Genomic DNA, 185598 nt, shown 5'->3' with positions numbered 1-185598 from the left:
TCGAGAGGCACCGAGGGATGACGGGCTACATGCTGCGGCCAACCCCGAACCCTGACAGGTCCGGGCGTGACGGCACTGCCGAACACGCACTTCAAAGATACAAGGGAGTTCCGATGATCGTTACCGCACGGCATGGCGGCCCTCGGGGCGCCGCCGCCACCTCGCCCCGCCTTCAGGATCCGCCGCGGCGAGCCGAGCGCGACGTCCCGCTGGCGGCCTACACACCGGCCCCGGCCGAGACAAAGAGCCTGTGGCGCCGCTTGCTGGATTCGAGCGCCTGGCGGCAGGCGTTGCTGCTGGTGTTGCTGGCCGGCTTGTGGGAAGTCGCCGCCCGTCTGGCCGACAACGAGCTGCTGCTGCCGACGTTCACCGCCGCGTCGCGCGCGCTGTGGGAAGGCCTCGTGAACGGCGAGTTGCTGCTGCGCGCAGCGCTGTCGCTGAAGTTGCTGCTGCAGGGGTATGCGCTCGGCGTCGTGCTGGCGCTGGGCCTGACCGCGCTGGCCACGTCGTCACGCTGGGGCCGCGACCTGCTGTCGAGCCTGACGGCGATGTTCAATCCGCTGCCCGCGATCGCGTTGCTGCCGCTCGCGCTGCTGTGGTTCGGGCTGGGCGCGACGAGCCTGATCTTCGTGCTCGTGCATGCGGTGTTGTGGCCGTTGGCGCTGGCGGCTTCCGCGGGCTTCGCCTCGGTGCCGGAGACGCTGCGCATGGCGGGCCGCAACTACGGCCTCACGGGACCGCGTTATGTGTGGCAGATCCTGCTGCCGGCGGCCTTGCCGGCCATCCTCTCCGGCCTGCGCGTGGGATGGGCCTTCGCGTGGCGCACCTTGATCGCGGCCGAGCTGTTCTTCGGTGCCTCGTCGGGCCAGGGCGGGCTGGGCTGGTACATCTTCCAGAACCGCAACGAGCTGATGACCGATCGGGTCTTCGCCGGCCTGGCGTTGGTGATCCTGATCGGGTGGCTGGTCGAGCGGCTGGTGTTCAGCACGGTGGAGCGGGTGACGGTCAGGCGATGGGGGATGCAGCGGTGACCTCGGGGGCCGTCCGCTGACTCATCGCTGGCGGCAGCTCGGCGTGAGCGACGCCGAGCCGTTTCGCCAGTGCCTGCAGCCGCCTGTCGAAGGCCCATAGTCGTGCGCCCGGGGTCTTGAGCGTCGACATCAGCAGCGAGAGGTCGACCAGCCCACACCCCTTGCCGAAGATCTGCTCCTCCTCGATCAGGCTGATGACTTCATCAATGCTGACGGGCGCGCTGTATTCCAACTCATCCAGCGCGCGGAGCGCCTTTGCACGTGGCGCAGGCAACGTGCCACAGCGCAACTCGCCAAGGATCATGGGATGGGCGAGGACCACTTTCGTCTCGAGCAGATCGAGGAGGGTGGGGTTGTGCCGACGGAAGTGGTCGATCCAGACCGAGGTGTCCACGACGACTTTCATGCTTGAAGGTCCTCCAGATCCTCCGGGTCCGCCGGCTCCTGGCGACGACGCGGAATGTCCGGGAGGTCGGGCGCGATGCCTCCCATTTCGGCCAGCCGGAGCTGCGCTTGTCGAGCGATGAATGCGCGGAGCGCGGTGTTGATGAGGTTCTTCTCGTCCATTGGCTCGTCGGCCACCGCCAAGGCGCGTTGGAAGAGGGCTGGGTCGATCATGACTGTCCTTTGCGGCAATCGCTCCGAAGCGTCGCCACCGAAACCAGATCGGTGACTCGACACACGCATCGGATCGCGAAGCCGCAAGATTGATCCGCTTCCCCTGCGCCGTCACCGGCACGTTTCAGTTCATCTTCCAGTCATCCCCACCGAGTTCCGTAGTCCGCCTCGCAGATACGCGTGGACGCGCTCGCGTCGGGCGCCAGCGCAGGGCCTGGCGGAACACTGGCGAAGGACAGGTGGGCGATGCGGCCGGCATGCCGGCGAAAGGTCGACCCCAGATGTAGGAACGCCCCGGCCGAAGCCGGGGCGTGCTCGCATCGGATGACAAGGTGATCATTGCTGGGTCGTCTTCAGCCCTCCATAGGATATGGGTGTCAGCTTAGGCGTCGAGCCCCGTCGACGGAACGAAGGGATGGGCATATGCATGCGCGGGAATCGCGCGTCCCCATCGCCGCCGAAGGGGCGATGCCCGTCCCCCGTGGCCGCATGGACGATCCGCGGATAAGCTGCCGCGAAGACCGCGCTTGGAGCCATCCGCTCCCGGCGATACGCTGCGCGGTTTGCTCGCGTCCGGCCTACCCCGCCGGCCGCGACGCCCCGACCCCCGTCCCACCAGGATCAAAGGAGCGCGCATGAGTGCCACGGAGACGACTTCCACCGCCCACCCCGCCGTCGACGCGGCCACCAACCCGGCCGCCCGGCGGCTCGACCGGCCGGCGGTGCTGGACCTGATCGGCAACACGCCGCTGGTGCCCGTCAACCGGCTCGACACCGGCCCCTGCCAGCTGTTCCTCAAGCTGGAGTCGCAGAACCCTGGAGGCTCGATCAAGGACCGCATCGGCCTGTCCATGATCGAGGCCGCCGAGCGCGACGGCCTGCTCCCGCCCGGCGGCACCGTCGTCGAGGCGACCGCGGGCAACACCGGGCTCGGTCTGGCGCTGGTCGCGCGGGCCAAGGGCTATCGCGTCGCGCTGGTCGTGCCGGACAAGATGTCCGCGGAGAAAGTGCTGCAGCTCAAGGCGCTCGGCGCCGAGGTCCACATCACGCGCTCCGACGTCGGCAAGGGCCATCCCGACTACTACCAGGACCGCGCCGCGCGGCTGGTCGCCGACATTCCCGGCGCCTGGTACGCCGACCAGTTCAACAACCCCAACAACCCGCTCGCGCACGAGACCACCACCGGCCCGGAGATCTGGCAGCAGGTCGGCCACCGCATCGATGCGCTGGTGTGCGGCGTCGGCTCCGGCGGCACGCTGACCGGCCTGTCGCGTTTTTTCGCGAAGGTGCGTCCGGGCCTGGAGGTCGTGCTGGCCGATCCGGCCGGCTCCATCCTCAAGGACTATGTCGAGACCGGCAGCTACGGCGAGGCCGGCTCCTGGGCCGTCGAGGGCATCGGCGAGGACTTCGTGCCGCCGATCGCGGACCTCGGCGGCGTGAGGCAGGCCTATGCGATCACCGACCAGGAGAGCTTCGCCACCGCCCGCGACCTGTACAAGGCCGAGGGCATCCTGGCCGGCTCCTCGACCGGCACGCTGCTGGCCGCGGCGCTGAAGTACTGCCGCGCGCAGACCACGCCCAAACGCGTCGTCACCTTCGTTTGCGACACCGGCACCCGGTATCTCTCGAAGGTCTACAACGACCCGTGGATGTTCGACCAGGGCCTGCTCCAGCGCGCCACCAAGGGCGACCTGCGCGACCTGATCGCGCGCCGCGCCGAGGACGGCGCCGTCGTCAGCGTCAGCCCGGAGGACACGCTGGCCACCGCCTTCTCGCGCATGCGGCAGGCGGAGGTCTCGCAGCTGCCGGTGCTGCGGGGCGGCCGGCTGGTCGGGCTGCTGGACGAGTCCGACCTGCTGGCGCAGATGCACATGGATGCGCGCCACTTCAAGGACAGCGTCGACAGCGCGATGAGCCATGATGTGCAGACCTTGCCGCCGAACGCGCCGCTGTCCGACCTGATCGCGCAACTGCGCAAGGGCCTGGTCGCCGTGATCGCCGACGACCGCGGCTTCTACGGCCTGGTGACCCGATTCGACCTGTTGAACCACCTGCGAAAGGGCTTGTCATGAGCCAGTCCCCCAAGAACGACACCTCCCACGGCCAGGATCTCGGCCACGACGACGCGTCGCTGCGCTTCGACACGCGAGCGATCCACGGCGGCCAACATCCCGATCCGCTGACCGGCGCCGTGATGCCGCCGATCTACGCGACGTCCACCTACCGCCAGCAGAGCCCCGGCGTGCACCAGGGCTACGAGTACGGCCGCACCCACAACCCGACCCGCCAGGCCTATGAGCGGGCGGTCGCGAGCCTGGAGGGCGGCGTGCAGGGCTACGCCTTCTCGTCCGGGCTGGCGGCGATGGCGACGGTGCTGGACACGCTGGACGCCGGCGCGCACATCGTCGCCGGGGACGATCTCTACGGCGGCAGCTACCGGTTGTTCGAGCGCGTGCGCAAGCGCAGCGCCGGACTGCAGGTCACCTACGTCGACAGCAGCGATCCGGAGCAGGTGCGCGCGGCGCTGCGTCCCGAGACGAAGATGATCTGGATCGAGACGCCCAGCAATCCGTTGCTGAAGCTGACCGATCTGGCCGCCGTCGCGCAGATCGCGCGGGCGCATGGCGCGCTCGCCGTCGCGGACAACACCTTCGCCAGCCCGTGGGCGCAGCGGCCGCTGGAACTGGGTTTCGACGCGGTGATGCATTCGGCGACCAAGTACCTGAACGGCCACAGCGACGTGATCTCCGGCGTGGTCGTCGTCGGCGGCGAGCAGCGCCAGGCCGCGCTGCGCGAGCAACTGGAGTTCCTGCACAACGCGGTCGGCTCGATCGCCGGTCCGTTCGACAGCTTCCTCGCGCTGCGCGGGCTCAAGACGCTGGCGCTGCGCATGGCGCGCCACAACGAGAGCGCGCTGGATCTCGCGCGCTGGCTGGAGGGGCAGCCCAAGGTGCGCCGCGTCCATTACCCGGGCCTGGAAAGCCATCCGCAACAGGCGCTCGCCCGGCGCCAGATGCGCGGCGGCGGCGGGATGATCAGTGTCCAGCTGGACACCGACCTGGCCGGCGCCCGGCGCTTCCTGGAGCGGGTGCGCATCTTCTCGCTGGCCGAAAGCCTGGGCGGCGTCGAGAGCCTGATCTCCCTGCCGGCCCTGATGACGCACGCGTCCATTCCGGTGGCCACGCGCGAGCGGCTGGGCATCACCGATTCGCTGGTGCGGATCTCCGCGGGCATCGAGGACGTCGAGGACCTGCGCAACGACTTGCAGGCGGGCCTGGACGCGATCTGATCGCGACCGGGTTTTTCCTGCTGATTTCCCGCTGATGCGCGCGCCGGGGCCGGGAGGCTGCCGGCGCGTGCCGATTCCGAGGCATTCCCGGCGCCGGTCGGACGGACGTCTGGGCGCCCGGGCGAGCCGGCACCGATCAGCGCGCCGGACGCCAGCCCAGCACCCGCGCCGGCAGGAACAGGATCGCCTTGAGCAGCGCGAACACCGCCTCGACGCTCAGCCCGATCAGCCGGAACGGCAAGGTCAGCAGCCAGACCAGCGGCCACATCAGCAGCGCCATCAGCGCCAGCGGCCAGCACAGCACGAACAGGATCAACCAGAACATCAGGCCGATGAAGCCCATGACGCACTCCTTCGCGGAAATCCAGGGATGAGCGCACTGTAGACAGCGGCAGGATGTCACGCATCGATCTCGCGATGAACCGAACCGATGAGCTCACAGACTGCACGCGGGTCCGACCACCAGACACCCGCGGAGCCATTTCAGGGGGAGGCCGACGCAATCACGCCATCCCTTCAATGTGCACGGAAAAACCTTAAACTAGCTCGTCTTAACTTCCGTTTAAGCGAAGTTGGTTATCATCCAGGTTCGTTATTTACAGAGGCCCTGCCATGTCCGTCCTCAACTATCGTCATCTGCACTACTTCTGGGTCGTCGCCAAGGAGGGCGGCTTCGCCCGCGCGGCCGATCGCCTCGGCATGGCGGTGCAGACGATCAGCGCGCAGGTCCGCGAGCTGGAGCGCTCCCTGGGGCATCAATTGCTCAAGCCCGAGGGCCGCGGCCTGGTGCTGACGGAGGCCGGGCAGGCCGCCTTCGCGCGGGCCGAAGAGATCTTCCAGATCGGCCAGATGGTGCCCAACGAGGTGCACGAGGCCGCCACGCAACGCGTGCAGCGGTTGTCGGTGGGACTGTCGGACGGGCTCTCCAAACTGGCCGCCCACGCCCTGCTGGCACCGGTGCTGGACACCCCGCAGCTGCGGTTGATCTGCCATGAAGGAGAGGTCGACCAACTGCTCGGCGAGCTCGCCCTCCATCATCTGGATTTAGTGCTCACTGACCAACCAGCCCCCGTCAATCCGACACTTCGCATCACCAGCCAGTTGCTGGCGAGCACGCCGGTGGACTGGTATGGCACGGCCGATCTGGTCGAGCGCGCCCGTCGCGCGCCCAACAAGGGCTTCCCCTACAACCTCGAGTCGCTGCCGGTGCTGCTGCCCACCCGCCACGCGTCGCTGCGCTCGGGGATCGAGCGCTGGTTCGAACAGCACCACATCCGTCCGCAGATCGTCGGCGAGTTCGAGGACAGCGCCCTGATGAGCGTCTTCGCCGCCCGCGGCCTGGGTGTGTTCCCGGTCAGCCGCCTGGGCGGCGACGACCTGTCGATGACCGGTCTGCACTTGCTCGGCCAGACCGAGGTGATGGAGGACGTCCATGCGATCTATTCGCGTCGCGGCCAGAACCATCCGCTGGTCGCCAAGCTGCTCGGGCAGCGTCGCGCACCCCACGACATCGAAGTGCGGACTGAATCGGAAATTACTTCAAATAATTAAGTAAATAGCAGGTTTTTAGGATTGGCTGGCGGCGCTAAGGTCCGCCCTTCATGCGCGCGTCAAGCGCGCTCCTGTCCAACGGCTCAAGGAGTACCCGTCATGAGCGACTTCCAACGACAACCGGCGTCCCCCTCGGCCTGGACGCCCGCGTCCGCCTCCGACGGCCAGGCCGTCTTCTCCCAGCGCGCCGACGTCGCGCGCGTGCTGCGCAACACGTACGCGCTGCTGTCGATGACGCTGCTGTTCAGCGGCGCCGTCGCGGCGGCGGCGGTGGCCTTCCGGCTGCCCGCGGCCGGCATGATCCTGACGCTGGTGGGCTACTTCGGTCTGCTGTTCGCGATCCACAAGACGCAGAACAGCGCCGCGTCCGTGCCGCTGGTGTTCGTGCTGACCGGCTTCATGGGCTACACGCTCGGCCCGATGCTGAGCGCGATCCTGAACCTGCCCGGCGGCGCGACCACGATCGCGATGGCCCTGGGCACCACCGGCGCCACCTTCCTGGTCCTGTCCGCCTACGTGCTGGCCACCAAGAAGGACTTCAGCTTCATGGGCGGCTTCCTGTTCGCCGGCATGATCATCGCGATCCTGGCGTCGCTGGCCAATCTGTTCTTCCAGATGCCGCTGCTGTCCATGGTGGTGTCGGGCGTGGTGGCGCTGCTGTCGGTGGGCATGATCCTGTTCCACACCAGCATGATCGTGAACGGCGGCGAGCGGAACTACGTGATGGCCACGGTCAGCCTGTTCGTCTCGCTGTTCAACCTGTTCACCAGCCTGCTGAGCATCTTCGGCTTCGCCGGCGGCAACAGCGACGACTGATCGCCCGGACCGAATCGATGAAAACTTTCCTGTGGTCCGTCGCCGGCCTGTTCGCGCTCCTGTGGAGCGGGCTGGCCTGGGCCGCGGCGTCCCTGGTGCGCTGGACGGTGGAGGCTCTTTCCACCGGCCAGGCCGTCGAACTGGGCAAGGCCGCGACCGAGTTCAAGTTCCCCGCCTGGGTCGAGCCCTTCCTGGACACCGGCCTGCTGACGATGCTGCAAGGCTTCGTCCAGTGGCTGCTGGAGATCGCCGGCAACGGCGCCCCGATGGCGGGCGCGGCGGTCGGCTGGCTGGTGCCGGTGGTCTGGATCGTGTGGGCGGTGGGGCTGACGGTGCTGCTGGGCATCGCCGTCGTGCTGCACTACCTGGTCAAGTCACTGCCTCGCACCGAAGCGCGCCTCGCCTGAACGGGCGCTTGTCTCGCCGTCCCTTGAGCCGGATTCAGCCGCCCACCGGCTGAACGGTGCCGTCGCCGTGAGGCGCGGCACCGAACTCCGGCAATTGCTCGACCGCGGTCGCGTAGGTGATCAGCGTCTGCAGCTGATCCGCCGGCGGCAGCAGCTCCGGCACCATCTGCCGAACGAATTCCCAGGCCACGCCGACGCTGATGCCCGCCAGGCCGATCGTGTCGCGCTCGGTCGACAGTGGCGCCCGCTGCAACTCCTTCTCCAGCTCGATCAACGCCGCGCCCAACTGTCCCGTCACGCGGGTCAGCCACGGTGCGTGCTGCTTGTCGTCCGGGCGCAATTGCTGCTCGTAGACGGCCTGCACGCTCTTGTCGCAGACGGCCATCGCCAGGCCGACGATGCGCAGCGCGCGCCGCAGGGCGGGGTCGCTCGGCGGCAGCAGCGGGCGGCCTGGCGACAGCGACTGCGCGTACTGCAGGATCAGCGTCGAATCCATCAGCACCATGCCGTCGTCGCAGACAAAGGTCGGTGCCTTGACGACCGGGTTGATGCGGCTGAACTCGTCGAAGGTCCGGAACACCGAGAGCGACCGATGCTCAAAGCGCAGGCCGAGCAGCAGCATCGCGATCGCGGTGCGGCGGACGTAGGGGGAGTCGAGCATGCCGATGAGCTGCATGGCGGATCCTCTGCGGTGAGCGGTGAAGGAGCGTCGAACGGCAAGGATACCGAGATCAAACCGGCGACACGCCGACGATGAATCGGTACAGGCAGCACTCGTCCCCGTGCAGCGTCCTCACCTCGCGGGCGATGTCGCCGACGGCGTGCGCGCGGATGACGCCGGGCCAGAATTGCGCGGCCGGTGTGTTGGCCATCAGGTGATAGACCTCCCAGCGGCCGGGGAAGCGGCTCAGCACCTCGCCCGCCGCGCGCGCCGCGAGGCCGTGACCGCGATAGCCGCGCGCCAGGAAGAAGTAGCCCATGTTGTGGTCCGCGTCGGTCGACTCGCACTCGTCATCCACGACCGCGAAGCCGGCCAGCTCGTCGCCGACCCAGATCAGGAACGGATGCACGCCCGGCTGTGCCCAGTACGGCGCCTTCGGTCGCAGCTGGTAGCGCCCTTCCGGCGCGAACGCGACCGGCGTCCACTCGCTCAGGTCGTAGTTGTAGAACTGCATCAGGTTCTCGATGCGCGGCAGATCGTCGGGCGCGGCGCGGACGAGCGTCAGCGTGGGGGTCTCGGGCAGGTTGTCCATCGTCGTTCTCTTCTTGTCTTGATCGATAGGGGATCACGGCGCCATGTCTCGCGGCGCCGCCCGGTCAATCGGCGGGGCGATGACCGGGAAGGGGACTGGGGAAATCGTCGTCGAACGGGTACTTCACGCCGGCCAGCGCGCGGATGCGGTCCATCCAGCCCAGCACCGCCAATGTCTCCGCGTGCGAGACCACCGGGCTCTCGATCTCACCGGCGCGCGTGCAGCGCATCGCCTCGCGGATCTCGTTCTCGAAGCCGTTGATCTCGAAAGGACGCTCGATCGTCTCGGGCGTGCCGCGGGCCGGCAGCAGTTGCGCGCGGGTGGCTTCCCAGAAGGTCTCGGGGAGGATGATCGCGCCGTGCTCGCCGACGATGTGCATCGCGTTGAGCGCGTAGCCGTCGATGCCACACACGAACTGCGACACCAGTCCATCGCCGAAGTCCAGCGTCACCGCCAGCCGCGCGTCCACGCCGGTCGGCGCCAGCTTCGCATGGACCTGCAGGTCCCGCAGCGGCGGCACCTCGCCCACCGCATGCTGCAGCACCCAGCGCGTGGCGGTCAGGTTGTAGATGCCTACGTCGAGCAGCGCGCCGCCCGCCAGCGCGGGGCTGAAGATGCGGCTGTCGGGGTCGTAGGGCGCGGGGAAGCAGAACGTCGACTGCATGCCGCGCAGCGCGCCGACGCGCCCCTCGCGCAACCAGGCGCCCAGGTCCTGGTACAGCGGCAGGAACCGCGTCCAGACCGCCTCCATCAGGAACACACGATGCGCGCGTGCGGCCTCCACCAGGCGCTGTCCCATCGCGAGATTCGGCACCAGCGACTTCTCGCATAGCACCGCCTTGCCGGCGCGCAGCGCGGCCAGGGCGAAGTCGAAATGCTGGCCGTGCGGCGTCGCGATGTACACGCCGTCGACGGCGGGGTCGCTCATGACCGCCGCGGGATCGGTGTGGGCCAGCACGGCGGCGTCGCCGGGCCGCGACCAGCGGTCGGCGAACTGCCGGGTGCGATGCGCGTCGCGGCCGCAGACCGCGTGCAGACGGCAGCCGTCGAGCCGGGCGACCGCGTCGGCGAAGCGATGCGCGATGCTGCCGGGCCCGATCAGGGCCCATTGGAAAGTGGAGTCGGACATGGGGACGCGGGAACGGGACAGGACGGCGAGCGCGACCAGTGGCGCGTGAAGCGTCGTCGATGCTAATCGCCAACGCGCGCGCTGGCGGCCTTGGCGGGTGGCCTCAGGGTTGACCCGGAGGCTCGTCCGGGCGGGGGCGGTCGGCGCCCATGCCGTTCGGAGTTCGCCGTCGCATCGGCTAACGTGGCGGCCTTGCAAAACACGAACGCCCGTCGAGGCGGACCGCATCCCATGAGGATTCCCTTCGTCCTGGCCGCCACCCTGGCCATCGCAGCACCGGTGCTGGCGCAGACCGTCGTCCCCGCCACGCCCCGCACCAATGTCGCCGTGCCCACCGACGCGACCCTGGACACGCCCAGCGCCGTCAACCTGCTGCTGACGCCGAGCACCTTGCCGCTGCAGTACCCGCCGTTCGACAAGATCCGCGATGCCGACATCGGTCCCGCGCTCGACCAGGGCATGGCCGAACAGCTGGCGGAAGTCGCTGTCATCGTCGACAACACCGCGGCGCCGACCTTCGACAACACCATCGTCGCGCTCGAACGCGGCGGCCGCACCCTGGCGCGTGCCAACACACTGCTGTCCAGCCTGACCGGCGCCGACGCCAACCCGGCCCGCCTCAAGCTGCAGGCCGATTACGCGACCCGGCTGGCCGCGCACCGCGACGCGATCGCGCTCAATCCGAAGCTGTTCGCGCGGGTCGAGGCGCTCTACAAGCAGCGCGCGACGCTGGGCCTGGGCGCGCAGGAGCAGCGCCTGGTCGAGCGCCACTACAACCAGCTGCTGCGCGCCGGCGCCAAGCTGGACGAGGCCGGCAAGGCACGCATGAAGGCGATCAACGGCGAGCTGGCGCAGCTCGGCGCGCGCTTCAACCAGAACGTGCTGGCTGAGGTGAACGAGTCCGCGGTGATCGTCGATCGCGCCGAGGATCTGGCCGGCCTGGGCGACGAGCAGATTTCCGCCGCCGCGTCCGCCGCCAAGGCCCGTGGCCTGGACGGCAAGTACCTCGTCGCGCTGCTGAACACGACTGGCCAGCCGGTGCTGTCGCAACTGGAGAACCGCGCGCTGCGTGAGCGCATCTACGAGGCGTCGGTGGCGCGCGGCTCGCGTGGCAATGCCTACGACAACACCGCGCTGGTGTCGCGCGTCGTCACGCTGCGCGCTGAACGCGCCCGGCTGCTGGGCTTCGCCACGCACGCCGACTTCGTCCTGAAGGACGAGACCGCGCAAGGCCAACAGGCCGTCAACGCGATGCTGCGCCAGCTCGCGCCGGCGGCGGTCGGCGCCGCGCGTCGCGAGGGCGGCGAGCTGCAGGCCATGATCGACCGCGAGCAGAAGGCCAAGGGGCAGCCGTCGTTCAAGCTGGCGGCCTGGGACTGGAGCTTCTACAGCGAGAAGGTCCGGGCCGCGAAGTACGGCTTCGACGAGTCGCAACTCAAGCCCTACCTCGAGATGAAGAACGTGCTGGAGAACGGCGTGTTCTACGCGGCCGGCCAGCTCTACGGCCTGAAGTTCAAGCAGCGCAACGACCTGCCGGTCTACCACCCGGACGTGCTGGTCTACGACGTGTTCAACGCGGACGGCTCGCCGCTGGCGATTTTCCTGGCCGACATGTACGCGCGCCCGTCCAAGCGCGGGGGGGCGTGGATGAACGCCTACGTCGACCAGAGCGGTCTGCTGAACCAGAAGCCGGTGGTCGCCAATCACCTCAACATTCCCAAGCCCGCGGACGGCAAGCCGACGCTGCTGACCTGGGACGAGGTGAACACGATGTTCCACGAGTTCGGCCATGCGCTGCACGGCATGTTCTCGAACGTGAAGTACCCGAGCATGGCCGGCACGCGGGTGCCGCGCGATTTCGTCGAGTACCCGTCGCAGGTCAATGAGATGTGGGCCGACTGGCCGAGCGTGCTGGCCAACTACGCCAGGCACTACAAGACCGGCGAGCCGATGCCGCGCGCGCTGCTCGACAAGGTGCTGGCGGCCAAGCAGTTCAACCAGGGCTTCGCCACGACCGAGTACCTGAGCGCCGCGATGCTGGATCAGCGCTGGCATCAGCTGCCGCTGGAGCAGATCCCCGCGGCCGACGGCGTGATGGCTTTCGAAGCCAAGGCGCTGCGCGAAGAGGGCTACGACTACGACCCGGTGCCGCCGCGTTACCGCACGCCTTACTTCAGCCACATCATGGGCGGCTATGCGGCGGGCTACTACGCGTACGTGTGGTCCGAGGTGCTGGATGCCAACACGGTGCAATGGTTCAAGGCCAACGGCGGGCTGAAGCGCGAATTGGGCGATGCCTTCCGCGCCAAGCTGCTGTCGCAAGGCGGCAGCCAGGACGCGCTGACGCTGTTCCGCGGCGTCGTCGGCCATGAGCCGCAGATCCAACCGCTGCTGGAGCGGCGCGGGCTGGTCATCGAGAAGTCTGAAAAGGCGAAGACGACAGCGACGAAGTGAGCCCGGAAGGGTTGCAGTTGTAGTTGGTCAAAGGACGTCCCTGTGGACGTCCTTTTTCGTTTTCGGGAGGAACTGGCTGGGCCAGACTGTCTGCCCTTTTGATTGCAATGGGCAGTACGAGATGGACGAAATCACGAAAGAATGGTTCGATGCTTCGACCGTGCGCGTCCACAGAACATCGGATTTGGCTGATTGGCACACGGATGAAGAACTGATCCGGCTATCAGGCGCTCCCAAGACGAGCAAGCTGCATGTGAGGCTGACCGACGATGGGAGGATTGAACTGGTGGTGACCAATCAGGATCTTCTTTGCGAGCCGATGGTCCGCTACATCAGCCAGGATGAGGGAGGGTATGTCTTCGAGATCCACAACGCCGGCTTCGTGTTGCGCCCTCAGTTTCGTCGCTTGGGTATCGGCGTCAGGAGCGTCGCCATGGAGTTGCATGAAGCCAGGCGTCTCGACTATTTCTCCAAGGCCACGGTCAATGCCGTTGGTGACTGGCACAACAAGGACGGATCGGAAGGTCTGAGCGGCTACTACGTCTGGGCGAGGATGGGGTTCAACGCACCATTGCCGCCGACAATGCGGGAGCACGTCAGGCTCCCGGCTCGGTGCAGACAATGTGCTGACATGGTGGAATTGCTCTCGACGGACCAAGGGCGGGATTTCTGGCTACGCTACGGCAGCACGATCGATCTGGAATTCTCGCTAAGAGAGCCTTCGACCAGTTGGGTCCAGTTCAAGCGCTACGCGCAGGAACGCAACATCAAGGTGACACCATGAATCCTCGCGACATCGCGAAGCGCCTGACAAGACCTATGTCGACGGAAGAGGCCACCCGGCTTGTTCTGGAAAGACAAGGCGCGCGTGAGGTGGCCGATATCGACCCCCAGATGGAAACCGAACTGCGCGAGATGAAAGAGCGGATTGAACTTGGCGAGCGGGCGCGGCAGACGAAAGGGAAGCCTTACTGAGCGCTGATCACTGCCCCGGTACCGCCCTGCTCCTTGATCAACCGCTGCATCAACCCGAAGAACCGATCGTAGAACTGCCCGGCCGGGATGGTTTCGGAGGCGACCTTCACGAGCGACTCCGACGTCGACGACAGCGGCACCGAGATCGATCCGATCGCGCTCACGCCCAGGCTGGTCGAGTTGGCGCTGCGCTTGACGTTGTAGCGGTCTTGCAGCGCCGAGACATAGGCCGTCGCGAGCTTGCCACTGCCGCCCTCGGGCACGCAGACGATGGTGAAGCTGATCTCGACGTGCACCTCGCCCTCGGGCTGGAAGCGTTTGCTGCCGGTGATCGAGTCCGGCGCCGCCGTGTTGATCACGTATCCCTGGCTCAGCAATGCACGCCTCGCGGCCTCGCAGGTCTCGTCGACGCTGGCGTCGAACAGCCGCGAGAAGGTCTCGTCCGACTGGAAACGTTCGTTCTGATAGACGGAGTTCTTGCGCGTGGCGCTCGCACCGTCGAAGGTGCCGCAGCCCGTCAACGCGACCGCGGCCGCGGCGCAGGCGAGGGTTTTCGCGGCGTGGCGGGAGAGCAGGCGGGCAGCGGGGGCAGGGCGTCGGATCATCGTCATCGGGCCGGTGGGCGGCCAGCGGCGGATTATCTCCGCCTCAACGGATGAGGCCCCGTCGTCACCGGTGCTGGGCGCACGCGGGAGCGTAAAGAAGCTTGCCGGCCCGTGTCAGGCCGGCGATGTCGAAGTTGACGTTGACGTTGACGCGCGCGTCACCGGCGCGTGCAGGGCAACGTCGATCAGTGACCGCGCTGCGCGGTCAGCAGCGTCTGCCATTCGCCGTCGAGGCAGGCCAGCAGCCGCCGCGCGCTGCCGGGGCAGCGGTGCCAGTGCTCCTGGGCGGCGGACAGCAGCGCCGGCCAGTAGGGCGCGTCGCCCTGGCAGCGGCTGCGCGGGATGACCAGCGCCAGATCCTTCTCGTCGGCATGGCCGGCCGTGTCCAGGAACTCCAGCCGCGCCCGCACGACGACCGTCAGCGGTGTCGACAACAGCAGCTCGGCGTTCACGCTGTGGGCGGGGCGGAAGTCGGGAAAAGCCGGCGGCGGCACGAAGGAGGCAGCCGGAGTGGAGGACATCATCGGGTTCATGTTCTGTTCGTCTCTATCTTGTTCGGGGGGAGCGGCCGGTCGAGGACCGGAGCCGCCGGGACGGGGTCTCCCAACGCGGGGCCGCCGTCTTGATCGCATGGCCGTCATCGTAGGGAGACGCGCCCGCCGAGCCTGTGAGGCCGGCCCGCGATCCGCTGTAGGACAAGGCCCCATTCCCGCGCCCGGCGTTGCATGGCCGCTTGTCCTACACAACATCGCGGATGCTGACTACAGGTCGCCATGTTCGGCATACGTAGAGTGACTTCAGCGCGCCAAAGGGGCGCCAAGGAGCCAAGAGATGGGTATCGCCGACCACAGTTCCCTCACCCTGTTCACCCGTGCCGCCGAGTGCGAGGTCCACTGGACCGCCGTCAGCGATCACGAGCCGGTACTGGGCCTGGAAGCGGCGTTGCCCTACCTGCTGGACCACGCCCCTGCGACGTTCGCCGAGCCGGCCCCTGCCGTCGTGTCGCCTCACCGCCACGCCGCGTGAGCCTGAGCCTGTCATCAATCCAAGGAGATCAACATGATGATTCGTGCCACCGTTCTCGCCCTGGCCACCGCTGTGGGCGCCCTCACCCTGCTGCCCGGTTGCGCCGTGACGCGCGGTCAATCCTCCGTCGGCGAATATGTCGACGACGCCGCCGTGACCACGGCGGTGAAGTCCAAGTTCGTCGAGGCCAAGACGGTCGACGCGTCCTCGATCCACGTCGAGACGCTGCAGGGCGAGGTGATGCTGTCCGGCTTCGCCAAGAACGCCACCGAGAAGGCTGACGCCGAGCGCCTGGCCCGCGAGGTCAAGGGCGTGAAGCGCGTCAAGAACGAGATCGCCATCCGCAGCTGACGCGGACCGACCCCTCGCCCGGAGGCGGCTCGTCCGCCCACCCGGGCGTCGGCGCGAACGTCTGGCGTGCCTCGCGCATGTCGGCGGTTCGCGCGCCGTTGTTTCCGATGTCCACCATGGACGCGACCATGGATGCCCAGCCCGCCGCCAGCGCCGCCCTGACCTGCTTTCTTGTCGAGGACAACGCCGTCATCCGGGAGAACCTGGTGGCGACGCTCGAGGAGATGGTCGACCTGCGCGTGCTCGGTCATGCGGTCGACGAGAACGGCGCTTTGCGTTGGTTGTCGCAGGACCATCCCGGTTGCGACCTGCTGATCATCGACATCTTCCTGGCACAGGGCACGGGCCTGAACGTGCTGCGGGCCGCCGGCGAGCAATTGCCCGGCGCGCAGCGCGTGGTGCTGAGCAACTATGCGACGCCGGACATGCGCCAGCGCTGCCTCGCGCTCGGCGCCCACAAGGTGTTCGACAAGTCGGCGGAGCTGGAGGACCTGCTCGCCTACTGCAGCGGATTGGCCGATGCGGCTACTCGATCAGCCCGTTCTTGAGGGCGTAATACGTCAGCTCGCTGTTGGTGCTGAGCGCCAGTTTCTCCAGCACCCGCGACCGGTAGGTGCTGACGGTCTTGACGCTCAGCGACATGCCGTCGGCGATGTGGCCGACGGTCTCGCCGCGCGCCAGGCGCAGGAAGACCTGCAGCTCGCGCTCGGACAGGGTGTCGTGCGGGGCCTGGTCGGGGGAGGCGCCCAGGCCTTCGGCCAGCAGCTCGGCGACGGCCGGCGTGATGTACTTGCGGCCCCGGAACACGGTGCGGATCGCGGTGGCGATTTCCTCGGGGTCGCATTCCTTGTTGAGGTAGCCGCTGGCGCCCTGGCGCAGCAGCGTCGTGGCGTAATGGGTCTCGGGGAAGCCGCTGAGAATCAACACCGGCAGTTCGGGCTTGCGGGCCTTGATGGCGGCCAGCGTCTCGACACCGCTCTGGTCCGGCAGGGACAGGTCCATCAGCATCACGTCGAGCTCGCCGGCGCGGACCAGGTCCAGCGCCTCGCGACCGGACCCCGCCTCGCCGGTGACGCGCAGGTCGACCTGCTCGGACAGGAATTGCCGCAATCCGGTGCGGACAATGGCGTGGTCATCAACGATGGCGATTCGGATCATGGTGGCGATGTTCAAGTGAGCGTATCGCTCGAGGGAGTGTAGAGGATGAGTCTGAAGGACACCGTCACGAATCTGGGCCGCAAGACCTGGGCCTTGCCGCTGGGCGTGTTCGTGGCTCTGCTCATGATCCTGATCAGCGAGCTGGCCTACTTCGGCGCCGTTTCGCAGATGGACCGCCTGGACACGCTGGGCCGCGCCCGCATGGAGCTGCTGCGGTTGATGGCCCGGGTGACCGACGCGGAGTCAGGGCAACGGGGATACCTGATCACCGGCCGGCCGGAGTATCTCGATCCCTATCGCTTCGCCGCCGAGGACGCGTCCCAGGGCCTGAGCGCCCTGCAGCGCATGTACGCCCAGGTCGGCGCCCGGGACGCCCAGCGGCGCAGCGACGAGATCGCCGCCGCCGTCGGCGCCAAGCTCAGCGAGCTGCAGGAGGTGCTGAAGCTCTATCAGAGCGGCCGCGCCGATGCCGGTCGCGAGCTCATGATGACCGACATCGGCCGCGACCAGATGGAGCAGATCCGCCGCCGGTCCGCCGAGTTGCTGGCCGACGAGAACCGCCGCATCGCGCTGGGCACCGGCCAGGTCTACGACACGCTGATGCTCAGCCGCATCGGCGTGACCGGCATGTCGCTGCTGAGCCTGATCGTGTTCGTGCTGTTCGTGCGCAAGAGCCGCGCGCTCGACGACCAGCGCGCCGCGCAGCAGGCGGAGGTCCGCGCCGAGCGCGACCGGCTGGAGGTTGAAGTCCGGCGTCGCACGGCGGAGCTGACCCAGCTCGCCCGCCACCTGCAGACCGCCCGCGAGGACGAGCGCGCCCGTCTCGCCCGCGACCTGCACGACGAACTGGGCGCGCTGCTGACCGCCGCCAAGCTGGACGTCGCCCGCATGCGTCCGAAGCTGCAGGTCGAGGCGCCGGACCTGATGCAGCGGCTCAATCACCTGACCGAGACGCTCAACAGCGGCATCGCGCTCAAGCGCCGCATCATCGAGGACCTGCGTCCGTCGACGCTGGACCAGCTCGGCCTGGTGCCGGCGCTGGAGATCCTGTGCCGCGAGACCTCCGAGCGGCTCGGTGTGCCAGTCGCCATGTCGCTCGACGCCGACGTGCAGTTGCCGCCCAGCGCGCAGCTCACCGCGTTCCGGCTGGTGCAGGAGGCGCTGACCAACATGGCCAAGTACGCCCACGCGACGCAGGCGACGGTCTCGCTCAAGCGCGAGTACGCGCAGGCGCTGATCACCGTCACCGACAACGGCCAGGGCTTCGATCCGGAGCGCCTGGCGCTGGGCTCCCACGGGCTGCTGGGCATGCGCTTCCGCGTCGAGGCCGAGCGCGGGCAGTTGCGCCTGCACAGCGCCCCCGGCCAGGGCACCGAGGTGCTCGCCTGGCTGCCGCTCAAGCGCGACGAGTCGGAGATCCCCCGCATCGATTTCCCCATCGGCGGGGCGTCGCCGTCGATCGATCTCAACGCCGGGGCCTCCACGGACGCCCATCCGAACCCGGGTTCGAAAGGCGATTCGGGCCCCGCGCCCGTCGGCGGCGGTCTGTAGGCCCGCTCCTACGCCCGGCCGGGACGCCGGGCGACCGGCGCTTCCGGCGCCTGCCGACCCGCCGCGGCGGGTCGAGTGTCTAGAGTGAACTCCATGGATCCGCGGTTGACCGCGGAGATCCAGCCACCCCGCGATACGTCGCGGAACGCTGCGAAACCCGCGCGATCGTCGTCGACGCTTCGTGCATCCGATCAAGGAGCCCCTCATGAAGCACACCACCCGTTCCCACAGCCTCGCCCTGCTGCTGCCCGCCGTGGTCGCGGCCGTCGCCCTGGCCGCCTGCGGCCGCGAGGACGACAGCCGGACCGCCGGCCAGCGCCTGGACGACGGCATCGCCAAGATGGAGCAGAAGTCCGAGGCCGCCAAGCAGGACACCCGCCAGGCCATGGACAACGTGGGCAACAAGATGGAACGCACCGCCGACAAGGTGGGCACCGCCGTCGACGATGCCCAGATCACGACGTCCATCAAGACCGCGCTGGCGGGCGATCCGAAGCTGAGCGCGCTGGACGTCAAGGTCGAGACCGAACACGGCCACGTGACGCTGGACGGCACGGCGCCCGACTTGGCCGCGCGCGACCGGGCCGGCTCGATGGCGCTGGCCGCCAAGGGCGTCCAGTCCGTCAACAACCGCATCAAGGTGAACGGCTGACCCTCCTCTGCGGCCGTTTCACCGGGGCCCCGGGCCGCGTCCGACAACGCGGTGCCGGGGCTTTCTCATGTGGAGTCGCGCCGGTGTTCCTGCCGCCGTTCTTGTCGTATTCGTGTCGATTCGTGAAGTTGCTTCACGGCCTTGTCATCGCGCCTGCATAGCGTGCCGCCGTGTCCCCACGTGGTCCGAGCCCAGGGCCCGAACGGGATCCTCCGAGACAAGAAAGCCCCTTCATGAAGCCCATGTCCGCTCCTCGCCTGAACCTGTCCCTGCTGGCCCTGGCCGCCGTCGCCGCGCTGAGCGCCTGCGGCGGCGATGACGACACGCCCGGCAAGGCGACCGTGCAGTCGCGCCTGGTCGACGCGCCGGTGGAGGGCGTTTCCTACGCCGCCAAGCCATCCGGCCAGAGCGGCAAGACCGGCGCCAACGGCGCGTTCTCCTGCACCGCGGACGACACGGTGACCTTCACCGTCGGCGGCGTGGCCGTCGGCACCGCCAAGTGCGTCGAGACCATCGCCGTGGCCGACCTGGCCGGCACCACCGCGCTGACCGACGCCGCGCTGCAGAACCGGCTGGTGTTCCTGCAGGCGCTGGACGAGGACGACGACCCCACCAACGGCATCAAGATCCCGGCCACCGTCCATGACGCGCTGGCCGGCAAGACGCTGGACTTCACCGCCGCCGCCGCGGCCTTCGACACGGCCTTCGCCGCGCTGCTGCCCGCCGGCCAGAACGACGCTTACGGCCAGCCCTACACCGCCCGCGCGATGAGCGACAGGCGCCGCGCCGCCGCCGTCGAGCATTACGAATCGACGATGGCCACGCTGCTCGGCAAGGCCGACACCAGCACGTCGACGCAGGACACCGCCGGCGGCGCCGTCGCGATCACCAAGTTCCAGATCCAGGCGGCCGACAGCCAGTACGTGCCTTACGAGGGCGGCAACGCCGACGCGAAGAAGGACTTCCCGAAGGGCTTCTACCCGGCCGTCGGCTCGGGCCTGGTCTACAAGGGCAAGAACGCCGACGGCGCGCTGGAGTTCTGGGGCATCACCGACCGCGGCCCCAACGGCGACAGCCCGAACGCGCCGCGTCCGGACAACGGCGCCATCGTCACGACCAAGATGTTCCCGGCGCCGGGCTTCGCGCCGTCCATCGGCGTGATCACGCTGGGCAAGGCGGGCGCGACGATCTCCAGCCTCAACCCGCTGAAGAATCCCGACGGCTCCAAGGTCAGCGGACGCCCGCTGCCGTTCGGCGCTGTCGGCAGCAGCGCGGAGGTGCCGTTGGCCGACACGATGAAGTACGACGCGACCAAGGGCGGCTTCGACGCCAATGGCCTGGACACCGAGACGCTGGTCTACGACGCCGCCAACAAGGTCTTCTGGACCTCCGACGAGTACGGCCCGTTCATCGTCAAGATCGACGCGACCACCTTCCAGATCCTCAAGCGCTACGCCCCCGGCACCACGGCCGGCAGCCTGCCCGAGGTGCTGAAGAACCGCCGCGCCAACCGCGGCATGGAAGGCCTGGCGCTGGACACCGGCAGCGGCAAGTTGCACGGCTTCCTGCAGAGCCCCATCGATCCGGTCGACACCGCCGGCAAGAGCATCGAAGTCGTCGACACCAGCGACATGGACCAGGACGGCAAGAACAACGACAAGGTGAAGGTGCGCGACTTCGCCCAGTTCGCCCGCTGGATCGAGTTCGACCCCAAGACCGAGACCTCGCGGCTCTACGCCTATCCGCTCAGCTACCCGCTCGCCGCCAAGGGCGGGAAGTGGGACCGCAACCGCACCGGCAGCGCCAAGCTGGGCGACCTGGTGTCGCTGGGCAACGGCAAGTTCATCGTCATCGAGCAGGGCGCCGATTCGAACGGCGCGGTGCGCAACTTCCTGATGCTGGTCGAGATCCCCGCCAACGCGACAGAGATCACCAACCTCGGCATCGAGCTCGAGAAGAACAGCATCGACGGCGTGACCGTGTCGGCGACGAGCTGGGCCAACGTCGTCAAGCTGAAGAAGACGGTGCTGCTGGACCTGAACGCCGCCGGCTGGAAGGCCGAGAAGGCCGAAGGTCTGGCGGTCGTCGACAACCAGACGCTGGCGCTCATCAACGACAACGACTTCGGTCTCAAGACCACGCTGGTCGATGCCAAGGGCAAGCCGATGGCGGGCGACCCGACCGAGTGCACGGTGGACGTCAATGGCGTCATCGTGAACGACGGAACGTGCACCGCTGGCGCGGTGGGATCGCGGGTGACGCGTGGCAACGAGGTCGATCGCCTCACGCGCCTGTGGATCTTCAAGTTCCCGAAGGCGCTCAGCACTTTCAGCGCGCAGTGATCGGCGCGGCCGGGGAATTGCTCCGGCGGGATGCTCACTGACAAGCGCGCGGGCCTGGCGGCTCGCGCGCTTTTCTTTGGTTCCCTGGAGGTCCCCGCATGACACACATCGCTTCCCATTCGATCTTCTACATCCCCACACCGGTATCGGCGCCGACGCACGACGCCGACGACGAGCGGATCTACGACTCCATCGACGACGAGCAGCCGGGGTATGCCCATCTGGATCGGGGCCGTGCAACGGCCAAGCCCCTGCATTACGACGGAGTGCCGCACGATGAGGCGACCGACCGGGGCGCGTCAAAGGCCGCCGAGCGCAAGGTCGGTCACTCCGATTACGAGGAGATCGGGCCTCGGCGGACGTCCGTCTTCGATCCCCACACCCATCCACCGGGCAAGCCGCCCCGCACCTTCGCCTACGCGCGGGAGTCCGACGCCGCGCGGATGAACGCTCGCCCGCCAACTCCCCCCAAACCTCAGAAAGCGGAGGTGGCCCCGGAGCGCATCTACTTCGAACTGGAGCCCCAGGTGCCCGAGAAGCGCATGCCGCCGGTCCCGCCCTTCCGTGAGCGAGCGGGCAGGCCCCAAGCGTCCAACGATTCGCAGACCGCCAGGCATGTCGACGCCCGGCAATTGCCGGCGTCCATCGCCGAGGCCGCCGCGGCCATGGCGCGTAGCCGTACACCTACTTGACCTCGATCAAGGGCGGCCGCCCGCGTGCCGCCCATGGTTGCGGCCCGGGCGCGCGCCAGACATGGCCGTGGGGCTAGCATCGAGCCATCCCGACTGATGGAGCGACCATGTACGCCAAGATCCTGGTTCCTGTCGACGGCAGCCCGACCTCCAACGCCGGACTGGCGGAGGCGATCCGGCTGGCCAAGCTCAGCGGCGGCGAGATCCAGCTGCTGCACGCGCTGGACCTGCAGGCCTTCGCGATGATGTCCAGCGCTGGCCTGGGCATCACGCCTGACAACTTCGAGCAGATCCGCGGCGCTGGCAGGAAGGTGCTGGACGACGCCGCCGCGCAAGTCACCGCCGCCGGCATCGCGGTGACGACGCAGCTCAGCGAAAGCCTGGCCTCCCGCGTCAGCGACCTGGTCACCGAGGCGTGCCGGGCCTGGGGCGGCGAGGTGATCGTGCTCGGCACGCACGGGCGCCGCGGGTTCTCGCGCGCGCTGCTGGGCAGCGATGCCGAGCTGATCGTCCGATACGCCGAGGTTCCGGTGCTGCTGGTCCGCGGGCCGAAGGTCGACTGAGCGGCCGGAGCACGCAGGTCGATGCCTGTGACGCGCGGCGCTCGCTCCACCGAGCGGCGTTGATCGGGAAGCCTGATCCCCCTGTCCGCTGGGTACCGCACTGAGAGACACGCGGCCAATGTCGGCCGCGTGTCTCTTTGTGATGAGGAACCACGCATGACCATCGGCAGCATCCCCCATTACCCGGCGCCGGACGGGTCCGTCTACACGGCGGTCCAGAAGCCTGGCCAGGACGAGCAGTACCACCATCTTCACGACAAGGCCGAATCGAGGGGCTCGGCCATCTACGGCCTCGCTTCCGCGAGCGGCGGACCCCCTCCCAAGTCGGCGTCTCCCTATGAGGACGTCAACGGCCAGACAGCGTCGACGGGGCGCGGCGACTACGAGCCTGTCGACTTCCCAGCGCGGCCGGTCAGCGCTCATGCCCAACAGGACAAGGCCGTCGCGGACTTTGAGGTATCGCCGGTGGTGCAGGCCTGGGTCAATCCGAACGACGGCAGGCGCGGCGTGCATCTGGAGCAGTTCACCAAGGATCTGATCAAGACCTTCTGCACGGCGTATCCCGCCGGCCCCGCCAGGATCCTGGCCCCGGCCTTCAGCTACGGGGCCGGCAAGGCATGCCATCTGGCGGCAGGGCTCGCGAACGGCACGCGGCATCGCGACATGTTCCGATCCCTGAGCGCCGACGCCGCCGAGGCGAACCGCACATCGGGTGTCGACAAAGCGGCCGCGCAGATGTCGGTGCTGAACCAGGCGCTCAAGAACGCCTTCGTCGATCTGCCCGAGGCGATGCAGGCCAAATGGCTCAAACGCGCGACGACCAAGAACGTCGCGGAGTGCAGCGCCAAGCTGCGCCTGGACGAGTACGGGATGAGCAATCCTGGCTACGCGACCTTGTCCGCGCTGCTGAGCGTCGCGAACGAGGTCCGACGCCAGTCGCTCCCGTCCTGAGCTGCACCCCTGCCCGCTCCGCCTCCTCGACTCTCCGAGAAGGGCGCGGGGAAAAGAGGGCACACCGTTGTTGAACGAAAAGGCGCTGGCCAGTCCCGCCCGTCCGGTTTGAGGATGGGCGGGTAGACGGGTCTTCCCGAGGTATCGTCCGGCACCCTGCGGTGCGCGGCGACTGGCGGAGAATGCCGGGCAACAAGAACTCAACGCCGTCGAGCATGATCCGTCACCTCCTCGCCCGCACCGCTGCGGCCGCGCTTGTCGCGGCCGTTTCCATGAGCGCCGCTTCCGTGGCCTGCGCACAAGCCGTCGTACCCACCACCGGCGCTGGTCCGACCTCCGGGGCCGCGCCGGAGCAGCCGCTGGATCGCCTGCCCTACACGCCCAGCCTGGACACGGCCGCGATGGATCGCTCGGTCGACCCCTGCGAGGACCTGTACCAATACGCCTGCGGCGGCTGGATGGCCGCCAATCCGATCCCGTCGGACCAGGCGCGCTGGTCGGTCTACGCCAAGATGGCCAACGAGAACCAGCGCTACCTGTGGGGCATCCTGGACAAGCTGTCCGCGGCCGATGCCTCGCGCAGCGCCAACCAGGCGCGCATGGGCGACTACTTCGCCGCCTGCATGGACGAGTCCGCCGCCAATCGCCACGCGCTCGCGCCGCTGCGGCCGCTGCTCTCGCGCATCGAGGCGCTCAAGGATCGGCGCGAGCTGCCCGCGCTGCTGGCGGCGCTGCACCTGGCGACCAACAACGAGCGCGTGTTCTTCCACTTCACCGCGGGCCAGGACATGGCGGACTCGACGCGGGTGATCGCCTTCGCCCATGGCGGCGGCCTGAGCCTGCCGGACCGGGAGTACTACTTCAAGACCGACGCGAAATCCCGCACCCTGCGCGACCAGTTCATCGCGCACGTGGCGCGCAGCTTCGAGCTGCTGGGCGACACGCCGGAAGCGGCGAGCGCGCAGGCCAGGCAGGTGATGGCGATGGAGACCGCGCTGGCGCGCGCGTCGCTGAGCCGTGTCGACAAGCGCGATCCATACAAGGGCTTCCACCCGATGACGGCGGCCCGCCTGCAGGCGCTGACGCCGGGCTTCGACTGGGCCGCCTACCAGCGTGCGCTGGGCCTGGATCCGGTGAAGTCCTACAACGTCACCGAGCCGGCCTTCTTCAAGGCCTTCGCGAAGGAGATCGGCCGCAAGGACCTCGCGCAGGTGCGCCACTACCTGCGCTGGCAATTGCTCGGCAGCCAGGCGGCGACCCTGTCGGCCGATGCCGTGCAAGCGGACTTCGACTTCTTCGGCCGGACGCTGCAGGGCGTGCCGCAGTTGAAGGCGCGCTGGAAGCGGTGCGTCGAGCTGGTCGACGCCCAGATGGGCGAGGCACTGGGTCAGGAGTTCGTGTCGCGCAACTTCAGCCCCGAATTGAAGGCCAGGACGCTGACGATGACCCAGCAGATCGAGGACGCGATGGCGGCGCGCATTCAATCCCTGACCTGGATGAGCGACACCACCCGGCAGCGCGCCACCGAGAAGCTGCATGCGATCGTCAACAAGGTCGGATATCCGGATCGCTGGCGCGACTACGGCGCGCTTTCGGTCGCTCGTGACGACTTCGCGGGCAATGTCATGCGCGGCAACGCATTCGAACTTCAGCGTCAGCTCGCCAAGATCGGCAAGCCGCTGGACCGCGGCGAATGGGGCATGACGCCGCAGACCGTCAACGCGTATTACGACGCGCAGATGAACGACATCAACTTCCCGGCCGGCGTGCTGCAGCCGCCGCTGTTCGATCCGAAGCTGGACGATGCGCCCAACTACGGCAACACCGGCGGCACGATCGGCCACGAGTTGATCCATGGCTTCGATGACGAGGGCCGTCAGTTCGATGCTCGCGGCAACCTGCGTGACTGGTGGACAAAGAAGGACGGCAAGGCGTTCGAGAAGCGCGCCGCGTGCGTGGCCGATCAATACGGCAAGTACGTCGTCGTCGACGACCTGCGCATCAACAGCAAGCTGACGCTGGGCGAGGACCTGGCCGATCTGGGCGGCCTCGTGCTGGCCTACGCGGCGTGGAAGGCGCAGGTGGCGGACCTGTCGCCACAATCGCGCGACGGGCTGACGCCCGAGCAGCGATTCTTCGTCGGCTTCGCGCAATGGGATTGCAGCCATGCCCGTCCCGAATACGCGCGCGTCCATGCGCTGACCGACCCGCATTCACCGGGTCGTTACCGCATCAACGGCGTCGCGATCAACATGCCGGAGTTCGAGCAGGCCTTCCGTTGCAAGCCGGGCCAAAAAATGGTCAAACCGGACGCGGAGCGCTGCAAGGTGTGGTGAGCGGCGACGGTCCTCCAGAGGAGGGCCGGGCGCGGGAACGTGGCGCGGGCCATGTCCAACTGACAGCGAGGCCGGGACGTCGACAGGCGCACCGGCCTTGTCTCATTTCATTGGATGGAGCCCTATGCCGCGTCTCTACAAAGCACCCTCATTCGCGCCCGCCGTTTCCCAGGCGCCTGAACAAGAAACATCGGACCAGAGCAGCGTTCGCGCCGAGACATCGCAGGGTGCCTGCGAGCCCGAACCCTATCGAGAGGGAGAACGCAAGCTGAACTACATCGAGGTGCAGGTCGCCCAAGGAAGAGGCTCGCACTTGAGACCGCGCCTTGTCGTGACGGGTGAGCCGACTGCGACAAAAGAGTCGGTCGACTACATGACGGTGGATTTCGCCAAGACCGCCTTGTTCCGCGGGACAAGCGTGCTGCGGGCGGCATTGGAGCCGGCAATTCTCGACTTCGTGAATTCCAACCCGGCCAATCCCGGTGGCCTCGGCCAGACCGGGTCCTTCCGCGACAGGGACGAGGCAATTCGTGGTCTGGCGGCGGCATTGAGTGGAGATACGTTTCGCAAGGCGGCCCGGACGTTGTACGACGCGTTCGCGCAGAAACCGACGACCGTCCAGTGCGAGAAGTTCGTGGCCGACGTGGTACGCGACGTTTTCAAGCGCCTCGACCCAGCCCAGAAAGCACGTCTTGCCGAGCTCACGGAGGACTTCGAAAGTCTGCAGAGGATCGTTCGGTCCGAGCGCATCGGCAATCTCGCGGGGCTGACGCGGCTGACCGTTCTAATGGGCCTGCGGGACTTGAGCGCCGCCGAGGTCAATCTGCGGCAAGCCATGAAGGACATGGGGGAGGTCGCCCACGCAGCGGTCCTGATGTTCCCGAGCCGACGCCCCGCGGGGCTTGGCAAGATATTCAAGTCGAACGACAGCTATGGCGCGGGCGCGGCCGTTCGCGAACTGTTGCGGCGACTCCACTGGCCGTCCTTCACGAGTTCCGCGACGCGGCTGACTCAATCGCTGTCCCTGCTCGGCGCTGATTCGAGAAGTGTGCAGTCCATGCTGCGTGACGACGTCGAAAGCGCCTTCAGGGGCCTGACATCGCAAGGCCAGGCGCTTTTCAAGAAGCACGCGGCGAAGCCGTACTTGAAGCAGGCGCTTCTGAATGAAGCCGCGAGGCGCGACAACTCGGGGGCATCCACCGTGCGGCACATGCTCCTGGAAGCGATCGTCCGCACGGCCAGCAACGCATCTCACGCCTGAATGCGCGGCGGCGGGGCCGCCGCATCTGGCGATCAATGGGGGATCAGCAGATCCTCGGCCGTCTTGCCGTTGGCCAGTGCGTCCTTGAACCACGTCGGGCGCTTGCCGACGCCGGTCCACGTGCGGCCCGTGCCGTCGTGGTACTTCGGAGCGCCGGCGCCGCGCGGCGCCTTGGCGGCGCGTTTGCCGGCGGACTTCGTCGCGCTTTTCATCGACGCGCGGCCACCACGCGCGGCCTTGACGCCGTCGCCGCCGAACAGCTCCTCCGCGGTCAGGCCGTAATGATCGATCGCCTCGCGGATTCGGGCCACGACACCCGAGATCTCTTTGCTGCGCAAGGCATCGGCTTCCTTTTGCAGCTTCTCGATCTGCGTCAGGACTTGTTTCAGGGATTTGGCCATCAAGCCGGCTCCAGTGGGGTTGGACATGGGCATTCGCCTCTGCGTCTCGGGATCTCCCGGACGCGACTGTAGCGCGTCGCGATTCACACGTGACAACTACCGGGCGATTGGGAACGAGGGTGCTATAGCGCCCCATTGCCCAAAGTCATTGGACGGCGCCATTGCGTTCAAGGGTCGCGCGAAGTTCAACCGATTTCAGCCCTGTTTGACGGCGGACAAGGAGCACGCGATTCGTCGCCTTGGCGCGTGCCCGTCGCGATGGCATGTCCTTAGAGTGACCGGCTCCCCGCCACCCCTGCCCCCAAAGGAGGCCGACCTCATGGAGAGCGCCAAATCCCTTGTCCCGCGCGATTCACCCGACGGTGTGATCGCGCCTTTACCCGGCGCGCCGAGCCGTCGCGCGATGGAGGACCTCGCCATCGCGCTGGGCGCGCCGATGCCCACGCAGTTGCCCCTCAACACGCCGACCTACATCCGATTGCGAGAGACGATTCGCGGCGAGATCGCCGCGGGCATCTTTCGACCTGGGCAACACCTGACCCTCGCGGAGCTGGCGTTGCGCTATGACACCAGCCATTCGCCGGTTCGCGAGGCGCTGCTGCAGCTGCTGTGCCAAGGGGTCGTCGACATGCCACCGAACAAGGGCGCGACGGTGATCGAGGTCGGCGCGAGTTACCTGAAACATTTCTTTGCAGTCCGAGGGGCGCTGCAGTCGATGCTGGCGACGCGCGCTTGCCAGCTGTGCGACAAACCCCGGCTCGCCACTCTGCGCGATCGGCTGAGCGCGCTCAGGCAGGTGGCGGCAGGTCAGGACGCCGCCGCGCTGCACGACGCGGATGCGGCATTCCATGAAGAGCTGAATCAACTCGGACAGAACCCGCACGCGATCGACATCCTGCGACCGCGCTCGGATCTGGTGACCGCCTTTCGCCGCTCACGCCGGTTGACGATGCCGGCCGAGCCGCACATCTGGGCGACGACCGCCGCCGACCTCGTGCGGGCGATCGAGCGTCGCGACGCGTCGACGGCCGCGCGTTGCGTGCAATCGCACATGAAGCACCTTGAACGGGCGCTGACAGATTTGCTGGCCGCGCCGCGTATTCGGGATCCGATGGACGATGCGGAAATGACACACGAGTCCTCCCTACCTCAGGGTCAAGTTGACCAATACCAGTCGGTCAACGCGCAATAGACATGAGCTTCTGGCGGTCGCGGACGGGGTGACGCAAGCATTCATTGCGCTTGAGCAAGAACGTCGGGTCTGACCTGGATGGACCAGCCTTCTTGCGGGGGTGTCTGTATAGAGTGAACGAATCATTCACCGGACGGGATCCAGCGATGGTTCGACCTCTTTACCCGATCAATGCGCCGACCTATCTGCGTCTGCGAGACCAGATCCGTGCCGACATAGAAGGCGGCTGCTGGCGTCTCGGTCAGCACCTGACGCTCAATGAGCTGAGCGCGCATTACAGCGTCAGCAACGTGCCGGTGCGCGAGGCCTTGCTGCAACTGCAGGGCGACGGCATGGTCGACATGCGGATGAATCGTGGCGCGGTCGTGCTGGACGTCAACGAGCGATTCATCGACGAGTACTTCGACATCCGCGAGGCGCTCCAGTCGATGCTGATGACGCGGGCCTGCCAGCGGCGCGGCGGTGGCGTGTTGATGCAGGCGAAGGTGCTGCTCGGCCGGGTCGACGAGGCGATGCGGGAAGGCAAGGTGCGGCAACTGCTGGAGGCGGACCATGCGCTTCAGGACGCCATCGGCCACATGGGCGACAACGAGCCCGCGATGGCGATGCTCGCCTCGCGCAGCCGCCTGCTCGAAGCCTTCCGGCGCGCGCGGCTCGATCTGCTGACGGCGGATCTGATGCAGTTGCCGGTCCAGGGACTGGCCATGTTGCTGGCGATCGAGCATGGGGACCCGGGTTCGGGTTGCGAAGCCGTGCGTCGACATGTGGCGGCGATGCGCGCCTACATGAAGAAGCTGCTGAAGATCCCCGAGGGCCGGTCTCGCGCCGACGCCAGCCTGGTCAATGTGCCCACCTTCACGCGGGCGCGGGAGAGCACCGCCGCCATGCCCGAAGCGTCGAGTACCGAGCCGGCATCCCCTGCGGTCGCTTCGCCCGGACCACCGACGGTGCTGCCGCTATCACTGCCGCCCGGGCGGCGTCTCGATCCCGAGGGCGACGGGTCCAACGACAACAGGTCCACGGATGACGGGCTCCACCCACCCAAGCGTTGAGTCTTGATACAGCGCATGTCGGCGAGTGCCGCCCTCGGACGGCTTGCCGAGCACCACGCATCGCTGGCAATGGCGGCCGGTCTTCTTCACAGCGGCAACGAGCTGGCCTTCAGACAGCGCAGCACGAAGCTGGACTTGCTGTGTCTCACGCCGGGAATCTTGTAGAGCTTCTCGCGCAGCAGGCGCTCATAGTCACGGGTGTCGCGGACGGAGAGGCGAAGCACGTAGTCGTAGTCGCCGGAGACGAGGTAGGCATCAATGACTTCGGGGATGGCCTGCAAGTGCCGTGCGAATTCCGCCATCGCGGCATCGGTGTGCTTGTTGAGCGTGAGCTGCACGATCAACTGCTCGGGCCGGCCGACCTTCTCGGCGTTGACCTTGACCGTGTAGCCCTCGATGACGCCGGAATCCTCCAGCCGCTTGATCCGCGTCCAGCACGGGGAGGTGGTCAGGCCGATCTCGTCGCTGATCTCCTGCAGGCTGGCCCGCGCGTTGCGTTGCAGCGCCCGCAAGATGGCGACGTCGAACTTGTCGAGCTTGATTTGCTGATCCATGCCGATATGGAAGGAAGATTTGCTGTGAAGTCTATTTCAAGAGGCAGAAACGGCAAGGTTTGCGGCGCCTCCGCGGGGACACTGTCCACATGAACGCTACCCTCCCGAGCGCCGCCGTGCGGAGCCTGGCCGACGCTCACCGCGCGGCCGCGCCTCGCAACGGCGCGCAAACGCTGCTGGACACGCTGGTCGCCTGCGGCGTCGACACCGTCTTCGGTTATCCCGGCGGCGCGGTGCTGCCGCTGTACGACGCGCTGCACGGCGAGCCGCGCCTGCGGCACATCCTCGTCCGCCACGAGCAGGCGGCGGTGCACGCCGCCGAGGGTTATGCCCGCAGCACGGGACGGTTGGGCGTGGTGCTGGTGACCTCGGGCCCGGGCATGAGCAACACGACGACCGGGCTGCTGGACGCCCTGTGCGATTCGATTCCCATCCTGTGCATCAGCGGGCAGGTGAACAGCGCGGCGATCGGCACCGACGCGTTCCAGGAATGCGATGCGTTGGGCATCTCCCGCCCGGTGACGAAATGGAACGCGCAACTGCGGCCCGGCGGCGATGTGGCGGAGATGGTGCGCAAGGCCGTCGGCATCGCCCGGGGCGGTCGCCCGGGACCGGTGTTGCTGGACGTGCCCAAGGACGTGCAGCTCGGGCCGAACGGTCCCCGGCGCGCCGACGGTCCGGCGCCCGCGCCCGCCCTGCCACCGGCCCATCCCCAGACGATGGCGAAGGCCGCTGACTGGTTGGCCCAGGCCCGGCGCCCGGTGCTTTACGGCGGTGGTGGACTGATCAATGCCGGCGAGGCAGCCTGCGCGGACTTCGCCGCGATCGTCGAGCTCACGCACGCGCCGTGCACGCTGACGCTGATGGGGTTGGGTGCGTGTCCCGCGTCGTCCCCAAGGTGGCTGGGCATGCTGGGCATGCACGGCACGCTGGAAGCCAACCTGGCGATGCACCATGCCGATCTGATCGTGTGCGTGGGGGCGCGTTTCGATGACCGGGTGACTGGCCGACTGGATTGCTTCGCACCTGGCGCTCGGGTGATTCATGTCGACATCGATCCGGCCTCGATCGACAAGGTCGTTCGGGCGGACCTCGGCCTGGTCGGCGATGCGGGGCGAGTGCTGGCCGATCTGCGCCGCGTGCTGGAGCGCCGCGCGATGTCGCCGCGGCGGCTGGACGACTGGTGGGCGCGCATCGACGGTTGGCGTGCGCAACGCTCGCTCGCGTTCGAGGACTCGCCGACCGTCATCGCGCCGCAGGCCCTGATGTCTCGCCTGGGCGTGCACCTGGCCGGCTACGACGCGATCGTGTCGACCGATGTCGGACAGCATCAGATGTGGGCGGCGCAGCACCTGTCGTTCGAGGGGCCCCGTCGCTGGTTGACGTCGGGCGGCGCCGGCACGATGGGTTACGGACTGCCGGCAGCCATCGGCGCCCAGATCGCGCATCCGGACCGCACCGTGGTGTGCGTCAGCGGCGACGCCTCGATCCTGATGAACCTGCAGGAGCTCGCGACGGCACGCCAGCATCGCGCGGCGGTGAAGGTGGTGCTGTGCAACAACGGCCACATGGGCATGGTGCGGCAGTGGCAGGAACTGCATCACGGCGAGCGCTACAGCCACAGCTACAACGCCTGCCTGCCGGACTTCGTCGCGGTGGCGAAGGGTTTCGGCTGGTCAGCCCGGCGGGTCGAGCGCCGCGACGAACTGGACGAGGCACTCGCCGAATGCCTGGCCAGCGACGAGCCGTTCTTCCTGGACGTCGCGGTCGCGCCGGCGGAAAACTGCTTTCCGATGATCCCGGCGGGGAAGGGGCATCAGGAGGTGATGCTGGGCGTGGGGCGATCGGCTCATTCCTGAGCTTGGGATGGCATGCGGCACGGGGGCGGCCATGCGGACGTCGATGGAACGGCGTCGCCGCGCTCGAACTTGCTCAACGCTTGCTTGCTGATGTCACCGACGGCTTGCGCCAGCGCGTCGAGGCTGAGGCCCTTCAGTACGCGGGCCCGCCGGAGTCGGTCGTGGATCATCGCGTGCGCCCAGGTTGACAAGAGTTCTATCAAGGACAGGTTTGTCAACCCAGGTGTCTCTTCGATCGACGCCGTCGCGGAGGGATGAGCGCTTCAGATCACTCCGACAACGCCCTCATCACCGCATACAGGTCCGACTTCCCTTCGAAGCCGATGCCGGGCAGGTCCGGCAGCGTGACGTAGCTGTTCTCGACCTTCACGCCGTCGGGGAAGCCGCCGAAGGGCTGGAACAGGTCCGGATAGGACTCGTTGCCGCCCAGCCCCAGGCCCGCGGCGATGTTCAGCGACATCTGATGGCCGCCGTGGGGGATGCAGCGGCTCGCGGACCAGCCGTGTTCCTTGAGCATGTCCAGCGTGCGCAGGTACTCGACCAGGCCATAGCTGAGCGCGCAGTCGAACTGCAGCCAGTCGCGGTCCGGACGCATGCCGCCATGGCGGATCAGGTTGCGCGCGTCCTGCATCGAGAACAGGTTCTCACCGGTCGCCATCGGGTTGGCGTAGTAGTTGCGCAGCGTGGCCTGCAACTCGAAGTCGAGCGGATCACCGGGCTCCTCGTACCAGAACAGGTCGTACTGCGACAGCGCCTTGGCGTACTGGATCGCGGTGTCGAGGTCGAAGCGGCCGTTGGCGTCGACGCACAGCTTCTGGCCGTCGCCGAGCACGCTCAGGATCGAGTCGATGCGGCGCAGGTCCTCGTCCAGCGAGGCGCCGCCGATCTTCTTCTTCACGACCGAGTAACCACGGTCGATGTAGCTGCGCATCTCGTCCTTGAGCTTGCCGTGGTCCTGGCCGGGGTAGTAGTAGCCACCGGCGGCATAGACGAAGACCTTGCGATCCGGCGTGCCGTTGCCGTGGCGCTCGGCGAGCAGTTGGAACAGCGGCTTGCCTTCGATCTTCGCCACCGCGTCCCACACCGCCATGTCGATGGTGCCGATGGCGACGGAGCGCTCGCCATGGCCGCCGGGCTTCTCGTTGGTGAACATCGCGTTCCACACCTTGTGGGCATCGAGGATGCCGCGGCTGTCGAGCAGCGAGTCGGGGTCGGCCTCCAGGATGCGGGGGATGAAGCGCTCGCGCATCAATGTGCCCTGGCCGTAGCGGCCATTCGAGTTGAAGCCGTAGCCGACCACCGGCTTGCCGTCGCGGATCACGTCGGTGATGACCGCCACGAGGCTGAGGGTCATCTTGCTAAAGTCGATGTAGGCATTCCGGATGGGGCTGCTGATCGGCAGGGTCTTCTCTCGAATCTCGACAATCTTCACGGGGCGCTCCAGGTCATGTGGGGGGACGGATGGCCCGAATGATGGGCGCGCCGCCCCGCGTCTGACCAATACTGTTTTCTTAGCCTTTGATGCTTTCACGGCACCGCGATGAGCTTGAACCTGTCCTGGATCGATGACTTCATGGTGCTGGCCAGCACCGGCCACTTCTCGCGCGCCGCGGAGGAGCGCCACATGACGCAGCCGGCCTTCAGCCGACGCATCCGCGCGCTGGAGGAGTGGCTCGGCGTCGAGCTGTTCGACCGCAGCTCGCAGCCCGCGCGGCTGACGGAAGCGGGCCTGTGGTTCCGCAAGGCCGCGCAGGATCTGCAGGCCCACGTCGCCCGCGTACCCGGCGAGGCGCGCGCGATCGCGGAGGCGAGCTCGCAGACGCTGCGTTTCGCGGCGACGCACGCGCTGTCCTTCACCTTCATGCCGCGCTGGCTGCGCGCGCTGGAGGTCCACACGAATGTCGGTCCGGTGAACCTGGTGTCCGACGTCCAGCAGAAATGCGAGGCGCTGCTGCAGCAGCACCAGGTGCAGTTCATGTTGTCGCACGGCCATCGGCAGGTGCAGGGTCCGCTGGACGAGGCGGCGTTTCCGAGCGTCGTCGTCGGCGCGGATCAGTTGCTGCCGGTCTGCGCCCCGCGGGCGGATGGCGCGCCCTCGCATCCACTGGTCTCGGCCCAGGGGACCGCGGTGCAACTGCTGGCCTACAGCGCCGAGTCCGGCCTTGGCCGCCTGCTGCGCGAGCTCAGGGGCGCAGCGCTGGAGCGGCTCGGCGTGCAGCCGGTGTTCACGGCGCACCTGGCCTCGGTGCTCAGGACGATGGCGCTGGACGGACGAGGGGTGGCCTGGCTGCCGCGGATGCTGGTCGGCGATGATCTGGCGTCGGGACGGCTGGTGGTGGCCGGGGAGCCGGATTGGCACCTCGACCTGGAGATCCGCCTGCATCGGGATCGCAACGCGCTGGGCGCGGCGGGGGAGGCGTTCTGGGCCGCCGCGAGCGCGGCCGCAGGGGCGGTCGGCAAGGCCTGACCCCATCGGCAACGCATCAGGCCTTCGGGTCACCCGAACGCCGTCAAAGCCTCCTAGAATTCGCGCGCATCGCCCCGCGCTCGCACCAGCTCCTCGACGAAGGAGCCGCCAGCGCGGCGACAGGGAGGACCCATGACACGCTTGAACCGAGGGCTGGTCGCGCTGGGCGCGGCCGTCTTGTTGACGTCCAGCGCCCTGGCCGGAACGGCCACGGGCCGCCTGAGCCAACCGAACTTCATGCCGAACGGCGTGGTGGTGATCTACTTCGAAGGGACGCGTGCCGGCGTACCGTCCTGCGCCACCGAGTACCGGCGTTTCGCCGTCAATGCGGCGACGCCGCAGGGCAAGGTTCAGTTGGCGGGTCTGCTGACCGCCTACACGCAGGGCAAGACCGTCAACATCTATGGAACCAACGCCTGCACGGCGTGGGGCGACACGGAGACGATCGATTTCTTCGCGATCGTGGATTGAGGCCGACGCCGGGCGATCTCTCGGAGTCCCGCCCAGGCATCGCTTCGATGGGACGCTGCCTCCCGGCCGGCGAGCGGCGCCTTACTTCACCACGAACTCCACCACGTGGCAGTACCCGCCGTCGCCCGTGTCGACAAAGATGTCGATGCTCTTCCCTTGCGCATAGGCGAGCAGCAGCGCCGCGATCTTTCCCTTGGCGCCGGAGTCCGTCTCGTTGATGTAAGCCCACGTCTGCGGGCAATTCGCCGTGGCGGGGACATTCGAGACGCGGAAGTGAAAGTTCACCCCACTCGAGACATACGGGCCGCCCGGCTTGAACTCCCCCGTCCAGCGGCCCTCCGCGTGAGCCGCCATCGGCAGCGCCAGTGCCGCGACCATCGCCGTCGCGGCGATGCCTTGCATCGTCTTGAGCATTTTTTGCCTCTCCCTGAACGAGCGGCGAATCTTAAAAGCGGTCGGCCTTTCCGCGCTCCATTCCGACGATTCCGTTCGCTCGTCGCCCGCCGGGGCGTCGCGTCTCCCCAAGATTGAGGACGAACCGCGGTCGGTCCCTCTTGTGTCCGCGCGATGCGCTGTCCAAATGCGGAGCCAACCCGGAGCCTGCCGCGCCCGCGATCTGATCGTCGCCGGCCCGCGGCACCGGCCCGGCCACAGGACGATGCGGGAGGGATCAGCGTGAGTTCAAATCTGGGAGTGGTGTTCGTCGCCACCGCCTGGGGCGTGGCGCATGGTGGCGTCAACGCCCTCAACTACGACGTGGCGCGGCATCTCGGGGAGCGCCGCGACCGCGCCGTTCGATTGATCTGTCTGGTGCCCGAGGCCTCGGGCGACGAGTTCGACGATGCCGCCAAGTCCACCGTGAACCTCGTCGTGGAGCCGGCCTTGCTGAAGGAGCCCGAGACCGCGCTCAGGCGGTTGATCGATTCGCGCGAGATCGAGGATCTGATGGAAAAGATGCCCGTCGTCGTCGTCGGCCATGACGCGATCACGGGGGACGTCGCCTGCAAGCTGGCGCGCGCCCTGCCGCGCGCGCGATCCTGCGTCTTCGTGCACATGGACTACGAGGCCTATCACGCCCTCAAGGGGCAGCCTCGCGCGGTTCCCATCGAGCACGCGAAGTCGGCCACTCAGCGCCTGGTCATCCAGTCCGCCGACCGGATCGTGGCCGTCGGTCCCAAGTTGCGTCAGACCGCGCTGCGCCTGGGCGCCACGTCGGAGCGACTGTACGAATTCGTGCCGGGGCTGTCGGACGATGCGCTGCCGCCCGGGCCGCCCAAGGACAAGGCTTTCTTCTCCTTTATCTCGGGGCGCCTGGATCCGGAGAACGACGTCATCAAGCAGGGGGTGCTGGCGGTGGCGGCGTTCGGGCGGGCGATCCATGGCGTGAGGTCCGCGCACCCGAGCCTGGGGGTTCACGATGCCGTGATGAGTGTCTTCGGCGTCGACGCGGACGCGGGGGCTCGCAACGATCAGGCGTTCATGCTGAAGTCCGTGGCGGATGCCTTCGCCCAGCGCGCCATCACTCTGAACGCGCACCCGTTCACGCGCGACCGTGACGCCATGCGGTCGCTGCTGGGGCAGCACCACGTGGCGCTGTTCACGTCCCTGCACGACGGCTTCGGGCTGTCGGGCTGGGATGCCATCGACCGTGGCATCCCGCTGGTGTTGACCGAGAACTGCGGTCTGGCCAGCCTGCTCGATGCCCGGCGGCTGGCGCATCGCGTACGCACCGTCACTGTCCAGCATGGGCTCGACTATCAGAAGCTCGCGGATCCGGAGGCCATCGGCACGCGCCCCCGCAAGACGGACAACGGCAAGGACCGCGTGGCCCGGCGGTATGTCGATGCGCTGCATCACGAGGACGTCGACGCCGTGGCGAGCGCCATCAAGGACGTGTGGTTCGACTATGCGCGCGCGAAGGAGGACGCGACCTCGCTGCGCGCCGACCTGCTGCGCGGTGGGCTGGGCTGGCCGGCGGTGTCGAAGGGGCTGCTCGACTGGCTGAGGCAGGCCCATGACGCCCCCCCGGTCCAACCGCGCGAGGCCGCCGAGGTCCTCGCGCAGGCGGGGCGGGCCGTGACGTCGACGCGCAACGGCGCCTCCTCGTCGATCCCCGGCGCCGCCGCGCCGCACGGTCCATCGCAGGCCCCGCCGCCAGCGGCGGTCTCGCGCCGGGACTTCGAGCAGGCCCTGGCCGACATGTCGAACGATTTCGTCCATGGGCACCTCGATCACGACGTCGTGACCGACCCGCAGGCGCTGGCTCAATTGGAGGCCTCGTTCCAGACCCTGGTGACGGTGAAGGGGCGGGTGATCGACGACCCCGCGCGGCATGTGGTGGACGCTTTGCTATCGCCGTCGCGCCGCGGCACCTGGCAGCTCGCCGCCCACTCGGGCAGCGGGCGCGAGCAGTTCGTCGCGCTGGTCTACCTGCGGCTCAAGGCCAGGATCGCGGAGACCGGCCGCGACATCGTGCCGGTGGTGATCGACCGGCACCTTGAAAGCCAGGTCGGCTGGCGGCCGGACCCGCGCGTCGCCGACTACCTCGCGCAGGGCGGCGGCGTGCCCGGCAAGCGTTATGCGGTGCTGCTGGTGGGCAACCAGGTGCCGGAACGCCCGGACACCGCGGCCGACGCGAACCGCGAGCTGGCCGCGCTGAAGCGGGAGCTCACGACCAACCAGCTCGGGGCGCTGCATGCCTTCCGCCACGCCGACAAACCGGAAGACGAGCATGCCCCCCCGTCGGCGCGCGACGGCGTGTACGAACTTCGCGAGCAGCCGCTCGACGACGAGTCCATCCGCCGCTACCTCAACATCGCCGCGGCCGCCGAGGGCATCGACCTCACGCCCGGCAACCGGCAGGTCGCGGGCGAGGCGATCCAGAAGCTGTGTCGGCGGCATCGCACCGCGCCCGATGTGTTCCTGGCCAGGCAGGTGCTGGTGTCGGTGAGCACGGGCGCCAACCTGCATCGCTCGCTCGGCACGCTGATCGCGGCCTATGTCGAGGAGTTCGTGCAGCAGCGTTTCGGACGCGCGCGCCGCGGCCACGGGCTGAACGGCTCCGCCGACGCCTGGATGCGGGAGAAGGTGCGGCATTACTCGGCGCTGCAGTACCGCGACTTCATGTCGCTGAGCGGAGCCGGCATGCGGCGCAAGGAGGGGCGGTCCCCGGCGGGCGCGGCGGAGCCGCCACCTGCCGTCGGCGAGAACAGCGGCTATCTGGAGCTGATCCGGACCCACCGCAGCATCCGCGACTGGCTGGTGGCCTCGGCGGTCTTCTGGGCGTTCGTGAAACAGGGCGACGCCGATCCGGACACCGGTCCGGCGGCGGACACCTTCGCGGCCAAGTTCAACCACGTGTTTCCGTCCCGCGTGACGGCCTACTTCCGGGACTATCTGGAGCATGCCTCAGCCGAGGACCAGCGCAGCGCCGTGCAGGCCGTGCGCGCCCACCTGCATCAGCTGGCGCAGGCCAGCGAGGCCAACCAGCGGTCCAAGAAGCAAGGCCTGGGCGTGCTGTATCGCCGCTTCACGACAACCTGCGCCTACATCGCCGGGCGCGTCCAGGGGATAGGCCTGCGCGACGAGATGCGCCAGCTGCTCCAGGCCGTGGGCAAGCAGGCTGAAAGCGATCTCAACGATTTCCGCCGCGTCAGCCAGCTCGTGAATCAAGCGGCGCAGGCGGACTCGCCCGGGATCCGCAAATGGGCGCGCACGCTGTTCGGCCTGCTGGGCGCGGACGTGCCCGACTCGCCGCACCTGATCCCCAAGCTGCTGCGGCGGCTGGAGCGGGAGATCCTGCTGCTGCAGCGCGGCATCTTCATCAGCCGCGCGATGCTGGGCGACGCCGCGGCGACCGATGCCTACCTCAAGGAGCTGATGCGCAACTATGCGAACGACGACCTCAATCGCGGCTTCCATTGCGAGTACTACGGCGACCTGATCTTTTCGCCGACCGATTCGCTGCTCAGCGACGACCAGTCGCTCGCGCCGTGCACCCGCACGCTGCGCGCGCTGATGGAGGAGCTGCCGACGCTGGCGCCCGATGCGCCGATGGCGAAGGTGCAGCTGTACACGATCGCCTCGCTGGTGCGGCCGCGCAACATCGCCGAGAAGATGTCCCCCGAGGAACTGGCGCGCATCGCGGCCTTCCTGGCGCGCGAGAACGGCCGGCAGACCGGCAAGTCCGACGCGCTCAGCGATTTCGTCGAGTCGACGATCGCCGAGCTCGGCTGTGGCCGCTTCGCGCTCGAGGCCTACATCGACGATTTGTACGAGCTCAAGTTCCAGCGCCGCACCGGCTGGATGCAGGCGACGCCGCCGGAGTCGGTGGCGGCCCACCTGTACATGGCCGAGCGCCTGGTCGAGCTGTTCGTGAGCGGCGCCGCGGACGCCGGCATCTCCAAGCGGCGCGTCGTGGAGCTGGTCCGCATGCACGACATCGGCGAAGCCATCACCTCGGACGTGCGTGACCAGGACAAGAAGCCCAACGAGCGGGAGCGCGAGTTCTCGGTGGTGCGACGCGTGGCGCGCATCGGCGCGCTCACCGAGTCGGACGAGTTCCTGCAGCTGGCGGACGACTTCGAGGACTTCGAGTACATGAAGATGCAGCGCCGAGCCGACGTCGAGGAGGAGACCGACGCGATGGTGGCCAACGACATCGACCGGCTGGACCTGCTGATCCAGTTCCACCGCTACAAGCGGGAGCACGACCATATCCACGACGAGCAGGAGTTCCTGAAGTCGCTCAAGCTGGACCGGTTCCGCACGCCGCGGATCCGGGCGCGCGCGGAGCGATTCATCGCCTACTTCCAGTCGTCGCTGGGCGCGCGCGCGCCGGGCCGACCCTTCGAGTACCGGTTGTGGCCGGAGGACGTGCCGATCAGCGCGCGGATCGGCACGGTCGAAGAGGATCAGGCGGACAGGGCCGAGAGCGCGTAAAGGGCGCGAGCGGGGCGCAAGGGACGCGCGCGTCCGCCGCCGCTTCAGTCGTGCACGAAGAAGACGTAGGACTTGAAGATCGGGTTCAGCCACCACGCCGAGCCGGCGGTGCCGTAGCGGAAGTTGGTCCGCCCCGCCTGACTCTGCAGCGGCAGGACGACATGCCCGTCGGCATCGCGCTGGGCGCGTTGGGCGGCGGTCTCCGGCACGACGACGGTGATGTGGCCGGGCAGCCCGGCCGCGTCGCGGTCCGCGCAGACCAGGCCGATGCCGCCTGCGTTGGCGGCCGTCTGCAACGCCGTCGCGTCGAACACGCGACGCCAGCCGAAGCTCGGACCGAAGTCCTTCAGCCAGGCGTGCAGGTCGTCGGCGCGCATCTCGCGGATGGTCGTGTCATAGATGGGAAGCAGCGTCTCGCCCCGGCCGATGCGGACCAGCGCGGAGTCCATCCACCACGTGCGCGGCAGATACACGCCCGCCAGATAGGCGAAGTCCGCCGCGTAGACGTTGCAGAAGGTGACGGCCTCCGGCAGGTAGCGTGCGCTGCCGGGTGAATCGAGCCAGTTCACGATGGCGCTGAGTTGCGCGACGCGGGTCTGCGCGTCGGCGCCGGGATCGCGCGTTGGCCGGCCTGGCTCCCCGATGGGCTGCGCGCGCTTGCCGGTGGAGGCGCGCTTCGCGGCGGGATCGTTTTCGCGGAAGAGGACGGCGGGAATGCCCAGGTTCGTCGCTGCCGTTGCCGTTGCCGTTGCCGGCGCTGGCGCAGGCGCAGGTGCAGGTGCAGGTGCAGGTGCAGGTGCCGCGAATGTCGGGCCGGCGACGGGCGCCGCGGCGATCGGCGCGACCGTGGGCGCGGCGGCGGTCACCGGCGCCAGGTACTTGGCGCTCACGTAGCCGATCACATCGCTGCCGCCGAGCGTCGCGCGCACGCGCACCCAGGGCGGCGTGGCATTGCCGAGCAGCCGGACCAGTTGCCCCTCAGGCAGCTGCGCGATCGGGATGTTCCCGTCTGCGGTCGGCACATGGCGCAGGTTCAACTGCGTGGCGGTGACGCGGCGCACCTCGCCGCTGTCCGCCGTCACGTCGAAGCCGATGGGCTGGAATTGGCCGAAGTTTCCTGGCGCCTCGCAGTGTTCCCAGGCCACGCCCAGCCCGCAGAGCGTCGTGCCGGTGTTGACGCGCTGGCGCACGTCCCAGGTGGCATAGGTGGATGAGCCGCGCCATCCGGTGGCCTCGGCGAGCCAGGAGAAACGCGCCAGCCCGCGCTCCTCCTTCAGCGTCTTGCAGGTGAGGCCCGAGCCGTAGACGCCGATCGTGTACGCCGACGCGCCGCCGGCGGCCTGGTCCATGCCGGCCTTCACGCCCTGGAAGTAGGGCACGACCCACTGGGCGATCTCGGCGGCGCTGAAGTCGGTGTCGACGGCGAAGTAGATGGCGCTGCCCGGGGGCTGGCCGATCTGGGCCGCCGCGGCCTGCGCCGAGGCGCCGTCGAGCTGGCCGCGCGCCCGGCCGAAGTCCTCGGGCTGACGGGCGCGATCCTGGTAGACGGTCGCGATCTGCAGCCCGGCGCGCGCGAGCGCCGCGGCCTCCTGGGGCGAGATCCGCTTCTCCGCCATCGCCGTGGTGCGCGAGTGATAGCGGAAAACGAAGCCGCGCCCGTTCTGGAGAAGGCAGTCGGCGGAGGCATCGCATCGCCGGTTGGTGGACAAGCCCTGCTGCATGGTCGCTCCCTGACGGACGTCCGGTCCGTTTTGGCTCAACCCATGACGCTAGACGAACCGCGCCGGCGGCGCGTCCTCACAATTGCGGAGGCGCGGGGGAGCGCGCCCCCCGCTCATCCACGCGATCCGTTCACCAGCGCAGCCAGTGCCGTCCCGCCCAGCCGCCGAGCGCGGCCGACAGTCCCATGCCGAGCACGTACCAGATCGCGACGAACGGCGCCGCCATCTCCGGGCAGTGCAGCGAATAAACGCAAGCCCCGACCGCGCCCGCCAGCCATCCCGCCGCCGCGCCGGTCAGGCCGGGGCGTGTCGGCGCCAATCCCTTGAGCGCCCAGAACAGCGCCGCGCCGATGGGCAGCGCGGTGGCCGTCACGTTGAACACGCAGGTGCGCCAGGTGACGCCGAGCAGCAACGCGCCGCGCGTGCCGGGCTCCGCCCACCACAGCACCATGGCCGCCCAGATCCAGAGCAGCGAGACCGGCAGCCACAGGCCCAACCCCCACCGCTTCACGCGGCTGCCGGGATGGCCGAGCCGGAAGACCACCACCAGCCCGCTGAGCGCCACCGCCAGCGGCATCGCCACCTTGAGCCAGAAGGCGGACCCCGTCATGACCGCGCCGAGGTCCGCGCGGATGCCGTAGGCCGTCCGCACCCAGGCCAGCGCCAGCAGCACGCCGATCGTCAGCGCGACGGCGAAGCGCCACTCGCCGGCGTGCCGAGGCACCGGCGCGGCACTGGCCGCCAGCAGGCCGATCAGGTCATCCGTCTTCATGCCATTCCTTTCCATTGCCGTGCCAGCGCCTTCAGGCCGCGATGCACGCCGACCTTCACGGCCGATTCGCTCATGCCGGTCAGCCGCGCCGTCTCCTGGACCGACAAGCCTTCCAGCTTCGTGTGCAGGATCGGCAAGCGCTGGTGATTGGGCAGTTGCCCCAACAGCCGATCCAGGTCGCGACGCGTGTCGCTGGCGTCGTGATCGGGTTGCGTGAACACGGCCAGGTCCTCGTCCAGCGGATCGTGCAGGGCCTCGTGGCGCTCGCGCCGCCGCCACAGGTCCACCAGCTTGTAGCGCGCGACCGCGTGCACCCAGGCCGTCAGCGGCTCGCCGCGCCGGTAGGTCTGCCGCTGCGCATGCACGGCCATCAGCGTTTCCTGCACCAAGTCCTCCACGTCGTCGGGCAGTTGCTGCAGGCGACGACGGAAATAGCCGCGCAGCAGCGCGCTCAAGCGCTGCAGGAAGCGGTGGTAGGCCGTCGCATCGCCGTCCAGTCCCGCCAGGAAAAGGTCGTGCAACTCGTGCTCGGTCGCGATCACGGGATCAATTCGCACCATGGTGGCGAAAGGTTACAGCGGGCCCGAAAAAAATAGTCGGGCGATTTGTCGGCGGCGCTGTAACCGGTCGCCGTCGCGCGGCGAATTACCCCTCGGAACGTCGCCGGATCGACCGGCGCGTCCGACCTTCAACCTTCGTCAACCCTGTCCTCTAGGAGTGTCCCCATGAAGTCGACCACCCTCACCGCCGCCCTCGCCACCCTGGCCGCGCTGTCCGCCGGCGCCGCGATCGCGCAGTCCCAGCCGCAGGACGCCAAGCCCGCCGCCGACAAGGAGCGTTGCTACGGCGTCGCCATGGCCGGCAAGAACGACTGCGCCGCGGGCCCCGGCACCACCTGCGCCGGCACCGCCAAGGTGGACTACCAGGCCAATTCCTGGAAGTACGTGCCCGCCGGCACCTGCACCACCATCAAGACGCCCAAGGGCATGGGCTCGCTGACGCCGATGAAGGGCTGATCCGCCATGCCCCGCACGCTGGGCGCCGGGCTGGGCTTCAAGCCCGAGCACGCCGAGGACGCGCTCGCCGCGCGTGCCGCGGAGCTCTGGTTCGAGGTCCACCCCGAGAACTACCTCGTCGAGGGCGGCCCGCGCCTGGCGTTGCTGGAGGCGTTGCGGGCGGAGCACCCCCTGTCCCTGCATGGCGTGTCGGCGTCGCTCGCAGGCCGCGAGGCGCCAGACGCGCGCCATCTGGAGCGGCTCGCCGCGCTGGTGCGGCGGGTGCAGCCGGCGTTGGTGTCCGAGCACCTGGCGTGGAGCCGCCTCGGCGCGGGTTATGCGCCGGACCTGCTGCCGGTACCGCGCTCGACCGAGACGCTGCGACGCTTGTGCGCGCACGTCTCGCTCCTGCAGGACCGCCTGCGCTGCCGCGTAGCGATCGAGAACCCGTCCCACTACCTCCGCCTGGAGGGCCACGAGTGGGACGAGGTCGACTTCCTCCACGAGCTGGTGCGACGCACGGGCTGCGGCCTGCTGGTCGACGTGAACAACGTGTTCGTGTCGGCCCGCAACGTCGGTATCGATGCCGGGCGCTGGATCGATGCGATCGATGGCGAGGCGGTGATGGAAATCCATGTCGCGGGGCATCGCGACGATCCCGCGCTGGGCACGGCGTTGTTGATCGACAGCCACGATGCGCCGATCGCCGCGCCGGTCTGGACGCTGCTGGAGCGATTGGTCGGCCGGATCGGCCCGCGCCCCACGCTGATCGAGCGCGATGGCAATCTGCCGGCATTCGCCGAGCTGATGGGCGAGCGGGACCATGCGCAGGGGCTGCTTCGCCAGGACGTGGAGACACCGGCATGACGCTCGACGAGTTCCAGCGGACGTTCTGGCGGGATCTGTGGGCCCAGGCGCCCAAGGCCGAATCCGAGACCCCGTCCGCCGGAGTCGCCGGGGCGCAGTTCGGCACGTCGGCGTGGGCGAATCAACCCGGTTTCGCCGTGTACCGCAACACGGTGCTCACGGGCTGCGTGGATGCGTTGCTGGCGCTCTATCCGGCGGTGCGTCGGCTGGTCGGTGACGACTGGCTGAAGGCGGTCGCGCTGGACTATGTCCGCACCCAGGCGCCAACCGATGGCGAGCTGCATCACTACGGCGCGTCCTTCCCGGAGGCGCTGCACGTGTTCCTGCCGGACGGCGAGTGGCCCTGGCTGCCGGAGGTCGCCCGGCTGGACCGCCTCTGGAGCGAAAGCCATGTGGCCGCCGATGCGCCGGTGCTGACCGCCGGGGACGTGGCGGGACTCGACATCGAACAGCTGGCGCACGCGCGGCTGAGGGTCCATCCCGCGACGCGGTGGCGCTGGTGCGCCGATTGGCCGGCCTTCAGCCTGTGGCTGGGCGCGCGCGAGGCGTGGCCCGACCCGAATCCCCCGCACTGGAACGGTCAAGGCGCCCTGCTGACGCGTCCGATCGGCGCGGTCGTGGTCACGGATCTGGCGGACGCGGACTGCGCGCTGCTGGAGGCGTGCGCCGACGGCCACGCCATCGCCACGGCGCTGACGCAAACGCAACTTCGTTATCCCGCTTCGGACCTCGGCGCCGCGCTGGGCCGATTGCTCACACAAGGCGCCTTCACGGCGATCTCCACATGAACACGATCACTGCCCTCACGCGTCGCCTGGAGCACGCGATCTCTCACGACCTCATCGCGTTGGCGAGCCGCTTCAGCATCGCGGGCGTGTTCTGGTTATCCGGCCGGACCAAGGTCGAAGGCTGGTTCACGCTGACCGACACGACCTTCCTGCTGTTCCGACAGGATTACGCGCTGCCGCTGCTTCCACCCGAATGGGCGGCATACATGGCGACGACGGCCGAGCACGTGCTGCCGATCCTGCTGGTGCTGGGGCTGTTCACGCGCTTCGCCGCCTTGGGCGTGCTCGGCATGACGGCGGTCATTCAGCTGTTCGTGTACCCGTCGGGGTGGCCGACGCACCTCACCTGGGCGGCACCGATGCTGTATCTGCTGGGGAGGGGGCCGGGGCGGTGGTCGCTGGACCGTCTGATCGTGTCGTCGGGTGTGGGGTCCGGCCGACCGGATCACGCCATGTGAGGAGCGAACGCGGCTGTGGCGCCGCGGCTTCGTTCATTCAGCGGGCGCCGAGAAACGGAAGCTGACCTTGAGGTCGTTCAGCCAGGTCATTTCGAGCCATCGTTCATGCTGCATGCGGCCCACGACGATGCCCGCGTGAACGCCGGCCTTTTCGGCGAACGCCTGCACCGCGGCGCGAGTGCGCGGCAGCGACGCCAGGTCTTGGGCCAGAGGCGGTGGAATCAGCCAATCGCGGGCCCATGCGTTCGCCTCCCGCTCTTCCTTTGAACCGGACCCTTCGCGGTTGGGGTCGTCCAAGAACACGGTGGCCTTCTGCTGAGCATGAAGCAGGATGTGGGCGGCTTCGTGAAAGAAGTTGAACCAGAACTTGTCGTTGGTCTTGCCGTATAGCGAGAGCTGAATCAACGGCCGTTGCGTATTGAGCCATCGCGCGACGCCCGAGACATGGCTGCGCGGCAAGGCAGGCACCAGCACGAATGCCACGCCCGCCTCCCGCAGCAGGCGGTGCAGTTGGGGTTCGAACGCGTCGGGCGGCAAGCGGGTCAACTGGCGGATTTGCGTCAGCGCGGCGCGGAACCTGGCCTCGTCATACCGAGGGCCGTCGATTCGTTCGGCAAGCCGCTCACCCATGCGGAGCCAGGCGGAGATCGCGGCGACATCGGCCTGATCTTCCCGGCTGCGACGGAAGGACACGGCCATTTCGCCGTACTGACCCTCCCACTGCGTCGGGCTGGCGACGCCGAAGAAGGTCAACAACTCACCCACCAACGCGGGCTTGGCCCTGGCGTCGAGTCGCTGCTTGGGCAAGATGCCCAGCGCCATCATTTCCTTGAGGGGAAAGCGTTCCAGCCACGGCACCATGGCGACTTGCCGCTCGGCGGCGCCTTGCAATGCCAGGCGCTCTCGGTACTGCGCTTCGCGGCTCAGCCAGAAGCCGACCGACGCTCCCAACACGGTCTGAAGTCGGACCGCCGCATCCTCGGACAGCGGCACCTTGCCCTTGATCAGCTGATTGACGTGCTTGAGGGAAAAGCCGAGCCGATCCGCGACCTGCTGCTGGGTCCAGCCGCGTTCCTCCAGCAGATCCAGGATGGTGTCACCGGGCGGCGATACCCAGTCCGGCGCGAAGGCAGCGCCAGGTTCAAGCGCTTCAGTCATGGTAGTCCCCAATAAACTCGATGCAGACGATAGTCACGGCGCACCACTCGATGGACGCGTCGTCTCGACGCGGAACGGGATCGTTGGCAGAAGTGAACACCAATCGCCAGCCGCCGTGCAGGTCCACCGCGAATTGGCCATCCCTGTCCCCTTTCAACGGATGAGGATTTCCTGCCGTCAGATCGCCCACGCGCGACGCCGCGCACAGGTCCGCCAGACGCGACTGCAACTTGCGAGCTCCGATGTCCCCCAGCGTCTTTCTGGCCACGGCGGCTTTTTCGCATGTCTCGCGCAGCCGCTTGTCCTTGAACAGGATCTCCAAGAACGTTCCTCGCGTCTCGTCTCCGGGTGGAAGACTTTACCAGATAGGTAAAAACCTAATCGACGCAGCGATGCAGCCGCTGGCGGCACCAGCCCCAGGTGGTTTGGAACGAACGCCTGGATTCCGCGTCCCGGCAGCCACGCAAGCGCAACTGGGTGCCGGAGTTGAACCAGTCAGGCTGGCCCTGCCGCGATGCGGAAAGAGAAACGCCCGACGGTGTCGGGCGTTCTCGTTGTCAAAGACGTCGCGGGCGTTTGTCGTTCCCTGGACCGTCCTGTTTTCTGGTGAGGGGCTCACGCATCGATATTCGCCGCCCGCAACGCGTTCTGTTCGATGAACTCGCGACGCGGCTCCACCTCGTCGCCCATCAGCATCGTGAAGACGCGATCGGCCTCGATGGCGTCCTCGATCTGCACACGCAGCAGACGGCGGACGTTCGGATCCATCGTCGTTTCCCACAGCTGCGCGGGGTTCATCTCGCCCAGACCCTTGTAGCGCTGGCGGCCGACGCTCGATTCGGCCTGCGTCATCAGCCAGGCCATCGCGGCGCGGAAGTCGCTGACCTTGCTCTCCTTGGCCTTCTCGCCTTCGCCCTTGCGGATCACGGCGTCCTCGGTCACCAGGCCCTTGAAGGCCCGGCCGGACTCCGCCAGCACTTCATAGTCCGCGCCGTGGACGAAGTCCGCGGTGATGATGCTCGAACGGACATTGCCATGGTGGCGACGGCTGATGCGCAGGAACAGCTTGTCGGTGCGGGGGTCGGTCTCGGCCGAGACCACCGCGTCGTGCAACGTCGTCTGCAGCGCCGTCGCGGCGATGTCGGCGGCTTCCTTCGTGTCCAGGCTGATCGACAGGCCCGACGCCAGCAGGTGCAGCGCCTCGCCATCCATCCAGGCGGACAGACGCTCGATGACGCTCTGCGCGGCGACGTATTGGCGTGCCTTGGTTTCCAGCTCCTCGCCCTTGAGCACGGGGCCGGTGCCCTGGCCGGCGACGTGCAGCTCGGCATCGGTCAGCGCGACCTTCAGCAGGAAGCCGTCCAGTTCCAGGCCGTCCTTCAGGTACTGCTCGTGCTTGCCGACCTTCACCTTGTACAGCGGCGGCTGAGCGATGTAGATGTGGCCGCGCTCGACCAGTTCCGGCATCTGCCGGTAGAAGAACGTCAGCAGCAGCGTGCGGATGTGCGCGCCGTCCACGTCCGCGTCGGTCATGATGATGATGCGGTGGTAGCGCAGCTTGTCCGGATTGAAGTCGTCACTGCCCGCGCCGCGGCCGATGCCGGTGCCCAGCGCCGTGATCAGCGTGATGATTTCATTGCTGGTCAGCAGCTTCTCGTAGCGCGCCTTCTCGACGTTCAGGATCTTGCCGCGCAGCGGCAGGATCGCCTGGAACTTGCGGTCGCGGCCCTGCTTGGCGGAGCCGCCGGCGGAGTCGCCCTCCACGATGTAGATCTCGCACAGCGCGGGATCCTTCTCCTGGCAGTCGGCCAGCTTGCCCGGCAGGCCCATGCCGTCCAGCACGCCCTTGCGGCGCGTCATCTCGCGCGCCTTGCGCGCCGCCTCGCGCGCCCGCGCGGCGTCGATGATCTTGCCGCAGACGATCTTCGCGTCGATCGGGTTCTCCAGCAGCCAGTCCGTCAGCTTGCTGGCGACCACGTCTTCCACCGGGCCGCGCACTTCGCTCGACACCAGCTTGTCCTTGGTCTGCGAGCTGAACTTGGGCTCCGGCACCTTCACGCTGATCACGCAGGCCAGGCCTTCGCGCATGTCGTCGCCGGCGATGTCGACCTTGGCCTTCTTGGCCAGCTCGTTGTCCTCGATGTACTTGTTGATCACCCGCGTCATCGCCGCGCGCAGACCCGTCAAATGGGTGCCGCCGTCACGCTGCGGAATGTTGTTGGTGAAGCACAGGACGTTCTCGTTGAAGCCGTCGTTCCACTGCATCGAGACCTCGACACCGATGTTGGTGTTCTGGTCCGACAGCTTGTCGCCCTGGGCGTGGAAGATGTTCGGGTGCAGCGCCGTCTTGCCCTTGTTGATGAACTCGACGAAGCCGCGTACGCCGCCCGCGAAGGCGAAGTTGTCTTCCTTGTTGTTGCGCTCGTCGACCAGGCGGATCTTCACGCCGTTGTTCAGGAACGAGAGCTCGCGCAGGCGCTTGGCCAGGATGTCGTAATGGAACTCGCTGTTCTGCGTGAAGATCTCGGTGTCGGGCAGGAAGTGGACTTCCGTGCCGCGCTTGTCGGTCTCGCCGACGATCTTCATCGGGCTGGTCTCGACACCGTCGCGGACTTCGATGACGCGATCCTGCGGGATGCCCTTCTTGAACTCGAGCTGATGGATCTTGCCCTCGCGACGCACCGTCAGGCGCAGCGTCTTGGACAGCGCGTTCACGCAGGACACGCCCACGCCATGCAGGCCGCCCGACACCTTGTAGCTGTTCTGGTTGAACTTGCCGCCGGCGTGCAGCTCGGTCAGCGCGATCTCGGAGGCCGAGCGCTTGGGCTCGTGCTTGTCGTCCATCTTGACGCCGGTGGGAATGCCGCGGCCGTTGTCGATGACGGAGATCGAGTTGTCGGTGTGGATGGTGATGACGATGTCGTCGCAGTACCCCGCCAGCGCCTCGTCGATCGAGTTGTCGACGACCTCGAACACCAGGTGATGCAGGCCGGTGCCGTCCGACGTGTCGCCGATGTACATGCCCGGTCGCTTGCGCACCGCTTCCAGGCCTTCCAGGATCTGGATGCTCGACTCGCCGTAGCCCGCGGCGCCGTCGCCTTGCTCCTTGGGGGTCGGGACTGGAGTGTTCTCAGAATTCGGAATATCGCTCATCGGGGGTACCAAGGCCGCTACGCGGCCGTTTGTCTGTCTGGCTGGAACCCCCGCTTGGCGGGGGCCGGGGGTGCGCCACGTTCCGCTCCATGCGGAGCGGAGGTCGCGCAGCGACCTTAGATCCGCATCGGCATGACGACGTACTTGAAGCCGGCGTGGTCCGGGATGCTCAGCAGCGCGCTCGACGAGCTGTCGTTCAGGTCGATGCGCACCATGTCCTGGCTCATGTTCGCCAGCACGTCCATCAGGTAGGTGACGTTGAAGCCGGTCTCGATCTGGTCGCCGCCGTAGTCGATCTCGATCTCTTCCTTGGCCTCTTCCTGCTCGGCGTTGCTCGACGCGATCGACAACAGCCCCGGGTCGAAGGCCAGGCGCACCGCCTTGAACTTCTCGCTGGTCAGGATCGCGGCGCGTTGCAGCGCTGCCAGCAGCGGCTGGCGGCCCAGGATCACGTGGAACTTGTGATTCTTAGGAATGACACGGTTGTAGTCGGGGAACTTGCCCTCGACCAGCTTGGTCACGAACTCCATGCCGCTGAAGCTGAACTTGGCCTGGTTGCCGGCGAAGCGCATCTCGATCGGCGCGTTCTCGTCGTCGCCCTTGCCGCCGTCCTTCAGCAGGCGCATCAGCTCCAGCACCGTCTTGCGCGGCAGGATCACTTCCTGCTTGGGCATCTCGGTGTCGGTCTCGGCCTGGGCCAGGCCCAGGCGGTGGCCGTCGGTGGCCACCAGCGTCAGCATCTTGCCCTCGGCGACGAACAGGATGCCGTTCAGGTAATAGCGGATGTCATGCACCGCCATCGCGAAGTGGACCTGGTTGATCAGGCCCTTGAGCGTCTTCTGCGGCACGCTGAACGCGGGACCGAAGTCGGCCGCTTCCTGCACCAGCGGGAAGTCGTCGGCCGGCAGCGTCTGCAGCGTGAAGCGGCTCTTGCCGCCCTGCAGCGTCATCTTGCTCTGGTTGGTCGACAGGCTGACGGTCTGGTCCGACGGCATCGAGCGCAGGATGTCGATCAGCTTGCGCGCGCCGATGGTCGTGGAAAAGTCGCCCTCGTCCCCGTCGAACTGGACGGTCGTGCGGACCTGGATCTCCAGATCGCTCGTGGTCAGCTCCACCTGCGAACCCTGCTTGCGCAGCAGCACATTCGCCAGGATGGGCAACGTATGGCGCCGTTCCACGATGCCGGACACCGCCTGCAGCGCGGCGAGCACTTTGTCCTGGCTGTCTTTCAACACGATCATGTCAACCTCTCTCCACTGTTGGCTGTTCGGGCGAACGCGGCATTTTCGCTGAAGGCGAAGGCTTTTTGCCTCATCCCTTCAGCGTTTGCTCCAGCACGTGCAACTGCTGGTTCAACTCTGTGTTCTTCTGGCGCTCGCCACCGATCTTGCGGACCGCGTGCAGCACCGTCGTATGGTCGCGGCCGCCGAACAGCTCGCCGATCTCCGGCAAGCTCTTCTGCGTCAGCTCCTTGGCCAGGTACATCGCGATCTGGCGCGGGCGGGCGATGCTCGCCGGACGCTTCTTCGAGTACATGTCCGCGACCTTGATCTTGTAGAAGTCGGCCACCGTCTTCTGGATGTTCTCGACGGAGATCTGCCGGTTCTGGATCGACAGCAGGTCCTTGAGGGCCTCGCGCGCCAGCTGGATGTTGATTTCCTTGTGCGAGAAGCGGCTGTAGGCCAGCACCTTGCGCAGCGCGCCTTCCAGCTCGCGCACGTTGGCGCGGACGTTCTTGGCGATGAAGAACGCGACGTCCTCGGGCATCGGCGCGCCCTCGGCGTCGGCCTTCTTGATCAGGATCGCGACGCGCATCTCGAGCTCCGGCGGCTCGATCGCCACCGTCAGGCCGGCGTCGAAGCGGCTGGTCAGGCGCTCGTCGATGTCCACCAACCCCTTCGGATAGGTGTCGCTGGTCATGATGATGTGGGCGCGCTTGGCCAGCAGGGCCTCGAAGGCGTTGAAGAACTCCTCTTGCGTGCGGTCCTTGCCGGCGAAGAACTGGACGTCGTCGATCAGCAGCAGGTCCAGCGAGTGGTACTTGGCCTTGAGCTCGTCGAAGGTCTTGCGCTGGTAGTTCTTGACGACGTCGGAGATGAACTGCTCGGCGTGCAGGTACAGCACGCGGGCGTCCGGACGGTCCTTCAGCAGCGCGTTGCCGACGGCGTGGATCAGGTGGGTCTTGCCCAGGCCGACGCCGCCGTAGATGAACAGCGGGTTGTACATCTGGCCGGGCGCGCCGGCCACGTGCAGCGCCGCGGTGCGCGCCATCTGGTTGGCGCGGCCGGGCACCAGCGTGTCGAACGTCAGGCTGGTGTTGATGCGGTGGCGGGTGGCGCTCGGCGGCACGTTGGGGGTGGCGCCGGGCTGGATCAGGCTGGCGGCCGTCGCCGGAGCGGGTTGGGCCGGGGCGGCCGGACGCGTCGCCGCCGGCGCGATGCCCGCGGCGGAGATCGGCGCCGCGCCGGGACCGCCGCGCAGCCCGTGCTGCTGCAGCACCTGGCCCATCGTCATGCCGGGCGCCGCATTGCGGGGCAGCGGCGCGATGGCTTCGCGAGGCGCGAGCGACAACTCCAGCCGCGCCGGCTTGCCGGCGAGTTCGGTGAGGATGGCCTCGATGCGGCCGGCGTACTGGCTGCGGATCCAGTCCAGTTTGAAACGATTCGGGACGCGCAGCGACACCAGGACGGCCTCGTGGCCGTTCTCTTCCTGCTGTGCCACCTCGGCCGGCGGCAACGGTCGGATCCAGGTGTTGAATTGCTGTTCAGGCAGTTCGGCCGCCAAACGTTCGCAGCCGCGCTGCCACAGGGCCGCCCCTGACAAGTCTGCGCTCATTGTGGAAAACTTATTCTTCGAGCGGCCCGATTGTACCGATTCGAGGCCGCGAAGCCAGGGTTATCCACAGATTTCTCGGGCCGGTCAAGTGCAGGTAATCCCCGTGGCGGGAAGCCTTCTCGTTGACCCTGGGCCAAAACTTTGCTGTAATCGCGGGTTTTCCGGACGCCCGGACGTACCTGCGTGGGCCTCCGATTTCCGAGCGGCTTCCGCACCGTTTCCTGCTCCCGAGAGGTTGTCGCACTGTCATAGGATGGCGCGCCTGGCTCGAAGGGATCAGTTGAAAACGCGATGAAGGGGACGTTCAGACGTCACCCCGATGTCGTCCAACCGCAGTCAGGCATGTCGCCTGAAGCGGGCGGAAGTTCCGAGAGTTCCGAAAGAGGTTCAGCATGAAACGCACTTATCAAGGTTCCAAGACCCGTCGCGCCCGTACCCATGGCTTCCTGGTCCGCATGAAGACCCGTGGCGGCCGCGCCGTCATCGCCGCTCGTCGCGCCAAGGGCCGCAAGCGCCTGGCCGTCTGAGCGTCAACCTGACGACCTGACTTCCGCAAGCGCCGTGATCGGCCGCATCGTGCGATCGGCCGATTTCGAGCGTGTGCTGGGAACCCCCAGCCGCGCGCGCAGCGCGCACTTCGCCGTGCATCACCTGGCCGCCAGCCCTTCGCTGCCGAAGCGCCGCCCGTCCACAGGACAAGGCGACTTGTCCACAGGTGATGCACCGATTCATCCCCAGGCTGTGGATGAATCACGCGATCCGACCGATGCCGCGGCCCCGTCCGCGGCGTCGTCCATTCCGGACGACCGGCCCATGTCGCCCGTGCGCCCACCCGACGATCCGCTTCCAGCCGCGCCGCAAGGCGCCTGGCTGGGCTACGTCGTGCCCAAGCGGCACGCGAAGCGCGCGGTCACGCGGGTGCTGCTCAAGCGCCAGATCCGCGCGGTGTTCGGCGACCTGCCGGAACTGCCGCCCGGCCTCTGGGTCGTGCGGCTGCGGATGCCCTTCGACCGCAAGCAGTTCCCGAGCGCCTCGTCCGACGCGCTCCGGGAGGCCGCGCGCGCCGAACTCCTGCACCTGACCCGCAAGCTGGCGCGCGCGCCGGCCGCGAGTTGACGCGTCAGGATCCGACCATGGATGCCCGTCCCGGCCTGCCGACGCGTTTGCTGATGGGGCTGGTGCGCGGCTACCAGCTGCTGTTCAGCGCCTGGTTGCGGGCGGGCTGCCGCTACAGCCCGAGCTGCTCGAACTACGCCATGCAGGCGCTGCGCCAGCACGGCGCGTGCGCCGGCACCTACCTGGCCGCCGCGCGTATCCTGCGCTGCAATCCGCTGTGCCTGGGCGGGCATGATCCCGTGCCTGACAATCCGCCCCGCCTGTTCACCCGCCTCACCGGATGCCGGCCGGGTCGGACCCAATCAACCGCCAAAACAAAAGCTTCCCCATGACTGATATTCGCCGCACCATCCTGTGGGTGGTGTTCACGATGTCGCTGGTCCTTCTGTGGGACGGCTGGCAGCGGCACAACGGCCAGCCGTCGCTGTTCCATCCGGCGCCCGCGAAGACCGCCAGCGCACCCGCCGGCCCGGCGTCCGCCGCCTCGGCCGTGACCGCCGCGCTGCCCGCCGCCGCCGGTGCTTCCGCCGCCGCGGGCGTGCCCGCCGCGCCAGCGGTCCAGAGCCAGTTCGTCACCATCACGACCGATGTCGTGAAGGCCACCATCGACACGCGTGGCGGCAGCCTGGTGCGCGTCGAGTTGCTCAAGCACGCCGACGACACCAATCCGAGCGGCCATGTCGTGGTGCTCGACCCGATCCGCCAATACAGCGCCCGCTCGGGTCTGCTGAACGTGCCGGGCGCGCCGAGCGACCAGACGGTGCTGTCGCTGGTCGATGGCCCGCGCGATCTGAAGGACGGCCAGGATGCGCTGACCGTGCGCATGGAAGGCGAGCAGGGCGGCGTCAAGCTGGTCAAGACCTATACCTTCAAGCGCGGTGACTACGCCATCGGCGTCCAGCACGAGGTCACCAACACTGGCGCCGCCGCGGTGACGCCGCAGCTGTACGTGCAACTGGTGCGCGACGGCCACGTCGACCACACCGGCCCGTCGTTCGCGCCGACCTCGTTCTCGGGCCCCGCGCTGTACACGGACAAGGCGAAGTACCACAAGCTTTCGTTCGACGATCTGAAGAAGGGCAAGGCCGAGTACGACAAGAACGCCGACGACGGCTGGGTCGCGATGGTCCAGCATTACTTCGTCAGCGCCTGGCTGCGCAACGAGGCTGGCCCGCGCGAGTTCAACGTGCGTCCGCTCAACGAGAACCTCTACACCGTCGGCATGGTGACGAACTTCGCCACCGTCGCTCCTGGCGCGTCGGCCAAGCTGGACAACCAGCTGTACGTCGGTCCGCAGGAGGAGAAGAAGCTCGAAGTGCTGGCCCCGGGCTTGGAGCTGGTGAAGGACTATGGCATCTTCAAGGTGCTGTCCAAGCCGCTGTTCTGGCTGCTGGACCTGCTGCACAAGTTCCTGGGCAACTGGGGCTGGTCGATCATCCTGCTGGTGGTGCTGTTGAAGGTCGCGTTCTACGGCCTGAACGCCAGCGCGTACCGCAGCATGGCCAAGATGAAAGCGGTGAACCCGCGCATCCAGGAGATGCGCGAGCGCATGAAGGACAAGCCGCAGCAGATGCAGCAGGAGATGATGCGCATCTACAAGGAAGAGAAGATCAATCCGCTGGGCAGCTGCCTGCCGATCTTCCTGCAGATGCCGTTCTTCATCGCGCTGTACTGGGTGCTGCTGTCGAGCGTCGAGATGCGCGGCGCGCCGTGGATCCTGTGGATCCATGACCTGTCCAAGCCCGACAGCCTGTTCGGACACATCCTGAGCGCGCCGATCGGCCCGCTGCCGCTGCTGATGACGGCGTCCAGCCTGCTGCAGGTCTGGCTGAACCCGCAACCGGCCGATCCGGTGCAGGCCAAGATGATGTGGATCATGCCGCTGGCCTTCAGCGTGATGTTCTTCTTCTTCCCGTCCGGCCTGGTGCTGTACTGGCTGGTGAACAACATCCTGTCGATCGCCCAGCAATGGATGATCAACAAGCAGATCGGCGCGACGATGAAGAAGTGATCCCGCGTCGAGGGACTGCAGGAACCCCTCGCGGGACGGCAATTCCTCACGCGGCGACAGGAAGCCCCCGTGCCCCGGGGGCTTTTCTTCATCCGCTTTCGAGCGCTTAATGCGGCTCATGCGGGGTTCGCTTTCCAGGTCACTGGGAATCGGAGGCGCACAGCGCAGGTTCACGAGAACCGGCGTCATGGCCTGCCCCGCGCCATCTTCTGAACGGCGATGCGAACTGGATTCGCATCGCCGTTTTTCCTTTCGGGACCACGCGGTCAGCGGCCCGCCGCGACGCGCATCGCGGGGCCTGCGAGACAATCGCGCCCATGCTGTCCCGACACCAGGATCCCATCGCCGCCATCGCCACCGCGCCCGGACGCGGCGCGGTGGGCATCGTGCGCGTGTCCGCGCCGCAAGACCTGACCCCGCTGGTGATGGCGATCTGCGGCCGCGCGCTGAAGCCGCGCGAAGCCACCTACCTGCCCTTGCGCAGCGCGCAGGGTGAGGCGATCGATCACGGTCTGGCGCTGTTCTTCCCCGCGCCGCATTCCTACACCGGCGAACATGTCCTGGAACTGCAGGCCCACGGCGGACCGGTGGTGCTGCAGCTGCTGCTCGCGCGCTGCCTGGAGGCGGATCCCGCGCTGCGCATGCGCCTGGCCGAGCCCGGTGAGTTCACGCGCCGTGCGTTCCTCAACGGCAAGCTCGACCTGGCGCAGGCCGAGGCGGTGGCCGACCTGATCGACGCCAGCACCGAGGCCGCCGCCCGCAGCGCCGGTCGTGCGCTGGCCGGCGCCTTGAGCGGCGAGGTCGACGGCTTGCGCGACGCGTTGATCCAGCTGCGCATGCTGGTCGAGGCGACGCTGGACTTCCCCGAGGAAGAGATCGACTTCCTGGAGCAGGCCGACGCGCTCGGCAAATTGCGTCGGCTGCTGGCGCGGATGGACACGCTGGTCGATCGCAGCCGTCAGGGCGCGATCCTGCGCGAGGGCATCAAGGTCGTGCTGGCGGGGCAGCCGAATGTCGGCAAGAGCTCGTTGCTGAACGCGCTGGCCGGCGCGGAGCTGGCGATCGTCACGCCCATTCCCGGCACGACGCGGGACAAGCTGAGCCAGACGATCCAGATCGAAGGGGTGCCGCTGCACATCAGCGACACGGCCGGCCTGCGCGACACCGAGGACGAGGTCGAGCGCATCGGCGTCGCACGCAGCTGGGACGCGATCGCGGACGCCGACGTGGTGCTGTTCCTGCACGACCTGACGCGCGTCGGCCATGCCGACTACGAGGCCGAGGACGCGGAGATCCGCTCGCGTCTCGCCAGCGTCGATGCAAGTCGCATCCTGCAGGTCTACAACAAGGCCGACGCGCAGGTTCCGGCGACGCTGCCGGATGGCGCGCTCACCCTGTCCGCGAAGACCGGCGAGGGCCTGGATGGGCTGCGACAGCGGCTGCTGCGGCAGGTCGGCTGGCACGCGGTGCCGGAGGGCCTGTTCATCGCCCGAGAGCGTCACGTGCAGGCACTGCGCCGCACGCGCGAGCACATCGAACTGGCGTTGCTGCAGGCCGAGACGCAGCCGCCGGCGCTGGACCTGATGGCGGAGGAGCTTCGAATGGCGCACGACGCGCTCGGCGAGATCACCGGCGCGTTCACGGCGGACGATCTGCTGGGGGAGATCTTCAGCAGGTTCTGCATCGGGAAATGACCGCGTCGCCACCTGAATCCCGCCTGAGCCCCACCTGAAGATTTCCTGAATACCCTTCGGGCCTCGCCCGGTTTCACATTTCTGACGGTCTGCGGACAGCTTCAGGACAGCAATCTTCAGGATCCGCTCAGGCACCGCCGCCACGCTGGAGGGATGCATGTCACTTTCCATCCCGACCGTGGCTCGCCGTGGGGGCGCCCGTTCGACGGCGGTGCCGCGACGGCCTTGTCTCCGGATCTGGCGCCCAGCGATCCGACGGACCGGCGCACCGCGCCGTCACTGTCCTGCATCATCCCCAGCTTCAACGAGGCCGCCAGCCTCGTCGACCTCCTGCCGCGGCTGCGCACGACGCTGGACGCCTGTCGTGCCGACGGCGCCATCCAGGCCTGGGAGATCCTCGTCATCGACGACGGCAGCAGCGACGGCAGCGGCGAACTGCTGCGGCGCTGGAGTCGCCAGCCCGGCCTGCGGGCGCTGCGGTTGTCCCGGAACTTCGGCAAGGAAGCGGCGCTGAGCGCCGGCCTCGGCGCCGCGCAGGGCGAAGTGGTGCTCATGATGGACGCGGACCTGCAGCACGATCCCGCGTTGATCCCGTCCTTCCTGACCGCCTGGCGGCGCGGCGCCGACATGGTCTACGCCGTGCGCGAGTCCCGCGACGACGAAGGCCCGCTCAAGCGCTGGGGCAGCCGCGGCTTCTACAGTCTGCTCAACCGCGGCGCGCGCTTCGAGGTCCCGGCCGACGCGGGCGACTTCCGCCTGATGGACCGCCGCGTCGTGGACACGCTGCTCGCGTTGCCCGAACGCAACCGCTTCATGAAGGGCCTGTACGCCTGGGTCGGCTTCACCACGTATGCCCTGCCGTACACGCCGGCGCCGCGCGCGCATGGGCGCAGCAAGTTCCGGCCGCTGCGGCTGGCGCAGCTGGCGCTCGACGGCCTGACGGCGTTCACGAACTGGCCGCTGCGCGCGGTCAGCGCCTGCGGCATCCTGCTGGCGCTGCCGGCCCTGCTCTACGGCGGCTACCTGACCGCGATGTACCTGCTCTACGGCCACAACGTCAGCGGCTGGACGACGATCGTCGTCGGGCTGATGCTGTTCTCGGGCCTGCAACTGGTGTCGCTGGGCATCCTGGGCGAATACATCGGCCGCATCTTCGAGGAGGTCAAGGGACGCCCGCTGTTCGTCGTGCGCGAGCAGCTCGGCCAAGGCCTGCCGGAGCGCCGCGCATGAGCGCCGCGTTCATGGGGCCGGCGCGCGTGCCGCGCCGGGAGCTCGCGCTCGCGCTGATCGGCGCGCTGCTGTGGCTGGCCTGGAGCGCGGGGCTGCGGGCGCTGGAGCTGCCGGACGAAGGGCGCTACGTCGGCGTCGCGTGGGAGGCGATCCGCGGCGGCGAGTGGCTGGTGCCGACGCTCAACGGCCAGCCGTTCTTCCACAAGCCGCCGCTGTTCTACTGGATCACCGAGGTGGCGATGACGCTGCTGGGCGTCAACCAGTTGGCGGCCCGCGCCGCGCCGGTGCTGGGCGCCTGGCTGGCCGCGATCAGCCTGTTCGGGCTGCTGTACCGCTGGGCCGGTGCGTCGGCCGCGCGTGCCGCGCTGCTGGTGGTGTTGGCGCTGCCGATGTTCTTCCTCGGCTCCCAATACGCCAACCTGGACATGCTGGTGGCGGGGTGCATCGCCGCGACGGTGGCGTTGACCGCCGACGCGGTGCTGCGGCGCCGGCACGGCCTGCCGTGGCGGGCGGTGCTGATGGCCGCGTATGCGATGGCGGGTGTCGGCATCCTGGCCAAGGGGCTGATCGGCATCGTGCTGCCGGGCCTGATCGTGCTGGGCTGGCTGGCGACCCAGCGGCGCTGGCGCGAGATCCTGGGCCTGCTCTGGCTGCCCGGCCTGGTCGCGATGCTGGTGGTGGCGGTGCCGTGGTACCTGGCGATGCAGCGGCGCTTCCCGGACTTCCTGCATTACTTCTTCGTCGTGCAGCACTTGCAGCGTTTCGCCAGCGGCGGCTTCAACAACGTGCAGCCGTTCTGGTTTTTCCCGGCCGTGCTGCTGGCCTTCCACCTGCCGGTGCTGCCGTGGCTGGCGCTGGGCTGGGCCGGACCGCGGCGCGCCGCGTCGGAGGCCCCCGAGCCGGATCCCCACCGCCTGGTGCCGCTGCTGCTGTGGTGGCTGGGCGTGGTGGTGGTGTTCTTCTCGATGCCGCAGTCCAAGCTGGTCGGTTACATCCTGCCGGCGGTGCCGCCGATCGCGGCGCTGACGGCGCTGGGCTGGCGGCGCCTGCAGCCGGCATCGCGCGCGATGCGGCGCTGGGCGGGCGCGACGCTGGCCCTGTGCGCGCTGATCGGCGTCGGCGTGGTGCTGACGCTGGCCATGGAGCCGCACCGCAACACGCGGGAGCTGGCGCAGGACCTGGCCGCCTGGCGCGCGCCGGGCGAACCCATCGTCTCCGTGGGCCGCTTCGACTACGACCTGCCGTTCTACGCCCGGCTGACCGCGCCCATCACGGTCGCCGAGGACTGGAACGATCCCGATGTGCTGGCCCGTGACAACTGGCGCAAGGAACTCGCCGAGACCCGCAAGTTCGCGCCCGGCGGCATCGCGCCGATGCTGATCGACGAGAAGACCTTGCCCGCCGCGTTGTGCGCGCACCCGGTGAACTGGGTGATCGCCGCTTCGCGCGATGCGCCGGGAACACCGTGGTTGAAGGACCTGACGGCGGTGGCGACGCGGCGCGGGGTCTCGTTGTGGCGCATCACGCCGACGATGGTCGGCTGCCCGCGATGAGCCGTCGCGGCCTGTGCGTCTGCGCCGACGATTTCGGGCTGCACCCGTTGGTGAACGCCGCCGTGCTGCGGCTGATCCAGCTCGGCCGGCTGCAGGCGACCGGCGCGATGGTCGGCGCGCCGGCCTGGCGCGACGGCGCCCGGGCGCTCGCGGAGGTGGCGCCGGACCGCGTCGATGTCGGGCTGCACCTGGACCTGACGCAGTTTCCGCTGACGCTGGCGCCGCGCGGCCTGCTCCGCTGGTTGTTGGCCGGCGCCGGCACGGAGGCCGAGTTGCGACGCGAGGTCACGGCGCAGCTGGACGCATTCGAGGCGGCGATGGGGCGGGCGCCGGACTATGTCGACGGCCATCAGCATGTGCATCAGTTCCCGCGCGTGCGTGACGCGCTGCTGGATGTGCTGGCGGACCGCTACCCTCATCGCCGGCCCTGGCTGCGGTCGACCCGGCGAGGCACGGCGGGCTTCAAGCCGGCGCTGATCCAGGCGCTGGGGCAGCGTTCGTTGTCGCGTCGTGCCGCGCTGCTGGGCATCCGGCAGAACCGGCGGTTGCTGGGCGTCTACGACTTCGACGGCGATGCGGCCCGCTACGCGGCGCGGCTGCAGGGCTGGCTGCACGTCAGCGGGGATGGCGATCTGCTGATGTGCCACCCCGCCGCCGGCCCAGTGCCCGGTGATCCGATCGCCGAGGCCCGCCAGTGGGAGTACGAGCTGCTGGCCTCGCCCCGCTTCGCCGCCGAGCTGCATCGGCTGGGCATCGCGCCGCTGCCGATGACCCGGCTGCTCGCCCCGCGGGCCTGACGCGGCACGCCGCACGGGGCGGCCCCGTGCCCTCGCCGGACGGCGGTTTTCAGCTGTCCGTGCGGTGGAGCCGGCCAATCGTCCCGGCCATCGTCCGTTCGCCGCATCCTGGGAATCGGCCCTTCCGGCTCGCCTAGACTCGCGCCATGACTTCGAGCAGCGCCCCCGACGCCATCCGCTTCGACTGGACCCAGTGGGTCTTTCCCGGTCCGCGGCGTGTCTTCACCGACGAGGAAATGGTGCGCTCCGGGCTGTTGGGCTGGTCCACCGGCATCGATTGCTACGTGATCTGCAACGTGCTGGTGCTGGCCCTGGTCTTCTACACGGTGCTGCCCAAGGGCCTGGCGCATGTGATCCTGACCGGCGCCCTGGCGATGGCCGTGCTGGGACTGATCGTCGCGCGATCGCTGTGGAAGCGGCCGACACGCACGCGCTTCAACGCCGCGGCCATCGGGCTGAGCGTGCTGATGGTGCTGATCACCTCGATCCTGGTGAAGGTCGGCTTCCGGGAAGAGGCGCGCGACCTGCTGCCGTTCGGCGCGGGCGGCATGACGCTGATGGTGTCGTCCTGGTGGTTCCTGACGCTGTACCGGACGCAGCAGATCGCCGGACGGCTGGCGGAGCTGGACGCGCAGCAGGAACGCATCGCGATGGCGCAGCGGCTGGCGACGGCGCAGATCCAGCCGCATTTCCTCTTCAATACGCTGGCGTCGCTGCAGCACTGGGTCGACACGCGCGACGAGCGCGCCGGACCGATGCTGCGCTCGCTGACCCGCTATCTGCGCGCGACGCTGCCGATGTTCGAGCAGGACCGGTTGCCGCTCGATCAGGAGCTGCAGATCGTGCGCAGTTATCTGGACATCATGCAGGCCCGATTGGGGCAGCGGCTGACCTGGTCGCTCGAGCTGGACGCGGCGGCGCAGGCTGCGCTGCCGTCGGCGAGCCTGCCGCCGGGCACCCTGCTGACGCTCGCGGAGAACGCCATCACCCACGGCATCGAGCCCAGCCTGCGCGGCGGCCACATCGCCGTGAGCGCCCAGGCGGTGGGCGGGCGGATCCGGCTGGAGGTGCGGGATGGCGGGCAGGGCCTGGCGCCCGGTGCTTGCGAAGGCCTCGGACTTGCCAACACACGAGAACGACTGCAGGCGCAGTTCGGCGATCAGGCGCGGCTGGGGCTGGAGCCCGGCACGGCCGACGCCCCTGGATGCCTGGCCTGGATCGAAGTGCCGGCATCGGCATCCTGAAAAACATCGAGGGAGACAAGCCATGACCACGACGATCCGCACGCTCATCGCCGACGACGAGGAAGGTCCGCGCGAGCAACTGCGATCCGCGCTCGCACGGTTGGCGCCGGAGCTGGAGTTGGTGGCCGCCAGCGTCAACGGCGTCGATGCGTGGGATGACTGCCTGGCGCTGGAGCCGCAGCTGTGTTTCCTGGACATCCGCATGCCGGGGCTGTCGGGGCTGGAGGTCGCACAGCGGCTGGCCCAGCTGGCGGAGCCGCCGCAGGTGGTGTTCGTCACCGCCTATGGCGATCACGCGCTGTCGGCGTTCGAGGCCGGCGCGGTCGATTACGTGATGAAGCCGGTCGAGGATGCGCGCCTGCAGCAATGCCTGCAGCGGCTGCGACAGCGACAGGCGGCGAATGCCGAGTCGGAGCCGGCCACGCCCGCGGCGCCCACGATGCCGCCCGGCACGCTCGAACTGCTGCGTCAACTGCTGCCACAGCAGCGCGGTGCGATGCGGCCCATCCAGGCGAGTCAGGGCCGCGAGATCCAGTTGATCTCGCCCGACGACATCCTCTTTTTCCAAAGCGACAGCCGATATACCCGCGTCGTCCATCGGGACGGCGAGGCGTGGATCCGCACCGCGTTGAAGGAGCTGCTGGTCGACCTCGACCCGTCCGTGTTCTGGCAGGTCCATCGGTCGGTGCTGGTCAACAGCCGCTTCGTCGCCAGCGCCACGCGGGTGGACGAGAACACGATGCAGCTCTCGATGAAGGGTCACGCGGAAAAACTGCCGGTGTCGAGGCAGTTTCAGGGGCTGTTCAAGGGACAGTGACGGGCGGCGGGAAGCCGCTTGAGGGCTCGGTGCGGGGCTGGGCCGTGGTCGGCGGCCTTGCGCCTCCCGTCTTCCGTCTTCAGCGCGAGGGCCGGCGAAGCCGGGGGGCCGGGTTCGTCAGACAAAATTCCTCACCGGGCCCCCCGGCTTCGCCGACCCCGATCCACCGAGACCCATCCCGGGTCCGTGGTGAATCAGGTTCTCAGCAACTTGGCGTCGTGGCGCTTTTTGCCTTGGCGCCTCGTTGTGATGCGTTCTGGCGGTGCTCAGCGCATGGCGCTTTGCGGGGCCTCGTCGGCATCCCATCCGCCGGCCAACGCCTTGTAGACGCCCACCAGCGAGGTCGCCGCCGCGGTCTGCGACTGCGCGAGCTGGTTGCGCGCCGCGAGCAGCTCCCGCTCCGCGTCGAGCACGGCGAGGAAGTCGCTCATGCCGACGTTGAAACGTTCACGCGCGATGCGCGCGGCGCGTTCGGCCGAGGCCGCCGCGTCGTAGAGCGCCTGCGCCTGCTGCTGGCTGCGGTTGTAGGTGACCAGCGCGCCTTCGGTCTCCTCCAGCGCCGCGAGCACGGTGCGCTCGTAGCCGATGAAGGCGGCCTCGTTGCGCGCGTCCGCCGCCGCGATCTGGGCGCGGATGCGACCGAAGTCCAACAGGTTCCAGACCAGTTGCGCGCCCAGGTTGTAGGCATACGCGGGCCCGTCGCCGAGATCGCCGATGCGCGTCGCGTTCTGGCCGATCGTGCCGCCCAGCGTGATGCGCGGGAACATCGACGATCGCGCCACGCCCACACGCGCTGCCGCCGCGGCGGCTTGGGCCTCCGCCGCCCGCACGTCGGGACGACGGCGCAGCAGGTCCTCCGGCGTGCCGATGCGATCGAGCGCGACGGCGCGCAGGCCCGGCAGGGGCTTGACCTCCGTCAACTGAGCGTCCAGCGCCGTCGGCGGCTGGCCGGTCAGCACCGCGAGGCGGTAACGGGTGCGCGCCAGCGCCATCTCCAGCGCCGGCAAGGTCGCCGCGGTGCTCTGCACCAGGGACCGCGCGCGCTCGCTATCGAAGCCGGTGCCCCGCCCCGCTTCCTGGCGGCCGACGACCAGCTTCAGCGCCCCTTCCTGCGTCTGCAGCGACAGGCGCGCCACACGCAGTTGCTCCTGCAGCCCGCGCAGCTCGAAGTAGTTGCGCGCCACTTCCGCGGCGACGCTGACCTGCGCCGAACGCAGCCCCGCCTCGCCGGCCAGCAGGTCGGCGGCCGCGGCGCGGCGATCGTCGGACAGGCGACCGAACAGGTCGGCCTCCCACTGCACGTCGAAGCCGACCGAGAACGCGTTGTTGCTCTGCGGATTGCCCTGGTAATCAGGGGCCCGCACGCGGCCGGCGCCGGCCGTCAGATTGACGCTGGGCAGCAGTTGCGCATCGGCGAAGCGGGACAGCGCCCGCGCCTCGCGCAGGTTGGCCGCCGCGATCCGCAGGTCGGTGTTGGCCTGCAGCGCGCGGCTCACCAGGCCGTCGAGCTCGGCGTCCTGGAAGCCTTGCCAGAAACGACCCACCGGAGCCTGCGACAGCGTCGCCGCGCCGCCCTCAGGCGTGTTGGCGAACTGGGCCGTCAGCGGCACCTCGGACTTCTTCGGCGCCGGTGCCGTCGAGCAGCCGGCCAGCACCGCCGTCAGCGCGGCGGCCGCGGCCAGCAGAGAGACTCGGTTCATCATGCGCCCCCCTTCGGAGCCGGAGTGTCGGCATCGTCGACACCGGGGTGGAACGGATGCGCGGCGGCGTCGATCTCGCGACGCAGTTCGAGCGCGTGGGCACGCTTCTTCTCGGTGCTCTTGCGCAGCAGCGCGTAGAAGACCGGTGTCAGGAAGATGCCGAACAGCGTCACGCCGACCATGCCCGCGAACACCGCGATGCCCATCGCGCGGCGCATCTCGCTGCCCGCGCCGGAGCCCAGGATCAGCGGGATCACGCCGGCGCAGAACGCGATCGACGTCATCAGGATCGGGCGCAAACGCAGGCGGCAGGCGTGGATGATCGCGTCGTGCAGCGCTTCGCCGCGCTCTTCGAGTTCCTTGGCGAACTCGACGATCAGGATCGCGTTCTTGCACGCCAGGCCCACCAGCACCACCAGCGCCACCTGCGTGAAGATGTTCAGATCCCCGGCCTGCGCGAATGGTGGGAAGTGCGACAGCCACACCCCGAACAACGCCGACAGGATGCACATCGGCACGATCAGGATGATGGCCAGCGGCAGGCTCCAGCTTTCATACTGCGCCGCCAGCACCAGCACCACCAGCAGCACCGACAGCGCCAGCACCGCGCCCAGCGTCGGGATCTTGAAGCCGCCCACGCTGATGTCGCGGGTGAGGCGGTCCTGGTAGGTCAGCTCGGTCCACTCGTAGGTCATGCCGCGCGGCAGGTTCTTCAGGCGCTGCTCCATCTCGGCCTCGGCCTGCCCGCTGGAGAAACCGGGCTTGGCCGCACCGTTGATGTCGGCGCTGGGGAAGCCGTTGTAGCGCGTCACGCGGGTCGGCCCGAAGGTCGGGTCGACCTGCATCAGCGCGCCCAGCGGCACCATCTCGTTCTTCTCGTTGCGCGTCTTCAGGTCGGTGATGCTGCCGGCGTTGGCGCGGAAGGGCGCGTCGGCCTGGACGATCACCTGGTAGGTCTTGCCGAAGCGGCTGAAGTCGTTGACGTACAGCGAGCCCAGGTTGATCTGCAGCGTGTCGTAGATGTCCTGCAACTTCACGCCCATCTGCTTGGCCTTGGTCCGGTCGACGTTGGCCAGGAGCTGCGGGACATTGATGTCGTAGGTCGAATACGGCGTGCCGATGCCGCTCTTCGGGTCGCCATAGATGGGACCCAGCGTGCCCCAGACGGAGCCGTACAGCGCCTGCTCGCCCAGGCCGCCGCGGTCCTGCACCTGCACCTTGAAGCCGCCGGCGTTGCCCAGGCCGTCCACCGCGGGCGGCGGCACGACGAACATGCGCGCGCCCTGGATCTGCTGGATCGCGCCGTTGATGCGGCCCAGGATGGCGTCCTTGGACAGGTCGCTGGAGGTGCGTTTCTCGAAATCGTCCAGGCCGAAGAACACGATGCCTTCGTTGGGCGCGGCCGAGAAACCGGCGATCGACAGGCCCGGGAAGGCGATCGAGTCGGAGATGCCGGGCGTCTTCAGCGCGATGTCGCTCATGCGGCGGATCACTTCCTCGGTGCGGTCGAGGGTGGCGCCGGCCGGCAGCTGCGCGATGCCGATCAGGTACTGCTTGTCCGGCGCCGGCACGAAGCCCGCCGGGATGCGCGTGAACAACAGGCCGGTGGCCAGCAGCAGCAGCGCGTAGACCACCAGCGCGGCCGACTTGCGCTTCAGGATGCCGGTCACGCCGCGGCTGTAGCCCTCGCTGCGGCGCTGGAAGAAGCAGTTGAACCAGTGGAAGAACCGGCCGAACAGCTTGTCCATGACCTTCATGATCGGGTCCTTGGGCGCGTCGTGCGGACGCAGCAGCAAGGCCGCCATGGCGGGCGACAGGGTCAGCGAGTTGAACGCCGAGATCACCGTCGAGATCGCGATCGTGACCGCGAACTGCTTGTAGAACTGGCCCGAGAGGCCCGGCACGAAGGTCAGCGGGATGAACACCGCGCACAGCACCAGCGCGATCGCCACGATGGGGCCGGAGACCTCCCGCATCGCCTTGACCGTCGCGTCATGCGGCGTGAGCCCGTCCTCCAGATTGCGCTCGACGTTCTCCACCACCACGATCGCGTCGTCCACCACGATGCCGATCGCCAGCACCAGGCCGAACAGCGTCAGCGTGTTGATCGAGTAGCCCAGCAGCAGCAGCACCGCGAAGGTCCCGACGATGGACACCGGCACCGCCAGCAACGGAATGATCGACGCGCGCCAGGTCTGCAGGAAGATGATCACCACCAGCACGACCAGCAGCACGGCTTCGATCAGGGTCTCGATGACCTTCTCGATCGACGTCGCCACGAAGCGCGTCGGGTCGTAGACGATGCTGTACTCGACACCTTGCGGGAAGGAGGCCTTCAGGCGCTCCATCGTGGCGCGCACGTCCTTGGAGATGTTGAGCGCGTTGGAGTTGGGCGCCTGGAAGATGCCGATGCCGACCGCTTCCTTGTTGTTGAGCAGGCTGCGCAGCGCGAAGGTGCCCGGGCCCATCTCGACGCGACCGATGTCGCGCACCCGCACCAGGCCGCCGGTGGCGGTGTCGGTGCGGACGATGACGTTGCCGAACTCCTCTTCACTGACCAGGCGGCCCTGCGTGTTGATCGCCAGCTGGAACTCCGTGCCCTTGGGCGCGGGCGGCGCGCCGACGGTGCCGGCCGCGACCTGCGCGTTCTGCTCGCGGATCGCGGTCACCACGTCGGACGCGGTCATGCCGCGCGCGGCGAGCTTGGCCGGGTCGATCCAGATGCGCATCGCGTAGTCGCCGGAGCCGAACACCTGCACCGAACCCATGCCCTGCACCCGCAGCAGCTCGTCGCGGACCTGCAGCTGGGCGTAGTTGCGCAGGTAGAGCGCGTCACGCGTGTTGTCCGGGCTGACCATGTGCACGACCATGGTCAGGTTGGGGCTGGACTTCTCGGTCGTCACGCCGATCTGCCGCACGATGTCGGGCAGGCGCGGCAGGGCGCGGTTGATGCGGTTCTGCACCGCTGTTTCAGCCGCTTCCGGGTTGGTGCCGATCTTGAAGGTGACGGTCAGCGTCATGCCGCCGTCGGCGGTGGCCTGGCTGTCGAAGTACAGGACGTTTTCCAGGCCGTTGATCTGTTCCTCGAGCGGTGTCGCCACCGTCTCGGAGATCACGCGCGGGTTGGCGCCGGGGAACTGCGCGCGCACGACCACCTGCGGCGGCGCGACTTCCGGGTACTCGGAGATGGGCAGCCGGAAGATCGCCAGCAGGCCCACCAGGAAGATGAAGATCGAGAGCACCGCCGCGAAGCGGGGCCGCTCGATGAAGAAGCGTGAGATATCCATGAACGACCTCGCGCCCGATTACTTCGAAGCGGCCGGGGCGGCGGGCGCCGCACCCTGCGGCGCGGCGACGGGCTGGCCCTTGTCGTCGAGCTTCACGTGCTGCGGCGTCACCGGCGCGCCGGGCATGGCGTGCTGGAGACCGTCGATGATCACCAGCTCGCCGGGCTTGACGCCCTGCACGGCGCGGTAGCCGTCGAACAGCGCGCCCGGCTGGACCGGCCGCGGCTGAACGATGTTGTTGGCGCCGACGATCATGACCACCTTGCGGGTCTGGTCGGTGCCGATGGCACGGTCCGGGATCAGCACCGCGTTGTAGGCGCCGGTGCCCATCAGCTTGACGCGGGCGAACAGGCCCGGCGTGAAGGTGCCGTCCTTGTTGTCGAACACGGCGCGGCCTCGGATCGAGGCGGTCGCCGGGTTCAGCCGGTTGTCGACGAAGTCCATGCGACCCTCGTGCGGGTAGCCTTCCTCGTTGGCCAGGCCGAGCAGCACCTTGTTGGGCTGGTCACGCTTGTTGCCGCCGTTGCGGGCCGCCTTGACGTACTTGAGGTAGGTGGCCTCGCTGGCGTCGAAGTAGGCATAGACCTTGTCGTCGGAGACGACGGTCGTCAGCACCGGATCGCCGATGGTCACGAGGTTGCCCGGCGTGACGTTGGCGCGCGAGCTGCGGCCGGACACCGGCGCGGTGACGCGGGTGAACTCCAGGTTCAGCCGGGCCTGGACGACGGCGGCCTCGGCGGCCTTGATGTTGGCGTCCCCGTTGCGCACGGCGGACTTGAGCTGGTCGATTTCCTGCTGGCTGACGCCCTGGATCGCGACGAGCTTCTCGGCGCGGCCGAGATCCGATTTGCTCAGGTCGGCCGCGGTGCGCGCGGAGGCGAGCTGGGCTTCGGCGCGGGCGACTTCGGCGGCGAACGGTCGCGGGTCGATGGTGAAGAGCGGGTCGCCCTTCTTGACCAGTTGGCCCTCGCGGAAGTGGACCTTGTCCAGCGTACCGGCGACGCGCGAACGCACTTCGACCGTGTCAGGCGCTTCCAGTCGCGCGGTGAATTCGTCGAATTCCTGCACCTCGCGCTGGATCGCGGGGGCGACGGTCACGGGGGGCGGGCCGCCGTGTTGCTGTTGTTGATCCTGCTGTTGTCCACAGGCCGCCAGCGTCAGCGCCAGCAAGGCGCCCGCGACGGATTTGCGCTCGAAAAACGGTCCGGCCATGCATCACTCCCAAAACCGTCGCGATGTCTTTGTGCACCGCAACGTGGGGCGGAATGTACGCGGTACACCCAAGCCCTGCCAGTGGTCAGGGCAATACCTGTCCCTTTGACCGAGGGCTTCATTGACGAAGGGTCGGAGGCTGTGAGCAAGTCTGCTGCGGTGCCGCAAAAACAGACGTTCCGTCCGAGTGGAAGAAGGCCTTTTCCTCTCTGAAAACAGGCCGGGATCCGGGGCGCGGGTTCAGGAGGATGGCAAGGCGGAATGTTCGCGGCGGGTGCCGTCCGCTGAAGCGAGAAGGCCATGCCGACATGTCCAGCGACAACGCGACGCGGAAGCACGCTGCTGCCAAAAATCGCGTCGCCGGGCGCTCCACGTATCGCGGTCGTCGGTGCGCGCATGGGTTCATCGCGCCGCGGCCACCTTGAAGTACAGCTCGTTGGCGGACAGGGTGAAGTCGACGCAGGTGAATTCGATGGCGTCGTCGCCCGAGAACACACGGGACATCCATGCCCCGTCGTCGCCTCGGGCGAAGACCTCGGTGACTCTGCGCTCGGCGGCGATCAGCACGTACTCGCGCAGCGCGGCGATCAGCTTGTAGCGATTGAATTTCTCGATGCGGTCATGGCGGCGCGTGCTGTGGGAACTGACCTCGACGATCAACAGGGGGCTAGTCGCCCGCTGTTCGGCGGCGAGGTCGTCGGCGTTGCAGCTCACGGAGACATCCGGATAGAAGTAGGCCTCGGCGGCCGTCACATGGATCTGCATGTCGCGTTGAACACCTCGCAGGGCGTTTCCGCAAGATGCCGCCGCAAGCAAGAGACCAAGTTCACCGACACCAATACGTGTCTCTTATCCGCCCCGGACATGGCGATTACCTGTCCGTCCATGTACTCGTGCTTGCGATCCTGCAACTGTTCCCAAACGAGGTAATCCTCGGGCGTCATGAAGGTCTCTCGGGCCTGTTCAAGAAGGAGGTGGTCATTCTTGGCAAACCGTTGCGTTGTGTGTCTCACCCGAATCGGCATCGATGGCAAGGCCTGACCCCGATCGATGGCGCTCGGCGACTGATTCTCGGGGCCGAGTTCCGGACGAGGCCGCCGCAGAGCGTCCGGTTCGCTTCGAACCATCGCAGCCGGACGGCGACTGGATCGCGGGCATGTGCCAAGCGAACGAAGGGACGAGACGATGGACACGAGAGGACGGTCGATGACATGGGTGGGCGTGACGGCGCTCCTGGGGTTGGCGGCAGCAGTCGGCATCGTGGTGTGGCGCGGGGAGCCGGGTCACGAAGGTGAGGCCACCGCGGCGATCGAGACCACGCACGCTCAGGGTGTGATCCGCGCGGCCGGCCCGTCGCCCGAAGGCGGGCAGCGGCCGATGCGGCCCGCGGGTCAGGAGCAGGCGGCGCCTTCCGCCATCGCCATCGAGTTCGCCGCGCCTTGGTCGGCATTGATTCACTTCGAGACTGACGAGGAACGGCGCCGGCGGATCTTTCGCAGTGACCCGTTCGATGTGGTGGCGGCGTTGCCGACGTTGATGGAACGCGCCGCGAAGGGAGAGGCGGAAGCGGCGCTGCACTTGCACAGCTTGGCCGAGACCTGCGATGCGCGCCAGAGCGCCATCAATCCGCCAGCGGGCTTCATCCCGCTCGACTGTTCTGCTCCGCGCGCATGGAGTGAGGAACAGCGGCGGTCGCTGAGAAGCCAGGCCGTCCTGTCTGGCGATCCGTCGCCGGCCTTGAGCATGCTGAAGGAGGCGGAGTCCATGCCGATCGACCATGCGCTTCGCGAGGACACCATTGCCGACGCGGTCCTGTCGCTCGACTTTGCGGGCCGACGCGGGTGCCTCGAATGTCTCGTCGCCTTGGCCGAGATCCATCGTGAAGGGCGACTGGTGTCACAGGACTTGCGACGCAGCTTCGCGTATCTGCAGGTTGCCGCCGTGGCGAGTGGCGAGGCGTCTTACGCGCAGTTGGCGGAGGCGATTCGGCCGTCGTTGCGACCGATCGACGTCGAGTTCGCGCGCACGCTTCAAGAGCGGTTGGCGAAAGCTCTTGAACGCAACAAGGCCCGCTGAGCGCGGGCCTGTCATCACAGGAGCGAGCCGATCACCGGACTTTGCCTAGACGCCGCGCCCGCAATGAGCCGAGGCACGGTCCTTTCGAGTAGCGACGGGCTGGATTGGAAATCCAGGGCCATTCGATTTCACTTCGCATCCCGGTGGAATCGCGTTAGGCGACTCGATCTTCGTCGACGGCCACGGACTGCGCCTGAACAGCGGCGGACTTGCTCCGGTCAAGCGCGACCTCAAGGGAATCGCCAGGCAAGAAAAAACCCGGGCACTGCCCGGGTTCTTTTTTTGCACGCCGCCTGGAAGGCGGCGCTGTCGCGAAGCGCGAATCAATGCACCCCGTGCATCAACTTCTTCATCCACGGGCTCAGCAGCATGAGCAGCAAGCCGGCACCGGCCGGAACGATCGTGAAGATCAGGAAGAAGGTGGACATCGAGTACGTCGACGAGATCGCGTCGATGTACGAACCGGTCATGCCCGCGATCTTGTTGGCGATCGCGGCATTGACGAACCAGACGCCGAACATCAGACCCAGCAGGCGCGCCGGCGCCAGCTTGGAGATGTAGGACAGGCCCACCGGCGACAGGCACAGCTCGCCCATCGTGTGCAGCAGGTAGGCCAGCGTCAGGAAGATCATGCTGACCTGCGCCGTCTTCGCGCCCGCCGGAATGCCCGACGCGCCGTACGACAGGGCCGCGAAGCCCAGGCCCAGCAGCACCAGGCCGACACCGAACTTCACCGGACCGCTCGGGTTCCAGCGACGCTCCCACATCTTGCTGAACATCGGCGCCAGGATCACCAGGAAGAAGGAGTTCAGCACCCCGAACCAGGTGGCCGGAATCTCCGATTGCTCCATCTGGAACTCGCGCCCCAGCATCCACAGCGACAGGCCCCAGATCAGCGCCAGCGCCAGCGTCAGCAGGGCATTGGACAGCGCGTACTTGCCCGGCGTGCTGCGCGACAGCTTGATCAGCAGCCAGCTCAGGATCGCCACCGGGATCAACGTCATCAGCGAATTGATGATCTTGAAGATCAGCCCGCTCGTGCCCACCAGCGTGCGGTCGGTGTAGTCCGCCGCGAAGATCGTCATCGATCCGCCGGCCTGCTCGAAGGCGAACCAGAAGAAGATCGTGAAGAACGAGAACACGCCGATCGCGATCAGGCGGTCGCGCACGATGTGCGCCGGCGTGTCGTCCAGCGCGACGCTGGTGTCCACCACCGGGGCGTCCTTGCTCGGCGCCCCACCGACGTCGCCGAAGATGCCCTGGCTGAACCAGAACTGCAGCGCGCCCAGGATCATGAACACCGCGGCCAGGCCGAAGCCGTAGTGCCAGCCGATCTTCTCGCCGATGTAGCCGCACAGCGAGATGCCGAAGAACGCGCCCGCGTTCACGCCCATGTAGAACAGCGTGTAGCCGCCGTCGCGCTTGCCCTCGTTGTCCTTGTCGTAGAGCTGGCCCACGATCGCCGAGATGTTCGGCTTGAACAGGCCCGTGCCCAGGATCACCAGACCCAGGCCGACATAGAAGGTCGCCTTGGAGTCGAAGAACAGCGCGATGTGGCCGGCAGCGATGATGAAGCCGCCCAGCACCACCGAGCGCCGCGTGCCCAGGAACCGGTCCGCGATGTAGCCGCCGATGATCGGCGTCAAGTACACGAGCATCGTGTACGTGCCGTACAGGCTGGTCGCCTCCTCCCGGGTCCAGCCCCAGCCGCCCTTGGACGCTTCCGCGATCAGGTACAGCACGAGCAGCGCCCGCATGCCGTAGTAGGAGAACCGTTCCCACATTTCGGTGAAGAACAGGACGAACAGGCTATTGGGCTGGCCGAGGATGGTCTGCCGCGCTCCGGGAGTTTGAATTGTGTTCAAACGACGCTCCGTGATGGATCGAAGACCCGGCCTTCCGGGTCAGAGGGAATCGCGCGTTCCAAGGATCAGAACGCGCTTGCCGCTGGTCCAGGCCCCGGATCGGTCGATCCCTTGGGCCCGCCAGCGGCAGGCGCGCTATTGTCAGCCAAAGGTCGGCGCGAACTCGCCCCGCCTTATTAGGGGTGCCCCTAGGTGACGGACGTCATGACAAGGCGTCCTCAGCGCCCGTTCGCGCTATCCGGACGCGGGTCCCGGAGCAGCCGCAGGCCGTTCAGCACCACCAGCAGGCTGGCGCCGGCGTCGGCCAGCACCGCCAGCCACAAGGACCCGATGCCCGCCAGCGTCAGCGCCGCCACGATCGCCTTCAGGCCCAGCGCCAACACGATGTTCTGCTGAAGCACCGTCGCCACGCGCTCCGACAGGCCGATCAGTTCCGGCAGCTTGCGCAGGTCGTCCTGCATCAGCGCGATGTCGGCGGTCTCCAGCGCGGTGGCGCTGCCGGCCGCGCCCATCGCGATGGCGATGTCGGCGCGGGCCAGGGCCGGCGCGTCGTTGACGCCGTCGCCGATCATCGCGACCGGGCCTTGTGCCTCGGACAACGCCGCGATCGCGTCGAGCTTGTCCTGCGGCAGCAGCGGCGCCTTCACCGCGTCTTCCGGCAGGCCCAGCCGGCCCGCCATCGCGACGGCGCTGGGGCGCTGATCGCCGCTGAGCATCGTCAGCGCCAGACCGCGCTCGCGCAGCGCCTTCAGCACCTCGACGGCCTCGGGCCGCGGCGTGTCCGACAGCGCCAGCAGCGCCAGCGTCTGCGAGCCGCGCATCAGCCACACCAGGGTGTGGCCCTGCGCCTGCAGCGCCCGCGCGGCCTGGCGGGCCTCGTCGTCGACGGCGCCGCGTTGCTCGGCCAGGCGCTCATTGCCCAGCGCGTGGTCGATGCCGTCGAGCTGCGCCGTCAGGCCCAGGCCGGGCAGGTTCTGCAAATGCTCGACCGGCTCCAGCGCCGAGCCCAGCCGCTGGCCGTGCGCGGCGACGATCGCCTGCGCCAGCGGATGCGTGCTGCCGGCGTCGATGCGGGCGGCCAGGTGCAGCGCCTGGTCGGCGCCGATGGACGGGTACAGCGGCTGCACCGTCACCAGTTGCGGCCGGCCTTCGGTCAGCGTGCCGGTCTTGTCGAAGGCCAGCGTGCGCAGCTTGCGGGCGCGCTCCAGATACAGACCGCCCTTGATCAGGATGCCGCGCTTGGCCGCGGCGGCCAGGCCGCTCACGATCGTGACCGGCGTGGAGATCACCAGCGCGCACGGGCAGGCGATCACCAGCAGCACGAGGCCCTTGTAGATCCAGTCGCTCCAGGACCCGAGACCCAGCAGCGGCGGCAGCACCGCCAGCGCGACGGCGGCCAGCACCACCGCCGGCGTGTAGATGCGGGCGAAGCGGTCGATGAAGGCCTGCGTCGGCGCGCGCTGGGACTGCGCCTGCTGCACCGCCGAGGCCATGCGGTCCAGCAGCGTGTCGCCCTTGGCGGCGGTGACCTGCATCTCCAGCAGCCCGTCGCCGTTGATGCTGCCGGCCAGCAGCGCGTCACCGGGGGCCTTGTCGACGGGCATCGCTTCGCCGGTCAGCGCGGCCTCGTTCAGGCTGGACCGGCCGCTCAGCACGCGGCCGTCCAGCGGCACGCGCTCGCCCGGCGGTACGCGGACGCGGGCGCCGATCGCGACCTGCGCGGCCGGCGACGTCGTCCACCGGCCGTCGGCGCCCTGCACCGAGGCGGTCTCCGGTGCCAGTTGCGTCAGCGCGCGGATCGCGTCGCGAGCGCGGGCCAGGCTGAGGCTTTCCATCATCTCGGACAGGCCGAACAGCCACACCACCATCGCCGCCTCCGGCCATTGGCCGAGCACGACGGCGCCGATCACCGCCAGGCTCATCAAGAGGTGGATGTTGAGCGTGACGCTGCGCAGCGCGATCCAGCCCTTGCGCAACGTCGTCAGGCCGCCGAGCAGCATCGTCGCGACGGCGAGCGCGATCACCAGCGGGCCGGCTTCGTCGAAGCCGGAGAAGGCCAGCGTCTCCGCCGCGACGGCGGCCACGCCCGCCAGCGCCATGCGCCAGCGCAGGCCGGTGGAAACGGCCGGCGGCGGCGCGGGCGGCGGGGCCTGGGCCTCGACCGGCTCGGCCTGCATGCCGGCCGCGGCGATGGCGGCCCGCAGCGCGCGGTCGTCGGGCAGGCGGTGGTGGACGTCGAGCAGGCGGTTGATCAGGTCGAACTCCAGCGCGACCACTCCGCGCTGGCTCTGCAGCTGACGGCGCAGCAGCGTCTCTTCCGTCGGGCAATCCATGCCGGCGATGAAGTAGCGCTGGCGCGTGGTGCCGGCCAGGTCCTTGGCGTCCGGCGCCGGGACTTTCGCGGCGGGCGCGGCGCAGGACGCGCCAGGGGCGTGGTCATGCGCATGCGCATGGTCGTGAGCGCCGTTGTCGTGCGCGTGGCCCGGCTGGTGGTCATGACCGTGGTGTGCATGGGCCTCACGGGCGGCGGGCTTCGACGCGGGCCGAGGCGCCGGGGCGGCCTCGGCGCCGCAGCAGCCGCCGCACGCGCCGGCTTCCGGCAGTGCCGAGGCGGCGCCCGTGGACGCGGGCGAGGGGGGGCGGTGATCGTGTTCCTGATGTGCCATGAGGGTAGATTGGATAGTCTGTAGCCACTCCAAGGTCAAGCGGCTATTCTGAAGCCCATGCGAATCGGCGAACTGAGCAAATCCACGGGGGTGGACATCGAGACCATCCGCTTCTATGAGAAGAGCGGTCTGCTGCCGCCCCCCGCGCGCAGCGACAACGGCTATCGGGACTATGCCCACGCTCACCTGGAGAGGCTGGCGTTCATCCGGCACTGCCGGGCGCTGGACATGTCGCTGGCGGACGTGGCCCTGTTGCTGGACAGCGTCGAGAGCCGCGACCCGGCCGCCCTGGCGAGGGTGGACGGGCTGGTGGCGTCGCAACTCGGCAAGGTCCGGGCCCGGCTCAAGAGCATGCAGGCGCTGGAGGCGCAACTGGTGGCGCTGCAGAAGCGCTGCGACGCGGACCATGACCACCACGCCTGCGGCATCCTGGAGGAGCTGGTGTCCGCCGCGCACGGCGAGGCCTGCGCCTGCCATCCGGGCGATCACGGCGCCCCCGAGGCGCCTGGCGCCGCTGCCCCGGCGAGCGCCGGGAGCGCCGCCTCGCGTGGCGCGTGACGCAGTTCGCACTTTCCGTCCCTTAAAGACGGTGGCGGGGGTGCTCCGGATTCAGCCCTGGTTCTTTCGAGCCGATGTAGAGTCCGGGCCGCCCGCGTTACAACTTTCCACAAAAGAGCGCGGCCCTTCATTCCACCGCGCCCGCACATGCGTGTCTGCTCTCTGTCATCGGTCAAGAACCGCATCGTCCTCGGTCAGCCGCTGAGCTTCAGCGTGCGCGATGCCGACCGGACGCTGCTGCTCGCGCGCGGGCAGGTGATCGCGGACGAGGCCCAGCTCGACGCGCTGATGCGACGCGGCGCGCTGGTGGAGGTCCACGAGCTGGCCGAGGCCATGCGTCCCGGCGCGCGGACCGGATCGTCGTCGCCGCGCCGCGACCAGTTGCCGGCGGAATGGGACCGCGGCCTGCAGGACGTCCGCAATGCGCTCTCCGCCACGCCGGACCGGCTCGCCGGGGCGTTGACCGGTGCCACGACGATGCTGCTGTCGCTGATCGACAGCTCGCCGGAGATGGCTCTTGCACAGGTGGTCAGACAGCCTGAAACGGCTAGCGGCCATTACGGCGTTAATCATTCCTTGCATGCGGCCACCGCCTGCCACGCCGCGGCGCGGTACCTGGGCTGGGGCCCGGACGACCAGCGCCGCGCGTTCCAGGCGGGGTTGACGATGAACCTGGGCATGCTGGACCTGCAGGCACGCCTGTCCAGCCAGGTGTCGCCGCTGACCTCGATGCAGCGCGAGGCCATCAACGATCACCCGATCCGCAGCGTCGAGATGCTCAGCGCCGCCGGCATCGAGGACCGCGACTGGCTTGAAGCCGTGCTGCAGCACCACGAGGTCCCGGACGGCTCCGGCTACCCGCACGGCATCACCGACATCGGCGAGCTCGCCGAGATGCTGCGCTATGCCGACATCTACACCGCGCGCCTGAGCAGCCGCGCCAACCGCCCGGCGATGAGCGCCGCGCAGGCCGGGCGCGAGCTGCACCAGATGGCGGCCCAGAGTCCGCTGGCGTCGGCGCTGATCAAGTCCTTCGGCATCTTCCCGCCCGGCAGCCTGGTGCGGCTGGCCAGCGGCGAGGTCGGCCTGGTCGTGCGCAACGGCGACAAGGCCCACCGGCCGATGGTGTCCGCCTTGACCAACGCCAACGGCGAGCCGCGCCACACGCCGGTGCTGCGCGACAGCAGCCGCGACGACCACGCCGTCGTGGCCTTGCTGCCGGCGCACGCCTCGCCGATCCGCCTGTCGGACGAACGCATCGCCTCGCTGATCGCCGGGGCCTGATCCGCGCCGGCCGACGCACCCCGGGTGTCGTCATGACACCTTTGACCACGCCTTGCAGGGTGCTGACCCGCATGCATCAGCCTGGGCGGCACGGGCCTCTCCATGGGTGGACTTGGTAGTTAATTAACTCGCGAATACTCCGCGCTTTCCATCATCGGGGGTACCTGTGGAGCGAGACGTGGAACTCAAGTCGGGCAGTTGGCGGGCCATCGTCTCGCCGGTTCGCGGGGGGCGATTGAGATGGTTGGGCGAGGTGGTTCGAAGCCGCCGCGAGCCTTGGTTGCGGCCGATGCAGATGGAGCGTGGCCTGATGGTCGGTGGCGCGGCGCCGCGATTGGCGAGGCCCGGCGACGTGGCGATGGACGCGATATCGACGGTGCCCGAGCCGGCCTCGCTCGACGACGCCTGGCAGTTGACCCGGCAGGACGCGGATGCGGTCATGCTGGTGCACCACCACCGCGGGCCCACGCCCGGGTCGTGGGGGTATCAGGCGAGCCAATCCTTGCGGCTGGTGCACAACCGGCTCGAATGGGAACTGTCCATCCGCAACCTGAGCCGACTGCCGATGCCCGCGCGACTGGGTTGGCGGCTGCATTTTCCGGAGGACTTCGCGCATCAGGTCCGTCTGGACGGGACGACGGAAGCGATCGACGATCCGACGCGCGGCCACGCCGAAGGGCGCGATGCGTGGGACGGCATCGCGACGCTCGGCGGCCAGGACGGCCGCTTCGTGCTGCTGCGCGCCGAGCCGCCGCTGACGACGCTGCACTTCCAGCGCCACGCGACGCGATCCTGGCTGCACCTGGACCTCATGACCCCGGACGTGCCGGTGCTCATGCCGCTGCCGTGCGGCGAGGAACTGACCTTGCGGCTGACGCTGGACCTGACGGCGGCGCCACGCGGGCCGTCGCTCGAGCACCCGGGGCCGCCGCCCACCTGAAGGCGACGGACGCGCCAGGCGCGCCCCGGCCCGACCGCCCACCGCGCAGGCCGGCCGAGGCCGCGCATCGCCCGGCGCGGGTCGTGGGCGCCCGGCGCAGGGGGGACGCGCGGGGGACGGCACCTATACTGCCGCGCGCCGCGCCCCTCTCGTGGCGACCGCCCTCCATGCCCTCTCTCGCCGCCCTCCGGCCCTACCTGCGCGATGCACTGCGCGACGACCTGATCGCCGCGGTGGTGGTCAGCGTGCTGCTGATTCCCCAGAGCCTGGCCTACGCGATGCTCGCCGGCCTGCCGCCCCAGGTGGGCCTGTACGCGAGCCTGCTGCCCCCGCTGGTCTATGCGGCGCTGGGCTCCAGCCCCTACCTGAACATCGGCCCGGTCGCGGTGCTGGCGCTCATGATCATGCAGACGCTGCAGCTCGCGCCGGCCGGCGTGAGCCCGAGCGAGGCCGCGCTGGTGCTGGCCGCCGAAGTCGGCGTGCTGCTCGGCGCCGCCGCGCTGCTGCGGCTGCATGCGCTGGCGGCGCTGCTGTCGGTGCCGGTGCTGCACGGCTTCGAGACCGGTGCCACCATTGCGATCGCGGCGAGCCAGATCCCGGTGCTGATCGGCTCGCTGGCGACGGGCGGCACGCTGCCGGATCTGGGACGGTCCCTGCAGGCGCACGGCTTCGACTGGCACGGCATCGGCGCGCTGTTCGGCGTCACCGCGCTGCTGGCGCTGATCGCGGTGCGGCGTCTGCCCAAGGGGCTGGTCTCGCGGCTCGCGCCGCTGGGCGTGCTGCTGGCCGCGATCGGCATCGCCTGGGCCTGGAACCCGCTGGGGCTGTCGCGCGTCGGCGAGCTGCCGCCGCTGGCGCTGGCCTTCACGCTGCCGCGGCTCGACCCCGAGCTGTGGACGGCGATGCTGCCGGGCGCCGCGCTGATCGGGCTGCTCGGTTACGTGTCCAGCCTCGCGGTGGCGGAATCGCTGGCGCGACGGGTCGGCCAGCGCGTCGATTCACGGCGTGAGCTGATGGGCCTGGCCGGCGCCAACATCGCTGCCGCGCTGTCGGGCGGGATGCCCGCGGCGGCCAGCTTCTCGCGCAGCGTCCTGATGAGCGACGCCGGCAGCCGTACCCGCATGACCGGCGTGTTCGTCGCCGGCCTGATGGGCATCGCGCTGCTGACGCTGTCGCCGCTGCTGGCGTGGTGTCCCAAGCCGGTGCTGGCGGCCAGCATCATGGTGGCGGTGCTGTCGGGCCTGAAGTTCGGGCCGTATCGCGACGCCTGGCGCTACGACCCGGCCGAGGCTGCCCTGATGTGGGCGGTGACGCTGCTGGTGATCTTCGTCGGCATCACCGCGGCGCTCGGGCTGGGCGTGCTGGGGGCGATCGCGCTGCTGCTCAAGCGCAGCGCGCGGCCGCACGTGGCGCTGATCGGGCGCATCCCCGGCACCGAGCATTACCGCAACTTCGAGCGCCACCAGGTCCTGCTCGACCCGCTGGTGCTGGGCCTGCGCATCGACGAGAGCCTGCTGTTCCTCAACGGCCGCAGCCTGGCCGACGTGGTCCAGGGCCTGCTCGACACCCATCCCTCGACGCGGCGCGTGCTGCTGCAGATGTCCCCGGTCAACAGCATCGACTTCAGCGGTCTGAGCGCGCTCAAGGAGTTGCATGAAACGCTGGAACGCCAGGGCCGTCGCCTCGACCTCAGCGAGGTCAAGGGGCCGGTGCTGGACCGGCTCAAGGCCAGCGGCTGGGAGGAGTGGTTCCGCGGGCGGCTGTACCTGAGCCATCACCTGGGAATGACGGCCAGCGACTGAGCGCCCGCTCGATCAATGCACCTCGTTCAGATGCCCGTGCTTGCGCAGGTCCGGCATCAGGAAGCAGACGAGGAAGGCGAAGCCGCACATCACCGACACGTAGACGTAGAACGCGCTCTCCATGCCGGCGCTCTTGAGGCTCAGCGCGACGTACTCGGCCGAGCCGCCGAAGATCGCGTTGCCGATCGCGTAGGACAGGCCGACGCCGAGCGCGCGGATCTCGGGCGGGAACATCTCCGCCTTGATCAGCCCGCCGATCGACGTGTACAGCGACACGATGGCCATCGCCAGGATGATCAGGCCGAAGGCCGCATAGGGGCTCTGCACGCCCTTGAGCGCCGACAGGATCGGCCAGGTGCCCAGCATCCCCAGGATGCCGAACCACAACATCGACGTGCGGCGCCCGATCCGGTCCGACAGCGCGCCGAAGAGCGGTTGCATGCACATGTAGACGAACAGCGCGGCGGTCATCACCGTGCTGGCCACCTTCTTGTCCATGCCCACGCTCAGCACCAGGTACTTCTGCATGTAGGTGGTGTACGTGTAGAACGCCAGCGAGCCGCCCGCGGTGAAGCCCAGCACGATCAGGAAGGACCGGGTGTGGCGCTTGAAGAGCTCGCGCATCGAGCCCGATTCCTTGCGGTCCAGCTGGTCGCTCCGGGCCGTCTCGGCCAGCGAGCGGCGCAGGTAGAACGCGATCACCGCCGTGGCCGCGCCGGCCGCGAACGGGATGCGCCAGCCCCAGTCGTGCATCTGCTGGTCCGACAGCGTCTGCTCCAGCACCGCCACGACCAGCACCGCCAGCAACTGCCCGCCGATCAGCGTCACGTACTGGAACGACGCATAGAAGCCGCGCTGGCCGCGCAACGCGACCTCGCTCATGTAGGTGGCGCTGGTGCCGTATTCGCCGCCGACCGACAGGCCCTGGAACAGCCGCGCCGCCAGCAGCAGCGCCGGCGCGAGCACGCCGATGGTCTCGTAGGTCGGCATGCAGGCGATCGCCAGCGAGCCGCCGCACATCATGAGCACCGAGATCATCATGGCCGTCTTGCGGCCCTTCCGGTCGGCGATGCGACCGAACAGCCAGCCGCCGATCGGTCGCATCAGGAAGCCCGCCGCGAACACGCCCGCGGTGTTCAGCAACTGGACCGTCGGATCGCCCTTGGGGAAGAAGGCGTGGGCGAAATAGATCGCCGTGAAGGCGTAGACGTAGAAGTCGAACCACTCGACCAGGTTGCCGGACGAGGCGCCGACGATGGCCAGGATGCGGTCGCGCTTCTCGTGCGGCGTGTAGTGGCCGGGCGTTCCCGAGGGCACGCCGGCGGGCAGGGGGGAGGTGTTGGCGTTCATGCGCAAAGCCTACTCCTGCGCTGTAAAACCCGCAGGCGGGCTTCGGGCAAACCGAACGCCACGCGCACCCGACGGCGGCTTACGTCATTTCAGCCATCGCCAACCGCACGCCGAAGGCCAGGAACAGCGCGCCGATGCCACGGTTGAGCCATCGCCCGAGCGTCTGCGTCCATGCGCGCCCGCGCACGCGGGCCCCGGCCGCCGCGCTGGACCACGCCAGCAAGTGGCACCAGAGCATGCCGTTGACGTTGAACACCGCGCCCAGGACCACGAACGCCATGGCCTTGCTGGGCGCGTCGGCCGAAATGAAGTGCGGCACGAACGCGAGGAAGAACAGCCCCACCTTCGGGTTCAGCACATTGGTCAGGAAGCCCTGCGCGAAGATGCGCCGCAAGGGCAGCGGCGCGGGCGGCGGTGGTGCGTCGTCCGAGGCCACGGCGGCGCGGCGTTTGAACAGCATGCCGATGCCGAGGTAGACCAGGTACGCCGCGCCCAGCAGCTTGACCACCGTGAACGCCGCCGCCGAGGCCGCCAGCAACGCCGACAGTCCCAGCGCCGCCGCGAGCACGTGGACGCAGGTGCCGGCGCCGATGCCCAGCGCGGCGGCCGAGCCGGCCCGGAAACCTTGCGTGGCGCTGCGGGCCATGATCAACAGCGAATCCGGGCCCGGCGTCATGTTGAGCAGCAGGCCGGAGGCGATGAACAACCCGAGGTCGTGGATGCCGAGCATGAAGGGGTCCCCCGAAAGGCCGCCATCATGCCCCACCCGCCGCGGGCCTCCCACGCCCCATCCGCGTGCCTTCGGGCCGCGACGCGCCCCTGCCGTCGCGCATCCGCACGAATGCCGGCTCACCGCGGCGATTGTTCCGATCTTTTCAACGGTGTGTTGCGAGCCAATGGATTTAAGGGTTGACCCTTATCAATTATCGTTGAGCCATCGACAAATCGAAATCGCTCACGGCCTCGCCAAGCAAACCCAGCCGATAACCCGGATGAGTTTCAGACGAAACCCCAGCGACCGAGGCGCCGAATCCACCCCGCGCCCTTCGCCGAAAGCCCTGAGGCCGACACTGAAAGGAATGATCATGACCGCCAAGAACGTTATCGCTTCCGCCCTGTTCGCTTCCGTGGCCCTGCTGGCCGGCAATGCGATGGCCAACGACAACCCGCACACCCAGCCGGTCAACCCCCCGAGCCAGGTCAGCCGCGCTGAAGTGCTGGCCGACCTGCAGATCTATCGCGAATCGGGTCTGGCCGCCGTCGAGCAATCGGAAACCTACGGCTACGACAACGAGCGCCGCGCCGAAGCCAAGGCCAAGTACGCGCAGCTGCGCAGCTCGCCGTATTACGCGACGCTGGTGAAGCGCTTCGGCGGCAGCGTGCCGGCCACCGCGGTCGCTGGCCGCTGAGCCCCGCGATTCTGTTTCCTCTCTCTCCTCCTGAAGAACTCGAACAACAGACGTCGAATTTGAAGGTCAAGGGCTTCGGCCCTGGTCGGCGGCGGTGACTCCGCACTCCTCCTCCTGTCCGCCGCCGACCGCCTATCCACCCCTCGGATGAGTTTCTACTCGCCGAGGGGTTTTCTTTTGCGCGCGGCCGCAATCCCATAAGGGGTATTGATCCAATATTCGCCCGCACCACCGGTCAATTTTCTTGTTCGCACCAAACCGCCCTGAAATGGACCGGCGACGGCTGTTTTCATCGCAGGGCGCCCGAAACGTCCGGAATCTCCGAGAATCGCCCGCGCGGCCCACCCCCGAGGCCGCCCAGAAACCAGCGACCGAGGGCTTCGGATGGACCGGATCGTGCAAATGCGGGCGTTCGCCCGGGTGGTGGAAACCGGCAGCTTCACCAAGGCGGCCGACTCGATGGACTTGCCCAAGGCCAGCCTGACGCGGTTGGTGCAGGCGCTGGAGGCCCGCTTGCGGGTGCAGTTGCTGACGCGTACCACCCGCAAGGTGACCGTCACGCAGGACGGCGCGATCTATTACGAACGCACCATGGCCCTGCTCAACGAGCTCGAAGCCATCGACCAGGGCATGCTGCACGAGAACAGCAAGCCGCGCGGGCGGCTGCGGGTCGACGTCACGACGCTGACCGGCTCCCGCGTGCTGATCCCGGCATTGCCGGACTTTCACGAGCGCTACCCCGACGTCGAGATCGCGCTGGGCGTCAGCGACCGGTCGATCGACCTGCTGGTGGATAACGTCGACTTCGTGCTGCGCGTCGGGCCGGTGCAGGATGCCGGGCTGGTCGCGCGGCGTGTCGGGCAGATCCTGTTCTGCACCTGCGCCGCTCCGTCCTACATCGAGAAGCACGGCCTGCCGCGCGAGCCGCGGGACCTGGACCGGGAGCCGCATCAGGCGGTGGGTTACTTCTCGTCGCGGACGGGGCGGGTGTTCCCGTTCGTGTTCCACCGCGGCGACGAGCGCCTGGAGATCGAGGGCCGGCGCCGCCTGGACGTCAACGACAGCAACGCCTACGTGGCCGCGGGCCTGTCCGGCCTGGGCGTCGTGCAACTGGCCAAGTACGCGGTCGAGGACCACCTCGCGCGCGGCGAGCTGGTGCCGCTGTTCCCCGAGTGGCACCACAACCCGATCCCCGTGTACCTGGTCTATTCCCCCAACCGGTACGTGTCGGCGCGGATGCGGGTGTTCATCGACTGGGTGGTGGAGACGCTCGCCAGGCGGGGGCTCGGGCCGACGTGAGCCGGGCGGGCCCGGCGCCCGGTTTCAATCGGCCCAGATGACCTTGCGGCGCTGCGCGACCCAGCCTTCCAGGCGCGGGCCGTAGACCTCGTCGACGCGGTTGCGGCGCACCTTGAAGGTCGGCGTGATCAGGCCGTTGTCGACGGTCCAGGGCGTGGCGGACAGGACCAGGCAGTCCAGATGCTCGTGCGGATCCAGGCGCGCGTTGACCGCGTCCAGATGCGCGGCCAGGTCCTTCTCCAGTGCGGCGCGATCGCCCGCCGCCGCGTCGGGCGACAGCATCGCGATGCCCACCGGTTGCGCCAGGTTCGCGCCGGTCACGACGCAGGCCTCGATCGCCGGATGGACCGACAGCCGGTCCTCGATCGGCGCGGGCGCGACGTACTTGCCCTTGCTGGTCTTGAACAGGTCCTTCACCCGACCGGTGATGCGCACGCAGCCGGCCAGCGCGCCCTTGTCGGAGATCTCCGCCTTGTCGCCGGTCTTGAGCCAGCCGTCGGCGGTGAGCGTCTCGGCCGTCAGCTCCGGCTGCTTGTAGTAGCCCAGCATCAGCGCGGCGCTCTTCATCTGCAGCTCGCCGGTGATGGGGTCGATGCGCGTCGACACGCCGTCGTAGGCGGGGCCGACGCTGCCGGTCTGGTCCTTGCCCGCCACGGTGATGTGGGACAAGGCCAGGTTCTCGGTCATGCCGTAGCCCTCGTTGATCGGCAGGCCCAGCGCGCGGTACCACTTCAGCAGCGCGACCGGCATCGGCGCCGCGCCGCCAGCGGCGAAGGTGCACTGGTCCAGGCCCAGCGCCTTGAGGATCTTGCGCCGCACCAGCCCGCCGATGATCGGCAGCCCCAGCAGCATCTCCAGCTTGCGCTGCGGCAGTTTGGCGTGCACGCCCTGCTGGAACTTGGTCCACAGGCGCGGGACGGAGAAGAACACCGTCGGCCGCGCGCGTTGCAGGTCGGCGGCGAAGGTATCGATGCTCTCGGCGAAGTACACCAGCATGCCGGTGCGCAGCCAGCCGTGCTCGACCAGCGCGCGCTCCACGACGTGGGCCAGCGGCAGGTAGGACAGCATGCGGTCCTCGCCGGTCAGCGGCACGCGGTTCAGGCCCGACGTGATCGCCCAGGCGAAGTTGCCAAAGCTGTGCATCACGCCCTTGGGCGCGCCGGTGGTGCCGGATGTGTAGATCAGCGTCGCCAGGTCGTCGGCCGCGCGGGTCGGCTTGCCTGCGATGGGCGCGGTCTCGGCGCAGATCGCGTCCCAGTGGTCGTAGCTGTCCTGCGCGTCGTCCGGCGACACCGGGTAGGAGATGCACGGCAGGCCGTCGGGCACGCCGGCCTTCATGCCGTCCCAGCCGTCGAGCTTGCCGACGAAGAGCAGCCTGGCCTCGCTGTGATCGAGGATCTGGCGGATGGTCTCGGGCGCGAGCGTCGGATACAGCGGCACGCTGACGTAGCCCGCCATCCAGATCGCCAGATCGCTCATCAGCCACCAGGCGCAGTTCTTGGACAGGATCGCGACGCGGGCACCGGGCTCCCAGTGCTGCTCCTGCCCGAGCGTCTTGAGGTGGGCGGCCATGCGGCGCGCCTGATCGGCGACTTCCTTCCAGGTGAAGTCCCGGACAACACCCGACCCCATCGGTTGACGCAGCGTCACGCGCTCGGGCGCGTCCTCCTCCCAGCGGTACAGGCGTTGCAGCGCCAGGGAATCGGCCGACTGACGGGGAATGGACATCGAAGTCTCCTTGTTCTTTGAAGATGAGCCGCGCCGAAACCGGACGGAATCAGCGCCCGAGACTACGCCGGCTCGTCGATTCGAACGAGCGGGTTTCTTCGATGAACGTGATCGACTTGGCTCTCCAATCGGCCGTTGCCAACAGATACCAACACCCCGGGCCACCCGAACCCCGAGTCGAGGCCGTGCGCCATGCGCCGTGATTCCCGAGCGGTCGCATGCAGCGACGTGTCGGTCGGAGGGAACCGTGGGGTCCGGGGGCGACTTGGGACCTGGAGCCCCCGGGCCCCCGGCTTCCCGGAGACGTGCGCGGTGATGCGTACAGTGGCGTGTCGACGCCCCCAACGACCTCAGCCCTTTTGCGCCGCGGCCTCGATCTCCGCCGCGACCAGCGCCTCGAGTGCCGGCATCACGACCTCGTCCGCCGCCGCCTTCGACACCGGCGCCTCGGCCAACGCCGCCGCGCCCTCGCGCTTCAGACGCGCCACCCACTGCCCGGCCTCCTTGCCTTGCGACAGGCCGGTGCTCTGCAGCAGCAGCGTGCCGTCGGCCGCGAGCAGCTTGAAGTAGAAGAGCCCGTCGTTTTCGCGGTACTGCTTGAACGCCGGCACCGTCGACTTGACCTTCGCCGTGGTCGCCACCGGCGCGGCCAGCGGCTGGAAGCGGCGCAGGCCGACCGCCTCGCGGGCGCGGGCCAGCAGCGGCGCGGCGATGGCGCGGGCCTTGGCGGCGCCCTCCATCAGGATGGCCTCGATCTTCTCGGGGTTGGCCATCAGCGCGTCGTAGCGCTGGCGCATCGGACCGATCTCCGCGTCGATCAGCGCATGCAGCCGATCCTTGGCCTCGCCCCACGACAGGCCGGCATGCAGCGCCGCGCGGAACTCCTGGCGCTGCGCCGGCGTGGCGAAGGCGTCGTAGATCTGGACCAGGTGCGAGCCCTCGGTCTCCTTGGGCTCGCCGGGCAGGCGCGAGTCGGTCACGATCTTCGAGATCGCCTCGCGCAGCGCCTTCGCGCCGCCCTCGAAGAGCGGGATCACGTTGTCGTAGCTCTTGGACATCTTGCGGCCGTCCAGGCCGGGCAGCAGCTCCATCTCCTCGTCGATGCTGGCCTCGGGCAGCACGAAGAGCTCTTCCTTGAAGGTGTGGTTGAAGCGCTGGGCCACGTCCCGCGCCATCTCGATGTGCTGCGCCTGGTCCTTGCCGACCGGCACCCGATGGGCGTTGAACATCAGGATGTCCGCCGCCATCAGGATCGGATAGCTGTACAGGCCCATCGTGATGCCGGCGTCCGGATCCTCGCCCGCCGCCACGTTGGCGTCGACGGAGGCCTTGTAGGCATGGGCGCGGTTCATCTGGCCCTTGGACGTGACGCAGGTCAGCAGCCAGGTCAGCTCCGGGATCTCGGGAATGTCGCTCTGGCGGTAGAACACGACGCGGCTGGTGTCCAGGCCGGCGGCCAGCCAGGTGGCGGCGATCTGCAGGCGCGAGGCCTCGATGCGGGCCGGCTCGTCGCACTTGATCAGCGCGTGATAGTCGGCCATGAAGAAGAAGCTCTCGGCGCCGGGTTCGCGGCTGGCCGCGATCGCGCGGCGCACCGCGCCGACATAGTTGCCGAGGTGCAGGGTGCCGGTCGTGGTGATGCCGGTCAGGACACGCAGGGTCATGGGAGCTCGTCAGCGTCGTTTCGCAAAACGTCGATTGTCCTGCAAAGGGGCGGGCTCCGGCGCTCGCGCGGTCCGACCCGGCGCTCAGCCCAGCGTGGCCATCGCCTCGCCCAGGCGCACCGGACCGCCGGGTTGCCAGCGCGCATCGAAGTGAAGCGGCCCCTTCGGGAACAGCATCACCACCGTCGAGCCCAGCAGGAAGCGGCCCATCTCCGCGCCCTGGGCGTAGCTGAAGTGCTCGTTCTCGTAATGCCACGTGCGCACGCGTCCCGGCCGCGGCGGATTGACGATGCCGTGCCAGACCGTGGCCATCGAGCCGACGATCGTCGCCCCGACCAGCACCATGATCCAAGGCCCGTGCTCGCCCTCGAAGAGGCACACCACCCGCTCGTTGCGGGCGAACAGCCCCGGCACGCCGCGCGCGGTGGTCGGGTTGACCGAGAACAGATCGCCCGGCACGTGGACCATGCGCACCAACCGACCGGCGCAGGGCATGTGGATGCGGTGGTAATCGCGCGGGCTCAGGTACACCGTCGCGAAGTGGCCGTCGCGAAACTGCGCCGCCAGTTGCTGGTCGCCTCCCAGCAGCGCGGTGGTCGAGTACTGGTGGCCCTTGGCCTGGAAGATCTGGTCCGCGCGGATCGGGCCGAACTGGCTGATGGCGCCGTCGACCGGGCAGATCAGCGGTGCGTCCGCCAGCGGTCGCGCGTCCGGCTTGAGCGCGCGGGTGAAGAACTCGTTGAAGGTCGCATAGGCGGTGGGATCGGACTCCGCCGCCTCGGCCATGTTGACGCCGTACCGGGCGATGAAGTTCCGGATGATCCAGGTCGTGACCCCGCCCATCTGCGCGCCCGCGATCACCCCTGCGAAGCGGGTCATCGCCATCTTGGGCATCAGGTACTGGGGCAGGACGGCAAGACGGTCGGACACGTTGATGGGCGCGGATGGCTTCAAAAAGGTGGCGGATTCTAGGCGGGCAAGTTCGATACCCACACCCGGGTTGCCCCCGGAGTGGCGAGGGCGGCGCCCCCGAAAAGGCGGGACTCAGTACCATGGCGCCCGATGAATTCCTCCGGCAGTCCCCCTTTCGAGCCCGTCGATCCCGGCGGTGCACCGACGCATGAGCAGGCGCAACGGCACGAGCACAGCTCGTTCTACCAGTTCGTCGCGCTGGCGGACACCCAGTCCCTCGCCCAGCGCCTGCGCGACGTGAACGTGGCGCTGGCGCACGCGGTCGGCGGCAACATCCTGCTGGCGCCCGAGGGTGTGAGCGGCGCGATCGGCGGACCGCCGACGGCGCTGGCCGCGTTCGAGGCGGCGCTGCGTGCCGAGCCGCCCTTTGCCGATTTGCACTTCAAGCGCAGCTTCTGCGACACGCGTCCTTTCACCTTGCTGAAGGTGCATGAGAAGCCGGAGCTGGTCGCCTTCGGCCTGGACGGCGTGACGGGCCTGGCCGACCGCCGCGACACGCATGTCTCGCCGCGCGAGTGGCGCGACCTGATCCGGCGCGACGACGTGGTCGTCGTCGACAACCGCAACCACTTCGAGTTCGAGCTCGGCCATTTCGACGGCGCGATCGACCCTGGCGTGCGGCACTTTCGCGACTTCCCGGCCTACGTCGAGGCGCACGCCGACGCGTGGCGCCGCGAAGGCAAGACGGTGGCGATGTACTGCACGGGCGGCATCCGCTGCGAGAAGCTGTCCGGCTGGATGACCGACCGCGGCCTGACGGTGCGGCAGCTCGACGGCGGCATCCTCAACTACTTCGAGCAGATGCCGGACGCCGACGCGGACTGGCGCGGGGAGTGCTTCGTCTTCGACAAGCGCATCGCCATCGACACGCGGCGACGCGAGACCGCCACCACCGCCGAGCAGGTCTACGGCGACGATCCCGCCGAAGCCTGGCGCCTGGCGCGCGCGAAACGGCTGGATCCGAAGGGCTGAGCCCGGCCGGGCTGTCCGGGCGTCCTCAGCCGGTGAGGTCTTCGCGCAGCCGCAGACGGTGCGGGTTGCCGAGGTCGACGACGGCGGTGTGGGCGGCCTTGTCGTGCATGCCCTGCCGGTTGCCGTCCCACAGGATCTGCAGGAAGCCCATGCCGCCGGTGGCCATGCCGGCCGCATAACCGCCGTAGCGGCGCACGCACAGCATCGGCTTCATCGGCTTGCCGGTGAGCTCCACCACCTGCAGGCCCATCAGCCGCTTGCCGGGGGTCTGTCCGGGCCAGATCATCGGCCACAGCACGAACCAGCCGAACGCCCAGGCCAGGTTCAGGCCCACCAGGTCCCACCAGTGCTTCATGCGCTCGATCGGCGTGCGCCTGGCCTCGTCCCGGAGGGACCGGACCTTCGCCTCCAGCGACTTGATGCGCAGGCGCTGGGCCTTCAGTTGAAGCTCGGTGTCGCTGGCCGGCCGCGCCGCGGCCAGCGCGCCCGAACCGGCATCCGAGGCCGCCAGCGCCGCGGCGCCGGTGGCCGTCGCGACGGCGGTCTTGACCACGTCGGCGATCTCGGCCGGCGTGGGATCGGGGTGGTGGGACGCGCCCGCCGCGGAGGTCCCGGCGTTGTTGCCATCGTCCTGGCCGACGTCATCGTCCGGATCCGCCGAGGCCGCCTTGGCGGCCTGCGCGGCGTTCTCCCGGCGTGATTTCTGCGGCGTGTCGTCCAGATACCCGGCCGCGCTCGAATACAGCCCGAGCGCCACCACGCACAAGGCGGGCGCCCAGCCCAGCCAGCCGCCGCGCAGCGCCTTCACCTCGCCACGGGAAACCCGCTGCATCTTGTGCCAGCGCCATGCCACCCAGCAACAGCCGGCCAGCAGCAGGGTGTTGCCGAAGTTGGAAAGGATCACGAGCAGGATCAGGTCGATCGCCATCGCCTTGGCCCGTTGCCAGGGCGTGGCCAGCGGCAGCCCGAGCAACGTCGGCGCGACGTTCAGGTCCTCCGGGGTGATCCAGTCGCGCGGATCCTGCGGCATGCCGTCGGCCGCGGGCTTCTTGTGGAGGAGGCTTCGGCCCCGGGCGATGGCGCGATCGACGGCAGTGGTGGCGGACGCGACCACCGAAGTCGAGGCCGACGCCTGGGCCTGGACGATGTCGGGCGTCGAAGGAGTCGGCGCCATGGCGGACGTCGTGGACGCGGCGACGGCGGACGCGACGATGGCGGGCAAGGCGGCGTCCGTCGCGGGCGCGAGCGGATCGGGAACGGTCGCGGACGACTCTGCGGGGACGGTCATGGGCCGGCATTGTCGTGAGACTGTCAGCCGGCGTCCGCCCATGACTTCCCTACCCGCCGGCGGGGGAGCGAGGTGCCCTGAAGCGTCCCTCCCGAGACGGATCGGCGAGCGGGCGTCCGGAGCTTTTCCTCCGCCCGAGGAGCACACCTTCCCTGGCGTCGCGCGCGCCTGGCGTTGCAAGATGCCATCGCAAGCCCCGCCCGAGCGTCCTGTCACCGCACACCCCCGATAATCCGCGCTCGCCCACCGACTTCCCACTGGTTCGCCCCCGGCGCCACGCCATGTCCAATCTCATCGTCCACGGCGGCTCGCCCTTGAAGGGCCGCATCGTCCCCTCGGCGAACAAGAACGCCGTCCTGCCCATCCTGTGCGCGACGCTGCTGAGCCGCGAGCCCGTGCGGCTGCACGGCGTGCCCGAGATCACCGACGTCAAGAAGATCCTGGAGGTCTTCCGCAACCTGGGCAGCAGCGTCGCCGTCGACTTCAAGACCGGCGTGCTGGACCTGCACCACCAGGACACCCATTTCGACCCGGCGCGGGACCACCTGCCCGAGGAGATGCGCAGTTCCATCATGCTGGTGCCCGGCCTGATGGCCCGCTTCGGCGCGGCGCGCATCGAGGACGACGTCAAGGGCTGCACGCTGGGCGCGCGCGAGATCGATCCCCATGTCGAGGTCTTCCAGCGCTTCGGCGCCCGCGTCGACCGCGCCGCCGACGGCCTGGTGGTGCAGGTGGACGGCAAGCTGCGCCACAACGACCACTGGACCGATTACGCCTCCGTCACCACGACCGAGAACTTCGTCCTGTGCGCCGCGCTGGCCGACGGCACCTCGACGCTCATGAACGCCGCCAGCGAGCCGCACGTGCAGGAGTTCTGCCAGTTCATGACGATGCTCGGCGCCCGCATCGAGGGCCTGGGCACCTCGCGCCTGACCATCCACGGCGTCGATCGGCTGGGCGGCGGCGAGTTCACCTTCGCCGAGGACTTCCACGAGATCGTGACCTTCCTGGCCCTGGGCGCCATCACCGGCGGCGACGTCCGGGTCAAGAATTCCCACCCCGAGCAGTTTCCGCTGATCGACCGCACCTTCGCCAAGTTCGGCGTCCAGATCATTCACGAGGACGGCTGGTCGCGCTGCGTGGTCGACGGCCAGCTCAAGGTCAAGGAGCCCTTCACCCGCAACATCCTGCAGAAGGTCGAGGCGGCGCCCTGGCCCTACCTGCCGGTGGACCTGCTGCCGATCTTCGTCGCGCTCGGCGTCAAGGCCGAGGGCAGCGTGATGTTCTGGAACAAGGTCTACGACGGCGCCATGGGCTGGACCACCGAGCTGTCCAAGTTCGGCGCGCACGCCTTCCTGTCGGACCCGCACCGCATGGTGACCTTCGGCGGCAAGACGCTCAGCCCGGCCGAGGTCGAGAGCCCGTACATCATCCGCGTCGCGATCGCGCTGCTGATGGTGGCGGCCAGCATCCCCGGCAAGTCGCTGATCCGCAACGCGACCCCGGTGCGTCGGGCCCACCCGCAATTCGCCGAGAACATCACCCGTCTCGGCGCCAAGGTGGAATGGGTCGAGGGCGACTGACCCCCTCGCCTCACCGGGCGCTCGGCGCGCGATGGCGCGCCGCGGGCCTGGCCATGGGCTTGGCCGTGGCCGCGGCCCTTGGGGGCGGCGTCGCGCCGTCCTTCGCGCAGCCGCAGCCGCAAGCGCCGATCCAAGGCGGTCCGTTGCCCCTGCTGCGCTGGTGGATCCTGGACATGCCGCCGCACTTCAGTTATCGGGACGGCAAGGCGCCTCAGCGCGCGGAGGATCTCGGCCAGGGCGAGGTGGACGGCTTCATGCGCTTGCTCGTCGACCGCATGCCGCAGTTCCGTCATGAGTTCGTCGAGCTCAGCCTGCCGCGCTTCGAGGCGCAGGTCCGCCAGGGCGAGACGCTCTGCTCGGTGCTGCATGTGCGCACGCCCGAGCGCACGCAGTGGCTGTACTTCACGCCGCTGCATCCGGCGCTTCTGGCGCGCCAGATCCACGTGGTGGTGCGGCGCGAGGATCTGCCGCGTTTCGAGTTCAACGGCCAGTCGGTGGCGCTCGCGGACCTGCTGCGTCGCACCGACCTCGTCGGGCTGGTGCCGCGCGACCGCAGCTTCGGCCCGCGCATCGACAAGCTGCTGGCGGCTGATCCGGAACGTGCCCCGCGCTCGGTCGTGGCGGGCCGGAGCGCGAATCTGCTGGGCATGCTGAAGGCGCGCCGGATGGACTACACGCTCGATTACCCGGCCACCGTCGACGAGTACAGCGCGCAGCATCCGGGCTCGCCCGCGCTGGCCAGGCTGCCGATCGCCGAGGGCCGCAGCACCATGGTCGCCACCGGCAGCTGCAGCCGCACGCCCGACGGGCGCCGCGCCATCGAGGCGATGGACCAGGCGGTGCGCAAGCTCGCCGCCGATCCGCAGCGCGAGGCCTGGTTCAAGGCCTGGCGCGGCCTTGCCGGCATCGATGCCGATGACCTGCCGCGCTTGAACCGCTACCTCGACGAGCGCGCGCGGGGCGCGGCGCAGATCGAGTGACTGTCGGCCCCCGGGTCGCCGCTCGACGATGCGGCGCGTCGGTCTCCATGCTTCATCCCGCGGCATCGCCCCGCACGACCGCTCCGCCGAGACTCACCGCCGATGGCCCGTCCCCCCAAGCTTGACCTGCCGCTGCGCGACGGCGTCGCCGCCAGCGCGCTCGCCTGCCCGCCCGGGCACTGGGCGCTGGTGCTGGACTTCCTGGCCGAGCGACTGCCGCTGGTCGGCCGCGGCGATTGGGCCGGACGCATGGCGCGCGGCGACGTGCTCGACGACGGCGGTCGTCCGGTCGCGCCCGACGCGCCGTATCGCGCGCAGCGGCGCCTCTACTACTGGCGCTGGCTGGCCGACGAGCCGATCGTGCCCTTCGTTTCGCGCATCCTGCATCTGGACGATCACCTGCTGGTCGCCGACAAGCCGCACTTCCTGCCGGTCACGCCCAAGGGGCGTTATGTCCAGCAGACGCTGCTGACGCGGCTGCGGCAAGAGACCGGACTGGCCGCGCTCAGCCCCATCCATCGCCTCGATCGGGAAACCGCGGGGCTGACGCTCTTCTCCGTGCAGCCCGGCAGTCGCGACGCCTATCAGCGGCTGTTCCGCGAGCGCGAGGTGGAGAAGGTCTACGAGGCGATCGCGCCATGGCGCGAGGCGGTGGGCCCCGAATTTCCGATGGCCTACGCGAGCCGCCTGGAAGAACATCCCGTCGACTTCATGCAGATGCGGACGGTGCCGGGCGAGCCCAACGCCGTCACGCGCATCGCGGTGCTGGAGCGCCTCGGCATCGACCGCGCGCGCTACGAGCTGCGGCCCGAGACCGGCGTGAAGCACCAGTTGCGCGCGCAGATGTGCGCGCTGGGGCGGCCGATCGAGGGCGACCGGATCTATCCGGTGCTGCGACCGGTCGAGGAGACGGTGGATTTCTCCTGCCCGTTGCAGCTGCTCGCGCGCGAGATCGCGTTCGTCGACCCGTTGAGCGGTCAACCGCGGAGGTTCGTGACCTCGCTCCGGTTGACCGGCGCGGACGAGGGTTTGAGCCAGGCCGTGGCCGCGCCCGAGCGTTGATCGTCGAACAGGCGGCCCGATGACCGGGCCGCCCGCCGTTCACGCCGTCAGCGCCTCTAGCCGGCGCAGTGCCGCCAGCGTCGCGCGGCAGGCGCTGGCCAGCTCGGTGCCTTTCGACACCAGGTGCTCATGGAAGAAGCCGTGATGGACGGCGTGTTCATGGAAGGCCTGCGGCGTCAGCACGGCCGAGAACACCGGCACGCCGGTATCGAGCTGCGCCCGCATCAGCCCGTCGATGACGGCCTGTGCAACGAACTCGTGCCGGTAGATGCCGCCGTCGACGACCAGCGCGCAGGCCAGCACCGCGTCGAACTGCCCGCTGCGCGCGAGCTTCATCGCATGCAGAGGGATTTCGAATGCGCCGGGGACTTCGAAGGTCTCGACGTGGACGGGGCCGGCGGACTGCAGGCCGCGGATCGCGGACTCGCGGCAACGGCCGACGAGCTCGGCATGCCAGGTCGCGGACACGATGGCCACGCGCGGCACGCGATCGCCACCGACGCGGGGCGAGCCCGAGGACGCCGACGAAACGTGGGAAGGATGAGCACCGCCAGCAGCGGCGGTCGAGTGGGACAGGTTGGTCTGACTGGTCTGATTCATGGTGACCCTGTGCACGATGGCAAGGTGAATGAATCAGGGCGCGCACGCACAACGCGGCCCGGCGCGAGCGCATGCACGAGGGCACGCGCCGGCGCACGGCCGACGATGGACGCGATCTCTTTCATCCGGACTGTGACCGTCGGCCCTGGCCTCTCACCAGGTCTGCTGACCCCGGCGCCGCAAGGGCGGTGCCGGGCGCTCGCGGGCTCCCAGGGTCATCGGTCTGGCGACCGGGCCTGGATACCGCCGGTGGGGAATTTCGCCCCGCCCTGAGAACGCTGCCCCGCTTGCCTTCCAAGGACAGGCGAGCGGGGCGGGCGGATTCTAGGCAAGGCACCCTGCCGCGTCGGCGCGGCGCGATCAAAACCCCATTTGCAGCTGTGCGCTGAACATATCGCCCCGGCTGCGGTAGGTGTTCCCCCACAGGTAGGCCGCCGTCAGCTCCACGCGGGCGTCCAGGCGGGCTTTCAGCACCGGGCCCGCGCGCCAGGACTTCGGCTCCGCGAAACCCTGCAGACCGGCGCGCCAGTCGGCCTGCCAGCGATACAGCCCCTGCCATTGCAGCTTGGCCTGGTTTTGCCGCCGCGACGCCGCGTCATGGGCCCAGAACACGTTGAGGTTGAACTGCGTCAGGCCCCATTCGGTCTGGAAGATCGGGCCCACCTCGATGGCGTTGCCTTGGCCGCGGTTGCGGATCAACTGGACGTGCAGCCCGAGGTCGTAGGGCGTGTCGCCTTGCGTCAGCAGGACCTGGTTGACCCAGTTGATCGAGCTCAGCGTCTGCTCGCGCATCGTCGGACCAATCCAGCTGAGCAGCAGCTCGGTGCTCCAGCGCGAGGTCACCCCGTGGCGCAAGCCCAGCTCCGGCCAGAGCGTCGCGGCCTCGTCGGGGGGCGCGACGCTCCAGTAGCGCAGGTCGACCGTGGTCTGGCCCGCCTCGCTGTACGGCCGCACGAGGTAGTAGCCCGGATCCGCCAGGGCCGGCGAGGTGGCCGCTGTCAGCAGCCCGGCCAGCGCGAGCGCCCTCGCGGCAGCCCGTCCGATCCCTCGGCAGGGCGCGTCACGCAAGGCCCGCGACAGGCGGTTGATCCCCTGTTCATTCATCTCACCCCCTGAGACCATCGACGGCGATTGTCAGGGTCCAACCCGCATGGAGTTTCCCCGGGGAAACCAGCGAGATTTGCTCGGCACAATCGATCGGAGGCGATTTGCGGGACTTTGTTGCACAGCGTGCATCCACCCATGACCCACAAGGCCATCAGCATTTCTGTCGGGGCGCGCTCGATGCTGGCGCTGTTCGTGTTCGGCATGCTGCTCGTCGCGTTGTCCAGCGGCTGGCAGTTGCGCGAGGACACCCGGCAACGCGCCGCGCGCACCGACGCCGAGTTGAGCGCCATCCCGCTGCTGTATGCCGGACCGCTGGCCTACAGCCTGCAGCAGGAGCACCGGCCCGAGGCCGTGCGGGGCCTGCTCCGCCACATCCTGACCCGGCACAACCTGCGCAGCGTCGAATTGCAGACGCGCGGCGGCGAGCAGTTCCGCGCGCTGTCCGACGACGACGCAGAGCCCGGCCAGAGCGCCGAGTTCTCCCTCGCCGACAGCGGCGAACTGCGCCTGCAGGCGACCGCCGCGACGATGGGCGACACCCTGCGCCGCGACCCGCTGCTGCGCTCGACGCTGATCCACCTGGCGATGGTGACGGCGCTGGGGATCGGCGCGGCGCTGCTGCTGGACCGCTGGTTGCTGCGCCACCTGCGGCGCCTCTCGGATCAGGCCAGCCGCTTCGATCCGACGCTGCCGCCGCCGTCGCTCGGCTGGCTGGAGCCGGGCGAGACACGACCGCGCGAGCTGCTGCAGCTGGAGCAGGCCATCGACCATGTCCGCACCTCGCTGGGCGACGAGCTGCATCGCGAGCAATCGCGCGGCCGGGAGCTGCGCGAGGAGATCTCGCGCCAACACCGCGCGCTGCAGCAGGCGGAGCGCTCGCTGGAGGCGAAGCGGCGCGAGCTCGCCTCGATGGAGCGTCATGACGCGCTGACCGGCATCGCCAACCGGCGCGAATTCGATCTCGCGCTGCGGCGCGAGTTCAAGCGCGCGCAGCGGGACCAGGGCCGGCTGGCGCTGGCGATCCTCGATGTCGATCATCTGAAGCCGTTCAACGACCGTCACGGACGCGCCGCCGGCGACGAGGTGCTGAGGCGGCTCGCCCGCCTGCTCGCCGAGCACTTCCAGCGCGACACCGACGTGGTCGCGCGGCTGGGCGGCGAGGAATTCGCGGTGCTGCTGCCGGGTTTCGACGCGGAGTCCGCGCAAGGGCTGATGGAGTCGCTGCGCGAGGCGTGGCGCGCGCTGGCGCTGCCACACGGGGCCTTGCCGGAGGAGGCGATGACGGCGGACGTGGTGACCGTCAGCGCCGGACTCGCGGCGTATCAGCCGGGCCATCCCTACCTCAGCCCGCAGGCGCTGATGCAGGCGGCGGACGAGGCGTTGTATCTCGCCAAGCACATGGGCCGCGACCGCCTGTGCCTGGCGTCGTGAGTACCGCGGCGACTCCGCCGCGGCCATGAGGCCGGGCGCGCGGCGCGATCAGCGGCCGCGGTCCTCGGCCTGTTGCAGTTGCTCCTCGACGCGGCGCGCGGCGCGCAGCATCAGCGTCTCGTCGAGCTGTGCCTGGGGCGCGATGTCCATGACGGTCTCGTCCAGCGTCTCGGGCTTGTTCATGAGCGTCCATGCGATCAGCGAGATCGCGCCCACGCCGCGGCGCTGCATCGCCTCGGGCATGCGCAGGTCGTGCTGCAGCTGGACGTGGTAACGCACGCTGGCGACGGCCGCGGGCGCCAGGCCCCAGCTCTCGCACAGCGCCGCGCCCAGCGCGTCATGGCTGACGCCGAACGCGGTGTGTTCGAGCTGCACCAGCTCCTGATCGCTGCTGGCCGCGCGCAGCATGGCCGGGTAATGGCCCGGCGCGTGACGGTAGAGCACCGCCTTGCCGCATTCCTCGAACAGGCCGGCCGAGTGCGCGGCCCACGGGTCCACGCCCAGCATCTGGCCCATGCGGCCCATCAGCAGGCCGCGCTTGGCGGCGCGCGCCCAGACCGGCTCCAGCTCGACGGCGGGCGGGAAGGCGGCGCGCAGGCCCATCTCGAAGGTGATCGCGGCGACCTCGCGCATGCCCAGGTAGGTCAGCGCCTGGTGCACCGTCTGCACCCGGCCGCGCAGGCCGTAGAGCGAGGAGTTCACCGCCTTCAGCACGGCGGCGGCCAGCGCCATGTCGGTCTCGACCAGCCCCGACACGGCCTGCAGGTCGATGTCCTCGTCCGCCATCAGCAGCGACAGCTTGACCAGGACTTCCGGTTGGGTGGGGATCTCGATGTCCAGCGCACGCAGTTGTGGATCGACAGGCATGGTGAGCGGCGGTTGTTTGTTCAATGGTATCCCTGGGGAAGGGGGCCCGGCATCCCGCCTTTGGCGGACGCCGCGTCACGAAATGTTCTCGGGGCGTTCAGCGGAGGAACGCGTCCCATCCGGTCTTGAGGATCAGGAGCGACACGACCACGACGAACATGCCGCGCACGAACCCGGCGCCGCGCGCCAGCGCCATGCGGGTGCCGACCAGGCTGCCGACGACGTTGGCCACCGCCATCACCGCCGCGACGTGCCACCAGATGTGGCCCTTGCTGACGAACAGCATCAGCGCGGAGAAGTTGGTGGCGGTGTTCAGCAGCTTGGCGGTGGCGGAGGCGTGGAGGAAGTCGAAGCCCAGCAGCCGCACGAACAGGAAGACGAAGAAGCTGCCGGTGCCGGGGCCGAAGAAGCCGTCGTAGAAGCCGATCACCAGGCCGATCGCGCTGGCGATCAGCGTCTGCGCGGTGGCCGCGTGGCGAGGCGCGTGCAGGCGGCCGAGGTCCTTCTTCGCCAGCGTGTACAGCAGCACGCCCAGCAGGATCACCGGGAGCACCTTGCGCAGCCCGCTCGGGTCCACCTGCGTGACCGCCCACGCGCCGCAGAAGCTGCCGACGAGCGCGGCCACGGCGGCCGGCATCAGCGACAACCAGGGCAGCGACACACGCTTGGCGTATTGGTGGGTGGCCCAGGCCGTGCCCCAGATCGCGGCGCCCTTGTTGGTGCCGAACAGCGTGGCCGGCGCGGCGTTGGGGTAGACGCTGAACAGCGCGGGCACCAGGATCAGCCCGCCGCCGCCCACCACGGCATCGACAAAACCGGCCGCCAGGGAGGCGACGGCTGCCGTCAACAACTCGATCATCGACAACGACTCGCAAGGGCGGCTTCGGCCGCGAACGCGGGCCGCGACGCCTCTCGCGACGGGCCACAAAAACAAAGCGGGCACCTGTTCAGGTGCCCGCGAATTGTGACAGTGTCACTGCGATTCGTTGGTGTTGCTTTGATCTATTTGTCTCCTCAGCCCCCGTAGGCAACCACCATTCGCATGACAGTCGCGTCGAGTGGGCGGATCCTAGGACCGGCATTCCACGCACGCACTTGGGGTTTTCACCCGGCGTCTGCACCATTCTGGAACAGTTAGCCGGCCCTTACTTTCGCGAAAACATCAACACCGTCGCATTTGGCGAACATCGCCCGCCGCACTGTTCTCGCCCGGCGGGCGGGGGGCGCCCGTGTGGCGCGGATGTGTCATACCCCTGAAACGAAGGTGCCGCGACGGTCGGCATCGACGCGATGTGGCGTGGCACGACGTGACGTGAAGCGACATGACAGGTCGCCGGGAACTTTTGGAGCCGCTGGCGCAATACGTTCATGCTGGGAGACGACACCTCCCGTCCGAACGACGCCTCGCCCTTCGCCGAACGCCCCGATGAGATTCTGGACACGCATGGCCGGCCGCGCCCGCCTGAACAACGATCCCGACCCGCCGCCCACGCGGGCCGCCGACGCCGCCGCCAGCGAGGCGCTGGTGCGCCGCCTGCGTCACGGCGACGCCGGCGCGCTCGAACCGCTCTATCGGGGCGAGTCGCCGGGCGTCTACCGCTATGCGCTGGCGCTGTGCGGCCAGGCCGACCTCGCGGCCGACGCGATGCAGGACGCCTTCGTCCAATTCGCTGGGCGGCCCGAGGGCTGGGACCCGGGCAGGGGCAGCCTCGGTGCCTACCTCGCCGGCATGGCGCGGCATCACCTGCTGGGGCGGTGGCGCGATCAGCCGGTGGCGCATGACGACACGGACGCCGACGACGGCGACCACGTCGAGGCGCCCGAGCAGCAACTCGTCCGCGCGCAGGACCAGGCGCGCCTGTGGGCCGCGATGCAGGCGCTGCCATGGACCTTCCGCGAGGCGGTGGTGCTGGTGGACCTGCAGGAACGCTCCTATGTCGACGCCGCCCGCATCGCCGGTGTCGAGCTCAACACGTTGCGCACCCGGCTGCACCGCGGCCGCGCGCGTCTCCTGGCCGCGTTGCAGGACGCGGCGCCCGCCGTCGAACGCTCATCGAAGTCCGCATGATGAAGACACACGACCCCTCCTCCCCCTCGGGCTCGCCGCCCGGCGGCCCGCAGTCGCCGCGCACTGCCCGCCTGGCCGACTGGCTCTGGGCATCCGGCCACGACCTGCGACAGCGCGCGCCGGAACCCGGCCGCGACGACGCGGTGCTGCAGGCGATGCGCGCGAGCTTCGCCACCCGTCAACGCTCGGTGCGCCGCGTCGGCTGGCGCTGGGCGCTCGCCGGGCCGGCGCTGTGCGCGACGGTGCTGGTCGCCTGCGTCTGGCTGCTGGGCACGGCGCCGCCGGGCGAATCCGGCGCCACGGTGGCGCGCGGCAGCGACTTCATCGTGCTGGTGTCCGCCGACCGCTGGGCCGCCTACGAGAAAGCCGGCGCGGGCACGGCCTGGCTGGTGCCCACCGACGTCCCCCGCGAACGGCTGGCGCTGCTGGGCCTGCCCTACGACCCCGCCGCCGCCGCCGAGCCGGTGCACGCCGAGCTGCTGGTGCATGCCTCCGGCGATGTGCTCGCGATGCGCGTGCTGCCCTGAGATCCCCTCCCTCTTTCCCCCGGAGACCGCCATGAAGACTTCCCTCACCGCCCTCGCCCTGGCCATCGCCGCCACCGCGGTCCAGGCGCAGCACGACGCTCCCGAGGCACCGCCGGCGCCCGCCGTGCCGGCCGTGCCAGCCGCGCCGCTCGTGCCGCCCGTTCCCCCCGTCCCGGAGCTGACGACGCCGGTGATGATCGAGGCCGGCATCGCCGGCCACATCCTGAGCGCCGAGCGCGTCGTCAAGGGCGCGCCGTACTGCGCGCAGGCGGTGCACGAGACCGTCCAGTCGCTGGCCGACGGCAACCGCATCGTCCATCAGCAGACCAGCCAGCTGTGCCGCGACGGCGAGGGCCGCACGCGCCAGGAGGTCGAGCGTCAGGGGCGCCGCTACGTCTATCTGCGTGATCCGGTCAGCGGGGAGAACTGGCTGCTGGACCCCGACAAGAAGACCGCGCGATACCTCGGCGGCCGCATCGATGCCGAGGCGCAGCGCGAGCACAGCGAGAAGATGCGGGAGTACAACGACAAGATGCGCGATTACGCCCGCAAGATGCGCGACTGGGCCCGCGAGCACGGCGAGCGCGTCCGCGAGGCCTTCGCCAGCGGCGAGTCCGCGCCGCGCGCCACGCCCAAGCCGCCCGCTCCCCCGGCCGCGCCCAATGCGCCGACCGCGGTGGTGATCGCGCCGGGCGAGACCGGCCAGGACGTCCGCCTGATCCGCATCGAGACGCCGATGGCGCCCATGGCTCCGATGTCGCCGATCCCCGTGGGCGTATCGATGCGCATGGAGCCGCTGATCGTCACCGGCGACGACAGCCGCCTGAACAACCTGCCGCCGCGCGAGATCGACGGCGTCAAGGTGACCGGCGGACGTACCACCTCGACCATCCCCGCCGGCAAGATCGGCAATGAGAAGCCGATCGTGATCACGCGTGAGATCTGGACCTCGCCCGAGCTGAAGATCACCGTCAGCGCCCAGACCAAGGACCCGCGCAATGGCGAGCAGAACTACCAGCTCCGCAACCTGCGCCGTGCCGAGCCCGACGCCGCGCTGATGCACGTCCCCGGCGACTATCAGAAGACCGGCGTGCCGACGCCGCGCAAGCCCAGGGAAGGCAAGGACGGCAAGGACGCGAAGCAGGGTTGACGGTCACGGGGGCGTCGACGCCGCGACGGCAGGCGCGCAGCGCCGACAATGCCGGCCGATGACGGCGCTCCCCCCTCGACTGATCCTGCAGACGCTGAACCGCGGTGACGGCCTGCTCGGCATGAGGCCGCACGGCAAGCTGGGCCCGCGCGGCGACCGGGTCACGCTGATCCGGATGACGCGCGGCCTGCAGGACGAGGCCCGCATCACGCAGTGGCAGGCCCTGCCGCTGCATGCGGTGGACGTGTCCATGCTGCAGTGGCGCGATGCCTCGTTCGGCCGCGGCCTGACGCCGTGCTGGACGCTGGAGCAGGAGGACCAGTTCGCGGACTTCGCCGCCGACGAGGTGCCGCGCTTGCGCGCGCTGGGCTGGGAGATCGAGTTCGCGCCCGGCTTCGCCCATCACAGCCTGGCGATCGACGCCTGGTCGCTGGAAGTCCAGCCCGATGACGGCGCGGATGCCGGGCCGGTGGAGCTGGCCGCGCCCGGGCGCGTCCCGACGCTCGGCTTGTCGCGCCGCAAGGGCTCGTGGCTGCTGAGCCTGGGCGTGACGGTGCAGGGCCAGCGCGTCGACCTCGCGCCGATGATCTGGGACCTGCTGCGCAAGGACCGCCGCTGGCTGTATGCCGACGCGATCTCCGGCATCGACGACGACGCCATCATCGGTCTGCGCGCGCCCGGCGGACGGCGCCTGCACACGACGGCCGCGCCGTTGAAGCGGTTGATGCTCAACCTGCTCGAGATCCTTGTCGCGCAACGCTCGCGCCGGGCGCCGATCCAGCTGACGTCGTGGGAGGCGGCGCGGCTGTCGGCGCTCGACGTGCCCGACAGCCGCTGGCAGGTCCATGGCGCCGCCGAACTGCGCGCGTTGTGGGAGCGGCTGCGCCAGGCCGGCCCGCCCCGCGTGCCCGATCACCCCGAGGGGCTGGGCATCACGCTGCGGCCCTATCAGTTGCAGGGGCTGGCCTGGCTCAAGTACCTGCAGCGGCAACAGCTGGGCGGCATCCTGGCCGACGACATGGGCCTGGGCAAGACGGCGCAGGCGCTGGCCCACCTGTGGACCGAGAAGCAGGCGGGCGGCTTGACGGCGCCGGCGCTCGTCGTCGCGCCGACCTCGCTGATCTTCAACTGGGTGAAGGAGGCCGCCCTCGTCGCGCCCGGCCTGCGCGTGGCGACGCTGTCGGACCCGTCCGAGCGCGGCGACGTGCTCAAGCGGCTCGGCGAGGTCGACCTGTTGCTGTGCAGTTATGGCTTGGCCTGGCGCGAGGTGCGGGCGCTGGCCAGGCCGGTGTTCTCGGTGCTGATCCTGGACGAGGCGCAAGCCGTCAAGAACCCGCGCTCCCGTGCCGCCCGCGCCTTGCGCCGCTTCCAGGCCGCCCAGCGCCTGGTGCTGACCGGCACGCCGCTGGAGAACCATCTGGGCGAGCTCTGGACCCAATTCGACTTCCTGATGCCGGGCTATCTGGGTGAATCGCGGGAGTTCGCCCGCCATTGGCGCAAGCCGATCGAGCAGAACGGCAGCGCCGAACGTGCCCGGGAGCTGGCGTCCCGCGTGCGCCCTTTCATTCTGCGAAGGCTGAAGGAGCAGGTCGCCGCCGACCTCCCTCCGATGACGGTGCTCACCCAGCGGATTCCCCTGCAAGGGCGACAACGTCAACTCTATGAAAGCGTCCGGATCGGTGGCGACCATCTGGTGCGGCGGTTGCTGGCGCAGTCCGAGCTGTTCGGCAGCGGGCTGATCACGGTACTGGACGCGATGCTGAAGCTGCGCCAGGTCTGCTGCGATCCGCGCCTGGTGCCGGGCATCGAGATCCCGGCCGGCATGGAGGCCGCCAAGCTGGACTGGTTGCGGGAGAAGGTGCCCGAGCTGATCGCCCAGGGGCGGACGATCCTGGTGTTCTCGCAGTTCACCGGGATGCTGGCGTTGATCGAGGAGGCGATGACCGCGGCGAAGGTCCCGCTGCTGAAGCTGACCGGCGAGACCCCGGAGGCGCGGCGTGGCGAGGTGGTGCGCCGCTTCCAGGCGGGCGAAGCGCCGCTGATGCTGGTCAGCCTGAAGGCCGGCGGGGTGGGGTTGACGCTGACGGCGGCCGACACGGTGATCCAGGTCGACCCCTGGTGGAACCCGGCGGTGGATGCCCAGGCGCAGGCGCGGGCGCACCGGATCGGGCAGTCCCGGCCGGTCTTCGTCCATCAACTGGTGATCGAGGGCAGCATCGAGGAGCGGATGCTGGAACTGCAGGCCCGCAAGCGGGCGCTCGCGGACGGCCTGCTGGGCCGTGACGGGGGAGAACGTCTGGAGAAATTCAGCGCCGCGGAGATCGAGCGGCTGCTGGCGCCGCTTCAGCCGTCGGTGGACGAGGACGACTGAGCGCGGCGTCTGGCGGCGGGGTTGCCGGTGGCAGGCCCGCCGCGGGGATCAGCGCTTGCGGTCGAAACGCAGGGCGCGGGCGACGCTGCGGCGGTCGCAACCGAGGCTGGGCACTTCGAACGCCTCGTGCTTGCGACCCTTGTCACTGCTCAGCTCCGGCATCGGCACGCGACGCTGGGTGGACTCGGTATGGGACTGGGACTTCATCATGGTCTTGGACCTTCTGGCTTCCGAGCGGGGGGATGACCGCTTTGTGCCAGCTAACGCGGGCCGTCGGAGCCTCGTTGACAGCCATTTCACAATTCCCAACAAAGCTCGCGCCATCGTCACGCATGATGCACCATATGAGTGCATTGGCCGTTCTGCGAACAGCGGAGACTTGGTCCCCACAGGCAAGGAATTGCGCATGCCAACCTGTCCCCACCCGCCTTTCTCGCTAAGCTCCGACCCCATGTCCGCCGTCCCCTTCCCGCCGCAAGACGAACTGCTCGTCGCCTGTCTGTGCGCCGCCTGGTGCCGGGTGTGCGACACCTACCGCGACGATTTCGCCGCGCTGCGCCATCAGCATCCCCAGGCGCGGTTCGTGTGGGTGGACATCGAGGACGACTCGGAGCTCGTGGACGATCTGGAGGTGGAGACCTTCCCCACCCTGCTCATCGGGCGGGGCGACCGGGTGTGCTTCATCGGACCGGTGCTGCCGCAACCCGCCGCCGCCCAGCGGCTGATCCAGGCGGCCGAGGACAACCCGACCATGTCCGCCGCCAGCCCGTCGGCGCCCACCGGCACCACGGCCGCGGCGCAGTCGCTGTTGTCGAGGCTGCGCCAGTCCTGCTGAGCGTCCGGCGCGGCCGATGCCTTGCGGCCGGCTGAGGCTTCCCCCGCACCTCATCCACCCACCGCCCATCGGGGTGACGACGACCTTCGGTCCCAAGGTGGTGCGCAGGCGAGAATGCGCCACCGCCAACATACTTGCCGGTCATCCGCGCGACCCGCGGCCGACCGCGATCCGATGAACGTCCAATTCAAGAATTCGGTGGCTCGCGCCACGCCCATCCTGGCGCTGGACCGCGCCGCCTATCAGGCCCTTGCCCCGAAGCTGCCCAAGCGCACCCAGCAATGGCTGGCGACGCTCGGCTTCTCCGCCGCGCCGGACACCTTCGCGCTGGTCCCGGGAGAAGACGGCAAGCTGGCCCAGGTCTTCGCGGGCGTGGCCCACACGGCTCACCCGTTCGCGCTGTCGTCGCTGCCGCTGGCGCTGCCGGAAGGCGACTACACGCTGTCCGCTGACGGCGTCCCCCTTCAGGATGAAGCCGCCGCGCTGTCCTGGGAGCTGGGCTGCTACCAATTCGACCTCTACAAGCCGCGCAAGCGCCAACCGGCCCAACTGCTGATCAAGAGCAGCGCCGACGGCCAGCGTGGGCTGGCCCTGGCCACCGCCATCACCGCGGTGCGCGACCTGGTGAACACCCCGGCCGAGCACATGGGTCCGGAGGAGCTGTCCAAGGCCGCGGCCATGGTCGGCAAGCAGCACGGCGCGAAGTTCAAGGAAGTCGTCGGTGACGACCTGCTGAAGAAGAACTTCCCTGCCATCCATGCCGTCGGCCGCGCCAGCACCCGCGCGCCGCGCCTGATCGAGCTGAACTGGGGCAGCGACAAGCATCCGCGTCTGACGCTGGTCGGCAAGGGGGTCTGCTTCGACACCGGGGGCCTGGACATCAAGACCCCGGACGGCATGCGCCAGATGAAGAAGGACATGGGCGGCGCCGCCAACACGCTGGGCCTGGCCACGCTGATCATGGCGCTCAAGCTGCCGGTGCGCCTGCAGGTGCTGATCCCGGCGGTGGAAAACTCGATCGCTGGCAACGCCTATCGGCCGGGCGACGTGGTCAAGACCCGCGCCGGCCTGCACATCGAGATCGGCAACACCGACGCCGAAGGCCGCGTCATCCTGTGCGACGCGCTGGCCTATGCCGCCGAGTTCAAGCCGGAGCTCATCATCGACCTGGCCACGCTGACCGGCGCCGCCCGCATCGCGCTGGGCGCGCAGTTGCCGGCGCTGTTCTCCAAGCACATGGACACCGCGCGCGACCTGGTCGACCTGGGCCTCAAGATGGACGACCCGCTGTGGCACATGCCGCTGTGGGCGCCTTACAAGGAAGGCATCACCTCCGGCATCGCAGACATCGTCAACACCGGTCGTAACGCGCTCGCCGGCTCGATCAACGCGGCGTTGTTCCTGGAAGCGTTCATCCCTGAACAGCAGGACTGGCTGCACATCGACCTCTTCGCGTGGAACGACGTCAACCGCCCCGGCCGGCCCATCGGTGGCGAGGCGCAGACCATCCGCACGCTGCTGGCTTACCTGGAAGAGCGCTTCGCCGCTTGATCGCCTGATCGCCTGGCACCCGGTCACCGACCGAGTGCCGGGCATCGGCCTCACTCCCCGGCCACGATCCAGGCCGCCGCCCGCTCCGCGATCATCAGCGTGGGCGAGTTGGTGTTGCCGCTCGTGATCGTCGGCATCACGCTCGCATCGACCACGCGCAGGGCCTTCACGCCCCGTACCCGGAGCCGGCTGTCCACGACGGCCCGCGCGTCGTCGACCGGTCCCATGCGGCAGGTGCCAACCGGATGGAAGATCGTCGTCGCGATATCGCCGGCCAGTCGGGCGAGTTCCTCGTCGCTCTCGAACTGCACGCCCGGCTTGTGTTCCTGCGGCCGGTAGCGGGCCAGTGCCGGCTGCGACACGATGCGTCGCGTCAAGCGCAGGCTCCGCGCCGCGACATGGCGGTCCTCATCGGTGCTCAGGTAGTTGGGCGCGATCGATGGCGCATCGGCCGCGTCGGCGCTGCGGATCATGACGGTGCCGCGGCTGGTGGGATTCAGATTGCAGACGCTGGCGGTGAACGCATTGAAGCCATGCAGCGGCTCGCCGAACGCGTCGAGCGACAGCGGCTGCACGTGGTACTGCAAGTCCGGCCAGGCCTTGTCCGGACTGCTCTTGGCGAAGGCGCCGAGCTGCGACGGCGCCATGCTCATCGGACCGGTGCGGCGCAATGCGTATTCCAACCCGATGCGGGCCTTGCCGAACCAGCTCGACGCCAGCGTGTTCAGCGTGCTGACGCCATCCACCTTGAACACCGCGCGGATCTGCAAGTGGTCCTGCAGATTGGCGCCGACGCCGGGCAGGTCCTTCACCACCGCGATGCCGTGGCGTTGCAGCAGCGCCGCCGGGCCGATGCCCGACAGCTGCAGCAACTGCGGCGAGCCGATCGCGCCGGCCGCCAGCAGCACCTCGCCGCCCGGCTCCAGGCGCGCTTCCTCCAGCCCGTGGGGCGTGCGCACGAGCACGCCGTCGCAGCGCGTCTCGCCGTCGACGGTCTCGAACAGCAGGCGCTGCACCTGCGCGCAGGTCCACATCTCGAAGTTGGGCCGCCGATAGGCCGCGGGCCGCAGGAAGGCCTTGGCCGTGTTCCAGCGCAGGCCCGCGCGCTGATTGACCTCGAAGTAACCGACGCCCTCGTTGTTGCCGCGATTGAAGTCGGGCGTCGCGGGGATGCCGGCCTCCTGCGCCGCCTCGGCGAACGCATCGAGCACCGCCCAGCGCAAGCGCTGTTTCTCCACGCGCCATTCACCGCCGTGGCCGTGCAGCGCCGCGTCGAAGCCGGGCGGTCGCTCCCCGCCGGCGTCCAGCCGCCAATGGTCCTCATGCTGGCGGAAGAACGGCAGCACGCCGTCCCAGCGCCAGGCGTCGTCGCCGGTGGCGGCGGCCCAGCCGTCGTAGTCGCGGCTCTGGCCCCGCATGTAGATCATTCCGTTGATGCTGGAGCTCCCGCCCAGCACCTTCCCGCGGGGGTACCGCAGGCTGCGTCCGTTCAGGCCCGGGTCAGGCTCGGTCTTGAACAGCCAATCGGTGCGGGGGTTGCCGATGCAGTACAGGTACCCGACGGGGATGTGGATCCAGTGGTAATCGTCGCGGCCGCCGGCCTCGATCAGCAGCACCCGCTTGTGGGGATCCGCGCTGAGCCGGTTGGCCAGCAGGCAGCCGGCCGTGCCGGCGCCCACGATGATGTAGTCGAACCGGTTGTCGTTGTCTCCGCCCATGGGTGTGCTGTCGTTCTGGTTCTATGTGAGACCCCATGCTGACGGAGCGGCTGGCGACCGGCAACCACGTTCCTACGTAGATTCGCCCTCGCTGTTCAGAATCCGCCCTCCCAGTCCCAATTCGTACCAATCGATGCGCCGTGTCAGCGTCATGACAGCCGCGAGGATGGAGAACAGCAGCAGCGCGCCGACGAGCAAGGCGGCCTTCTCCAGATTCAGCAGCACGAACAGCGCGCCGTACAAGGTCGCGACCAGCGCGCCGAAACCCAGGCCTCGCCACCAGGAGCCCAGCATCGAGGCGCCGTAGAACGTCAGCAACCCGATCGCCGCGGCGCAGGCGAGCGCATAGGACATCGCGAAGCTCAGGTGCTCGGACAGGCTCAGCAGCAGCAGGAAGAACAGCGTCATCGCCAATCCGACGAGCAGGTACTGCACCGGATGCACGCGGCGCCCGGCCAGCAGTTCGAGCAGACCCACGCTGACGAAGGTCAGGACGATGAACATCAGGCCGTACTTGATCGCCCGATCGCTCATCACATATGGATTCACCGGATCGATCATCGAGAACGCCAACGCGTCGGTGATCGTCGCGCCTTTGCCGTCGGACGGCACCTTCGCGGGCATCGCGTAGGGCATGTCCGCGTCGGCATCGCGGTCCACGGTCGGCAGCGAGCGCCCGGCCCGCACGTCCCGCAGCGCGGTGGTGGCCAGCTCGGACACCTGCCAGGTCGCTTCGAAGCCGGTCGCGTCGACGCGGCTGGTCACCGGCAGGAAGCGTCCGCCGAAGCTCGGATGCGGCCAGTCGGAACGCAGCTTGACCTGCGTCGCGGACGCAGCCGGCACCAGGCCGAAATCGCTCATGCCGACCAGGCTCACCGAGACCGTCAGTTCGAGTGGATCGTCCAGCTTCAAGCCGCGCAGCGGCGCCTGCAGGCCGCGCGGATAGTTGTCGTTGCCGGTGCCCGGCTCGATCGACAGCGCGTCGGTGCCGCGCTTGATCGCCACCGACCGCAGGCCTCGCGAGTCGCTGAAGGCGACGACCACCCGCATGTCGTCACAGCTCACCTTGCCGCCGTGCTGGGCGCTTGGCGTCAGCGCCGCCAGCGTGGCCCATCGCGCGTCCATCGTCAGCGTGCCGGCGTAGCCATTGATCTTGAATTGCCCCCGGACGCGGCGCTCCTGATTGAGCGTGCCGTCGACGACCAGTTGCGCCGGAAGCGCCGACAGGACGAAGTCACGCCGCTGCGGCTGTTCCCGGGGATCGGGCGGGATCCATTGCTCATTGCAATTGCGCTGCACCAACGGCCCCAGCACCACCTGCGGTCCCGCCTGCGCCGCCGCCACGCCGGCCTCGGCGGCCCGCTGGCGTTGCTGGCGCTCGTCCACCAGCCAGCCGATCCGGGCCAGCACGATCATCAGCAGCAGCGTCACGCCGCCCAGGATCACCAACTTCCACCACAGCGCCTTGATTCGCATCGCTCCGCCTCCTCGCCCATCGGCACATGCCGGGCTCCTCGGGACGGCGCAGTCTCGGCAGCGTCGGTGAGCTCAGGACGAAGTTTGTGAGGCGACAGTGAAGTCGTCGAACTCGAGGCGCACGCGCAGGCCGGGCTCGGCAGGCTCGAAGCACAGCCGCCCGCGATGCAGGCCGGCGATCTGCCGCACGATCGCGAGACCCAGACCCGATCCCTTGCGCAGGCTGCCCGGGCGCGCGGTCGAGAAGAATCGCTGGCCGAGCTGGGACCAGGCGCCGACCGGCACGCCGGGGCCGTGATCGCGCAGTTCGAAGAAGGCGCATCGGTCCCGCTGACTCGCGGCGGTGATCGAGCCAGCAGGCGCGTCGACGGGCCGGGCATCAACGCCGACCCGCAAGTCCAGCGTCGAATCCACCGGCGAGAAATCCACCGCGTTGGCGATCAGGTTGCTGATCGCCAAGGACAACAGCTCCGCGTCCGCCTGCAGCAGGACGCGCTCGCGATGCTGCCAGCGCACCGTCAGGCCTTGCTGCACCAGGCGGTCACCCAGTTGCACCAGCACCTCGTCCACGGCCGCGTCGAGCGCCACCGGCCGCGGATGCTCCGGCCCGCGCCGCAGCTCCAGCGTGGAGAGCTCGAGCAGGCGCTCGACCATCTCCGTCATGCGCTCGCTCTGCGCGACGACCTGCGCGGCGAAGCGCTGCCGGTCGGCCTCGGGCAGGTCTTCCTGCAGCAACTCCCCGGCGCCGCGCAGCGCGGCGAGCGGGCTCTTGAGCTCGTGCGTCAACGCGCGCGCCACATGCTGCAGGTGTTCGCGACCGTCGAGGCGCTCGCGCATCGCGTCCATCGCCCCGGCGAGTTCGCCCAACTCGCCCGGCACCTTCGGCGGCGGCTGCCGCTGGCCGAGCTGCACCTCTTGCGCATAGCGGCGCAGGCGGCGCACCGTCGTCACCATCCACCAGGTGACGGCCATGCCCACCGCCAGCGACACCGCCAGCAAGGTCAGGCCGGCGATCCAGATGCGGCGCTCGGCGCGGTAGATGATCTGCTGCACCGCCGCGGCCGGCTTGGCGACGGCCACCACGCCGATGGTGCGGCCATCGACGCGCACCGGCGCCGCGACGTACATCACCGGGCTGCCCTTGGCGTCGCTGCCGTTGCCCAGGTCGCCGGCATTGCCGTAGGGCGTGAGCAGCGGCGCCTCGATGGTCGAGCGCGCGCCGTACTCGCCGCGCAGCGTGCGGGCGACGTCGTTCCAGGCCGAGTAATCCTGGCCGGTCGCCGGCGCGGGGCTGGTGTCCAGCACCACGCGGCCGGTCGCGTCCGTGACGTAGATGCGGAAGTCCAGCGTCCGCTTGCGGGCGCTCAGGATGCGGGCGTCGACGGGCCGCTCCGCGTAGTCGCGCACGCGCTGCGCGAATCGCGTGCCGGTCAGGTCTCCGCCCGGCGGCATCGCGGCGAGTTCATCGCGCGCCAGCTCGGCCACCAGATTGGCGGTGTCGACCATCATGTCTTCCATCACCTCGCGCACGCTGGGCTTGAACTCGCCCAGCACGACGCGCAGCAGGATGAAGGCGCTCAGGCCCGCGACCAGGAAGAAGGCGAGGAACAGCCGCAGGCCGAGGCGCATCCCGCGTCACTCCAGCGAGTAGCCCATGCCGCGGTGGGTGCGGATGGGGTCGAGGTCGGGACGGACCTGGCGCAACTTGGCGCGCAGCGTCTTGATGTGGGTGTCGACGGTCCGGTCGCCGCTGTCGGCGTCCATGCCCCAGACGGCGTCGAGCAGGTGCTCGCGGGTGAGGATGCGCCGGGGCGCCTCCAGCAGGCACAGGAGCAAGCCCAGCTCGCGGCGCGTCAGCGGCAGCAGCTCGCCATGGAAGCGCACGCGCGAGCCGGCTTCGACGCTGAAGCCGGCGACCGTCGGCGCGGGCGGCTCCAGCGGTGCCTGCGCGCGGCGCAGCAGCGCCCGCACGCGCGCGACCAGCTCACGCGGGCTGAAGGGCTTGGCCAGATAGTCGTCGGCGCCCAGCTCCAGCCCCAGCACCTTGTCGCCCTCTTCGCTGCGCGCGCTCAGCACCAGCACCGGCAGGCGGGCGTGTGGGCCCTGGCGCAGCTCGCGGCACAGGTCCAGTCCGTTGCCGTCCGGCAGGCCGACGTCCAGGATGGCCAGGTCCGCCGCGCCGGCGGCGAGCTGGGCGCGCGCTTCATGCAGCCAGCCGCAGGGTTGGACGCGGAAGCCCTCCCGCTCCAGCACGAAGCAGACGGTCTGCGCGATCGCCGGGTCGTCCTCCAGCAGCAGCACGCGCGGAGCGGTGCCCGGGATGCCGGAAGCGTGAGGGACGGCGGCGGGCGTGGACGGCGGGGGCCGGTTCATGGGCCCGATCATCGCGGAGCTTCGGCCAGTCCGCGCAGGTAGGCCAGCCCTTGCGCGGCGCGCGGGCCGTACCAGCTGATCAACTCGCCATCCACCAATCGCACGCGTGCGTTGGGGCACAGCGCCTGCGCCTCGGCGAGGTGTTCCGGCCCGAAACGGTAGGGCTCGGAGCTCAGCAGCAGTTCGTCGACCTGCGTCAGCCAGGGCTCGGCGCCGGTCAGCGCGGGGTAACGCGCGGCGCCGTGCGGGCCGCCGGTGACCGCCGGCCAGGTCAACCAGCCCACCTGTTCCAGCATGCGGGCGATGTACGTGTCGCGCGCGACGGTCATCCAGGGGTCGCGCCAGATCAGGTACAGGACCCGGCGCGGCGGCCAAGCGCGGCCGCGGCAAGCGGCCAGTTCTTCGTCCAGCCGTGCCGCGAGCCGCGCGGCGCGGTCGCGCAGGTCGGCGGCGTCCGGGCGCCCGACGGGCTCGGGCGTGTCGATCCTTCCCGTCGGAGCGGTGGCTTGTCCCACTTCGGCGGCAAAAACCTCCACCATCTGGGCGAGCAGCGTCAGGTTGTCTTCAGGCTCACACGGGTGGGTGACCACCACATGGGGGACAAACGCGCGCAAGGCCTCGGCCGTTTCGAGGCGGTTCTCATCAATGTTGATGACGACATGGGTCGGTGCCAACGCGCGGAGTTTGCGCAGATTGACGTCCTTGGTACCCCCCACCTTCGGGATGGACGCCACCGCGGTGGCGGGGTGGACGCAGAAGCCCGTGCGCCCGACGACCCACGGCCCCAGGCCGAGCGCGATCAGGAGTTCGGTGACTGAGGGCACCAGCGAAACGATGCGTGGGGCGCTCATGGAGCGGGCTTTCGGTGACGTTCCGGGGCCCTCCGATGGGTGGAAGGAGCTCCGGGTACATCCGGATAGTGGAAAACACCGAGCGCCGGCGGGTGGGGGTCGGGAGCAGGTTTTGCCATATCACTGAGCCGGAGGCGCCGGCTGTTCAACGCCTCTGGCGACTGCTCGGGGTTTGTGCGCAGAAGCTGAAAAACAACAGCCGGCTTGACGCGTTGCGAACCGCCAATCCCGTCACACATAATCGGATTGCCTGAATGCAGCGCCTTCGTATGAGTGGTTCACGATGGGTTGAAGCAGCACATTGGGTTATTTGGTTTTGAAAGGGCTTCCCCATGGGAAACAAGTTATACGTGGGCAACCTCGCTTACAGCGTGCGCGATGAGTCGCTCCAGGAGGCATTCTCGCAATTCGGCACCGTCACGTCCGCGAAGGTCATGATGGATCGCGAGACCGGTCGTTCCAAGGGCTTCGGCTTCGTGGAAATGGCATCCGACGATGAAGCGCAAGCTGCCATCAACGGCATGAACGGCCAAGCGCTGGAAGGCCGCGCGATCGTCGTGAACGTGGCTCGTCCGCGTGAAGATCGCCCGGGCGGCGGTGGTGGTTTCGGCGGCGGCGGTAGCCGTGGCGGCTTCGGTGGCGGCGGCGGCGGTAGCCGTGGCGGCTACGGTGGTGGCGGCGGTGGCGGCGGCTACGGTGGTGGTGGCGGCGGCGGCGGTAGCCGCGGCGGCTACGGCGGTGGCGGCGGCGGCGGCGGTAGCCGTGGCGGCTACGGCGGCAGCGGCGGCGGTGGTGGTTACGGCGGTGGCCGTGGCGGCTACTGATCGGGCCTGACCCCGAAATGACAAGGGCGCTCCTCGGAGCGCCCTTTCTCTTTGGGCTGCGGACGCGTTGCCCGCGGCGTCATGACGGCCGGTCGCGCCGGCCGATCCCGCCTGGCGTCAGGACTCGCCCTGGCGGTGCTTGCGCGGCCGGCCGGCCAGCAAGCGATCGAAGACGGCGCCCGGCAGCAGCCGCATCACGCGGGCGACCACGCCCATCTGCCATGGGATGAAGCGCACCCGTGCCCCCGCGGAGATCGCCTCGAACGCCTTGCGCGCGAAGTCTTCCGGCTGCATCAGGAATGGCATGCTGTAGCGGTTCTCGCGCGTCAGCGGCGTGTCCACGTAGCCCGGGGCGATGGTCACGACCTGGACGCCATCGGGCCGGCATTCGCCGCGCAGGCTCTCGCAATAACTGAAGACCGCCGCCTTGCTGGAGCAGTAGGCCCCATGCCCCGGCAGGCCGCGGATGCCTGCGACGCTGGCGATGCCCACCAGCGTCCCGCTGCGGCGCTCGCGCATCGGCGTCACGAACGGGTGGAAGGTCGCGGCCAGGCCGATGTTGTTGGTCGCGTAGAGGCGCTGCATCACCGCCAGGTCCTCATAGATCGCCGTGTCCATGCCGATGCTGATGCCGGCATTGGCGATGACGACGTCGGGCAGGCCCTGCTCGGCGATGCAGCGACGGCCGGTGGCCGCGATCGCCTCGATGTCGCTGACGTCGGCGCGGTAGACGCGCCAGCGCGACGGCTCCAGATGCTGCCGAACGGCCCAGGCGTCGAGTTCCTCGGCGCGGCGCGCGACCAGCGCCAGCGACCAGCCCTCGCGGTAGTACTGCAGCGCGAGCGCCTGACCGATGCCGCTCGACGCCCCGGTGATGTAGACGAGACGGCTCATGGCTTGCGGGCGGGCGAGGCGGCCGATGCGGCCTTGGCGGGCACCGCGGCACGGGCGCCGGGCCTGGCGCTGAAGGTCGCGCGGCCGCCGCCGCTGAAGTGCAGCTGACCGGTCAGTTGGTCGTACTCGAAGCTGCGCACCTGCATCTCGCCGCCCATGCCGATGACGCGCGCCGGCAGGTGGGATCGGATCTTCTGCTGCGGCACGAACGCGTGCAGGAACTCGCCGTAGAGCTCCAGATCGGGCCTGCCGTTCGGGTCGCCGCCCGGGTAGCGCTTGACCTTCACGTCGCCGAGCAACTGGACCTCGCTGCCGTCGCCGTTGGAGAGGCCGCGTTGCGCGTCGGCCACCAGCAGCTCGCCCTGCTTGCCGTAGGCGCGCAGCTGCGGCACGTCAATCTCCAGCGTGTCGTTGTCCGGGTAGTGCCGCATCTCGGTGCCCAGCACGCGGCCTTCCAGACGGCCGTCGCTGCTGAAGCGCTCCAGCTCGAAGCCGTTCATCCGGTAGTCCGGCTCATGGCGCGGCGCGGCGCGCTCGCGGGGCGCTTCCAGCTGCGGCGTGTTCTTGATCAGCCACCAGGTGAAGGCCGCGAGCATCGCCATCAGCAGCAGCGGCACGTAGCTGGCAAGCAGCGATTGCAGGCGCCCCGACAGCGGGGGCGCGCGGCGCCGAGGTCCGGTCGGCGGCGGAGCCAACGCGGCCATCAGGCGTGACCCCCGTCCAGGGTCTCGAGGTGGCCTTGCAGCAGCTCGGCGTACTTGCCGGCGGCCATCAGCAGCAGGTCGCAGAACTCGCGCGCGGCGCCGTGCCCGCCCGCCGCGTCGGTGACGTGGTGCGCGGCGGCCTTGGTCTCGGCATGCGCCTGGGCCGGCGCGCAGGCGAAGCCCGCGCGCACCATGAGCGGCAGGTCGGGCCAGTCGTCACCGATGACGGCGACTTCCGCCCAACTCACGCCGAGTTGGTCCAGCAGCGGCTGCGCGGCGGCGAGCTTGTTCTTCGCGCCGTAGACCGCGTGCGGCAGGCCGAGGTCGGCGACGCGGCGGCGCACGGCCGGGGAGTCGCGACCGGTGATGACGATGGGCACGATGCCGCCCTGCGCCAGCAGCTTCATGCCGTGGCCGTCCAGCGTGGCGAAGGCCTTGAAGTCCTCGCCGCGCTCGCTCAGGTAGATGCGGCCGTCGGTCAGCACGCCGTCGACATCGAAGATCGCCGCCTTCAGGCCCAGGGCCGGGCCTTGCGCCTTCAGCAGCAGCTCGGCCGGGAAACGCAGCGCGGGGCGGAGCTCGCGGACCACGGGGGAAGTCGAGGAAGAGTCGCTCATCAGATCACCTTCGCGCGCATCAGGTCGTTGATGCTGATCGCGCCTTGCAGACGCTGTGCGTCGTCGACGGCCAGGACCAACGTGATGCGCGCCGACTCCATCAGATCGGCCGCGTCGACGGCCAGCGCATCGGCGGGCACGGTGCGCGGGTGGGGGTGCATCACCTGACGCGCGGTCAGGCCGCGCAGATCGGTGCCGCGCTCGATCAGGCGGCGCAGGTCGCCGTCGGTGAAGATGCCGCCGACCCGGCCGTCGGCCTCGACGAGGATCGCGCAGCCCAGGCCCTTGTCGGACATCACCCGCATCATGTCGAGCAGCGGCAGGTCGGCCGCGATCACCGGCAGCGCGTCGCCGGCGCGCATCAGGTCGCGCACGTGCGTCAGCAGCTTGCGGCCGAGCGAGCCGCCGGGGTGCGAGCGGGCGAAGTCTTCCGCGCGGAATCCTCGCGCGTCGAGCAGGGCCACGGCCAGCGCGTCGCCGAGCGCGATCTGCGCGGTGGTGCTCGCGGTGGGGGCGAGGTTCAACGGGCAGGCCTCCTGCGCCACGCGCGAGTCGAGGACGAAGTCCGCGTGACGGGCCAGCGACGACGTCGCGCCGCCGGTCATGCCGATCAGCTTCACGCCCAGGCGCTTGAGCACCGGGATGATGGCGTTGAGCTCGTCGCTCTCGCCGGAGTTGGACAGCGCCAGCACGACGTCGGCGGGCGTGACCATGCCGAGGTCGCCATGGCTGGCCTCGCCCGGGTGGACGAAGAAGGCCGGGGTGCCGGTGGACGCCAGCGTCGCGGCGATCTTGCGGCCGACGTGGCCGCTCTTGCCCATGCCCATCACGACCACGCGGCCGGCGCAGGACAGGATCAGCCGGATCACGTCCTCGAAGGATTCATCGAGGCGAGGTCCCAGCGCGAGCAGCGCCTCGGCCTCGACCTGCAAGGCCTGGCGCGCAACGTCGAGCGCGCGGGAATGGGTGAGGGCGGCGTGGGTCGTCATACAGGGCGAAAGTGTAGCCGTCGGCACTCCGGCGCACCGGAGCGGGACCACCCCGCCGACCACGGCGCGCGAGCGCCCGCGGCGCTCAGATCGGCGCCGGCCCGAGCCGCAATTCGACCGCGAAGCCCTCGGCCACGACGGGCAGCCGCAGGCCGCCGCCATGGGCCCGGGCGACGAGGTCCGCCATCATCAGGCCCAGTCCCATGCGACCCTCGTATTGCTGCCGTTCCAGCGCGTCGTTGAGGTCCACGCGCTGCCACTCCGCCACGCCCTCGCCGTTGTCGGTCAGGGTCAGCAGCGTGCCGCCGCCGGGCTGCGAATGGACGCGCAGGCGGAGCTGCGTGGCGCGGTGACGGCAGGCGTTGTCCAGCAGGTTGATCAGCGCGGCGGCGAGCAGATCCGTGTCGGCGTCGAGCCAGGCCTGGTCGGGCGTGTCGAGGATCAGGCCGTCGGGCAGCGGCAGGTGGGACAGCAGCATGATCAGGTCGAGCCGCTGCCACTGCAGGCTCATGCCGGTGCGGAACAGCGTCAGCAGCGCCGTCACGACGCGGCGCAGCCGGTCGCCGGCCTCGCGGGTGCGCTGCAGGCGGGCGCGCTGCTCGGGCAGCGCCTCGCGCAGCGCCATCGCCAGTTGCGCGTCCATGCCGGCCAGCGGCGTGCGCAGCGCATGCGCCGCGTGGGCGCTGAAGGCGCGCTCGTTGGCGACGCGCTGCGCCAGCCGCTGGCCCAGGTCCAGCACCGCGGCGCGGATCGCCGCCAGCTCGCGCCGCTGCTGCTCGGGCAGCAACTGGCGGCTGTCGAGCGGGTCGTACTGCGCGAGGGCCTCGGTCAGGTCAGCCAGGGGCGCGAGCTCGTCGCGCGCGCGCCGGTTCAGCCACACCATGCACAAGCCGCCGACCAGCAGCGCCGAGAACGCGCTGGCCAGGCCGACACGGGTGCGGACCTCCTTCCGCTCGGCGCTGGTCTGGGCCACCATCAGCCAGCCGGGGCCGGCGGCGGTGGGCAGCGGGCGGACGTGCACGCGCCAGTCGTCGCCGTCGGTGCCGTCATCCTCCCAGTCGCTGAAGCCGGGCGGCAGCCGCCAGGGCTTGACCGGCGCCAGCGGCGAGCGGTGCAGCAGCGTGCCGCCGGGCCCGACGAGCTGCCAGGCGAAATGGGTGCTGAGATCATCGCTGTCGGCGATCTCGGCGGGCATCGGCAGGCGCTGGCGCAGGAGCTGGCCCAGCACCTGCGAGGACGCCTGCAGCGTCTCGTCCAGCAGCTCGTCCACTTCCTCCTGCACCACCAGCCAGACCGAGACGCCGGCCAGCAGCGCCCAGAACATCGAGATCAGCAGCAGCTGCCGGGCCAGCCGGCCGGCGATCGACGGGCGGCGCGCGGGCGCGTTGCTCACGCGGCCTCCGGGCCGAGGCGGTAGCCCAGGCCGCGGACGGTCTCGATCAGCTCGCGGCCCAGCTTGCGGCGCAGGCTGGACACGTGCACCTCCAGCGCGTTGCTCTGCACTTCGGCGTCGTCGCCGATCACCTGCAACTCCAGCTCGCGCTTCGGATAGAGCCGGCCGGCGCGCTGCGCCAGCGCTTCCAGCACGGCCCACTCGCGCGCGGTCAGCTCGACCGGATGGCCGTCACGCGTGGCGCGCTTGGCGGCCAGATCGAGACCGACATCGCCATAGCGGCGCTGCGAGCTGCTGGCGCCGACGTGGCGGCGGCTGACCGCGCGCAGCCGGGCGGCGAGTTCCTCCGGCGCGAAGGGCTTGACCAGGTAGTCGTCGGCGCCGCCGTCCAGGCCTTGCAGCCGGTCGGCGAGCAGATCGCGGGCGGTCAGCATCAGCGCGGGCGTCGACACGCCGCGCTGGCGCAGGCCGCGCAGCCAGTCGAGGCCGGAGCCGTCGGGCAGTTGCCAGTCCACCAGCAGCGCGTCGAACTCCTCGTGCTGGCGTGGCAGCACTTCCGACAGCCGGCGGGCCCAGGTGACGGTGTGGCCCTCGGCGCGGAGATAGTCGCGCAGGCCTTCGCCCAGCAGTTCGTCGTCTTCCAGCAGCAGCAGTCGCATGAGGCTTCCCGGCGATCGTGGCGCCGGACGTGTGAGGCAATTCCGGCGGAGACGATAGCAGCCGCGCGACCTCGGAACGAGAGGTCCGTCACGCAAAGCGACCCCGCCCCCTCGTCTTCAGCCGGGCTTCAGGTTCGCTTCAGGAGGACTTCAGTCCTGGGGGGCCCACTGCGCTCCGTGAAAAACCATTCCCTCAGCGATGTTTCCGCCGGCCCGGACGCCGCCGCGATGCCGGCACCCGTCGGGGGCGTGCCCTTCCTGACCGCGTTGCCGCGCACCGGCCGCGCGATCGCGGTCGCGCTGCTGGGGCTGGCCGTGCTGGCGCTGTGGGACCTGGCCGGCTGGGATCTGGCGGTGGTGCGGCTCTTCGGCCGCGTCGACGGCTTCGCGCTGCGCGAGTACTGGCTGACCTCGGGCGTGCTGCACGTGGGTGGGCGCTGGGTCGCCACGGGCCTGGCGGTGGTGCTGCTGGTCAATGCCGTGCGGCCGCTGTGGCCGGGCCTGACGCGCCGCGAGCGCTGGGGCGCGGTGGCGCTGACGACGATCAGCCTGCTCCTGATCCCGATGATCAAGCAGGGCAGCACGACCAGTTGCCCGTGGGACCTGGCGGAGTTCGGCGGCACCGCGCGTTACGTCTCGCACTGGAGCTTCGGCGTGCTTGACGGCGGACCGGGGCACTGCTTCCCGTCCGGCCATGCGAGCTCGGCCTTCGCCTTCTTCAGCTTCTACTTCATGCTCCGGCGTGCCTACCCCCGGCAGGCCCGGGCGGCGCTGACGGGCGTGATGATGCTGGGCTGCCTGTACGGGTTCGCGCAGCTCGCGCGGGGCGCCCACTATCCCAGCCACACGATGTGGACGGCCTGGATCTGCTGGACGCTGGCCGTGGCCGCGGCGCCGTTCATGAGCGTCGCGCCGGCAGGCCCCTCAGCCGCCGATCCCGTTCAGCCGCCAGTCACCCCGGCCGCGCCGGTTGCCCACGCGGACGTCGCGGTCTCCTGACCGGGACTGGTCCCAAGCCTGCCCGCTCCGCAGAATCGGCGCTCCGCCAACCCGATTCCCAGGAGATCCGAGATGGGCAAGAAACTGCTGCTGCTGGCCGGCGATTACGTCGAGGACTACGAGCTGATGGTGCCCTTCCAGGCGCTGCTGGCGGTCGGTCACCAGGTCGATGCCGTCTGTCCCGGCAAGAAGGCCGGCGACTTCATCCTGACGGCCATCCATGACTTCGAGGGCGCCCAGACCTACTCGGAGAAGCCCGGCCATCGCTTCACCCTCAACGCCACCTTCGACGAGGTCAAGGCGCAGGACTACGACGGCCTGGTGATCCCCGGCGGACGCGCGCCCGAGTACCTGCGCACGATGCCCGGCGTGCTGCCGCTGGTGCAGCACTTCTCGCAGGCCGACAAACCCATCGCCGCCATCTGCCATGGCGCCCAGCTGCTGGCCGCGGCCGGGATCATCCGCGGCAAGCGGGTGTCGGCCTATCCGGCCTGCGCGGCGGAAGTGGAACTGGCCGGCGCCAGCTACGCCGCCATTCCCGTCGACCAGGCGGTCACCGACGGCAAGCTCGTGACCGCGCCGGCATGGCCCGCGCATCCGGCCTGGATCGCGCAGTTCCTGGCCGTGCTCGGGACGAAGATCACCCACTGACGGCCCCTCGCGGCCCAGCCAGGCGAGAGCCGTCGCGCGCAAGAAAAAACAGGCTCCTCGCGGAGCCTGTCGGTGCGCTGCCGGGGCGGATCCGCCGAGGGCGGACCCGCGCTGGCGTCAGGGGTACAGACCGCGCTCCTCGCGCGCTTCCAGCACCCGCGTGCAGGCCACGGTGAAGGCCGCCGTGCGCAGCGGGATCTTGTGCTGCTCGGCCGTGTCCCAGATGCCCTTGAACGCGCCGACCAGGATCTTGTCCAGGCGGACGTTGATCTCGTCCTCGGTCCAGAAGAACGACGAGAAGTCCTGCACCCATTCGAAGTAGGACACCGTCACGCCGCCCGCGTTGGCGATCACGTCGGGGACGACGATGATGCCGCGGTCCGCCAGCACGGCGTCGCCGTCCGGCGTCGTCGGGCCGTTGGCGCCTTCGATCACGACACGGGTCTGCACGCGCTGGGCGCGCTCACCGGTGATCTGGCCTTCCAGAGCGGCGGGGATCAGGATGTCGGACTTGACGTCCCAGAAGTTCTCGTTGTCGATGCGGTCGGCGCCCTTGAAGCCGCCCACGCCGCCCGTGCGGGCCACGTGGTCCAGCAGGTCGGTCATGTCCAGGCCGTTCTCGTTCAGGATGGTGCCGGTGTGATCCTGCACCGCCACGACGATGGCGCCGTTGGCGGCGAACATCTTCGCGGCCACCGAACCCACGTTGCCGAAGCCCTGCACGGCGACGCGCGCGCCTTCCATGCCGACGTTCAGGCGACGCATCGCCTCGCGGCCGACGACGAACACGCCGCGGCCGGTGGCGGCCACGCGGCCGAGCGAGCCGCCCAGCGCGATCGGCTTGCCGGTGACGACGCCGGTCGCCGTGGCGCCGACGTTCATCGAGTACGTGTCCATCATCCAGGCCATGATCTGGCCGTTGGTGTTGACGTCAGGCGCGGGGATGTCCTGCGTCGGGCCGATGATCATGCCGATCTCGCTGGTGTAGCGGCGGGTGACCTTCTCCAGCTCCTTCAGCGACAGCGACTTCGGGTCCAGGCGGATGCCGCCCTTGGCGCCGCCGTAAGGCAGGTTGACCGCGGCGTTCTTGACCGTCATCCAGGCCGACAGCGCCATCACCTCTTCCAGCGTGACGTCCGGGTGGTAACGCACGCCGCCCTTGCCGGGGCCGCGGGTCAGGCTGTGCTGCACGCGATAGCCCTCGAAGTGGGCGATGGTGCCGTTGTCCAGTTCGATGGGGATGTCCACGATCAGCGCGCGCTTGGGGCGGCGCAGCGTTTCCACCCAGCGTGCCAGCTTGCCCAGGTAGGGCTCGACGGCGTCGATCTGGGACAGGTAGGTGCCCCAGGGACTGTTGCGCGTGGGAGAAACGAAAGACAGATTGGGCATGAAATGCTCCGTAACTTTTCGGTGGCGCGAACGGTACCCCGAAGCCCGGCCGGTCCGCCACGTCCGGCAAAGCCGAGTGCACATGCGGGCATGCGCCCCATGCATAAGGGGGCACGAGGCCGGTAGTTTGCTCCCGACCCGTGACCAAAGCCAGTCCCGGAGGGAACCGGGCGGGCGACTCCGAGACGGGCAAATCCAGCGCATGGGGGCGGCTGCCGTCCTCCTGGCGCCCAGTACTATCTCCGCCATGCTCACCGCGCTGGACCTGACCCTCATCTATCTGATCGCCGCCGTCCTGGGCGTGGTGGTGTGCCGCTCACTGAAGCTGCCGCCCATCCTGGGCTACCTGGTCGTGGGCGTGTTGATCGGGCCCAACGCGCTGGCGCTGGCCAGCGACGTCCCGGCGGTGCAGAACCTGGCCGAGTTCGGCGTCGTGTTCCTGATGTTCGCGATCGGACTGGAATTCAACCTGCCCAAGCTGCACAGCATGCGCTCGATGGTGTTCGGGCTGGGACTGCTGCAGGTGGTGATGACGATCGGCGGCACCATGGCCGGCAACGTGCTGCTGCGGTGGCTGTTCGGGGCGCTGGGGCTGCCGTGGGACCTGGGCTGGCAGGGCTCGCTGGTGCTGGGCGCGGCGATGGCGATGAGCTCCACCGCCATCGTCATCAAGCTGATGGCCGAACGGCTGGAGCTGGAGAGCGAACACGGCCGGCGCGTCGTCGGCGTGCTGCTGTTCCAGGATCTGGCCGTCGTGCCGCTGCTGGTGCTGATCCCGGCGCTGGGCGGCAGCGGCAGCGCGATGCTGCAGTCGCTCGGCTGGGCGGGGTTGAAGGCGACCGTGCTGCTGGTGCTGCTGCTGACCGGCGGGCAGCATGTGATGCGGCGCTGGCTCACGATGGTGGCGCGGCGCAGGAGCCAGGAGCTGTTCATGCTGAACCTGCTGCTCGTCACGCTGGGCCTGGCCTGGTTGACCGAGCACGCGGGGTTGTCGTTGGCGCTCGGCGCGTTCGTCGCCGGCATGCTGATCGCGGAGACCGAGTTCAAGCACCAGGTGGAGCTGGACATCCGTCCCTTCCACGACGTGCTGCTGGGGCTGTTCTTCATCACCATCGGCATGCGGCTCGACTGGCAGACGCTGGTCTACCAATGGCCGCTGGTGATCATCCTGACGCTGGCGCCGACGCTGGCGAAGTTCCTGCTGGTGGCGGGGCTGGCCAAGCTCTTTCGCGCGCCCACCGGCGTGGCGCTGCGCACCGGCCTCTATCTGGCGCAGGCGGGGGAGTTCGGCTTCGTGCTGCTGACGCTGGGCGCGCAGCACAACCTGATCGCCGCGCAGTGGGTCAGCCCGGTGCTGGCGGCGATGGTGCTGTCGATGCTCGTCACGCCGCTGATCATCCAGCACAGCGATCGCATCGTGATGAAGCTGTCGGCCAGCGACTGGCTGCTGCAGTCGGTGCAACTGACGACGATCGCGAAGAAGTCGATCAAGACCGACGCCCACGTGATCATCTGCGGCTACGGCCGCAGCGGGCAGAACCTGGCCACGCTGCTGGAGGCCGAGCACATCCCCTACATGGCGCTGGACCTGGATCCGGACCGCGTCCGGCAGGCCGCGGCGGCGGGGCAGAGCGTCGTCTTCGGCGACGCGGCGCGCCTGCCCAGCCTGATCGCGGCGGGCCTGTCGCGGGCCAGCGCGGTCGTCATCAGTTATCACGACACGGCCTCGGCATTGAAGGTGCTGCACGAGGTGCGCAGCCACGCGCCGCAAGTGCCGGTGATCGTGCGCACCATCGACGACAGCGATCTGGAGAAGCTGCGCGCCGCAGGCGCGACCGAGGTGGTGCCGGAAGCGATCGAGGGCTCGTTGATGCTGGCCAGCCACGCGCTGGCGCTGGTGGGCGTGCCGATGCGCCGGGTGCTGCGCATCACGCGCGATGCGCGCGATCGGCGGTATGGGCTGCTGCGGGGCTACTTCCACGGGGCGGATGACGACACGGTGGAGGAGCGCGATCAGGCGCGCCTGCAATCGATCAGCCTGCCGGTGGCGAGCCTGCTGCAGGGAAGGATGCTGGGCGAGATCGGCGTGGCCTCGTGGGGCATCAGCGTCGTGTCGGTGCGGCGGCCCAGCGGCGCGGTGCAGGACGCGCGGGACGACCTGGTGCTGCAGGGCGGGGACACGCTGGTGGTGTCCGGGACGCCGGAGGCGTTGGCGCGGGCGGAGCACGGGTTGCTGGTGGGGTGAGCCCGTCCCCTCCGCCATCGCGGCGACCCACGGTTTTGCCACCGAGGGGTGCCGAGGTTCCTCAGCGTCGGTTGTCGTGCAGGGGCTCGCGGTCGAGCAGCGCCATCTGCGTCGCCCCCGTCACCTCCTCCATCACCGCCGGCAACAGCAGGCGCGACCCCTCGCGGCTCAGGTGCCCCTGGTCGCGGTAGAGCGGCACGCCGTCGCGTTCCACATGGCATTGCCGGGCGTCGCACAGCAGGGGCTCGAAGCGAAGCACCGGCAGGCGCGCATCGGCCGCCGCCAGCGCGTCGACGAAACGATGCTCGGCGGCGCGCCGTCGCTGGTCGTCCTGGACATCGATGACGCATCCCGGCGTCGCGCCGATCGCCCATCGGCCCGCCTGTCGCCGCTCCAGGCAGGCCGCGACGTCGAAGGCCGCCGACGGCGGTGGCGCGATGAACATCACCCGCTTGCCCATCGCGCGCAAGCGCTTCACCGTGGCCAGGACGTCCTCCAGCAGTGCCGCCCGCATCGCCGCTTCGCCACGGATGGCGGGGGCGTCGCGCTCGGCGTCGATGCCCGTGCCGGTGCGGCGCAATTCGAAGGTCGAGGCATCCAGGTACTGCGTCAGCAGGCTGGAGAGGATCACCGTGTCGATCTCCGGATGCGCCGCCAGCCAGTCCAGCACGGAGGCGTTGAACGCCGCGCATTGCTCGATCCACGGCGGCGCGAAGCTGTTGCCGCGACCGGTGCCAGGCTTCACCGGCGTCACGCCGGGGAAAGGCCCGCAGGAGGACTTCGTCGCCTGCGCCAGCCCGCGATCGCTGGCGACGCGGACCAGACCCGGTACCAGGTGCATCGCATACGAGTCGCCCCACACCATCCAGCGCGCGCCGGGGCGGGTGCGGCAGGCCTCGCGCCCGTCGAAGGGTTCCTCGGCGTCGCAGTTGGCGGACAGGCCGTAGTTGGGTTTGCGCAGCTCGACGAAGTCGATCGAGCCCGGCGCCGGTCGATGCAACGCCAGCATCACCGCGCCCGCGGCCAGCACGACGGTTCCGGCGCCGAGCACCGCCGCGCCGCGCCAACCGGTCAAGGCGGCCTTGGCTGGGCGTTCGATCGCGCGGTGCAGCAGCCACGCCAGCGGCACCGCGAGCAGCACCGCGCCGATCCGCCACGCCGCCAATGAGGCCGGGTCGGACTTCAATCCGACCCAGCCGTTGCGCAGGAAGGCCAGCAGCGGCCAGTGCACCAGGTACAGCGCGTAGGACCAGTCGCCGATGCGGATCAACGGCGCCGCCGCGCGCGGCAGGGTCATCGGCTCGCGCAGGAGCAGCACCAGCGTCGCGAGACCGACGACCAGCGCCGCCGGGCCCGGATGCGCCGGACCGAATGCCTGCGGCGCGTGCGGCACCCACAGTAGCAACGCCCACGCCGGCCAGGTCGCCCAGCGCAGCAGACGTCGCGCGAGATCGCGCCATCGCGGGTCGGCCAGCGTGGCGGTCATCAGGGCGCCGATCGACCCGAGGCCCAGTTCCCAGGCCCGCGTGGGCAGCAGATAGAACGCCGCGCTGGCATTGCGCGGTTGCCACCACAGCAGCAGCGCCAGGCTTGCGGCGGTCACCACGATCGCGGCGCCGGCCCGCATGCGCGCCGGTGTGAAGAACAGCAGCGCTGGCAGCACGAGGTAGTACTGCTCCTCGATCGCGAGCGACCAGAAGTGCAGCAGCGGCTTCAGGTCCGAGGGGCCCTGGAAGTAGCCCGTCTGATGCCACAGCACGAAGTTGCTCGCGAAGCCGAGCGATCCCAGCAACTGCGCGACGAAGTCCAGTTGCTCGGTGCGGTTGAGCGCCCAGGGCGCCGCCAGCAGCGTCGCGCCCAGCACGACGTACGCGGCCGGCAGCAGGCGGCGCGCGCGGCGTCCATAGAAGGCCATGAACGAGAACGTCCCGCGCTGCAGCCCGCGCTGGATCAGCCCGGTGATGAGGAAGCCCGAGATGACGAAGAAGATGTCCACGCCCAGGTAGCCGCCGGACGCGCCGGGGACCTGCGCGTGATAGAGCAGCACCCACGACACGGCGAGTGCGCGCAGCACCTGGATGTCGTCGCGCAGCGGAAGGTCCGCGGCCATCGCGGCGCGCGCGGACGACGAGGACGGAAGCGGGGGAGCGGAAAAAGGACTTGTCACCAAAGCGTCAGGGCAGGAGGTCGGGCCAGGCAGGAGTCGAGGCGGAGGGCGGTGGTGCCGCGCCACGGCGCGCGAATTGTGGCCCGTCGCCGGGCCTGCCGCCTGCGTGACAGTGCGGCTTCCCGCGTTGCGCCACACTGCCGCCCATGTTGGACACCCAGCCCCGCACGCCGCAACGGCGCCGCGTCTATCTGATGCGGCACGGCGCGGTGACGTATTTCGACGGCGCCACCGGCCGTCCCGTGCTGCCGGAACAGGTGCGGCTCAACGACGACGGCATCGCCCAGGCGCAAGCCGCCGGCGAGGCCTTCCGCGCCGCGGGCGTGCGCTTCGACCGCGTCATCGTGTCGGGCCTGCCGCGCACCGTCGAGACCGCGGACCTGGTGCTGCGCCACGCCGGCCAGTCGGCGCTGAAGCCGCAGACCTGGACCGAGTGGCAGGAGATCCGCGGCGGCCGGCTCGGCGACATCGCGCAGGAGGACTTGGCGCGGGCCTTCACCGGCCTGCAGCGCAGCCCGGTCGACGAGTCCCAGCGCTTCCTCAACGGCGAGAGCGTCGGCGAGCTGCTCGACCGCGTGCTCGGCGGCGTCGCGCGGCTGCAGGCCGATCCCGACTGGGACTGCGCGCTGCTGGTGCTGCACGGCGTGGTCAACGCGGCGATCCTGTCGCACGCCGTGACCGGCGGGCAGCGGCTGATGCTGGGCAGCTGGGTGCAATCGCCGGCCTGCATCAACGTGCTGGACGTGGCGCCGCCCCGCGACGACGCGCCCGGCGACTGGCTGCTGCGTGTCTGCAACTACGCCCCGTCGCATCCGCTGCACGCGGACGAACGAGCCACCACCATGGAAGCGCTGTACGCCCAGTACCTGCGCTACCGGAGTCAACGCGGCTGAACGGCCGCATCGCTCATCCGACGGCCATCCGTCACCGTCGCCCATCCGTCACCAATCCGCCCATCACCCACAGGCGATCCCCGGGGAGCCCCACATGAACTTCGACTACAGCCCCAAGGTTGAACAGCTGCGCGAGCGCCTGCTGGCGTTCTTCGACGCGCACATCTATCCCAACGAGAAGCGCTACCACCAGGAGATCGACGCCAACCGCCGCGCCGGCAACGCCTGGATCCCGACGACGGTGATCGAGGAGCTCAAGCCCAAGGCGCGCGCCGCCGGGTTGTGGAACCTGTTCCTGCCGCGCTCGCCGCGCGCGCCGCAGGGGCTGTCCAACCTGGAGTACGCGCCGCTGGCGGAGATCATGGGCCGCGTGTACTGGGCGTCCGAGGTCTTCAACTGCTCGGCGCCGGACACCGGCAACATGGAGACCATCGAGCGCTACGGCACCGAGGCGCACAAGGACCGCTGGCTGGAGCCGCTGCTGCGCGGCGAGATCCGCTCGGCCTTCCTGATGACGGAGCCCGACGTGGCCTCGTCGGACGCGACCAACATCCAGTGCCGCATCGAGCGCGACGGCGACGAGTACGTCATCAACGGCACCAAGTGGTGGTCCTCGGGCGCCGGCGATCCGCGCTGCGCGCTGTACATCGTGATGGGCAAGACCAATCCCGACGCGGGCCGCCACGAGCAGCAGTCGATGGTGCTGGTGCCGGCCAACACGCCGGGCGTGACGGTCAAGCGCCATCTGAGCGTCTTCGGCTACGACGACGCGCCGCACGGCCACATGGAGATCGAGCTGAAGAACGTGCGCGTGCCCGCCGACAGCATCCTGCTCGGCGAGGGCCGCGGCTTCGAGATCGCGCAAGGCCGCCTCGGCCCCGGGCGCATCCACCATTGCATGCGATCGATCGGCGCGGCCGAGCGCGCGCTGGAGCTGATGTGCCAGCGCGCCATCGCGCGGACCGCCTTCGGCAAGACGATCGCGCAGCAGTCGGTGACGCAGGAACGCATCGCCGAGGCCCGCTGCGGCATCGAGCAGGCGCGGCTGCTGACGCTGCGCGCCGCCTACATGATGGACACCGTCGGCAACAAGGTCGCCAAGGCGGACATCGCGATGATCAAGATCGTGGCGCCCAACATGGCGCTGCAGGTCATCGACTGGGCGATCCAGGTCCACGGCGGCATGGGCGTCTGCGACGACACGCCGCTGGCCTACATGTGGGCGGGACAGCGCACGCTGCGCTTCGCCGACGGCCCGGACGAGGTGCACCGCAACGCATTGGCCAAGCTGGAGCTGGCGCGCCACATGAAGCTGCCGGCCAGCGCCGTCGACATGCCCATCACCCGCGGCGGCTGAGGCGCGCGGCCCGGCCCCGACGCGGCGCGTCGGGCGCCGAGAGCCTCCTGGCGCGGCGCCCGACGGACTCCCCCATCGGAGCGTGGTGCCCCTCCAACGGGCGACGTCGCTGGAACGCGGTTCCCCCAAGAGGACCAGTTTCCTTCGCGGACGAGGGTGGCTAGGATCAGCCACCTTTTTTTTCGTCCCGGCGCCACCGATGAACCGCTTCGCCGAAGTCCGCACCTGGCCGCTGCTCGCGTTCGCGTTGCTGATGGGCCTGCAGGCGATCGTGCTGGTCGCCTGCCTGGGCGGCCACGCGGCGCAGGGCTGGCTGGTGTGGGTGGGCATGGCGTCGCTGGCGCTGACGGTGCTGCTGGCCGTCGCGATGGTGTCGAGCCTGTCGCGCGCGCAGGACAAGGCGCGGCTGGCCCAGCGCACGCTGGAGGAAGCGATCGACGCGCTGCCCGCGAGCGTCGAGATCTTCGACGAGCAGGACCGACTGATCGCCTTCAACCGCCGGCTGGTGGAGATCTATCCGCACATGCTGCGCCACTTCCAGCGCAAGTCGACCTTCGAGGATCTGGTGCGTGAATCGCTGTCGCGCGGCGGCATTCCGGAGGCGCGCGGTCGCGAGCCAGAGTGGATGGAGGAACGCAAGCAGGCGCGCGGCAAGCAGGTCTCGCCGCTGCTGCAGCGCGTGCACGACGACATGTGGCTGCGCATCTACGAGTCGCGCACGCCCTCGGGCGGCATCGTCGGCGTGCGGATGGAAGTCACCGACCTGATCCACGAGCAGCAGCGGCTGGCCGCCAGCCGGGCCCAGCTCCGCGCGACCATCGAGTCCGCGGCCAACGGCATCCTGACGCTCGATTCGGGCGGCCACGTGCTGGAGGCCAACCCGAGTTGCGAGCAGCTGTTCGGCTTCACCGCGTCGGAGCTGCAGGGCGTGCACATCGGCATGCTGCTGGGCGCGGCGATGTCGGGGCACGGCGCGGCGGTGGCGGCGGCGCAGATGGACCCGCAGTCGCTGCTCGGCCAGCCGCGCGAGCTGACCGCGCGCCACCGCAGCGGCGAGGCGCTGCACCTGCAACTGGCGATCGCCGAGGTGCGCACCGACACCATCCATCTGTACGTCTGCATCGTCACCGACCTGACCGAGCGCAAGCGGCAGGAGGAACGCCTCAAGCGCGCCAACGAGCTGCTGGCGCGGCAGTCGACGACCGACGGGCTGACCGGCGTCGGCAACCGGCGGCTCTTCGACCAGCTGCTGCAGCAGGAATGGCAACGCGCCGCCCGCAGCGAGCGGCCGCTGGCGCTGTTGATGGTCGACATCGACCACTTCAAGCAATACAACGACTGCTACGGCCACGTCGCCGGCGACGACTGCCTGCGCCGCGTCGCCACGCTGCTGCGCAGTTGCGTGGGTCGCGGCGGTGAGTCGGTGTGCCGCTACGGCGGCGAGGAATTCGCGGTGCTGCTGGTCGACACCGATCTGGCCGGCGCGCAGGTCGTGGCGCAGCGTTGCCTGGACAGCGTGCGCCTGGCCGCGATCGAGCATGAGGGCTCGCCGGTGCGACGCTCGGTGAGCCTGTCCATCGGCGTGGCCGCGCGCGTGCCGCTGCTGGGGGAGGCGTCGCAGGAGCTCATCCAGACGGCGGATGCCGCGCTGTACCAGGCCAAGCAGGCGGGACGCGCGCGACTGATCTGCCAGCAGTCGGCCTGATCCGCGACGCTGCCGCCGGGCGGTCCGCGCCCGACGGGCTCAGCAGAGCGCCTCGCCTCCGACGAAGACCTTCAGCGTTCCCGGCTCGATCGGCATCCACGCCTCGCCGCGCGTCAGCGGCTCGGTCGCGACGATGGCGATGCGATCCTGCTCGGTGGTCTTGGCGGCGAGGTCGATGGTCAGATCCTCGTCCTGCAGCGTGACCGGGCCGAATGGCGGTTGGCGCAGCAGGTAATGCAGCTTCGTCGAGCCGTGCGCCCACAGCGCCTGTCCGTTGGACAGCAGCATGTTGAAGGTGCCGTGCTGATTCAGACGCGGCAGCAGCTCCCGCAGCGTGTGGTTGAGCTCATCGATCGCCGGCATGTCGGCGTGGGCCTTCGCCAGCTCCTGCATCAACCAGCAGAAGGCCTGCTCGCTGTCGGTCTGCCCGACCGGCTTGAACGCCGCATGCAGCCGCGGCGCGAAGCCCTTCAGGTCGCCGTTGTGGGCGAAGACCCAGTAGCGCCCCCACAGCTCGCGCACGAACGGATGGGTGTTCTCCAGCGACACCACGCCCTGCGTGGCCTTGCGGATGTGGGCGATGACGACGTCGCTCTGGATCGGGTAGCGCTTGACCAGCTCCGCCAGCGGCGAGACCCGCGCGCTGTGGTGGTCGACGAAATGCCGCAGGCCGCGGCCCTCGAAGAAGGCGATGCCGAAGCCGTCCTTGTGCTCGTGCGCGCGCGTCGCCAGGCCGGCGAAGCTGAACATCACGTCGGTCGGTCGGCGGGCGTTCATGCCCATTAGCTGGCACATGCCGGAATCTCCTGGGGCGTCATGCGGGGAACGTCATGCGGGCGACGTCATGCGTGAAGGCGTCATTGTCCGGGCTTCGGCGCGGGGCGTGGGTCCGGTCGTCATTTCCGGCCGGCGGCCCCGGCCGTCGCTGGAGGCCGCCGTGCGGGGCCGGCATGGGCGGGCGTCACTCCAGGAAGAGCCGCGTCAGCCCCTTCAGACTGACGAGGTTGCCGGGGTTGCTGGTCTCGTTGAGCACGCCGCTCATCCGGGCCAGCAGCCGCGGACTCTTCTTGGCGCGCCAGATCAGCAGGTCCGCCAGCCACGGGAATCGGTTGACGCGATTGCCGCGCTCGTAAAGGTCGTACTTCGGCTGAAGGGCGCGCAGGCCCTGCTCATAAGCCTCGCGGACCTTCGCGTCGTCGGTGCGGTGCGCCAGGATCGCCTCGGCGGCGAGCAGGCCGGTCTCCATTGCCTTGCCGATGCCCTCGCCGGTGAAGGAGTAGGTCGAGCCTGCCGCCTCGCCCGACACCAGCAGGCCGGGCCGCGTCCAGCGCGCGCCCTTCAGCGTGCAGCGCAGCGGCGCGCCCTTGAGCTCGCCGACCAGTTCGCCCTCGGCCATCAGGCGCTGGGCGTTGGGGTACTGGGCGACGAAGGCGTCGAAGATCTCGCGCAGGTTGACGTCCTTCTTCTTGCCCTTGCCGGCCAGGTCGCGGTGGCTGTCGGTCACGCCGACGCCGATGTTGAAGGTGCCGTCCGGCGCCGGGAAGATCCAGCCGTAACCCGGCTGCACCGCCTTGCACCAGACGACTTCCAGCGCCTTGATCTCGTCGACCAGCGCCGGCGCCCGCACGTAGCCGCGCAGCGCCACGCCGCTGGGTGTGTGGCGCTCGCACATGCCGGCGGCGGTGAGCGCCTTGGGCACGGCGCCGGTGGCCAGGATCACCCAGTCCGCGGCGATCTCGTGCGCCTGGCCGTCGATCGTCAGCCGGGCGCCGCGCACGCGGCCTTGCGCGTCTTCCAGCGCGGCCTCGAACCGCGCCGGCGCGATGAAGCGCGCGCCGGCCTCCTGGGCGCCGAGGTTCAGGATCTCGTCGAGCGTCTTGCGGGGCAGCACCGCCAGATGACCGGGCACGTCGATGCGGCCGCCGCGCGGTCCGATGCAGCCGACATGCGCGGAGCGCTGCGCCTTCGCCATCACGCGGTCGAGCAGGCCGAGCCGCTCCAGCGCATGGTGCGCGTCGGGGATCAGGCCGTCGCCGCAGACCTTGTCGCGGCCCAGCGACTGTTGGTCGACCATCACCACGTCCCAACCCGCCCGCGCCAACCAGCGCGCCGCGGCGCTCCCCGCCGGACCGGCGCCGACGATCAGGACTTGGCAGGCCGTGGGCCAGGACGCGTTGGACATGGACATGGGAATGGTGGTGTCGAGAAGGCGGCCATTCTAGGTAAGCCCGCCGCGCCCTCCCCATGGCAGCCCCGGCCGTGCCGCCAGTGCCCGGCGACAGCCTTCGCCGGATGAAAAAACGGGAGGGTCACCCCTCCCGTGATGGGGCCCCGGACGCTCGCGGCGTCCGGCGCTGGCGGCCTGGGCCGCGTCGATCAGAACGAGTACGTGGCCCGCACGTAATACGCGCGACCGGTCGGATCCGCGTAACGCGAGTCCCAGCCGCCGCCCTGGAAGAGGTCTTCCTGGTTCGTGTACGGCGGCGCGCGGTCGAACAGGTTGCGCACGCCCAGCACCAGCGACAGGTCCTTGCGCGGCGCCCAGGTGCCGTACACGTCGAAGGTCGTGTACGACGAGACGCGGGCGTTGGTGCTCGGATCGAAGTCGATGTAGCCGGACTTGTAGCGCATCACCGCGCCGGCGCCGAACTGGTCGTAGCGCCAGTTCGTCGTCAGGTTGTGCTGCCAGCGGAAGATCGGGCCGGACTCGCCGTAGGTGCCGACGTTCTGGACCCAGTAGCCGTCCTTGAAGTCCTGGAACTCGTACTTGGCGACGTAGGTGCTGTTCAGGCCGAAGTCGAAGGTGCCGGCCTTCGTCGAGAGGCGGTACTGGCCGCTCAGGTCCAGGCCGTTGGTGCGGACCTTGCCGAGGTTCAGCAGCGTCTGGTCGACGTAGCCGCAGCTGTCGCCGGGGCAGTTCAGGCTGGACAGGGACAGCGTGTTGTTGGGCCCGAAGTGGAAGTACTGCTGCAGCTCGGGGTAGTTGTAGTAGTTGTTGAACAGCGCGAACTGCGGGATCGAGCCGATCGTGTCCTTCAGATGCACCCACCAGAAGTCCACGCCGATGCTGGCGTTGGCGATCGGTTCGAAGACGAAGCCCAGCGTCGCGGTGCGCGACTTCTCCGGCTTCAGGTTCTTGTTGCCGGCGTTCATGACCTGGTACTGGCCGTCGCATTGCGAGCCGGTCTGGCCGTCCTTGCACAGCAGCGGGTTGGCGTAGTTGCCGGCGGTGTTGGTGAAGGAGGGGTTGGCATACAGCTCATACAGCGTCGGCGCGCGGAAGCCGGTCGAGGCCGAGCCGCGCACCAGCAGCTCCTTCATCGGCTGGAAGCGGAAGCTCACCTTGGGATTGGTGCTGCTGCCGAAGTCGCTGTACTTGTCGTAGCGCAGCGAGCCGGTCACGTCGAGCGTCTTGAGCACCGGGACGTTCAGCTCGCCGTACAGCGCGGTGACGTTGCGCGAGCCTTCTGACTTGAAGTTGGGGTCCACGCCGGTCGAGGCCACCACCTTGCTGGCGAAATCGACATCGGCGGCCGACACGAACTTCTCGTGGCGGGCCTCCACGCCCAGCGCCAGTTGCGCCGGCCGGCCGGCGCCGAGCCAGTCGCCCAGGTCGCGGCTGGCGTGCGCGTTCAGGTTCTGCACCGTGCCGGTGGCGTACTGCAGGCGGCCGTTCAGGGCGGCGTCGGCCAGCAACTTGTTGCCGGCATCGGTCTGCGCGCCGAACGGGTTGATGACGCCGGTCAGCAGGCCTTCGCCGATCATGTCGCCGTTGGCGTAGCCGCTGACCAGGTACTGGTCGACCTTGTTGCGGTTGTACGAGGCCGCGACCGAGTAATCCCAGCCCAGCGCATTGCCGTCCGCGGTCAGCAGCAGGCGGTTCTGGTTGTTCTTGTTCATCTGGCCGCGCGAGCCGTTCGGGAAGTCGCGCCAGTAGACGTAGACGAAACCGGGCAGCACGTTCGCGGGATTCGGGAAGGCGCTCGACGGCGCGTTGAACGGCTGGCCCGCCAGCGGGCTGGAGGTCTCGTCGAAATTGGGGTTCAGCGCCGGGTTGTTCGGGTAGTACGCCGTGCCGGGGTTGATCACGTAGCCGCCATACGGCACCGGCGCGACGAAGGTGGTGACCTTGTTCTGCGTGGTGAACAGCTCGGCGCCGAGGGTCAGGTTCTCGTTGACCAGCAGGCTGCCCTTGAGCATGCCCGACGCGGTCTCGGTCTTGGGCGTGAAGTCGACGAACGAAGCGGTGACCAGCTTGCAGTCGCCCTTCGAGTTGATCATCTGCGTGCCCGCGCAGCCGCTGCCCGCCGGGTTGTAGAAGGTCGAGTTGTCCTGCGTGTAGTTGGCCGGATCGGTGCTGTACGACAGGCCGCCCGGGATGCGCTGGTTGAAGTCGCGCTGGGTGCCGGAGATGGCGTCCTGCTTGCGATAGCTGACGAAGCCGAAGACGTTGAAACCCTGCTTCTGCAGGTCGCCGTAGCCGAAGCCGGCGTTCACGCTGCGCGACTTGCCGCCGGCCTTTTCGGGCGAGTCGTAGCCCACGCTGATGGAGCCGCCCTGGTAATTCGTCTTCGTGATGAAGTTGATCACGCCGCCGATCGCATCGGTGCCGTACAGCGCCGAGGCGCCGTCGCGCAGCACCTCGATGCGGTCGATGGCCGCGAACGGGATCATGTTCAGGTCGGGCGCCGAGCCGTCGACCGCGTTGTTGGCGATGCGTTGCCCGTTCAGCAGGATCAGCGTCTTGTCGGCGCCGATGCCGCGCATGTTCGCGAACGACGCGCCGCCGCTGCTCGACCCCACCGCCTGCGCCGTGTTGGTCGACGTCTGGACGGCCGACAGGTTGGCCATGACCTGCTCGACGGAGGTGATGCCCGACTTCTTCAGGTCATCCATCCTGACCACCGTCACCGGAACGGCGGTCTCCGCGTCGATGCGCTTGATGGCCGAGCCCGTCACGACGACGCGCTCCAGCTGGGTTTGTTCTTCCTGTGCCAAGGCCGGGAAGGAGGCGGCCGCGATGGTGGCGGCCACGGCCAGGCCCACCGAGTTCAGCTTGTACATCTGCACTACTCCTGAAGGGATTTACATGGCGGTATGTCATCGCCATGTAATGAAGTCGGCCCCGGGGTATCCGAGGCCAACTTCAGTGTGCAGGGGGGGTCGTCAAGTTATGTTGCTCGGGTGTGAGAAGTAATGCTGGCGGGCGGATCTCAGTCCGAAATCGCTGGAATGCTCGAAAACCCCAACTGATTTTCGCGAAGCGGTGGTAGGAAAACCACATATTTCGGGGTGGAGTTGATGAGATCGCGTGGAGATCGGCGTCGTGTCCCATTGTTAATCAAGGGTGAACCCTGACAAATCTCCACATTTTGTTGCCACCTGCCAACGCGCCAGAACGACCTGGTCACGAAATCTTTCTTTACGAATGGCCAGATAACACGCATGTGTTAGCCGATTTGTATTGGAAATCAACAACTTAATGAGGATGACATTTCACACCCGTGACGAATGGATCACGGATTTGGCGGAAGTGACCTAGAGAGTTCCCGCAGGGGCTTGGAAGACCGGTGCCGAAGAATCGTTAGCTCGGAACAGCGAGGCGGCTCGATCCCCACCGGGACGGGGCATAAGCGCGCTGCCTCCCGTGGTTCAAACGTTCCACAGCTCATTTGGGAAACGATATGCATCAACGAAATACTCTCTCCGCGGCGGCGCTGATCGTGCTCGGCAGCCTCGCGGGCCTGGCGCATGCGCAACAGGCTGAAAACCCCCAGCAACTGGAACGCGTGGAGGTCGTGGGCTCCGCGATCAAGCGCACCAATGCCGAAGGCGTGTCGCCGATCGAAGTGCTCTCGCGCAAGGCGATCGAGCGCACCGGCGCCACCTCGGTGAACGAACTGCTGCGCTCGATCCCCTCGATCGACGTGTTCGACCAGGGTGAACTGGCCTCCAACTCGCCGTCCGGCTCCGGCACCGCCAACATCGGCATGCGCGGCCTGAGCAGCAGCCAGGTGCTGGTCCTGCTGAACGGTCGCCGCCTGCCGGTGAACGCGCTGTACGACTCGTCCGGCGCGGGCGCCGCGTTCGACATCAACTCGCTGCCGATCGGCGCGATCGAACGCATCGAAATCCTGAAGGACGGCGGCTCCGCGCTGTACGGCGCCGACGCCGTGGCCGGTGTCATCAACTTCGTGACGAAGACCGATTACCAGGGCATCGAAGTCAACGGCAGCTGGGGCCGCTCCAGCCGCGGCGACGGCACCGAAAAGCGCGCGGGCCTGTCCGCCGGCTTCGGCGACCTGAGCACCGACCGCTTCAACGTGCTGGTGGGCCTGGACATCCTCAAGCGCGACCCGATCCTGCGCAAGGACCGCGACCTGTCGAGCTCGGTGGACTTCCGCCGCTTCGGCAGCTCCGACGCCCGCAGCTCGTTCTCGCCGACCGGCAACGTGATCAACCCTAACACCGGCGCGCTCGTCGGTGTTCCGTACGCCCCCTGCCCGAGCGGCTCGCTGGGCGCGAACAACATCTGCCGCTACGACTTCAACCAGTCGCTGCTGACCGCCTACAACGGCGCCGATCGCGTCAGCGCGATGGCCGTCGCCAACTTCCAGATCAACAACGACACGCGCGCGTTCGTCGAAGGCACGTTCTCGCACTCGAAGGATCACTTCGACGCGCACCCGGTGCCGGACTACTTCATCGTCCCGATCACCAACCCGAACCAACTGCCGTACGAAATCAAGCGTGCGGACGGCTCGGGCACCGGCACGGTGTACATCGCCGGCCGCTTCATGCAGGGTGGCCCCCGCATGACCGACCGCAAGTCGGACTTCATCAACGTGGCCACCGGCCTGGAAGGCACGTGGAGAAACTACGACTGGAAGGTCGCGGTCTCCCGTGGCGAGAGCAAGGTCACCAACCAGGACCACAACTACTACAACGCCGACCTGTGGGCCGATGCCACCGGCAGCGGCGCGCTGAACCCGACCGTCAACACCAATGATCCGGCGTTCGTCGAGAGCCTGAAGGTCTCGCCCAAGCGAGTCGGCAAGTCGGTGCTGGAAACGTTCAATGCCCAGATCGCTGGCGACCTGTACCAACTGCCCGCCGGCGCCCTGAAGTTCGCCGTTGGCGTGAACCTCAACCACGAAACCCTGTCCGACGAGCCCGACCTGCTGATCCAGGAAGGCAAGGTCGTTGGCGGTATCGCCCAGGCGGCCGTGGAAGCCAAGCGCACCTACAAGGCGGTCTACACCGAACTGTCGATCCCGGTGCTGAAGTCGGTCGAGGCACAGGCCGCGATCCGCTACGACAAGTACCCCAACGCCGACGCCACCAGCCCGCGTGTCGGCCTGAAGTGGACGGTGTCCCCGCAACTGGCCTTCCGCGGTTCGTTCACGCGCAGCTTCCGCGCCCCGGTGCTGAAGCAGCTGTACGGCGCGCAGGAAGAGGGCGCGACCACCATCACCGATCCGGCGGCCTGCGTGAAGCTGGGTGTGCCGGTGACCACGGACCCGGTGACCGGCGAGCAGTCCTGCCTGTTGAACGCCTTCCAGGTGAACGGCGCCAACCCCAACCTGCAGCCTGAGAAGGGCAAGACCTTCAACCTGGGCGCGGTGTTCGAGGTGGCCAAGGACATCAACGCCAGCATCGACTGGTGGAAGATCAAGAAGACCAACGACATCAGCTCCCCGACGATCTCCTCGGCGATCGACCAGGGTCTGTTCGTCAAGAACGGTCCGCGCTTCGACATCTTCACCAACCTGCAGAACATCGCCGAGCGCGAGACCTCGGGCGTGGACGTGGATGCGCGCTGGCGTCTGTCCGGCACGATGCTGGGCAACGTGACGATCCGCAACCTGCTGACCTACTACTTCACCAACAAGACGCGCCAGAACGAAGGCGACGGCTGGGCCGAGTACTCCGGCACCTACGCCACGCCGCGTTTCCGCAACAACTTCAGCGTGCTGGCCGAGAACGGTCCCTGGAGCTACGGCTTCCAGTGGCGCACGGTGGGCGGCTTCTGGGACACGGACAAGCCGTTCCCGATCGCTGCGAACACCCGCAAGGTGGGCAACCACGAGGAAGGCGACGCGCAAGTCGTGTACAGCGGCGTGAAGAACCTGGAGCTGAGCTTCACGGTGAAGAACGTGTTCGACCGCATGCCTCCGCTGAGCCTGACCAATGCGTTGAGCAATACCTACACGCAGATGGGCTTCGCCGAGCTGTACACCAATCGCGGCCGATACTTCCAACTGGGCGCGAAGTACACCTTCCGTTGATTCGGAAGCGCTGTACGCAGCATTCGGAGGGCGCCGGCGACGGCGCCCTTTTTCATTCCACACGGTTCAGAACATGATTCGACGCACTCCCGACACCCGGCGCCGCGCTCTCGTGACCGCGGCTGCCCTTTCTCCCCTCGCCGGTTTCCCCGTCGTCGGCATGGCCGCCGACGCGCCCGCCTCCTCGCTCAAGGTCGAGGATTTCTTCCGCAACCCCGTGCTCTCCGGAGCCCGGCTCTCGCCCGACGGCAAGTACGTCGCGGGCACGCGCGTGACCAATGGGCGCAGCAACATCGTCGTGGTCGATGTCGCGACCCGCAAGGCCAAGATCATCACCAACTTCTCCGACGGCGATGCCGGCGGGCTGGGCTGGGTCAACAACAAGCGGCTGATCTTCACCGTGACCGATCGCCAACGCGGTGGCGGTGACCAGGTCGGCGCCGCCGGTCTGTTCGCCATCAATGCCGACGCCACCAACTTCGTGACCTTGGCGGAGCGAGCCTTCATGTCCGAAGGGACCAAGCTCCTGCCGCCGGGCGCCGCGCTGCATTCGCTCGTGCTCGAGAATGGCGAATACACCGACGATGTCCGCGCCATCGCGTATTCCTATCAGGCCAAGGGCAAGTCGTCGTCCAGCCTGTACCGCGTCAACACGCTCACCGGACGCTTCTCGCTGCTGACGCTGGGCGCGCCCGGCGACGCGCAGAAGTGGCTGGTCGACGGCAAGGGCGCGGTGCGCTGCTGCGTGACCTACCGCGACGAGACCTTCGACATCCACTACCGCGACGCCGCCGACGGACCGTGGACCAAGGTCTACACCTATCGCGACGACGACTCGCTCAACTCGGTCCAGCCCGAGGCGATCGCGAGTGATGGACGTCTGTACGTCACCGCCTATGCCGGGAACGACACGGCCGGCCTCTACATGTTCGATCCCAAGACCGGCAAGGTCGACCCGGCGCCGGTGTTCGCGGCCAAGGGGTATGACATCGACGCCAACCTGCGGTTCAACAAGACCCGCGAGGCGCTGCTGGGCATCGAGTACGAGGCCATCAAGCCCGGCACCTACTGGCTCGACGAGCAGTACGCGGCGTTGCAGACGGTCGTCGACAAGGCGCTGCCCGACACGGTCAACTTCCTGCAGGTGGCCGGCACGGGCGACGAGCGCATCGCGCTGATCGCGTCGACCTCCGACCGGGATCCGGGTCGCTACTACCTCTACCAGGTCAAGGATGACAAGTTCCAGGGCCTGGGCGCGACGCGGCCCTGGATCAAGGTGGCGGAGATGCGCCCGACCACCTTCTTCCGTTATGCCGCGCGCGACGGCATGCAGATCCCGGCGCAACTGACGTTGCCGGCCGGCGACGGCAAGCCGCCGCTCGTGGTGCTGCACTACGGCGGACCGTGGGTGCGGCCGATCCACATGCAGTGGGACCCGGTCGTGCAGTTCCTGGCCTCGCGGGGCTATGCCGTGTTCATGCCGGCGCCGCGCGCGTCGACGGGCTTCGGCGACAAGCTCTTCCGCGCCGGCTGGCGCCAATGGGGCCTGGCCATGCAGGACGACGTCACCGACGGCGTCAAGCAGCTCATCGAGCAAGGCAAGGTCGATCCCAAGCGCATCTGCATCGCGGGTGCCAGCTACGGCGGCTACCTGACGATGATGGGCCTGGTGAAGGAGCCGGAGCTGTTCCGCTGCGGCGTGAACTGGGTCGGCGTGACCGATCCGAATTTCATGTTCAGCGTCACCTGGACCGACTTCAACCGCTACGGCGGTCCCGACACCGGCCGCCGCCGCCTGATCGGCGATCCGGAGAAGGATGCCGAGCAGTTCCGTCGCACCTCGCCGCTGCAGCGCGCCGCCGAGATCAAGCAGCCGGTGCTGATGGCCTACGGCGCGCAGGACGTGCGCGTGCCCATGATCAACGGCGTGAAGATGCGCGACGCGCTGCGGTCGCACAACAAGAACGTCGAGTGGGTGGTCTACGACGACGAGGGCCACGGCTGGCGCAAGGAGGCCAACAACGTCGACTTCTGGTCGCGCGTGGAGCGTTTCCTGGCGGCGAACATGACCTGACCCTCTCGCCCTTCGCCGGTCACGACGCCCCCGATCGGGGGCGTTTTTCATGCCCCGCCCCAATGAAAAAACCGCTTGCCGGCGAACCGGTCAAGCGGCGATCGATGCGGAGGCTTCGCGCCGGAGCGCGAGACCTTCGTGCCCGGCGATCAGAAGTTGTAGCTGCCCGTCAGGTAGACCGTGCGGCCCAGAGGGCTGGCGTAACGCGGGTCGTAGCCGACCTGGTGGCCCGACGAGTCACGCAGCGTGAACGGCGGGGCTTGGTTGGTCAGGTTGGCGATGCCCAGGCGCAGTTCCAGCGCCTTGCTGTAGCGGTAGCTGCCTTGGTAGTCGAACGTGATGTAGTTCGGCACCGTCAGTTGCACCCGGGTGTTGGCGCCGGTCGTCAGGTCGCGCACCGTCTGCGAGATGTCGGTGTAGCCCGAACGGTACTTCACCGTCAGCGCGTTGGTCACCGGGCCGGTCTCCAGCGCGAACCGGGCCTGCGCCGTGTTGCGGAAGATGACCTGCGCGTCCACGCCGTACTTGCCCAGGCTGTCGGTGAAGTCGGTGGCGGTACCCGGACGGGTGTAGGACGCCTTGATCATGTAGGTGCCGTTGACCGTGGTGGTCAGGCGGCCCAGGCCCTCGATGGCGGTGCGGCCTTCCAGCGACCAGTCCACGCCCTTGTAGATCGACTGGCCGATGTTGGTCGACAGCGCCATGAACGCGTAGTAGGCGTTCGTCTCGGCGGGCAGCTTGTAGGTCGTGAACAGGTTCTTGTACAGCTGCGGATCGCCGAAGGCCTGGTTGGCGGACACCGCGCTGACGGCGTCGCGCAGCTTGACCTGCCAGTAGTCCAGGCTCGCGCCGAAGTTCTTGGTCGGGTCGAAGCGCACGCCGAAGGTCAGCTGCTTGGACTTCTCGGGCTTCAGCGCCTCGTTGCCGCCGGACAGCTGCGTGTATTGCGACTTGCCGGGCTTGCAGGGCGCCGCGCCGCTGCCGTCGCCGGGGAACGGGCAGTCGTAGCTGGATGCCGTCACGCCGTTGGTCACCAGCGGCTGGGCGATGTCCAGCATGTCGGGCGCCTTGAAGCCGGTGCCGTAGGAGCCGCGCACCAGCAGCGACTGCGTCGCCTTGTAGCGCGCCGACAGCTTGTAGGTGGCCGCCGTTTCGGTCTTGCCGAAGTCGCGCTTGTTGATCGCGTCCTTGATCTTGCTGATGCTGTCGTAACGCACCGCGGCGGTGGCTTCGAGGTCCTTGATCACGGGGATCAGGAACTCGGCGAACGCGCCGACGTTGTCGCGCTGCATGTCATAGGCGGGGTTGGGGGCGAAGTTGTAGATCACGCCGCCCACCGCGTCGGCCGACGGCGTCTGCTTGTAGTGGTAGTTGCGGAAGTCCGCGCCGACACCCAGGCTGACCATGCCGGCGGGCAGCTTGAACAGCTCGCCGGAGGCGCGCACGTCGGCGCCCTTGAGCGTCGTCGAGGCCTCGCGGATCGTGCCGTGATAGATCGAATCCTTGATCAGCTGCTGCGTCGCGGCGCTTTGGTTGCCCGACGGCACGAACGGGTCGAGCGCGCCGGTGGACAGGATGTTGTTGAACTCCTTGGCCTTGAAGTAGCCGCCGATGTAGCGCTCGTCCAGCGAGTTCTGCGACCAGGTCAGGGCGCCGTCCAGCGACCACTCGCCGATGTCCGCCTTGGCGCCGACCACGGCGTGCTTGGCATCGGTGATGGTCTGCGAGTCGCGGGTGCCGAAGTCGGTGGCGCGGTAGTTGGCGGTGACCGTGTCGACGTGGGCGATCTGGGCCGGCGTCAGGTACGGCGCGACGTACTTGGCGAACAGCGGCGACGACGTGCCGATGGCGATGGGCACCGGGTTCGGCGCGATGCGGGCGGTCAGGTCCAGGCGCGTGAAGGCCAGGTCGGTGTACACGCGAACGTTCTGGCCGGCCTTGGCTTCACCGGTCAGGTACAGCGCGTCGCGGGTCGACTCGGGATAGATGTCGATGGTGCTGACGAAGTCGAACGCGCATTGGGCCGTGCCGGCCTTGGCATTCGAGTTCGCCGGGATGGTGTTGGACAGGCTGTAGACGTTGTTCGTCGCGCATTGACCGTTGGTCATGCGGTACGGGTTGAACGAGTACGCCGGCAGCGTGGTGGTCTCGCCAGTCAGGCGCTTGAACACGACGGCCGCGTTGGCCGGGTCGGCCGAGGTGCTGGTGCGGTCGTAGGCGTAGGGGCGGCCGCCGAAGGTGAACGGCAGGTAGGCCGACTTGGCGAACGAGCGGTCGCCGGACTTGAGCTGCTTCTGCTCGTCGCGGCGGTAGGTGGCGACGACGTTGTAGCCGTCGCGCTCCAGATCACCCAGACCGTAGGTGGCGCTGATGTTGGCCGCCGAGCCGCCCGAGCCGACGGGGTTGCTGTAGTTGGCGGTGATGTTGCCGCCCTGCACGTTGCGCTTCAGGACGAAGTTGACGACGCCGGCGATCGCGTCCGAGCCGTACAACGCCGAGGCGCCGTCGGTCAGGACTTCGATGCGCTCGATGGCGCTCATCGGGATCGAGTTCAGGTTGATGCGGCTGCCCGAGCCGGTCGGCGCGATGCGGCGGCCGTTCAGCAGCACCAGCGTGTAGCTCTCGCCGATGCCGTGGATGGAGGCGGTGGCGATGCCGCCGGAGTTGGAGCCGATGGCGATGTCGCCGATCGTCAGGTTGCCGCCCATGGCCGGCAGGCGCTGGATCAGGTCGGCCACGTTGGTCGCGCCGGAGGCCTTGATGTCTTCCTGCGTGATCAGCTGCACCGGCAGCGAGCCTTCATTGGCCACGCGCTTGATGCTGGAACCGGTGATCTCGATGCGTTCGAGCTGCTGGGATTCCTGGGCGTGCGCGGCCCCGATGGAGACGGCCACCAGCGCGGCGGCGGCACTGATGCGACGGATTTGAGGGTAGGAGGCCATGCTGTTCCTGGAAACGATAAAAACGATGCGACGAGGCGTCTTGCGTCAAGTCACGGTGTTCGGCGGTGAAGAAACTTTAAGCATGGGCAACCAATGTGCGATTACGGGTGTCCCCTGATTGCTGCAAATGAGGAAAACAACATGTAGCTACACATCTATCAATTTGCGTCGGAAGAAACGGGTAGTTTTTACCGAAAATGAAAAAGGCGGCCTCGAAGGGCCGCCTTGATTCGCTACAGATGCCACTGGAAGTTGCTGGGGGATGACTTTCGTTAGGGTGCTGTTCGGCACTGTTGAGCCGCGTTCGTCGGTGGTCAGCGGGCCTTCCGACGCTGTCGCCAGGCGTGCAGCAGCGGCTCGGTGTAGCCGCTGGGCTGTTCCCGGCCCTTGAACACCAGGTCCAGCGCGGCCTGATAGGCCATGCTTTCGGGGTGTCCTGCCATCGGCTCGTACAGGGAATCCCCCGCGTTCTGACGGTCCACCACGGCCGCCATTCGCTCGAAGGTTGCCGTGACCTGTTGCTCCGTCACGACGTTGTGGTACAGCCAATTGGCCACGTGCTGACTGGAAATCCGCAGCGTGGCCCGGTCTTCCATCAGGCCGACCCCGTTGATGTCCGGCACCTTGGAGCAGCCGACGCCCTGGTCGATCCAGCGCACCACGTAGCCGAGGATGCCCTGGATGTTGTTGTCGAGCTCCTGCTGCTTCTCGGCGTCGGTCCAGGCGGGGGCGGCCGCGACGGGGATGGTCAGCAGGCGACGCAGCAGTTCGTCGCGGTCGACGGACGGCGCCTCGGCCTCGATCTGCCGCTGGACCTTCGCCACGCTGACCCGGTGGTAATGCAGCGCGTGCAGGGTGGCGGCCGTGGGGCTGGGCACCCAGGCGGTGTTGGCGCCGGCCTTGGGGTGCGCGATCTTCTGCTCCAGCATCGCGGCCATCAGGTCGGGCATCGCCCACATGCCCTTGCCGATCTGGGCGCGGCCGCGCAGGCCGGCGGACAGGCCGACCAGCACGTTGTTCCGCTCGTAGGCCTGGATCCAGGCGCTGGACTTCATGTCCCCCTTGCGCAGCATCGGTCCGGCCTGCATCGCGGTGTGCATCTCGTCGCCGGTGCGGTCCAGGAAGCCGGTGTTGATGAAGGCGACGCGGCTGGGCGCCGCGGCGATGCAGGCGGCCAGGTTGACGCTGGTGCGGCGCTCCTCGTCCATGATGCCGAGCTTGACCGTCGAGGCCGGCAGGCCCAGCAACTGCTCGACGCGGCCGAACAGCTCGTTGGCGAAGGCCACCTCGGCCGGACCGTGCATTTTGGGCTTCACGATGTAGATCGAGCCCTGGCGCGAGTTGCGCAGCCCCGAGCCCGACAGCTGGCGCAGGTCGTGCAGCGCGATCAGCGTGGTGACGACCGCGTCCATGATCCCTTCGGGGATCTCCTTGCCGCCTTCGAGCAGGATGGCCGGGTTGGTCATCAGATGGCCGACGTTGCGGACGAACAGCAGCGAGCGGCCCGGCAGCACGACGTCCTCGCCGCCGCCTGGGGCCTGGTAGACGCGGTCCGGATTCAGCCGGCGGACGAAGCTGCGGCCGCCTTTGCTGACTTCCTCCGTCAACGAGCCGCGCAGGATGCCCAGCCAGTTGCGGTAGGCCAGCAGCTTGTCCTCGGCGTCGACGGCGGCGATCGAGTCCTCCAGGTCGAGGATGGTCGACAGCGCCGCCTCCATCAGCAGGTCGGCGACGCCGGCCGCGTCGGTCGCGCCGATGGCGGAGGCGCGATCGATCTGGATCTCGATGTGCAGGCCGTTGTGGCGCAGCAGGATCGCCGTCGGCGCCGCGCTGTCGCCGTGGTATCCGACGAACTGAGACGGGTCGGCCAGCGTGGCCGCGCGGCCGTCCTTCAAGGTCACGACCAGCGCCGTGCCGTTGATGCGATATCCGGCGGCGTCGGCGTGCGAGGCGTCCTTCAGCGGCGCAGCGTCGTCCAGCACCTGACGGGCGAAGGCGATCACCTTCGCGCCGCGCGCCGGGTTGTAGGCGCCGGCGCGCTCGGCACCGTCGGTCTCGGGAATCACGTCGGTGCCGTAGAGGGCGTCGTACAGCGAGCCCCAGCGCGCGTTCGCCGCGTTCAGCGCATAACGCGCGTTCAGGATCGGCACGACCAGCTGCGGGCCGGCCTGGAGCGCGAGTTCCGCGTCCACATGGGCGGTCGTGGCCAGCGGGTCGGCCGGCACGGGCACGAGGTAGCCGATGCGCGTCAGGAAGGCCTGGTAGGCGGCCATGTCCTGGATCGGGCCGGGGAAGCTGCGATGCCAGGCATCGATCTCGGTCTGCAGCCGGTCGCGCTCCTGCAGCAGCGCGGCGTTTTTCGGTGCCAGGTCATGCGCCAGCGCGTCGAAGCCGGCCCAGAAGGCGGCGGGCTCGATGCCGGTGCCGGCCAGGGCTTCGGTCTCGATGAACCGGGCCAGGGCGGAATCGACCTGGAGACGAAGGTGCGGACTGCGTGCGCTCATGGCAACTCCCAAGGAATCGAGGGCGATCGGAGCAGGAATTCTCCGATCCGGATGCATCGACTGTAGGCCGGCCGGGGCTCTCGATTCATGTCGGCCGTGGTCGTAGATCCCTGACTTTTTTGCACAAATAACAACGCATAGGGCAGTCATTCATTGCCTTGGGCAGCGCAACGGTCCAACAATCGTCGGCATGGACCGCCTCAAACAGATCGAGTCCTTCGTGTCGACGGCGACCAAGGGCAGCCTCACCGCCGCGGCCTTGGCCGAGGGCGTGGCGCCCGCGGTGATGGGCCGCCGCATCGATGCGCTGGAGGCGCGGCTCGGCGTGAAGCTGCTGCTGCGCACCACGCGCCGGCTCAGCCTGACGCACGAGGGCAGCGCCTTCCTGGAGGACTGCCAGCGGCTGCTGGTGGAATTCGCCAGCGCCGAGGCCAGCGTCAGCGCCGGCGGCATCAAGGCGAGCGGGCATTTGCGCATCACCGCGCCGGCGGGTTTCGGACGGCGCCACGTGGCGCCGCTGGTGCCCGGCTTCCTGGCCCGTCATCCGGAGGTCAGCGCGTCGCTCAACCTGAGCGATCGCGTCGTCGACATCGTCAACGAGGGCTTCGATTGCGCGGTGCGCGTCGGCGACCTCAGCGATTCCAGCCTGATCAGCTCCCGGCTCGCCGACAACCGCCGGCTGTGCGTCGCCGCGCCGGCCTACCTCAAGCGCGCCGGGACGCCCAGGCATCCGTCGGAGCTGATGCGGCACGAGTGCCTGACGCTGAGCTCCGACGCGAGCCAGACGCGCGGTTGGGCCTTCCGCGTCGACGGCCAGGTGCAGCACCTGCGGCCAAGCGGCCGGCTCGATTGCAGCGACGGGCAGGTGCTGCATGACTGGTGCCGGCAGGGGCTGGGTCTGGCGTGGCGCAGCACCTGGGAGGTCGCGGCCGCGCTGCGGTCCGGTGAGCTGGTGAGCGTGCTCGACGATTTCGCGGCGCCGCCGAACGGGATCTTCGCGATGCTGCCCCAGCGAAAGCACCTGCCGCTGCGCGTGAGGCTGTGGATAGACTTCCTCAAGGAACATTACGGCAGCGCCGACTACTGGACGCGCGCCTCCACCTGGGAGACTCCATGAATCTCGAAGCATTGCTGGCCGGTCTGCACATCCTGGCGATCCTGAGCCTGGTCGTATTCCTCGGCAGCCAGGCGGCGCTGTGCCGCGGCGAATGGATGAACGCCGCCGTGGTGCGGCGCCTGTCCCGGCTGGACATGATCTACGGCATGACGGCGGTGGCGGTGCTGCTGACCGGTCTGGCCCGCACCTGGTGGGGCATGAAGGGCCTGGGGTGGTACTGGCACCAGCCGCTGCTGCACTTCAAGTTCGGGATGTTCGTCGTCATCGGGCTCATCTCGATCAAGCCCACGTTGACCTATCGCCGCTGGGTGAAGACGCTGGACGGCGGCGGTGGCCTGCCCGGCGCCGACGACGTGCGCGCGACGCGCCGTCTGGTGATGCTGCAGGCCCACCTGCTGATCCTGATCCCGATCGCGGCGGTGATGCTGGCGCGCGGGGTCATGACGCGTTGATCGGGGACCTCGGGAAGCGCGGGCAAGCGCCGTGACCGCGTGACGGAAACGACAAGGCCCTCGTGAGAGGGCCTTGTCTTTCGTCCCGACTCGCCGCGACACGCCGTGTTCCGGCATGCCTGGGCAGGTCTCGCCGATGGGCCGCGGTCACTTCGCCGACAGGCACTCCTTCATGAAGGCCTTGCGCGCGTCGCCGGTCTTGTCCTTGGCGTCGGCGTTGCAGGTTTTCATCTTGGTCTGCTGGGCGGTCATCGCCGGGGCCGAGGCGCTCTCGCCCTTCAGGCACGAGCTCATGAAGGCCTTGCGGTCGTCGCCGGTCTTGCCCTTGGCATCGGCATTGCAGCTCTTCATGCGCTGCTGCTGGGCGGTGGGCTCCTTCTTCTTGACGTCGTCCGCGGCGTGCGCGCCCAGCGAGGCCAGGGCCAACAGCGCGCCAGCGATCAGCGTCATGGGGGTCAGTTGCTTCATCACTCTCTCCTACGGGGCTACAGGGGGGTTAAGGAAGGACCTCATGGCCAGTTGAGCACACCAACGAGCCGCCCTCAATAGCGGTTGACGCCGGTCAAGTGTTTCGGTGACTCGCCCCGGTCGGCGCGAATGCGGCGCGCCATTGCTCGTGCGAGTCGGTGCATGACTCACAGAATGCGGCGTGGATGTGCCAATGCCTCATGCGCAAGGTGGAGGCGCCTGACCAGAACCTGTATGAAGGCGCGGTCGAAGCGATGCTGGCACTCGGGACTCAGTTGGCCCAACGAGTCGGGCGTAAAAGAGACAGTCGTGCAGAGTTCAGTCACCCGGATGTCGGTGCTGTGACGGCGCAGGTCGGGATTGGGGGCGAGGTAGGCCATCTCGCCGACCGAGGTGCCGGTGCCCAGCGTCGCGACCAGCGCGCCGTCGCGCCAGACGTCGACCTGCCCCTGCGTGATGATGTGGAAGGTGTTGCCCTCCTGGCCGCGCTTGAACAGCAGGTGGTCGAGCGGATAGCGGCGCCAGCGCGCGCGGCGTACGACCTCCCACAGCTCGACGTCGCCGAAGCCGGCGAAGAACTCCAGCCCGCGCAGCAGGTTGAAGCGCTCCGAGTCCTTCACCTCGTTGAGCCGCGCCAGCGGCACCAGTTGCCGCGCGACCAGGTCCGACAGCGCCTGCCCGAAGGCCTCCCAGTCGTGATAACGCTCGTGCGGGTGCTTGGCCAGCGCGCGCAGGATGACGGCGTCCAGCTCCGGCGTGACGCCGCCGCGCTGACCCAGCAGCGGCTGTGGCGCCTGGTGGTAGATCTGATGCATCAGCGCCATCTGATTGGGCGCGTCGAACGGCGGCCGGCCGCAGACCATGTGGTACAGCACCGCGCCCAGCGAGTAGATGTCCGCCTGCGCGCCGACGTCGCCGCCCTCGATCTGCTCCGGCGGCATGTAGGCCAGCGAGCCCACGCGATGCACCTGCGTCATGTCGGCGTTGAGGTTCAGCGCGCTGCCGAAGTCGCTGACCTTGACGTCGGTGACCTGCCCCTGGTTGTCGAGCACGGCCAGCAGATTGGCGGGCTTGATGTCGCGATGGACGACGCCCTGCCGGAACACATACGACAGCGCCATCGCGCACTTGAACCCGAGCTCGACGATCTGGTCCAGCGGCAGCAGCCGGTCGTTGCGGCAGAAGTGCTTCAGCGTCACGCCGTGGACATATTCCATGACCAGATACGGCAGGTCGCCGTCCTGCACGGCGTCCAGGATCTGCACGACGTTGGGGTGCTGCAGCCGGCCCGCCAGCGCGGCCTCGGCGGCGAAGAAGCGGATGCTGAGCGTGTCCTCCTCGGAGCGGCCGCCGGGCGACCAGCTGCGCATGCGCTTGATTGCGACCTCCTGGCCGCGGAAGTCGTCCATGGCCAGGAACACGTCGCTGGTGGCGCCCTCGCCGAGGCGGCGCAGCACGCGGTACTTGCCGATCTGCTCGGGCAGGTCGGCCAGACCGCCGAGCGTCGAATCGTCGGGGAAGCCTGACGGCAGGTGGGTGTCGCTGGGGGCGCTCATCGGTGGGGCATCCTGCCCCACGGGGGGGAGGTCGGCAAGAGGGCTCACCGTCTCTTACAGGGAGGCCCCCTAAAATGCCACACCATGATTCAAGCCAAGCAGGATTTGCTCGCCGCCCTCGGAACCGTGCTCCAGGGCCTGAGCCAGGAAGCCATCGACGCCGGCACCATCGCCGCAGCGCCGCCGGCCGCGTTCGAGTCGCCCAAGCAGGCCGCGCATGGCGACTTCGCCTGCACCGCCGCCATGCAGCTGTCGAAGGCGCTCAAGAAGAATCCGCGCGAGCTGGCGCAGACGCTGATCGCGCAGCTGCAGACGCAGCCCGCCTTCGAGCGCTGGGTCGACGCGCTGGAGATCGCCGGCCCCGGCTTCATCAACGTCCGCCTCAAGCCCGCCGCCAAGCAGGCCGTGATCGGCGAGGTCCTGACCGCGGCCACGGCCTTTGGCGACCAGCCGGCGCGCGAGACCTCGGCGCTGGTGGAGTTCGTGTCGGCCAACCCGACCGGCCCGCTGCATGTCGGCCATGCGCGCCAGGCGGCGCTGGGCGATTCGCTGTGCCAGCTGTTCGCGACGCAGGGCTGGAAGGTCCGCCGCGAGTTCTATTACAACGATGCCGGCGTGCAGATCGGCACGCTGGCCCACAGCACGCAACTGCGCATCAAGGGCTTCAAGCCGGGCGACCCGATCTGGCCGACCGAGGCCGACAACCCCGAAAGCAAGAAGTTCTACAACGGCGACTACATCCAGGACATCGCCGACGCCTTCATGCGCAAGGAGACGGTGAAGGCCGACGACCGCGAATTCACCGCCTCCGGCGACCCCGACGACCTCGATTCGATCCGCCAGTTCGCCGTGGCCTTCCTGCGCCACGAGCAGGACCTGGACCTGCAAGCCTTCGGCCTGCGCTTCGACAACTACTTCCTGGAGTCCTCGCTGTACAGCGGCGGTCAGGTCGAGGACGCGGTGTCGCGCATGGTCGCCAACGGCAAGACCTACGAGGAAGGCGGCGCGTTGTGGTTGCGCTCGACCGAATACGGTGACGACAAGGACCGCGTGATGCGCAAGTCCGACGGCACGTACACCTACTTCGTCCCGGACGTCGCGTACCACGTCAACAAGTTCAAGCGCGGCTTCTCGAAGTGCATCAACATCCAGGGCACCGACCACCACGGCACGATCGCCCGGGTGCGCGGCGGCCTGCAGGCCACTGGTGTCGGCATTCCGCAGGGCTTCCCGGACTACGTGCTGCACAAGATGGTCACGGTCATGAAGGGCGGCGAGGAGGTCAAGATCTCCAAGCGCGCCGGCAGCTACGTCACGCTGCGCGACCTGATCGACTGGACCAGCCGCGACGCGGTGCGCTTCTTCCTGATCAGCCGCAAGGCCGACACGGAATTCATCTTCGACGTCGACCTCGCGCTCAAGGCCAACGACGAGAACCCCGTGTTCTACGTGCAGTACGCGCATGCGCGGATCTGCTCGGTGCTGCGCAAGGGCGTCGAGCGGGGGCATGACGAGGCCTCGCTCGCGCAGGCCGACCTGTCGCTGCTGACCGCGCCGACCGAGTCCGCCCTGATGCTCAAGCTGGCCGACTATCCCCGCATGCTGACCAGCGCGGCGCAAGACCTGGCCCCGCACGACGTCGCCTTCTACCTGCGCGACCTGGCCGGCGCGTACCACAGCTACTATGGCGCCGAACGCGTCCTGGGCGACGACCCGGCGCTGACGCGTGCCCGCCTGACCCTGCTGGCGGCCACGCGCCAGGTGCTGCGCAACGCGCTGGCGGTGCTGGGCGTGCAGGCGCCCGACGTGATGGAACGAGACAACCAGGAGCAGCAATGAGCAAGGAGAAGCAGCGCGGCGGATTCGCCATGGGCCTGATCGTGGGCCTGCTGCTGGGGCTGGGCGTCGCGCTGGGCGTGGCGCTGTACGTCACCAAGGCGCCGGTGCCCTTCATCAACAAGCTGCCGCAGCGCACTGCCGAGCAGGACGCGCAGGAAGCCGAGCGCAATCGCAACTGGGACCCGAACGCGCCGCTGGCCGGCCGCGCCGGCGCCAAGGCGGCCTCGGGCGTCGTGACGCCGGCCGCGCCGCCGGCGACGACGCCGGCGCCCGCTCAGGCGCCCGCGGTCACCGCCGGCAATACGCCCGCGCCGGCCGTCGAAGGCCGCGCGACCGAACGCACTCCGGCGGTCGCCACGGCACCGGCCACGACCTCGTCCAAGCCCGAGCAACGCGCCGCGGAGGCGCGTACCGCCGACGGCTCGCGGGCGGATGGTTCGCGCGGCAGCTTCTTCGTCCAGGCCGGCGCCTACACGCGCATGGAGGACGCCGAGCAGCAGCGCGCCAAGCTGGCGATCCAGGGTTTCTCGGCCAAGGTGATGGAGCGCGAGCAATCCGGCCGCACCGTGTTCCGCGTGCGCCTGGGCCCGTTCGATACCCGCGACGAAGCCGAAGCCCAGCAGAAGAAGCTGGAAGGCGCGGGCGTCGAGGCCAACCTCGTGGCGATCCAGCGCTGAGCGGCCGTCCCCCGGGGCGGGATCGTTAATCCCGCCCTAAGTTTGTGTTTCTAGGATGGCCGGCCGGTGTGGGTCGCCGGTCCCCGGACATCGGATACCGGATCGGGAACTTTCAAGGAATCGAAGATGAAGCGTCGCGAATTCACCGCCCTCACCACCGCCCTGTCGACCGCCGGAGCCGGCGGTCTGGCCTTGACCGGCCTGCCCGCGCAAGCGCAGGGCGGTCCGATCGAGGGGCGCCAGTACCAGCGCCTGGCCACCCCGGTGCCCAGCTCGGTGGCCGGCAAGATCGAAGTGGTCGAGTTCTTCTGGTACGGCTGCCCGCACTGCTACGTGTTCGAGCCGACCATCGAGGCCTGGGCCAAGCAACTGCCGGCCGATGTCGTCTACCGCAAGGTGCACGTCGCCTTCCGCGAGAACGTGAAGATCCATCAGCGCCTGTTCTTCACCCTCGAGGTGATGGGCAAGGAAGAGCAGACCCGCCCGGCGATCTTCAACGCGATCCATCGCGGTGGGCAGTCGCTGACGGATCCCAAGGCGATGGCCGCGTTCCTGGCGCCGCTGGGCGTCGACTCGGCCAAGTTCCTGGACACCTACAACTCGTTCACCGTGCAGACCAAGTGCCTGCAGGCGACGAAGCTGCAGGACAGCTACAACATCGACGGCGTGCCGACCGTCGCGATCGGCGGCCGTTTCCTGACCTCGCCGGCGATGGCCGGTTTCGGCCTGCGCGTCAGCGAGGAAGAACTGGGCCAGCGCTGCATCGCCGTGGCCAACTACCTGCTGCCGCTGGCACGCAAGAAATGACCCCGCGGGCGGCCGACGCCGCCCACCAGCCACGCGTCGCCCGACGCCAAGGAAAGCGCCTCAGGGCGCTTTCTGCTTTTCCGGACGGATCCCATGCCGCTGCCGCGCCGATCCTGAGCAATCGCTGAGCAATCGCTGAGCAGTTGCTGAGCGACTGCTGAGTCCGCCGATTCTTTTTGAGAACGGGGCTTGCGCGATCGTGTCGGTTGCGCATAAAGTGATATCACCATTTTGGAGGAGCAGGTGATGACCACGACCGCAGTCCCGAAGAAAACCGCCGCGCACCCGCCGCTGGAGCGCAGCGCCGGCGCGGCCAACGGCTACGCCGCGCTGTTGATCGCGCTGGCCCTGCTGGCCTTCGCGGGCTGGCGTTTCGCCAGCTTCGGCCCGCTGGCGCTCGGCGCCGCCCAGGTGGCGCTGATCGTCGTCGGTGTCGTCCTGCTGACCGGGCTCTACATCCAGCAGCCCAACGAGGCGCGCGTGCTGATGCTGTTCGGCCGCTACGTCGGCACCGACCGCGTGTCCGGCCTGCGCTGGACCATTCCGCTGTTCATGATCAAGCGCCGCCTGTCGCTGCGGGCCCGCAACCTGGACGCGCCGACGCTCAAGGTCAACGACAAGCGCGGCAACCCGGTCGAGATCAGCGCCGCCGTCGTCTGGCGCGTCGAGGACACGGCCCGCGCCGTTTTCGAGGTCGACGATTACGAGCAGTACGTCCGCATCCAGGCCGAGGCCGCGATCCGGCACCTGGCGTCGCAGTTCGCCTACGACGAGGGCGAGGACCTGGACAGCGGCGAGACCACGCTGCGCGCCGGTGCCGACGAGGTCATGGCCGCCCTGATCGCGGAGTTGCAGGCGCGTTTCCTGCCCACCGGCGTGACCGTCGAGACGGCGATGCTGACGCATCTGGCCTATGCCCCCGAGATCGCCCAGGTGATGCTGCGTCGCCAGCAGGCCGAGGCCATCATCAGCGCCCGCAAGAAGATCGTGCACGGCGCGGTCTCCATGGTCGAGGAGGCGCTCAAGGGCCTGAGCGAGCGCGAGATCGTCGTGCTCGACGACGAGCGCAAGGCGGCCATGGTGTCCAACCTGCTGGTGGTGCTGTGCTCCGACAAGGACACGCAGCCGATCATCAATGCCGGCACGCTCTACAACTGACCGCGCCGGGCGCTCCGGCCGCGGCCTCCCGTCCCGTCCCGCCTGAGCGCCCGAGCCGCGCAGCAAGCACCATGGCAAGTCCCGGCAAGAAGCAGTTCCCGCTCCGTCTCGATCCCGCGCTGTGGGAGGAGATCGAGCGGCTCGCCGCGATCGAGCTGCGCTCGTCCAACGCCCAGATCGAGCTGCTGCTGCGCGAGGCGCTGAAACGCCGCGGCATCAAGCCCGCCCCGGCGGCCGCCGTCCGACGCGGGCGTCCGCCCGCCGGCGAGGGAGCGGACGAGGCGGGGGCCGACTCGCACGACGCCGGCGCCGATGCGGATGGCTCCAGCCTCTCCGAATAACCTGTTTCACGTCCCCGGAATTTCAGCGCGAGGCGGCGTTCGCACGGTCGTGCTAAATTGCGCGCCATGGAAGCCAAGACTGCCCGCAGCGAGCTGACGCAGAGCGCGATCGTCGATGTCGCGCTGGAGATGGCGCGTCTGGACGGTCTCGACAGCCTGTCCATCGGCGAAGTCGCCAAGCGGCTCAACCTGTCCAAGAGCGGCGTGTTTTCCCGCATCGGCTCGCGCGAGGCGTTGCAGGGCGCGGTGCTCGATGCCTTCGAGAAGGCATTCCAGCAGGAAGTGATTCTTCCCGCGCTGCGCGAGCCGCGCGGCCTGCCGCGGCTCGACGCGATGGTGCGCCGCTGGCTGGCCCGCGTCGAAGGGCCCCATGGCAATTGCCTCTATGTCGCCGGCGCCTTCGAGTACGATGACCGCGACGGCGAGCTGCGCGACCGGCTGCTGGAGGGTGTGCGCCGCTGGCGCTCGACGCTGCGCCGCACCCTCGTGCAGGCGCAGGAGGCGGGGCACCTGCGGCCCGACGCCGACCTCGACCAACTGATCTTCGAGCTGGACGGCCTGTTCACCGCGCTTGTGCGCGAGGTCCGTTTCCTGCGCAGCCCCGGCGCCGTCGACCGGGCCTGGACCAGCTACCAGCGCCTGATGGCGCATGTCCTGACCCCCACCCCCTGAGCGTGACCGCCATGATCTCGATCGCGCCCAGGTTTCTCCGAATTTCGCACGATCGTGCGGAATATTGCTCTCGCCCGTGTTGAAGGGTGCGCCCGCGCGCCGAGAAGGAGTCCGTCATGACGATCCTGTTGATCCTGAGCCTGGTGTGCGGTGGCGCGTTGTGGCGCGCATGGCTGGCCTGGCGGCGGCTGCTGCGCATGCTGCCGAAGCACAACCGCGATCTGGTGCTGTTCTGACGCGGGGTGTTTGTCGCGGCGCCTGCCGCGTTCCCGAGCACGGCGCGATTCGGCGCGTCAAGCCTCAGGCGAGTGGCCTCGTCACCGGATATGCCCGAAGTGGCGATGTCATGGGGCCTCACTACACTCGGTGACTTCCAGCACTGAGGTAAGTCCATGGCGTGGTTGATGCGCTGGCGGCCGGTGACCGTCGGCCCCGAGAAGGCGATTGCTCCCGATGAACGCCTGTCCTGGCCGCAGACTGCGGCGCTCGGCCTGCAACACGTGATCGCCATGTTCGGCGCCACCGTGCTGGCGCCGCTGCTGATGGGCTTCGATCCCAACGTCGCGGTGCTGATGAGCGGCGTGGGCACGCTGCTGTTCTTCTTCCTCGTCGGCGGCCGGGTGCCGAGCTACCTCGGCTCCAGCTTCGCGTTCATCGGCGTCGTCATCGCCGCGACCGGTTACGCCGGCAGCGGACCCAACCCCAACCTGGCGGTCGCGCTCGGCGGCATCGTCGCCTGCGGCGTGCTGTACACCATCATCGGCCTGATCGTCGCGGCCACGGGCAGCGGCTGGGTGGAACGCCTGATGCCGCCGGTGGTGACCGGTGCCGTCGTGGCGGTCATCGGCCTGAACCTGGCCGCGGTCCCGATCAAGAACATGGCGCCCACGGCCTTCGACACGTGGATGCAGGGCGCGACCTTCCTGAGCGTCGCGCTGGTCGCCGTGTATGCGCGCGGCATGCTGCAGCGCCTGCTGATCCTGGCCGGCCTGATCCAGGCGAGCCTGATCTACGCGCTGCTGGCCAACGGCCTGGGCCTGGGCACGCCGATCGACCTGTCCGGCATCGCGGCGGCGCCGTGGTTCGGTCTGCCGCGTTTCGCCACGCCCGTCTTCCAGGCGCAGGCCATGCTGATGATCGCGCCGGTGGCGCTGATCCTGGTGGCGGAGAACCTCGGCCATCTGAAGGCCGTCGGCGCGATGACCGGCCGCGACATGTCCCCGGACCTGGGCCGCGCCTTCGTCGGCGACGGCCTGGCCACGATCGTCAGCGGCGCTTCCGGCGGCACCGGCGTGACGACGTATGCCGAGAACATCGGCGTGATGGCCGCCACCCGGATCTACTCGACCGCGGTCTTCGTGGTCGCGGCGCTGATGGCGCTGGTGCTGGGGTTCTCCCCCAAGTTCGGCGCGCTGATCCAGGCGATTCCGTTGGCGGTGATGGGTGGGGTCAGCATCGTGGTGTTCGGCCTGATCGCCGTCGCCGGCGCTCGCATCTGGGTCGACAACCGGGTCGATTTCCGTGACCCGCGCAACCTGATGGTGGCGGCGATCACGCTGGTGCTGGGCACCGGCGATTACACGCTGAAGATGGGTGGGTTTACCCTGGGCGGCATCGGGACGGCCACCTTCGGCGCCATCCTGCTGCACGCCCTGCTGAGCCGGGCGCGGCCCGCCTAGGCGCATCGGACTCGCGTCGGCGCGAAGTCTGCACGCTTCACGTCGTCCCTTCGTCCGACCCTCCAGTAACAAGACGTACAACACGACATCAGTTCCGATGAGCATGGTTGGGTTATCGCAAGCAGCACGCAACGACGAGCCAGCGCCGACAGGCGCGGCCGGCGTCCGTGCGCGTGCGTGCCGTCATGCCGCGGCGGTGCTGCTGTCGACGGCGGGCACGCTCGGGGCTCTTGGCGCATTGGCCGGATGCAGTCCCGAGGGCGGCTCCGGCGCCGCCGATGTCGTCGTGCAGGACCGCGCGCTGCGAGGCGAGCTGGAGCAGCAGGAGCGCGTCGGCACCGCGCATCCGCGCGACCATGCGCGGGAGCTGCTGACCCTGGAGGCGCGCGCCGCCGAGGGCAGCGCCGAGCGGCTGGAGGCGCTGAGCCTGCGTGCCGCGCTGCTCGCCCAGTTGCGCGACCGGCCCGGGCACGAGGCGGCCGTCGAGGAGCTCAAGCAGTGGCCGGACGCGTCGCCGGTGCGCGCGCAGGTGCCACTGGCGCTGATGCTGGCGCGGGCGCAATGGCTCAAGGTCAACGGCGAGCTGGGTGCCGGCGTGCGCCTGCTGGCCGGGCTGAAGGAGGTCGACGCCGCCAGGGCCGACCCGCGCCTGCTGTGGCGCGCCACCTCCCTGCTGGCCTACATGCAGGGCGACTATGGCGAGGTCGACGCGTCGGTCGAGAGCGGCCTGAAGGCGCTGGAGATCGCGCGTGCGATGAACTCGCCCTGGCGCATCTCCAACACCGACGCGACGCTGTCCTTCAACTACTTCCGCAGCCAGCAGTTCGACCATGCCAAGCGCACCGTGGAGGAGGGCCTGGCGGCGGCGCGGCAGGACCCGGATCCGGTGCTGATGTACTCCATCCACACGGTGCGGGGCATCGTGTACTCGCAGGACACCGACGACAAGGCCAGCCAGCAGGCGCGCGAGCAGGCGCTGCGGTACGCCCGCGAGGCGCAGGCGCCGGGCCTGCAGGCGCTGGCGCTGGGCAACCTGGCCGACTACGAGCTGCGCAGCGGCAACTACCCGCGCGCGCTGGAGCTGGCCGAGCAGAGCCTGACCATGGCGCGCGAGGCGCAAGAGATCTCCAGCGAGATCCTGGCGCGCCACAACATGGGTATCGCCAAGATCGGCATGCGGCGGCTGGAGGAAGGCAAGCGCGACGTCATGCAGGCCATCACGGTGGACGCGCAGCGCGAGGCCGGCAGCTACACCGCCGATGCCTGGCTGGAACTGGGCACCTACCTGGAGAAGGTCGAGGATCTGCCGGGCGCGGTCGACGCCTATCAGCGCTCGCGCAAGCTGTTCGACGTCGTGCTGCGCGACGAGACCCGCAAGGCGGTGCTGGAGGCGCAAGCGCGCTACGAGGACCAGCAGCGCCAGCGCGAGATCCGGTTGCTCAACCAGGACAACAGCCTCAAGACCGAGCAGATCCGCACCCGCGACCTGCAACTGAAGCTGTGGGCCGAACTGGGCGGCTGCGTGCTGCTCTCCGGCGCGCTGCTGGGCGTCGCGTACCGGCGCATCCGGCGGACCAACGCGGCGCTGGCGCAGACCAACGAGTCGCTGCGCGTGCAGAGCGAGCGCGATCCGCTCACCGGCCTGGCCAACCGCCGCCACTTCCAGCAGGCCATCGCGCAAATGACGCGCGAGCAGGGCGGCCTGCGCGGCAGCCTCTTCCTGATTGACATCGACCACTTCAAGCGCATCAACGACCAGTGGGGCCACGCGGCCGGGGACTCGGTGCTGGTGGAGGTGGCGCGGCGGCTGCGCAGCGTGCTGCGCGAGCAGGACCTGGTGGTGCGCTGGGGCGGCGAGGAATTCCTGATCCTGGTGAAGTCCGAGGACCCCGAGGACGCGCGCCAGCTCGGCCAGCGGCTGCTGGACCAGCTCGGCGGCATGCCGGTCGACCACGGCCCGCTGCGCATCCCGATCAGCGCGTCCATCGGCTTCGCGAGCTTCCCGATGGCGCCGCAGGACCTGCTGCTGGAATGGGAGCGGGCGATCGATCTGGTGGACACCGTGATGTACATGGCCAAGGCACATGGCCGCAACAAGGCCTACGGCGTGGCCGCGATGGTGGCGCGCGACCGCGATCAACTGCTCGCGCTGGCGGGCCGCATCGAGGCGGCCTGGCATCAAGGCCAGGTGCAGCTCGTCAGCCTGCTCGGGCCGGTGCAGGAGGGGCGCGCATGACGGGGCGTCGACTCGGCTCCCGGTTGGCCCGCGCCGCGCTGATGCTGGCCGGCGGCGTGGGCCTGAGCCTCAACACCGACGGCGCCTTCGCGAAACCGGCCGCCCCGGCGGCCACGTCGGCGGTCGTCGCGGCGGCGGCCCGGGCCGCGTCCTCGGCGCAGGGCGCGCCGGCGGCGCTCACGCCCGCGGACCGCGCGCTCGACGCGCAACTGGGGCAGTTCGACCGGCTCGGCTTCAACGAGCCGGTCCAGGCCATCCAGGGGCTGCGGGCCTTGCTGGCCGAGCCGGACCATGCGTCGCGGCGCATGCACATCGAGTACACGCTGGGTCGTGTCGAGGCCGACTCCGGTGACATGGACGAGGCGCGCCGCATCGCCGCGCAACTCGAGACACGTCCTGGCGGACGCGCGCTGGCGCGGCTGCTGCTGGCCGAGGTGCAGGACCGGCGCGGGCAGCCGGTCAAGGCCGGCGAGCTGGCGCAGCTGGCGCTGGACGACCTGTCGCCCGCCTGCCCGACCGGGACGTCCGCCTCGCTGCCGCCGGGCTGCGCGTGGCGTCCGACGTACCACGCGCTGCGGCTGATCGCGCGGGCGCAGTCGGCGCTCGCCCAGCACGCTTTCGCGGAGAACACGCTGCGGCGCTCGCTGGCCTTGGCGCAGGCGGCGCAGGATCACTATGTCAGCGTGCAGGTGATGGGCCAACTGGCGCTGGCCAGCCAGACGCGCGACGAGCCGGCGATCGCCCAGCAGTGGCTGGCCCAGGCCTCGCAACTGGCGCAGGGCGACGTGCTGGCGATGGAGCGCACGCGGGTCTACGAATCGATGATCGCGTCGCGTCGCGGCGATCACAAGGCGCAGCAGCTGGCGCTCGAAGACGCGCTGCGGCTGGCGCAGCAAGCCGGCGCGCGCCGCGAGATGGCGCTGCTGCAGAACAACCTGGCCGACTCGTACATGCATTCGGACCAGCCGGCGCAGGCGGTGAAGATGGCACGCCTGGCGCTGCCGGTGGCGCTGGCCTTCGATGACCACAGCATGGAGCGCACGCTGCGCCACAACCTGTCGGTGGCGCTGGTGCTGCAGCGGCAGTTCGAGCCGGCGCGGCGCGAGATCGCGCGCGTCGTCGAGCTGGCCGAGGGCGACAACGACCAGGTCCGTCGCAGCCTGCAACTGCGCGAGCTGGGCGAGGCCTATGCGAAGGTCGGCCAATGGCGCGAGTCGCTGCGGCTGTATCACATGGAGCGCGCGTTGAGCGCCGAGACGGCGCAGCGCAACCGCGAGTCGTCGCTGCAGCAGCTGCGTTTGAAGTACGACAGCGAGGCCAAGCAGCGCGACCTGGAGCTGCTGCGCCGCGACCAGGCGCTGAAGGACCAGGAGCTCGGCAACCGTCGGCTGGCGCAATACGTCGGCATCGGGCTGGCGGCGCTGCTGGGCCTGTCGCTGATCCTGATGGGCGTGATGCTGGCGCGCGTGCGCGACGCCAACCGCAAGCTCAAGGCCAACCAGAGCCTGCTGCGCGCGCAGAGCGAGCGCGATCCGCTGACGGACCTGGCCAACCGTCGCCACTTCCTGGCGGTGATGGACCGTCACGCCAAGGACATGTTCACCGGCGCGCTGCTGATGATCGACATCGATCACTTCAAGCACGTCAACGACCGCCACGGCCACGCCGCCGGGGACGCGGTCATCGTCGAGGTGTCGCGTCGCATCACGCAGGCGGTGCGGCAAGAGGATCTGGTGGTGCGCTGGGGCGGCGAGGAATTCCTCGTCTTCGCGCGCAATGTCGCGCCGGACCAGCTGCAGCTGTTGGCCGAGCGCATCCTGTTCACCCTCGGCGAGCAGCCGGTGCAGACGCCGGCGGGGGCGTTGCAGGTGACCTGCTCGATCGGCTTCGCGCACTTCCCGCTGCCGCCGGCGCAGCTCGCGCTGCATTGGGAGCAGGCGGTCAACTGGGCCGACATGGCGCTCTACACCGCGAAATCGCAAGGCCGCAACCGCGCTCGCGGCATCGTCACCGTGGCGGCCGGCGACGCGCAGACGCTGATCCAGATCGAGGCCGACTTCGACGCGGCCTGCAGCTCGGAGCGCGTGCAGCTGCAGACGATCCTCGGACCGGTGCAGCCGGAGACGGCCTAGCCCGGTCGGCCGGGGGTGGGCAAGCCCCTGCTTGGCGGACTCCCGACCCCGCTTCGATACTGGGGCACCACAACGAGGAGACGCCCCATGAGCCTGAACCGCCGCGCGTTGCTCGCGCTGCCGGCCGTCGTCTGCTGGCCCGGCCTGACGCGGGCCCAGTCCGCATGGCCGAGCCGGCCGGTCCGCATCGTCGTGCCCTTCCCGCCCGCGGGCACGACCGACATCCTGGCCCGCGCGCTGGCGCCGGAATTGCAGAAGGCGCTGGGGCAGCCGGTGGTCATCGAGAACAAGCCGGGCGCCGGCGGCAATACCGGCTCGGCCGACGTGGCGCACGCGACCGACGGCCACACGCTGCTGATGGGCACCGTGGGCACGCACGCGATCAACCAGTCGCTCTACCCGAAGCTGCCCTATGACCCGGTCAAGGACTTCGCGCCGATCACGCTGGTGGCGGCGGTGCCCAACGTGCTGGTGATGAATCCGGCGCGGGCACAGTTCTACGGCATCCAGAGCGTGGCCGACCTGGCCCGCGTGGCGCGGGCCAATCCCGGCAAGCTGAACATGTGCTCCAGCGGCAACGGCACGTCCATCCACCTGGCCGGCGAGCTGTTCAAGAGCCTGACCGGCAGCTACATGCTGCACTTCCCGTACCGCGGATCCGGACCCGCGCTGATCGACCTGATGGCCGGCAACATGGACCTGATGTTCGACAACCTCCCGTCCGCCCTGCCGCACATCCGTTCGGGCCGGTTGAAGGCGATCGCCGTCACCAGCGCCAAGCGCAGCGAGGCGCTGCCCGAGCTGCCGACCATCGCCGAGAGCGGCGTGCCGGAGCTGCGTAGCTACGAAGCGTCGTCCTGGTTCGGCCTGCTGGCGCCGGCCTCGCAGCCGGCCGACCAGGTCGCGCGCGTGCAGCGTGAAGTGGCCAAGGCCCTGGCCACGCCGGCTCTGAAGGAACGCATGGCCAGCCAGGGCGCGGTGCCCAGCGGCCACGGCAGCGCCGAATTCGCCGCGCTCATCGCCAGCGAGACCGTGAAGTGGGCGAAGGTGGTGAAGGTGTCGGGCGCGAAGGTCGACTAGCGTCCGGCCCCACGACACACCCGGCCCCAAGGCCTCGGATGCAGCGCGCCACGCCACGCATCCCATGCCATGTCGCGCCGCACTGCGCGGTCATTCGAAGTGCTCGATCCGAGTCATCGACAGCCGTGGCGGGGCGACGATTGGGCGAGTGCATGAGGAGTCGCCGCCCTGGCTTTCGCTGACGGGCGGGGTCACCAAAGCACGCCCTCAGATCTTCAAGTCGTAATCGATGGTGAGCGGCGCATGGTCGCTGAACCGCTGATCGAGGTAGATGGCCTCGCGAGTGGCCAGATGAGCCAGGCCGGGCGTCGCCAGGTGGTAGTCCAGACGCCACCCCACGTTCTTCGCCCAGGCCTGGCCGCGGTTGCTCCACCACGTGTACTGGTCCGGCTTGTCGTTGAGGACGCGGAACACGTCGACCAGACCGATGTCCTTCTCCAGCAGCTTGGTCATCCAGGCCCGCTCCTCGGGCGTGAAGCCGCTGTTCTTCTGGTTGCTCTTCCAGTTGCGCAGGTCGATTTCCTTGTGCGCGATGTTGACGTCGGCGACCAGGATGAACTCGCGCTCGGCGCGCATCTGCATGAGGTAGGGGTACATCGCCGCGAGGAAGCGGAACTTGGCTGCTTGCCGGTCTTCGCCGCTGGAGCCGCTGGGGAAGTAGCAGCTGATGAGGCTGAGCTTGCGGCCGGGCTTGTCGAAGCGTTTCTCGACCCAGCGGCCCTCGTTGTCGAACTCCTCGCTGCCGAAGCCGACGATCACGTCGCTCGGGGTCTCGCGCGTGTACAGGCCGACGCCGGAGTAGCCCTTCTTCTGTGCGTAATGGAAGTGGCCGCTGAGCTTGTCGTAGCCGGCGAACTGGGACTCGACCACGTCCGCCTGGGCCTTGAGCTCCTGGACGCCGACGACGTCGGCCTGCTGTGGCGGCAGCCAGTCGAAGACGCCCTTGTTCGCCGCGGAGCGGATGCCGTTGAGATTGAGGGTGATGAAGCGCATGGCGGAGGGGGCGCGAAGGCCTCGGCAAGGGGGAAACGGCCGGCAGTATCGCAAAGCCCCGCACCGAAGTTGTCAGCAGCACGCCGGGCCTTCGTCCGGGCGGGGACGAGCCTCGGACCACGCCTGACTGGACACGCGCCTGCCGCACCACGACGCGTCCGCGCCATGCGCCGTTGTCGCCCATTCGGGCGACCCACGGCGTGATGCGGTGTTTCGGCAACAGTAAATGCACCGCCATGGTGCCTAGGGTGACGTCTCGATGACGAACTTGCTAGATTCGCCGTCACCGAGCCGTCAGGCCCGCCCCAATTTGCCATCTTCGACCCAGCGTCCGTGCCTGGTTTCGGGATGGTCCCCGGTTCCTCGTCTACCTCCCCGGAGTACCCCCATGAATCGAATCGCCACCCAGCACGCCGCCCGTCCGGCGCTGCGCGAGGCCGCCCTGGCCGTGTCGCTGGCCGTGCTCGCCTGGCCCGCGCTGGCCCAGGATGCCGGCTCCGCCGCCCCGAAGGACGCGCCCAAGGACAAAGGCCAGTTGGAGACGGTGACCATCACCGCCGAGCGCCGCATCGAGAACATCAAGGAAGTGCCGAACGCGGTCACGAAGATCTCCGGCGAGAAGCTCGACGTGCTGAACTCCAGCGGTCAGGACGTCCGTTTCCTCTCCGGCCGCGTGCCCAGCCTGAACATCGAATCGTCCTTCGGCCGTGCCTTTCCGCGCTTCTACATCCGCGGCTACGGCAACACCGACTTCCGCCTGAACGCCTCCCAACCGGTGTCGCTGGTCTATGACGACGTGGTGCAGGAGAACCCGATCCTGAAGGGCTTCCCGGCCTTCGACCTGGCCGGCATCGAAGTCGTCGCCGGTCCGCAGGGCACGCTGTACGGCCGCAACACGCCGGCCGGCGTGGTGAAGTTCGACTCGGTCAAGCCGTCCAAGCGCCAGGAGGGTTACCTCAGCGCGTCCTACGGCAACTACGGCACGATGAACCTGGAAGGCGCCGCCAACGTGCCGCTGTCGGGCGACTGGTCCGCGCGCATCTCGGCGCAGATCCAGCACCGCGACGACTGGGTCAAGAACGAAGTGCCGACCGGCAAGACCGGCAAGCTGGAGGGGTATGACGACCGCGCCATCCGCCTGCAGGCGCTGTACGAGCCGCACAAGGACTTCAGCGCGCTGTTCAACTTCCACGGCCGCGACCTGAAGGGCAGCGCCCGCCTGTTCCGTGCCTCGATCATCAAGCCCGGCACCAACGACCTGGTCGACGGCTTCGATCCGGAGAAGTCCTACACCGACGGCGTCAACGAGCAGTCGTTGCACGGCACCGGCGGCAGCGCGCGCCTGCGTTGGGGCCTGGGTTCGGTCACCCTGCACTCGATCACCGGCTTCGAGTCGGTGCGCCCGTTCAGCCGCGGCGACGTCGATGGCGGCTACCTCTACGGCGGCACCAAGCCCTTCACGCAGCAAGGCCAGGCGTCGTTCCCGAGCGAGTCGTCCAGCTCCATGAGCGGCCATCGCCAGATCACGCAGGAGTTCCGCCTGGAGTCGGCCACCCCGGGCCCGCTGCGCTGGCAGGGCGGCCTGTACTTCTTCGACGAACGCTACACCGCGCGCAGCACCGACTACACGACCTCGACCGGCCTGGCCGCCGGCTACGTCGACACCTACCAGAAGAACACCGCCTGGGCGGCGTTCGGCTCGGTCAACTACGCGGTGACGAGCGACTTCCAGGTCCGCGGCGGCCTGCGCTTCACGCACGACAAGAAGGACGTCGCCGTCACCAGCAGCTACGCCGACCTGAACACCAGCACCGGCGTGACGGCCAACACCTCCGACTCGAAGTGGAACTGGGACCTGTCCGGCACCTATGCGGTGACCAAGGAGACCAACCTGTATGCGCGCGTCGCCACCGGTTTCCGGGCGTCGTCGGTGCAGGGCGCATCGCGCTTCGCGGGCCAGTCGCAGGCGACGCCGGAGAACGTGACGTCCTATGAGATCGGCGTGAAGTCGGACTTCTGGGATCGTCGCGCGCGTCTGTCGGCCAGCGTGTTCGACTACACCGTCAAGGATCTGCAGCTGACCGCGGTCGGCGGCCAGAACAACGCCAACCGTCTGCTGAACGCCAAGAAGGCCACCGGCAACGGCATCGAGCTGAACCTGGAAGTGCTGCCCATCGATCAACTGCTGATCACCGTCGGCGGCAGCCTGAACAACACCAAGATCCGCGACGCCAGCCTGTCGCTGCCGGCCTGCGGCGGCGGCTGCACGATGACGAACGCGCTGATGCCGGGCTCGACGACGAACTACAGCATCGACGGCAATCCGCTGCCCAACGCGCCGAAGTGGGTGGCCAACCTGACCGCCCGTTATTCGATCCCGACGCCGGCCGGCAACGAGTTCTACATCTACACCGACTGGGCCTACCGCTCCAAGGTCAACTTCTTCCTGTACGAGGCCAAGGAGTTCACCGGCAAGTCGCTGACCGAAGGCGGCCTGCGTGTCGGCTACGTGTGGAACAACGGCAAGTACGAGGTCGCGACCTTCGTCCGCAACATCACCAACCAGATCCGCGTGACGGGCGCCATCGACTTCAACAACAACACCGGCTTCATCAACGACCCGCGCACCTACGGCGTGCAGTTCAAGACGATCTTCTGATCGTCGTCGACCCCGGCCTCGTCGCCGGTGGTCGATCCCGCGCGCCGAGGCCCGGCGCGCGGAAGTCAATCCCCGACAAGGCCCGCTTCCGAGCGGGCCTTGTTCATGGCGGGTCCTACAATCCCGCCCCAATTTCACTGCCGAGCGCCGCCCATGAACACCGCCGCATCCCAGGACGCCCTGGCCCAGGAATTCGTGACCTTCGCCGTGGAGACCGGCGTGCTGCGCTTCGGCGAGTTCAAGACCAAGGCGGGCCGCCTGAGCCCGTACTTCTTCAACGCCGGGCTCTTCGACGACGGCCTGAAGGTCGGTCGCCTGGCGCAGTTCTATGCCCAGCGCCTGCTGGCCTCGGGCCTGGAGTTCGACATGATCTTCGGCCCCGCCTACAAGGGCATCACGCTGGCCGCCGCGGTTGCGATCGAGCTGGCCCGGCTCGGCCACAACAAGCCGTTCGCCTACAACCGCAAGGAAGCCAAGGACCATGGCGAGGGCGGCACGCTGGTGGGCGCCAAGGTGCAGGGCCGCGTGCTGATCATCGACGACGTGATCTCCGCCGGCACCTCGGTGCGCGAGTCCATCGCGATGATCCAGGCCGCCGGCGCGACGCCCTGCGGCGTGACCATCGCGCTCGACCGCCAGGAGAAGGCGGCCGAGAACGGTCAGGACCTGCCGTGGTCGGCGGTACAGTATGTGCGTGACCAATTGAAACTGCCGGTGGTCGCCATTGCCGGTCTTTCCGACTTGCTCCAGTATTTGCAGACCACCAGCAGCACCGCCGTGTCCGCCCATGCGGTCGCGGTCCATGCCTACCGAGACCGCTACGGAGTCTGATGCGTCCTTCCGTCTCTCGCCGACTGCTGTTCCGCCCGTCCGCGCTCGTGGCGCTCGCCGGTCCGTTGCTGCTGACGTGCGGGGCGACGGCGTGGGCGCAGACCAAGCCGTCGCCGTCGGGGATCTACACCTGCACCACACCGGACGGCCGTCGCCTGACGTCGGATCGTCCGATCGCGGAATGCCAGAGCCGTGAGCAACGCGTGCTCAACTCCGACGGATCGGTGCGCAAGACGGTGCCGCCGGCGATGTCGCCGGAGGAGCAGGCCGCCGCAGAGCAGCGCCGCCGGATCGAGGAAGTGCAGCGCGCCGCGCAGCAGGACGCCATGCGGCGCGACCGCAACCTGCTGCAGCGTTTCGCCGACGAGCCCACGCATCAACGCGCCCGCGAGTCCGCGCTCGACGACATCCGGCAGGCGATGCAGCAGTCCGAGAAGCGCCTCAAGGAACTCGCCATCGAGCGCAAGCCGATGATGGACGAGGCCGAGTTCTACAAGGGCAAGCGGCTGCCGCTGAAGCTCCAGCATCAGCTCGATACCAACGATGCCGCGGCCGACGCGCAGCGCCAATCGATCGACAACCAGAAGTCCGAGATGGTGCGCGTCAACAAGCTCTACGACGACGAGCTGGCGCGGCTCAAGCGCCTGTGGGCCGGCGCCGCGCCGGGCTCGCTGGACAAGCCGCCCGCGCCGGCCAGCCGCTGAATCGGTCGCGCAAAAACAAACGCGGGTGGATCGCTCCACCCGCGTTTTTCATTGGCGACGGATCGATCAGCCGCCGAGCTTCTTCTTCAGCAACTCGTTGACCGCGGCCGGGTTGGCCTTGCCCTTGGTCGCCTTCATCGCCTGGCCGACCAGCGCGTTGAACGCCTTCTCCTTGCCGGCGCGGAACTCCTCGACCGACTTGGCGTTGGCGGCCAGCACCTCGTCGAGGATGCGTTCCAGCTCGCCGGTGTCGTTGGACTGCTGGAGGTCCTTGGCGGCGATGATCGCGTCCACGTCGGCGCCCTCGCCGCTCCACAGCGCCTCGAACACCTGCTTGGCGGAGTTGTTGGAGATCGTGCCGTCCGCGATCCGGCTGACGAGGTGGCCGAGTTGATCCGGCAACACGGCTGAATAGATCGTCTGCGCAAGCGTGATCTGCTTGGTGCGTTGATCGATCCTGGCCAGCTTGTCCGCGGTCAAGGCGCTCTTGTCCTGACTCAGCAGGCGATCAAGATTCTCGAAATGCGCGTCAAGGGATCGAAGGGCCGTATCGCCATGCTTTTCCTGGTTTTCCAGCGTGTTCTTCGTCCGTCTGAACACCTCACCCATCATCCAGTTGGCGACCAGCTTCGGCTGTCCCGACCTGTCCCTCGCCGCTTCATAGAAACGGGCGATGCCCAGGCTCTGCGTCATCATCGTCGCGTCGTAGGCGGGCAGCCCGTCGACCTCCTGGAAGCGGGCGGCCATCACGGCCGGCAGCTCGGGCATCTCGCCGCGCACGCGCTCGACCCAGTCGGCGGAGATCATCAGCGGCGGCAGGTCCGGGTCCGGGAAGTAGCGGTAGTCGGCCGCGTCTTCCTTGGTCCGCATCGCGCGGGTCTCGCCGGTGTCGGGGTTGTAGAGCACCGTTGCCTGCTGGATCTCCAGGCCGTCCTCGATCCGGTCGATCTGCCAGTTCACCTCGTAGTTCACCGCGTCGATCATGTAGCGGAAGCTGTTGAGGTTCTTGATCTCGCGGCGCGTGCCGAACGGCTCGCCGGGCTTGCGCACCGAGACGTTGACGTCGCAGCGGAACGAGCCCTCCTGCATGTTGCCGTCGCAGATGCCCAGCCACATGACCAGCGCGTGCAGCGTCCTGGCGTACTCGACGGCCTCGGCGCCGGAGCGCATCTCGGGCTCGGAGACGATCTCCAGCAGCGGCGTGCCGGCGCGGTTCAGGTCGATGCCCGACTGGCCGTGGTAGTCCTCGTGCAGGCTCTTGCCGGCGTCCTCTTCCAGGTGGGCGCGGGTCAGCTTGACGAGCTTCTTCTCGTCGCCGACGAAGAACTCGATCTGGCCGCCCTGGACCACCGGGATCTCGTACTGGCTGATCTGGTAGCCCTTGGGCAGGTCGGGATAGAAGTAGTTCTTGCGCGCGAAGATGGACAGCGGCGCGACCTTGGCGCCGACCGACAGGCCGAAGCGGATCGCGCGCTCGACGGCGCCGCGGTTGAGCACCGGCAGCGTGCCCGGCAGCGCCAGGTCCACGGCCGAGGCCTGCGTGTTGGGCGCCGCGCCGAAGGCGGTCGACGAACCGCTGAAGATCTTCGATTCGGTCGAGAGTTGGACGTGGTTCTCCAGGCCGATCACGACCTCGTAGCCTCGCACCAGTTTGCTGTTCTTGCTCATTGCGTTCACACCCCCGCCGGATGCTGGCGGTGCCAGTCGGTGGCCTGCTGCAGCGCGTGCGCGGCATGCAGCAGCGTGCCTTCCTTGAAGTAGTTGCCCAGCAGCTGCAGGCCCACCGGCATGCCGCCGTCGCCCAGGCCCACCGGCACGCTCATGCCGGGCAGGCCGGCCAGCGAGCCGGGCAGCGTGAAGATGTCGGCCAGGTACGCCTTGACCGGATCGTCGGCGCCCTCGCCCTGCTTCCAGGCCACCGTCGGCGCGACCGGACCGGCGATCAGGTCGCAGTGCTGGAAGGCCTGCTGGAAGTCGTCCGCGATCATGCGGCGCAGCTTCTGCGCCTGCAGGTAATACGCGTCGTAATAGCCGTGCGAGAGCACGTAGCTGCCGATCATGATCCGGCGCTTGACCTCGGCGCCGAAGCCTTCGGCGCGGGTCTTCTCGTACATGTCGATCAGGTTGCCGTAGCTCTTGGCGCGGTGCCCGAACTTCACGCCGTCGAAACGCGACAGGTTGGAGCTGGCCTCGGCCGGGGCGATGATGTAGTAGACCGGGATCGCCAGCTCGGTGCGCGGCAGGCTGACGTCGACCAGCGTGGCGCCGAGCTTCTCCAGCTCCGCCAGGCCGGCGCGCACGGCGCCGTTCACGTCGGCCGACAGCGCGGCCGGGAAGAACTCCTTCGGCAGGCCGATCCGCAGGCCCTTGAGCGGCTGAGCCGCGGTGGCGCCGTCACGCACCGCCAGCATCTGCGCGGCGAAATCCTGCGGCGGTTGCTGGACGCTGGTGGCGTCGCGCTCGTCGAAGCCGCTCATCGCGGACAGCAGCAGCGCGCAGTCCTCGGCCGAGCGGGCGAACACGCCGGCCTGGTCCAGGCTGGACGCGAACGCGATCATCCCGTAGCGCGAGCACACGCCGTAGGTCGGCTTGATGCCGGTGATGCCCGAGAAGCTGGCCGGCTGGCGGATCGAGCCGCCGGTGTCGGTGCCGGTGGTCGCCGGCACCAGGCCCGCCGCGACCGCCACCGCCGAGCCGCCCGACGAACCGCCCGGCACGCGCGTGCGGTCCCAGGGGTTCAGCGCCGGGAAGAAGGCGCTGTTCTCGTTGGCCGAGCCCATCGCGAACTCGTCGCAGTTCAGCTTGCCCAGCGAGATGGTGCCGGCGGCGTTCAGGCGCTCGACGACGGTGGCGTCGAACGGGCTCAGGTAGCCGGCCAGCATCTTCGAGCCGGCCGTGGTCGGCATGTCCCGGGTGACGAAGATGTCCTTGTGGGCCAGTGGCACGCCGATCAGCGCGCCGGCCTCGCCCGCGGCCAGGCGGGTGTCGGCGGCCGCGGCCCGCGACAGCGCCAGGTCGGGGTCGACATGCAGGAAGGCGCCGAGATCCTTCGCGCCAGCAACACGCGCAAGCAGATGTTGCGTCAATTCGGTGCTGGAGACCTGTTTGGCGCGCAAGGCGCGGCCGAGCTCGGCGACGCCGAGGTGATGCAGGGGCGCGCTCATTCGATGACCTTCGGGACCAGGAACAGGCCGTCCTCGACGGCGGGAGCGCTGCGCTGATTGAGCTCGCGCTGGTCGGTTTCGGTGACGCGGTCGTCACGCAGCCGCAAGGCGACTTCCTGCACCGCCGACAGAGGCGTGTAGAGGGGATCGACACCGCTGGTGTCCACCGCGCTCATCTGTTCGACGATGGAGAAGAAGCCGTTGAGCTGGGGGAGCAGGGCGGCCTGCTCGTCGGTGGAAAGTTCCAGCCGGGCCAGTTTGGCGATCCGGCTGACGTCGTCGTGGGTCAGGGCCATAAGGATGTGCTGAACTGGGCGCCGCCGAAACATTCACCGAACAAACGCCAATCGCTTGAATGGTGCTTGCCGGCGGGCCAAAGCAGAGGGTGATCAGTTATTATCCCCGCTTATCTCCATACGCCGGGGCTGCATCTGCAGCCTCGTTGCTTATGGCAAGGAATCTCGCTCGCGTGGACGGCCGCCGGTCCACGCGGTTACCCGACCCGAACCGCCTCGAATCGCAGCCGCCCGGACAGAACGCAGACGAACGCCTCCTGAAGCCGTCGAATGCCGCTGATTGCCGACGATCGCGGATATTCAGCGTCGAATATCGGGGGGCACCAGGTGCTGAAGCGTCCTGTCCTGGCTTTGCCAATACACATGCTCGCCTCCCTGCGCCGCTATTTCTCCACCGATCTCGCCATCGACCTGGGCACCGCCAACACGCTGATTTATGTCCGCGGCAAAGGTGTGGTGCTGGATGAGCCCTCCGTCGTGGCCATCCGCCACGAGGGCGGTCCCAACGGCAAGAAAACGATCCAGGCCGTCGGCAAGGAAGCCAAGGCCATGCTGGGCAAGGTGCCCGGCAACATCGAGGCGATCCGCCCGATGAAGGACGGCGTGATCGCCGATTTCGTCGTCACCGAGCAGATGATCAAGCAGTTCATCAAGATGGTGCACGACACGAAGCTGCTGCGTCCGTCGCCCCGCATCATCATCTGCGTGCCCTGCGGCTCGACCCAGGTCGAGAAGCGCGCGATCCGCGACGCCGCCCTGGGCGCGGGCGCCTCGGAGGTCTACCTGATCGAGGAGCCGATGGCCGCGGCGATCGGCGCCGGGCTGCCGGTGTCGGAAGCGTCGGGCTCGATGGTCATCGACATCGGCGGCGGCACGACGGAAGTCGGCGTGATCTCGCTGGGCGGCATGGTCTACAAGGGCTCGGTCCGCGTCGGCGGCGACAAGTTCGACGAGGCCATCATCAACTACATCCGCCGCAACTACGGCATGTTGATCGGCGAGCCGACCGCGGAAGCGATCAAGAAGAACATCGGCTCGGCCTTCCCCGGCTCCGAGGTCAAGGAGATGGAGGTCAAGGGCCGCAACCTCAGCGAAGGCGTGCCGCGCAGCTTCACGATCTCGTCCAACGAGATCCTGGAAGCGCTGACCGACCCGCTGAACCAGATCGTCTCGGCGGTGAAGAACGCGCTGGAGCAGACGCCGCCCGAGCTGGGCGCCGACATCGCCGAGCGCGGCATGATGCTGACCGGCGGCGGCGCGCTGCTGCGCGATCTGGACCGCCTGCTGGCCGAGGAGACGGGCTTGCCGGTGCTGGTGGCCGAAGACCCGCTGACCTGCGTGGTTCGTGGCTGCGGCATGGCGCTCGAACGCATGGAACGCCTCGGCTCCATCTTCACCAACGAATGAGCGGGCCTACCGCGCGGGCGTCAGGCGTCGTTGGGCGGTGCTCGGAATCCTCACGTACAGGACGTACGTTCCGGTTCCTGCGCGCCGTCCGCCTGGCCTGACACCCGCTCGCTACGGCCGGTACGCTGTCAACGAGCGCTGTGGTGCGGGGGTTGCACCTCGGATCACCCTGAAAGTCTGAGATCCCCGTCATGCCGCTTGGCACATTGGATCGAAATCCGCCGCCGCTGTTTCGTGAGGGCCCGTCGGCGCTGACGAAGCTGGCCTTCTGCTCCGCGCTCGCGATCTTCCTGATGGTGGCGGACTCCCGCTTCCAGATCACCGCGCCGGCCCGCGCCGCGTTGGCCCTGGCCCTGCATCCGCTGCAGCGCGCATTGCTCGCGCCGGTGGACGCCTGGGATCAGGCCGGCGATTACGCCCGCGGCATGGAGCGCGCCACCCAGGCCGAGAACCAGGCGCGTCAGCAGCTCGCCTCGCAGGCCGTCATCCTGAGCCGCGCCGCGCAGCTGCAGGCCGAGAACCAGCGTCTGCGCGCGCTGCTCGACCTGCGCGAGGCGCTGCCGGTGAAGGGCCTCGCCGCCGAGGTGCTGTACGAGGCCCCCGATCCCTTCTCCCGCCGCATCGTCATCGATCGCGGCAGCCATCGCGGCGTGCGCCTCGGCGCGCCGGTGGTGAACGATGCCGGCGTACTCGGCCAGGTGACGCGCGTCTATCCGCTGTCCGCCGAAGTGACGCTGCTGACCGACCGCGAAGCCACCATCCCCGTGCTCAATACCCGTACCCAGCAACGCGGCGTCGCCTATGGCGGCGAGCGCGGCGTGATGGAGCTGCGCTTCATCGCCGCCAACGCCGACATCAAGGCCGGCGACGCCCTGGCGACCTCGGGCCTGGACGGCCTCTACCCGCCGGGCCTGCCGGTGGCGAAGGTCGCGGAGGTCGAGCGTCGCGGCGATACCAGCTTCGCGCGCGTCGGCCTGGCGCCGATCGCGCAGCCCGACAGCGCCCGCCATGTGCTGGTGCTCGAGCCGCTGGAAGGCCAGGAGGCCGCCCGCACCGAAGCCGCCGAGGAAGTGGCGAGCGCCGCCGCCGCGGCCGGGCCCGCGTCCCGGCCGGCGCGCGGGCGCGCGGCCGCCGCTTCGGCGTCGAAGGGGGGCACGCGATGATCATGCCGCGTGGCGCCAGCCAGCTCCTGCTGCCGGCCAATCCCCTGTTCATCGCCTTCAGCCTCGTCATCGGCCTGCTGATCGACATGGTGCCGGTCGGCCGCCAGCCCTGGATGCCGGACGTGCTGGCCCTGGTGCTGGTGTTCTGGAACGTCCATCAGCCGCGCCGCGTGGGCGTGGGCTGGGCCTTCGTCTTCGGGCTGATGATCGACGTGCATCACGGCGCGCTGCTCGGGCAGCACGCGCTGGCCTACAGCCTGCTGGCCTTCGGCGCGGTGGCGCTGCATCGCCGGCTGCTGTGGTTCACGCTCGGCGCGCAGGCGCTGCATGTGCTGCCGCTGTTCGTGGCCGCGCAGGCCATCGCGGTGGTGGTGCGGTTGATGGTCGGCGGCATGTGGCCGGGCTGGAGTCTGGTGCTGGCACCGCTGCTACAGGCCGCGTTGTGGCCGATCGCCGCGGCGCTGCTGCTGGCGCCGCAGCGCCGCGCGCCCGATCCCGACGCGCACCGCCCGCTCTGAGGATCGGCCGAGATGACGGTTCTCAAGAACCTGCACCAGGAGCTCTCCCGCTTCCGGCTGCGACTGGTGGCCGCGGCGCTGTTCGTGCTGTTCTGCTTCGGCCTGCTGCTCGCGCGCCTGCTGTTCCTGCAGATCACGCAGCATGACGCGCTGCTGGAGCGAGCCGAGACGAACCGTGTCTCGGTCGTGCCCATCGTGCCCAACCGCGGCCTGATCGTGGACCGCAACGGGGTGGTGCTGGCCAGCAACTACTCGGCCTACACGCTGGAGATCACGCCGTCCAAGGTGCCTGATCTCGAGCAGACCATCGATCGGCTGTCCGCCGTCATCGACATCCAGCAGCGCGACCGTCGCCGCTTCAAGCGGCTGATGGAGGAAAGCAAGAACTTCGAGTCGCTGCCGATCCGCACCAAGCTCACCGACGCCGAGGTCGCCCGCTTCGCCGCGCAGCGCTTCCGCTTCCCGGGCGTCGACATCAAGGCGCGGCTGTTCCGCAGCTATCCGTTGGGCGAGACCGGCAGCCATTTGCTGGGCTACATCGGTCGCATCAACCAGGCCGAGAAGAAGGCCATGGACGATTGGTCCGAAGAGGACGTCGCCAACTACCGCGGCACCGAGTACATCGGCAAGCTCGGCCTGGAACAGGCCTACGAACGGGAGCTGCACGGGCAGACCGGGTTCGAGGAGATGGAGACCAGCGCCGGCGGCCGCGCGGTGCGCCGCCTGCGCAATCGTCCGCCGACCCCGGGCAACACGCTGCATCTGTCGGTCGACATCAAGCTGCAGGCGCTGGTGGAGCGCCTGTTCGGCGAGCGTCGCGGCGCGCTGGTCGCGATCGATCCACGCAACGGCGAGGTGCTGGCCTTCGTCTCCAAGCCGAGCTTCGATCCCAACCTGTTTGTCGACGGCATCGACGCCGACAGCTGGCGCGACCTCAACGAGAACATCGACAAGCCGCTGCTGAACCGCGCGCTGCGCGGCACGTATCCACCGGGCTCGACCTTCAAGCCCTACATGGCGATGGCGGCGCTGAACACCGGCAAGCGCTCTCCCAGCCTGGTGATCCAGGACAACCTGAACTTCAGTTTCGGCGGCCGCGTCTTCGGCAGCGCCGAGGGCGACCGGGCCGGTCCGAAGGACATGCGGCTGGCGATCGTGACCTCGTCCAACGTCTACTTCTACACGCTGGCCAACGAGATGGGCGTGGACCTGATCCACGATCAACTGGAGCCGTTCGGCTTCGGCCGCAAGACCGAGATCGACCTGCAGGGCGAGGTCTCCGGCCTGCTGCCCAGCACCGAATGGAAACGCCGCGCCTACAAGCGACCCGAGCAACAGAAATGGTTCGCGGGCGAGACGATCTCGCTGGGCATCGGCCAGGGCTACAACAGCTTCACGATGCTGCAGCTGGCGACCGCGGTGTCGACGCTCTCCAGCGGCGGGGAGCGCTACCGGCCGCGCCTGGTGCGTGAGATCGAGGACGTTGTAAAGCACACCGAGCGCCGCACCGCCAGTGACGCGTTGAGCCCGCTGGGCCTGCGGCCGGCCGACGTGGACGTGATCCGCAACGCGATGCACGACGTGACGCTGGAGGGCACGTCGCGCGCGGTCTTCATGGGCGCGCCGTACGCGAGCGCCGGCAAGACCGGCACGGCCCAGGCGATCGGCCTGCGCGCCGGGCAGACCTATAGCAGCATCAAGGCGGACGAGCGCAAGCGAGACCATTCGCTGTACATCGCCTTCGCGCCGTACCAGTCGCCCAAGATCGCGCTGGCGCTGATCGTCGAGAACGCCGGTTATGGATCGACCTCCGCCGCGCCGATCGCGCGCCGCGTGTTCGACTACGTGCTGGAGGGGCAGTACCCCAGCGAGGACGACATCGCCAAGACGCAACTCGGCCAGACCACGGCGCCGATCGGCCAGTCGCGCCGCGCCGCCGATGTGCCGCTGTTGCCGGGCATGGCCGCGAGCGATCCGGCGGGCGCGGCGTCCGGCGTCCCGCCGTCCGCGGGTGCCGCGTCGGGGTCCGCTCCTGGGGCCACGTCGAGCGCGGCACCAAACATGGCACCAACGGCCACGCCAACGCCGCGAACCGCGGTGCCGAGCCGGGCGCCGGCATCCGCCCCGCCATCACCGAACCGGGGAGCCTCGCGATGAGCGCCGTCTTCAGCAAACCCAGCCTGCTGCAGCGTCTGAAGCCCTGGTTCCAGGGTTTCGACATTCCGCTCTTGCTGGCGATGGCCTGGCTGATGGGCCTGGGCCTGATGTGCATGTACTCGGCCGGCTACGACCACGGGACGCGCTTCGTCGATCACGCGCGCAACATGCTGCTGGCGCTGGGCGTGCTGTTCGTGACCGCGCAGGTGCCGCCGCAACGGCTGATGCAACTGGCGCTGCCGCTGTATGCGTTCGGGGTCGCGCTGCTGGTGGCGGTGGCGCTGTTCGGCATCACGAAGAAGGGCGCGACGCGCTGGCTGTACGTGGGCACGCAGATCCAGCCGTCGGAACTGCTGAAGATCGGCATGCCGCTGATGCTGGCCTGGTGGTTCCAGAAGCGCGAGGGCCAGTTGCGCCTGCCCGACTTCATCGCGGCCTTCGTGCTACTGGCCATCCCGGTCGGCCTGATCGCCAAGCAGCCGGACCTGGGCACCTCGCTGCTGGTGCTGGGCGCTGGGCTGTACGTGATCTTCTTCGCCGGGCTGTCGTGGAAGCTGATCATTCCGGCGATGGTGCTGGCCGGTGCCGGCATCACCGCGCTGGTGATGAGCGAGGACCAGATCTGCCAGCCCGAGGTGAAGTGGGTGGTGCTGAAGGAGTACCAGAAGGACCGCGTCTGCACGCTGCTGGATCCGACGAAGGACCCGCTGGGCAAGGGCTTCCACATCATCCAGGGCGAGATCGCGATCGGGTCCGGCGGCATCACCGGCAAGGGCTTCATGAAGGGCACGCAGACCCACCTGGAGTTCATCCCCGAGCGGACCACCGACTTCATCTTCGCCGCCTACGGCGAGGAGTTCGGCCTGATCGGCGCGCTGGGCCTGCTGATCGGCTTCACCGCGCTGATCCTGCGCGGCCTGGTCATCGCGCACGAGGCACCGACCTTGTTCTCGCGCCTGCTGGCGGGCGCGATCACGCTCAGCTTCTTCACCTACGTGTTCGTCAACATGGGCATGGTCACCGGCATCCTGCCCGTGGTGGGCGTGCCGCTGCCGTTCATCTCCTACGGTGGGACGGCGATGGTGACGTTGGGGTTGTCGCTGGGGATGCTGATGTCGATCGCGAAGAGCCGGGGCGGGACGCAGCGGTGATCAGGCGGCACGCTCCAGGTCGGCGAAGATGAGGTCGCCACGGAGCTGAAGGTCGATCGACATGAGCTCCACGATGTCGGCGGCTGAATGACGGAGGACCTCCCAGGCACCGTCCGGGCACCGACGGTGGACCTCGGTGCTCAGGCGCTCGACATCGACGAGCATGTATTCGCACAGCGCCGGCAGTCGACGATATCGGGCGAACTTGCCGTTCCGGTCGAAGGCGGCCGTGCTCGGCGACAGCACTTCGACGACGAGCGGCACGTGGGTCTTGCCGCGCGGCGTGGCCTTGTCTTCCCTGCCGCAGGTGACGAACACGTCGGGCACCAGGCAGTTCGCGTCGTCGACGCGGACGTCCAACGCCATGTAGGCCGTGCATGCCGTGTCCTTCAGATGCTGGCGGCACGCCAGCCAGATGTTGCCCATCACGGTCTGATGCCGATCGATGGGCGTCTGCATGACGATCGTTTGACCGTCGATCAGCTCGTACCGCAGGCCATCATCTGAAGACCAGGCCAGAAACTCATCGCTCGTCATGCATTGCTTGGTTGTCTGCGGGTAGGCCATCGACGGCTCCTGTCTCGATGAAGAATGAAGCGGTCATTCTTCTGAGGCAGTTCATCGCTGTCGTTCACTTGAATCGATGCGGATGATGTCCGGTGGCCTGGGAATAGGGCATTCGGTGACGGATATCTGGAGGTGGGTTCAATGGGCGCTCGTGGCCAGCGGATGCGCCGCGAACCGAACCGTGAATCGCGCGCCCGGCCCGGCGCCATCGACCTCCACCTGCCGGCGCGCGCGCGTGTCGTCGACGGCGATCTCGGCGTCGTGCTGCTGGACGATCTCCCGCACGATCGCCAGGCCCAGGCCCGAGCCGTCGACGTTGGTGCCCAGCGCGCGGTAGAACGGCTGGAAGACCTGCTCGCGCTCCGCCTCCGCGATGCCCGGCCCGGAATCCTCCACCTGCAGCACGCAGACCTGCCCGAAGGGGTCCTCGACCACCCGCACGGTGACCGTCCCGCCCGCCGGCGTGTACAGCAGCGCGTTGTCCACCAGGTTGCGGATCAGCTCCCGGATCAGCAGCGGATGACCGCTGATGCGCAGGCTGGCCTGACTCGCCTCCGGGCCCTCGTAGCCGAGGTCCAGGCGCTTCTCCATCGCCCGCGGCACGAAGTCCCGGACGGTCTCGATCGCCAGCACCGCCAGGTTCACCTCGCTGCGCCGCGCGGCGTGCTGCTGGTCCTCCGCGCGCGCCATCGCCAGCAACTGGTTGACCATGTGCGCGGCGCGCTGGCTGGACAACGCGATGTGCTTGAGCGAGCGGCGCAACTCCGCCGGCGAACTGCGACCCTCGTCGATCTCGCGCTGCGCGAGCTCGGCCTGCGTGCGCAGCCCCGCGAGCGGCGTCTTCAACTGATGCGCCGCGTCGGCCAGGAAATGCTTCTGCGCGCGAATGGACTGGTCCAGCCGCTCCAGCAGGTCGTTGATCGCCTGCACCAGCGGCGCGACCTCGTCGGGGATGCGCTGCTCGTCGATCGGGCTCAGGTCGGAGCTGTCGCGCGAGCGGATGCGTCGCTGCAGGTCGTTCAGCGGCGCGATGCCTCGTGCCAGCGCCAGCCACACCAGCAGCACCGCCAGCGGCAGGATCACGAACTGCGGCAGGATCACGCCCTTGATGATCTCGTTGGTCAGCCGCGAGCGCTTGCCCAGCGTCTCGGCCACCTGCACGAGCATCCTGCGCTCGCCGCCGGCCATGCCTTCCGGCGCGACCCACAGGAAGGCCACCCGCACCGATTCGTTGTTGATCTCGTCGTCCCGGAAGTGCAGCTCCCACGGGACCACGGGCGGCTCCGCCTCGGGCACCGGCAGGTGGCGGTCGCCGCTGAGCAGCTCGCCGCGCAGACCGAGCACCTGGTAGTAGACCGTGTCGGCCTCGTCGGCCCGCAGCAGCGCCGCCGCCTCGGGCGCCAGCGCATAACGCGAGCGGCCGCGTCGCGCGAGGTCGGCCGGCGCGGGCTCGGTCGCGACCTGCAGACCGAGCGTGCGTGCCATCTCGCCGAGCTCGCGGTCGTAGGGCTTGTTGGCGATGCCTTGCGCCACCAGCCAGGTCAGCGCGACGCTGATCGGCCAGATGACCAGCAGCGGGGCGAGCATCCAGTCGAGGATCTCGCCGAACAGCGAGCGATGGCCTGACTCAGCAGCCATGCCGGGCGCGGGCGTCAGCCGGGAATCTTCTCAAGGCAGTAGCCCAGGCCCCGCACCGTCGCGATGCGGATCGGGCCCTGCTCGATCTTCTTGCGCAGGCGGTGGATGTAGACCTCGATCGCGTTGTTGCTGACTTCCTCACCCCACTCGCACAGGCGCTCGACCAGCTGGTCCTTGCTGACCAGCCGGCCGGCACGCTGCAGCAGCACTTCCAGCAGCGACAGCTCGCGCGCCGACAGCTCCACCATCTGGTCGTTGATGTAGGCGACGCGGCCGGTGGCGTCGAAGCTCAGCGGGCCGTGGCGGATCACGTTGGACGCGGTGCCCAGGCCGCGGCGCGTCAGCGCCCGCACGCGCGCCTCCAGCTCCTGCAGCGAGAACGGCTTGGCCATGTAGTCGTCGGCGCCGAAATCCAGGCCCTTGACGCGCTCCTCGATGCTGTCCGCCGCGGTCAGGATCAGCACCGGCACCGCCGACCCGCGCGCGCGCAGCCGCCGCAGCACCTCCAGGCCGTGCAGCTTCGGCAGGCCCAGATCGAGGATCAGCAAGTCGAACTCGTGGGAGGCGAGCGCGGCGTCCGCCTCGCTGCCGCTGCCGACCTGGTCGACCGCGCAGCCCGACGCCCGCAGCGAGCGCAGCAGGCCGTCGGCCAGGACCTGGTCGTCTTCCGCGATCAAGATGCGCATGTGTCGTCCCCTCTTGTCATGAAGACATTCTAGGGAGCAGGCCACCGTCCGGCCCTAGGCGTTTCCGAGCCGCCCCAGGGTGGGCCCGGGTCAGGCGGGCGACAGGTTCGCGTGGGGTGGCGTCCCCCGCATGGAGGAAAAAGGTGGGAATCGACGTTGCTGGCTCATCTGATGAGCCAGTGTCTGCCTAAGATGCGGCACATCGACCCCACCAGGCGAGTTCGCCAAAGTACTGTACAGATATACAGATTGCGCCAATAATCCGGCGCAGCCAACAGGAGAAGATTGCATGGACGCCCCCGTGAAGAACGTCAACACCGAAAAAGCCAAGGCCCTGCAGGCCGCCCTCGCCCAGATCGAAAAGCAGTTCGGCAAGGGCTCCATCATGCGTCTGGCCGAAGGCGAGAAGATCGAGGACATCCAGGTGGTGTCGACCGGTTCGCTGGGCCTGGACATCGCGCTGGGCGTCGGCGGCCTGCCCCGCGGCCGCGTGATCGAGATCTACGGCCCCGAGTCCTCGGGCAAGACCACGCTGACGCTGCAGGTCATCGCCCAGATGCAGAAGCTGCAGGGCGTCTGCGCCTTCATCGACGCGGAACATGCGCTGGACGTCCAGTACGCGCAGAAGCTGGGCGTCAACCTGCAGGAAATGCTGATCAGCCAGCCGGACACCGGTGAACAGGCGCTGGAGATCGTCGACGCGCTGGTGCGCTCCGGCTCCGTGGACCTGATCGTCATCGACTCGGTCGCCGCGCTGACCCCGAAGGCGGAACTCGAAGGCGAGATGGGCGATTCGCTGCCCGGCCTGCAGGCCCGCCTGATGAGCCAGGCGCTGCGCAAGCTGACCGCCACGATCAAGAAGACCAACTGCACCGTCGTCTTCATCAACCAGATCCGGATGAAGATCGGCGTCATGTTCGGCTCTCCCGAGACGACCACCGGTGGCAACGCATTGAAGTTCTACGCCTCCGTGCGCCTGGACATCCGCCGCATCGGCTCGATCAAGAAGGGCGAGGAAGTCATCGGCTCCGAGACCAAGGTCAAGGTCGTCAAGAACAAGGTGGCGTCGCCGTTCAAGACGGCCGAGTTCGACATCCTCTACGGCGAGGGCATCAGCCGCGAGGGCGAGATCATCGACATGGGCGTGACCGCCAAGATCGTCGACAAGGCCGGCGCCTGGTACGCCTATGGCGGCGAGAAGATCGGCCAGGGCAAGGACAACGCTCGCGAATTCCTGCGCGAGAACCCCGACCTGGCGGTCGAGATCGAGAACAAGATCCGCGACTCGCTGGGCATCCCGTTGCTGGGTGCTACCGGTGAAGCAGCCGCCTAAGCCGGACGGAGCCATCGATTGAAGGCCAGAGCCAGCGAGGCGCGAGGCGTGCGAGGCACGTCTGCGCAGCCGCTGTCCTTGAAGGCTCGTGCGGTCGCGTTGCTCGCGCAACGCGAACACAGCGCGATGGAGTTGCGACGCAAGCTGCTACGCATCGCGCGTGATCGAGATGCGCGGTTGGCGGCGGGCGCGGATGGCGGCAATGAACACGAGGTCGGTGAGGACACCGATGACGACGGCGCTCCGAATGCCGAGGCACGGGGCGAGGAGGTCGACGCGGTGCTGGTCTGGCTGCAGGCCAACGGATATCTGGACGAATCGCGCTTCATCGAGTCGCGCATCCATGTCCGTTCCCAGCGATTCGGTCAGCGGCGCATCGAGCAAGAACTGGCCCAGCATGGGCTGAGCCTCGACGTGGAGCAGCGCGCGCAGTTGGCGGTCGGGGAACTCGAGCGTGCCTGTGACCTGCTCCGCCGGAAGTTTGGCGCCACGGCACCCGCCGACGCGGCGGCCGAGGCGAAACGCATGCGTTTCCTGATCGGGCGAGGGTTCGGGTCCGACGTCGTGAGGCGGGCAGTCCGGCAGGTCGCCGCCGACATCGACCCTGACGCCTGAGACGGGGCGCCTGACCCGCGCTGGCGAGTCGAACGCCGCGCGGCGTGGTGAAGTTACGACGTCGTTACAGGCTCGCGGCGTGCGTTGGCCCTCGCTTCGCACCGCATTGAGGCGACCAAGGCCGTCGCCGGTGCGCGTCGCAACCGCCTGAAAGCCTTGATGCAACGCAGCATGCTACATTGGCGGCTTCGCAAACCAGCCCGCCGGCGTCTGTCCGCGGGCCTGTTTTTGCGTGTTTGCATCGGTTTTATGTCTTCCTCCGCCTCCCCCGAGCGCCATCTGCCGCACCGTCGAACCCTCGACGCGCAGGTCTATGGTTGCGACGACGGGCTCTTCGATGCGCAAGCGCAGCGCCTGGACCTCCAGCATCGCGATCCACCGTCGGCCTCCGGCCCGCGCAAGATCGGCGAGCCGCCGCATGACATGCGGCTCTCGCTGATCGTGGATCCCGACGTGGACGCCCTGGATGCCGCTTTCCACGCCGATCGGGTGCCGGGCACAGCGGTGCAAACTCATCACCCTCGCTGGTTCCGCGGTGCGTCCGCGGCATCGGCGGCCTCTTCCTGATTCATCCATCAAGCGAGACCTCCCTATGAAGATTCACGAGTACCAGGGCAAGGAAATCCTGCGCCAGTTCGGCGTGCCGGTGCCGCGCGGTATTCCCGCGTTCACGGTGCAAGAAGCGGTCGAAGCCGCGCAGAAGCTGGGCGGCCCGGTCTGGGTGGTCAAGGCGCAGATCCACGCCGGCGGCCGCGGCAAGGGCGGCGGCGTCAAGCTGGGCAAGAGCCTGGACGAGGTGAAGAGCCTGTCCGAGCAGATCCTCGGCATGCAGCTGGTCACGCACCAGACCGGCCCGGCCGGTCAGAAGGTCCGTCGCCTGTACATCGAGGAAGGCGCCGACATCAAGAATGAACTCTACGTCTCGCTGGTCACCGACCGCGGCACGCAGAAGGTCGCCTTCATCGCCTCCAGCGAAGGTGGCATGGACATCGAGGAAGTCGCCCACAGCACCCCGGAAAAGATCATCACCGAGATGATCGATCCGCTGACCGGCCTGACGACCGAGCAGTCCAAGAAGATCGCCGCGGCCATCGGCCTGACCGGCGCTTCGGTGGACCAGGCCGTCGACCTGTTCGCCAAGCTCTACAAGTGCTACATGGACACGGACGCGTCGCTGGTTGAAATCAATCCGCTGAACTGCGACTCCAAGGGCAACCTGATCGCCCTGGACGCGAAGTTCAACTTCGACGCCAACGCCCTGTTCCGTCACCCGGAAATCGTCGCCTACCGCGACCTGGACGAAGAAGATCCGGCTGAAGTCGAAGCGTCGAAGTTCGACCTGGCCTACATCTCGCTGGAAGGCAACATCGGCTGCCTGGTGAATGGCGCCGGCCTGGCGATGGCCACCATGGACACCATCAAGCTGTTCGGCGGCGAGCCGGCCAACTTCCTGGACGTGGGCGGCGGCGCCACCGCCGAGAAGGTCACCGAAGCCTTCAAGATCATGCTGAAGAATCCCGAGGTGAAGGGCATCCTCGTGAACATCTTCGGCGGCATCATGAAGTGCGACACCATCGCCGAGGGCGTGATCACCGCCTGCAAGGCCGTGAACCTGTCCGTGCCGCTGGTCGTCCGCATGAAGGGCACCAACGAAGAACTGGGCAAGAAGATGCTGGCCGAATCCGGCCTGCCCATCATCGCCGCCGACACCATGGCCGAAGCCGCGACGAAGATCGTCGCCGCCGTCAAGTAAGCCGCAGACCCTTCAAGGAATTCGACATGAGCATCTACATCAACAAGGACACGAAGGTCATCACCCAGGGCATCACGGGGAAGACCGGTCAGTTCCACACCCTGGGCTGCCAGGCCTACGCCAACGGCAAGAACGCCTTCGTCGCGGGCGTGAACCCGAAGAAGGCCGGCGAGAAGTTCTCCGAGATCCCCATCTACGGCACCGTCAAGGAAGCCGCCTCGCAGACCGGCGCGACCGTGTCGGTGATCTACGTGCCGCCGGCCGGCGCCGCCGCCGCGATCTGGGAAGCCGTCGAGGCCGACCTGGACCTGGCGATCTGCATCACCGAAGGCATTCCCGTCCGCGACATGCTGGAAGTGCGCAACAAGATGAAGGCCAAGGAAGCCGCCGGCGGCAAGCGCACGCTGCTGCTGGGCCCCAACTGCCCCGGCCTGATCACGCCCGACGAGATCAAGATCGGCATCATGCCCGGCCACATCCATCGCAAGGGCCGCATCGGCGTGGTCTCGCGCTCCGGCACGCTGACCTATGAGGCGGTGGCCCAACTGACCGAGATCGGCCTGGGCCAATCGTCGGCGGTCGGCATCGGCGGCGACCCGATCAACGGCCTGAAGCACATCGACGTGATGCAAGCCTTCAACGACGATCCGGACACCGACGCTGTCATCATGATCGG

At 68.7% G+C, this 185598-nt stretch carries 157 protein-coding genes, 1 other RNA gene, 1 pseudogene and 1 riboswitch (1 of these 160 cut by a window edge); of the genes and pseudogenes, 93 read left to right on the top strand and 66 right to left on the bottom strand.

The window, feature by feature from the left end:
• Positions 1-113: 113 nt before the first annotated feature.
• On the top strand, positions 114-1031 hold the full coding sequence (locus CDN99_RS17435; protein ID WP_088386140.1) for an ABC transporter permease: 918 nt from the start codon (positions 114-116) through the stop codon (positions 1029-1031).
• On the opposite strand, the gene CDN99_RS17430 is transcribed toward CDN99_RS17435, so the two are convergent.
• Both CDN99_RS17430 and CDN99_RS17425 read right to left on the bottom strand, forming a co-directional pair.
• A complete protein-coding gene (locus CDN99_RS17430) occupies positions 1006-1437 on the bottom strand; it encodes a type II toxin-antitoxin system VapC family toxin (protein WP_238139567.1) in 432 nt (143 codons plus the stop codon). The two genes, CDN99_RS17435 and CDN99_RS17430, sit on opposite strands and share 26 nt — an antisense overlap.
• Positions 1434-1649, bottom strand: a complete 216-nt coding sequence (locus CDN99_RS17425) for a type II toxin-antitoxin system VapB family antitoxin (protein WP_238139566.1) — start codon at positions 1647-1649, stop codon at positions 1434-1436. Before CDN99_RS17425 ends, CDN99_RS17430 begins: the two co-directional genes overlap by 4 nt.
• 635 nt (positions 1650-2284) lie before the next feature.
• On the opposite strand from CDN99_RS17425, the gene CDN99_RS17420 reads away from it, so the two are divergent.
• Positions 2285-3721 carry a pyridoxal-phosphate dependent enzyme gene (locus tag CDN99_RS17420; RefSeq protein WP_088386138.1) on the top strand — a complete coding sequence of 479 codons (1437 nt, stop codon included), beginning with the start codon at positions 2285-2287 and terminating at the stop codon, positions 3719-3721.
• Positions 3718-4938 (top strand): trans-sulfuration enzyme family protein, encoded by a 1221-nt coding sequence (locus tag CDN99_RS17415; RefSeq protein ID WP_088386137.1) that lies wholly within the window; start codon positions 3718-3720, stop codon positions 4936-4938. The genes CDN99_RS17420 and CDN99_RS17415 overlap by 4 nt, the downstream gene beginning before the upstream one ends.
• A gap of 136 nt (positions 4939-5074) precedes the next feature.
• Here the strand turns inward: CDN99_RS17415 and CDN99_RS17410 are convergent, their stop codons facing one another.
• Positions 5075-5281 (bottom strand): hypothetical protein, encoded by a 207-nt coding sequence (locus tag CDN99_RS17410; protein WP_088386136.1) that lies wholly within the window; start codon positions 5279-5281, stop codon positions 5075-5077.
• A 269-nt stretch (positions 5282-5550) separates the two neighbouring features.
• Between CDN99_RS17410 and CDN99_RS17405 the strand changes: the two genes are divergently transcribed.
• The 3 genes from CDN99_RS17405 to CDN99_RS17395 all read left to right on the top strand — a co-directional run bounded on the left by CDN99_RS17405 (position 5551) and on the right by CDN99_RS17395 (position 7712).
• On the top strand, positions 5551-6489 hold the full coding sequence (locus tag CDN99_RS17405; RefSeq protein ID WP_088386135.1) for a LysR family transcriptional regulator: 939 nt from the start codon (positions 5551-5553) through the stop codon (positions 6487-6489).
• 99 nt (positions 6490-6588) lie between these two features.
• Complete coding sequence (locus CDN99_RS17400; RefSeq protein WP_088386134.1) at positions 6589-7305, top strand: Bax inhibitor-1/YccA family protein; 717 nt, start codon at positions 6589-6591, stop codon at positions 7303-7305.
• 17 nt (positions 7306-7322) lie between these two features.
• Positions 7323-7712, top strand: coding sequence for a hypothetical protein (locus CDN99_RS17395; protein WP_088386133.1), 390 nt, complete (start codon positions 7323-7325; stop codon positions 7710-7712).
• Positions 7713-7746: 34 nt separating this feature from the next.
• Here CDN99_RS17395 and CDN99_RS17390 read toward each other — a convergent pair whose 3' ends face one another.
• From CDN99_RS17390 to CDN99_RS17380, 3 genes are all read right to left on the bottom strand, one after another.
• On the bottom strand, positions 7747-8388 hold the full coding sequence (locus tag CDN99_RS17390; RefSeq protein WP_088386132.1) for a glutathione S-transferase family protein: 642 nt from the start codon (positions 8386-8388) through the stop codon (positions 7747-7749).
• A 55-nt stretch (positions 8389-8443) separates the two neighbouring features.
• Positions 8444-8965 (bottom strand): GNAT family N-acetyltransferase, encoded by a 522-nt coding sequence (locus tag CDN99_RS17385; protein ID WP_088386131.1) that lies wholly within the window; start codon positions 8963-8965, stop codon positions 8444-8446.
• Between the two features lie 64 nt (positions 8966-9029).
• On the bottom strand, positions 9030-10094 hold the full coding sequence (locus CDN99_RS17380; protein ID WP_158218870.1) for a Gfo/Idh/MocA family protein: 1065 nt from the start codon (positions 10092-10094) through the stop codon (positions 9030-9032).
• A gap of 231 nt (positions 10095-10325) precedes the next feature.
• Between CDN99_RS17380 and CDN99_RS17375 the strand changes: the two genes are divergently transcribed.
• From CDN99_RS17375 to CDN99_RS28305, 3 genes are all read left to right on the top strand, one after another.
• Positions 10326-12548 carry a M3 family metallopeptidase gene (locus tag CDN99_RS17375; protein WP_088386129.1) on the top strand — a complete coding sequence of 741 codons (2223 nt, stop codon included), beginning with the start codon at positions 10326-10328 and terminating at the stop codon, positions 12546-12548.
• A 121-nt stretch (positions 12549-12669) separates the two neighbouring features.
• Positions 12670-13332, top strand: coding sequence for a hypothetical protein (locus CDN99_RS17370; RefSeq protein WP_088386128.1), 663 nt, complete (start codon positions 12670-12672; stop codon positions 13330-13332).
• Entirely contained in the window at positions 13329-13523 is a 195-nt protein-coding gene (locus CDN99_RS28305) for a hypothetical protein (RefSeq protein WP_141100846.1), read from the top strand. Before CDN99_RS17370 ends, CDN99_RS28305 begins: the two co-directional genes overlap by 4 nt.
• Here CDN99_RS28305 and CDN99_RS17365 read toward each other — a convergent pair.
• Positions 13517-14128, bottom strand: coding sequence for a DUF2242 domain-containing protein (locus tag CDN99_RS17365; RefSeq protein WP_088386167.1), 612 nt, complete (start codon positions 14126-14128; stop codon positions 13517-13519). The two genes, CDN99_RS28305 and CDN99_RS17365, sit on opposite strands and share 7 nt — an antisense overlap.
• A 185-nt stretch (positions 14129-14313) precedes the next feature.
• The gene (locus tag CDN99_RS17360) at positions 14314-14661 is read right to left on the bottom strand and encodes a hypothetical protein (protein ID WP_088386127.1); all 348 of its coding nucleotides are present in this window, start codon (positions 14659-14661) and stop codon (positions 14314-14316) included.
• Between the two features lie 298 nt (positions 14662-14959).
• Between CDN99_RS17360 and CDN99_RS17355 the strand changes: the two genes are divergently transcribed.
• From CDN99_RS17355 to CDN99_RS17345, 3 genes are all read left to right on the top strand, one after another.
• Entirely contained in the window at positions 14960-15154 is a 195-nt protein-coding gene (locus CDN99_RS17355; protein ID WP_088386126.1) for a hypothetical protein, read from the top strand.
• A gap of 36 nt (positions 15155-15190) precedes the next feature.
• A complete protein-coding gene (locus CDN99_RS17350; RefSeq protein ID WP_238139572.1) occupies positions 15191-15505 on the top strand; it encodes a BON domain-containing protein in 315 nt (104 codons plus the stop codon).
• Positions 15506-15621: 116 nt separating this feature from the next.
• A complete protein-coding gene (locus tag CDN99_RS17345; protein ID WP_238139565.1) occupies positions 15622-16053 on the top strand; it encodes a response regulator transcription factor in 432 nt (143 codons plus the stop codon).
• Here CDN99_RS17345 and CDN99_RS17340 read toward each other — a convergent pair.
• Positions 16031-16663 (bottom strand): response regulator, encoded by a 633-nt coding sequence (locus CDN99_RS17340; protein ID WP_088386165.1) that lies wholly within the window; start codon positions 16661-16663, stop codon positions 16031-16033. The genes CDN99_RS17345 and CDN99_RS17340 overlap by 23 nt on opposite strands.
• A 45-nt stretch (positions 16664-16708) precedes the next feature.
• Between CDN99_RS17340 and CDN99_RS17335 the strand changes: the two genes are divergently transcribed.
• The 8 genes from CDN99_RS17335 to CDN99_RS17300 all read left to right on the top strand — a co-directional run bounded on the left by CDN99_RS17335 (position 16709) and on the right by CDN99_RS17300 (position 27011).
• Entirely contained in the window at positions 16709-18214 is a 1506-nt protein-coding gene (locus tag CDN99_RS17335) for a CHASE3 domain-containing protein (protein ID WP_088386124.1), read from the top strand.
• A gap of 205 nt (positions 18215-18419) precedes the next feature.
• The gene (locus CDN99_RS17330; RefSeq protein WP_088386123.1) at positions 18420-18866 is read left to right on the top strand and encodes a BON domain-containing protein; all 447 of its coding nucleotides are present in this window, start codon (positions 18420-18422) and stop codon (positions 18864-18866) included.
• A gap of 233 nt (positions 18867-19099) precedes the next feature.
• Positions 19100-21208, top strand: coding sequence for an esterase-like activity of phytase family protein (locus CDN99_RS17325; protein ID WP_238139564.1), 2109 nt, complete (start codon positions 19100-19102; stop codon positions 21206-21208).
• Positions 21209-21306: 98 nt separating this feature from the next.
• On the top strand, positions 21307-21900 hold the full coding sequence (locus CDN99_RS17320; protein ID WP_088386122.1) for a hypothetical protein: 594 nt from the start codon (positions 21307-21309) through the stop codon (positions 21898-21900).
• A 107-nt stretch (positions 21901-22007) separates the two neighbouring features.
• Positions 22008-22463 (top strand): universal stress protein, encoded by a 456-nt coding sequence (locus tag CDN99_RS17315; protein WP_088386121.1) that lies wholly within the window; start codon positions 22008-22010, stop codon positions 22461-22463.
• A gap of 156 nt (positions 22464-22619) precedes the next feature.
• Entirely contained in the window at positions 22620-23414 is a 795-nt protein-coding gene (locus CDN99_RS17310; RefSeq protein ID WP_088386120.1) for a hypothetical protein, read from the top strand.
• A gap of 272 nt (positions 23415-23686) precedes the next feature.
• Positions 23687-25750 carry a M13 family metallopeptidase gene (locus CDN99_RS17305; RefSeq protein WP_088386163.1) on the top strand — a complete coding sequence of 688 codons (2064 nt, stop codon included), beginning with the start codon at positions 23687-23689 and terminating at the stop codon, positions 25748-25750.
• 124 nt (positions 25751-25874) lie between these two features.
• The gene (locus CDN99_RS17300) at positions 25875-27011 is read left to right on the top strand and encodes a hypothetical protein (RefSeq protein WP_141100845.1); all 1137 of its coding nucleotides are present in this window, start codon (positions 25875-25877) and stop codon (positions 27009-27011) included.
• Between the two features lie 32 nt (positions 27012-27043).
• Here CDN99_RS17300 and CDN99_RS17295 read toward each other — a convergent pair whose 3' ends face one another.
• Positions 27044-27412 carry an H-NS histone family protein gene (locus tag CDN99_RS17295; RefSeq protein WP_088386118.1) on the bottom strand — a complete coding sequence of 123 codons (369 nt, stop codon included), beginning with the start codon at positions 27410-27412 and terminating at the stop codon, positions 27044-27046.
• 319 nt (positions 27413-27731) lie between these two features.
• Between CDN99_RS17295 and CDN99_RS17290 the strand changes: the two genes are divergently transcribed.
• The gene (locus tag CDN99_RS17290; RefSeq protein ID WP_158218869.1) at positions 27732-28604 is read left to right on the top strand and encodes a GntR family transcriptional regulator; all 873 of its coding nucleotides are present in this window, start codon (positions 27732-27734) and stop codon (positions 28602-28604) included.
• Between the two features lie 146 nt (positions 28605-28750).
• A complete protein-coding gene (locus tag CDN99_RS17285) occupies positions 28751-29656 on the top strand; it encodes a GntR family transcriptional regulator (RefSeq protein ID WP_088386116.1) in 906 nt (301 codons plus the stop codon).
• A gap of 86 nt (positions 29657-29742) precedes the next feature.
• Here CDN99_RS17285 and CDN99_RS17280 read toward each other — a convergent pair whose 3' ends face one another.
• A complete protein-coding gene (locus tag CDN99_RS17280) occupies positions 29743-30198 on the bottom strand; it encodes an Lrp/AsnC family transcriptional regulator (RefSeq protein ID WP_088386162.1) in 456 nt (151 codons plus the stop codon).
• Between the two features lie 101 nt (positions 30199-30299).
• Between CDN99_RS17280 and ilvB the strand changes: the two genes are divergently transcribed.
• Positions 30300-32069 (top strand): biosynthetic-type acetolactate synthase large subunit, encoded by a 1770-nt coding sequence (ilvB, locus tag CDN99_RS17275; protein ID WP_088386115.1) that lies wholly within the window; start codon positions 30300-30302, stop codon positions 32067-32069.
• Here ilvB and CDN99_RS29765 read toward each other — a convergent pair.
• The gene (locus tag CDN99_RS29765) at positions 32060-32239 is read right to left on the bottom strand and encodes a helix-turn-helix domain-containing protein (RefSeq protein WP_088386161.1); all 180 of its coding nucleotides are present in this window, start codon (positions 32237-32239) and stop codon (positions 32060-32062) included. The genes ilvB and CDN99_RS29765 overlap by 10 nt on opposite strands.
• A gap of 98 nt (positions 32240-32337) precedes the next feature.
• Positions 32338-33501 carry a mandelate racemase/muconate lactonizing enzyme family protein gene (locus tag CDN99_RS17265; RefSeq protein WP_088386114.1) on the bottom strand — a complete coding sequence of 388 codons (1164 nt, stop codon included), beginning with the start codon at positions 33499-33501 and terminating at the stop codon, positions 32338-32340.
• A 108-nt stretch (positions 33502-33609) separates the two neighbouring features.
• Here CDN99_RS17265 and CDN99_RS17260 point away from each other — a divergent pair, with 108 nt between their 5' ends.
• Both CDN99_RS17260 and CDN99_RS17255 read left to right on the top strand, forming a co-directional pair.
• On the top strand, positions 33610-34536 hold the full coding sequence (locus tag CDN99_RS17260; protein ID WP_310732486.1) for a LysR family transcriptional regulator: 927 nt from the start codon (positions 33610-33612) through the stop codon (positions 34534-34536).
• Positions 34537-34668: 132 nt separating this feature from the next.
• Positions 34669-35007, top strand: coding sequence for a hypothetical protein (locus CDN99_RS17255; RefSeq protein ID WP_088386113.1), 339 nt, complete (start codon positions 34669-34671; stop codon positions 35005-35007).
• 81 nt (positions 35008-35088) lie between these two features.
• On the opposite strand, the gene CDN99_RS17250 is transcribed toward CDN99_RS17255, so the two are convergent.
• Positions 35089-35421, bottom strand: coding sequence for a hypothetical protein (locus CDN99_RS17250; protein ID WP_088386112.1), 333 nt, complete (start codon positions 35419-35421; stop codon positions 35089-35091).
• A 261-nt stretch (positions 35422-35682) separates the two neighbouring features.
• On the opposite strand from CDN99_RS17250, the gene CDN99_RS17245 reads away from it, so the two are divergent.
• Entirely contained in the window at positions 35683-39948 is a 4266-nt protein-coding gene (locus CDN99_RS17245; protein WP_141100843.1) for an HD domain-containing protein, read from the top strand.
• Positions 39949-39992: 44 nt separating this feature from the next.
• Here the strand turns inward: CDN99_RS17245 and CDN99_RS17240 are convergent, their stop codons facing one another.
• From CDN99_RS17240 to CDN99_RS17230, 3 genes are all read right to left on the bottom strand, one after another.
• Positions 39993-41669 (bottom strand): glycoside hydrolase domain-containing protein, encoded by a 1677-nt coding sequence (locus CDN99_RS17240; RefSeq protein ID WP_088386110.1) that lies wholly within the window; start codon positions 41667-41669, stop codon positions 39993-39995.
• A gap of 130 nt (positions 41670-41799) precedes the next feature.
• Positions 41800-42441 carry an NrsF family protein gene (locus CDN99_RS17235; protein ID WP_088386109.1) on the bottom strand — a complete coding sequence of 214 codons (642 nt, stop codon included), beginning with the start codon at positions 42439-42441 and terminating at the stop codon, positions 41800-41802.
• A complete protein-coding gene (locus tag CDN99_RS17230; protein ID WP_375134452.1) occupies positions 42438-42983 on the bottom strand; it encodes a sigma-70 family RNA polymerase sigma factor in 546 nt (181 codons plus the stop codon). Before CDN99_RS17230 ends, CDN99_RS17235 begins: the two co-directional genes overlap by 4 nt.
• Positions 42984-43166: 183 nt before the next feature.
• Here CDN99_RS17230 and CDN99_RS17225 point away from each other — a divergent pair, with 183 nt between their 5' ends.
• The 4 genes from CDN99_RS17225 to CDN99_RS17210 are packed head-to-tail and all read left to right on the top strand — an operon-like array spanning position 43167 to position 45549.
• Positions 43167-43457: a BufA1 family periplasmic bufferin-type metallophore gene (locus CDN99_RS17225; protein ID WP_088386107.1), complete on the top strand. Its 291-nt coding sequence runs from the start codon at positions 43167-43169 to the stop codon at positions 43455-43457.
• A gap of 6 nt (positions 43458-43463) precedes the next feature.
• Positions 43464-44303, top strand: a complete 840-nt coding sequence (gene bufB / locus CDN99_RS17220) for an MNIO family bufferin maturase (RefSeq protein ID WP_088386106.1) — start codon at positions 43464-43466, stop codon at positions 44301-44303.
• The gene (locus CDN99_RS17215; protein ID WP_088386105.1) at positions 44300-45091 is read left to right on the top strand and encodes an HvfC/BufC N-terminal domain-containing protein; all 792 of its coding nucleotides are present in this window, start codon (positions 44300-44302) and stop codon (positions 45089-45091) included. The genes bufB and CDN99_RS17215 overlap by 4 nt, the downstream gene beginning before the upstream one ends.
• Positions 45088-45549, top strand: coding sequence for a DoxX family protein (locus CDN99_RS17210; protein WP_088386104.1), 462 nt, complete (start codon positions 45088-45090; stop codon positions 45547-45549). Before CDN99_RS17215 ends, CDN99_RS17210 begins: the two co-directional genes overlap by 4 nt.
• 33 nt (positions 45550-45582) lie before the next feature.
• Here the strand turns inward: CDN99_RS17210 and CDN99_RS17205 are convergent, their stop codons facing one another.
• From CDN99_RS17205 to dnaA, 5 genes are all read right to left on the bottom strand, one after another.
• Positions 45583-46707, bottom strand: a complete 1125-nt coding sequence (locus CDN99_RS17205; protein WP_088386103.1) for a helix-turn-helix domain-containing protein — start codon at positions 46705-46707, stop codon at positions 45583-45585.
• The gene (locus CDN99_RS17200) at positions 46700-47029 is read right to left on the bottom strand and encodes a type II toxin-antitoxin system RelE/ParE family toxin (protein WP_088386102.1); all 330 of its coding nucleotides are present in this window, start codon (positions 47027-47029) and stop codon (positions 46700-46702) included. Before CDN99_RS17200 ends, CDN99_RS17205 begins: the two co-directional genes overlap by 8 nt.
• A gap of 293 nt (positions 47030-47322) precedes the next feature.
• The gene (gyrB, locus tag CDN99_RS17195; protein WP_088386101.1) at positions 47323-49860 is read right to left on the bottom strand and encodes a DNA topoisomerase (ATP-hydrolyzing) subunit B; all 2538 of its coding nucleotides are present in this window, start codon (positions 49858-49860) and stop codon (positions 47323-47325) included.
• Positions 49861-49976: 116 nt separating this feature from the next.
• A complete protein-coding gene (dnaN, locus tag CDN99_RS17190; RefSeq protein ID WP_088386100.1) occupies positions 49977-51101 on the bottom strand; it encodes a DNA polymerase III subunit beta in 1125 nt (374 codons plus the stop codon).
• Positions 51102-51171: 70 nt separating this feature from the next.
• A complete protein-coding gene (dnaA, locus tag CDN99_RS17185) occupies positions 51172-52695 on the bottom strand; it encodes a chromosomal replication initiator protein DnaA (protein WP_088386099.1) in 1524 nt (507 codons plus the stop codon).
• 392 nt (positions 52696-53087) lie between these two features.
• Here dnaA and rpmH point away from each other — a divergent pair, with 392 nt between their 5' ends.
• From rpmH to CDN99_RS17135, 10 genes are all read left to right on the top strand, one after another.
• Entirely contained in the window at positions 53088-53222 is a 135-nt protein-coding gene (gene rpmH, locus CDN99_RS17180; RefSeq protein ID WP_058937081.1) for a 50S ribosomal protein L34, read from the top strand.
• Positions 53223-53508: 286 nt separating this feature from the next.
• A complete protein-coding gene (locus CDN99_RS29760; protein WP_375134451.1) occupies positions 53509-53811 on the top strand; it encodes a ribonuclease P protein component in 303 nt (100 codons plus the stop codon).
• 17 nt (positions 53812-53828) lie between these two features.
• A complete protein-coding gene (gene yidD / locus CDN99_RS17170; protein WP_088386098.1) occupies positions 53829-54143 on the top strand; it encodes a membrane protein insertion efficiency factor YidD in 315 nt (104 codons plus the stop codon).
• Positions 54140-55822 (top strand): membrane protein insertase YidC, encoded by a 1683-nt coding sequence (yidC, locus tag CDN99_RS17165; RefSeq protein ID WP_088386097.1) that lies wholly within the window; start codon positions 54140-54142, stop codon positions 55820-55822. Before yidD ends, yidC begins: the two co-directional genes overlap by 4 nt.
• A gap of 317 nt (positions 55823-56139) precedes the next feature.
• Entirely contained in the window at positions 56140-57516 is a 1377-nt protein-coding gene (gene mnmE, locus CDN99_RS17160; protein WP_088386096.1) for a tRNA uridine-5-carboxymethylaminomethyl(34) synthesis GTPase MnmE, read from the top strand.
• A gap of 153 nt (positions 57517-57669) precedes the next feature.
• The gene (locus tag CDN99_RS17155; RefSeq protein ID WP_088386095.1) at positions 57670-58746 is read left to right on the top strand and encodes a glycosyltransferase family 2 protein; all 1077 of its coding nucleotides are present in this window, start codon (positions 57670-57672) and stop codon (positions 58744-58746) included.
• Entirely contained in the window at positions 58743-60299 is a 1557-nt protein-coding gene (locus CDN99_RS17150; RefSeq protein ID WP_088386094.1) for a glycosyltransferase family 39 protein, read from the top strand. Before CDN99_RS17155 ends, CDN99_RS17150 begins: the two co-directional genes overlap by 4 nt.
• On the top strand, positions 60296-61096 hold the full coding sequence (locus CDN99_RS17145) for a ChbG/HpnK family deacetylase (RefSeq protein ID WP_141100842.1): 801 nt from the start codon (positions 60296-60298) through the stop codon (positions 61094-61096). Before CDN99_RS17150 ends, CDN99_RS17145 begins: the two co-directional genes overlap by 4 nt.
• A 146-nt stretch (positions 61097-61242) precedes the next feature.
• Positions 61243-62340 carry a sensor histidine kinase gene (locus CDN99_RS17140; protein WP_088386092.1) on the top strand — a complete coding sequence of 366 codons (1098 nt, stop codon included), beginning with the start codon at positions 61243-61245 and terminating at the stop codon, positions 62338-62340.
• Positions 62341-62362: 22 nt separating this feature from the next.
• Positions 62363-63157, top strand: a complete 795-nt coding sequence (locus CDN99_RS17135) for a LytR/AlgR family response regulator transcription factor (RefSeq protein ID WP_158218868.1) — start codon at positions 62363-62365, stop codon at positions 63155-63157.
• Positions 63158-63423: 266 nt separating this feature from the next.
• Here CDN99_RS17135 and CDN99_RS17130 read toward each other — a convergent pair whose 3' ends face one another.
• The 4 genes and pseudogenes from CDN99_RS17130 to CDN99_RS17115 all read right to left on the bottom strand — a co-directional run bounded on the left by CDN99_RS17130 (position 63424) and on the right by CDN99_RS17115 (position 70243).
• Positions 63424-64857 (bottom strand): efflux transporter outer membrane subunit, encoded by a 1434-nt coding sequence (locus CDN99_RS17130; protein ID WP_238139563.1) that lies wholly within the window; start codon positions 64855-64857, stop codon positions 63424-63426.
• Entirely contained in the window at positions 64857-68144 is a 3288-nt protein-coding gene (locus CDN99_RS17125; protein WP_088386089.1) for an efflux RND transporter permease subunit, read from the bottom strand. The genes CDN99_RS17130 and CDN99_RS17125 overlap by 1 nt, the downstream gene beginning before the upstream one ends.
• Before the next feature lie 18 nt (positions 68145-68162).
• A complete protein-coding gene (locus CDN99_RS17120) occupies positions 68163-69356 on the bottom strand; it encodes an efflux RND transporter periplasmic adaptor subunit (RefSeq protein ID WP_088386088.1) in 1194 nt (397 codons plus the stop codon).
• Positions 69357-69758: 402 nt separating this feature from the next.
• Positions 69759-70243: pseudogene (locus CDN99_RS17115) on the bottom strand (Uma2 family endonuclease).
• A 319-nt stretch (positions 70244-70562) separates the two neighbouring features.
• On the opposite strand from CDN99_RS17115, the gene CDN99_RS17105 reads away from it, so the two are divergent.
• Positions 70563-71432: a hypothetical protein gene (locus CDN99_RS17105; protein WP_158218866.1), complete on the top strand. Its 870-nt coding sequence runs from the start codon at positions 70563-70565 to the stop codon at positions 71430-71432.
• 323 nt (positions 71433-71755) lie between these two features.
• Here CDN99_RS17105 and CDN99_RS17100 read toward each other — a convergent pair whose 3' ends face one another.
• Complete coding sequence (locus CDN99_RS17100) at positions 71756-73297, bottom strand: peptide MFS transporter (RefSeq protein ID WP_202820290.1); 1542 nt, start codon at positions 73295-73297, stop codon at positions 71756-71758.
• Between the two features lie 218 nt (positions 73298-73515).
• Positions 73516-75963: a heavy metal translocating P-type ATPase gene (locus CDN99_RS17095; RefSeq protein WP_088386084.1), complete on the bottom strand. Its 2448-nt coding sequence runs from the start codon at positions 75961-75963 to the stop codon at positions 73516-73518.
• Positions 75964-76020: 57 nt separating this feature from the next.
• Here CDN99_RS17095 and CDN99_RS17090 point away from each other — a divergent pair, with 57 nt between their 5' ends.
• The 4 genes from CDN99_RS17090 (at position 76021) to CDN99_RS17080 (ending at position 80547) form a co-directional block, all read left to right on the top strand.
• Positions 76021-76521 (top strand): Cd(II)/Pb(II)-responsive transcriptional regulator, encoded by a 501-nt coding sequence (locus tag CDN99_RS17090; protein WP_088386083.1) that lies wholly within the window; start codon positions 76021-76023, stop codon positions 76519-76521.
• A gap of 147 nt (positions 76522-76668) precedes the next feature.
• Positions 76669-77805: an HD-GYP domain-containing protein gene (locus CDN99_RS17085; protein WP_088386082.1), complete on the top strand. Its 1137-nt coding sequence runs from the start codon at positions 76669-76671 to the stop codon at positions 77803-77805.
• Positions 77806-78094: 289 nt separating this feature from the next.
• Positions 78095-78745: an aldose epimerase family protein gene (locus CDN99_RS28300; protein ID WP_141100841.1), complete on the top strand. Its 651-nt coding sequence runs from the start codon at positions 78095-78097 to the stop codon at positions 78743-78745.
• Positions 78746-78912: 167 nt separating this feature from the next.
• Positions 78913-80547 carry a SulP family inorganic anion transporter gene (locus CDN99_RS17080; protein WP_141100840.1) on the top strand — a complete coding sequence of 545 codons (1635 nt, stop codon included), beginning with the start codon at positions 78913-78915 and terminating at the stop codon, positions 80545-80547.
• A gap of 12 nt (positions 80548-80559) precedes the next feature.
• On the opposite strand, the gene CDN99_RS17075 is transcribed toward CDN99_RS17080, so the two are convergent.
• Positions 80560-81897: an MFS family transporter gene (locus CDN99_RS17075; RefSeq protein WP_088386080.1), complete on the bottom strand. Its 1338-nt coding sequence runs from the start codon at positions 81895-81897 to the stop codon at positions 80560-80562.
• A gap of 79 nt (positions 81898-81976) precedes the next feature.
• Positions 81977-82627, bottom strand: coding sequence for a LysE family translocator (locus tag CDN99_RS17070; protein ID WP_088386079.1), 651 nt, complete (start codon positions 82625-82627; stop codon positions 81977-81979).
• Positions 82628-82982: 355 nt separating this feature from the next.
• Here CDN99_RS17070 and CDN99_RS28700 point away from each other — a divergent pair, with 355 nt between their 5' ends.
• The gene (locus CDN99_RS28700; protein WP_158218865.1) at positions 82983-83306 is read left to right on the top strand and encodes a DUF4148 domain-containing protein; all 324 of its coding nucleotides are present in this window, start codon (positions 82983-82985) and stop codon (positions 83304-83306) included.
• A 402-nt stretch (positions 83307-83708) separates the two neighbouring features.
• Positions 83709-84605, top strand: a complete 897-nt coding sequence (locus CDN99_RS17060; protein WP_238139562.1) for a LysR family transcriptional regulator — start codon at positions 83709-83711, stop codon at positions 84603-84605.
• Between the two features lie 24 nt (positions 84606-84629).
• Here the strand turns inward: CDN99_RS17060 and CDN99_RS17055 are convergent, their stop codons facing one another.
• The 3 genes from CDN99_RS17055 to asd all read right to left on the bottom strand — a co-directional run bounded on the left by CDN99_RS17055 (position 84630) and on the right by asd (position 88927).
• A complete protein-coding gene (locus CDN99_RS17055) occupies positions 84630-86333 on the bottom strand; it encodes an AMP-binding protein (RefSeq protein ID WP_088386076.1) in 1704 nt (567 codons plus the stop codon).
• 350 nt (positions 86334-86683) lie between these two features.
• A complete protein-coding gene (locus tag CDN99_RS17050; protein ID WP_088386075.1) occupies positions 86684-87997 on the bottom strand; it encodes a tryptophan--tRNA ligase in 1314 nt (437 codons plus the stop codon).
• Between the two features lie 84 nt (positions 87998-88081).
• A complete protein-coding gene (asd, locus tag CDN99_RS17045; protein WP_088386158.1) occupies positions 88082-88927 on the bottom strand; it encodes an archaetidylserine decarboxylase in 846 nt (281 codons plus the stop codon).
• A gap of 132 nt (positions 88928-89059) precedes the next feature.
• Between asd and trhO the strand changes: the two genes are divergently transcribed.
• Positions 89060-89941, top strand: coding sequence for an oxygen-dependent tRNA uridine(34) hydroxylase TrhO (gene trhO, locus CDN99_RS17040; protein WP_141100838.1), 882 nt, complete (start codon positions 89060-89062; stop codon positions 89939-89941).
• Positions 89942-89966: 25 nt separating this feature from the next.
• Here the strand turns inward: trhO and CDN99_RS17035 are convergent, their stop codons facing one another.
• Complete coding sequence (locus tag CDN99_RS17035; RefSeq protein WP_141100837.1) at positions 89967-91229, bottom strand: RDD family protein; 1263 nt, start codon at positions 91227-91229, stop codon at positions 89967-89969.
• Positions 91230-91510: 281 nt separating this feature from the next.
• On the opposite strand from CDN99_RS17035, the gene CDN99_RS17030 reads away from it, so the two are divergent.
• The 3 genes from CDN99_RS17030 (at position 91511) to CDN99_RS17020 (ending at position 94854) form a co-directional block, all read left to right on the top strand.
• Positions 91511-92812, top strand: a complete 1302-nt coding sequence (locus tag CDN99_RS17030; protein ID WP_088386073.1) for a UDP-N-acetylglucosamine 1-carboxyvinyltransferase — start codon at positions 91511-91513, stop codon at positions 92810-92812.
• Positions 92813-92877: 65 nt separating this feature from the next.
• Positions 92878-93792 (top strand): TIGR02285 family protein, encoded by a 915-nt coding sequence (locus CDN99_RS17025; RefSeq protein WP_141100836.1) that lies wholly within the window; start codon positions 92878-92880, stop codon positions 93790-93792.
• Between the two features lie 102 nt (positions 93793-93894).
• A complete protein-coding gene (locus CDN99_RS17020) occupies positions 93895-94854 on the top strand; it encodes a pseudouridine synthase (RefSeq protein WP_088386071.1) in 960 nt (319 codons plus the stop codon).
• 39 nt (positions 94855-94893) lie between these two features.
• Here CDN99_RS17020 and CDN99_RS17015 read toward each other — a convergent pair whose 3' ends face one another.
• Positions 94894-95454, bottom strand: coding sequence for a 6,7-dimethyl-8-ribityllumazine synthase (locus tag CDN99_RS17015; RefSeq protein WP_088386070.1), 561 nt, complete (start codon positions 95452-95454; stop codon positions 94894-94896).
• Positions 95455-95563: 109 nt separating this feature from the next.
• Positions 95564-95735: riboswitch (FMN riboswitch) on the bottom strand.
• Between the two features lie 79 nt (positions 95736-95814).
• Entirely contained in the window at positions 95815-96558 is a 744-nt protein-coding gene (locus CDN99_RS17010) for a hypothetical protein (RefSeq protein WP_088386069.1), read from the bottom strand.
• 138 nt (positions 96559-96696) lie between these two features.
• Between CDN99_RS17010 and CDN99_RS17005 the strand changes: the two genes are divergently transcribed.
• Entirely contained in the window at positions 96697-97992 is a 1296-nt protein-coding gene (locus CDN99_RS17005; protein WP_141100835.1) for a GGDEF domain-containing protein, read from the top strand.
• A gap of 48 nt (positions 97993-98040) precedes the next feature.
• On the opposite strand, the gene CDN99_RS17000 is transcribed toward CDN99_RS17005, so the two are convergent.
• Together CDN99_RS17000 and CDN99_RS16995 are read right to left on the bottom strand one after the other, a co-directional pair.
• A complete protein-coding gene (locus CDN99_RS17000; RefSeq protein ID WP_088386067.1) occupies positions 98041-98859 on the bottom strand; it encodes an HDOD domain-containing protein in 819 nt (272 codons plus the stop codon).
• Between the two features lie 97 nt (positions 98860-98956).
• Entirely contained in the window at positions 98957-99718 is a 762-nt protein-coding gene (locus CDN99_RS16995) for a sulfite exporter TauE/SafE family protein (RefSeq protein ID WP_375134450.1), read from the bottom strand.
• A 567-nt stretch (positions 99719-100285) separates the two neighbouring features.
• Between CDN99_RS16995 and CDN99_RS16990 the strand changes: the two genes are divergently transcribed.
• Genes CDN99_RS16990 through CDN99_RS16975 form a run of 4 tightly spaced genes read left to right on the top strand, consistent with a single transcriptional unit; the run spans position 100286 to position 104975 of the window.
• Positions 100286-100927, top strand: a complete 642-nt coding sequence (locus CDN99_RS16990) for an RNA polymerase sigma factor (protein WP_158218864.1) — start codon at positions 100286-100288, stop codon at positions 100925-100927.
• On the top strand, positions 100924-101454 hold the full coding sequence (locus CDN99_RS16985) for a hypothetical protein (protein ID WP_088386065.1): 531 nt from the start codon (positions 100924-100926) through the stop codon (positions 101452-101454). Before CDN99_RS16990 ends, CDN99_RS16985 begins: the two co-directional genes overlap by 4 nt.
• Positions 101455-101485: 31 nt before the next feature.
• Entirely contained in the window at positions 101486-102604 is a 1119-nt protein-coding gene (locus CDN99_RS16980) for a hypothetical protein (RefSeq protein WP_088386064.1), read from the top strand.
• Between the two features lie 58 nt (positions 102605-102662).
• Positions 102663-104975: a DEAD/DEAH box helicase gene (locus CDN99_RS16975; RefSeq protein ID WP_088386063.1), complete on the top strand. Its 2313-nt coding sequence runs from the start codon at positions 102663-102665 to the stop codon at positions 104973-104975.
• Positions 104976-105023: 48 nt separating this feature from the next.
• On the opposite strand, the gene CDN99_RS28695 is transcribed toward CDN99_RS16975, so the two are convergent.
• Positions 105024-105185, bottom strand: a complete 162-nt coding sequence (locus CDN99_RS28695) for a hypothetical protein (RefSeq protein ID WP_158218863.1) — start codon at positions 105183-105185, stop codon at positions 105024-105026.
• A gap of 241 nt (positions 105186-105426) precedes the next feature.
• Between CDN99_RS28695 and CDN99_RS16970 the strand changes: the two genes are divergently transcribed.
• Positions 105427-105810 (top strand): thioredoxin family protein, encoded by a 384-nt coding sequence (locus tag CDN99_RS16970; protein ID WP_088386062.1) that lies wholly within the window; start codon positions 105427-105429, stop codon positions 105808-105810.
• A gap of 174 nt (positions 105811-105984) precedes the next feature.
• Positions 105985-107361 carry a leucyl aminopeptidase family protein gene (locus CDN99_RS16965; protein WP_088386061.1) on the top strand — a complete coding sequence of 459 codons (1377 nt, stop codon included), beginning with the start codon at positions 105985-105987 and terminating at the stop codon, positions 107359-107361.
• A 50-nt stretch (positions 107362-107411) separates the two neighbouring features.
• Here the strand turns inward: CDN99_RS16965 and CDN99_RS16960 are convergent, their stop codons facing one another.
• The 5 genes from CDN99_RS16960 to CDN99_RS16940 all read right to left on the bottom strand — a co-directional run bounded on the left by CDN99_RS16960 (position 107412) and on the right by CDN99_RS16940 (position 113779).
• A complete protein-coding gene (locus CDN99_RS16960; RefSeq protein WP_088386060.1) occupies positions 107412-109079 on the bottom strand; it encodes a GMC family oxidoreductase in 1668 nt (555 codons plus the stop codon).
• A gap of 72 nt (positions 109080-109151) precedes the next feature.
• Positions 109152-110555: a cell envelope integrity protein CreD gene (gene creD / locus CDN99_RS16955; RefSeq protein WP_088386059.1), complete on the bottom strand. Its 1404-nt coding sequence runs from the start codon at positions 110553-110555 to the stop codon at positions 109152-109154.
• Positions 110556-110627: 72 nt separating this feature from the next.
• The gene (gene creC, locus CDN99_RS16950) at positions 110628-112184 is read right to left on the bottom strand and encodes a two-component system sensor histidine kinase CreC (protein WP_088386058.1); all 1557 of its coding nucleotides are present in this window, start codon (positions 112182-112184) and stop codon (positions 110628-110630) included.
• 6 nt (positions 112185-112190) lie between these two features.
• Complete coding sequence (gene creB / locus CDN99_RS16945; RefSeq protein ID WP_088386155.1) at positions 112191-112928, bottom strand: two-component system response regulator CreB; 738 nt, start codon at positions 112926-112928, stop codon at positions 112191-112193.
• An 8-nt stretch (positions 112929-112936) separates the two neighbouring features.
• The gene (locus tag CDN99_RS16940; protein WP_088386057.1) at positions 112937-113779 is read right to left on the bottom strand and encodes a helical backbone metal receptor; all 843 of its coding nucleotides are present in this window, start codon (positions 113777-113779) and stop codon (positions 112937-112939) included.
• A gap of 332 nt (positions 113780-114111) precedes the next feature.
• Between CDN99_RS16940 and rbp the strand changes: the two genes are divergently transcribed.
• A complete protein-coding gene (rbp, locus tag CDN99_RS16935; RefSeq protein WP_088386056.1) occupies positions 114112-114603 on the top strand; it encodes an RNA-binding regulator in 492 nt (163 codons plus the stop codon).
• A gap of 117 nt (positions 114604-114720) precedes the next feature.
• On the opposite strand, the gene CDN99_RS16930 is transcribed toward rbp, so the two are convergent.
• The 6 genes from CDN99_RS16930 to CDN99_RS16905 all read right to left on the bottom strand — a co-directional run bounded on the left by CDN99_RS16930 (position 114721) and on the right by CDN99_RS16905 (position 119859).
• Positions 114721-115497: an SDR family oxidoreductase gene (locus CDN99_RS16930; protein ID WP_088386055.1), complete on the bottom strand. Its 777-nt coding sequence runs from the start codon at positions 115495-115497 to the stop codon at positions 114721-114723.
• On the bottom strand, positions 115494-116201 hold the full coding sequence (lptC, locus tag CDN99_RS16925) for an LPS export ABC transporter periplasmic protein LptC (protein ID WP_088386054.1): 708 nt from the start codon (positions 116199-116201) through the stop codon (positions 115494-115496). The genes CDN99_RS16930 and lptC overlap by 4 nt, the downstream gene beginning before the upstream one ends.
• The gene (locus CDN99_RS16920) at positions 116201-116818 is read right to left on the bottom strand and encodes a KdsC family phosphatase (RefSeq protein ID WP_088386053.1); all 618 of its coding nucleotides are present in this window, start codon (positions 116816-116818) and stop codon (positions 116201-116203) included. Before CDN99_RS16920 ends, lptC begins: the two co-directional genes overlap by 1 nt.
• Positions 116818-117807, bottom strand: coding sequence for a KpsF/GutQ family sugar-phosphate isomerase (locus tag CDN99_RS16915; RefSeq protein ID WP_088386052.1), 990 nt, complete (start codon positions 117805-117807; stop codon positions 116818-116820). The genes CDN99_RS16920 and CDN99_RS16915 overlap by 1 nt, the downstream gene beginning before the upstream one ends.
• Positions 117808-117892: 85 nt before the next feature.
• Positions 117893-119200 carry a sensor histidine kinase gene (locus CDN99_RS16910; protein ID WP_238139561.1) on the bottom strand — a complete coding sequence of 436 codons (1308 nt, stop codon included), beginning with the start codon at positions 119198-119200 and terminating at the stop codon, positions 117893-117895.
• On the bottom strand, positions 119197-119859 hold the full coding sequence (locus CDN99_RS16905) for a response regulator transcription factor (RefSeq protein WP_088386051.1): 663 nt from the start codon (positions 119857-119859) through the stop codon (positions 119197-119199). The genes CDN99_RS16910 and CDN99_RS16905 overlap by 4 nt, the downstream gene beginning before the upstream one ends.
• Before the next feature lie 228 nt (positions 119860-120087).
• Here CDN99_RS16905 and CDN99_RS16900 point away from each other — a divergent pair, with 228 nt between their 5' ends.
• Entirely contained in the window at positions 120088-120858 is a 771-nt protein-coding gene (locus CDN99_RS16900) for a phosphatase PAP2 family protein (RefSeq protein WP_088386050.1), read from the top strand.
• A gap of 72 nt (positions 120859-120930) precedes the next feature.
• Entirely contained in the window at positions 120931-121509 is a 579-nt protein-coding gene (locus CDN99_RS16895) for a DJ-1/PfpI family protein (protein ID WP_088386049.1), read from the top strand.
• Positions 121510-121626: 117 nt separating this feature from the next.
• On the opposite strand, the gene CDN99_RS16890 is transcribed toward CDN99_RS16895, so the two are convergent.
• Complete coding sequence (locus CDN99_RS16890; RefSeq protein ID WP_088386048.1) at positions 121627-122898, bottom strand: Glu/Leu/Phe/Val family dehydrogenase; 1272 nt, start codon at positions 122896-122898, stop codon at positions 121627-121629.
• 247 nt (positions 122899-123145) lie between these two features.
• On the opposite strand from CDN99_RS16890, the gene CDN99_RS16885 reads away from it, so the two are divergent.
• Positions 123146-125143: a monovalent cation:proton antiporter family protein gene (locus CDN99_RS16885; protein WP_088386047.1), complete on the top strand. Its 1998-nt coding sequence runs from the start codon at positions 123146-123148 to the stop codon at positions 125141-125143.
• A gap of 61 nt (positions 125144-125204) precedes the next feature.
• On the opposite strand, the gene CDN99_RS16880 is transcribed toward CDN99_RS16885, so the two are convergent.
• Positions 125205-127253: an acyltransferase family protein gene (locus tag CDN99_RS16880; RefSeq protein WP_088386046.1), complete on the bottom strand. Its 2049-nt coding sequence runs from the start codon at positions 127251-127253 to the stop codon at positions 125205-125207.
• 203 nt (positions 127254-127456) lie between these two features.
• Between CDN99_RS16880 and CDN99_RS16875 the strand changes: the two genes are divergently transcribed.
• The 3 genes from CDN99_RS16875 (at position 127457) to CDN99_RS16865 (ending at position 131265) form a co-directional block, all read left to right on the top strand.
• A complete protein-coding gene (locus CDN99_RS16875; protein ID WP_088386045.1) occupies positions 127457-128203 on the top strand; it encodes a histidine phosphatase family protein in 747 nt (248 codons plus the stop codon).
• Positions 128204-128297: 94 nt separating this feature from the next.
• Positions 128298-129560: an acyl-CoA dehydrogenase family protein gene (locus CDN99_RS16870; protein ID WP_088386044.1), complete on the top strand. Its 1263-nt coding sequence runs from the start codon at positions 128298-128300 to the stop codon at positions 129558-129560.
• A 199-nt stretch (positions 129561-129759) separates the two neighbouring features.
• The gene (locus CDN99_RS16865; protein WP_088386043.1) at positions 129760-131265 is read left to right on the top strand and encodes a sensor domain-containing diguanylate cyclase; all 1506 of its coding nucleotides are present in this window, start codon (positions 129760-129762) and stop codon (positions 131263-131265) included.
• 39 nt (positions 131266-131304) lie between these two features.
• Here the strand turns inward: CDN99_RS16865 and CDN99_RS16860 are convergent, their stop codons facing one another.
• The 3 genes from CDN99_RS16860 to CDN99_RS16850 form a co-directional block, all read right to left on the bottom strand.
• Positions 131305-132060 (bottom strand): class II glutamine amidotransferase, encoded by a 756-nt coding sequence (locus CDN99_RS16860; RefSeq protein WP_088386042.1) that lies wholly within the window; start codon positions 132058-132060, stop codon positions 131305-131307.
• A 166-nt stretch (positions 132061-132226) separates the two neighbouring features.
• A complete protein-coding gene (locus CDN99_RS16855; protein WP_238139560.1) occupies positions 132227-133453 on the bottom strand; it encodes a geranylgeranyl reductase family protein in 1227 nt (408 codons plus the stop codon).
• Positions 133454-133641: 188 nt separating this feature from the next.
• A complete protein-coding gene (locus tag CDN99_RS16850) occupies positions 133642-136329 on the bottom strand; it encodes a TonB-dependent receptor (RefSeq protein ID WP_088386041.1) in 2688 nt (895 codons plus the stop codon).
• Between the two features lie 620 nt (positions 136330-136949).
• Between CDN99_RS16850 and CDN99_RS16845 the strand changes: the two genes are divergently transcribed.
• The gene (locus tag CDN99_RS16845; RefSeq protein WP_088386040.1) at positions 136950-139553 is read left to right on the top strand and encodes a TonB-dependent receptor plug domain-containing protein; all 2604 of its coding nucleotides are present in this window, start codon (positions 136950-136952) and stop codon (positions 139551-139553) included.
• A 73-nt stretch (positions 139554-139626) separates the two neighbouring features.
• Positions 139627-141627, top strand: coding sequence for a S9 family peptidase (locus CDN99_RS16840; protein ID WP_088386039.1), 2001 nt, complete (start codon positions 139627-139629; stop codon positions 141625-141627).
• Between the two features lie 149 nt (positions 141628-141776).
• Here the strand turns inward: CDN99_RS16840 and CDN99_RS16835 are convergent, their stop codons facing one another.
• The gene (locus CDN99_RS16835; protein ID WP_088386038.1) at positions 141777-144569 is read right to left on the bottom strand and encodes a TonB-dependent receptor; all 2793 of its coding nucleotides are present in this window, start codon (positions 144567-144569) and stop codon (positions 141777-141779) included.
• A 314-nt stretch (positions 144570-144883) separates the two neighbouring features.
• Positions 144884-147073 carry a malate synthase G gene (locus tag CDN99_RS16830; protein ID WP_088386037.1) on the bottom strand — a complete coding sequence of 730 codons (2190 nt, stop codon included), beginning with the start codon at positions 147071-147073 and terminating at the stop codon, positions 144884-144886.
• A gap of 190 nt (positions 147074-147263) precedes the next feature.
• On the opposite strand from CDN99_RS16830, the gene CDN99_RS16825 reads away from it, so the two are divergent.
• Both CDN99_RS16825 and CDN99_RS16820 read left to right on the top strand, forming a co-directional pair.
• Entirely contained in the window at positions 147264-148190 is a 927-nt protein-coding gene (locus tag CDN99_RS16825; RefSeq protein WP_088386036.1) for a LysR family transcriptional regulator, read from the top strand.
• A complete protein-coding gene (locus CDN99_RS16820) occupies positions 148187-148642 on the top strand; it encodes a DUF2214 family protein (protein ID WP_088386035.1) in 456 nt (151 codons plus the stop codon). Before CDN99_RS16825 ends, CDN99_RS16820 begins: the two co-directional genes overlap by 4 nt.
• Positions 148643-148789: 147 nt before the next feature.
• Here the strand turns inward: CDN99_RS16820 and CDN99_RS16815 are convergent, their stop codons facing one another.
• On the bottom strand, positions 148790-149110 hold the full coding sequence (locus tag CDN99_RS16815) for a PsiF family protein (protein WP_088386034.1): 321 nt from the start codon (positions 149108-149110) through the stop codon (positions 148790-148792).
• A 167-nt stretch (positions 149111-149277) separates the two neighbouring features.
• Complete coding sequence (locus tag CDN99_RS16810) at positions 149278-150666, bottom strand: serine/threonine-protein kinase (RefSeq protein WP_088386033.1); 1389 nt, start codon at positions 150664-150666, stop codon at positions 149278-149280.
• 84 nt (positions 150667-150750) lie between these two features.
• On the opposite strand from CDN99_RS16810, the gene argS reads away from it, so the two are divergent.
• The 10 genes from argS (at position 150751) to CDN99_RS16760 (ending at position 163287) form a co-directional block, all read left to right on the top strand.
• Entirely contained in the window at positions 150751-152505 is a 1755-nt protein-coding gene (gene argS, locus CDN99_RS16805) for an arginine--tRNA ligase (RefSeq protein WP_088386032.1), read from the top strand.
• On the top strand, positions 152502-153182 hold the full coding sequence (locus CDN99_RS16800; RefSeq protein WP_088386031.1) for an SPOR domain-containing protein: 681 nt from the start codon (positions 152502-152504) through the stop codon (positions 153180-153182). Before argS ends, CDN99_RS16800 begins: the two co-directional genes overlap by 4 nt.
• Before the next feature lie 126 nt (positions 153183-153308).
• Entirely contained in the window at positions 153309-153989 is a 681-nt protein-coding gene (locus CDN99_RS16795) for a thiol:disulfide interchange protein DsbA/DsbL (protein WP_088386030.1), read from the top strand.
• A 246-nt stretch (positions 153990-154235) separates the two neighbouring features.
• Positions 154236-155147 (top strand): SPFH domain-containing protein, encoded by a 912-nt coding sequence (locus CDN99_RS16790; protein ID WP_088386029.1) that lies wholly within the window; start codon positions 154236-154238, stop codon positions 155145-155147.
• A gap of 71 nt (positions 155148-155218) precedes the next feature.
• A complete protein-coding gene (locus CDN99_RS16785; RefSeq protein WP_088386028.1) occupies positions 155219-155488 on the top strand; it encodes a type II toxin-antitoxin system antitoxin in 270 nt (89 codons plus the stop codon).
• Positions 155489-155554: 66 nt separating this feature from the next.
• Positions 155555-156160: a TetR/AcrR family transcriptional regulator gene (locus CDN99_RS16780; RefSeq protein WP_088386027.1), complete on the top strand. Its 606-nt coding sequence runs from the start codon at positions 155555-155557 to the stop codon at positions 156158-156160.
• A 392-nt stretch (positions 156161-156552) separates the two neighbouring features.
• Positions 156553-157839, top strand: coding sequence for a solute carrier family 23 protein (locus CDN99_RS16775; RefSeq protein ID WP_088386026.1), 1287 nt, complete (start codon positions 156553-156555; stop codon positions 157837-157839).
• Positions 157840-157942: 103 nt separating this feature from the next.
• Complete coding sequence (locus tag CDN99_RS16770; protein ID WP_141100834.1) at positions 157943-160075, top strand: GGDEF domain-containing protein; 2133 nt, start codon at positions 157943-157945, stop codon at positions 160073-160075.
• On the top strand, positions 160072-162207 hold the full coding sequence (locus CDN99_RS16765) for a GGDEF domain-containing protein (protein WP_141100833.1): 2136 nt from the start codon (positions 160072-160074) through the stop codon (positions 162205-162207). The genes CDN99_RS16770 and CDN99_RS16765 overlap by 4 nt, the downstream gene beginning before the upstream one ends.
• Positions 162208-162294: 87 nt before the next feature.
• Complete coding sequence (locus tag CDN99_RS16760) at positions 162295-163287, top strand: Bug family tripartite tricarboxylate transporter substrate binding protein (protein ID WP_088386023.1); 993 nt, start codon at positions 162295-162297, stop codon at positions 163285-163287.
• A gap of 207 nt (positions 163288-163494) precedes the next feature.
• On the opposite strand, the gene CDN99_RS16755 is transcribed toward CDN99_RS16760, so the two are convergent.
• The gene (locus CDN99_RS16755) at positions 163495-164280 is read right to left on the bottom strand and encodes an exodeoxyribonuclease III (RefSeq protein ID WP_088386022.1); all 786 of its coding nucleotides are present in this window, start codon (positions 164278-164280) and stop codon (positions 163495-163497) included.
• 388 nt (positions 164281-164668) lie between these two features.
• On the opposite strand from CDN99_RS16755, the gene CDN99_RS16750 reads away from it, so the two are divergent.
• The 3 genes from CDN99_RS16750 to CDN99_RS16740 all read left to right on the top strand — a co-directional run bounded on the left by CDN99_RS16750 (position 164669) and on the right by CDN99_RS16740 (position 168474).
• Positions 164669-166939 carry a TonB-dependent receptor gene (locus tag CDN99_RS16750; protein ID WP_088386021.1) on the top strand — a complete coding sequence of 757 codons (2271 nt, stop codon included), beginning with the start codon at positions 164669-164671 and terminating at the stop codon, positions 166937-166939.
• A 153-nt stretch (positions 166940-167092) separates the two neighbouring features.
• Positions 167093-167770: an orotate phosphoribosyltransferase gene (pyrE, locus tag CDN99_RS16745; RefSeq protein ID WP_088386020.1), complete on the top strand. Its 678-nt coding sequence runs from the start codon at positions 167093-167095 to the stop codon at positions 167768-167770.
• Entirely contained in the window at positions 167770-168474 is a 705-nt protein-coding gene (locus tag CDN99_RS16740; RefSeq protein WP_088386019.1) for a hypothetical protein, read from the top strand. The genes pyrE and CDN99_RS16740 overlap by 1 nt, the downstream gene beginning before the upstream one ends.
• 66 nt (positions 168475-168540) lie before the next feature.
• Here CDN99_RS16740 and gatB read toward each other — a convergent pair whose 3' ends face one another.
• Genes gatB through gatC form a run of 3 tightly spaced genes read right to left on the bottom strand, consistent with a single transcriptional unit; the run spans position 168541 to position 171934 of the window.
• Positions 168541-170142: an Asp-tRNA(Asn)/Glu-tRNA(Gln) amidotransferase subunit GatB gene (gene gatB / locus CDN99_RS16735; protein WP_088386018.1), complete on the bottom strand. Its 1602-nt coding sequence runs from the start codon at positions 170140-170142 to the stop codon at positions 168541-168543.
• A gap of 5 nt (positions 170143-170147) precedes the next feature.
• Positions 170148-171638 (bottom strand): Asp-tRNA(Asn)/Glu-tRNA(Gln) amidotransferase subunit GatA, encoded by a 1491-nt coding sequence (gatA, locus tag CDN99_RS16730; protein WP_088386017.1) that lies wholly within the window; start codon positions 171636-171638, stop codon positions 170148-170150.
• On the bottom strand, positions 171635-171934 hold the full coding sequence (gene gatC / locus CDN99_RS16725; RefSeq protein WP_088386016.1) for an Asp-tRNA(Asn)/Glu-tRNA(Gln) amidotransferase subunit GatC: 300 nt from the start codon (positions 171932-171934) through the stop codon (positions 171635-171637). Before gatC ends, gatA begins: the two co-directional genes overlap by 4 nt.
• A 363-nt stretch (positions 171935-172297) precedes the next feature.
• On the opposite strand from gatC, the gene CDN99_RS16720 reads away from it, so the two are divergent.
• From CDN99_RS16720 to rodA, 6 genes are all read left to right on the top strand, one after another.
• A complete protein-coding gene (locus CDN99_RS16720; protein WP_088386015.1) occupies positions 172298-173341 on the top strand; it encodes a rod shape-determining protein in 1044 nt (347 codons plus the stop codon).
• 52 nt (positions 173342-173393) lie between these two features.
• A non-coding RNA gene (locus CDN99_RS16715) (sX9 sRNA) lies at positions 173394-173475 on the top strand.
• 57 nt (positions 173476-173532) lie between these two features.
• Positions 173533-174504: a rod shape-determining protein MreC gene (gene mreC, locus CDN99_RS16710; protein WP_088386014.1), complete on the top strand. Its 972-nt coding sequence runs from the start codon at positions 173533-173535 to the stop codon at positions 174502-174504.
• Positions 174501-175022 carry a rod shape-determining protein MreD gene (gene mreD / locus CDN99_RS16705; protein WP_088386013.1) on the top strand — a complete coding sequence of 174 codons (522 nt, stop codon included), beginning with the start codon at positions 174501-174503 and terminating at the stop codon, positions 175020-175022. The genes mreC and mreD overlap by 4 nt, the downstream gene beginning before the upstream one ends.
• Positions 175023-175034: 12 nt before the next feature.
• Positions 175035-177179, top strand: coding sequence for a penicillin-binding protein 2 (gene mrdA / locus CDN99_RS16700; protein WP_088386012.1), 2145 nt, complete (start codon positions 175035-175037; stop codon positions 177177-177179).
• Positions 177176-178330 carry a rod shape-determining protein RodA gene (gene rodA, locus CDN99_RS16695; protein WP_088386011.1) on the top strand — a complete coding sequence of 385 codons (1155 nt, stop codon included), beginning with the start codon at positions 177176-177178 and terminating at the stop codon, positions 178328-178330. The genes mrdA and rodA overlap by 4 nt, the downstream gene beginning before the upstream one ends.
• Here the strand turns inward: rodA and CDN99_RS16690 are convergent, their stop codons facing one another.
• The 3 genes from CDN99_RS16690 to CDN99_RS16680 all read right to left on the bottom strand — a co-directional run bounded on the left by CDN99_RS16690 (position 178331) and on the right by CDN99_RS16680 (position 181221).
• Positions 178331-178897, bottom strand: a complete 567-nt coding sequence (locus tag CDN99_RS16690; protein WP_088386010.1) for a Uma2 family endonuclease — start codon at positions 178895-178897, stop codon at positions 178331-178333. It lies immediately after the preceding gene.
• A 138-nt stretch (positions 178898-179035) separates the two neighbouring features.
• Positions 179036-180535, bottom strand: coding sequence for a sensor histidine kinase (locus tag CDN99_RS16685; RefSeq protein WP_088386009.1), 1500 nt, complete (start codon positions 180533-180535; stop codon positions 179036-179038).
• Between the two features lie 14 nt (positions 180536-180549).
• Positions 180550-181221, bottom strand: a complete 672-nt coding sequence (locus CDN99_RS16680) for a response regulator (protein WP_088386008.1) — start codon at positions 181219-181221, stop codon at positions 180550-180552.
• Between the two features lie 289 nt (positions 181222-181510).
• Between CDN99_RS16680 and recA the strand changes: the two genes are divergently transcribed.
• The 5 genes from recA to sucD form a co-directional block, all read left to right on the top strand.
• Positions 181511-182554: a recombinase RecA gene (gene recA / locus CDN99_RS16675; protein WP_088386007.1), complete on the top strand. Its 1044-nt coding sequence runs from the start codon at positions 181511-181513 to the stop codon at positions 182552-182554.
• 99 nt (positions 182555-182653) lie between these two features.
• Positions 182654-183169: a regulatory protein RecX gene (locus tag CDN99_RS16670; RefSeq protein ID WP_238139559.1), complete on the top strand. Its 516-nt coding sequence runs from the start codon at positions 182654-182656 to the stop codon at positions 183167-183169.
• Between the two features lie 84 nt (positions 183170-183253).
• A complete protein-coding gene (locus CDN99_RS16665) occupies positions 183254-183736 on the top strand; it encodes a DUF2889 domain-containing protein (protein ID WP_088386006.1) in 483 nt (160 codons plus the stop codon).
• 25 nt (positions 183737-183761) lie between these two features.
• Positions 183762-184922 (top strand): ADP-forming succinate--CoA ligase subunit beta, encoded by a 1161-nt coding sequence (gene sucC, locus CDN99_RS16660; protein ID WP_088386005.1) that lies wholly within the window; start codon positions 183762-183764, stop codon positions 184920-184922.
• A gap of 26 nt (positions 184923-184948) precedes the next feature.
• On the top strand, positions 184949-185598 hold the 5' portion of the coding sequence (gene sucD, locus CDN99_RS16655) for a succinate--CoA ligase subunit alpha (RefSeq protein WP_088386004.1). 244 nt of this gene lie beyond the right edge of the window; only the first 650 of its 894 coding nucleotides appear in the window; its start codon is at positions 184949-184951; the stop codon falls past the right edge of the window.

Origin of the sequence: Roseateles aquatilis, from assembly GCF_002205645.1 — a bacterium.
GTDB classification, from domain to species: Bacteria; Pseudomonadota; Gammaproteobacteria; order Burkholderiales; family Burkholderiaceae_C; genus Roseateles; species Roseateles aquatilis.
This window is presented reverse-complemented; position numbering and strand designations above follow the sequence as displayed.

Bases quoted from the DNA above. Each gene is read 5' to 3' on its own strand.
- creD (WP_088386059.1), bottom strand. From the start codon at position 110,555: ATGCGAATCAAGGCGCTGTGGTGGAAGTTGGTGATCCTGGGCGGCGTG.
- CDN99_RS17400 (WP_088386134.1), top strand. From the start codon at position 6,589: ATGAGCGACTTCCAACGACAACCGGCGTCCCCCTCGGCCTGGACGCCC.
- mreD (WP_088386013.1), top strand. From the start codon at position 174,501: ATGATCATGCCGCGTGGCGCCAGCCAGCTCCTGCTGCCGGCCAATCCC.
- CDN99_RS16895 (WP_088386049.1), top strand. From the start codon at position 120,931: ATGGGCAAGAAACTGCTGCTGCTGGCCGGCGATTACGTCGAGGACTAC.
- CDN99_RS16775 (WP_088386026.1), top strand. From the start codon at position 156,553: ATGGCGTGGTTGATGCGCTGGCGGCCGGTGACCGTCGGCCCCGAGAAG.
- CDN99_RS17250 (WP_088386112.1), bottom strand. From the start codon at position 35,421: ATGCTCAAGACGATGCAAGGCATCGCCGCGACGGCGATGGTCGCGGCA.
- CDN99_RS16990 (WP_158218864.1), top strand. From the start codon at position 100,286: ATGAGATTCTGGACACGCATGGCCGGCCGCGCCCGCCTGAACAACGAT.
- CDN99_RS17345 (WP_238139565.1), top strand. From the start codon at position 15,622: ATGGACGCGACCATGGATGCCCAGCCCGCCGCCAGCGCCGCCCTGACC.
- CDN99_RS16875 (WP_088386045.1), top strand. From the start codon at position 127,457: ATGTTGGACACCCAGCCCCGCACGCCGCAACGGCGCCGCGTCTATCTG.
- CDN99_RS17150 (WP_088386094.1), top strand. From the start codon at position 58,743: ATGAGCGCCGCGTTCATGGGGCCGGCGCGCGTGCCGCGCCGGGAGCTC.
- CDN99_RS17360 (WP_088386127.1), bottom strand. From the start codon at position 14,661: ATGAACCCGATGATGTCCTCCACTCCGGCTGCCTCCTTCGTGCCGCCG.
- CDN99_RS17430 (WP_238139567.1), bottom strand. From the start codon at position 1,437: ATGAAAGTCGTCGTGGACACCTCGGTCTGGATCGACCACTTCCGTCGG.
- CDN99_RS17030 (WP_088386073.1), top strand. From the start codon at position 91,511: ATGTCCAATCTCATCGTCCACGGCGGCTCGCCCTTGAAGGGCCGCATC.
- CDN99_RS17235 (WP_088386109.1), bottom strand. From the start codon at position 42,441: ATGAAGACGGATGACCTGATCGGCCTGCTGGCGGCCAGTGCCGCGCCG.
- CDN99_RS28695 (WP_158218863.1), bottom strand. From the start codon at position 105,185: ATGATGAAGTCCCAGTCCCATACCGAGTCCACCCAGCGTCGCGTGCCG.
- CDN99_RS16830 (WP_088386037.1), bottom strand. From the start codon at position 147,073: ATGAGCGCACGCAGTCCGCACCTTCGTCTCCAGGTCGATTCCGCCCTG.
- CDN99_RS17390 (WP_088386132.1), bottom strand. From the start codon at position 8,388: ATGCAGCTCATCGGCATGCTCGACTCCCCCTACGTCCGCCGCACCGCG.
- CDN99_RS16755 (WP_088386022.1), bottom strand. From the start codon at position 164,280: ATGCGCTTCATCACCCTCAATCTCAACGGCATCCGCTCCGCGGCGAAC.
- ilvB (WP_088386115.1), top strand. From the start codon at position 30,300: ATGAACGCTACCCTCCCGAGCGCCGCCGTGCGGAGCCTGGCCGACGCT.
- yidD (WP_088386098.1), top strand. From the start codon at position 53,829: ATGGATGCCCGTCCCGGCCTGCCGACGCGTTTGCTGATGGGGCTGGTG.
- CDN99_RS17255 (WP_088386113.1), top strand. From the start codon at position 34,669: ATGACACGCTTGAACCGAGGGCTGGTCGCGCTGGGCGCGGCCGTCTTG.
- CDN99_RS17380 (WP_158218870.1), bottom strand. From the start codon at position 10,094: ATGTCCGACTCCACTTTCCAATGGGCCCTGATCGGGCCCGGCAGCATC.
- CDN99_RS16905 (WP_088386051.1), bottom strand. From the start codon at position 119,859: ATGCGACTGCTGCTGCTGGAAGACGACGAACTGCTGGGCGAAGGCCTG.
- CDN99_RS16790 (WP_088386029.1), top strand. From the start codon at position 154,236: ATGACCACGACCGCAGTCCCGAAGAAAACCGCCGCGCACCCGCCGCTG.
- CDN99_RS16865 (WP_088386043.1), top strand. From the start codon at position 129,760: ATGAACCGCTTCGCCGAAGTCCGCACCTGGCCGCTGCTCGCGTTCGCG.
- CDN99_RS16780 (WP_088386027.1), top strand. From the start codon at position 155,555: ATGGAAGCCAAGACTGCCCGCAGCGAGCTGACGCAGAGCGCGATCGTC.
- CDN99_RS16940 (WP_088386057.1), bottom strand. From the start codon at position 113,779: ATGAGCGCCCCACGCATCGTTTCGCTGGTGCCCTCAGTCACCGAACTC.
- CDN99_RS16740 (WP_088386019.1), top strand. From the start codon at position 167,770: ATGCGTCCTTCCGTCTCTCGCCGACTGCTGTTCCGCCCGTCCGCGCTC.
- CDN99_RS17035 (WP_141100837.1), bottom strand. From the start codon at position 91,229: ATGACCGTCCCCGCAGAGTCGTCCGCGACCGTTCCCGATCCGCTCGCG.
- CDN99_RS17080 (WP_141100840.1), top strand. From the start codon at position 78,913: ATGCCCTCTCTCGCCGCCCTCCGGCCCTACCTGCGCGATGCACTGCGC.
- CDN99_RS17410 (WP_088386136.1), bottom strand. From the start codon at position 5,281: ATGGGCTTCATCGGCCTGATGTTCTGGTTGATCCTGTTCGTGCTGTGC.
- CDN99_RS16785 (WP_088386028.1), top strand. From the start codon at position 155,219: ATGGCAAGTCCCGGCAAGAAGCAGTTCCCGCTCCGTCTCGATCCCGCG.
- CDN99_RS17415 (WP_088386137.1), top strand. From the start codon at position 3,718: ATGAGCCAGTCCCCCAAGAACGACACCTCCCACGGCCAGGATCTCGGC.
- CDN99_RS17060 (WP_238139562.1), top strand. From the start codon at position 83,709: ATGCGGGCGTTCGCCCGGGTGGTGGAAACCGGCAGCTTCACCAAGGCG.
- yidC (WP_088386097.1), top strand. From the start codon at position 54,140: ATGACTGATATTCGCCGCACCATCCTGTGGGTGGTGTTCACGATGTCG.
- CDN99_RS16840 (WP_088386039.1), top strand. From the start codon at position 139,627: ATGATTCGACGCACTCCCGACACCCGGCGCCGCGCTCTCGTGACCGCG.
- CDN99_RS17365 (WP_088386167.1), bottom strand. From the start codon at position 14,128: ATGATCCGACGCCCTGCCCCCGCTGCCCGCCTGCTCTCCCGCCACGCC.
- CDN99_RS17260 (WP_310732486.1), top strand. From the start codon at position 33,610: ATGAGCTTGAACCTGTCCTGGATCGATGACTTCATGGTGCTGGCCAGC.
- bufB (WP_088386106.1), top strand. From the start codon at position 43,464: ATGCCCCGCACGCTGGGCGCCGGGCTGGGCTTCAAGCCCGAGCACGCC.
- CDN99_RS16855 (WP_238139560.1), bottom strand. From the start codon at position 133,453: ATGTCCATGTCCAACGCGTCCTGGCCCACGGCCTGCCAAGTCCTGATC.
- rbp (WP_088386056.1), top strand. From the start codon at position 114,112: ATGGGAAACAAGTTATACGTGGGCAACCTCGCTTACAGCGTGCGCGAT.
- CDN99_RS17105 (WP_158218866.1), top strand. From the start codon at position 70,563: ATGACATGGGTGGGCGTGACGGCGCTCCTGGGGTTGGCGGCAGCAGTC.
- CDN99_RS17125 (WP_088386089.1), bottom strand. From the start codon at position 68,144: ATGGATATCTCACGCTTCTTCATCGAGCGGCCCCGCTTCGCGGCGGTG.
- lptC (WP_088386054.1), bottom strand. From the start codon at position 116,201: ATGGCCGCGTTGGCTCCGCCGCCGACCGGACCTCGGCGCCGCGCGCCC.
- rpmH (WP_058937081.1), top strand. From the start codon at position 53,088: ATGAAACGCACTTATCAAGGTTCCAAGACCCGTCGCGCCCGTACCCAT.
- CDN99_RS17205 (WP_088386103.1), bottom strand. From the start codon at position 46,707: ATGACTGAAGCGCTTGAACCTGGCGCTGCCTTCGCGCCGGACTGGGTA.
- CDN99_RS16915 (WP_088386052.1), bottom strand. From the start codon at position 117,807: ATGACGACCCACGCCGCCCTCACCCATTCCCGCGCGCTCGACGTTGCG.
- CDN99_RS17130 (WP_238139563.1), bottom strand. From the start codon at position 64,857: ATGAACCGAGTCTCTCTGCTGGCCGCGGCCGCCGCGCTGACGGCGGTG.
- CDN99_RS17385 (WP_088386131.1), bottom strand. From the start codon at position 8,965: ATGGACAACCTGCCCGAGACCCCCACGCTGACGCTCGTCCGCGCCGCG.
- CDN99_RS16820 (WP_088386035.1), top strand. From the start codon at position 148,187: ATGAATCTCGAAGCATTGCTGGCCGGTCTGCACATCCTGGCGATCCTG.
- mrdA (WP_088386012.1), top strand. From the start codon at position 175,035: ATGACGGTTCTCAAGAACCTGCACCAGGAGCTCTCCCGCTTCCGGCTG.
- CDN99_RS16985 (WP_088386065.1), top strand. From the start codon at position 100,924: ATGATGAAGACACACGACCCCTCCTCCCCCTCGGGCTCGCCGCCCGGC.
- CDN99_RS16965 (WP_088386061.1), top strand. From the start codon at position 105,985: ATGAACGTCCAATTCAAGAATTCGGTGGCTCGCGCCACGCCCATCCTG.
- dnaN (WP_088386100.1), bottom strand. From the start codon at position 51,101: ATGATCGTGTTGAAAGACAGCCAGGACAAAGTGCTCGCCGCGCTGCAG.
- CDN99_RS16815 (WP_088386034.1), bottom strand. From the start codon at position 149,110: ATGAAGCAACTGACCCCCATGACGCTGATCGCTGGCGCGCTGTTGGCC.
- CDN99_RS17285 (WP_088386116.1), top strand. From the start codon at position 28,751: ATGGTTCGACCTCTTTACCCGATCAATGCGCCGACCTATCTGCGTCTG.
- CDN99_RS17010 (WP_088386069.1), bottom strand. From the start codon at position 96,558: ATGAATGAACAGGGGATCAACCGCCTGTCGCGGGCCTTGCGTGACGCG.
- CDN99_RS17225 (WP_088386107.1), top strand. From the start codon at position 43,167: ATGAAGTCGACCACCCTCACCGCCGCCCTCGCCACCCTGGCCGCGCTG.
- CDN99_RS17420 (WP_088386138.1), top strand. From the start codon at position 2,285: ATGAGTGCCACGGAGACGACTTCCACCGCCCACCCCGCCGTCGACGCG.
- CDN99_RS17310 (WP_088386120.1), top strand. From the start codon at position 22,620: ATGACCATCGGCAGCATCCCCCATTACCCGGCGCCGGACGGGTCCGTC.
- CDN99_RS16970 (WP_088386062.1), top strand. From the start codon at position 105,427: ATGTCCGCCGTCCCCTTCCCGCCGCAAGACGAACTGCTCGTCGCCTGT.
- recA (WP_088386007.1), top strand. From the start codon at position 181,511: ATGGACGCCCCCGTGAAGAACGTCAACACCGAAAAAGCCAAGGCCCTG.
- mreC (WP_088386014.1), top strand. From the start codon at position 173,533: ATGCCGCTTGGCACATTGGATCGAAATCCGCCGCCGCTGTTTCGTGAG.
- CDN99_RS17075 (WP_088386080.1), bottom strand. From the start codon at position 81,897: ATGAACGCCAACACCTCCCCCCTGCCCGCCGGCGTGCCCTCGGGAACG.
- CDN99_RS16850 (WP_088386041.1), bottom strand. From the start codon at position 136,329: ATGTACAAGCTGAACTCGGTGGGCCTGGCCGTGGCCGCCACCATCGCG.
- pyrE (WP_088386020.1), top strand. From the start codon at position 167,093: ATGAACACCGCCGCATCCCAGGACGCCCTGGCCCAGGAATTCGTGACC.
- CDN99_RS17290 (WP_158218869.1), top strand. From the start codon at position 27,732: ATGGAGAGCGCCAAATCCCTTGTCCCGCGCGATTCACCCGACGGTGTG.
- mnmE (WP_088386096.1), top strand. From the start codon at position 56,140: ATGCTGTCCCGACACCAGGATCCCATCGCCGCCATCGCCACCGCGCCC.
- CDN99_RS16765 (WP_141100833.1), top strand. From the start codon at position 160,072: ATGACGGGGCGTCGACTCGGCTCCCGGTTGGCCCGCGCCGCGCTGATG.
- CDN99_RS16680 (WP_088386008.1), bottom strand. From the start codon at position 181,221: ATGCGCATCTTGATCGCGGAAGACGACCAGGTCCTGGCCGACGGCCTG.
- CDN99_RS16750 (WP_088386021.1), top strand. From the start codon at position 164,669: ATGAATCGAATCGCCACCCAGCACGCCGCCCGTCCGGCGCTGCGCGAG.
- CDN99_RS16825 (WP_088386036.1), top strand. From the start codon at position 147,264: ATGGACCGCCTCAAACAGATCGAGTCCTTCGTGTCGACGGCGACCAAG.
- creC (WP_088386058.1), bottom strand. From the start codon at position 112,184: ATGCGCCTCGGCCTGCGGCTGTTCCTCGCCTTCTTCCTGGTCGCGGGC.
- CDN99_RS17135 (WP_158218868.1), top strand. From the start codon at position 62,363: ATGACCACGACGATCCGCACGCTCATCGCCGACGACGAGGAAGGTCCG.
- CDN99_RS16770 (WP_141100834.1), top strand. From the start codon at position 157,943: ATGGTTGGGTTATCGCAAGCAGCACGCAACGACGAGCCAGCGCCGACA.
- argS (WP_088386032.1), top strand. From the start codon at position 150,751: ATGATTCAAGCCAAGCAGGATTTGCTCGCCGCCCTCGGAACCGTGCTC.
- sucC (WP_088386005.1), top strand. From the start codon at position 183,762: ATGAAGATTCACGAGTACCAGGGCAAGGAAATCCTGCGCCAGTTCGGC.
- CDN99_RS17020 (WP_088386071.1), top strand. From the start codon at position 93,895: ATGGCCCGTCCCCCCAAGCTTGACCTGCCGCTGCGCGACGGCGTCGCC.
- CDN99_RS16845 (WP_088386040.1), top strand. From the start codon at position 136,950: ATGCATCAACGAAATACTCTCTCCGCGGCGGCGCTGATCGTGCTCGGC.
- CDN99_RS16685 (WP_088386009.1), bottom strand. From the start codon at position 180,535: ATGGCTGCTGAGTCAGGCCATCGCTCGCTGTTCGGCGAGATCCTCGAC.
- CDN99_RS17295 (WP_088386118.1), bottom strand. From the start codon at position 27,412: ATGGCCAAATCCCTGAAACAAGTCCTGACGCAGATCGAGAAGCTGCAA.
- CDN99_RS16980 (WP_088386064.1), top strand. From the start codon at position 101,486: ATGAAGACTTCCCTCACCGCCCTCGCCCTGGCCATCGCCGCCACCGCG.
- CDN99_RS28300 (WP_141100841.1), top strand. From the start codon at position 78,095: ATGCAGATGGAGCGTGGCCTGATGGTCGGTGGCGCGGCGCCGCGATTG.
- CDN99_RS17320 (WP_088386122.1), top strand. From the start codon at position 21,307: ATGACACACATCGCTTCCCATTCGATCTTCTACATCCCCACACCGGTA.
- CDN99_RS16995 (WP_375134450.1), bottom strand. From the start codon at position 99,718: ATGATCGAGTTGTTGACGGCAGCCGTCGCCTCCCTGGCGGCCGGTTTT.
- CDN99_RS16760 (WP_088386023.1), top strand. From the start codon at position 162,295: ATGAGCCTGAACCGCCGCGCGTTGCTCGCGCTGCCGGCCGTCGTCTGC.
- CDN99_RS17425 (WP_238139566.1), bottom strand. From the start codon at position 1,649: ATGATCGACCCAGCCCTCTTCCAACGCGCCTTGGCGGTGGCCGACGAG.
- CDN99_RS17300 (WP_141100845.1), top strand. From the start codon at position 25,875: ATGCCGCGTCTCTACAAAGCACCCTCATTCGCGCCCGCCGTTTCCCAG.
- CDN99_RS17370 (WP_088386128.1), top strand. From the start codon at position 12,670: ATGGACGAAATCACGAAAGAATGGTTCGATGCTTCGACCGTGCGCGTC.
- trhO (WP_141100838.1), top strand. From the start codon at position 89,060: ATGAATTCCTCCGGCAGTCCCCCTTTCGAGCCCGTCGATCCCGGCGGT.
- CDN99_RS17240 (WP_088386110.1), bottom strand. From the start codon at position 41,669: ATGCAGCAGGGCTTGTCCACCAACCGGCGATGCGATGCCTCCGCCGAC.
- CDN99_RS17335 (WP_088386124.1), top strand. From the start codon at position 16,709: ATGAGTCTGAAGGACACCGTCACGAATCTGGGCCGCAAGACCTGGGCC.
- CDN99_RS17305 (WP_088386163.1), top strand. From the start codon at position 23,687: ATGAGCGCCGCTTCCGTGGCCTGCGCACAAGCCGTCGTACCCACCACC.
- CDN99_RS16860 (WP_088386042.1), bottom strand. From the start codon at position 132,060: ATGTGCCAGCTAATGGGCATGAACGCCCGCCGACCGACCGACGTGATG.
- CDN99_RS29760 (WP_375134451.1), top strand. From the start codon at position 53,509: ATGTCGCCCGTGCGCCCACCCGACGATCCGCTTCCAGCCGCGCCGCAA.
- CDN99_RS16930 (WP_088386055.1), bottom strand. From the start codon at position 115,497: ATGAGCCGTCTCGTCTACATCACCGGGGCGTCGAGCGGCATCGGTCAG.
- CDN99_RS16800 (WP_088386031.1), top strand. From the start codon at position 152,502: ATGAGCAAGGAGAAGCAGCGCGGCGGATTCGCCATGGGCCTGATCGTG.
- CDN99_RS17315 (WP_088386121.1), top strand. From the start codon at position 22,008: ATGTACGCCAAGATCCTGGTTCCTGTCGACGGCAGCCCGACCTCCAAC.
- CDN99_RS17055 (WP_088386076.1), bottom strand. From the start codon at position 86,333: ATGTCCATTCCCCGTCAGTCGGCCGATTCCCTGGCGCTGCAACGCCTG.
- CDN99_RS17215 (WP_088386105.1), top strand. From the start codon at position 44,300: ATGACGCTCGACGAGTTCCAGCGGACGTTCTGGCGGGATCTGTGGGCC.
- dnaA (WP_088386099.1), bottom strand. From the start codon at position 52,695: ATGAGCGCAGACTTGTCAGGGGCGGCCCTGTGGCAGCGCGGCTGCGAA.
- gatB (WP_088386018.1), bottom strand. From the start codon at position 170,142: ATGAGCAAGAACAGCAAACTGGTGCGAGGCTACGAGGTCGTGATCGGC.
- CDN99_RS17340 (WP_088386165.1), bottom strand. From the start codon at position 16,663: ATGATCCGAATCGCCATCGTTGATGACCACGCCATTGTCCGCACCGGA.
- gyrB (WP_088386101.1), bottom strand. From the start codon at position 49,860: ATGAGCGATATTCCGAATTCTGAGAACACTCCAGTCCCGACCCCCAAG.
- gatC (WP_088386016.1), bottom strand. From the start codon at position 171,934: ATGGCCCTGACCCACGACGACGTCAGCCGGATCGCCAAACTGGCCCGG.
- CDN99_RS17140 (WP_088386092.1), top strand. From the start codon at position 61,243: ATGACTTCGAGCAGCGCCCCCGACGCCATCCGCTTCGACTGGACCCAG.
- CDN99_RS16810 (WP_088386033.1), bottom strand. From the start codon at position 150,666: ATGAGCGCCCCCAGCGACACCCACCTGCCGTCAGGCTTCCCCGACGAT.
- CDN99_RS17375 (WP_088386129.1), top strand. From the start codon at position 10,326: ATGAGGATTCCCTTCGTCCTGGCCGCCACCCTGGCCATCGCAGCACCG.
- CDN99_RS17120 (WP_088386088.1), bottom strand. From the start codon at position 69,356: ATGGCCGGACCGTTTTTCGAGCGCAAATCCGTCGCGGGCGCCTTGCTG.
- CDN99_RS16890 (WP_088386048.1), bottom strand. From the start codon at position 122,898: ATGCCCAATCTGTCTTTCGTTTCTCCCACGCGCAACAGTCCCTGGGGC.
- CDN99_RS17395 (WP_088386133.1), top strand. From the start codon at position 7,323: ATGAAAACTTTCCTGTGGTCCGTCGCCGGCCTGTTCGCGCTCCTGTGG.
- CDN99_RS28305 (WP_141100846.1), top strand. From the start codon at position 13,329: ATGAATCCTCGCGACATCGCGAAGCGCCTGACAAGACCTATGTCGACG.
- CDN99_RS16920 (WP_088386053.1), bottom strand. From the start codon at position 116,818: ATGAGCGACTCTTCCTCGACTTCCCCCGTGGTCCGCGAGCTCCGCCCC.
- CDN99_RS29765 (WP_088386161.1), bottom strand. From the start codon at position 32,239: ATGATCCACGACCGACTCCGGCGGGCCCGCGTACTGAAGGGCCTCAGC.
- creB (WP_088386155.1), bottom strand. From the start codon at position 112,928: ATGAACCGGCCCCCGCCGTCCACGCCCGCCGCCGTCCCTCACGCTTCC.
- CDN99_RS16690 (WP_088386010.1), bottom strand. From the start codon at position 178,897: ATGGCCTACCCGCAGACAACCAAGCAATGCATGACGAGCGATGAGTTT.
- CDN99_RS16880 (WP_088386046.1), bottom strand. From the start codon at position 127,253: ATGGCCGCGGACCTTCCGCTGCGCGACGACATCCAGGTGCTGCGCGCA.
- CDN99_RS17435 (WP_088386140.1), top strand. From the start codon at position 114: ATGATCGTTACCGCACGGCATGGCGGCCCTCGGGGCGCCGCCGCCACC.
- CDN99_RS17005 (WP_141100835.1), top strand. From the start codon at position 96,697: ATGACCCACAAGGCCATCAGCATTTCTGTCGGGGCGCGCTCGATGCTG.
- CDN99_RS16795 (WP_088386030.1), top strand. From the start codon at position 153,309: ATGAAGCGTCGCGAATTCACCGCCCTCACCACCGCCCTGTCGACCGCC.
- CDN99_RS17090 (WP_088386083.1), top strand. From the start codon at position 76,021: ATGCGAATCGGCGAACTGAGCAAATCCACGGGGGTGGACATCGAGACC.
- CDN99_RS17095 (WP_088386084.1), bottom strand. From the start codon at position 75,963: ATGGCACATCAGGAACACGATCACCGCCCCCCCTCGCCCGCGTCCACG.
- CDN99_RS17210 (WP_088386104.1), top strand. From the start codon at position 45,088: ATGAACACGATCACTGCCCTCACGCGTCGCCTGGAGCACGCGATCTCT.
- CDN99_RS28700 (WP_158218865.1), top strand. From the start codon at position 82,983: ATGACCGCCAAGAACGTTATCGCTTCCGCCCTGTTCGCTTCCGTGGCC.
- CDN99_RS17350 (WP_238139572.1), top strand. From the start codon at position 15,191: ATGATTCGTGCCACCGTTCTCGCCCTGGCCACCGCTGTGGGCGCCCTC.
- CDN99_RS17050 (WP_088386075.1), bottom strand. From the start codon at position 87,997: ATGACCCTGCGTGTCCTGACCGGCATCACCACGACCGGCACCCTGCAC.
- CDN99_RS17015 (WP_088386070.1), bottom strand. From the start codon at position 95,454: ATGAATCAGACCAGTCAGACCAACCTGTCCCACTCGACCGCCGCTGCT.
- CDN99_RS17355 (WP_088386126.1), top strand. From the start codon at position 14,960: ATGGGTATCGCCGACCACAGTTCCCTCACCCTGTTCACCCGTGCCGCC.
- CDN99_RS16885 (WP_088386047.1), top strand. From the start codon at position 123,146: ATGCTCACCGCGCTGGACCTGACCCTCATCTATCTGATCGCCGCCGTC.
- CDN99_RS17070 (WP_088386079.1), bottom strand. From the start codon at position 82,627: ATGCTCGGCATCCACGACCTCGGGTTGTTCATCGCCTCCGGCCTGCTG.
- CDN99_RS17085 (WP_088386082.1), top strand. From the start codon at position 76,669: ATGCGTGTCTGCTCTCTGTCATCGGTCAAGAACCGCATCGTCCTCGGT.
- CDN99_RS17145 (WP_141100842.1), top strand. From the start codon at position 60,296: ATGAGCCGTCGCGGCCTGTGCGTCTGCGCCGACGATTTCGGGCTGCAC.
- CDN99_RS16975 (WP_088386063.1), top strand. From the start codon at position 102,663: ATGACGGCGCTCCCCCCTCGACTGATCCTGCAGACGCTGAACCGCGGT.
- CDN99_RS16720 (WP_088386015.1), top strand. From the start codon at position 172,298: ATGCTCGCCTCCCTGCGCCGCTATTTCTCCACCGATCTCGCCATCGAC.
- rodA (WP_088386011.1), top strand. From the start codon at position 177,176: ATGAGCGCCGTCTTCAGCAAACCCAGCCTGCTGCAGCGTCTGAAGCCC.
- CDN99_RS17325 (WP_238139564.1), top strand. From the start codon at position 19,100: ATGAAGCCCATGTCCGCTCCTCGCCTGAACCTGTCCCTGCTGGCCCTG.
- CDN99_RS16960 (WP_088386060.1), bottom strand. From the start codon at position 109,079: ATGGGCGGAGACAACGACAACCGGTTCGACTACATCATCGTGGGCGCC.
- CDN99_RS17000 (WP_088386067.1), bottom strand. From the start codon at position 98,859: ATGCCTGTCGATCCACAACTGCGTGCGCTGGACATCGAGATCCCCACC.
- CDN99_RS16870 (WP_088386044.1), top strand. From the start codon at position 128,298: ATGAACTTCGACTACAGCCCCAAGGTTGAACAGCTGCGCGAGCGCCTG.
- CDN99_RS17155 (WP_088386095.1), top strand. From the start codon at position 57,670: ATGCATGTCACTTTCCATCCCGACCGTGGCTCGCCGTGGGGGCGCCCG.
- CDN99_RS17405 (WP_088386135.1), top strand. From the start codon at position 5,551: ATGTCCGTCCTCAACTATCGTCATCTGCACTACTTCTGGGTCGTCGCC.
- gatA (WP_088386017.1), bottom strand. From the start codon at position 171,638: ATGAGCGCGCCCCTGCATCACCTCGGCGTCGCCGAGCTCGGCCGCGCC.
- CDN99_RS16835 (WP_088386038.1), bottom strand. From the start codon at position 144,569: ATGGCCTCCTACCCTCAAATCCGTCGCATCAGTGCCGCCGCCGCGCTG.
- CDN99_RS16900 (WP_088386050.1), top strand. From the start codon at position 120,088: ATGCCGGCACCCGTCGGGGGCGTGCCCTTCCTGACCGCGTTGCCGCGC.
- CDN99_RS17330 (WP_088386123.1), top strand. From the start codon at position 18,420: ATGAAGCACACCACCCGTTCCCACAGCCTCGCCCTGCTGCTGCCCGCC.